The 230,686-nt window shown below is 36.7% G+C and carries 244 protein-coding genes, 6 tRNA genes, 3 pseudogenes, 2 riboswitches and 2 other annotated features (2 of these 257 only partly in view); of the genes and pseudogenes, 208 read left to right on the top strand and 45 right to left on the bottom strand.

Going from position 1 to position 230,686, the window contains the following annotated elements; translation table 11 throughout:
* From BV906_RS01850 to mtnN, 14 genes are all read left to right on the top strand, one after another.
* On the top strand, window positions 1-211 hold the 3' end of the coding sequence (locus BV906_RS01850) for a tetratricopeptide repeat protein (protein WP_087971766.1). Its footprint begins 449 nt before the window's first position; the window shows 211 of its 660 coding nt (coding positions 450-660); its start codon lies beyond the left edge, outside the window; it ends in the stop codon at window positions 209-211.
* Window positions 212-244: 33 nt separating this feature from the next.
* A complete protein-coding gene (recD2, locus tag BV906_RS01845; RefSeq protein WP_425435167.1) occupies window positions 245-2,569 on the top strand; it encodes an SF1B family DNA helicase RecD2 in 2,325 nt (774 codons plus the stop codon).
* A 306-nt stretch (window positions 2,570-2,875) separates the two neighbouring features.
* Entirely contained in the window at window positions 2,876-3,064 is a 189-nt protein-coding gene (locus BV906_RS01840; RefSeq protein WP_087971764.1) for a hypothetical protein, read from the top strand.
* 52 nt (window positions 3,065-3,116) lie between these two features.
* Entirely contained in the window at window positions 3,117-4,184 is a 1,068-nt protein-coding gene (locus BV906_RS01835; RefSeq protein ID WP_087971763.1) for an AI-2E family transporter, read from the top strand.
* A 41-nt stretch (window positions 4,185-4,225) separates the two neighbouring features.
* Window positions 4,226-4,434 (top strand) — a binding site (T-box leader).
* Window positions 4,435-4,493: 59 nt separating this feature from the next.
* On the top strand, window positions 4,494-7,133 hold the full coding sequence (gene alaS, locus BV906_RS01830; protein WP_087971762.1) for an alanine--tRNA ligase: 2,640 nt from the start codon (window positions 4,494-4,496) through the stop codon (window positions 7,131-7,133).
* Between the two features lie 96 nt (window positions 7,134-7,229).
* A complete protein-coding gene (locus tag BV906_RS01825) occupies window positions 7,230-7,499 on the top strand; it encodes an IreB family regulatory phosphoprotein (RefSeq protein WP_087971761.1) in 270 nt (89 codons plus the stop codon).
* Window positions 7,496-7,909 (top strand): Holliday junction resolvase RuvX, encoded by a 414-nt coding sequence (gene ruvX / locus BV906_RS01820; protein ID WP_087971760.1) that lies wholly within the window; start codon window positions 7,496-7,498, stop codon window positions 7,907-7,909. Before BV906_RS01825 ends, ruvX begins: the two co-directional genes overlap by 4 nt.
* 12 nt (window positions 7,910-7,921) lie before the next feature.
* Window positions 7,922-8,197 (top strand): DUF1292 domain-containing protein, encoded by a 276-nt coding sequence (locus BV906_RS01815; RefSeq protein ID WP_087971759.1) that lies wholly within the window; start codon window positions 7,922-7,924, stop codon window positions 8,195-8,197.
* 101 nt (window positions 8,198-8,298) lie between these two features.
* A complete protein-coding gene (gene mltG, locus BV906_RS01810) occupies window positions 8,299-9,417 on the top strand; it encodes an endolytic transglycosylase MltG (protein WP_087971758.1) in 1,119 nt (372 codons plus the stop codon).
* A 145-nt stretch (window positions 9,418-9,562) separates the two neighbouring features.
* Window positions 9,563-10,207 (top strand): O-methyltransferase, encoded by a 645-nt coding sequence (locus BV906_RS01805; RefSeq protein ID WP_087971757.1) that lies wholly within the window; start codon window positions 9,563-9,565, stop codon window positions 10,205-10,207.
* Window positions 10,208-10,225: 18 nt separating this feature from the next.
* On the top strand, window positions 10,226-10,858 hold the full coding sequence (gene udk / locus BV906_RS01800; protein WP_087971756.1) for a uridine kinase: 633 nt from the start codon (window positions 10,226-10,228) through the stop codon (window positions 10,856-10,858).
* A 125-nt stretch (window positions 10,859-10,983) separates the two neighbouring features.
* Entirely contained in the window at window positions 10,984-11,460 is a 477-nt protein-coding gene (greA, locus tag BV906_RS01795; RefSeq protein WP_087971755.1) for a transcription elongation factor GreA, read from the top strand.
* A 165-nt stretch (window positions 11,461-11,625) separates the two neighbouring features.
* Complete coding sequence (locus tag BV906_RS01790) at window positions 11,626-12,297, top strand: YrrS family protein (RefSeq protein ID WP_087971754.1); 672 nt, start codon at window positions 11,626-11,628, stop codon at window positions 12,295-12,297.
* A gap of 34 nt (window positions 12,298-12,331) precedes the next feature.
* Entirely contained in the window at window positions 12,332-13,018 is a 687-nt protein-coding gene (gene mtnN, locus BV906_RS01785) for a 5'-methylthioadenosine/S-adenosylhomocysteine nucleosidase (protein ID WP_087971753.1), read from the top strand.
* Between the two features lie 41 nt (window positions 13,019-13,059).
* Here the strand turns inward: mtnN and sigK are convergent, their stop codons facing one another.
* From sigK to BV906_RS01740, 9 genes are all read right to left on the bottom strand, one after another.
* Window positions 13,060-13,764 carry an RNA polymerase sporulation sigma factor SigK gene (sigK, locus tag BV906_RS01780; RefSeq protein WP_087971752.1) on the bottom strand — a complete coding sequence of 235 codons (705 nt, stop codon included), beginning with the start codon at window positions 13,762-13,764 and terminating at the stop codon, window positions 13,060-13,062.
* 127 nt (window positions 13,765-13,891) lie between these two features.
* Complete coding sequence (locus BV906_RS01775) at window positions 13,892-15,370, bottom strand: UDP-N-acetylmuramoyl-L-alanyl-D-glutamate--2,6-diaminopimelate ligase (protein WP_087971751.1); 1,479 nt, start codon at window positions 15,368-15,370, stop codon at window positions 13,892-13,894.
* Window positions 15,371-15,993: 623 nt separating this feature from the next.
* Window positions 15,994-16,386 (bottom strand): monovalent cation/H(+) antiporter subunit G, encoded by a 393-nt coding sequence (gene mnhG / locus BV906_RS01770; protein WP_087971750.1) that lies wholly within the window; start codon window positions 16,384-16,386, stop codon window positions 15,994-15,996.
* Window positions 16,373-16,678, bottom strand: coding sequence for a monovalent cation/H+ antiporter complex subunit F (locus BV906_RS01765; protein WP_087971749.1), 306 nt, complete (start codon window positions 16,676-16,678; stop codon window positions 16,373-16,375). The genes mnhG and BV906_RS01765 overlap by 14 nt, the downstream gene beginning before the upstream one ends.
* Entirely contained in the window at window positions 16,675-17,151 is a 477-nt protein-coding gene (locus BV906_RS01760; protein ID WP_087971748.1) for a Na+/H+ antiporter subunit E, read from the bottom strand. The genes BV906_RS01765 and BV906_RS01760 overlap by 4 nt, the downstream gene beginning before the upstream one ends.
* A 7-nt stretch (window positions 17,152-17,158) precedes the next feature.
* Window positions 17,159-18,640 carry a Na+/H+ antiporter subunit D gene (locus tag BV906_RS01755; protein WP_087971747.1) on the bottom strand — a complete coding sequence of 494 codons (1,482 nt, stop codon included), beginning with the start codon at window positions 18,638-18,640 and terminating at the stop codon, window positions 17,159-17,161.
* Window positions 18,633-18,971, bottom strand: a complete 339-nt coding sequence (locus tag BV906_RS01750; protein WP_087971746.1) for a Na(+)/H(+) antiporter subunit C — start codon at window positions 18,969-18,971, stop codon at window positions 18,633-18,635. Before BV906_RS01750 ends, BV906_RS01755 begins: the two co-directional genes overlap by 8 nt.
* Window positions 18,972-21,293 carry a Na+/H+ antiporter subunit A gene (locus tag BV906_RS01745; RefSeq protein ID WP_087971745.1) on the bottom strand — a complete coding sequence of 774 codons (2,322 nt, stop codon included), beginning with the start codon at window positions 21,291-21,293 and terminating at the stop codon, window positions 18,972-18,974. It lies immediately after the preceding gene.
* A 352-nt stretch (window positions 21,294-21,645) separates the two neighbouring features.
* Complete coding sequence (locus BV906_RS01740) at window positions 21,646-21,792, bottom strand: sporulation histidine kinase inhibitor Sda (protein WP_087971744.1); 147 nt, start codon at window positions 21,790-21,792, stop codon at window positions 21,646-21,648.
* Window positions 21,793-22,181: 389 nt separating this feature from the next.
* Here BV906_RS01740 and BV906_RS01735 point away from each other — a divergent pair, with 389 nt between their 5' ends.
* From BV906_RS01735 to BV906_RS01685, 11 genes are all read left to right on the top strand, one after another.
* Window positions 22,182-22,706: a YqeG family HAD IIIA-type phosphatase gene (locus BV906_RS01735; protein ID WP_281254101.1), complete on the top strand. Its 525-nt coding sequence runs from the start codon at window positions 22,182-22,184 to the stop codon at window positions 22,704-22,706.
* A 2-nt stretch (window positions 22,707-22,708) separates the two neighbouring features.
* A complete protein-coding gene (gene yqeH / locus BV906_RS01730) occupies window positions 22,709-23,809 on the top strand; it encodes a ribosome biogenesis GTPase YqeH (protein ID WP_087971742.1) in 1,101 nt (366 codons plus the stop codon).
* A gap of 12 nt (window positions 23,810-23,821) precedes the next feature.
* A complete protein-coding gene (gene aroE, locus BV906_RS01725; protein WP_087971741.1) occupies window positions 23,822-24,667 on the top strand; it encodes a shikimate dehydrogenase in 846 nt (281 codons plus the stop codon).
* A 1-nt stretch (window position 24,668) separates the two neighbouring features.
* Window positions 24,669-24,959: a ribosome assembly RNA-binding protein YhbY gene (gene yhbY, locus BV906_RS01720; protein WP_087971740.1), complete on the top strand. Its 291-nt coding sequence runs from the start codon at window positions 24,669-24,671 to the stop codon at window positions 24,957-24,959.
* 59 nt (window positions 24,960-25,018) lie between these two features.
* Complete coding sequence (locus BV906_RS01715) at window positions 25,019-25,585, top strand: nicotinate-nucleotide adenylyltransferase (protein WP_087971739.1); 567 nt, start codon at window positions 25,019-25,021, stop codon at window positions 25,583-25,585.
* Window positions 25,575-26,147, top strand: coding sequence for a bis(5'-nucleosyl)-tetraphosphatase (symmetrical) YqeK (yqeK, locus tag BV906_RS01710; RefSeq protein ID WP_087971738.1), 573 nt, complete (start codon window positions 25,575-25,577; stop codon window positions 26,145-26,147). Before BV906_RS01715 ends, yqeK begins: the two co-directional genes overlap by 11 nt.
* Before the next feature lie 4 nt (window positions 26,148-26,151).
* Window positions 26,152-26,508: a ribosome silencing factor gene (gene rsfS / locus BV906_RS01705; RefSeq protein WP_087971737.1), complete on the top strand. Its 357-nt coding sequence runs from the start codon at window positions 26,152-26,154 to the stop codon at window positions 26,506-26,508.
* Between the two features lie 3 nt (window positions 26,509-26,511).
* Window positions 26,512-27,264 (top strand): class I SAM-dependent DNA methyltransferase, encoded by a 753-nt coding sequence (locus BV906_RS01700; RefSeq protein ID WP_087971736.1) that lies wholly within the window; start codon window positions 26,512-26,514, stop codon window positions 27,262-27,264.
* 121 nt (window positions 27,265-27,385) lie between these two features.
* Complete coding sequence (locus tag BV906_RS01695) at window positions 27,386-27,976, top strand: helix-hairpin-helix domain-containing protein (protein WP_087971735.1); 591 nt, start codon at window positions 27,386-27,388, stop codon at window positions 27,974-27,976.
* Window positions 27,977-28,063: 87 nt separating this feature from the next.
* Window positions 28,064-28,627 carry a ComE operon protein 2 gene (locus tag BV906_RS01690; protein ID WP_087971734.1) on the top strand — a complete coding sequence of 188 codons (564 nt, stop codon included), beginning with the start codon at window positions 28,064-28,066 and terminating at the stop codon, window positions 28,625-28,627.
* Window positions 28,628-28,644: 17 nt separating this feature from the next.
* Window positions 28,645-30,942, top strand: coding sequence for a DNA internalization-related competence protein ComEC/Rec2 (locus BV906_RS01685; RefSeq protein WP_245843794.1), 2,298 nt, complete (start codon window positions 28,645-28,647; stop codon window positions 30,940-30,942).
* A 169-nt stretch (window positions 30,943-31,111) separates the two neighbouring features.
* Here the strand turns inward: BV906_RS01685 and BV906_RS01680 are convergent, their stop codons facing one another.
* Complete coding sequence (locus BV906_RS01680; protein WP_087971732.1) at window positions 31,112-31,246, bottom strand: YqzM family protein; 135 nt, start codon at window positions 31,244-31,246, stop codon at window positions 31,112-31,114.
* 383 nt (window positions 31,247-31,629) lie between these two features.
* Here BV906_RS01680 and holA point away from each other — a divergent pair, with 383 nt between their 5' ends.
* Window positions 31,630-32,649: a DNA polymerase III subunit delta gene (gene holA, locus BV906_RS01675; RefSeq protein ID WP_087971731.1), complete on the top strand. Its 1,020-nt coding sequence runs from the start codon at window positions 31,630-31,632 to the stop codon at window positions 32,647-32,649.
* A 37-nt stretch (window positions 32,650-32,686) separates the two neighbouring features.
* On the opposite strand, the gene rpsT is transcribed toward holA, so the two are convergent.
* Entirely contained in the window at window positions 32,687-32,947 is a 261-nt protein-coding gene (gene rpsT, locus BV906_RS01670) for a 30S ribosomal protein S20 (RefSeq protein ID WP_087971730.1), read from the bottom strand.
* A gap of 219 nt (window positions 32,948-33,166) precedes the next feature.
* Here rpsT and gpr point away from each other — a divergent pair, with 219 nt between their 5' ends.
* The 39 genes from gpr to BV906_RS01475 all read left to right on the top strand — a co-directional run bounded on the left by gpr (window position 33,167) and on the right by BV906_RS01475 (window position 74,173).
* The gene (gene gpr / locus BV906_RS01665; protein WP_087971729.1) at window positions 33,167-34,273 is read left to right on the top strand and encodes a GPR endopeptidase; all 1,107 of its coding nucleotides are present in this window, start codon (window positions 33,167-33,169) and stop codon (window positions 34,271-34,273) included.
* A 115-nt stretch (window positions 34,274-34,388) separates the two neighbouring features.
* Window positions 34,389-35,549 (top strand): stage II sporulation protein P, encoded by a 1,161-nt coding sequence (gene spoIIP / locus BV906_RS01660; protein WP_087971728.1) that lies wholly within the window; start codon window positions 34,389-34,391, stop codon window positions 35,547-35,549.
* 13 nt (window positions 35,550-35,562) lie between these two features.
* Entirely contained in the window at window positions 35,563-35,856 is a 294-nt protein-coding gene (locus tag BV906_RS01655; protein WP_087971727.1) for a hypothetical protein, read from the top strand.
* 167 nt (window positions 35,857-36,023) lie between these two features.
* A complete protein-coding gene (gene lepA / locus BV906_RS01650; RefSeq protein ID WP_087971726.1) occupies window positions 36,024-37,832 on the top strand; it encodes a translation elongation factor 4 in 1,809 nt (602 codons plus the stop codon).
* 117 nt (window positions 37,833-37,949) lie between these two features.
* Window positions 37,950-39,140, top strand: a complete 1,191-nt coding sequence (gene hemW / locus BV906_RS01645; protein WP_087971725.1) for a radical SAM family heme chaperone HemW — start codon at window positions 37,950-37,952, stop codon at window positions 39,138-39,140.
* Between the two features lie 76 nt (window positions 39,141-39,216).
* Window positions 39,217-40,248: a heat-inducible transcriptional repressor HrcA gene (gene hrcA / locus BV906_RS01640; RefSeq protein ID WP_087971724.1), complete on the top strand. Its 1,032-nt coding sequence runs from the start codon at window positions 39,217-39,219 to the stop codon at window positions 40,246-40,248.
* Between the two features lie 105 nt (window positions 40,249-40,353).
* A complete protein-coding gene (grpE, locus tag BV906_RS01635) occupies window positions 40,354-40,917 on the top strand; it encodes a nucleotide exchange factor GrpE (RefSeq protein WP_087971723.1) in 564 nt (187 codons plus the stop codon).
* 31 nt (window positions 40,918-40,948) lie between these two features.
* Window positions 40,949-42,778: a molecular chaperone DnaK gene (gene dnaK / locus BV906_RS01630; RefSeq protein WP_087971722.1), complete on the top strand. Its 1,830-nt coding sequence runs from the start codon at window positions 40,949-40,951 to the stop codon at window positions 42,776-42,778.
* 143 nt (window positions 42,779-42,921) lie between these two features.
* Entirely contained in the window at window positions 42,922-44,052 is a 1,131-nt protein-coding gene (gene dnaJ, locus BV906_RS01625) for a molecular chaperone DnaJ (protein WP_087971721.1), read from the top strand.
* A gap of 59 nt (window positions 44,053-44,111) precedes the next feature.
* Window positions 44,112-45,050 carry a 50S ribosomal protein L11 methyltransferase gene (gene prmA, locus BV906_RS01620; RefSeq protein ID WP_087971720.1) on the top strand — a complete coding sequence of 313 codons (939 nt, stop codon included), beginning with the start codon at window positions 44,112-44,114 and terminating at the stop codon, window positions 45,048-45,050.
* Between the two features lie 35 nt (window positions 45,051-45,085).
* Complete coding sequence (locus tag BV906_RS01615; RefSeq protein ID WP_087971719.1) at window positions 45,086-45,856, top strand: 16S rRNA (uracil(1498)-N(3))-methyltransferase; 771 nt, start codon at window positions 45,086-45,088, stop codon at window positions 45,854-45,856.
* Entirely contained in the window at window positions 45,844-47,193 is a 1,350-nt protein-coding gene (gene mtaB / locus BV906_RS01610; RefSeq protein ID WP_087971718.1) for a tRNA (N(6)-L-threonylcarbamoyladenosine(37)-C(2))-methylthiotransferase MtaB, read from the top strand. Before BV906_RS01615 ends, mtaB begins: the two co-directional genes overlap by 13 nt.
* A 32-nt stretch (window positions 47,194-47,225) precedes the next feature.
* Window positions 47,226-47,897, top strand: coding sequence for a deoxyribose-phosphate aldolase (gene deoC, locus BV906_RS01605; RefSeq protein WP_087971717.1), 672 nt, complete (start codon window positions 47,226-47,228; stop codon window positions 47,895-47,897).
* 146 nt (window positions 47,898-48,043) lie between these two features.
* The gene (rpsU, locus tag BV906_RS01600) at window positions 48,044-48,220 is read left to right on the top strand and encodes a 30S ribosomal protein S21 (RefSeq protein WP_010650937.1); all 177 of its coding nucleotides are present in this window, start codon (window positions 48,044-48,046) and stop codon (window positions 48,218-48,220) included.
* A 15-nt stretch (window positions 48,221-48,235) separates the two neighbouring features.
* Window positions 48,236-48,682, top strand: coding sequence for a GatB/YqeY domain-containing protein (locus BV906_RS01595; protein ID WP_087971716.1), 447 nt, complete (start codon window positions 48,236-48,238; stop codon window positions 48,680-48,682).
* A gap of 206 nt (window positions 48,683-48,888) precedes the next feature.
* Complete coding sequence (locus BV906_RS01590; protein WP_245843834.1) at window positions 48,889-50,235, top strand: NfeD family protein; 1,347 nt, start codon at window positions 48,889-48,891, stop codon at window positions 50,233-50,235.
* 25 nt (window positions 50,236-50,260) lie between these two features.
* The gene (gene floA, locus BV906_RS01585) at window positions 50,261-51,253 is read left to right on the top strand and encodes a flotillin-like protein FloA (RefSeq protein WP_087971715.1); all 993 of its coding nucleotides are present in this window, start codon (window positions 50,261-50,263) and stop codon (window positions 51,251-51,253) included.
* 30 nt (window positions 51,254-51,283) lie between these two features.
* Window positions 51,284-51,787, top strand: a complete 504-nt coding sequence (locus tag BV906_RS01580) for a hypothetical protein (RefSeq protein ID WP_087971714.1) — start codon at window positions 51,284-51,286, stop codon at window positions 51,785-51,787.
* A 143-nt stretch (window positions 51,788-51,930) separates the two neighbouring features.
* Entirely contained in the window at window positions 51,931-52,212 is a 282-nt protein-coding gene (yqfC, locus tag BV906_RS01575; protein ID WP_087971713.1) for a sporulation protein YqfC, read from the top strand.
* Window positions 52,213-52,242: 30 nt separating this feature from the next.
* Window positions 52,243-53,472, top strand: coding sequence for a sporulation protein YqfD (gene yqfD / locus BV906_RS01570; protein WP_087971712.1), 1,230 nt, complete (start codon window positions 52,243-52,245; stop codon window positions 53,470-53,472).
* A 2-nt stretch (window positions 53,473-53,474) separates the two neighbouring features.
* Window positions 53,475-54,434 (top strand): PhoH family protein, encoded by a 960-nt coding sequence (locus BV906_RS01565; protein WP_087971711.1) that lies wholly within the window; start codon window positions 53,475-53,477, stop codon window positions 54,432-54,434.
* A 217-nt stretch (window positions 54,435-54,651) separates the two neighbouring features.
* Window positions 54,652-56,787 (top strand): HD family phosphohydrolase, encoded by a 2,136-nt coding sequence (locus BV906_RS01560; protein WP_087971710.1) that lies wholly within the window; start codon window positions 54,652-54,654, stop codon window positions 56,785-56,787.
* Window positions 56,788-57,252 carry an rRNA maturation RNase YbeY gene (ybeY, locus tag BV906_RS01555; RefSeq protein ID WP_087971709.1) on the top strand — a complete coding sequence of 155 codons (465 nt, stop codon included), beginning with the start codon at window positions 56,788-56,790 and terminating at the stop codon, window positions 57,250-57,252.
* The gene (locus tag BV906_RS01550; RefSeq protein ID WP_245843792.1) at window positions 57,242-57,604 is read left to right on the top strand and encodes a diacylglycerol kinase family protein; all 363 of its coding nucleotides are present in this window, start codon (window positions 57,242-57,244) and stop codon (window positions 57,602-57,604) included. Before ybeY ends, BV906_RS01550 begins: the two co-directional genes overlap by 11 nt.
* Before the next feature lie 199 nt (window positions 57,605-57,803).
* A complete protein-coding gene (gene era / locus BV906_RS01545; RefSeq protein WP_087971707.1) occupies window positions 57,804-58,712 on the top strand; it encodes a GTPase Era in 909 nt (302 codons plus the stop codon).
* A gap of 95 nt (window positions 58,713-58,807) precedes the next feature.
* Window positions 58,808-58,954: a YqzL family protein gene (locus BV906_RS01540; protein WP_087971706.1), complete on the top strand. Its 147-nt coding sequence runs from the start codon at window positions 58,808-58,810 to the stop codon at window positions 58,952-58,954.
* 45 nt (window positions 58,955-58,999) lie between these two features.
* On the top strand, window positions 59,000-59,743 hold the full coding sequence (gene recO, locus BV906_RS01535; protein ID WP_087972151.1) for a DNA repair protein RecO: 744 nt from the start codon (window positions 59,000-59,002) through the stop codon (window positions 59,741-59,743).
* A 61-nt stretch (window positions 59,744-59,804) separates the two neighbouring features.
* Window positions 59,805-59,976, top strand: a binding site (T-box leader).
* Between the two features lie 643 nt (window positions 59,977-60,619).
* Window positions 60,620-61,507, top strand: coding sequence for a glycine--tRNA ligase subunit alpha (gene glyQ / locus BV906_RS01530; protein WP_087971705.1), 888 nt, complete (start codon window positions 60,620-60,622; stop codon window positions 61,505-61,507).
* Window positions 61,500-63,587, top strand: coding sequence for a glycine--tRNA ligase subunit beta (glyS, locus tag BV906_RS01525; RefSeq protein ID WP_087971704.1), 2,088 nt, complete (start codon window positions 61,500-61,502; stop codon window positions 63,585-63,587). Before glyQ ends, glyS begins: the two co-directional genes overlap by 8 nt.
* 89 nt (window positions 63,588-63,676) lie before the next feature.
* Window positions 63,677-64,303: a transcriptional regulator CcpN gene (gene ccpN, locus BV906_RS01520; RefSeq protein WP_087971703.1), complete on the top strand. Its 627-nt coding sequence runs from the start codon at window positions 63,677-63,679 to the stop codon at window positions 64,301-64,303.
* Between the two features lie 39 nt (window positions 64,304-64,342).
* Entirely contained in the window at window positions 64,343-65,155 is an 813-nt protein-coding gene (locus BV906_RS01515; RefSeq protein WP_087971702.1) for a pyruvate, water dikinase regulatory protein, read from the top strand.
* Between the two features lie 530 nt (window positions 65,156-65,685).
* Window positions 65,686-67,500 carry a DNA primase gene (dnaG, locus tag BV906_RS01510; RefSeq protein WP_087971701.1) on the top strand — a complete coding sequence of 605 codons (1,815 nt, stop codon included), beginning with the start codon at window positions 65,686-65,688 and terminating at the stop codon, window positions 67,498-67,500.
* Window positions 67,501-67,527: 27 nt separating this feature from the next.
* Window positions 67,528-68,643, top strand: coding sequence for an RNA polymerase sigma factor RpoD (gene rpoD / locus BV906_RS01505; RefSeq protein ID WP_087971700.1), 1,116 nt, complete (start codon window positions 67,528-67,530; stop codon window positions 68,641-68,643).
* Between the two features lie 98 nt (window positions 68,644-68,741).
* Window positions 68,742-69,296: a hypothetical protein gene (locus BV906_RS01500; RefSeq protein WP_087971699.1), complete on the top strand. Its 555-nt coding sequence runs from the start codon at window positions 68,742-68,744 to the stop codon at window positions 69,294-69,296.
* A gap of 83 nt (window positions 69,297-69,379) precedes the next feature.
* Window positions 69,380-69,763 carry a cytochrome c550 gene (gene cccA, locus BV906_RS01495; protein ID WP_087971698.1) on the top strand — a complete coding sequence of 128 codons (384 nt, stop codon included), beginning with the start codon at window positions 69,380-69,382 and terminating at the stop codon, window positions 69,761-69,763.
* A 311-nt stretch (window positions 69,764-70,074) separates the two neighbouring features.
* On the top strand, window positions 70,075-70,803 hold the full coding sequence (locus BV906_RS01490; RefSeq protein ID WP_087971697.1) for a tRNA (adenine(22)-N(1))-methyltransferase: 729 nt from the start codon (window positions 70,075-70,077) through the stop codon (window positions 70,801-70,803).
* On the top strand, window positions 70,781-71,905 hold the full coding sequence (locus tag BV906_RS01485) for a Nif3-like dinuclear metal center hexameric protein (RefSeq protein WP_087971696.1): 1,125 nt from the start codon (window positions 70,781-70,783) through the stop codon (window positions 71,903-71,905). Before BV906_RS01490 ends, BV906_RS01485 begins: the two co-directional genes overlap by 23 nt.
* Window positions 71,906-71,927: 22 nt before the next feature.
* Window positions 71,928-73,241 carry a DEAD/DEAH box helicase gene (locus BV906_RS01480; protein ID WP_087971695.1) on the top strand — a complete coding sequence of 438 codons (1,314 nt, stop codon included), beginning with the start codon at window positions 71,928-71,930 and terminating at the stop codon, window positions 73,239-73,241.
* Window positions 73,242-73,276: 35 nt separating this feature from the next.
* A complete protein-coding gene (locus BV906_RS01475; RefSeq protein ID WP_087971694.1) occupies window positions 73,277-74,173 on the top strand; it encodes a deoxyribonuclease IV in 897 nt (298 codons plus the stop codon).
* Between the two features lie 35 nt (window positions 74,174-74,208).
* On the opposite strand, the gene BV906_RS01470 is transcribed toward BV906_RS01475, so the two are convergent.
* Window positions 74,209-74,493 (bottom strand): DUF2624 domain-containing protein, encoded by a 285-nt coding sequence (locus tag BV906_RS01470; RefSeq protein WP_087971693.1) that lies wholly within the window; start codon window positions 74,491-74,493, stop codon window positions 74,209-74,211.
* A gap of 150 nt (window positions 74,494-74,643) precedes the next feature.
* Here BV906_RS01470 and BV906_RS01465 point away from each other — a divergent pair, with 150 nt between their 5' ends.
* The gene (locus tag BV906_RS01465) at window positions 74,644-75,015 is read left to right on the top strand and encodes a hypothetical protein (RefSeq protein ID WP_087971692.1); all 372 of its coding nucleotides are present in this window, start codon (window positions 74,644-74,646) and stop codon (window positions 75,013-75,015) included.
* A gap of 40 nt (window positions 75,016-75,055) precedes the next feature.
* Here BV906_RS01465 and BV906_RS01460 read toward each other — a convergent pair whose 3' ends face one another.
* Window positions 75,056-75,385: a hypothetical protein gene (locus BV906_RS01460; protein WP_087971691.1), complete on the bottom strand. Its 330-nt coding sequence runs from the start codon at window positions 75,383-75,385 to the stop codon at window positions 75,056-75,058.
* A 70-nt stretch (window positions 75,386-75,455) separates the two neighbouring features.
* Between BV906_RS01460 and BV906_RS01455 the strand changes: the two genes are divergently transcribed.
* The 12 genes from BV906_RS01455 to phoU all read left to right on the top strand — a co-directional run bounded on the left by BV906_RS01455 (window position 75,456) and on the right by phoU (window position 83,975).
* The gene (locus BV906_RS01455) at window positions 75,456-76,085 is read left to right on the top strand and encodes an NfeD family protein (protein ID WP_087971690.1); all 630 of its coding nucleotides are present in this window, start codon (window positions 75,456-75,458) and stop codon (window positions 76,083-76,085) included.
* A 237-nt stretch (window positions 76,086-76,322) separates the two neighbouring features.
* Entirely contained in the window at window positions 76,323-77,948 is a 1,626-nt protein-coding gene (locus BV906_RS01450) for a Na/Pi cotransporter family protein (protein ID WP_087971689.1), read from the top strand.
* Between the two features lie 231 nt (window positions 77,949-78,179).
* Window positions 78,180-78,254: transfer RNA gene (locus tag BV906_RS01445), tRNA-Asn, on the top strand.
* Window positions 78,255-78,257: 3 nt separating this feature from the next.
* A tRNA-Met gene (locus BV906_RS01440) sits at window positions 78,258-78,334 on the top strand.
* A 17-nt stretch (window positions 78,335-78,351) separates the two neighbouring features.
* A tRNA-His gene (locus BV906_RS01435) sits at window positions 78,352-78,427 on the top strand.
* A gap of 18 nt (window positions 78,428-78,445) precedes the next feature.
* Window positions 78,446-78,522, top strand: a tRNA-Ile gene (locus tag BV906_RS01430).
* Window positions 78,523-78,533: 11 nt separating this feature from the next.
* Window positions 78,534-78,626: transfer RNA gene (locus BV906_RS01425), tRNA-Ser, on the top strand.
* Window positions 78,627-78,732: 106 nt separating this feature from the next.
* Window positions 78,733-78,805: transfer RNA gene (locus tag BV906_RS01420), tRNA-Phe, on the top strand.
* A 194-nt stretch (window positions 78,806-78,999) separates the two neighbouring features.
* Entirely contained in the window at window positions 79,000-79,611 is a 612-nt protein-coding gene (locus BV906_RS01415; RefSeq protein WP_087971688.1) for a superoxide dismutase, read from the top strand.
* 99 nt (window positions 79,612-79,710) lie between these two features.
* On the top strand, window positions 79,711-80,982 hold the full coding sequence (locus BV906_RS01410; RefSeq protein WP_425435166.1) for an MFS transporter: 1,272 nt from the start codon (window positions 79,711-79,713) through the stop codon (window positions 80,980-80,982).
* A 66-nt stretch (window positions 80,983-81,048) separates the two neighbouring features.
* Window positions 81,049-83,169, top strand: a complete 2,121-nt coding sequence (locus tag BV906_RS01405; protein WP_087971686.1) for a peptidoglycan D,D-transpeptidase FtsI family protein — start codon at window positions 81,049-81,051, stop codon at window positions 83,167-83,169.
* 149 nt (window positions 83,170-83,318) lie between these two features.
* Window positions 83,319-83,975, top strand: coding sequence for a phosphate signaling complex protein PhoU (phoU, locus tag BV906_RS01400; protein ID WP_087971685.1), 657 nt, complete (start codon window positions 83,319-83,321; stop codon window positions 83,973-83,975).
* Window positions 83,976-84,011: 36 nt separating this feature from the next.
* On the opposite strand, the gene BV906_RS19300 is transcribed toward phoU, so the two are convergent.
* Together BV906_RS19300 and BV906_RS01390 are read right to left on the bottom strand one after the other, a co-directional pair.
* On the bottom strand, window positions 84,012-84,584 hold the full coding sequence (locus BV906_RS19300; RefSeq protein ID WP_087971684.1) for a hypothetical protein: 573 nt from the start codon (window positions 84,582-84,584) through the stop codon (window positions 84,012-84,014).
* A 35-nt stretch (window positions 84,585-84,619) separates the two neighbouring features.
* Window positions 84,620-84,841, bottom strand: a complete 222-nt coding sequence (locus BV906_RS01390; RefSeq protein WP_087971683.1) for a hypothetical protein — start codon at window positions 84,839-84,841, stop codon at window positions 84,620-84,622.
* Between the two features lie 179 nt (window positions 84,842-85,020).
* On the opposite strand from BV906_RS01390, the gene rpmG reads away from it, so the two are divergent.
* The 3 genes from rpmG to BV906_RS01370 all read left to right on the top strand — a co-directional run bounded on the left by rpmG (window position 85,021) and on the right by BV906_RS01370 (window position 87,783).
* On the top strand, window positions 85,021-85,170 hold the full coding sequence (gene rpmG, locus BV906_RS01385; RefSeq protein WP_067730425.1) for a 50S ribosomal protein L33: 150 nt from the start codon (window positions 85,021-85,023) through the stop codon (window positions 85,168-85,170).
* A gap of 88 nt (window positions 85,171-85,258) precedes the next feature.
* Complete coding sequence (locus tag BV906_RS01380) at window positions 85,259-85,822, top strand: 5-formyltetrahydrofolate cyclo-ligase (protein ID WP_087971682.1); 564 nt, start codon at window positions 85,259-85,261, stop codon at window positions 85,820-85,822.
* 413 nt (window positions 85,823-86,235) lie between these two features.
* The gene (locus BV906_RS01370) at window positions 86,236-87,783 is read left to right on the top strand and encodes a rhomboid family intramembrane serine protease (protein WP_087971680.1); all 1,548 of its coding nucleotides are present in this window, start codon (window positions 86,236-86,238) and stop codon (window positions 87,781-87,783) included.
* Between the two features lie 38 nt (window positions 87,784-87,821).
* On the opposite strand, the gene BV906_RS01365 is transcribed toward BV906_RS01370, so the two are convergent.
* Complete coding sequence (locus tag BV906_RS01365) at window positions 87,822-88,694, bottom strand: hypothetical protein (protein WP_087971679.1); 873 nt, start codon at window positions 88,692-88,694, stop codon at window positions 87,822-87,824.
* A 400-nt stretch (window positions 88,695-89,094) separates the two neighbouring features.
* Here BV906_RS01365 and BV906_RS01360 point away from each other — a divergent pair, with 400 nt between their 5' ends.
* From BV906_RS01360 to BV906_RS01345, 4 genes are all read left to right on the top strand, one after another.
* On the top strand, window positions 89,095-90,552 hold the full coding sequence (locus tag BV906_RS01360; protein ID WP_087971678.1) for a spore germination protein: 1,458 nt from the start codon (window positions 89,095-89,097) through the stop codon (window positions 90,550-90,552).
* A 67-nt stretch (window positions 90,553-90,619) separates the two neighbouring features.
* On the top strand, window positions 90,620-90,832 hold the full coding sequence (locus BV906_RS01355) for a YqgQ family protein (RefSeq protein ID WP_087971677.1): 213 nt from the start codon (window positions 90,620-90,622) through the stop codon (window positions 90,830-90,832).
* Window positions 90,832-91,797, top strand: a complete 966-nt coding sequence (locus tag BV906_RS01350) for an ROK family glucokinase (RefSeq protein ID WP_087971676.1) — start codon at window positions 90,832-90,834, stop codon at window positions 91,795-91,797. The genes BV906_RS01355 and BV906_RS01350 overlap by 1 nt, the downstream gene beginning before the upstream one ends.
* 206 nt (window positions 91,798-92,003) lie before the next feature.
* Window positions 92,004-93,941, top strand: coding sequence for an LTA synthase family protein (locus BV906_RS01345; RefSeq protein ID WP_087971675.1), 1,938 nt, complete (start codon window positions 92,004-92,006; stop codon window positions 93,939-93,941).
* 741 nt (window positions 93,942-94,682) lie between these two features.
* Here BV906_RS01345 and BV906_RS01340 read toward each other — a convergent pair.
* Entirely contained in the window at window positions 94,683-94,862 is a 180-nt protein-coding gene (locus BV906_RS01340) for a DUF2759 family protein (RefSeq protein WP_245843791.1), read from the bottom strand.
* A 184-nt stretch (window positions 94,863-95,046) separates the two neighbouring features.
* On the opposite strand from BV906_RS01340, the gene BV906_RS01335 reads away from it, so the two are divergent.
* A complete protein-coding gene (locus BV906_RS01335; protein WP_176330240.1) occupies window positions 95,047-95,670 on the top strand; it encodes an MBL fold metallo-hydrolase in 624 nt (207 codons plus the stop codon).
* 43 nt (window positions 95,671-95,713) lie between these two features.
* Here the strand turns inward: BV906_RS01335 and BV906_RS01330 are convergent, their stop codons facing one another.
* The 8 genes and pseudogenes from BV906_RS01330 to BV906_RS01295 all read right to left on the bottom strand — a co-directional run bounded on the left by BV906_RS01330 (window position 95,714) and on the right by BV906_RS01295 (window position 100,267).
* On the bottom strand, window positions 95,714-95,956 hold the full coding sequence (locus BV906_RS01330) for a DUF2626 domain-containing protein (protein ID WP_087971673.1): 243 nt from the start codon (window positions 95,954-95,956) through the stop codon (window positions 95,714-95,716).
* Between the two features lie 363 nt (window positions 95,957-96,319).
* A complete protein-coding gene (locus BV906_RS01325; protein WP_087971672.1) occupies window positions 96,320-96,703 on the bottom strand; it encodes a hypothetical protein in 384 nt (127 codons plus the stop codon).
* A complete protein-coding gene (locus BV906_RS01320; protein ID WP_176330239.1) occupies window positions 96,675-97,094 on the bottom strand; it encodes a competence type IV pilus minor pilin ComGF in 420 nt (139 codons plus the stop codon). Before BV906_RS01320 ends, BV906_RS01325 begins: the two co-directional genes overlap by 29 nt.
* Window positions 97,075-97,419 (bottom strand): type II secretion system protein, encoded by a 345-nt coding sequence (locus BV906_RS01315; protein ID WP_176330238.1) that lies wholly within the window; start codon window positions 97,417-97,419, stop codon window positions 97,075-97,077. Before BV906_RS01315 ends, BV906_RS01320 begins: the two co-directional genes overlap by 20 nt.
* Window positions 97,406-97,846 carry a competence type IV pilus minor pilin ComGD gene (gene comGD, locus BV906_RS01310; RefSeq protein ID WP_087971669.1) on the bottom strand — a complete coding sequence of 147 codons (441 nt, stop codon included), beginning with the start codon at window positions 97,844-97,846 and terminating at the stop codon, window positions 97,406-97,408. Before comGD ends, BV906_RS01315 begins: the two co-directional genes overlap by 14 nt.
* Window positions 97,821-98,144: a competence type IV pilus major pilin ComGC gene (gene comGC / locus BV906_RS01305; protein ID WP_087971668.1), complete on the bottom strand. Its 324-nt coding sequence runs from the start codon at window positions 98,142-98,144 to the stop codon at window positions 97,821-97,823. Before comGC ends, comGD begins: the two co-directional genes overlap by 26 nt.
* Before the next feature lie 198 nt (window positions 98,145-98,342).
* Complete coding sequence (comGB, locus tag BV906_RS01300) at window positions 98,343-99,392, bottom strand: competence type IV pilus assembly protein ComGB (protein ID WP_087971667.1); 1,050 nt, start codon at window positions 99,390-99,392, stop codon at window positions 98,343-98,345.
* A pseudogene (locus BV906_RS01295) lies at window positions 99,358-100,267 on the bottom strand (ATPase, T2SS/T4P/T4SS family). Before BV906_RS01295 ends, comGB begins: the two are co-directional and overlap by 35 nt.
* A gap of 163 nt (window positions 100,268-100,430) precedes the next feature.
* On the opposite strand from BV906_RS01295, the gene BV906_RS01290 reads away from it, so the two are divergent.
* On the top strand, window positions 100,431-100,613 hold the full coding sequence (locus BV906_RS01290; RefSeq protein WP_087971666.1) for a YqzE family protein: 183 nt from the start codon (window positions 100,431-100,433) through the stop codon (window positions 100,611-100,613).
* A gap of 235 nt (window positions 100,614-100,848) precedes the next feature.
* On the opposite strand, the gene BV906_RS01285 is transcribed toward BV906_RS01290, so the two are convergent.
* Both BV906_RS01285 and BV906_RS01280 read right to left on the bottom strand, forming a co-directional pair.
* Window positions 100,849-101,628: a YqhG family protein gene (locus BV906_RS01285; protein ID WP_087971665.1), complete on the bottom strand. Its 780-nt coding sequence runs from the start codon at window positions 101,626-101,628 to the stop codon at window positions 100,849-100,851.
* On the bottom strand, window positions 101,615-103,276 hold the full coding sequence (locus tag BV906_RS01280) for a DEAD/DEAH box helicase (protein WP_087971664.1): 1,662 nt from the start codon (window positions 103,274-103,276) through the stop codon (window positions 101,615-101,617). The genes BV906_RS01285 and BV906_RS01280 overlap by 14 nt, the downstream gene beginning before the upstream one ends.
* 136 nt (window positions 103,277-103,412) lie before the next feature.
* Window positions 103,413-103,500: riboswitch (glycine riboswitch) on the top strand.
* Between the two features lie 183 nt (window positions 103,501-103,683).
* Here BV906_RS01280 and gcvT point away from each other — a divergent pair.
* From gcvT to gcvPB, 3 genes are read left to right on the top strand one after another with little or no spacing between them, the layout of a single operon-like run.
* The gene (gene gcvT / locus BV906_RS01275; RefSeq protein ID WP_087971663.1) at window positions 103,684-104,799 is read left to right on the top strand and encodes a glycine cleavage system aminomethyltransferase GcvT; all 1,116 of its coding nucleotides are present in this window, start codon (window positions 103,684-103,686) and stop codon (window positions 104,797-104,799) included.
* Window positions 104,800-104,812: 13 nt separating this feature from the next.
* Window positions 104,813-106,162: an aminomethyl-transferring glycine dehydrogenase subunit GcvPA gene (gcvPA, locus tag BV906_RS01270; protein ID WP_087971662.1), complete on the top strand. Its 1,350-nt coding sequence runs from the start codon at window positions 104,813-104,815 to the stop codon at window positions 106,160-106,162.
* A complete protein-coding gene (gene gcvPB, locus BV906_RS01265) occupies window positions 106,155-107,612 on the top strand; it encodes an aminomethyl-transferring glycine dehydrogenase subunit GcvPB (protein ID WP_087971661.1) in 1,458 nt (485 codons plus the stop codon). The genes gcvPA and gcvPB overlap by 8 nt, the downstream gene beginning before the upstream one ends.
* An 80-nt stretch (window positions 107,613-107,692) precedes the next feature.
* Here the strand turns inward: gcvPB and BV906_RS19985 are convergent, their stop codons facing one another.
* Both BV906_RS19985 and BV906_RS01260 read right to left on the bottom strand, forming a co-directional pair.
* Window positions 107,693-107,824 (bottom strand): hypothetical protein, encoded by a 132-nt coding sequence (locus BV906_RS19985; RefSeq protein ID WP_281254100.1) that lies wholly within the window; start codon window positions 107,822-107,824, stop codon window positions 107,693-107,695.
* A 74-nt stretch (window positions 107,825-107,898) separates the two neighbouring features.
* Entirely contained in the window at window positions 107,899-108,273 is a 375-nt protein-coding gene (locus BV906_RS01260; protein ID WP_087971660.1) for a rhodanese-like domain-containing protein, read from the bottom strand.
* A gap of 385 nt (window positions 108,274-108,658) precedes the next feature.
* On the opposite strand from BV906_RS01260, the gene BV906_RS01255 reads away from it, so the two are divergent.
* The 3 genes from BV906_RS01255 to BV906_RS01245 all read left to right on the top strand — a co-directional run bounded on the left by BV906_RS01255 (window position 108,659) and on the right by BV906_RS01245 (window position 112,918).
* Window positions 108,659-111,220, top strand: coding sequence for a vitamin B12-dependent ribonucleotide reductase (locus BV906_RS01255; RefSeq protein WP_087971659.1), 2,562 nt, complete (start codon window positions 108,659-108,661; stop codon window positions 111,218-111,220).
* A 142-nt stretch (window positions 111,221-111,362) separates the two neighbouring features.
* Window positions 111,363-111,785, top strand: a complete 423-nt coding sequence (gene mntR, locus BV906_RS01250; RefSeq protein WP_087971658.1) for a transcriptional regulator MntR — start codon at window positions 111,363-111,365, stop codon at window positions 111,783-111,785.
* Window positions 111,786-112,018: 233 nt separating this feature from the next.
* Window positions 112,019-112,918, top strand: coding sequence for a patatin-like phospholipase family protein (locus tag BV906_RS01245; protein ID WP_087971657.1), 900 nt, complete (start codon window positions 112,019-112,021; stop codon window positions 112,916-112,918).
* A 52-nt stretch (window positions 112,919-112,970) separates the two neighbouring features.
* On the opposite strand, the gene BV906_RS01240 is transcribed toward BV906_RS01245, so the two are convergent.
* Window positions 112,971-113,342, bottom strand: coding sequence for an SA1362 family protein (locus BV906_RS01240; protein ID WP_087971656.1), 372 nt, complete (start codon window positions 113,340-113,342; stop codon window positions 112,971-112,973).
* Between the two features lie 310 nt (window positions 113,343-113,652).
* On the opposite strand from BV906_RS01240, the gene BV906_RS01235 reads away from it, so the two are divergent.
* The 24 genes from BV906_RS01235 to spo0A all read left to right on the top strand — a co-directional run bounded on the left by BV906_RS01235 (window position 113,653) and on the right by spo0A (window position 134,336).
* Window positions 113,653-114,168, top strand: a complete 516-nt coding sequence (locus BV906_RS01235) for a YqhR family membrane protein (protein WP_087971655.1) — start codon at window positions 113,653-113,655, stop codon at window positions 114,166-114,168.
* Between the two features lie 110 nt (window positions 114,169-114,278).
* Window positions 114,279-115,340: a M24 family metallopeptidase gene (locus BV906_RS01230; RefSeq protein WP_087971654.1), complete on the top strand. Its 1,062-nt coding sequence runs from the start codon at window positions 114,279-114,281 to the stop codon at window positions 115,338-115,340.
* Window positions 115,341-115,364: 24 nt separating this feature from the next.
* Entirely contained in the window at window positions 115,365-115,922 is a 558-nt protein-coding gene (gene efp, locus BV906_RS01225; RefSeq protein ID WP_087971653.1) for an elongation factor P, read from the top strand.
* A 725-nt stretch (window positions 115,923-116,647) separates the two neighbouring features.
* Window positions 116,648-117,625: a stage III sporulation protein AA gene (gene spoIIIAA / locus BV906_RS01220; RefSeq protein WP_087971652.1), complete on the top strand. Its 978-nt coding sequence runs from the start codon at window positions 116,648-116,650 to the stop codon at window positions 117,623-117,625.
* Complete coding sequence (gene spoIIIAB / locus BV906_RS01215; protein ID WP_087971651.1) at window positions 117,570-118,082, top strand: stage III sporulation protein SpoIIIAB; 513 nt, start codon at window positions 117,570-117,572, stop codon at window positions 118,080-118,082. The genes spoIIIAA and spoIIIAB overlap by 56 nt, the downstream gene beginning before the upstream one ends.
* 67 nt (window positions 118,083-118,149) lie before the next feature.
* Window positions 118,150-118,350 (top strand): stage III sporulation protein AC, encoded by a 201-nt coding sequence (spoIIIAC, locus tag BV906_RS01210; RefSeq protein ID WP_087971650.1) that lies wholly within the window; start codon window positions 118,150-118,152, stop codon window positions 118,348-118,350.
* Between the two features lie 12 nt (window positions 118,351-118,362).
* Window positions 118,363-118,755, top strand: coding sequence for a stage III sporulation protein AD (spoIIIAD, locus tag BV906_RS01205; RefSeq protein WP_087971649.1), 393 nt, complete (start codon window positions 118,363-118,365; stop codon window positions 118,753-118,755).
* Window positions 118,756-118,797: 42 nt separating this feature from the next.
* Window positions 118,798-119,979 (top strand): stage III sporulation protein AE, encoded by a 1,182-nt coding sequence (gene spoIIIAE, locus BV906_RS01200; protein WP_087971648.1) that lies wholly within the window; start codon window positions 118,798-118,800, stop codon window positions 119,977-119,979.
* A gap of 11 nt (window positions 119,980-119,990) precedes the next feature.
* Complete coding sequence (spoIIIAF, locus tag BV906_RS01195; protein WP_087971647.1) at window positions 119,991-120,608, top strand: stage III sporulation protein AF; 618 nt, start codon at window positions 119,991-119,993, stop codon at window positions 120,606-120,608.
* A complete protein-coding gene (gene spoIIIAG, locus BV906_RS01190) occupies window positions 120,605-121,234 on the top strand; it encodes a stage III sporulation protein AG (RefSeq protein WP_087971646.1) in 630 nt (209 codons plus the stop codon). The genes spoIIIAF and spoIIIAG overlap by 4 nt, the downstream gene beginning before the upstream one ends.
* Before the next feature lie 12 nt (window positions 121,235-121,246).
* Window positions 121,247-121,798, top strand: coding sequence for a SpoIIIAH-like family protein (locus BV906_RS01185; protein WP_087971645.1), 552 nt, complete (start codon window positions 121,247-121,249; stop codon window positions 121,796-121,798).
* Between the two features lie 281 nt (window positions 121,799-122,079).
* Window positions 122,080-122,580 carry an acetyl-CoA carboxylase biotin carboxyl carrier protein gene (gene accB / locus BV906_RS01180; protein ID WP_087971644.1) on the top strand — a complete coding sequence of 167 codons (501 nt, stop codon included), beginning with the start codon at window positions 122,080-122,082 and terminating at the stop codon, window positions 122,578-122,580.
* A 13-nt stretch (window positions 122,581-122,593) separates the two neighbouring features.
* The gene (gene accC / locus BV906_RS01175; protein WP_087971643.1) at window positions 122,594-123,952 is read left to right on the top strand and encodes an acetyl-CoA carboxylase biotin carboxylase subunit; all 1,359 of its coding nucleotides are present in this window, start codon (window positions 122,594-122,596) and stop codon (window positions 123,950-123,952) included.
* 24 nt (window positions 123,953-123,976) lie between these two features.
* Entirely contained in the window at window positions 123,977-124,372 is a 396-nt protein-coding gene (locus tag BV906_RS01170; protein WP_087971642.1) for an Asp23/Gls24 family envelope stress response protein, read from the top strand.
* 146 nt (window positions 124,373-124,518) lie between these two features.
* Entirely contained in the window at window positions 124,519-124,911 is a 393-nt protein-coding gene (nusB, locus tag BV906_RS01165; protein WP_087971641.1) for a transcription antitermination factor NusB, read from the top strand.
* Window positions 124,912-124,913: 2 nt separating this feature from the next.
* A complete protein-coding gene (folD, locus tag BV906_RS01160) occupies window positions 124,914-125,771 on the top strand; it encodes a bifunctional methylenetetrahydrofolate dehydrogenase/methenyltetrahydrofolate cyclohydrolase FolD (RefSeq protein ID WP_087971640.1) in 858 nt (285 codons plus the stop codon).
* Complete coding sequence (gene xseA / locus BV906_RS01155; RefSeq protein WP_087971639.1) at window positions 125,764-127,119, top strand: exodeoxyribonuclease VII large subunit; 1,356 nt, start codon at window positions 125,764-125,766, stop codon at window positions 127,117-127,119. The genes folD and xseA overlap by 8 nt, the downstream gene beginning before the upstream one ends.
* Entirely contained in the window at window positions 127,109-127,339 is a 231-nt protein-coding gene (locus BV906_RS01150; RefSeq protein ID WP_087971638.1) for an exodeoxyribonuclease VII small subunit, read from the top strand. The genes xseA and BV906_RS01150 overlap by 11 nt, the downstream gene beginning before the upstream one ends.
* Before the next feature lie 2 nt (window positions 127,340-127,341).
* On the top strand, window positions 127,342-128,226 hold the full coding sequence (locus tag BV906_RS01145) for a polyprenyl synthetase family protein (protein ID WP_087972149.1): 885 nt from the start codon (window positions 127,342-127,344) through the stop codon (window positions 128,224-128,226).
* Between the two features lie 97 nt (window positions 128,227-128,323).
* Window positions 128,324-129,139: a TlyA family RNA methyltransferase gene (locus BV906_RS01140; protein ID WP_087971637.1), complete on the top strand. Its 816-nt coding sequence runs from the start codon at window positions 128,324-128,326 to the stop codon at window positions 129,137-129,139.
* Window positions 129,140-129,615: 476 nt separating this feature from the next.
* The gene (gene ahrC / locus BV906_RS01135) at window positions 129,616-130,065 is read left to right on the top strand and encodes a transcriptional regulator AhrC/ArgR (protein WP_087971636.1); all 450 of its coding nucleotides are present in this window, start codon (window positions 129,616-129,618) and stop codon (window positions 130,063-130,065) included.
* A 65-nt stretch (window positions 130,066-130,130) separates the two neighbouring features.
* Window positions 130,131-131,834, top strand: a complete 1,704-nt coding sequence (gene recN, locus BV906_RS01130; protein ID WP_087971635.1) for a DNA repair protein RecN — start codon at window positions 130,131-130,133, stop codon at window positions 131,832-131,834.
* A 242-nt stretch (window positions 131,835-132,076) separates the two neighbouring features.
* Entirely contained in the window at window positions 132,077-133,300 is a 1,224-nt protein-coding gene (spoIVB, locus tag BV906_RS01125) for a SpoIVB peptidase (protein ID WP_245843787.1), read from the top strand.
* 253 nt (window positions 133,301-133,553) lie between these two features.
* Window positions 133,554-134,336: a sporulation transcription factor Spo0A gene (gene spo0A, locus BV906_RS01120; RefSeq protein ID WP_087971634.1), complete on the top strand. Its 783-nt coding sequence runs from the start codon at window positions 133,554-133,556 to the stop codon at window positions 134,334-134,336.
* Window positions 134,337-134,397: 61 nt separating this feature from the next.
* Here spo0A and BV906_RS01115 read toward each other — a convergent pair whose 3' ends face one another.
* On the bottom strand, window positions 134,398-135,744 hold the full coding sequence (locus tag BV906_RS01115) for an aspartate kinase (protein ID WP_087971633.1): 1,347 nt from the start codon (window positions 135,742-135,744) through the stop codon (window positions 134,398-134,400).
* Between the two features lie 92 nt (window positions 135,745-135,836).
* Window positions 135,837-136,079: a DUF2627 domain-containing protein gene (locus tag BV906_RS01110; RefSeq protein ID WP_087971632.1), complete on the bottom strand. Its 243-nt coding sequence runs from the start codon at window positions 136,077-136,079 to the stop codon at window positions 135,837-135,839.
* Between the two features lie 154 nt (window positions 136,080-136,233).
* Between BV906_RS01110 and BV906_RS01105 the strand changes: the two genes are divergently transcribed.
* From BV906_RS01105 to BV906_RS01065, 9 genes are all read left to right on the top strand, one after another.
* Entirely contained in the window at window positions 136,234-138,270 is a 2,037-nt protein-coding gene (locus BV906_RS01105; RefSeq protein WP_087971631.1) for a sigma 54-interacting transcriptional regulator, read from the top strand.
* A 155-nt stretch (window positions 138,271-138,425) separates the two neighbouring features.
* Window positions 138,426-139,520, top strand: a complete 1,095-nt coding sequence (locus BV906_RS01100) for a Glu/Leu/Phe/Val family dehydrogenase (RefSeq protein ID WP_087971630.1) — start codon at window positions 138,426-138,428, stop codon at window positions 139,518-139,520.
* A gap of 25 nt (window positions 139,521-139,545) precedes the next feature.
* The gene (buk, locus tag BV906_RS01095) at window positions 139,546-140,634 is read left to right on the top strand and encodes a butyrate kinase (RefSeq protein WP_087971629.1); all 1,089 of its coding nucleotides are present in this window, start codon (window positions 139,546-139,548) and stop codon (window positions 140,632-140,634) included.
* A 4-nt stretch (window positions 140,635-140,638) separates the two neighbouring features.
* Complete coding sequence (gene lpdA / locus BV906_RS01090; protein WP_087971628.1) at window positions 140,639-142,060, top strand: dihydrolipoyl dehydrogenase; 1,422 nt, start codon at window positions 140,639-140,641, stop codon at window positions 142,058-142,060.
* Window positions 142,061-142,125: 65 nt separating this feature from the next.
* On the top strand, window positions 142,126-143,118 hold the full coding sequence (locus BV906_RS01085; RefSeq protein ID WP_087971627.1) for a thiamine pyrophosphate-dependent dehydrogenase E1 component subunit alpha: 993 nt from the start codon (window positions 142,126-142,128) through the stop codon (window positions 143,116-143,118).
* Between the two features lie 17 nt (window positions 143,119-143,135).
* The gene (locus tag BV906_RS01080) at window positions 143,136-144,119 is read left to right on the top strand and encodes an alpha-ketoacid dehydrogenase subunit beta (protein WP_087971626.1); all 984 of its coding nucleotides are present in this window, start codon (window positions 143,136-143,138) and stop codon (window positions 144,117-144,119) included.
* A gap of 24 nt (window positions 144,120-144,143) precedes the next feature.
* A complete protein-coding gene (locus tag BV906_RS01075) occupies window positions 144,144-145,403 on the top strand; it encodes a dihydrolipoamide acetyltransferase family protein (RefSeq protein WP_087971625.1) in 1,260 nt (419 codons plus the stop codon).
* 119 nt (window positions 145,404-145,522) lie between these two features.
* Window positions 145,523-145,954, top strand: coding sequence for a BrxA/BrxB family bacilliredoxin (locus tag BV906_RS01070; protein WP_087971624.1), 432 nt, complete (start codon window positions 145,523-145,525; stop codon window positions 145,952-145,954).
* Between the two features lie 112 nt (window positions 145,955-146,066).
* On the top strand, window positions 146,067-147,044 hold the full coding sequence (locus BV906_RS01065; RefSeq protein ID WP_176330236.1) for an aromatic acid exporter family protein: 978 nt from the start codon (window positions 146,067-146,069) through the stop codon (window positions 147,042-147,044).
* Window positions 147,045-147,084: 40 nt separating this feature from the next.
* On the opposite strand, the gene prli42 is transcribed toward BV906_RS01065, so the two are convergent.
* A complete protein-coding gene (gene prli42, locus BV906_RS19065; RefSeq protein ID WP_140321941.1) occupies window positions 147,085-147,222 on the bottom strand; it encodes a stressosome-associated protein Prli42 in 138 nt (45 codons plus the stop codon).
* Window positions 147,223-147,352: 130 nt separating this feature from the next.
* On the opposite strand from prli42, the gene BV906_RS01060 reads away from it, so the two are divergent.
* The 3 genes from BV906_RS01060 to BV906_RS01050 are packed head-to-tail and all read left to right on the top strand — an operon-like array spanning window position 147,353 to window position 151,400.
* Window positions 147,353-148,999: an acyl-CoA mutase large subunit family protein gene (locus BV906_RS01060; RefSeq protein WP_087971622.1), complete on the top strand. Its 1,647-nt coding sequence runs from the start codon at window positions 147,353-147,355 to the stop codon at window positions 148,997-148,999.
* 35 nt (window positions 149,000-149,034) lie between these two features.
* Window positions 149,035-149,856 carry a methylmalonyl-CoA epimerase gene (mce, locus tag BV906_RS01055; protein ID WP_087971621.1) on the top strand — a complete coding sequence of 274 codons (822 nt, stop codon included), beginning with the start codon at window positions 149,035-149,037 and terminating at the stop codon, window positions 149,854-149,856.
* Window positions 149,856-151,400: an acyl-CoA carboxylase subunit beta gene (locus BV906_RS01050; protein ID WP_087971620.1), complete on the top strand. Its 1,545-nt coding sequence runs from the start codon at window positions 149,856-149,858 to the stop codon at window positions 151,398-151,400. The genes mce and BV906_RS01050 overlap by 1 nt, the downstream gene beginning before the upstream one ends.
* Before the next feature lie 514 nt (window positions 151,401-151,914).
* Here BV906_RS01050 and BV906_RS19980 read toward each other — a convergent pair.
* Window positions 151,915-152,037 (bottom strand): hypothetical protein, encoded by a 123-nt coding sequence (locus BV906_RS19980; RefSeq protein WP_281254099.1) that lies wholly within the window; start codon window positions 152,035-152,037, stop codon window positions 151,915-151,917.
* 119 nt (window positions 152,038-152,156) lie between these two features.
* Here BV906_RS19980 and BV906_RS01045 point away from each other — a divergent pair, with 119 nt between their 5' ends.
* Window positions 152,157-153,284, top strand: a complete 1,128-nt coding sequence (locus tag BV906_RS01045; protein WP_087971619.1) for a M20/M25/M40 family metallo-hydrolase — start codon at window positions 152,157-152,159, stop codon at window positions 153,282-153,284.
* An 89-nt stretch (window positions 153,285-153,373) separates the two neighbouring features.
* Window positions 153,374-154,627 (top strand): DNA polymerase IV, encoded by a 1,254-nt coding sequence (locus BV906_RS01040; RefSeq protein WP_087971618.1) that lies wholly within the window; start codon window positions 153,374-153,376, stop codon window positions 154,625-154,627.
* A gap of 37 nt (window positions 154,628-154,664) precedes the next feature.
* On the opposite strand, the gene BV906_RS01035 is transcribed toward BV906_RS01040, so the two are convergent.
* Genes BV906_RS01035 through BV906_RS01025 form a run of 3 tightly spaced genes read right to left on the bottom strand, consistent with a single transcriptional unit; the run spans window position 154,665 to window position 157,740 of the window.
* Window positions 154,665-156,035 carry an aldehyde dehydrogenase gene (locus tag BV906_RS01035; RefSeq protein WP_087971617.1) on the bottom strand — a complete coding sequence of 457 codons (1,371 nt, stop codon included), beginning with the start codon at window positions 156,033-156,035 and terminating at the stop codon, window positions 154,665-154,667.
* Between the two features lie 13 nt (window positions 156,036-156,048).
* Window positions 156,049-156,975, bottom strand: coding sequence for a ribonuclease Z (rnz, locus tag BV906_RS01030; RefSeq protein ID WP_087971616.1), 927 nt, complete (start codon window positions 156,973-156,975; stop codon window positions 156,049-156,051).
* Window positions 156,976-157,014: 39 nt separating this feature from the next.
* Window positions 157,015-157,740, bottom strand: a complete 726-nt coding sequence (locus BV906_RS01025; RefSeq protein ID WP_087971615.1) for a glycerophosphodiester phosphodiesterase — start codon at window positions 157,738-157,740, stop codon at window positions 157,015-157,017.
* 165 nt (window positions 157,741-157,905) lie between these two features.
* Here BV906_RS01025 and BV906_RS01020 point away from each other — a divergent pair, with 165 nt between their 5' ends.
* The 3 genes from BV906_RS01020 (at window position 157,906) to BV906_RS01010 (ending at window position 160,051) form a co-directional block, all read left to right on the top strand.
* On the top strand, window positions 157,906-158,859 hold the full coding sequence (locus tag BV906_RS01020) for an MBL fold metallo-hydrolase (RefSeq protein ID WP_087971614.1): 954 nt from the start codon (window positions 157,906-157,908) through the stop codon (window positions 158,857-158,859).
* Entirely contained in the window at window positions 158,849-159,643 is a 795-nt protein-coding gene (locus BV906_RS01015) for an SDR family NAD(P)-dependent oxidoreductase (RefSeq protein ID WP_087972148.1), read from the top strand. Before BV906_RS01020 ends, BV906_RS01015 begins: the two co-directional genes overlap by 11 nt.
* A gap of 75 nt (window positions 159,644-159,718) precedes the next feature.
* A complete protein-coding gene (locus BV906_RS01010) occupies window positions 159,719-160,051 on the top strand; it encodes an iron-sulfur cluster biosynthesis family protein (RefSeq protein ID WP_087971613.1) in 333 nt (110 codons plus the stop codon).
* 106 nt (window positions 160,052-160,157) lie between these two features.
* Here BV906_RS01010 and BV906_RS01005 read toward each other — a convergent pair whose 3' ends face one another.
* A complete protein-coding gene (locus BV906_RS01005; RefSeq protein ID WP_087971612.1) occupies window positions 160,158-161,084 on the bottom strand; it encodes an aldo/keto reductase in 927 nt (308 codons plus the stop codon).
* A gap of 624 nt (window positions 161,085-161,708) precedes the next feature.
* Between BV906_RS01005 and BV906_RS01000 the strand changes: the two genes are divergently transcribed.
* From BV906_RS01000 to BV906_RS19295, 11 genes and pseudogenes are all read left to right on the top strand, one after another.
* Entirely contained in the window at window positions 161,709-162,254 is a 546-nt protein-coding gene (locus BV906_RS01000) for an NUDIX hydrolase (RefSeq protein WP_087971611.1), read from the top strand.
* A gap of 760 nt (window positions 162,255-163,014) precedes the next feature.
* Window positions 163,015-163,188: an aspartyl-phosphate phosphatase Spo0E family protein gene (locus BV906_RS00995; protein ID WP_087971610.1), complete on the top strand. Its 174-nt coding sequence runs from the start codon at window positions 163,015-163,017 to the stop codon at window positions 163,186-163,188.
* Between the two features lie 225 nt (window positions 163,189-163,413).
* Entirely contained in the window at window positions 163,414-163,803 is a 390-nt protein-coding gene (locus tag BV906_RS00990; RefSeq protein ID WP_087971609.1) for a hypothetical protein, read from the top strand.
* A gap of 535 nt (window positions 163,804-164,338) precedes the next feature.
* Complete coding sequence (locus BV906_RS00980) at window positions 164,339-164,593, top strand: hypothetical protein (RefSeq protein ID WP_087971607.1); 255 nt, start codon at window positions 164,339-164,341, stop codon at window positions 164,591-164,593.
* Complete coding sequence (locus BV906_RS00975) at window positions 164,577-164,756, top strand: hypothetical protein (RefSeq protein WP_087971606.1); 180 nt, start codon at window positions 164,577-164,579, stop codon at window positions 164,754-164,756. Before BV906_RS00980 ends, BV906_RS00975 begins: the two co-directional genes overlap by 17 nt.
* 27 nt (window positions 164,757-164,783) lie before the next feature.
* Complete coding sequence (locus BV906_RS00970; protein WP_087971605.1) at window positions 164,784-164,993, top strand: hypothetical protein; 210 nt, start codon at window positions 164,784-164,786, stop codon at window positions 164,991-164,993.
* Window positions 164,994-165,021: 28 nt separating this feature from the next.
* Window positions 165,022-165,387 carry a hypothetical protein gene (locus BV906_RS00965; RefSeq protein ID WP_176330235.1) on the top strand — a complete coding sequence of 122 codons (366 nt, stop codon included), beginning with the start codon at window positions 165,022-165,024 and terminating at the stop codon, window positions 165,385-165,387.
* 56 nt (window positions 165,388-165,443) lie between these two features.
* Window positions 165,444-165,620 carry a sporulation histidine kinase inhibitor Sda gene (gene sda / locus BV906_RS20195; protein WP_087971603.1) on the top strand — a complete coding sequence of 59 codons (177 nt, stop codon included), beginning with the start codon at window positions 165,444-165,446 and terminating at the stop codon, window positions 165,618-165,620.
* 211 nt (window positions 165,621-165,831) lie between these two features.
* Window positions 165,832-166,122: pseudogene (locus BV906_RS00955) on the top strand (VOC family protein); the annotation flags it as partial.
* Window positions 166,074-166,253, top strand: a complete 180-nt coding sequence (locus BV906_RS19670; protein WP_087972147.1) for a cold-shock protein — start codon at window positions 166,074-166,076, stop codon at window positions 166,251-166,253. The pseudogene BV906_RS00955 and the gene BV906_RS19670, both read left to right, overlap by 49 nt.
* 50 nt (window positions 166,254-166,303) lie before the next feature.
* On the top strand, window positions 166,304-166,459 hold the full coding sequence (locus tag BV906_RS19295; protein WP_176330234.1) for a hypothetical protein: 156 nt from the start codon (window positions 166,304-166,306) through the stop codon (window positions 166,457-166,459).
* A gap of 255 nt (window positions 166,460-166,714) precedes the next feature.
* Here BV906_RS19295 and BV906_RS00945 read toward each other — a convergent pair whose 3' ends face one another.
* Window positions 166,715-167,176: a reverse transcriptase family protein gene (locus tag BV906_RS00945; protein ID WP_087971601.1), complete on the bottom strand. Its 462-nt coding sequence runs from the start codon at window positions 167,174-167,176 to the stop codon at window positions 166,715-166,717.
* Between BV906_RS00945 and BV906_RS19665 the strand changes: the two genes are divergently transcribed.
* Window positions 167,148-167,234: a group II intron maturase-specific domain-containing protein gene (locus BV906_RS19665; protein WP_245843832.1), complete on the top strand. Its 87-nt coding sequence runs from the start codon at window positions 167,148-167,150 to the stop codon at window positions 167,232-167,234. The two genes, BV906_RS00945 and BV906_RS19665, sit on opposite strands and share 29 nt — an antisense overlap.
* 748 nt (window positions 167,235-167,982) lie before the next feature.
* Window positions 167,983-168,651 (top strand): annotated as a pseudogene (locus tag BV906_RS00935) (DNA alkylation repair protein).
* A gap of 782 nt (window positions 168,652-169,433) precedes the next feature.
* On the opposite strand, the gene BV906_RS00930 reads toward BV906_RS00935, so the two are convergent.
* The gene (locus BV906_RS00930) at window positions 169,434-170,618 is read right to left on the bottom strand and encodes an NADH-dependent flavin oxidoreductase (RefSeq protein ID WP_087971600.1); all 1,185 of its coding nucleotides are present in this window, start codon (window positions 170,616-170,618) and stop codon (window positions 169,434-169,436) included.
* A gap of 241 nt (window positions 170,619-170,859) precedes the next feature.
* Here BV906_RS00930 and BV906_RS00925 point away from each other — a divergent pair, with 241 nt between their 5' ends.
* From BV906_RS00925 to BV906_RS00905, 5 genes are all read left to right on the top strand, one after another.
* Window positions 170,860-171,192, top strand: a complete 333-nt coding sequence (locus BV906_RS00925; RefSeq protein ID WP_087971599.1) for a glycine cleavage system H family protein — start codon at window positions 170,860-170,862, stop codon at window positions 171,190-171,192.
* Between the two features lie 102 nt (window positions 171,193-171,294).
* Complete coding sequence (locus BV906_RS00920) at window positions 171,295-172,077, top strand: protein-ADP-ribose hydrolase (RefSeq protein ID WP_087971598.1); 783 nt, start codon at window positions 171,295-171,297, stop codon at window positions 172,075-172,077.
* Window positions 172,078-172,086: 9 nt separating this feature from the next.
* Entirely contained in the window at window positions 172,087-172,965 is an 879-nt protein-coding gene (locus BV906_RS00915) for an SIR2 family NAD-dependent protein deacylase (RefSeq protein ID WP_087971597.1), read from the top strand.
* A gap of 17 nt (window positions 172,966-172,982) precedes the next feature.
* Window positions 172,983-174,014 (top strand): lipoate--protein ligase, encoded by a 1,032-nt coding sequence (lplA, locus tag BV906_RS00910; RefSeq protein WP_087971596.1) that lies wholly within the window; start codon window positions 172,983-172,985, stop codon window positions 174,012-174,014.
* A 30-nt stretch (window positions 174,015-174,044) separates the two neighbouring features.
* Window positions 174,045-175,052 carry an LLM class flavin-dependent oxidoreductase gene (locus BV906_RS00905; protein WP_087971595.1) on the top strand — a complete coding sequence of 336 codons (1,008 nt, stop codon included), beginning with the start codon at window positions 174,045-174,047 and terminating at the stop codon, window positions 175,050-175,052.
* A 608-nt stretch (window positions 175,053-175,660) separates the two neighbouring features.
* Here BV906_RS00905 and BV906_RS20190 read toward each other — a convergent pair.
* A complete protein-coding gene (locus BV906_RS20190) occupies window positions 175,661-175,939 on the bottom strand; it encodes a CBO0543 family protein (protein ID WP_425435159.1) in 279 nt (92 codons plus the stop codon).
* Window positions 175,940-175,962: 23 nt separating this feature from the next.
* Entirely contained in the window at window positions 175,963-176,085 is a 123-nt protein-coding gene (locus tag BV906_RS19970) for a hypothetical protein (protein ID WP_281254098.1), read from the bottom strand.
* A 702-nt stretch (window positions 176,086-176,787) separates the two neighbouring features.
* Between BV906_RS19970 and BV906_RS00900 the strand changes: the two genes are divergently transcribed.
* From BV906_RS00900 to BV906_RS00810, 19 genes are all read left to right on the top strand, one after another.
* Window positions 176,788-177,933: an endonuclease Q family protein gene (locus BV906_RS00900; RefSeq protein WP_087972146.1), complete on the top strand. Its 1,146-nt coding sequence runs from the start codon at window positions 176,788-176,790 to the stop codon at window positions 177,931-177,933.
* Between the two features lie 96 nt (window positions 177,934-178,029).
* Window positions 178,030-178,665: a stage II sporulation protein M gene (gene spoIIM / locus BV906_RS00895; RefSeq protein ID WP_087971594.1), complete on the top strand. Its 636-nt coding sequence runs from the start codon at window positions 178,030-178,032 to the stop codon at window positions 178,663-178,665.
* Between the two features lie 107 nt (window positions 178,666-178,772).
* The gene (gene fur, locus BV906_RS00890; RefSeq protein ID WP_087971593.1) at window positions 178,773-179,231 is read left to right on the top strand and encodes a ferric iron uptake transcriptional regulator; all 459 of its coding nucleotides are present in this window, start codon (window positions 178,773-178,775) and stop codon (window positions 179,229-179,231) included.
* Window positions 179,232-179,430: 199 nt separating this feature from the next.
* Window positions 179,431-179,586 (top strand): DUF4227 family protein, encoded by a 156-nt coding sequence (locus BV906_RS00885; protein WP_087971592.1) that lies wholly within the window; start codon window positions 179,431-179,433, stop codon window positions 179,584-179,586.
* A gap of 60 nt (window positions 179,587-179,646) precedes the next feature.
* Window positions 179,647-180,540 carry a site-specific tyrosine recombinase XerD gene (gene xerD, locus BV906_RS00880; RefSeq protein ID WP_087971591.1) on the top strand — a complete coding sequence of 298 codons (894 nt, stop codon included), beginning with the start codon at window positions 179,647-179,649 and terminating at the stop codon, window positions 180,538-180,540.
* Window positions 180,541-180,634: 94 nt separating this feature from the next.
* Complete coding sequence (gene deoB, locus BV906_RS00875) at window positions 180,635-181,813, top strand: phosphopentomutase (RefSeq protein WP_087971590.1); 1,179 nt, start codon at window positions 180,635-180,637, stop codon at window positions 181,811-181,813.
* A 16-nt stretch (window positions 181,814-181,829) separates the two neighbouring features.
* Window positions 181,830-182,648 carry a purine-nucleoside phosphorylase gene (locus BV906_RS00870; RefSeq protein ID WP_087972145.1) on the top strand — a complete coding sequence of 273 codons (819 nt, stop codon included), beginning with the start codon at window positions 181,830-181,832 and terminating at the stop codon, window positions 182,646-182,648.
* A gap of 21 nt (window positions 182,649-182,669) precedes the next feature.
* Complete coding sequence (locus BV906_RS00865) at window positions 182,670-183,974, top strand: pyrimidine-nucleoside phosphorylase (RefSeq protein ID WP_087971589.1); 1,305 nt, start codon at window positions 182,670-182,672, stop codon at window positions 183,972-183,974.
* 102 nt (window positions 183,975-184,076) lie between these two features.
* Complete coding sequence (locus BV906_RS00860) at window positions 184,077-185,258, top strand: D-alanyl-D-alanine carboxypeptidase family protein (RefSeq protein ID WP_087971588.1); 1,182 nt, start codon at window positions 184,077-184,079, stop codon at window positions 185,256-185,258.
* 193 nt (window positions 185,259-185,451) lie between these two features.
* On the top strand, window positions 185,452-185,805 hold the full coding sequence (gene spoIIAA, locus BV906_RS00855) for an anti-sigma F factor antagonist (protein WP_087971587.1): 354 nt from the start codon (window positions 185,452-185,454) through the stop codon (window positions 185,803-185,805).
* Window positions 185,802-186,242, top strand: coding sequence for an anti-sigma F factor (gene spoIIAB, locus BV906_RS00850; protein WP_087971586.1), 441 nt, complete (start codon window positions 185,802-185,804; stop codon window positions 186,240-186,242). The genes spoIIAA and spoIIAB overlap by 4 nt, the downstream gene beginning before the upstream one ends.
* A gap of 10 nt (window positions 186,243-186,252) precedes the next feature.
* Window positions 186,253-187,011: an RNA polymerase sporulation sigma factor SigF gene (sigF, locus tag BV906_RS00845; RefSeq protein ID WP_087971585.1), complete on the top strand. Its 759-nt coding sequence runs from the start codon at window positions 186,253-186,255 to the stop codon at window positions 187,009-187,011.
* Window positions 187,012-187,185: 174 nt separating this feature from the next.
* The gene (locus tag BV906_RS00840; RefSeq protein ID WP_087971584.1) at window positions 187,186-187,803 is read left to right on the top strand and encodes a stage V sporulation protein AA; all 618 of its coding nucleotides are present in this window, start codon (window positions 187,186-187,188) and stop codon (window positions 187,801-187,803) included.
* Window positions 187,781-188,209 (top strand): stage V sporulation protein AB, encoded by a 429-nt coding sequence (locus BV906_RS00835; protein WP_087971583.1) that lies wholly within the window; start codon window positions 187,781-187,783, stop codon window positions 188,207-188,209. Before BV906_RS00840 ends, BV906_RS00835 begins: the two co-directional genes overlap by 23 nt.
* A gap of 5 nt (window positions 188,210-188,214) precedes the next feature.
* Window positions 188,215-189,711 (top strand): spore germination protein, encoded by a 1,497-nt coding sequence (locus BV906_RS00830; protein ID WP_087971582.1) that lies wholly within the window; start codon window positions 188,215-188,217, stop codon window positions 189,709-189,711.
* Window positions 189,712-189,807: 96 nt separating this feature from the next.
* Window positions 189,808-191,115 carry a diaminopimelate decarboxylase gene (gene lysA / locus BV906_RS00825; protein ID WP_087971581.1) on the top strand — a complete coding sequence of 436 codons (1,308 nt, stop codon included), beginning with the start codon at window positions 189,808-189,810 and terminating at the stop codon, window positions 191,113-191,115.
* Between the two features lie 84 nt (window positions 191,116-191,199).
* Complete coding sequence (locus BV906_RS00820; RefSeq protein WP_087971580.1) at window positions 191,200-191,637, top strand: peptidylprolyl isomerase; 438 nt, start codon at window positions 191,200-191,202, stop codon at window positions 191,635-191,637.
* A 33-nt stretch (window positions 191,638-191,670) separates the two neighbouring features.
* The gene (locus tag BV906_RS00815; RefSeq protein WP_087971579.1) at window positions 191,671-192,135 is read left to right on the top strand and encodes a hypothetical protein; all 465 of its coding nucleotides are present in this window, start codon (window positions 191,671-191,673) and stop codon (window positions 192,133-192,135) included.
* Window positions 192,136-192,312: 177 nt separating this feature from the next.
* On the top strand, window positions 192,313-192,699 hold the full coding sequence (locus BV906_RS00810; protein ID WP_087971578.1) for a GNAT family N-acetyltransferase: 387 nt from the start codon (window positions 192,313-192,315) through the stop codon (window positions 192,697-192,699).
* Between the two features lie 82 nt (window positions 192,700-192,781).
* On the opposite strand, the gene BV906_RS00805 is transcribed toward BV906_RS00810, so the two are convergent.
* Complete coding sequence (locus BV906_RS00805) at window positions 192,782-192,865, bottom strand: YjcZ family sporulation protein (RefSeq protein ID WP_044476913.1); 84 nt, start codon at window positions 192,863-192,865, stop codon at window positions 192,782-192,784.
* 145 nt (window positions 192,866-193,010) lie between these two features.
* Between BV906_RS00805 and BV906_RS00800 the strand changes: the two genes are divergently transcribed.
* The 15 genes from BV906_RS00800 to BV906_RS00730 all read left to right on the top strand — a co-directional run bounded on the left by BV906_RS00800 (window position 193,011) and on the right by BV906_RS00730 (window position 207,421).
* On the top strand, window positions 193,011-193,751 hold the full coding sequence (locus BV906_RS00800) for a segregation/condensation protein A (RefSeq protein WP_087971577.1): 741 nt from the start codon (window positions 193,011-193,013) through the stop codon (window positions 193,749-193,751).
* Between the two features lie 2 nt (window positions 193,752-193,753).
* Window positions 193,754-194,350: an SMC-Scp complex subunit ScpB gene (gene scpB, locus BV906_RS00795; RefSeq protein WP_087971576.1), complete on the top strand. Its 597-nt coding sequence runs from the start codon at window positions 193,754-193,756 to the stop codon at window positions 194,348-194,350.
* A gap of 282 nt (window positions 194,351-194,632) precedes the next feature.
* Window positions 194,633-195,733 (top strand): D-alanyl-D-alanine carboxypeptidase family protein, encoded by a 1,101-nt coding sequence (locus BV906_RS00790; protein ID WP_087971575.1) that lies wholly within the window; start codon window positions 194,633-194,635, stop codon window positions 195,731-195,733.
* A complete protein-coding gene (locus BV906_RS00785; RefSeq protein WP_087971574.1) occupies window positions 195,734-196,318 on the top strand; it encodes a nucleoside recognition domain-containing protein in 585 nt (194 codons plus the stop codon). It begins immediately after the preceding gene.
* 2 nt (window positions 196,319-196,320) lie between these two features.
* The gene (locus tag BV906_RS00780; protein WP_087971573.1) at window positions 196,321-196,851 is read left to right on the top strand and encodes a spore maturation protein; all 531 of its coding nucleotides are present in this window, start codon (window positions 196,321-196,323) and stop codon (window positions 196,849-196,851) included.
* A gap of 74 nt (window positions 196,852-196,925) precedes the next feature.
* A complete protein-coding gene (locus tag BV906_RS00775; RefSeq protein ID WP_087971572.1) occupies window positions 196,926-197,660 on the top strand; it encodes a pseudouridine synthase in 735 nt (244 codons plus the stop codon).
* Between the two features lie 75 nt (window positions 197,661-197,735).
* On the top strand, window positions 197,736-198,299 hold the full coding sequence (resA, locus tag BV906_RS00770) for a thiol-disulfide oxidoreductase ResA (RefSeq protein ID WP_425435158.1): 564 nt from the start codon (window positions 197,736-197,738) through the stop codon (window positions 198,297-198,299).
* A 25-nt stretch (window positions 198,300-198,324) separates the two neighbouring features.
* A complete protein-coding gene (resB, locus tag BV906_RS00765) occupies window positions 198,325-199,962 on the top strand; it encodes a cytochrome c biogenesis protein ResB (protein ID WP_087971570.1) in 1,638 nt (545 codons plus the stop codon).
* A gap of 48 nt (window positions 199,963-200,010) precedes the next feature.
* Window positions 200,011-201,195, top strand: a complete 1,185-nt coding sequence (gene ccsB / locus BV906_RS00760) for a c-type cytochrome biogenesis protein CcsB (RefSeq protein WP_087971569.1) — start codon at window positions 200,011-200,013, stop codon at window positions 201,193-201,195.
* Between the two features lie 133 nt (window positions 201,196-201,328).
* The gene (locus BV906_RS00755) at window positions 201,329-202,045 is read left to right on the top strand and encodes a response regulator transcription factor (protein ID WP_087971568.1); all 717 of its coding nucleotides are present in this window, start codon (window positions 201,329-201,331) and stop codon (window positions 202,043-202,045) included.
* The gene (locus BV906_RS00750) at window positions 202,045-203,814 is read left to right on the top strand and encodes an ATP-binding protein (protein WP_087971567.1); all 1,770 of its coding nucleotides are present in this window, start codon (window positions 202,045-202,047) and stop codon (window positions 203,812-203,814) included. The genes BV906_RS00755 and BV906_RS00750 overlap by 1 nt, the downstream gene beginning before the upstream one ends.
* 79 nt (window positions 203,815-203,893) lie before the next feature.
* A riboswitch (cobalamin riboswitch) is annotated at window positions 203,894-204,070 on the top strand.
* Between the two features lie 543 nt (window positions 204,071-204,613).
* Window positions 204,614-205,045 (top strand): DUF4430 domain-containing protein, encoded by a 432-nt coding sequence (locus BV906_RS00745; protein WP_087971566.1) that lies wholly within the window; start codon window positions 204,614-204,616, stop codon window positions 205,043-205,045.
* A 3-nt stretch (window positions 205,046-205,048) separates the two neighbouring features.
* Entirely contained in the window at window positions 205,049-205,564 is a 516-nt protein-coding gene (locus tag BV906_RS00740; RefSeq protein WP_087971565.1) for an ECF transporter S component, read from the top strand.
* Between the two features lie 133 nt (window positions 205,565-205,697).
* Window positions 205,698-206,234: an RNA polymerase sigma factor SigX gene (locus BV906_RS00735; protein WP_087971564.1), complete on the top strand. Its 537-nt coding sequence runs from the start codon at window positions 205,698-205,700 to the stop codon at window positions 206,232-206,234.
* Window positions 206,231-207,421, top strand: a complete 1,191-nt coding sequence (locus BV906_RS00730; RefSeq protein WP_087971563.1) for a hypothetical protein — start codon at window positions 206,231-206,233, stop codon at window positions 207,419-207,421. Before BV906_RS00735 ends, BV906_RS00730 begins: the two co-directional genes overlap by 4 nt.
* A 163-nt stretch (window positions 207,422-207,584) precedes the next feature.
* Here the strand turns inward: BV906_RS00730 and BV906_RS00725 are convergent, their stop codons facing one another.
* Window positions 207,585-207,839: a ferredoxin gene (locus BV906_RS00725; protein WP_087971562.1), complete on the bottom strand. Its 255-nt coding sequence runs from the start codon at window positions 207,837-207,839 to the stop codon at window positions 207,585-207,587.
* Window positions 207,840-207,958: 119 nt separating this feature from the next.
* On the opposite strand from BV906_RS00725, the gene BV906_RS00720 reads away from it, so the two are divergent.
* The 7 genes from BV906_RS00720 (at window position 207,959) to BV906_RS00690 (ending at window position 215,513) form a co-directional block, all read left to right on the top strand.
* A complete protein-coding gene (locus BV906_RS00720) occupies window positions 207,959-209,014 on the top strand; it encodes a YpbB family protein (RefSeq protein WP_087971561.1) in 1,056 nt (351 codons plus the stop codon).
* A gap of 10 nt (window positions 209,015-209,024) precedes the next feature.
* Entirely contained in the window at window positions 209,025-210,575 is a 1,551-nt protein-coding gene (locus BV906_RS00715) for a RecQ family ATP-dependent DNA helicase (RefSeq protein WP_176330233.1), read from the top strand.
* A 392-nt stretch (window positions 210,576-210,967) separates the two neighbouring features.
* Window positions 210,968-211,255 carry a hypothetical protein gene (locus tag BV906_RS00710; RefSeq protein WP_087971559.1) on the top strand — a complete coding sequence of 96 codons (288 nt, stop codon included), beginning with the start codon at window positions 210,968-210,970 and terminating at the stop codon, window positions 211,253-211,255.
* 220 nt (window positions 211,256-211,475) lie between these two features.
* Window positions 211,476-212,054, top strand: a complete 579-nt coding sequence (locus tag BV906_RS00705) for a genetic competence negative regulator (protein WP_087971558.1) — start codon at window positions 211,476-211,478, stop codon at window positions 212,052-212,054.
* 41 nt (window positions 212,055-212,095) lie between these two features.
* Window positions 212,096-213,040 carry a D-alanine--D-alanine ligase family protein gene (locus BV906_RS00700; RefSeq protein ID WP_087971557.1) on the top strand — a complete coding sequence of 315 codons (945 nt, stop codon included), beginning with the start codon at window positions 212,096-212,098 and terminating at the stop codon, window positions 213,038-213,040.
* A gap of 104 nt (window positions 213,041-213,144) precedes the next feature.
* Entirely contained in the window at window positions 213,145-214,425 is a 1,281-nt protein-coding gene (locus BV906_RS00695) for a Glu/Leu/Phe/Val family dehydrogenase (RefSeq protein ID WP_087971556.1), read from the top strand.
* A 101-nt stretch (window positions 214,426-214,526) separates the two neighbouring features.
* Window positions 214,527-215,513, top strand: a complete 987-nt coding sequence (locus BV906_RS00690; protein ID WP_087971555.1) for a YpdA family putative bacillithiol disulfide reductase — start codon at window positions 214,527-214,529, stop codon at window positions 215,511-215,513.
* A gap of 328 nt (window positions 215,514-215,841) precedes the next feature.
* Here the strand turns inward: BV906_RS00690 and BV906_RS00685 are convergent, their stop codons facing one another.
* Window positions 215,842-216,816, bottom strand: coding sequence for an asparaginase (locus tag BV906_RS00685; protein WP_087971554.1), 975 nt, complete (start codon window positions 216,814-216,816; stop codon window positions 215,842-215,844).
* A gap of 88 nt (window positions 216,817-216,904) precedes the next feature.
* On the opposite strand from BV906_RS00685, the gene prsW reads away from it, so the two are divergent.
* The 15 genes from prsW to spoIVA all read left to right on the top strand — a co-directional run.
* Entirely contained in the window at window positions 216,905-217,585 is a 681-nt protein-coding gene (gene prsW / locus BV906_RS00680; RefSeq protein WP_087971553.1) for a glutamic-type intramembrane protease PrsW, read from the top strand.
* A gap of 141 nt (window positions 217,586-217,726) precedes the next feature.
* A complete protein-coding gene (sleB, locus tag BV906_RS00675) occupies window positions 217,727-218,521 on the top strand; it encodes a spore cortex-lytic enzyme (RefSeq protein ID WP_425435165.1) in 795 nt (264 codons plus the stop codon).
* Between the two features lie 17 nt (window positions 218,522-218,538).
* On the top strand, window positions 218,539-219,882 hold the full coding sequence (gene ypeB, locus BV906_RS00670) for a germination protein YpeB (protein WP_087971551.1): 1,344 nt from the start codon (window positions 218,539-218,541) through the stop codon (window positions 219,880-219,882).
* Between the two features lie 90 nt (window positions 219,883-219,972).
* Complete coding sequence (locus BV906_RS00665) at window positions 219,973-220,632, top strand: flagellar brake protein (protein ID WP_087971550.1); 660 nt, start codon at window positions 219,973-219,975, stop codon at window positions 220,630-220,632.
* A gap of 108 nt (window positions 220,633-220,740) precedes the next feature.
* Window positions 220,741-221,424, top strand: a complete 684-nt coding sequence (cmk, locus tag BV906_RS00660) for a (d)CMP kinase (RefSeq protein WP_087971549.1) — start codon at window positions 220,741-220,743, stop codon at window positions 221,422-221,424.
* 25 nt (window positions 221,425-221,449) lie between these two features.
* Window positions 221,450-222,034 (top strand): lysophospholipid acyltransferase family protein, encoded by a 585-nt coding sequence (locus BV906_RS00655; protein WP_087971548.1) that lies wholly within the window; start codon window positions 221,450-221,452, stop codon window positions 222,032-222,034.
* A 117-nt stretch (window positions 222,035-222,151) separates the two neighbouring features.
* A complete protein-coding gene (gene rpsA, locus BV906_RS00650; protein ID WP_087971547.1) occupies window positions 222,152-223,279 on the top strand; it encodes a 30S ribosomal protein S1 in 1,128 nt (375 codons plus the stop codon).
* A 413-nt stretch (window positions 223,280-223,692) separates the two neighbouring features.
* Complete coding sequence (locus BV906_RS00640) at window positions 223,693-224,595, top strand: YIEGIA family protein (protein ID WP_087971545.1); 903 nt, start codon at window positions 223,693-223,695, stop codon at window positions 224,593-224,595.
* Complete coding sequence (locus tag BV906_RS00635; protein ID WP_087971544.1) at window positions 224,595-224,780, top strand: capping complex subunit for YIEGIA; 186 nt, start codon at window positions 224,595-224,597, stop codon at window positions 224,778-224,780. The genes BV906_RS00640 and BV906_RS00635 overlap by 1 nt, the downstream gene beginning before the upstream one ends.
* Window positions 224,781-224,863: 83 nt before the next feature.
* Window positions 224,864-226,174, top strand: coding sequence for a ribosome biogenesis GTPase Der (gene der / locus BV906_RS00630; RefSeq protein ID WP_087971543.1), 1,311 nt, complete (start codon window positions 224,864-224,866; stop codon window positions 226,172-226,174).
* A gap of 21 nt (window positions 226,175-226,195) precedes the next feature.
* On the top strand, window positions 226,196-227,230 hold the full coding sequence (locus BV906_RS00625; protein WP_087971542.1) for an NAD(P)H-dependent glycerol-3-phosphate dehydrogenase: 1,035 nt from the start codon (window positions 226,196-226,198) through the stop codon (window positions 227,228-227,230).
* 304 nt (window positions 227,231-227,534) lie between these two features.
* A complete protein-coding gene (locus BV906_RS00620) occupies window positions 227,535-227,795 on the top strand; it encodes a stage VI sporulation protein F (protein ID WP_087971541.1) in 261 nt (86 codons plus the stop codon).
* Window positions 227,796-228,058: 263 nt separating this feature from the next.
* Complete coding sequence (locus tag BV906_RS00615; protein ID WP_087971540.1) at window positions 228,059-228,256, top strand: DUF2768 domain-containing protein; 198 nt, start codon at window positions 228,059-228,061, stop codon at window positions 228,254-228,256.
* Between the two features lie 19 nt (window positions 228,257-228,275).
* Window positions 228,276-229,001, top strand: coding sequence for a hypothetical protein (locus tag BV906_RS00610; RefSeq protein ID WP_087971539.1), 726 nt, complete (start codon window positions 228,276-228,278; stop codon window positions 228,999-229,001).
* 214 nt (window positions 229,002-229,215) lie between these two features.
* Window positions 229,216-230,686, top strand: the 5' portion of a protein-coding gene (spoIVA, locus tag BV906_RS00605) for a stage IV sporulation protein A (protein WP_087971538.1). It continues 8 nt past the right edge of the window; only the first 1,471 of its 1,479 coding nucleotides appear in the window; its start codon is at window positions 229,216-229,218; the stop codon falls past the right edge of the window.

The raw sequence follows: 230,686 nt of genomic DNA, 5'->3' as shown, positions 1-230,686 counted from the left end.
TAACTTAAAGGACGCAGAAAGTATTTTCCATCGGGTTCTCAAAATGAATCAGGAACATAGTGATGCCCATTATAATCTGGGTGTTTTGTCCTTATTCAATGAAAATGTGGAAGCTGCATTAAGCCATTTTAATGAGGCGCTTCGCATCCAGCCAGAACATTTACTTGCGGCAAATGGTAAGAAAAATATAGAACAATTATTAAACGAATAATAGTAATAGATAGTGAGGTTGTTTGGAATGGAAATGGATCAACAACAATCAAATGAAGAAAAGGGATATATCAAAGGTCAGCTAGTAAATACTATTTTTCATAATGAAGCAGAGCATTTCTCGATTGTGAAAATCAGTGTAGAGGAGACAAATGAGGACTTCAAAGAAAAAGAGATTGTTGCGAAAGGCTATTTTTCCAATCTCCAGAAACAGACAACCTACTATTTTTACGGAGAATTTGAGAGGCATGTACGATTTGGATTACAATATAAAGTTTCTTCCTATAAAACCCTCATCCCTGATACAAAAGATGGGCTGGTTTCCTATTTATCAAGTGATCTTTTTTATGGAATTGGTGAGAAGACTGCAGAACGTATTATAGGTCATCTTGGTGAAACAGCCATATCAAAGATTCTAAATGATGCAGGCGTATTAAATGATATTCCTGGATTAAAAAAGGAAACTGCCGAACGATTGACAACAAGTCTTAAAGAGAATCAGGGCTTCGAACATATCGCTGTCTACCTTTCTAACTATGGAATTGGACTTAAAATGGCCCAGAATATCTACCAAAAATACAAAGAGGATGCACTTGAACTTCTTGAAACAGATCCATACCAATATGTTTTTGATATCGAAGGCTTTGGATTCCAAACGGCCGATGAGATTGCAGGTAAAAATGGATTATCGTTGACACACCCGAATCGAATTGGTGCAGGGTGTATTTATACACTTCAGAAAAGTATCCAAGAAGGACATGTCTATTTACCATTGGACTTTTGTGTTGATCAGGTAATGGGACTGCTTTCTATTCATCCAGCTGAACTATCAATCATTACAGATAGGCTGGAGGAATTAAATACGGAGAAAAAATTGATTATTCATGAGGGAAATCTTTATCTTCCCAGCCTTTATTATGCAGAGGATGGTTTTGCATCCAATCTGAAACGAATCATCAACAACCAAATGGAAGAAGAAACATCGTTGGCGGAAATGTTGAAAATAACGGGAGAAATCGAAGAAGCAGAAATATTGAGCTATGGTAAGGAGCAATTTACTGCCATTAATCAATCCTTACATTCCAAAATTATGATCTTAACAGGCGGACCGGGTACAGGGAAGACCACGGTCATAAAAGGAATCCTCAAAGCCTTTGCAGCAATACATCAGATCTCGCTTGACCCTAAAGATTATGAAAGCAAATCGGATTATCCATTTATACTAACAGCACCGACTGGTCGTGCTGCAAAACGATTAAATGAATCTACTGGACTTCCAGCTGTAACGATACATAGACTACTTGGATGGAATGGCAGTAATGGTTTTGACAAAGACGAACAAGAGCAACTTTCTGGAAAGTTTCTAATTGTAGATGAATTTTCAATGGTTGATATCTGGTTGGCAAATAGTCTATTTAAAGCGATTCCTGATCATATGCAGGTTCTGCTTGTGGGAGATGAAGATCAATTACCATCTGTTGGCCCTGGTCAGGTATTATCAGATCTACTAAAAAGTAATTTCCTACCACTCGTAAGTTTGAGTGAAGTTTATCGGCAAAAAGAAGGGTCTAAGATTATCCAGCTTGCACATGAAATTAAGAACGATACATGTACAGATGAATCGTTAATAAATGATCAGGACTTCAGCTTTATTTCTTGTTTTGAACATCATATGATCCAAGTAATTACTTCTATCTATAAAAAGGCACTAGATAAAGGGTTAGATCCCAAAGATATCCAAGTGTTAGCCCCGATGTATAGAACACAGGCCGGGATAACTATGATTAATAAAGAATTGCAGCAGATTATTAATCCGAAGACGAAAAGAAAAAGAGAAATTCATTTTAATGATGTCGTCTATCGTGTCGGAGATAAAGTGATCCAGCTTGTCAATCAACCTGAAGAGGGAGTTTATAATGGAGATATTGGTGAAATCGCAGCAATTTTCAAAGAAGATGAAAATAAGGAAAATGTCGAGCAAATAGTAATTACATTTGAAGATAGAGAAGTTGTTTACATAAGAAAAGATTATGTCAATTTTATGCATGCCTATTGCATCTCCATTCATAAGTCGCAGGGCAGCGAATTTCCGATTGTTATTTTACCAGTTGTATCAGCTTATAATCGCATGCTGCGTAAAAACCTTTTGTATACAGCAATTACTAGAAGTAAAGAGTCATTAATTATTTGCGGGGAAAGAAAAGCATTTTTGCGGGGTATCCAGACAAAAGATACAAACAAAAGATACACGTCATTAAAAGAGCAGTTAACTGAAAGGATTCAGGACATACCGAAGACGGAAATGGAAAAAATAGAGGAAATAGAAGATCAAGAAATCTCTCCATATGATTTTATGTAAATTTTCATGTATATATTGATACAATTTGGGCAAGCATAGTAGCGTATTATACGAAAAAGGAATGTTCAAAAGGCCCGGCAAAAATGACACGGCGAATTTCGCACGAATGCTTGGTTTTCCGTTTCTCACGTATTAATTGCATACGTTGAATAGAATTCTGCACCTCCATCTACAAGCATATTCGGAGAAGCGGGTTCCTCGGTGCAAGAAAGCGTTGAAGCAAATTCGGTGCAGAAGGCTCGCTGCCTCGAACTTCTCGGTCCTTTTCACCCTCCTTTTTGAACAACTGCGAAAAGGGGTTTGACTATGCTACGTTGTCCGAATTGTAATGGAAAAGATATAGGTAAAATAGGTACACAGGATTATTTTTGTTGGACTTGCTGTATTGAAATGACAATATCCGGTAAGGAATTAATGGTACATCAAATTGAATCGGATGGAAGTCTGAGTTCATTGGATGATCTGTTTACAGAAGAAGAGAGGCAACTTCCATGAGTACTCCCAGCTAAGACATGTATTATACTAATTTGCTGAGGAGTGTCTCTTTATGTTTGATGATAAAAAGCGGTTTACAATATTATATTGGTTACTGATTGGCATCATCTTATTTATATTTTCCTATTTATTTGTGAAAACAATTCCGTATTATGGAGTTTTCTTTTCATTTATATGGAGATTATTGATTCCTTTCATTATTTCGGCTTTAATAGCTTATTTACTGTATCCCTTGGTAGAGAAGATTTATAGTATGAATATAAATAGAGGTTTAGCAATTCTTTTAATTTATCTTATTTTCTTTGGTGGAGCAGGCTATTTATTTTATCGTGGATACCCATTAATTATCCACCAGTTGGGCGATTTAAATGAAAATCTCCCACAATTTATTACGATGTATGAGAAATTAATTTTTCAGTTGTACGAATATACTTCCTTTTTACCAGAGACTGTCCACGATAAGATAGATGAGGTTATCCTATCACTTGAAACATCATTGGATCGACTGATTGCTAAACTTGTTGCAGGCTTTGCTAAAATTGTGGACATGATTTTCATCATTTCAGTAATACCAGTACTTGTATTTTATTTTATTAAGGACTATACGAAGATAAGGTCGTTTGGTATTAAATTTATCCCTTATAAATACAGGGGTAATGTGAGTAATTTGATGGTCGAAGTCGATAAAGGTCTAGGTGGATATATTCGAGGTCAATTGATTGTCAGCTTGTTTGTCAGCCTAACATCATTAATTATTTTTAAGCTACTAAACATTAAATACGCCTTATTACTTGCTATTGTTATGGGGATCACCAATATTATACCTTATTTTGGTCCGATTATAGGTGCGATACCAGCTGTGACGATTGCTTATACAACGGCAGGGAACAAGGTTTTTTTTGTCATTCTAGCTCTGTTTGTGATACAGATTATTGAAGGGAATCTATTATCGCCATATATTATGGGAAAGAGTATAAAAATACACCCTGTTGCCATCATCTTTGTATTATTGCTTGGTAGTCAGCTATTTGGAATCTGGGGAATGATTTTGGCAGTCCCTGTTCTTACTATCTCGAAAGTAATAATCGGTCAATTACTGGCATTACATACATATGATTGACAATGGTGAAAAAATTTCATATAATATCGCTAACATCATAATTAAACACATTGAAGGTTATAAGTACATGAAATACTGGTTCGAAGAGAGGGATTTCCTAGGCTGAGAGAAATTCCAACACAGATTCATGGAAAGCTAAACCGGAGTACGGTTAAATCCCGTCGGTCTCATACCGTTACGATGATAAAGTGATGAATGACTATTTTCATTCATAATTAGGGTGGTACCGCGAATATATCTCGTCCCTGCAATATTGCAGAGAGGGGATTTTTTTATTTTTTATAAGGACGTTTACTGGAGGAATATTAGATGAAACAATTAAGTTCAGCAGAAATCAGGCAAATGTTTATCGACTTCTATAAGGAAAAAGGGCATCGTTTGGAACCCAGCGCATCACTCGTACCGAAAGATGATCCAACATTGTTGTGGATTAACAGTGGTGTTGCCACATTGAAGAAATACTTTGATGGTCGGGTTATCCCTGATAACCCACGTATCGTCAATGCCCAAAAGGCAATTCGTACGAATGATATTGAAAATGTAGGTTTTACAGCACGTCACCATACTTTTTTTGAAATGCTTGGGAACTTTTCCATTGGGGATTATTTTAAAAAAGAGGCAATTGACTGGGCCTGGGAGTTCTTGACAAGTGAAAAGTGGGTTGGCTTCGATCAGGAAAAATTATCTGTCACTGTCCATCCCGAAGATGACGAAGCATATGATATTTGGCTGAATGATATTAAGTTACCTAAAGAGCGAATTATTCGATTGGAAGAAAATTTCTGGGATATTGGTGAGGGACCAAGTGGACCAAACACGGAAATATTTTATGACCGTGGTGAAGCATATGGGAATGATCCATTTGATCCGGAGCTTTACCCAGGAGGAGAAAACAGCCGCTATCTGGAAGTATGGAATCTCGTATTTTCCCAATTTAACCATAATCCAGATGATACATATACACCGCTTCCAAAGAAAAACATTGATACAGGTATGGGACTTGAACGCCTGACATCAATCATACAGGAAGTACCAACTAATTTTGAAACGGACTTGTTTATGCCAATCATCCGAAAAACGGAAGAAATTGCGAACACGACGTACGGGAAAACTACATCAGGTGATACAGCATTTAAAGTTATTGCAGATCATATTAGAACCGTCAGCTTTGCAATTGGGGATGGCGCTGTACCATCCAATGAAGGACGAGGTTATGTGTTACGCAGACTCGTAAGGAGAGCTGTCCGCTTCGCAAAAGAAATCGGTATTGAAAAGCCATTTATGTTTGAACTTGTAGATACCGTCGGAGAGATTATGAAAGAATTCTATCCGGAAGTTTTAAATCAACGTGAATTTATTATCAATATTATTAAGGTAGAAGAAGAACGTTTCCATGAAACATTGAATGACGGTCTAGATATATTAACCACAGTTATGGAGCAGGAAAAAGGAAATGGAAATACAGTTATACCTGGGGAAGAAGTGTTCCGTCTATATGATACGTATGGTTTTCCAAAAGAATTGACGGCAGAATATGTAGAAGAACAAGGTTTTACGATAGATAAAGAGGGTTACAACCGCGAAATGAATAAACAGCGTGAACGTGCTAGGAATGCAAGACAAAAAGTGGATTCCATGCAGGTTCAAGATACGATTTTAAGTGAAATAGATGTTAAAAGTGAATTTATTGGATATGACAAACTGGAAACAGATGCATTGGTTGAAACAATTATCGGTGGTAAAGAAGTCATTAATTCCGCAGTGAAAGATGATGAAGTATATCTATATCTGAATAGGACACCATTTTATGCTGAGAGTGGTGGGCAAGTAGCAGACCGTGGTTGGATCTATACGGAAAATGCTTCAGCGTATGTTTTGGATGTACAGAAATCGCCAAAAGGGCAAAATATCCATCGCGTCCAAATAAAAGATGGAGAAATTCGTCAAGGTGACAAAGTTAAAGCTGTTATAGATTCACATTTCCGGAATTTTGTTATTAAGAATCATACTGCAACACACTTACTTCACCAGGCATTGAAAGATGTATTGGGTAACCATGTCAATCAAGCAGGTTCCTTAGTGACGCCGGAGCGATTACGCTTTGACTTTTCTCATTTCAACAGTGTTTCCAGTGAGGAATTGAAAGAAATCGAACAAATTGTTAACGAAAAAGTTTGGGAGTCTATTTCCCTTATAATAAGCAATAAGAAACTAGACGCGGCAAAAGAAATGGGTGCAATGGCATTATTTGGGGAAAAATATGGTGACATTGTTCGTGTTGTTCAAATTGGTGACTATAGTCTGGAACTATGTGGCGGCTGTCATGTTACAACCACATCGGAAATAGGCTTATTTAAAATCGTATCAGAAAGCGGTATTGGTGCAGGTACGAGAAGAATAGAGGCTGTTACAAGTAAGCATGCCTATGAATTCCTAAATAACAAACTTTCCATTTTAAGTTCTTCTGCAGAACTAGTTAAATCCATGGATGAACAGCTTCCAGAGAAGATTGAAGGATTACAACAAGAGCTGAAGATTTCACAAAAGGAAAATGAATCACTGAGCGCAAAATTATCCAATTTGGAGGCAACATCTATTTTAGACCAAGTAGAAAATGTAAATGATGTCCCACTACTTGCACAAAAGGTCAATGTGAAAGATATGAATCAGCTCAGAAATATGGTTGATGGGCTGAAACAAAAGCTGGCGACAGGTGTGATACTGCTTGCTGCAGAAAATAACGGAAAAGTGCAACTTGCTGCAGGGATTTCAAAAGACCTAAATGGAAAAGGATTACATGCTGGGAACCTAATTAAGCGGGCTGCTACAATTTGTGGAGGCGGCGGTGGCGGTCGTCCAGATATGGCTCAAGCCGGTGGGAAAGATCCTTCCAAAATTGAAAATGCCCTGGAATCCGCAAAAAATTATATTACGGAGAATGTAAAATAACCACACTGTTTGTAACCAGTGCATATAAAAAGTATAATAAATGAAGTAAACATGTTAAAATGTCACTAGAACGCAAACTTGGAACGAGGTGCCACGATGAGTTCAATTGATAAAACAATGAAGTTTAATTTTTCAGAGGAACCATTTGATCGGGATATTAAAGAAATTCTTTTAACTGTCCATGAATCATTACAAGAAAAAGGGTATAATCCAATTAATCAGATTGTGGGTTATTTATTGTCAGGCGACCCTGCATATATTCCGAGATACAATGATGCTAGAAATTTGATTCGGAAAGTAGAAAGAGACGAAGTGATTGAAGAGTTGGTTAAATTTTATATTGAGCAGAACAAGGAGAATAAATGAAAATTGTAGGATTAGATGTTGGATCAAAAACCATCGGGGTTGCGGTCAGTGATGCGTTTGGCTGGACTGCTCAAGGACTGACTACTATCCATTGGAATGAAAGTGATATTCATTCTGCCGATGAAGAATTAAAAGAAATCATAAAAACGCATGAAATTGGAAAAGCTATTGTCGGCTTACCCAAAAATATGAATGGAACTATTGGAGAACGTGGAGAAGCCTCCGAAAGATATGCCAATCATATTGAAGAAGTACATGGTATTCCAACCGAGTTATGGGATGAACGACTAACTACCGTAGCAGCTGAACGCGTATTACTTGAAGCGGATATGAGTAGAAAGAAAAGAAAGAAAGTAATTGATAAAATGGCTGCGGTCATGATATTGCAAGGATACTTAAATCAGAAATAAAGGAGTGATCGAATGGCTTTGGAGGAAAAAGAAAGAATAATAATACCAGATGAAAATGGTGACGAGCATTTATTTGAAGTCTTGTTCACTTTTGATGTTGATGAAACGGAAAATTCTTACATCGCAGTCGTACCAGCTGAACAGGCGGAAGAAGAAGAAGTAGAAGTTTATGCATTTCGTTTCGAAGAGCAGGAAAATGAAGATTTCACACTTTTTCCAATAGAATCGGATGAAGAATGGGAACTAGTTGAAGAAATGTTAAATACATTAGCAGACGAAGAAGCATAAGGATCCATGATTGAAAGCAGCTGATGTCAGGAATGCGACATCAGCTTTTGCTTGTAATCCACTATTTTAGTATAATATAGCGGACGAAGGGGGGATTCTTGATGTCTAAAGAAAAAAATAATGGCAGTTTTAAAGATAATCTTATAGCGAGAAGTCAGGAAGCCAGTACTGTTAGAAAGATTGTATTTATCATCCTAATAGCTTTCCTATTAATACTTTTAATCGGAGGTATATCTGGTTATCTGTATGTTAAATCTGCACTACAACCTGTTGACCGAGAAAGCGATGAACAGATTACTGTCGATATACCGATTGGTTCTTCAACATCAACGATTGCTGCGATATTAGAAGAAAATGGTATAATAAAAGACCAGCGTATTTTCCGTATTTATACTAAAATTAATAATGAAACAGAGTTCCAAGCAGGAGAATATACATTCACAACTGCAGTTACATTTGATGAAATTATTGAGTCGCTAAAACATGGTAAAGTTATGATCGAACCAGTTCATAAGATTACAATACCCGAGGGCATGACTGTTAATCAAATTGCAGAGATTTACGATGATAAATTTGAATTCACAAAAGAGGATTTTCTTAATCAGGTTAATGATGAAGCCTATATTAAGGAATTAATTGGAAACTATCCGGATCTTTTATCCGAAACAATTCTTGAAGAAGAAATCAGGACACCACTTGAGGGCTATCTTTTTGCTTCTACATATAATTTTTATGAGGAAGAACCGAGCATTGAATCAATAGTTGATACGATGTTACAGCAAACGCAAGATGTATATTCTAAATATGCAGCGGATCTGGAACAAATGGACTTCACTGTTCATGAAGCACTTACATTTGCTTCTTTAGTTGAAAGAGAAACCGCAAGTGAGGATCAACGCAGGCAAATATCGCGTGTATTCTATAATCGACTGGAAGTAGGTATGCCATTACAAACAGATCCAACCGTCCTTTATGCACTTGGAGTACACAATGAAACGGTGACATACAAGGATCTAGAGATTGAGTCACCATATAATACGTATCACATTGATACTCTTCCAATTGGTCCCATCTCGAATTTTGCCGAAAATTCACTAAAGGCTGTACTTGAACCGGCTGAATCCGACTATATATACTTCCTTCATGATTCAGAAGGAAATATATACTATGCTGAAACGTATGATGAGCATTTACAAAATAAGGACGAGCATATAAATTAACTTGAATTGTGAAGTTGGTTTGCAGATAGAAAGTTTTAACACATACACCTATCTGCATAAATGAAAACTTGACATGCGTCCAGCGTATTGGCGAATGTCAAGTTTCCCATTTAAATAGAGAACTTTAAATAACGAGGTAGTTAAAATGAATGAAAAGCAGGAACATTATTTAGCGGAAATACTTCCCACACAACATGAATGGGTTCAGGAATTAGAAGAGCAAGCTAAATCTGGTCGTGTTCCTATCATGGATCGTGTTGGTATCCATTTTGTTATGCAACTGATTCGGATGAAAAAACCTGATAAAATATTAGAAGTAGGTACTGCGATAGGCTATTCAGCATTAAGGATGCTTGAGGCCAATCCAAATGCTTCTGTTATAACGATTGAAAAAGATTTACAGCGCTACGAGCAGGCAATCGAAAATATTAATCAACTACAAAAGCAAGATCAGATAGAGGTAATCCATGGGGATGCACTGGAGAAGCTTTTGGAACTATCCAATCATGATCACCAGTTCGATTTGATATTCATTGATGCTGCAAAGGGGCAATACAGTCGTTTTTTTGAACTTGCAGAACCCATGCTGAATAAAAATGGAATTATTCTCTCGGATAATGTATTGTTTAGGGGTTATGTTGCAGAGCCGGTGAATGTACCAAAAAGGTATACGAAAATGGTTGAAAAATTAAGGGATTACAATAAAATGCTGATGAATCATCGAAAGTTTACTACTTCCATTATTCCTATAGGTGATGGGGTAGCAGTAAGTTATAAAATAAGTGAGTAAAGGGGTTCCACGCAAGCTATGAGAGATAAGCCAGTAGTTATAGGTGTAGCAGGAGGAAGCGGCAGTGGGAAAACCTCTGTAACCCGCTCCATATGCCAACGTTTTACGGATAAAACAATACTTGTTATTGAACAAGATTACTATTACAAAGATCAAACACATCTTCCACTGGAAGAAAGATTGAATACAAACTATGATCACCCATTTGCATTTGATAATGATTTATTAATAAATCATCTACATCAACTTCTTGATCATAAACCAGTTGAAAAGCCTGTTTATGATTACAAAATTCATACTAGATCAGATGAAGTTATCCATGTTGAACCGAAAGAAGTTATCATTGTGGAAGGTATTTTAATTTTAGATGATCCCAGGCTGGTCGATTTAATGGATATTAAGGTATTTGTAGATACAGATGCAGATTTACGGATTATTCGCAGACTTTTAAGAGATATTAAAGAGCGGGGACGTAATCTTGATTCGGTAATCGATCAGTATATTAATAATGTAAGACCATCACATTTGCAATTTATTGAACCAACAAAACGATATGCAGATATTATCATTCCAGAAGGTGGAAAAAATCATGTTGCCATTGATATCATGGCAACGAAGATCGAGAATATTTTATCAAAAAATATAAAGTAATGTGGCCAAAAATATTGAAAATTTAAACCAAATCTGGCATAGTATTTAATAGTATATTTTTAATACTTATCACATAAGCTTTAAAGCTTATTTTGTTTGCATAGTGAAGAGAAGGAGTGTTTTTAATGGCTGTAGAGAAAAGTTATTATATGACTCAAGAGGGGAAAGAAAAATTAGAGAATGAATTACATGTTCTAAAAACAGATAGAAGACAGGAAGTTGTAGAACGTATAAAAGTTGCACGAGATTTTGGTGACTTATCCGAGAACTCCGAATATGATGCAGCAAAAGATGAGCAAGCTTTTGTTGAGCAACGTATTACACAAGTAGAAAAGATGATTCGTAATGCTGTCATTATTGAAAATGATAACGATAATCCAGATATTGTTTCCTTAGGGAAATCCGTAACATTTGTAGAATTACCTAATGGAGAAGAAGAAACTTACATGATTGTTGGTAGTGCCGAAGCAGATCCATTTGAAGGTAAGATTTCCAATGATTCTCCAATGGCAAAAAGTTTATTGGGACATGAAATTGGAACAGAAGTTGCTGTTGCAACTCCTGGTGGAGATATACAAGTAAGAATTGTAAAAGTCAATTAATGAATCAAGTAAAAGCGGGGGGACAGCCCCCGCTTTTTTTCATGTTCGAATTTAATTATTTTAGTTAACAGAAATGCGTTAGAAACTATTGTTTTATCGTTGGTTTTGAATCGGCATATATCCAAAAATATGATACTATAATATAGATGATAGGAGGGAATAGAAGTGAGCGAATCAGACAAACATTCACGCTTGAACAAATTTGAAAAACGTAGAAAAAATACAAAGACGATTTCTATTTTCCTTATAGTTGGAGCATTTCTGCTACTATTATTACTGGGTATATGGTTTTTCGGTGGCGGTGATAGCGAAACAGATTTAACAGCGAACGAGGAAGAAAAATCTTCAGATTTCCTGATTACAGAGGAAGATGATGAAGAATCTGGTTCAGAAACAGAAAATGACTCTTCTGAAAATAACTCGACTACAGATGAGGAATCAAAGAAAGAAAATGAATCTGAAGAAGACGAAAACAATAGTGAAGAAAATGAGGAAGAACAAACAGAACCAGCAGAACCATCTGATGATAATGTTGAAGAAGCATATACTGGTAACTGGGAACCGGTTGGAACAGAGCAGGAAGGTCCACATACCATGAATTTCAATGATGGTTCTCAGGATCGAATAGAAATAAAAAGCGCAGCATCCATGGTCACAGGTATTCCTGAGAGTGAAATGGTGGAATGGTGGGTTGGTAACAATGGCGATCAAAAAGCAATTGCAACAGTCTCCCATAAGGCAGAAACAGAAGTCTACCGTGTCTTTCTTTCTTGGATAGAAAACGAGGGATGGCAACCAACTAAAGTTGAAATTCTCATCGAAAATGATAAAAAGTAAGAACCTTGATAATTACTAAATGGGAGGATACATCATGAAAATTGGAATTATTGGTGCAATGGATGAAGAAATTGCGTTATTAATGGAAAATATGACAGATAGCCAAGAAAAAACAGTTGCTAATTGCCTGTTTATAGAAGGAAAGATACATCAAAAGGATGTCGTTCTCTTAAAATCAGGAATTGGAAAAGTGAATGCTGCAATGGCAACAACGATTATGCATGAGCGTTTTTCACCTGCATATGTTATTAATACTGGCTCAGCAGGGGGATTTGCAGAAAAACTGGAGGTAGGGGATGTGGTTATTTCTACCGAAGTCGTTCATCATGATGTAGATGTGACTGCTTTTGACTATGCATATGGACAAGTACCTGGTCACCCTGCAATGTATACGGCTGATAAAATGCTGATTGAAAAGGCAGTATCTGCCACGTACAACTTGGATATAAATTATGAAAAAGGAATTATTGCAACAGGTGACACTTTTATGGAAGATCCTGAAAGAGTGTTATTTGTCCGTGAAAAGTTTCCGACGATGCTTGCATCTGAAATGGAAGCCGCCGCTGTTGCTCAAGTATGCTATCAATATGAGAAGCCATTTGTTATTATTCGTGCATTATCTGATATTGCAGGGAAAAAGTCATCTATATCCTTTGATCAGTTTCTTGAGAAAGCTGCCAAAAATGCTGCAAAATTAATAATGAATATGATTAAAGACTAAAAAAGCAGAAGCGCTGAACATTACATTCAGACGCTTCTACTTTAATTTAGTCTTTCCTTTCGATAATACTCATGGAATACTTTCATTAAGGCTCTTTTTTCAATCCGTGATACATAGCTTCTCGAAATATTCAGCTTTTTTGCTATTTCTCTTTGTGTCATTTCATTATAATCGTTTAGACCGTAGCGGTATACAATAACCTCACGTTCTCGTTTATCAAGGATAGAGAAATACTTTTGCATTTTTGTTATTTCCATATTCAATTGGATGTATTCGATTACATTATCATTTTCTGCTTCTAAGATGTCAATTAGGCTTATCTCATTTCCTTCTTTGTCCTGACCAATTGGATCATGTAGAGATACGTCCTTCTTCACCTTTTTAAGAGCTCTTAAATGCATCAGTATTTCATTTTCAATACACCTGGCTGCATATGTTGCCAGTTTCGTACCTTTACCAGAAGAGTAACTCTCAACACCTTTTATTAATCCAATGGTACCGATGGAAATTAAATCTTCCATGTCTTCGCCTGTATTCTCGAATTTTTTAACAATATGTGCGACAAGTCTTAAATTATGTTCAATTAACTTATTCCTGGCTGTTTCACTACCATTTTGCATTTCTTGAATGTATTTCGCTTCTTCATCTGAGGGTAAGGGCTGTGGAAATGCATGATTTTTTACATAGGAAACGAAAAAGAGGGCTTCCTTAATTACAAGAGCAAGAACGGATAAAATTCCGGACAAACACAATCACCTCCCAGGTGTTTCGTCTGCGTTAAGATGTGTTTTGGGGCATTTACCTATATAACATCTTTATGACGCATGGGACTCAAATGTGTCTGTCCATGAAAAAAATCTTTACAAATCGTTGTCAGACTTTAAAATTGTATTTAAAACTGCATTTTTCCAACGCTATTTTCATATCACTATGTGGCTGCTTTTTGTTTCCAATAATTTGATAATCTTCTTGACCTTTACCTGCAATAATCACGATATCTCCTGGTTCACTTATATCAATTGCCTGGTGGATAGCTTCCTTCCGGTCCGGTATCATTGTATAGTTATGATGGCGCATTCCTTTTTCCATATCGTAAAGAATAGAGACGGGGTCTTCAAAACGTGGATCGTTAACAGTTAGAATAACAAAATCAGCTGCAGATGCTTTTTCACCCATCAGAGGTCTTTTTAATTCATCCCGGTCCCCACCAGTACCAGCAACAAAGATTAACTTATTCTTTTTAAAAGGCAATACCGTTTTAATGGCCTTTTCGATAGCATCAGGGGTATGTGCATAATCAAGGTAAATAGAAATAGGAGAATCTATCTTCACTTTCTCCATCCTACCACTTACAGGCTTTATCTCTTGAATATATTCTACAATGGATTCTAATGAAATTTCTCCTTTTGCATAAAGGGATGTGATTGCAGCAAGTGCATTGTAGACATTAAATTCACCCAATAAATGCATATTTAATTCAAAGGTTTTATGGGGAGTTAGCAGTGTGAAATTTGTTCCATGCTCATGGGTGGTAATATTTTCAGCTTTAAAATGCGCATCACTGTGAATTCCATAAGATATGACTTCTACAGGTGCCATCACGGCATATGTTTGAAACCATGCATCATCTTTGTTTAAAATAACGTATTTTTCTTTTGTCAGGTCAGTTCCTAAATGTGCAAATAATAGCCCCTTTATATATCCATAATCATGCATCGTATCATGATAGTCTAAATGGTCCTGGGTTAGGTTGGTGAAGGTGACAATATCAAATTCAACTCCCCATAGTCTTCCTTGGGCCAATCCATGTGAGGAAACTTCCATAACCATATTGCGAATACCAAGATCACATGCTTTCTTAATCATTTGTTGATTTGTTAGTGCGTCACAAGTTGTATTTGGGCTACTATTATATTCATCAACGAGCACTGATCCGTTTGTGCCAGCTAAAGCTGTTTCATATCCAGAACTTTTCAATACATGGTTGATTAAAGAAGCAACGGTTGTTTTTCCATTTGTCCCTGTTATACCATATATATTTAAGTTTCTGGAAGGGTAGTCATAGAATTTACAGGCAAGGAGTGATAATGCCTTTGATGTATCTTTTACAACAACTAATGCAACATGATTTAATCCAATATCTAATTTTTCTTCTGCAATAATAAGGGTTGCCCCGTTGTTTATCGCTTCTGAATAATAATCGTGTCCATCAACTGTGTAACCACGGATACAGATGAAAAGAGAGTTTTTATCAACTTTTCTAGAGTCGTCATAAAGGGCATCTATTTTATCTGGTAAATTACCATGTATTTCTTTCATTTTTAGACAGTCAAGTAATTCGTATGTGTTCATTGTTTTTAATAAACCTCACTTTAACCACTGTTTATATTTTAAAGGTACTATAAATTAGGCTCTTTGATTAATGTTGTTGCTTCTTAACCATGCAGAGTTGAGATAAACTCCGAAGTACATACACCTTGCCAAAGATGACTATTATCCGCCGTCTGGGATTACTGCGAGCGGATGCGCACCTTAAGGGCACGGCTTCAAACCACCGTCCGAGAAACCCACTCTGTGGGGTCTTCGGACACGTGCTTTTCCCGCAGAAGTAACCACCCACAGCGATGCTGGACTGGCGAAGCTAAATGATGAGATTTTTATAACAATCACTAATGCAGTTAATAATTTGTAAACTTCTAAACAGCTCTGGGATATATACGAAGACTCCAGCGGGAGGGGAGGAAAGGCTCACCAGGCGCCGCCTTAGGATGCGTGCAGTATATTTCCCAGTGTGATCTCAGAAGTTTCTGCATACTGATAATAATCAACCAGCAGTTACTTCGTAGAGATTTTGTAGCATAAACATTTTTGTGGGACAAGTAACGCAGCCTTAATTTATAAGTAACAGCCATTAATTATAATTCCCTATCGTTTATAATTTTAATCATAAACAAAAAAGGTGACTAAATAGATAGTCACCTTTTTGTTGATTCTTGTGCTTTTAGTTTTTCCATTGCTTCTGCATACTCATCTTTGCGATTATTTAATACAGGCCTTACACCTTTCAAATGTGCTGCTCTTGAAATCATATGTGCAGACACCGGATTCGTAAGAAGAATGAATACAATTGCAAGCAACAGTTTTCCACTTATAATGGAGTGCTGCAAATACAGGAACAAGAAAGCGCCGATTAGTATGCCGATAACTCCTAAAGTGGATGCCTTTGTGGCTGCGTGCAACTTTGTATAAACATCTGGAAAGCGAGTTACGCCAATCGCTGCCGATATAATAAAAAAGGTTCCTGTAAGGATCGATAGAATGATAAGGATGTTAACAATAATATGAAATAATGCTTCAATCTCTGTCAATGATAACACCCGCTTCCAGGTATTTTGCTATCGCTACAGTTCCAAGAAAAGCAAGAACACCAATTAATAATACAATATCATTCAATTTATCGGTTACAAGCAAGATAGAAAGAAGTGCTGCTACAGCCATTAGAATAATACCCATTGTATCTAAGGCTACTGCACGATCAACATTATACGGTCCTACAATAATTTGGTACATGAGGAGAAACAAGGAAATTGAAATGCCTGCAAAGCCAACATATACTGTAATTTCAAGTAGACTTTCTGTTGTTTGGAGTAGTTCCGTCATCTTGTCACCTCCATAATTCCTTTTTCAAATGTTTCTTTAATCGATTTAATTTCTTCATCTACACTTTCTATATTCATTGCATGTATATAGAGCTTCGTTTTATCATTAGAAATTGCTATCGATAATGTTCCAGGTGTGAGAGAAATAAGACTTGTTAGTAATGTGATCTCCCAATTAGTTTTTAATTCCAGTGGGTATTCAAATATCCCTGGCTCTCGTATCGGTCTTGGTGAATAGATATACTTAATCATATCAATATTGGACATCACCATCTCTTTAAAGAAAATTAAGATTAACTTTATCGCTTTAAATACTCGAGTAAGATAAAATCCACCTGGGAGAAACCGTCTCAATAATAATAAGAGAAGGACACCGAATAGAAAACCAGTTATTAAGCTTGGTACTGTATATGATTCACTTAAAAACATCCACATAACTGCAATGATTAAATTTATTACTATCTGAAATGCCATCGTTTATCTACTCCTTCATTACAGAATCAATATAGATTTCTGGATCTAATAGGTAAGCAGCAATTGAATCTGCAATTGGATAGAAAAATTCTGCTCCAACACCTAGTATAACGGTGAGTAATAATAGAAATATCACTGGTGCGACCATCCCTTTAATAGGCTTCTTTTCGATCCCTTCCATTGCTTCTTTATCACCCCAAAATCCTCTTACAAATATTTTGATGATCGAATAAAGAATCAGTAAACTTGTAAGCAATCCGATTATTGCAATGATAATATGACCATCCCTGAATGCACCTTCGAGCAGTAGCAGCTTTCCAATGAATCCACTAAATGGTGGTATTCCAGCAAGTACGAAAGCTGAAATAAATAGTAACCATCCAAGAAGAGGATAGTGATGGATAAGTCCATTCATTTTGCGGAGATCTGATGTGCCTGCAACATAAACGATGATTCCAATAAGCAGGAATAGCGCAGCCTTAACAATCATATCCTGAATTAAATAGTACACGGAGCCACTAAGCGCTTCTTGGTTAAAAATTCCTATCCCCATTAAAATATAACCAATCGCTGGAATGATGTTATAAGCAATAATTAATTTAACATTATTGGTTGATAGAGCACCAATCACTCCAAAAATCATCGATAGACCTGCTATCCAAATAAATAAATCATGTGTTAAATCTATTTGATGAATAAAAATCAATGTAAACACTCTTATTAATGAATAGATACCAACTTTGGTTAATAGAGCACCAAACAATGCAGAAACAAGAGGGTTTGGTACTATGTAAGAGTTTGGTAACCAATAATAAAGAGGGAAGACCGCAGCCTTTGTCGCAAAAACGAAAAAGAGCAATATTCCTATCGTTGTTAAGATTCCCTGCTGATCAACTTCCTGCACTCGTTGAGCGACCTGCGCTATATTAATCGTTCCAACTGTCCCATAAAGGAATGCAACGGCTGTAACAAACAGCATGGATGAAAATAGATTGACCAATAAATACTTGACGGACTCCCTTAGCTGAACTTTCTCGCCACCGAGTACAATTAACGCATAAGAAGCCATTAATAAAACTTCAAAGAATACAAAGAGGTTAAATAAATCACCAGTTATAAAGGCACCGGATACACCAGTAATTAGGAAAAAGTAAAAAGGATAAAAATAGTAATTTTCTTTTTCTCCCAACCCTGCATACGGGGCGTAAAAAGCACCAGCTACAGAAATAATATTTGTTGTCAGTACTAGTACTGCTGCCAACGTATCAACAACTAGAATGATACCATACGGTGCGATCCATTCTCCTGTCTCAAGCACAATGGTTCCATTTGCTACAACCTGCCAAACAACATATCCGGAAACTCCAAGGCCAATTAAAGAAAATAGCTGAGTTAAAATCCTCGAAGCTTTTACTTTTGAATTGAAAAATATAAGAATTATCGCGGATATTAAAGGTATAATTATTGGTAGAACTGCTAAATTACTCATTTGAATTACCCCTCAACTCTTCCATATTATCTGTTTTGTTTTCCTGTGTAGTTCGATATGCCAATACCAGTAAGAGGGCTGTAATACCGAAACTTATAACAATAGATGTGAGAATTAAAGCCTGTGGCAATGGATCACTATAATCTGTTACTCCATCGGTCAGCACTGGCGGCTGACCTCTTTTTAATTTCCCCATTGTTAAAATGAATAGATGTGCACCATGTGATAATAGAACCGTACCAATAATAATTCGAAACAATTGCTTTTGTAATAAATTATAGATTGCTGTTGCAAACAAGACACCAGCAAGTATCAAAATAATAATTTCCAATTATTTCGCCTCCTTGTTACTAGTTAGTTTAATGAGGCCAATAATAGCCAGGGCTGCAATCCCTAGCACGGTAATTTCAAACAATGTATCCAAACCACGCATATCTACAAGAATTACGTTAACTATATTATTCCCACCACCAAGTGTGTAAGAGGTTTCCACGAAATAATCAGATATGGGAGCAAACCAGTTTGTGCTATGGGCAGAAATACCAATCAAGGTCATCATTAAACCAAATCCGACTGAGATAATAATGTTTACTGTTTTGGACCCGACACTTTCTTCTCGTTTCTTTAATTTAGGCAAGTGATAGAAACAAAGAAGGAACAGTGCAATTGAAATTGTTTCTACAACAAGTTGTGTTAATGCAATATCTGGTGCACGATAGATAGCAAACAGCATGGAAACGCCGTAGCCAACAATACCTGTAACTAAAACTAATGCAAGATTACTCCTAGTAAATAGAGTTGCAATAGCACCAATAATAATGATGATTACTACGGATACTTCCAGTATTGTTATTTCAGCAATATCATCAAAACTAATGGTAAGTCCATCTGTAATCAGCATGAATGAGATGGTAACGATAAACATGGCACCTAGAATGAGTACCATATATGTTTTTAATGAGCCGGTCATATAAACGTTAGTTATACCCGCAGAGTACGTATCAACCTTTTTCAACAAACTATCATACACTTTATTGAAACTTAAATTTCCAGGTAATACACGATAAATTCCAGTCCATTTTTTTCGGGTTAGGAAGAGAATAATTCCTACACCAACAACAATTAGAGACATAATAAAGGCTGGGCTAGTCCATCCATGCCAAAAATAGATTTCTTGATATTCCACTCCACTATTTACAGCCTCTGCTGCATGTTGCAAGAATGGTGCATTTACCATATTTGGGAAGAGACCGATTAAGATTACTCCTAGGATCAGAATAATAGGGGCGATCAACATTCCAAATGGAGCTTCATGTGGCTTCTTAGGTAATTTCCCGACATGATTTGGTCCAGTAAATACTCCAAAGAAATAATACATGGAATAGACAAATGTAAAGATACTTGCAATCACTGCAATATAAGGAATTAGCTGACTAAGGAAATTGGCACCATCCAAACCAAGTGTAGATTCAAAGAACAATTCTTTACTATAGAATCCATTTAAGAATGGTAATGGGACACCGGCCATGGAGAAGGTTCCAAACAAGGCAAGCGTTGCTGTCATTGGCATAAATGTCATTAAACCACCGAGTTTACGAATATCTCTTGTCCCTGTTTCATGATCAATGATACCAGTAATCATAAAGAGACTTCCTTTAAATGTAGCATGGTTTAAAATATGGAACATTGCCGCAAATACAGCAGCCTCAGTTCCGAATCCAAGCATGGCCATAATCATACCAAGCTGACTGATTGTCGAAAAAGCTAAGATTGCTTTTAGATCGGTTTGCCTTACAGCCATATACGAACCCCATAACATAGTAAGGAGACCTACGAGACTTACGATGATAAAGAACCATTCATAGCCAGAGAATATCGGTGAAAATCTTGCTACAAGATAGATCCCTGCCTTGACCATTGTAGCAGAGTGCAAGTAAGCACTGACTGGTGTCGGAGCTTCCATTGCATCTGGTAGCCAAATGTGGAAAGGAAATTGAGCTGATTTTGTAAAAGCACCCAATAAAATTAATACAAGTATTAAAAGTAAATAATCACTGCTCAAAATGACATCCACTTGTCCAATCATCCCCTGAATACTTGTTGTTCCAGTAATGATTGTCAAAAGGATAAAACCACCAAGCATGCTTAATCCACCAAATACCGTTATAAGCATCGATTTTTGTGCACCATATCTTGAACGTTCTTTAAAATTCCAGTACCCAATAAGCAAGAAAGAAGATATAGATGTTAATTCCCAAAATGTATAAAGCACGAAAACATTATCGGAAAGTACAACACCTAACATTGCTGCCATAAACATTAGTAAGTAGACGTAGAAAGACCCCAGTTTCTCCGATTTACTCAAGTAAAATACAGAGTAAAGTACAACTAATGCACCAATACCACTAATAAGAAGCACGAATAGTAAACTTAAACCATCGAGATAGAAATCAAAATTTATTCCCATGGAAGGTATCCAATTTACCGTCTCCCTAATTGGTTGAAAATCATTACCAATAAATCTTACAAAGTACAGAAAAATGACAAACGGTATGAAAAACACGAAAACACCAGTATGTATTTTATCTTTTATCCTACTTAACAATGGAACAAATAGAGCCAAAAATAATGGGGCAAAAATTGCATAAATCATCAAATGGTATTCCTCCTTAGCTGAAAAACATAGATTGTTTTCTTCGATTTTGTAAAGTTATCGAGTGGCTTTAATTGATAGAGATCGGGGCAGATCTACAGGGTTTAGTGTAACTGCTATTGGTTGGAAGTATGAACTATGTTGATATAATACGGGTTTATAATACAATCAAATCAGTTCTCTACTATGTAAAAATAAAACTTACCATTAGTTTACCACAATTGATTTTGTCATTAAAAGAAAAGACCCCTATCAATTAGATAGGGGTCTTTGAACTTACAAAAATCTCATAATCATAGGTTAACGAACAAGTGATAGTAGGCAAAGAATAAAACATTGAAAACATATGATTTTAACCAAATTTTGATTGTTTAATTTTATGGGCTAAAGATCTTTTATGGATCTCTTCTTCAAAAAGTGAAATGAAATCAGGGCTTAATTTTAATTCACATGCTGTATAATAGGACTCCAGCAATAACTCATCTGATAAACTTTCCATAATACAGCCCTCCTAAAAAATTATTCTAGTTTGAAGTTATTAATAATTTACCATGTTTAACTGGAGAGGACAAGGCACAAGTTATCTACATCAGGTTGTAGATAACTTGTGTATAATGTTGTTAAATTAACAATTTAAGACCAAATTTAAACCGTTTCTAATGTTAGTAAAGTTATCCACAATGCGGAAAAGGATGTAATTTGTCGAACGATTTTTTCGTTTTTTACCGATTCTTCGGTGATTTCGATATGTTTTTACACATATAGATATAATTTATTGGTTCTTAATAGACAACAAACGGTTTTCACTGTAAAACTATAGTAAGTTATTATAGGATTAGGTTATAATGAGGTATTGTATTTTAATAATACTAATTAAAGGTACTCGAGGTGTTATGGATGTTAAGTTATTTTTTGCCAAGCGAACATGTGAAGAGTGTGTTCGATATACAACCACAGGCATTAAAAAAAAGAGGTATTAAGGGGATAATTACTGACCTGGACAACACACTAGTAGCCTGGGATGTAAAGGATGCTACACCAGAGGTTATCCAATGGTTTAAGCTAATGAAGGACCATGATATAAAAGTAACGATTATTTCAAACAATAACAAAGAACGCGTTGAAATTTTCTCTGAACCATTAAGCACTCCCTTTGTTTACAGTGCAAGAAAACCATTGAGTAATGCATTTAAGACAGTTGCTAGAGAAATGGAAGTAAAGAAGAAAGAAGTCGTTGTCATCGGTGATCAGTTATTGACCGATGTACTTGGTGGTAATCTGTCTGGTTTTTACACGATTTTAGTTGTACCAATTGTCCAGACCGATGGAAAAATAACAAGGTTTAATCGTAAAATTGAACGTAAAATACTGAACTATTTTAGACGTAAAGGTAAAATTAGCTGGGAGGAATAGATTTGGAAACAATATATTGCCAAGGGTGTGGAGTGAAAATCCAGACAGAATATCCGGAGGCTACAGGTTATACGCCTTCTTCATCATTGGAGAAGGAAAATATATTATGTAAGCGATGCTTCCGATTAAAACATTATAATGAAATACAAGAGGTTTCGATTACAGATGACGACTTCCTTCAGATGGTAAGCTCAATAAGGGAAGCAAATGGACTTGTTGTTCATGTAATTGATATTTTTGATGTAAATGGCAGTTTAATAAAAAGCCTTCCAAGAATAACAGGAAACAATCCTATTATACTAGTTGGCAATAAACTAGACCTTCTGCCAAAATCGACAAATCGTAATCGTTTGGAGCAATGGCTTCGGTCAGAAGCAAAAGAAGCTGGAATAAAAGTAAAGGATGTTTTCTTAATCTCTTCTGTGAAGGGGACAGGCATTGAGGAGCTTACCCATGAGATTGAAGAATATCGAAATAATAAAAATGTATATATTGTAGGGACAACAAATGTAGGGAAATCCACTTTTATTAACCGTTTGATTAAGCAATCAACAGGTATAGGGGAAGTGATAACGACATCCTACTTCCCTGGGACTACTTTAGGTTTTATTGAGATTCCATTGGATGAAACTTCAGCATTGATCGATACACCAGGAATTGTCAATAAGCAGCAGATGGCCCATTATATTTCTGAAGAAGATCTTAAGATTATTACACCAAAAAAGGAAATCAAAGCGAGAGTTTACCAGTTAAACAGCCAGCAAACCTTATTTTTCGGCGGCTTAGCCCGGATTGATTTTATAAAAGGAGACAGGCAATCATTTGTTTGTTATTTTTCAAATGATTTATCCATTCATCGCACGAAGCTGGAAAAAGCTGATGAACTATACGCTAATCATGTAGGAGAAATGCTTTCTCCACCAAATGAGAAAACACTCGAACAATTACCTAAGTTGGTTTCTAGTACGTTTAAGATAGACGGGAATAAAACAGATATTGTTTTCCCTGGTTTAGGTTGGGTAAGCATAACTGGCGCAAATACAACAGTTTCAGCACATAGTCCAAAAGGTGTCGCGGTTTCAATTCGCAACTCGCTTTTGTAAGGAGGGTTCCTATTGGTATATCATTTAAAACTAATCGGCTATCCGATTAAACATTCCCTTTCCCCTTGGATACATGAGCAATTTCTTGAGAAAGCTAATTTACAGGGGACGTATACAATTAATGAAATCAATCCGGAAGACTCTTTTGAAGAACAAATGAATCGGTTAAAAAAGGAACAGATAGATGGTTTTAATGTCACTGTTCCATATAAGCAGGCAATTATACCATTTCTGGATGTATTGGATGAAACAGCAAGGAAAATGGGTGCTGTCAATACAGTTGTAAATAAAAATGGCAGGTGGATTGGTTATAATACGGATGGAATTGGTTATTTGCGTTCTTTGGAAAGTATGTATCCCGAACTTTTCACGGATAAAAAGAAGCGGGTATTATTACTTGGAGCTGGGGGTGCCACAAGAGCGATTTATTACGCCTTGGATGCTTCCGGATTCACAACAATTGATATAGCGAATCGAACACGGGCCAGTGCCGAGGAGATTACTGAGGCAGCTAATTCTTCAGCACAAACGGAAATACTCTCATTGGAAGAGGCCGAGAAACATGCTGGAAACTATGATCTCATTATCCAAACAACCTCTGTTGGCATGAAACCAAAACAAAATGATACGATTATAAAATCAGACAATATTAAAACAAATGCAATTGTCAGTGATATTGTTTACCAGCCCATACAAACAAAATTCTTGAGATGTTCGGCTGAACGAGGTGCTATGACACATCAAGGTCATACAATGCTGTTATATCAAGCCCAATATGCATTTGAAATATGGACAGGTAAGAAAATAAAAATGGATGATATGGAAGTAAAATTAAAAGATATATTGGAAGGAAGATAATATGTTAACAGGAAAACAAAAAGGATTTTTAAGGTCTGAAGCACATCATTTAAAACCAATTTTTCAAGTAGGTAAAGTTGGCGTAAATGAAAATATGATCGAACAAATCTCAGAAGCCTTAGAGAAAAGAGAGCTTTTAAAAGTGAGTATTCTTCAAAACTGTTTGGAGGACAAAGATACAGTTGCAAAGCAGTTATCGGAAGGTACGCAATCAGATATTGTACAGATTATAGGGAAAAACATTGTATTATATAAGGAATCAAAAGAAAATAAAAATCTGCAACTACCTTAGGTAAAACTTAAGCAACCTAAAGTGTTCGTAAAGACAATAAATGTCAAAGGGGTTTGTAAATGGAGCGGATTGGAATATTGGGCGGTACATTTGACCCGCCACATTTAGGGCATCTTTTAGTTGCAGAAGAAGTCAGGCTTGCTATGGGATTGAAGGAAGTATGGTTCATTCCAACCTATACACCACCACATAAAAATGCTGCAAAGACAACGGCATCTGAACGGATTAAGATGCTGCAGTTGGCAACAAACAGCAATCCTTTCTTTAAAGTAAATACAATTGAAATAGAACGTACAGGTAAATCATATACATTAGATACAATGGAAATTCTAAAGGAGCAGTACCCAGATAAAGAGTTTTATTTTATCATTGGGGCAGATATGGTTGAGTATCTACCAAATTGGTACAAGGTGGATGAACTTTTTTCAATTATAAACTTTATTGGTGTTAAACGTTCCGGTTATGAACTAAATACGCGATATCCTATAACGGAAGTTGACATACCAATGATTGATATTTCATCTACTATGTTACGAAAATGGTTAAGGTCCAAAAGGTCTGTCAACTATATCATACCTGATCCTGTCGTTTCCTATATCAAGGAGAATCATTTATATGGAAATTGATTTGGCAATTGAAAAAGTCAAACCACATTTAACAGATGCAAGATTCAAGCACACGCTCCGTGTGGTAGATACAGCAGTAAAGCTTGCTCAAACATATCATGAGTCAGCAGTAAAGGCTGAACTTGCGGCAGTTTTTCATGATTACGCGAAATATCGTCCGCTAAGAGAAATGGAACATTGGATTAAGAAGTCAACATTACCGAAAGACCTTCTCAAGTACCATTCTGAATTATGGCATGGACCTGTTGGGGCATTACTAGTTGAAGCAGAACATGGAATAACGGATTGTGAAATACAAGATGCAATTCATTATCATACAACAGGAAGAGCTAATATGAGTAAGTTGGACAAAGTTATTTTTCTTGCTGATTATATTGAGCCTGGCAGGAATTTCCCTGGTGTTGAAGAAGTTAGAGAGATGGCGGAGCTGGATTTGACGAAAGCATGTTGGATGGCATCCAAAAATACAATTAGTCATTTAATGGGTAAGAATGCAGCCGTTTATCCGGACACTTTTTATGCATATAATGATTTAACACGACAATTAAATGGAGGGATTTAATTATATGGAACATAATGAATTAGTAGGAATTATCGCTGAAGCTTGTGACGATAAGCGAGCGGAAGACATTATTGCAATGGATATGAATCAAGTGTCACTTGTAGCAGATTACTTTCTGATTTGCCATGGCAACACAGAAAGACAAGTACAGGCTATTGCCAGAGGTATTCAGGATGCAATGAATGAAAAGGATATACCCGTTAAAAGAATGGAAGGATTTGAACAGGCACGCTGGGTTCTGGTAGATATAGGTGATATCGTATGTCATATATTCCATAAAGATGAACGTCACTACTATAATTTGGAAAGATTATGGGGAGATGCGGCTCTTGTACCATTGCAATTGGGGCAGGAAGGTTAAGTTATGGCCTATCAGCAAATGGCATACCTATATGATCAATTAATGTTGAATGCACCGTATGCCGAATGGGTAGACTTTACAGAAAAAATAATTAACAACTCCGATAAAAAGATTAACAAAATAGTTGATCTTGGTTGCGGTACCGGCGAAATCACGAGCCGATTAGCAGATATGGGCTACCAAATGACTGGAGTGGACTATTCTGCTGACATGTTGACATATGCAGAACATAAAGCAAGTAAAAATAATCATTCCATTCAATGGTTACACCAAGATTTAATTACGCTTGAAGGTCTAAGCGAATACGACGCTGCAATCAGTTATTGTGATGTAATCAATTATATTACAAGTCCAGATGATCTGAAGAAAACATTTGAAAATGTTGCTACCTCTTTAAAGGCTGGTGGACTTTTTATTTTTGATGTCCACTCCCTTTATCAAGTTGAAGAAAATTATCTGAATCAAACGTTTGCAGATGTAACAGATGATGCATCCTATATTTGGTTTTGTTCTGAAGGGGAGGAACGCGGTGAAATGTTTCATGATCTCACTTTTTTCTCGCGAGTTGGTGATGAGTATGTGAGATTTGATGAATTTCACCATCAGAGGACACACCCTGTTGAATTTTTTAAAAAACTTTTAATTGATACAGGTTTTGAAAACTTGGAATTGTATGCTGATTTTTCATTAAAAGAAAATAATATTAATACAAAGTCAGAGAGAATTTTCTTTTTGGCTGAAAAAAGATCGGGATAAGTAACATTTCCCGGTCTTTTCTGCATTGCAGGGATTTTATCATTAATGTCGAATAGATATACGAGAACCACGTCTTAAAAGAATCTTCAGAAACCATGATTGAAAGGAGGTATCCCTTTAGTTGCTTGAAATCCTCAAAAAGTCCTCATTTTTTATAGCTGCTGCGGTAGTCATTATAATATTCCTTGTATTTACGAAAGAAGAAGAAAGTGCGCAACTTACGAATGATATACATGAATTAAAAACATCAGAGAACCTATTAGAACAAGAGCCAGAAACAAGTCAGCAAGGCAGTACAGCGATAATTGATGTAAAAGGTGCAATTGTAAACCCCGGTGTTTATGAAATAGAGATAGATTTGAGAATAAATGATGTCATTAGTATGGCAGGAGGGTTTACATCAGATGCAGATCAATCACAAGTTAATCTTGCACAAAAGGTCCAAGATGAAATGATTATCGACGTACCTAAAATTGGAAATGTTAGTGAAGGAAGTACAGCTGATAATACTAGTAATGGAAAAGTTAAGATAAATTATGCAACGCAAACAGAAATAGAAACATTATCGGGTATCGGCCCATCAAAAGCACAGGCGATTATCCAATACAGAGAGGAAAATGGTTTCTTTAATACACTGGAAGATTTGCTTCAAGTATCTGGCATTGGACAGAAAACATTGGAGAATTTGCAAGAGGAAATACAGATTCCATAGTCAGTGAATTTCAATAAGTTAGATTGACGAAGTTTCAGCAAAGAATGTAAACTAGTAGAAACAATTGAAAAAAGGGGACTTAAACAGATGGAAAGAATATCCTGGGATCAATATTTCATGGCACAAAGCCATTTACTTGCACTCAGAAGCACATGTACAAGACTAATGGTAGGTGCCACCATTGTTCGTGACAAACGAATTATTGCCGGTGGGTACAATGGCAGTGTTTCGGGGAGTATGCATTGTACGGATGATGGGTGCTATGTCATTGATGGACATTGTGTAAGGACAGTACATGCAGAAGCGAATGCATTGTTACAATGTGCGAAATTTGGTGTCCCGACAGATAAGGCAGATATCTATGTCACACATTTTCCTTGCCTCCAATGTACAAAGCAGCTAATTCAAAGTGGTATAAGCACGGTTTATTTTGCGGAAGATTATCATAATCATGAATATGCCATCCAACTGTTAGAAGAGGCTGGCGTGGGAACTAAAAAAGTCAAACTGGATTATCTTGCTGTGGATACAAATTATCAGGAAAAAACAACGCTAATTAATAACCTGATAGGAAAGTTAGAATCTATAACAGAGAATGACCTGGAAGTACAAGCTTTAATAAAAGAAGCAGAGAAACTATCCCAGATTTAACTGGAATTTGGAAATAGGTGAATGAAAAATTGAAAGGCTATTGGCATTTTGTTGCTTTTGCAGCTGGAGCAGCCATTATTAATGTGTATGTTAATAATGGCTGGGTCATTCTTGCATTTTTATTATGGTTATTTTATTTATATTTTTATGAGCGGTTAAGAGTATGGCCAATCATCATTTCTTTAATTGTTTTTATTTTTTTCTTATCTTATATCCCACAAGTAGAGAGCCACGAAGTGAAGGAAACTATCCCAACTGAAGAAGCTAATTATAAAGGAAGTATCTCAGGGCCGGTAACAATTACTGAAGATAAATTGGAATTTGTGCTAAAAGAGAGCAATTCCGAACAACGATTACTTATCCTCCATTTCCCCAAAACGCATATCGAGCCCCATGTTATTAATAGTTTAAGTGCCGGAGCAGAGTGTACGGTACGAGGAACGGTTGAATTACCTACTGAAAGTAGGAATCCAGGTCAATTCGACTATCGTAATTATTTACTGACAAAAGGCATTACATATCAGCTTGTACTTGAATCTCCAAATCATGTTTCCTGTGATGGTTCGTCTTTTATTGACCGTTTTTATACATTACGAAATCATTTACTGACACATGTTGGAAACAGACTGGGTGAATTTACTGCACCCTGGTTAAGTGCAATTGTTTTTGGAGACGATTCCAATATAGATTCTGATACAGAAGAAATTTTCCAAAGATGGAGCTTAACACATATCATTGCTATATCTGGATCCAATATTGGTCTCATAATTGGATTATGCTACTTTTTTTTAATTAAGCTTAATATTATGACCAAGGAAAAGTCCCAATGGCTTATGGTTTTCTTAATGCCTGTTTATGCGATGCTTGCAGGAGGTGAGCCGTCCGTTTGGAGGGCAACTGTCATGGTTGTCATCTTTATTCTTCTAAATAAGTATAAATTTACATTCAGTTATACGGATGTGCTTAGCATCGTATTTTTACTTTTGATTTTATTTGATGCCTATATTGTATATCATGTTGGGTTTCAATTATCTTTTAGTGTTACTTTTGTAATTCTACTTTCGAAACAATGGATTAGTGAAACACAATCTCCGTTCTGGCAGGTTCTTCAAATTAGTTTCATATCCCAAATGGCTATCATTCCAATTCAGCTTGCCTATTTCTCCATTTTTCAACCACTGTCCATCATTATTAATTTAATTATCATTCCCTACTTTACCTTGTTTGTAATTCCCTTCATGTATATTTTACTACCATTAACTTTTTTACCGAAAAGTATCGTGTATTTATTTGATATGATATTTGTAAGTATTCATAAGTTGGTCCTATCATTTATTGAATTTATTGACGCTAACTTCTTTTTCCCCTTTCTAATGGACAGTTTTTCTACTATGGCAACTGCATTATATTTTATTTTGTTTTTCATATTTATGAATGACCTGCAGTGTAAAAGGTTAAAAAGATCTTTTTTATCCGGAATTCTTTTCTGTTGCTTAATTATGGGTGTTGCTGCAAAACCATATTTTTCACCGGTCGGTACGGTTACGATGCTTGATATCGGTCAGGGGGATGCGTTTTTAATTGAGCTGCCATATAGAAAAGGTGTTGTGATGATTGATGCTGGCGCAAAATTCTCATTCGAAGATATGGAGGCAACAGAAAGTGTTTACAAACAAATTCTAAAGCCCTACTTTTACTCAAGAGGCATACGCAAGCTGGATGCATTAATACTTACACATGAGGATTTAGATCATATGGGGAGTGCATCTTTTATCATAAAGGAGATGGAAGTGGAGAAATTAATAGTAAGTGAGTATTTTGATGAAGCGACGTTAAATGAAATCATTACTGGTAAGCAAACAAATGAAATCATGAAGGCTAAACGAAATGATTCAATAATGCTTGGCGGGCAGGAATTTTTAGTTGTTGGACCTTCTGGTGACCATTTATCAGCTAATGAAAATTCCTTGGTACTGTATACAGAAATAGGTGGTAAAAAGTGGCTGTTTACAGGAGATATTGGTAAAAGTGAAGAAAAAGAACTTATCGAAACATATCCGAATATAGCTGTTGATGTTTTAAAAGTTGCTCATCATGGAAGTAATACATCTACAGACCAATCATTCTTGAATGTAATTGATCCACAGTTTGCACTAATTTCCGTTGGGGAAAATAATACCTATGGCCATCCAGCATTGGAAGTTATTGAATCGTTAAACGATGAAGAGATAGTTATCTTGCGAACGGACACATATGGAGCGGTTCAATATATTTATAATCGGCAGGGAGGAACATTTTACACCCACAATCCATAAGATACAGATGTAGGGGGAAGTTTTAAAGTAGTTGATTTTTATAATTTGCTGTTACAACAAAAGCATAGCCCCAGATTTTATAGGGTTAAACTGGAACGAACTTTTGTGGCATAAAAAAAGAGACTGATTTGGCAGTCTCTTTTACAGAAGGTTTCAAAAATAGTTTTTGTTATTGACCAACAACGCTGATAACGGCACCGACAGCAAAAATTAACATGAAGAAAATTAATGAAAAAGCAAATCCTTTTATGGAATCGACTACATCATTACCTCTATACTGTACATCTTTTTCAAATTCATTCACAATATACCCCTCCTAATGTCTAATCATAGTATAAATTAATTTAGTTAAAAAATCTACTTTATAAATTATACGAACATCAATTTTTTATTCATCTCCATATTTAGTAAGACTTAACATCTATATTTCTGCTGTGTCGGCATAAGCTAAAGACAAGTAAAAATATCGTTTGATATACAGTTTCTAGGGCTGTCTGTCAGGCGTTTATATAGATGCTGGAGGGGAAGGAAATAACTCCCCTCCAAAATATCGCTTGCCATTCACGACATTCCCATTTACCATTATAATATGTTTTAAAAGAGGGTTAATGACGAAAAAGTGAAATTCTAAGACTGGGCACTTTGGAAGCGACCTCTTACTGTATACATAGTTGGAGTGAACAGTGAATGTCTTATATCGATGTACTCAAGAATATTAAAAAAAACCAAATTGATCCTGTATATCTTACATATGGTTCAGAATCGTTTTTGCTGCAAAACATAAGAAAAGAATTGATAGAACGGGTTATCTCTGGGGATGAGGATAACCTTTCTGTTTATGATCTGGAAGAAACACCAATTCAGGAAGTTGTAGCGGATGCAGAGACATACCCATTCTTTGGTGACAGAAAGTTGATTATCGCAAGTAATCCAAGCTTTTTAAAGGCGAAACCGGACAAGCTTCCATTTGAACATGATATAGCTTCCTTGGAAAGATATTTGGATGCACCTGCAGAATATTCCATATTATTATTGATTGCAGCATACGAAAAAATCGACGAACGGAAGAAAATCAGTAAACTTTTAAAGAAAAATGCAATCATTGCTGTATGTAATACTGTTAAAGAACAGGATTTGAAACGATGGATCGATACAATGGCGAGACAACTTCGAATATCAGTTGATCATGAGGTATATGAGATATTAGAGGTTGAGTTATCGTCGAATCTTCACTTGTTAGAGAATGAATTGACGAAGCTTGCATTATATGTTGGAGAAAATGGTGTGATAACGAAAGGGATAGCAGAATCCCTTATATCTCATACCTCTGATAGTTCGTCGCTAAAGCTTGTTGATGCAGTTATCGAACGTGACCTAAGAAAAGCTATTTCTATTTATAAAGATTTGGAGAAAATGAAAGAGGAGCCAATAGCAATGATCGGATTGCTCGCATTTCAGTTTCGCAATCTATTACGGGTGAAACTTTTGAAGGAAAAGGGTTATAGTCAGTTTCAAATGCAAAAGAGTATTGGCGGTCACCCATATGTAATTAAGATTGCTCTAAGTCGCGAAAAAAAGTTTACTGTTAGAAAACTCGAGGATATTATTAGCAGGCTAACAGACGCTGATAGTGTGATGAAGCAGGGAAGAATGGAAAAGGGACTTGCCTTTGAACTTTTACTTTATGATTTGATAGAAAAGACATAAAAAAGCGATCCTATAATTTTATAGGATCGCTTTTTTATTATAGAGAACTTACTTTTTTAGAAAGGCGAGACTTTTGACGGTCACCTGTATTTCTGTGGATTATACCTTTTTGTACTGCTTTGTCAATATGCTTTGTCGTTGTTTTTAATGCTGCTTTAGCATTTTCAACATCGTTAGCTTCAACTAGGCTTTCAACGCGTTTAATTTCTGAACGCATTGCAGATTTTTTGTTAGTATTGGCAGCATGTTTCTTTTCGTTTACACCAACACGTTTAATTGCTGATTTAATATTAGCCATGTATTTCACCTCCTAGTAATGAACGTTATATTAATAATGTTCAATTATCCTCTTAAAGTTATCAGTATATTTTAATTCAACTTTCAGGTGGGACAAGATGTATTTTACCAAATAAAACCGATATTTTCAATAGAATTGTTATTCATTTGGTTATTTCGTATGAATTTTAGTAAATAGTCAATTCTAATATTAATGACCAAATGAAGGGAAGATGCGCAAATGGAGGAATTAAATAAAGCATTTCAGGTTCGAACAGATCTAGCTGTAGAAGCACGTGATATGTATACAGAAACAGAAAAAGTGACTAAGAAACAGAAAAGCGAGATAAAAGGCGTTACTTTTAAAGAGCGGAATGAAGACAATATAAAAATATCATATGTAGATATTGATGAAGAAGGCGGTAAGTTAATTGGCAAGAAACCGGGAAATTATGTCACGATATATGCAGATGGAGTAAAGAGGCAGGATACTGCTAGACAGGAAGCTGCAGCGAAAATACTTGCCAAGGAACTGGAAGACCTGTTATCACGTAATAATATTCCGGTAGATGGATCTGGATTAATTGTTGGGCTTGGTAACTGGAATGTCACACCAGATGCACTTGGGCCGATGACAATTGAGAAAGTACTTGTTACAAGCCACTTATTTAAACTTCAGCAGGAGACCGTTGCAGACGGATATCGTCAGGTTGCTGCAGTAACACCTGGTGTAATGGGGGTTACGGGGATAGAAACAAGCGATATTATTTTCGGGATAGCAGAGAAATACAAGCCTGATTTTGTCATTGCAATCGATGCACTTGCATCCAGGTCTATCGAACGGATCAATGAGACGATACAACTATCTGATTCTGGCATCCATCCTGGCTCTGGTGTAGGCAATAAACGAAAAGAAATTAGTAAAGAAACACTTGGAGTACCGGTTGTTGCAATTGGTGTACCGACAGTAGTTGATGCAGTAACTATCGCTAGTGATTCGATTGATTATCTATTGAAGCATTTTGGTCGTGAATGGAATGAGAAAGACAAACCTTCCAAATCATTAACACCGGCCGGGATGTCATTTGGAGGTAAAAAGCTTACGGAATCAGATCTTCCAGATAAAGAGAAGAGAGAAACTTTTCTTGGTATTGTAGGTTCCTTATCCGAGGATGAAAAAAGGCAATTAATAACAGAAGTTCTGACACCTATTGGACATAATTTGATGGTTACACCAAAAGAAGTGGATGGGTTTATGATTGATATGGCAAACCTTCTTGCAAATGGTGTTAATGCTGCATTACACCAGAAGGTAGATGTTGATAACTTTGCTTCCTATTCCAGGTAGCTTTATTTAGCTCTATTAAAGGCTCTATTTTTTCAAATACATGGTTCTAGTTTCTCCCGTCAGCTCATAGATTTTAAAAAGAGTTGACCGTGGAAAGGTGGGATCATGTATTTTTATGAATAAAAAACACCTGAAAAGCAATGTTCAAGTTGTATCAAAAAGAAGTGGACTATATTTGTTCAGTATTGTTGTTCTATTTGTATTTATCGGTTTACTAACAACGATACAACCAGCATATCGTTTTTCATCCAATTTAATAACCGAATGGACAAGGGATATTGATGGTTTTGTGTTTTATAATATTTTGGGTATGGAGAATAGATCCTTCAATGGGGCTTTTCCAAAAGATTATCAATTACCGGGAGTCTCAGAAGTGCTATTTCAAATTGCGACTAATTTAAAACCGAATGATCCAAGAAGCTTATTGGGAAATGAACTACCAGGATTTTCAATTTATGACAGTCGTATCCTCATTGCCGGAGAAGGTACAGACTACACGAACCTTCCGATCGAATCATATCCACCTCTCGAGGAAGTGTTAAAAGATCGTAAAGCAATTATGGATGAAGAAGCGGAAAAGCCGATTAAAGATATAAAAGAAAAAGTTCAACAAACAACAGGTGAACGTGATGTCGTATTTATTTATAATACACATAATCGGGAATCGTTCTTACCCAATTTGCCTGATACAACAGATCCTAATTCAGCACTTCATTCCGAAATTAACATAACTAAAGTCAGTGATAGACTTGCAGAATCGTTAGAAGGAAAAGGTATAGGGACACAGGTCGACAATACGGATATAGGTAGTGTTCTAGATGAAAAAGGCTTGGAGTATCGGCAATCCTATGATGCATCGAGGGACGTTGTAGAAGAAGCGATTGCAACAAATGGTGAGATACAATACGTGTTTGACCTTCATCGAGACTCACAGAGAAAAGACGTGACAACGAAAGAAATTAACGGTGAATCCTACGCCAGAATTATGTTTGTAGTTGGAATGGATCATACAGGACATGAGAAAAACCTGGAAGTAGCTACAGAATTAAATAATCTAATTGAGGAAAAATATCCTGGTTTGAGTAGAGGGCTTCTACCTAAAGGTGGTTCAGGAACAAATGGCGTATTTAATCAAGACCTTTCAGAAAATTCTATCCTGATAGAATTCGGGGGTGTTGACAACACGATGGAAGAACTTTATCGGTCAGCAGATGCACTTGCGGAAGTTTTCAGTGATTATTATTGGGATGCAGAAGCAGTACAAGCAAACCCATAGGAGGTAGCGAACGATGCGATTATTTGTTGTTTTACTGCTAATGGCAGTGTTCTTTCTATCTGGTACCGTATTCGGAATGAACCAGGAATCTTCCCCAGTAGTTGAAGTTACCGAGGAAATTGCAGTGGAGGAGGAAACCGTACCTGTACCGGAAACTGAACACACCCCTGTGAGTCAGCCGGCTGTCGATGAAACCTCGTCAATTCATGGTGCACAAAAAACTGCTTCAGTATTGGAAGCCGGGGTCAAAGGTTTTTTTGAGCTTTTGATGCAAGTGATGTATCAGATTGCCCAACTTTTTTTCTGATTTATTATGTTTGAACTCCCATATGAATAGTAAACATAGAGGGAATAATATTTATTAATTGAATATAACCGCTGCTATTGCTATAATCAACCCTAGTATAGACGTCTTAAATTTTGAAAACTTTTATCTTTTAGATAGGTGAAAGACTGTGGGAGTGAACATCAGGAATGGTGAAAAAACAACGTAAAGTACGTAACTTTTCGATTATAGCGCATATTGATCACGGAAAATCAACATTAGCTGATCGTATTTTGGAAAATACACAAACAGTTACAAAACGAGAAATGAAAGAACAGCTTCTTGATGGAATGGATTTAGAACGTGAGCGAGGAATCACAATAAAACTCAATGCTGTTCAGCTTGCATATACAAGCAATAGTGGTGAAGAGTTTATCTTTCATTTAATAGATACACCAGGACACGTCGATTTTACATATGAGGTATCGAGAAGTCTTGCCGCATGTGAAGGAGCTATTCTAGTAGTCGACGCTGCACAGGGTATCGAGGCACAGACCTTGGCAAATGTATATTTAGCAATGGAAAACGAGTTGGAAATCATACCGGTTATTAATAAAATTGATTTACCGAGCGCAGACCCGGAGAAGGTAAAAAAAGAACTGGAAGATGTGCTTGGCATTGATGGTGAAGATGTCATTCTGGCATCAGCGAAAGCAAATATCGGTATCGAAGAAATCTTGGAAAGGATCACTGAAGTTGTGCCTGAACCACCCGGTGATCCAGAAGGCCCTTTAAAAGCACTTATATTTGATTCTTTATATGATTCCTATCGCGGCGTCATTGCCTATGTTTGTATTAAAGAAGGTTCTGTTAAAGTTGGTGACAAAATAAAGATGATGGCAAACGGAAAAGAGTTTGAAGTAAATGAAGTAGGGGTCTTTTCACCAAAACCTGTACCTAAAGGTGAGTTAGTTATTGGTGATGTAGGTTATATTACTGCTTCTATAAAAAATATTGGAGATACCAGCGTCGGGGATACGATTACACAAGCAAATAGACAGGCTAATGAGCCCCTTCCTGGGTACAGAAAGTTAAACCCTATGGTATTCTGTGGATTATATCCGGTTGAATCCAATGATTATAATGATTTACGTGATGCCTTAGAACGACTTGAATTAAACGATTCTTCGCTTCAATATGAGCCAGAAACATCCCAAGCACTCGGATTTGGATTTCGCTGTGGTTTTCTTGGATTACTTCATATGGAGATTATTCAAGAGAGAATCGAACGAGAATTTAGTATTGATCTGATTACCACTGCTCCAAGTGTAATATTTGAAGTGGAACAAACGAATGGAGAAGTAATTAGCATTGATAATCCATCCAAAATGCCAGATCCTCAAGTTGTTCAAGAAGTTCGTGAACCATATGTGGAAGCAACGATTATGGTACCAAATGATTATGTTGGTGCAGTAATGGAAATTTCTCAGAAAAAACGTGGAAACTTCGTTGATATGCAGTATCTTGATGATATACGTGTTAATGTAATTTATCATATCCCATTATCTGAAATTGTTTATGACTTTTTTGATCAATTAAAATCACAGACTAAGGGCTACGCTTCCTTTGATTATGAACTTATCGGTTACCAACCATCAAAACTTGTTAAAATGGATATTCTTCTTAATGCAGATTCGATTGACGCCTTATCCTTCATTGTTCATCGCGATTTTGCATACGATAGAGGAAAGCAAATTGTTGAAAAGCTGAAGAAACTAATTCCTAGACAACAATTTGAAGTGCCAATTCAAGCTGCAGTAGGTAATAAAATAGTTGCCAGGTCAACGATTAAAGCTGTTCGGAAAGATGTTACGGCGAAACTATATGGTGGTGACATTTCACGTAAACGTAAGTTGCTTGAGAAACAAAAAGAAGGTAAAAAACGGATGAAGATGGTTGGCTCTGTTGAAGTACCTCAAGAAGCATTTATGGCTGTTTTGGAAATGAATGACGATTAAGTTTTAGAAATTAAGGTTTATCGTCAAGCCTTAGTGTATGAAAGAAGGAAGAACTTGAATGCATTTATTTGCGGGATAGTTTTTCCTTTTTGTATTTATTAAAGGAGGGAAACATAGATGAACAAGGTCCAATCGGTGTATATTCACATCCCATTTTGCAGGCAAATTTGTCATTACTGTGACTTTGTTAAGTTTTTCTATAATGAGCAGTTAGCGACTGAATACATAGAGGCACTTATTAATGAAATGAATGTTTTATTACCTGGGGCAAATCATAAGATGTCTACAATATATATTGGAGGTGGTACGCCAACAGCTCTAAATCTCGTGCAATTAGAAACATTACTCAGCTTCCTAAATGAGAAGTTTGATATTGCGGGATGTGACGAATTTTCCATTGAAGTGAATCCTGGCGATATTGATGAACAGAAGACGCGTTTGTTGAAACATTATGGGATCAATCGAATTTCATTTGGTGTACAGGTTATGGATGATGAAATGCTTGAACAGCTTGGGAGAGTCCATCGTGTAAAAGATGTTTATGATACGGTCGATCTTTTGCAGAAACATCATTTTACAAATATTAGTCTTGATTTAATATATGCCTTACCACATCAAACGGTTGAACAGTTTAATAAATCACTACTGGAGGCATTGTCATTTGGACTTCCGCATTATTCCACTTATGCTTTGCAAATTGAACCGAAAACAATATTTTATCAGAAGCATAAAAAGGGTAAACTGCATAGACCTGCTGAAGATGATGAAGTGACCATGTACGAAATATTAAAAAGTACAATGAAATCACATGGAATCGAACAATATGAGATCAGTAACTTTTCTGTGCCGGGATTTGAAAGTAAACACAATCTTACTTATTGGAGCAACGGATATTATTATGGTTTTGGTGCAGGTGCCCATGGTTATTTACCGGGAAAACGAATAACGAATATTCGCCCATTGCCACTATATGTAAAAAAGGCAATGGAAACTGGCCGCCCGATTTTGGAGATTGATGAAATTTCCAAGAAAGAGCGAATAGAAGAAGAGATGTTTCTTGGACTACGAAAAATCAGAGGAATTGACAAAGCCCATTTTCACGAGAGGTTTGGATTTAGAGCAGAAGTGTTATATAAGAGAGAGATTGAGAAGCTAATTAAATCCGGTCTTCTTCATGAGAATGAGACAGCAATCCAGCTAACGGATAAAGGGTTACTTCTTGGAAATCGCGTATTTGAAAAGTTCCTATTGGATGAAGAATATGAAATATTGATAAAAAACAATAAAGCCTCGAGACATTCTGTTTGACAAAAAAATACGTATTTGATAATTTAATTATAGTATTAGCACTCACTTGGTTAGAGTGCTAACAGGAGTGATCATCATGTTAACAGAAAGACAACTTATTATTTTACAAGTCATAATTGATGATTTCGTTGATACTGCTCATCCAATTGGTTCAAGAGCGCTTTCCAAAAAGGATGATCTTCCTTACAGTGCTGCTACGATAAGAAATGAAATGGCAGACTTGGAAGATTTAGGTTTCCTGGAAAAAACTCATACTTCTTCTGGAAGAATCCCATCTGAAAAAGGATACCGTTATTATGTTGACCATCTGATTGGACCTAGCACTAAACAAAATGATGTAAGTATCATTAAGGATATTATTCAAGACGGATTTTTTGAATTCGAACAAATCGTTCAAATGTCTGCGGAAGTTTTGTCTAAACTTACAAATTATACGTCGATCATTTTGGGGCCTGAGATGTTTGAAACGACATTGAAACAGATACAGATTCTTCCACTTTCCAGTCGTACTGCTGTAGCTATTCTCGTAACAAACACGGGACATGTGGAGCATCGTTCTTTTACCATTCCGGAAAAGATAAATTCCTCTGATCTGGAAAAAATGGTCAATATAATGAACGATCGGTTAAAAGGGGTACCAATTATCAAACTTCAAGATGTACTGAGTACAGAGGTTTCCCAGTTGATGAAGCTGTACATCGATGACTTTGATAAATCTTTCGACTATCTAAAGGCATTTTTTGCAAATGACAACCCAGTCAAATTATATATTGGCGGGAAATCCAATATTTTATTGCAGCCTGAATTTAATGATGTTGAAAAAATCCGCTCTTTTTTTACAATGATGGAAAAAGAAGATGAAATAGCCAATATGCTGAAAAACAGCAAAAATGGAATTGAAGTCACAATTGGTAATGAGAATGAATCAGATGCCATCAAGGATTTAAGTTTGATCACTGCTTCCTATCATCTCGGTGGAGGGCATATGGGAACAATCGCATTGCTCGGTCCTACTAGAATGGAATACAAAAAAGTTATTTCTTTAATAAAAGGTTTATCTACGGAAATGACGGATGCATTGTATATGTGGTATAGAACGAACGATTAAAAAGTCCGGTAGTTCTCACAAACCGGTAATAGGCATGCATTGTAGTTTCTTTAATGACCTTTTCATGATATAGTCTTACATGGAATTTTTAAATGGAGGTGGCACATAGTGGAAAAACAAGAAAAAGATTTAAATGTTGAAGAAAACCTTCAAACAGAAGACGTAGAAGTTATTGATTCAACTAATAACGAAACAACAGAAGATGTCCAAAACGACACAATAGAAACTGAAATTAAAAAATTAACTGAAGAAAAAGATGAAGTTTATAACAGACTTCTTAGACTTCAGGCTGAATATGATAATTTCAAAAAACGGTCCCAGAAAGAAAAAGAGGCTGATCGTAAATATAAATCACAGGATTTAATCAATGAGCTTCTTCCTGCCTTGGATAATTTTGAAAGAGCATTGCAGGTTGAAGTAACTGAAACTAATTCCAGTCTAATTGATGGGATTACAATGGTATATCGCCAGTTGCAGGACGCGTTAAAATCTCAAGGTGTTGAAGTAATTGATTCCGAGGGTCAATCATTTGATCCGAATTTGCATCATGCTGTTATGCAAATGGAAGATGATGAAAAAGAACCCAACACAGTTGTAGAAGAACTGCAAAAAGGGTACATGCTTAAGGACCGAGTAGTTCGTCCGGCTATGGTAAAAGTAAATAAATAATTGGAAAAGAAGTTGAAGGAGGAAATGGTTTATGAGCAAAATTATTGGTATTGACTTAGGAACAACGAATTCATGTGTGGCAGTAATGGAAGGTGGGGAAGCGGTAGTTATCCCAAACCCGGAAGGTAATCGAACAACACCATCTGTTGTTGCATTTAAAAATGGGGAAAGACAAGTAGGAGAAGTTGCCAAACGTCAGGCTATCACAAACCCAAACACAATCCAATCTGTTAAACGTCATATGGGGACAGATTATAAAGTGAAAGTTGATGACAAGGAATATACACCGCAGGAAATTTCTGCAATCATTCTTCAATATATTAAATCATATGCAGAAGATTATATTGGTGAAAAAGTTGAAAAAGCTGTCATTACGGTACCTGCATATTTTAACGATGCAGAACGTCAGGCAACTAAAGATGCAGGTAAAATCGCTGGTCTAGAAGTAGAACGTATTATTAACGAGCCTACTGCAGCAGCGCTTTCATATGGTATTGATAAAGATGATCAGGATCAAACCATTCTTGTATACGACCTTGGTGGCGGTACATTTGATGTCTCCCTTCTTGATATCGGTGATGGTACATTTGAAGTAGTAGCTACTGCCGGTGATAACCGTCTTGGTGGGGACGACTTTGATGAAGTGATTATTGACCATATGGTTAAGGAATTCAAAAAAGAAAATGGAATTGATCTTTCTAAAGATAAAATGGCAATACAACGTTTAAAAGATGCTGCAGAGAAAGCGAAAAAAGATCTTTCAGGTGTTAGTCAAACACAAATTTCTTTACCATTTATCACTGCTGGTGAAGCAGGTCCATTGCACTTGGAGATGAATCTGACACGTGCAAAATTTGATGAATTATCTTCTGATTTAGTTGAACGTACAATGATTCCTACGCGTAAAGCATTATCAGATGCAGGATTGTCAAAAAGCGACATTCATAAAGTGATCCTTGTAGGTGGTTCAACACGTATTCCAGCGGTACAGGAAACAATCAAAAAAGAACTTGGCCAGGAACCTTCTAAAGGGGTTAACCCAGATGAAGTTGTTGCATTAGGTGCAGCAATCCAAGGTGGCGTATTGCAGGGAGATGTAAAAGACGTTGTATTGCTAGACGTTACACCACTTTCTCTAGGTATTGAAACAATGGGTTCGGTATCTACCAAATTAATCGAACGTAACACTACAATCCCAACTAGTCATTCACAAGTGTTCTCAACTGCAGCAGATAATCAAACGGCTGTTGATATCCATGTCCTGCAAGGTGAACGTGAAATGGCGGCAGATAATAAAACATTAGGACGTTTCCAATTGACAGATATTCCGCCAGCACCAAGAGGGGTGCCGCAAATTGAAGTATCCTTTGATATTGATGCTAACGGCATTGTAAATGTGCGCGCGAAAGATCTTGGCACAAACAAAGAGCACTCTATTACAATCAAATCTTCTTCAGGTCTATCTGACGAAGAAGTAGAAAAAATGGTTCAGGATGCAGAAGAAAATGCTGATGCTGATAAAAAACGCCGTGAAGAAGTGGAATTGCGTAATGAAGCAGACCAACTAATCTTTACGACAGATAAAACAATTAAAGATCTTGGTGAAAAAGTTACCGAAGACGATAAACAAAAGGCCGAAGCTGCTAAAGAAGAACTTAAAGCTGCAATAGAAGCCGATGATATCGATCAAATTAAGGAAAAGAAAGACGTATTGCAAGAGCAAGTACAACAACTTTCTGTCAAATTGTATGAGCAAATGCAACAAGATGCGCAAGCTGGAGAAGATCAAGAAGCAAACGGTGCCGATGATGTAGTTGATGCAGACTACTCTGAAGTAGATGACGACAAAGATAAGAAGTAACCTGAAATAAAAAATAAATGCTATACCCTAGAAGTCAAAGTCAGGATTCTCTTGACTTTGACTTTTTATCTTCATTTGCTATTAGTAAATAATTGATGATATGATAAAACCTATGCTATAGTGTGTCGGGAGAGTGATGGAAGTTGAGTAAACGAGATTATTATGATGTCCTCGGTGTTGATCAAGGTGCATCAAAAGAAGAAATTAAAAAGTCATATAGAAAACTGGCAAGACAATACCACCCAGACGTAAATAAAGAAGAGGGTGCAGCAGATAAATTTAAAGAAGCAAAAGAAGCATATGAAGTATTAAGTGATGAACAAAAACGTGCACAATATGATCAGTTTGGCCATGCAGGTGCTAGCGGTCAGGGATTTGGCGGCGGCTTCGGTGGTGGCGCCCAAGACTTCGGTGGCTTTGGTGACATATTTGATATGTTTTTCGGTGGTGGCGGACGTTCAAGAGATCCAAACGCCCCACAACAAGGTGCAGACCTTCAATATACCATGGTGCTTGATTTTGAGGAAGCAATCTTTGGAAAAGAGACAGATATTAATATTCCAAAAGAGGAAACATGTGATACATGTAGTGGATCTGGTGCAAAGCCTGGAACAAAAGTGGAAACATGTTCTCACTGTCAAGGCTCAGGTCAGCTAAACGAAGAACAAAACACCCCATTTGGCCGTGTTGTCAACCGCAGAGTTTGTCACCATTGTAGTGGATCTGGTAAAATGATTCCAGAAAAATGTAATACATGTGGTGGTTCAGGAAGTGTTAGAAAGAATAAGAAAATCCATATTAATATTCCTGCAGGTATTGACGAAGGCCAACAAATCAGAGTATCTGGAAAAGGGGAACCTGGTAAAAATGGTGGACCTGCGGGAGATTTGTTTGTTCTCATTCAGATAAGACCACATGATTTCTTCGAACGTGAAGGAGACCATATTTTCTGTGAGTTACCTTTAACAATTACACAGGCTGCACTTGGTGACGAAATTGAAGTTCCTACAGTTCACGGGAAAGTAAAACTCAAGATCCCAGCTGGAACACAAACAGGTAAAACTTTCCGATTAAGAGGAAAAGGAGCGCCAAATGTCCGTGGCCGTGGACAAGGTGATCAACATATTAAAGTGAAGATAATGACACCTACTCAATTAACAGATCGACAAAAAGAACTTTTACGCGAATTTAATGAAATTGGTGGAAATGATTCAACGGATGAGCAGGATGGGAATATATTCCAAAAATTTAAAAAAGCGTTCAAAGGTGAATAACGATGTTGTGTTTCAGCATCGTTTACATATTAAGTAATCAATAGAATGGGTGAATAACGATGAAGTGGTCGGAAATTTGTATTCATACAACAAATGAAGCAATAGAACCAATTTCCAATATCCTGCATGAAACTGGTGCAAGTGGGCTTGTCATCGAAGACCCACTTGATTTGGTGAAAGTACGAGAAAATGTTTATGGAGAAATTTATGATTTGGATCCAAATGAATATCCAGTGGAAGGTGTACGGATTAAAGCCTATCTTCCAATGAACAGTTTTTTATCTGAAACCGTTAATCAAATAAAGATTTCCATCAATAACTTAATGACATATGATATCGACCTTGGTACAAATCAGGTTTCATTAAGTGAAGTGAATGAAGAAGAATGGGCAACAGCATGGAAAAAGTATTACAAGCCTGTGAAAATTTCCAAGAAGATAACAATCACCCCAACATGGGAGGATTATACTCCTTTATCCAGTGATGAAATTATTATTGAGCTTGACCCTGGTATGGCTTTCGGAACAGGCACACACCCAACAACTGTCCTTAGTATTCAGGCTTTAGAAGAATATTTAACGGAAAATGACCATGTAATTGATGTGGGCTGTGGATCAGGAGTGCTTAGTATTGCTGCTGCTAAACTGGGTGCAAAGGAAATTTTCGCTTATGATCTTGATGAAGTAGCCGTAGAAAGTACGAAGTTTAATGCAGAAGTAAATAAGCTTGATCAGCAAATTGTCGTCGAACAGAACAATTTGCTTAACAATGTAAACAAGAAGGCAGATATTATCGTATCGAATATTTTAGCTGAAATAATCGTACAGTTTGTTGACGATGCTTGGGATAATTTAGTGGATGGTGGATTGTTTATTACTTCAGGGATTATCCAAACTAAAAAACAGCTTGTTAAAGATAAACTAATCCAGCAAGGCTTTGAGATAATTGCTGTAAATGAAATGGAAGACTGGATATCCTTTGTTGCTAAGAAAAATTAAACTAAATCTATTTTAAAATAAAGTGGGTGCTTTATTTGCAAAGATATTTTATTTCCTCTTCTGAATTTAATGGTAATGATGTACAAATCATTGGAGATGATGTACATCATATTACCCGTGTCATGAGGAACGTAATCGGTGACCAAATCATTTGCAATAATGACCAGGGACAAGCTGCACGATGCCGTATTACAGAAATTGCTGAAGATCGTGTACATGTGGTTGTGGAAGAATGGCTGAATGAAATAGTAGAACTTCCCATTAACGTTACAATCGCCCAAGGAATACCAAAGGGTGATAAGTTTGAATTGATTTTGCAAAAAGGGACTGAGCTCGGTGCAACATCTTTTATTCCGTTCCAAGCTGAAAGGTCTGTTGCAGTATGGGATAATAAGAAACTTATAAAAAAGATGACGCGTTTTCGAAAAATTGTTAAAGAGGCCAGTGAGCAAAGTCACCGTAACAAAGTGCCAATTATTGACAAATCGATGTCAATTAAGGAATTGATAGAAGAAGGTAAAAAATATGATGTTGCCATTTTTGCATATGAAGAAGAAGCAAAAGTTAAAAGTCAAAATTTTTTTGGCACGATTATAGATAAGCTTTTACCAAGTCAGAATCTTATGGTTTGTATAGGTCCTGAGGGTGGGTTTTCGAAAAAAGAATCCGAACAGCTTAAAGAAAATGGTTTTCAACCTGTTCGGCTTGGGCCAAGAATCTTAAGAACTGAAACTGCTGCATTATATGTCCTGGCAAGTATTTCTTATCATTTTGAAGAATTGAGGTGTAATGGATGCCAACAGTAGCATTTCATACATTGGGCTGTAAGGTTAATCATTACGAAACAGAAGGTATATGGCGTATGTTCATGGATAAAGGCTATGAACGTGTTGATTTCGATCATGATTCAGATGTGTATGTTATTAACACATGTACCGTCACGAATTCGGGAGATAAAAAGAGCAGACAGACAATCAGACGTGCAATCCGAAAAAACCCTAATGCCGTGATATGTGTTACGGGATGCTATGCACAAACATCTCCAGGAGAAATAATGGAGATTCCAGGTGTTGATGTCGTTGTAGGAACGCAGGATCGTAAAAATATATTTACCTATATCGATAAACATAAACAAACAAAAGAACCAGTTAACGGTGTTTCCAATATCATGAAAAATCGTGTGTTTGAAGAAATGGATGTTCCTGTATTTACAGACCGCACGCGTGCATCGTTGAAAATTCAAGAAGGCTGTAATAACTTTTGTACATTTTGTATCATTCCATGGTCCCGTGGATTACTAAGATCCCGAGCTCCCGAGAATGTTATTGAACAGGCGCAAAAGTTAGTGGAAGCAGGTTATAAAGAACTAGTATTGACAGGTATTCATACTGCTGGTTATGGAGAAGATTTAAAAGACTACAATTTTGCTAAACTTTTAAGAGAACTGGAAACAGTGGAAGGTTTGGAGCGCATTCGTATTTCCTCGATTGAGGCAAGTCAAATTACAGATGAAGTTATTGATGTATTGGACAATTCCAAGAAAATTGTTAGGCATTTGCATATACCACTACAAGCAGGTTCCGACACTGTACTTTCAAGAATGCGAAGAAAATATTCTACGTGTTTTTATAAAGAAAAAGTTAATAAGATCAGACAAGCATTGCCAGGCTTAGCAATCACTTCCGATGTAATTGTAGGATTTCCTGGTGAAACAGAAGAAGAATTTATGGAAACATACGAATTCATTAAAGAAATTGGTTACTCTGAATTACATGTATTCCCTTTTTCGCGAAGAACTGGAACACCTGCAGCCAGAATGGATAATCAAGTGGAGGATCATGTTAAGGAAGATCGTGTACACCGTTTAATCACATTATCAGATCAACTTGCAAAGGTTTATGCTTCCCAATATGAAAACGACGTACTTGAAGTTATTCCTGAAGAACGGATTGTTGATAAGAATCACCCTGAGTTACTTGTTGGCTATACAGATAATTATATGAAAGTTCAATTTGAAGGAACAGCGGACATGATTGGAAAAATTGTACGTGTGAAAATTTCAGAATCCGGTTATCCATTTAACAAAGGGACATTTGTTAGAGTTATGGATAATGCAACACATTCAGGAGAAAAAGTTCATTAAATAAATTGCTCTACACAGGAAGGGAGATTCTCATGAGTAAGGAATTGGCTAAGTATATCGATCACACACAATTAAAACCTGATACAACGAAGGAAAAAATTAAACAGATTGTAGATGAAGCAAGGGAATATGAATTCGCTTCTGTCTGTGTAAATCCGCATTGGGTGGCATATTGCTTCGATCAGTTGAAAGATACGTCGGTAAAAGTTTGTACAGTCATTGGTTTTCCATTAGGTGCCACAAGTACTGCATCTAAAGTTTTTGAAACAAAACAGGCTATCCAGGATGGTGCAACGGAAGTGGATATGGTTATCAATGTTGGAGAACTGAAATCTGGCAATGATCAATTTGTTAAAGAAGATATTCAAGCAGTGGTAAATGCAGCAAAGGATAGCGCTTTGACCAAGGTAATTATTGAAACATCTTTACTTACGAATGATGAGAAGGTTCGTGCATGTCAACTGGCAAAAGAAGCAGATGCAGATTTTGTGAAAACATCCACTGGTTTTTCTGGTGGCGGTGCAACGCTTAGTGATGTGAAATTAATGCGCGAAACAGTTGGCCCTGCTATGGGTGTAAAAGCTTCTGGTGGAGTAAGAGACCTGGAAGCAACAAATGCTATGATTGAAGCTGGTGCAACTCGTATCGGTGCAAGTGCCGGGATCGATATTCTAAATGGAAATAAAGGTAGTGGCGAGTATTAAGAAAATCACCATATCAAAATAGATTCGATTATGTGCGAAATAATCGTTGACCTAAATGAAGGAATATATTATAATTTAGTAAGGCATGAAAAGGTAATATATGCCTGTATAAATTTGTTTTGTGCTTCGGAGGGAGGGAAATTAGCATGTCAAATACAACTCGCGTTCGTAAAAACGAGTCTCTTGAGGATGCTCTTCGTCGCTTTAAACGCAGTGTGTCAAAAAGTGGTACACTACAGGAATATCGCAAGCGTGAACACTATGAAAAACCTAGTGTTAAACGTAAGAAGAAATCTGAGGCTGCTAGAAAGCGTAAATTCTAAAGAGGGTGCAAGCGTATGACGTTACTTGATCGTCTGAATCAAGATATGAAGCAAGCGATGAAGAACAAAGATAAAGAAACCCTAAGTGTTATTCGCATGGTGAAAGCTTCCATACAGAATGAATTGATTAAGCTTGGTAATGATACTCTATCTGAGGACGAAGAATTAACCATTCTATCGAGAGAAGTTAAACAAAGAAAAGATTCCCTCCAGGAATTTAAAGCTGCTGGACGTGAAGACTTAGTTGATAAACTTGACAATGAATTGGTCATTTTACAAAAGTACTTACCGGAGCAGTTATCTGAAGACGAACTATCAGCAATCATTCAATCAACGATTCAGGAAGTTAATGCTACATCAATGAAAGATATGGGGAAAGTGATGGGTGCTGTAATGCCTAAAGTAAAAGGCAAAGCAGAAGGCTCTCAAATAAAAAATGTAGTGCAAAAGAAATTACAATAAGTTAAATGAAGGACTCCAGTCAATGTTGGCAGGAGTCCTTTATCTTTACCACTGGTCTAAGTTTATTTCAAAACGTGTACTACATGGTTTCTCTACCTTCGTGTTTTATGATACTATCTAATTATAACAACCACTTTTTCTAAAAATATGAAACCATTTACATGTCTCTTTCGTATAAGTATGTAACGGGCAGAGGGAGGTGAAACATTTTGTCGGGTAAACGGTTTACAACATACATAGTAATGATTACAGCCATCCTTCTGACATTATTTAATTTCTCTGATGATATAAGTGCACGTACCGCCACTACAGAGGAAGGAAGAGGGAATACCGTTTATGTTATACCGATAGAAAGAGAAGTTGAGCGAGGATTAGAAGCATTTTTAACTCGAACAACTACTGAAGCAATTGAAGATGGTGCAGATCATATCGTTTTTGAAATTGACACACCTGGTGGGAGAGTTGACTCTGCTGGTCAGATAGGGAGTCTGATACAAAGTTTAGAAATACCGACAACAGCTTATATTGTAAATGAAGCACTATCTGCAGGGTCATATATTGCACTATTTTCCGATAATATCTTTTTTAACCCGCATGCGAGAATGGGAGCAAGTGGCATCATTAATTCTGATGGAACTGCTGCAGATAAAAAGGCTCAATCAGCGTGGTTAGAACAGATGCGAAGTGCCGCAGAATCAACTGGAAGGGATCCGTTGTATGCGGCAGCGATGGCAGACAGCAGCATTAATCTTCCTGAATATGATGCACCCGAGGGAGAATTTTTAACATTAGGCCCATCTGATGCACTGGATGTCGGATATGCAGATGGAATTGTTAATGATCGGGTTGAGCTCTTATCCGAACTTGGCTTGTCAGAAGCTACTTTAGTTGAAACAGAACCAACAATTGCCGAGGAGGTTGCCCGGTTTCTAACCAATCCGGTTGTCATTCCTATTCTCCTATCGGTTGCAAGTCTTGGACTTATCGTTGAATTATACTCACCAGGATTTGGTATACCAGGTATAATGGGTCTTGTATCTTTACTATTATTCTTCTATGGTCATATTGTGGCAGGTCTTGCCGGTATGGAAGCTATTGTATTACTCTTACTGGGTATTATCTTGATTGTCGCAGAGTTGTTTGTTCCAGGAGGTATACTCGGTTTTCTTGGGATTGGGGCAATCGTTGTTTCATTGTTTCTGTCAGGATATGATATCGGCCATATGTCTATGAGTATTGGTATCGCATTTCTTGTGACATTGATTGCTGCCATCATTCTATTTAGAAGGATTGGACTGGATAAGGGTATTTTTCGCCACATTATTCTAAAGGATCGCACAACAACAGAGCAGGGGTATGTGTCTTCTGTGAATCGATTGGAACTTCTTGGCCTGGAGGGTAAAACAGTAACCCCACTTCGACCATCGGGTATTGGATTATTCGATAGCGAGCGAATTGATGTTGTGTCTGAAGGCGGTTTTATTGAAAAGAGTCAACTGATTAAAGTGGTCAAAGTAGAAGGTGTGCGTGTGATTGTAAGAGAAATACAATAATAAATGAAAAATTGGAGGAATTTGAATGTCGATAACAGATCTTATGCCGCTTATCATTATTGCGGTCATCTTAATTGCATTAGCAATTTTATTCACCTTTGTGCCTGTAGCACTATGGATTAGTGCTTTAGCAGCTGGGGTAAAAGTTAGTATCTTTACATTAATTGGTATGCGACTGCGTCGGGTTGTACCAAATAGAGTAATTAACCCGCTTATTAAAGCACATAAAGCAGGTTTGAATGTAAAAACAAATCAATTAGAGAGCCATTACTTAGCAGGTGGTAATGTTGATAGAGTAGTAAATGCATTAATTGCCGCTCATCGTGCTAATATTGAACTTCCATTTGAACGTGGTGCAGCGATCGATTTAGCTGGTCGTGATGTATTGGAAGCAGTTCAAATGAGTGTTAACCCTAAAGTCATAGAAACACCGTTTATCGCTGGTATTGCCATGGATGGTATTGAGGTAAAAGCATTGGCCAGGATTACTGTACGTGCTAATATTGACCGTCTTGTCGGTGGTGCGGGTGAAGAAACAATTATCGCTCGTGTTGGTGAAGGTGTTGTAAGTACCATTGGTAGTTCAGAATCTCATTCGAAAGTTTTAGAAAACCCGGATTCTATTTCCCAAAATGTTTTAAGTAAAGGTCTTGATGCTGGTACTGCTTTTGAAATCTTATCGATTGATATTGCAGATGTAGACATTGGTAAAAATATTGGTGCAATCCTGCAGACTGACCAAGCGGAAGCAGATAAAAATATTGCTCAAGCAAAAGCGGAAGAACGTCGTGCAATGGCTGTTGCACAAGAGCAAGAAATGCTTGCGCGTGTTCAGGAAATGCGTGCTAAAGTTGTGGAAGCAGAGGCAGATGTACCGCTCGCCCTTGCAGAAGCGTTACGTACCGGTAAAATGGGTGTAATGGATTATATGAATTACCAAAATATTGATGCAGATACAGATATGCGTGATACAATTGGTAAATTATCTAAAGACAACAAGGAAGATGATCAAAATTAATCATAATCATCTTGATAAAGGAGGATTCTGATGGATTGGATTTTTGATAACCTATTTATCATCATTATTATTGTTTCAGGGCTTATAGGCTTTTTTAGAAATAATGACAGTGAGGAAAAGAAAAAGGAAACGACCAAACCAGTTCCTCCTAAGTCTGTTAGAATTCCGAATACACCGCCTATAAGAAGGGAACAACCAAGAGCTGAACGTAAAGTTTATAAAGAGCGTCCGACGAAGCCTACTGTCTCAACTGCATCGATTGAAGAACAGCAGAAGGTCCAAATGGAAAGATTGGCGGGTAAAAACGGTGCCATCACTGATTCTCTAGAAAATCTGACAGGTCAGAATTCTTTAGGAAACAGTCTCAATGAACAAACAGAGAATTCAGCAATGAAGAAAGAAAGTTTGAGAAAGCAAGTAACTAGTAATTTGGGAGCACAAGGGCTTGTTAACGGCATTATTATGTCTGAGGTCCTTGGAGCGCCAAGAGCAAAGAAACCGTTCAAAACGGTATTGCAAGGTCGAATAAGATAATGGAAAATTGCCATTCAGGTAAAAGTTAATTCTTTTACTTGGATGGCTTTTTTATTTTAGGAGTGCTTCATAAAGGAAAATACCAAATTATGTTCTTATATTTCCATCCCTTTCATAAATATATATGTGAGGGGGGATCATCATTGGCTAATTGGCAACAACGTTTTCGTTCCTTATTAATTGAACAATTCTCTCTTCCTTCTGATGTTATTCTCGAGATGCCCAGAATAACCATTATTGGGCATATTCACTTTTATATAGAGAATCATCAAGGGTTGGTAACCTATTCTGATAATGAATTGAAATTGAAAATAAATAAAGGTTATGTCCAGATAAAAGGTTCTTCTTTTGTATTAAAAATGATGTTACCAAAGGAAATCATGCTTGAGGGAACTATTTCAGAAGTAAAATTATTAATCGATTGAATCGAATTATAAGGGGGATGCTATAATGCTATGAAGTATAGTCAAGGATCTAAAGTGACAGGATATGTAACTATTTTAGTTAAAGGTACTTCTCCAGAATTGTTTTTCCAAAAATGTGCGAGTGAAGGTATAACTGTCTGGAATGTAAAAAAGAAGAGTGCGGAATTATGCGTAGGAGATATAAGCTTATCTGACATTAAGCAAATGAAAAAAGTGAGAAGAAGAACGATATATAAGGTCAGTTTTACTGATAGAAATGGTTATCCCTTTTTATTAAACCGTTTTTTGAAAAAGAGACCATTACTTCTGGGTTTATTTATTAGTATTCTTTTTTTTCTACTATTATCGAATATTATTTGGGAAGTCCGCATTACAGGTGTTCCGAAAGATATTGAAGAAAAGATAGATAACCAGTTGTCAGCTTATGGCGTGCATCCTGGAGCATGGCTATTTTCTCTGGATACTCCAACTGAGATCCAACAAAAATTAATCCAAGATATTCCCGAACTTTTATGGGCAGGTGTAGATCAAAAAGGGACAACCTTCTATCTGGAAGGTGTTGAAAAAGTTATTGTACAGGAAGCAGACCCCGCACAGCCGAGAAATCTGGTTGCATCGAAAAAAGGCGTTATTACGAAAATATATGTTTCAAAAGGGACTCCAATGGTAGCGATAAATGATTATGTAGAACCTGGCGATATCCTTGTTTCAGGTGATCTGAATAATACAACTGAAACAGATTCAGAGGAAAATGAAGATGAAGAAGAAGAAGTGAAGATTGCACCAATCGCAGCAGAAGCAGAAATTAATGCAAATACATGGTATGAGGTTTCGTTGACTATTCCACTTGCGTATAATTATGAGCAGCTTACAGGAAATAAAGAACGAAAATTGTATTTGAAAACTGGGGATTTCCAGTTGCCGATTTGGGGATTTGGAGATCCAGAATATGATGAAATTCACAGAGAAATGACTGAAAATAAAATTAATTTTTTGAAATGGGAACTGCCACTAACAATAGTAAAAACCGTGTTAAGTGAGAAGGAGTATCTGGAAGAAAAAAGGACCAAAGAGGAGGCAATAGAAGTGGGAATTGAACAAGCAGTCCTGGAACTTAAGCAGAAACTAGGCCCAGATGCCAAAATATTGTCTGAAAAAGTTTTGCATGAATCTGTTGACCATGGTAAAGTAAAATTAAATCTATATCTTTCGGTAGAAGAAAATATAGTAAAGCAAGAACCTATAGATCAAGGAGATTGATTATGTCAGGTAGCCTAACGGAAATTGACTTGCATTTAACAAGTACGAATGAAGCGCTTTCTCTATTTGGAACAAATGATAAGCATATTAAACAATTGGAATCACAATTGGATGTTTCTATTATATCCAGAGGTGAAGCAGTAAGCGTTTCTGGTTCTGAGGAAGCTATTTCTTTGGTGCAGGAAATCCTGCTTACATTATTAACCGTGATACGAAAAGGACAAACCATTTCCGAAAGAGACATTGTTTATGCCGTAGACTTAGCGAAAAAGGGCAAAATTAAACAATTGGAAACTCTTTTTGAAGATGAAATTACGAAAACAGCAAAAGGAAAATCAATTCGCGTCAAAACGCTTGGACAAAAGGACTATATTAATGCTATTAAATCCAATGACCTTGTCTTTGGAATTGGACCGGCGGGTACTGGTAAAACCTATTTGGCAGTTGTCATGGCGGTTCATGCATTGAAAAATGGGTTGGTTAAGCGCATTATACTTACTCGTCCTGCTGTAGAAGCAGGAGAAAGTCTTGGCTTTTTACCAGGTGATCTAAAAGAGAAGGTAGATCCATATTTGCGCCCACTGTACGATGCATTACATGATGTTCTCGGTGTGGAACATACATTACGTCTACTTGAACGCGAAACGATTGAAATCGCACCACTTGCATATATGCGTGGAAGAACATTGGACGATGCATTTGTCATTTTGGATGAAGCCCAAAATACAACACCAGCACAAATGAAGATGTTTCTTACACGACTCGGTTTTGGTTCAAAAATGGTAATTACCGGAGATATTACACAAATTGACCTTCCAAGAGGAGTGAAATCCGGATTACATGTTGCAAAGCAGCTACTAGATACTGTTGATGGCATAGCTTTTATTCATCTAAGCCAAACAGATGTTGTAAGACATCCGTTGGTCCAGCGTATTATAGCAGCATATGAATTGGAAAATTAAAAAGCTTTATTCACAATGGTTCTTTCTTTATAAACCTCGGGGTGTGAAGCAAACTGCGAAGTAACTATTGATCTGAATCGCTAATATTGGAAACAAGTTAATTCGGACAGCCGCAACCCGCAGTCACATTCTTTTCAAAATAGCCAATAAAAAAGAAGTAAGACCCTGTAAGTAGGGTCTTATTTCTGTATAACTGTTTAACAGTGGGGTGATGCGAATGATTGACATAATAAGAAGCAGCATGAAATCTCTAAAGAAAAAACATGGTTGGATTTTTATATTGCTGCCTGTTATTTTGCTAGGCATTTTTTTCTTTTTAATAACGCTAAACAATGTACATACGGAGACATATGATATTGAACGATTTAGTAATGCCAATGCAATAATACGCTCACCAATTACGATAGAAAATGAAAAGGAAACAAAACGGAAAACTCGGGAAACCGTTCAATCTGTCCAGGATCGATATGATATTTCGAATGAAGTAACCAATGAACAAATTAGTTATATAAAAGAATTGTTTGCTGCTGTTACCAAACTGAAAGAAGAACAGGTGGTCACAGATAGAACGGAAGATACGGCACAGGGCCCATTAACAGATCAAGAGAAAGTAACAAATTTAAAACAGATATTATCAGAAGAAATTAGTAATTCTGTAGACGATAGTACGCTAATTAAATTTTTTAATTTTTCTCAAGACGATTTAGAAAAAGCGAAAAATAATTACATAACAGCTTTAGAAGAAACACTGAATCATGGTGTAAGAACAGAGAATCTGCAAACGGCAAAAACAAATATGAGACAGCTAATCCAATTTTCTAATCTTGGAGAATCATTGAAAGAACCATTGAATGAACTTACAGACTTTGCTATTACGGAAAATTCCTTCTTTGATTATGAAAAGACATCTGAAGCAAGAAAGGAAGCTGCGACGATCGTCGATCCGGCAATGATTCGAGCTGGTGAAGTTATTGTAAGAGAGGGGCAGCCAATCACAAATGAAATCTATGAACAGCTGGAACTTGTTGGACTGCTGGACGAAGAGAGAAACATCTTTCCCTTAATTGGGCTTGCACTTCTTATCATTTTAATTTGTAGTTTGATAGGTTTGGAAATGTATCGGACAGCAAAAGAAAACGACTGGAATTCCGGCAAAATTATAGCTGTTTTCTTAACTTGTCTTATCGTCGTTTCACTAATGAAAATTATCAGCTTATTTAGTACACAAGCAAATCAGCTTTTCTTTGCAACACCGATTGCTACTGGTGTTTTGCTAATTAAAATATTAGTAAATGAGAGGACTGCCATCATACTCGCAGCACTTTACTCTATATTAGGAAGCGTTATCTTTAATAATCAGATTGCTGATGCATTGAATGTGGAGGTAGGGATTTATTTTCTATTGTCACAGCTGGCTGGAATTATTTTCTTAATGAATACAAAAGACAGACTGGCAATTTTAAAAGGTGGTACTGGAATAGCTATCGTAAATATATTAACTGTATTACTATTTCTATTTCTTTCGTTTGAAAAATATTCCTGGAGTGACCTTATTACACATGCAAGTTACGGTATTGTTTCAGCATTCCTTGCTACCGTACTAACCATTGGCTTACTTCCTGTTTTTGAAACAGTACTTGGCATTCTTACCGATATTAAGTTACTGCAACTCTCAAACCCAAATCAGCCGTTAATGAAAAAACTCCTAACAGAAGCACCTGGAACCTATCACCATTCTGTTATGGTTGCAAATATAAGTGAAACAGCGTGTGAAGCAGTTGGTGCAAATGGTTTGTTGGCTAGAGTGGGTGCTTACTATCATGATATTGGTAAAACCATTCAACCACATTATTTTATTGAAAACCAAGTTTCTATGAGAAACCCGCATGATTTTCTAGAACCAAAAGAAAGTGCAGAAATTATCATCAGCCATGCAAATAATGGTGCAGAAATGCTGAAGGAGCATAAATTACCGGAAGAAATAATTGATATTGCTAAGCAGCATCATGCTACCTCGTTAGTTAAATTCTTTTACTTTAAGGAGAAAGAAAATAATGAAGATGTGAGAGAAGCTGATTACAGGTATCCAGGCCCGAATCCACAGACGAAGGAAGCGGCCATTATTTGTATTTGTGATTCTGTGGAAGCTGCCGTCCGTTCTTTAAAGGAACCAACGAAGGAAAAAATTGAAGAGATCGTGGCTTCAATTGTAAAAGATAAAGTCTCTGATGGACAATTGGATGAAAGTCCTTTAACATTAAAGGAACTGAAGATAATTCAGGGTGCCATATGTAAATCTCTCAAAGGGATTTTCCATTCAAGAATACAATATCCAATGAAGGAGGCAAATTGAATGCATATTGACTTTCATGATAAGACAAATTCTGTACAGACCGACTATGTCGATCTCATACAGAGGCTATTGATTTTTGCTGCTCAAAAAGAGGGAATCGTTCGTGAGGCAGAAATGTCTGTAAATTTCGTGGACAATAAAGAAATCCAGGAGCTTAATCGGAATTACAGGCAAAAAGATTCCCCAACAGATGTTATCTCCTTTGCCATGCAGGAATCCGTGGAGGGGGAAATGGACATTGTCGGCGATGATATTCCAATGATACTCGGAGATATTGTCATTTCTGTCGATAAGGCAAAAGAACAGGCCATTGAATACGATCATACGTATGAAAGGGAACTTGCATTCCTAACGGTTCACGGCTTTCTTCATTTGTTAGGGTATGACCATATGAATAAGACAGATGAGAAAAAAATGTTTAAGAGACAGGAAGAAATTCTAGGTGAGTTTGGACTTGAAAGATAAACGAAGAAGAATTGGGTTTTCCTATGCCTGGAATGGTATAAAAGAAATTTACAAAACTGAATATAATTTTCGAATCCATCTCATTGCAGCTGTTTTGGCAATAGTAGCTGGGTTTACTTTTCATCTATCCAATATGGAATGGGCGATAATTGTTCTAGTTATTGGTCTTGTGCTCATGGCCGAACTAATAAATAGTGTGATTGAAAAAATGATCGATTATTTAAAACCTGAAATACATCCATCTGCTAAAATAATAAAAGATGTCGCTGCAGGTGTTGTGTTGATTACAGCGATTATTGCACTAATAGTTGGTCTCCTCATCTTCCTTCCAAAATTGGATAGTATACTCTAAGCCCTTTGATTTAGGGCTTTTTTTAATTTTATATATAAATTTGTTTAGTCTTAATAGACTTCTTTTTTTGTTTTCATTTATATATGTGGTACTTTAGGAGAAAAGATAATCTTTTTAAAGGTTTTGTCGATTTAGTGAAAGCACGCATTATTTGTAGTATTATATAAAATATAAAAGAAAACGTCTCGGAGGACACAACATGAATACAAATACGAATTTTAAATCAGGATTTATTACAATTGTCGGAAGACCAAATGTTGGGAAGTCAACATTTATGAATCGTGTTATTGGACAAAAGATCGCGATTATGAGTGATAAGGCTCAAACAACTCGAAATAAAATACAAGGCGTTCTTACAACAGATGATGCACAAATGGTGTTTATTGATACACCAGGAATCCATAAGCCAAAACACCGCCTTGGTGATTTTATGGTTAATGTTGCTGAGAACACACTAAACGAAGTGGATGCAGTGATATTTATGATTAATGCAAAGGAAGGATACGGAAGAGGAGATCAATATATCATTGATTTATTGCAAAAGGTGAAAAGCCCTGTCTTCCTTATCATTAATAAAATTGACCTTATCAAACCGGAAGAAGTATTCCAGTTAATTGAACAATACAATGAAAAATATGATTTTGAAGAGATTATCCCGATTTCAGCACTGGAAGGAAATAATGTGGATCATTTACTAGATGTATTAAAAGGGCATTTAGAGGAAGGTCCTCAGTATTACCCAGCTGACCAGGTCACAGATCACCCGGAACGATTTGTTATCTCAGAACTAATAAGGGAAAAAGTATTACATTTGACGAAGGAAGAGATTCCACATTCCATTGCGGTAGTTATCGAAAACATTGAAGAAAGAGAACAAGAAAAGATCTTAATCCAAGCAATAATTGTTACGGAAAGAAGCACACAAAAGGGAATTTTAATCGGAAAACAGGGCAGTATGCTGAAAAGAATCGGCAGATATGCCCGGAAGGATATTGAAGCATTACTTGGATCCAAAGTATATCTGGAACTGTGGATAAAGGTAAAAAAAGATTGGCGTAATAAAGAAAATCAGCTGCGTGAATATGGCTTCCGTAAAGATGAATATTAGTTGGTAATTTTTTATACTAATGAAATTGAAGCTTTGAGCCACTCTAAATAGTGAGTTACATTTTCAAACAAAATGAAAGAAAGGTGGGGTTTCTTGTGGTCGATCTAACATGGAAAGTCTTTAGTCAGACAGGAAACATTGAAACCTATTTGTTAATGAAAGAGTTGGAAAATGCAACATCTGTACAAGAGAATGGACAAGCTGAATCTGAAAATATAGCTTCACTGGATGCGAAATTATAATAGTTGATCTGTATCATCTCCTATTGGGGAAGAGAGGTGAACGGTGTGCTTGAAAAAATAAACGGAATTGTTATCAAAACACTGGATTATGGAGAAACACATAAGATTATAACAATTTTCAGTAAAAACATCGGTAAATTTACAGCAATAGCGAGAGGTGCGAAAAAGACAAAAAGCAGAATGGCTGCTGTAACGCAGCCATTTATCTACGCACAATTTTTTGTATATATGAACACTGGTCTCAGTACGATACAACAGGGTGAAATCATTGATTCCTTCCGAGCGATAAGAGAAGATATTATTAAAACCTCTTATGCTGCCTATATTACGGAACTGACAGATAAATTGCTTGATTCCAAAATTCCGGATCCCTATCTTTTTGATCAATTCCATCAAACAATGACATGGATTTCTGAAAATGAAGAGGCAGATATCCCGGTTATCATGTATGAATTGAAGCTATTTGAAAAAGGTGGTTTTGCGCCGACCGTAAATCGCTGTACCAATTGTGGTAATCTAAACCTACCATTTACATTTTCTATAACTGAAGGTGGCATGCTTTGTACGAAATGCAAGCATCTGGATGAGAGGGCGATTACACTATCTGATTCACTCGCTAAATTACTCCATATTTTCTCATCGGTTGGATTGGAGCGCATTGGAACAATTTCAATGAAGCCTGAAAACCAAAACTTGCTGAGACAAATATTGAATAACTATTATGATCAATATGGTGGTTTTTATTTGAAGTCAAGGAAGTTTTTAGATCAATTGGATAAATTAAAATAGGTAGAGATTGACATATTCAAGGAGATACAGTATCATTTTTTACATATTTAAAATTATATAATCAACTGTGATGATAGAGAAGAGTACCAATATATTTCTATTTATAGCGAGTCCAGGGAGGTGTGAGCTGGATAATAGGAGTTCTGGGAAAGGAGCTCTGGAGCAGTCGTCATAAAGCGGCTCTGTTAAACAGAGCAAGTAGGGTGGAACCGCGGTAGAAAACCGTCCCTATGTCTATCTACTCGTAGACATAGGGACGGTTTTTATTTTGTAGATAGATTGTATTAAACTTCCCTGTATACATAAATACAAATGCAACTAGGCTTTTTGATTGCTATTTGGGGACTGCGGTTACACATCCAACCGAAAAGAATTGTTGCTTTTAAAGTATTGCAGAGTTGAGATAAACTGTGACATAACTTCTGATTGATTCCTATAATAATGCGTTTGATCCCGCCGTCCGGCATCGTTTTGGGCGGATGCTTTTCCCGGGCACGGCCTCAAGCCACGTCCGAGAAGACCACTCTGCTGGGTCTTCGGACACGTGCGTTCCCGCAAGAGTCACCACCCAAACGATGCCGGACTGGTGGAGCTGTGTGCTGCTATTTCAGCTATTGCAAGTGTTGTAATTTTAGCAACCTTCTAACTAGCTCTGGAAAATTACGCAGACTCCTACGGGAAAACAGGCATAGGGAGACCCTGAAATGCGCCAGCATGAAGGAGCTCACCAGCCGCCTTAGGATGCGCGCAGTGTATTTCCCAGAGCAGTCGCATGAGATACTTATCTTACGTCGCAGTTTATAGGTTTTGTAGCAATAACAATAAACCTTTTAGAAAAAACTTTATTAATGATAATGAAAAGAAGGAGAGTTTGATATGAATATCCAGGAAATGATTTTAACATTACAAAAACACTGGTCAGATCAAAATTGTATGCTGATGCAAGCCTATGATACGGAAAAGGGAGCGGGTACGATGTCACCAATGACATTACTGCGGAGTCTTGGACCGGAACCGTGGAATGTAGCATATGTAGAACCTTCCAGAAGGCCAGCAGACGGGCGCTATGGTGAAAATCCAAACCGTCTATACCAACATCACCAATTCCAAGTAATTATGAAACCATCCCCTGATAATATCCAGGAACTATACCTAGAATCTCTAATAAAATTAGGAATTGACCCACTTGCACATGATATCCGTTTTGTGGAAGACAACTGGGAAAATCCGACATTGGGGGCGGCTGGACTCGGTTGGGAAGTTTGGCTGGATGGGATGGAGATAACACAATTTACCTATTTCCAGCAAATTGGTGGGCTTGAGGCAAATCCGGTTACTGCGGAGATAACTTACGGGATTGAACGACTTGCTTCTTACATTCAAGATAAGGAAAATGTTTTTGAGTTGGAATGGAATAATGGTGTTACGGTTAGAGACATATTTTATCAACCAGAGTTTGAGCATTCGAAATATACTTTTGAAGAGTCCAATACAGAAATGCTTTTCCAATTATTTTCGATGTATGAACAGGAAGCTAGATCCACGATGGAGAAAGGTCTTGTTTTTCCTGCCTATGATTATGTCTTGAAATGTTCACATACATTTAATCTACTGGATGCAAAAGGCGTTATTTCAGTAACAGAACGAACAGGATATATTTCACGTATTCGTAACTTGGCAAGGAGTATTGCCAAAGCATATGTTGCTGAAAGAGAGAAACTAGGATTTCCAATGCTCCAAGAAGGAGGAGAATTAAATGGCTAAAGATGCTTTATTTGAAATTGGACTTGAGGAACTGCCTGCAAGGTTTATTGATGATGCAGAGAAGCAACTACTGAATAAAACGACTAGTTGGCTGAAGGAACTTAGGATATCCTATGATTCCATCACAACATTTTCAACACCAAGACGCTTGGCAGTTTTGATTAATAATATGGCTGAATTCCAAACGACAATCGAGGAAGAAGCAAAAGGGCCAGCAGTGAAGATTGCTAAAGATGAAAACGGTGAATGGTCGAAAGCAGCTATTGGTTTTACTAGAGGTCACGGCCAGACTACGGAAGATATATATACAAAGGAAGTAAAAGGAACAACATATATATTTGTGAAAAAGCATATTGAGGGGAAACCTGTACAGGATCTGCTGCCGGAATTCAAAAATATTATAGAATCCATTCAATTTGGTAAAAACATGAGATGGGCATCGGAAACACTTCGCTATGCAAGACCAATTCGTTGGTTGGTAGCATTGTATGGCAATGAAATCATTCCATTTGAAATTACCAATGTCCATACAGGAAATAAGACATATGGTCATCGTTTTCTAGGAAGCGAAATTACCTTAGAATTACCTTCTGAATACGAATCTTCATTGGCTGCAAATTTTGTAATTGTTAATTCCAAAGAACGGGAGGAATTAATTTTAAAAGGTATAAATGAGCTGGAGGAAGTGAATAACTTCCAAATTCCTGTAGATTTAGAATTACTGGCAGAAGTTAAAAATCTCGTTGAATATCCTACTGTCTTTATGGGTTCCTTTGAAGAAAGGTTTCTCAAATTACCTTCCGAAGTCCTAATAACCTCTATGAAGGAGCATCAACGCTATTTTCCTGTTGTCTCCAAAGAGGATCAATTACTACCACACTTCATTGGTGTCAGAAATGGGAATAAACATGAACTTTCAAATGTGGCAAGAGGAAATGAAAAAGTGCTGCATGCGAGGTTATCTGATGGGGAGTTTTTCTTTGAAGAAGATAAAAAGCAATCGATTGCTTTTTATCAAGAAAAATTGGATCGGGTTATATTCCAAGAGAAATTAGGAACAATCAATGAGAAAGTAAAACGAATCACAGCAATTACTGAAAACATTGCTCGTTTGTTAGAATTAAATGAAAGTGAAACGAAGAAGGCATTACGAGCTGCGGAAATCAGCAAGTTCGATTTAATGACAAATATGGTAAATGAATTTACGGAACTACAAGGTATAATTGGAGAAAAATATGCTGTGAATTTTGGTGAAGATCGAAGCGTTGCACAAGCGATTAGAGAACATTACTTACCAAAACAAGCGAACGGAGATCTTCCAAAGACACTGATAGGAGCAATTATAAGCATTGCAGATAAGATGGACACGATTGTCGGTTGTATTGCTGTTGGGCTAACACCAACGGGTTCCCAGGATCCCTATGGTCTGCGCAGACAGGCTACTGGTATCTTACGAATTATGAAAAACAGAAAATGGGATATCTCCTTGGAAGACATTCTTTCAATCGTAATTTCAGTGTATCAGAAAACAGATATAGAACAGCAAAACGAGAATAAAGTAGATGAAGAACTTAATGAATTCTTCCAGCATCGCGCTTCTTACCTGCTTAAAGAGTTAAATGTAGAGCAAGATGTTATTCATGCGGTACTTCACCAGGAGATTGGAAGATTTGACTATACCGTTTCGAAAGCAAAACTTCTATCAGAGAAACGAAACGACGAATCATATAAGTCCGTACAGGAGGCTTTGGTCCGTGTTCTTAATCTATCGGATAAAGCAGAAGATCATCATTCAATCAGCCCTAAGAACCTTGTCACGGAGTCGGAGAAGGAAGTGTTCAATCAATACAACCAAATTAAAGATGATTTCCATGCTAATAGCCATAATAAGAATGCAACTGGTGCTTTGGCTACTTTAGATACATTAGCAGAACCGATTCACAGCTTTTTTGATAACAATATGGTCATGGCAGATGATGAACAAATACGCAGTAATCGCCTCGCGTTAATAAAGGCCATATCTACTTTAATCAAGGAGTTTGCAGACTTAAGGTTAATTGAATGGAAACAACATTTGTAAGAAAACGAAAAGTATAACATATTCACCCTTTTTACTATATAATTAACATTATTAAACATTTAGTATGACATATTTTAGGTGGTGAAAAGGTGGAATTATCAAAAAGGCAACAACAAATTATAGAAATAGTTAAAGGAAATGGCCCAATTACGGGTGAAAATATAGCAAATCGATTAAATTTAACACGGGCAACACTCAGGCCTGATTTAGCAATCCTAACAATGTCTGGCTTTCTGGATGCAAGACCGCGAGTTGGTTATTTTTTCACAGGTAAGACTGGTTCTGAATTGCTTGCGGAAAAAATCAGAAAGTATAAAGTACATGAATTTCAGCAAGTACCAATTGCGATAAAAGAAAGTGTATCCGTCTATGATGCCATATCAACAATGTTTTTGGAGGATGTTGGGACATTATTTGTAGTAGATGATAAATCCTGTTTGACTGGAGTTCTATCTCGTAAAGATTTATTGCGTGCAAGTATTGGTCAACCGGATTTAAATTTGGTTCCTGTTCATATTATTATGACTCGAATGCCTAATATAGCGGTATGCCGTAGAGATGATTTATTGGTAGATGCGGCCCATATGTTAATTACTAAAGAAATCGACGGTATGCCGGTTGTAAAAGATACCGATGCAGGACTTGAAATAATAGGCAGAATTACTAAAACGACAATGACAAAAGTTCTGGTAGAGTTAACGAAAGATCGGGTTTAAATTTAAATTTAAATTTAGGGGATGGAAGGGGTTTTATAAATGAGTAATCAACCAATAGTATATGTCTTATCTGATTCAGTCGGTGAAACTGCCGAGCTCGTAGTGAAAGCTGGATTAAGCCAATTCACAAATGGAGATTATAAAATTCAGCGTGTACCATATGTTGAAGATAAAGAAACAATAGACGACTTTCTTCAAGTCGCGAAGGAAAGAAACGGCATGATTGGTTTTACATTAGTAGAACCTGAGTTAAGAAACTACTTAAACAAGAGATCAAAAGAAATGAATGTAGAAGCAGTAGATATCTTGGGACCTACATTAGACACGATGGAACACGTATTCAAGCGTTCACCACGTCTTGAAGCAGGTCTGATTCATAAATTAGATGAGGACTACTTCAAAAAAATCGAGGCGATTGAATTTGCTGTAAAATATGATGATGGGAGAGATTCCCGTGGAATTGCAAGGGCCGATATTGTTTTAATTGGCGTCTCCAGAACTTCAAAAACACCATTATCACAATACTTAGCACATAAGAGAATAAAAGTAGCCAATGTACCGATTGTACCGGAAGTAGATCCACCGGAGGAACTGATGCTTGTTGATCCATCCAAATGTATTGGGCTAAAGATTACAGCAGATAAATTAAATGGTATCCGTAAAGAAAGACTCAAAGCGCTCGGGCTTGGAGACCAGGCAACATATGCAAATATCGAAAGAATTGAACAAGAACTGGAGTATTTTAACGGAGTTGTTGACAAAATTGGATGCCATGTAATTGATGTTTCCAATAAGGCAGTAGAAGAAACAGCTAACCTAATTATGCGTATGAAACAAAAAAGGAAAATGTAAGCTAGAAAAATAACCTACAAAAATAAACGTTCTGCTCTAGCCTTGGCAGAATGTTTTCTTTTTCAAGAGTATCCAATCATTTAGATAGATATTTTAAAAGAAATATACTATAATAGATTTTTGCGTTAACAAATAAGTATAAAAATGCAATGTGTGGCTATTCTGAAAAGTAAAACATTCATTATTAAGAAGGATTCTTGTATGTTTATGTAGAAGTAAGCAATATGGAGATTTAAATAACTGCCTTTTTTCTATTTATACTGTTCAGTAAGTTAACTTTTATAGAAAAATGAGTATATGTACAACGATGACTTACAACTAGAGGTTGGCGGTAAGTTAAGATTACTAAAAGTTGGTTTATAATTCGTTATCTAGAGGTACAATGGTAACTAAATATGCAGTATTCATAGCCTTCTTAGAATGACATAACATATAGAGGGTGATTTTTTTGGGCATTTGAGAAAAAAATGTCGAAACCTGAAGGATTTTTTCAATTAGTCACGAATATTAAGTATAGTATGGTGGTTACTATGTCCAATCAAATACCTGAAGAGGTTATTGAAGAAATAAGAAAGACCAATGATATAGTAGACATTATTGGTGAGTACGTTCATTTAAAAAAGCAGGGAAGGAACTATTTTGGTTTATGTCCATTTCATGGGGAAAAAACACCTTCCTTTTCAGTTACACAGGAAAAGCAAATATTTCATTGCTTTGGTTGTGGCAAGGGCGGAAACGTATTGACCTTTATGATGGAAATAGAAAGCTTTTCTTTTTATGAGGCTATAAAGTTTCTGGCAGACAAAAGTGGCATAACACTACCTGACTCAGGTATCAAACAAGAATCGTCCATTACCCAGGAAAGTCAAAGCATTCTTTCTGCCCATGGTTGGTTAACCAAACTTTATCACCATCTACTTCGGTATACGAAAGATGGAAAGGAAGGTTACAAATATCTGAAAGAAAGAGGTATTGGCGATGATGCGATTGAAACGTTTCAATTAGGTTTTGCACCAAATGTAAAGGATTTTGTTGCAGAATTCCTGATTAAAAAGGGATTTCAAAAACAGCTTCTTGTTAAGGCCGGAATCTTATCTCAACTAAACGATACGGAGGTAACAGATCGATTTAGGGGTAGAGTAATGTTCCCAATTAGAAATCATATTGGGAAAACAGTTGCATTTGGTGGCCGGTCTATTAAGGAACAAGAACCAAAATACTTAAATAGCCCAGAAAGTGAATTATTTCAAAAGGGGAAGCTGCTGTATAACTTTGACCTAGCAAAAAAACATATACGTAAAGTGAATGAAGTCGTATTGTTTGAAGGATATATGGATGTCATATCCGCATACCAGGCAGGCGTTAAAAATGTAGTGGCAACACTTGGTACTTCTCTGACAGAGCCACAGGCGAAGCTTTTGAATCGTTATGTAGAAACTGTAATTATATGTTATGACGGGGATCGTGCGGGTCTCGAGGCCACATATAAAGCGGCAGAGTTGCTACGTAAAAATGGCTGTTCGATAAAAGTGGCGAGACTTGATAGTGATATGGACCCGGATAGTTTTATTCAGAAATATGGATCAGAGGCATTTGAAGACAAAGTGATCAAAGCAAGTGAAACATATATGAGTTTTTATATGCGATACCTTAAAAAAGATTTTAATCTGAAAAATGAAGGAGATCGCATCAACTATATAGAAAATATATTGAAAGAACTTGCAATGATTGAGAGTTCCATTGAAAGGGAATATTATTTAAGGGAACTCAGCAATGAGTACAATATTTCTATTGAAGCTTTATCTTCCGAAATGTATGAATACAGGCAAAAACAGGGCATACCTAGGGATAATCAACAAAAGAACAGATATACTAATAAGAACACAATCGCAAAGCGTAATAAAAAGTTGTTTCCAGCTTTTTATAATGCAGAGAGAAAACTTATCTCCTATATGCTTCAGGATTCGTATATTACAGATAAGGTTCAGAACGAAATGGGTGCCGGATTTAATGTGGATGATCATAAAATTATTGCGACACACTTGTATGCATTTTATGAGGAAGGTCATTCGCCAGATATAAGTTTATTTATTGACAGGCTGAATGATGACCGATTAAAGCAGCAAGTTATAGAAGTGGCAATGATGCCGGTGCTGAATGAAATTAGTGATAGGGAAATTAATGATTATATCCGAATTATCCTAAATAAAGCAAATGATTCAGTAAATATAAAATCATTAAAAGAACAACAGAAACTTGCTGAACAGCAGAACGATCCATTGAAAGCAGCACAAATAGCAATGCAGATTATTGAGATTCAAAAGCATTTAAAAAATCCGAATTAATAATTTTGACTGGAAGGAGGGGGACTCATGGCCAAAAATAAGCCTTCACAAACAAAGGAAACGGAACTATCACTTGAGCAGGCAAAAGAAAAATTGGTTGAAATGGGTAAGAAGCGTGGTACATTAGCCTATGAAGAGGTGGCAGACCGTTTATCCAACTTTGAAATTGAATCCGACCAAATGGATGAATTTTATGAGCACCTGGAAGAGCAAGGTGTGGAAGTGATAGGTGAGTCAGAAGATGACCCCAATATGCAAAAGATTGCTAAAGAAGAAGAAGTCAACCTAAATGATTTAAGTGTTCCTCTAGGGATTAAAATAAATGATCCTGTCCGCATGTATTTAAAAGAAATTGGGCGAGTAAATTTATTATCTGCTGCTGAAGAAATCGAACTAGCTTCCCGTATTGAAGATGGCGATGAGGAAGCTAAACGCCGTTTGGCTGAAGCTAATTTACGCCTTGTTGTAAGTATTGCAAAACGCTATGTTGGCCGTGGTATGCTTTTCCTCGATTTGATTCAGGAAGGAAATATGGGTCTCATTAAAGCAGTAGAAAAATTTGATTACCGAAAAGGTTTTAAATTTAGTACGTATGCAACGTGGTGGATTAGACAGGCAATTACACGAGCAATTGCTGACCAGGCTAGAACAATCCGGATACCTGTGCACATGGTGGAAACGATAAATAAACTCATTCGAGTCCAACGATCCTTATTACAGGATCTCGGTCGCGAGCCTACACCAGAGGAAATCGGTGAGGAGATGGAACTCACACCTGAGAAAGTGCGGGATATTTTAAAAATTGCTCAGGAACCTGTATCCCTAGAAACTCCAATCGGGGAAGAAGATGATTCCCATCTAGGAGATTTTATCGAGGACCAGGAAGCTGTTTCACCATCTGACCATGCAGCATATGAATTGCTTAAAGAACAGTTAGAAGATGTATTAGATACTCTCACAGATCGTGAAGAAAATGTTTTGCGTCTTCGTTTCGGATTAGATGACGGACGAACAAGAACACTCGAAGAAGTTGGTAAAGTATTCGGTGTTACAAGAGAACGTATCCGCCAAATTGAAGCAAAAGCACTTCGCAAACTTAGACATCCGAGCAGGAGCAAACGACTTAAAGACTTTTTAGACTGATTGGTGGTCATTGTTCACATACGATGTGGATAATGACTTTCCTATTCCATTTATGTTACAACAAAATACTGCATCCTGTATAGGGGTGAATAACCATAGTGGATGATCGGACTGCTGTTATTGTTAAAGAAATTAAATACTGGAAAGAGCATCGATTACTTCCTGAAAAATATTGTGATTATCTTTTGGCACTCTATACGAATGGTCAGGAATTATATGACGAAGCAGAAGTTTCTAATGCTCGGAATGGCCTGACACCAGTTATCATTATCCATTTTATTTTATTGCTTGCTATGATACCGTTTTCATTGCTTGTAGTTTATTTTACTGAATTTCACTTACTTTTGCAACTCAGTATTTTAATTGTTTTTTTATTCTACTCCATTTGGATCTATCTATATTTTCGCAAGTATAGTTATGAATTTGTTCTCGTAGCCTTGATTGTGTCATTACTGCTATTACTTTTAGTATCAATAATACTCAGCAGTCTTTTAACTACAAGTATTATAATTCATACAATTGTCATCTTGATGAACCTTTTATTATGGCTGTTAATAAGCTACGCGGAAAAAAATAAACTTTTGCAGATTGTAAGTATTTTATCTTTGATTTTTGCTATAGGATATATAATTTTTAATAAATTTATAGCTTAATCCTTTAAAAATCATCAAAGTTCGAGTAAACTATATATAGTCTTTTATTATTAATTAAAGGGAATACATAAGGAGGAACTATAATGAGAAAAAACCCAGTTGTACCATACGCAATTATTGCAATTCTAGGAGTACTGGCAGTAGTGATTATTTCTGTTGTTGGTTTAGGTCAACGTACGGATATACAGCAGGCTGCTGAAGGCGGCGGTGAACAAACCGAAGAGACACAAGAGGGCGAAACAGCTGGTGGAGATGCTGATGCTGTTTATCAGTCTAACTGTGCTGCATGTCATGGTGCAGATCTGTCTGGTGGTGCTGGTCCTGATTTAACTCAAGTTGGATCCAAATTATCTGCTGATGAAATTGCAGATATTATTACAAACGGTGTTGGTGCAATGCCTGCACAGTCACAAGTTGCTGGAGAAGAACTAACAGCTCTTTCCGAGTGGCTTAGCGAAAAACAATAAGAATAAAAGCGGAAACGCGTATGGATATTCTTTTAACTTAGCCAGCGGAGATAAAGAAAACATGCCAATTAATCGATGTTGACTTATCGCGCTATAGTGAGGGAAGTCCAGTAGTCGCTTAACGTAGCAGTTTAGTCTGTGAATTCTTGAATTTTCTTAAATCATTAATAAAGTATAATAAAGACTAAGCTTTCTGCTAAAACAGAAAGCTTTTCTAATTTAGCGCTAAAAAAGGATAACATATCCCAAAAAGTTTGGTCTTGTATTTGTCTTAATGTTTTTTATGAGAAGTATTCTAAAAGGAGAACATAATGATTAATAAATTAAAACTCTCAAACCGATTATTAAAAGTATCCTCCTATATCCCGAATAGCGCATATTTTGCTGATATTGGTTCTGACCATGCCTATTTGCCTTGCCATGTATGCCTCTCTGATCCAACTGCAAAGGCAATTGCTGGAGAAGTTAACAAAGGTCCATTTGAAAGTGCAAAATCTACAATTGATAACTATCATCTAAAGGAACGAGTTGAAGTAAGACTTGGTAACGGTCTTGAAATATTAAAGGAAAATGAGGTCAATCATATTGTTATAGCTGGTATGGGTGGTTCTTTAATTAAGGCGATTTTAGAGGAAGGTAAATCAAAATTATTAAACGTCGAACGAATTATTGCACAACCAAATGTAGATGCTAGAAATATTAGACGATGGTTTTTAGAAAATGGTTATGTATTGACGAATGAAGCGATAGTGGAAGAAAATGAACATATATATGAAATACTTGTTGCTGACAAGGACAGTTCCAAACAACCATATTCCGATGAATATATGGAGAAGGAATTATTATTTGGCCCACTATTAATGAAAAGTAAGTCAGCAGCATTTCACAAAAAATGGACACTTGAACATAAGAAGTTGGCGAGCGTTATTCGGCAAATGAAAAGTGCGAGTGTACCAGATTCAACGAAAATAACCCTTTATGAAAATGAATTAGCTTGGATGGAGGAGGTTTTGCATAATGAAAAACAAGACCTTGAATAATTATGATATTTTTCGTATGATCGAGAAATTGGCTCCAAAAAGTTTGGCATATGAGTGGGATAATGTAGGATTACAAGTTGGTTCCTACAATAATCCGGTAAAAAAGATAATGATTACGCTTGATGTCATGGAATCTGTTGTTGACGAGGCAATCGACAATGGTGTGAATCTGATTATCGCACATCATCCTCTATTGTTTAAACCGATGAAACAGGTTAATATAGAGACTGCCCAGGGAAAGATTATCCGTAAATTGCTTAATAATGAAATTACGGTTTATGCCGCACACACCAATCTGGATATAGCAGATGGTGGCGTAAACGATATGCTTTGTGAGCTAATTGGTATAGAATCAAGCGAGATTCTTTTAGAGAGCACGAAGGAAAAATTATATAAGATTGCAGTTTATGTCCCCGAGTCACATGTAAATGAAATGAGGGAGTCCTTAAGTATGAGTGGTGCTGGACATATCGGAAATTACAGCCACTGTACATTTCAGGCAAAAGGTCAGGGTACATTCAAACCACTTCCAGGAACGAATCCATATATTGGATCGGAGAATGAACTCGAATTTGTAAATGAAGTTAAAATGGAAACAATTGTGCAACAGTCAAATCTTCAGAACGTTATCAAACATATGATTGAAGCCCATCCTTATGAGGAAGTAGCCTACGATATCTATCCACTTGAAAATGAAGGAAAACAATATGGAATCGGTCGCATCGGTACATTAGAAAAACCGGTGGATCTCAAATCATTATGTGAACATGTTAAAAATGTTCTGGATGTACCAGCTCTCCGTGTGACAGGTAATCTAAATAAAAAAATAAAGAAAATCGCTGTACTCGGTGGTAGTGGAGAAAAATATATCCGAACAGCTAAACAAAATGGAGCTGATGCTTTCATTACAGGAGATATGACATTCCATATTGCGCAGGAAGCCGAACAAATCGGACTTTCTGTTATCGATCCTGGTCATTACATTGAAAAAGTGATGAAAAAAGGAACAAAAGAATATCTAGAACAACAGCTTAAGATCGAACAAAAAGAAGTTGAAATACTAATCTCCACTTCGAATACCGAACCATTTAAATTCATGTAACTGAAAAAGGAGTATTGCTTCTATGAAAAATAATAATTTTGACCATTTTGCATTCCATCCGATACTAAAAGATATCGTTGGAAGTTTAAATTTTAAACAACCTACAGAAATACAGGAAAAGGTTATTCCAGCAATATTAAAAGGCCAAAGTGTGATTGGTCAATCACGTACAGGTTCAGGCAAGACACATGCTTATCTACTTCCACTGTTTAATCAATTAGATACAAATAAGCAGGAAGTGCAATTTGTAATTACTGCTCCGACAAGGGAATTAGCAACACAGATACATGATGAAGTTAGAAAAATGATTCACTATGCAGAACGAGATGGCAAATGGATTGCCAAACTATTGGTTGGTGGTACAGATAAACAAAAGATGGTGGACAAGTTAAAAACGCCTCCACATATTATTGTTGGAACACCAGGACGAATTCTTGATTTAGTTAATGATAATGTCCTATCTATATATTCTGCAACTTCATTTGTCATTGATGAAGCAGATCTTATGCTGGATCTTGGTTTTATTAATGATGTAGATCAATTGCTTGTAAAGTCTAAAAAAGATATTCAATTAATGGTGTTTTCCGCAACAATTCCGCAAAGACTCGAGCATTTTTTCAAAAAGTATTTGGAGAATCCTTTATATGTCAAAATTGATGAGCATTTTTCACCGGAAACAATGGAACACAGACTAGTTGCACGGAAACATCGTAATGATGCAGATATTATTATGGATATATCCAAAGTCATCAGGCCCTACCTCGCCATTATCTTTACAAATGGAAAAAAGCAGGCAAATGAACTTGTTGAGTCCCTACAGAAACGTGGATTGGATGTAGGGCTAATTCATGGTGGCCTGGCACCAAGAGAGCGTAAACGCGCCCTTAAGGAGATCCAAAACCTCCGATATCAATATGTCGTGGCAACTGATTTGGCCTCTAGAGGGATAGATATAAAGGGTGTCAGCCATGTAATCAATGCACAGATACCAAAAGAAGAAGAATTCTATATACATCGTGTAGGTAGAACAGCAAGAGCCGGAATGGAAGGGACAGCCATCAGCATCTATGATGAACCCGATTTGAAGTTAATTGATAAACTCGAACAAAAAGGATTAACATTCTCCTATGTGGAAGTAAAAGATGGAGAATGGAAAGAAGCTAAATCGTGGAATACAAGAAAATTACGTACAAAAACAACGACGAATGTTGAAAAAGAAGCATGGAAACAAGTTCAAAAAACAAATAAAGTTAAGCCAGGCTATAAAAAGAAAATGAAAAGACAGCAAGAATCCATCAAAAGACAGATGAATAAGAATCTAAAACACAAAAAATAGAGATAAGGAATGTACAACAGGGAGAGGTGTAGTAATTGTTAAAATTAGGTTCTCATGTATCCATGAACGGAAAGAAAATGTTACTTGGCTCCAGTGAGGAGGCTGTATCTTACGGCGCCAATACATTTATGATCTATACTGGTGCACCACAAAATACGAGAAGAAAACCGATTGAAGAATTGAATATCATGTCAGGCCAGGAACATATGAGTTTAAATGGTATATCGGATATTGTAGTTCATGCACCATATATAATTAACCTTGGTAATACGGTCAAGCCGGAAACATTTGAATTAGGTGTGAATTTTCTTAGGAATGAAATTGATCGCACCGAAGCCCTCGGTGCAAAACAGATTGTTCTTCACCCAGGAGCACATGTCGGAGAGGGTGCAGATGCCGGAATTAAAAAGATTGTCGAAGGATTAAATGAAGTACTTGAAAAAGATAGTGAAGTACAAATCGCGCTTGAAACGATGGCAGGAAAAGGCACGGAAATAGGCCGCACATTTGAAGAATTGGCAAGAATCTTTGATGGTGTAACACATAATGATAATTTATCTGTTTGTATGGATACATGCCATATCCATGATGCTGGATATGATATTGTCAATGACTTTGACGGTGTCTTAAATGAATTTGATAAAATTATTGGTGTTAATCGCATTCAAGTAGTCCATGTGAATGATAGTAAAAATGAACGTTCAGCACATAAAGACCGTCATGAGAACATCGGCTTTGGTCATATTGGTTTTAAAGCACTTCATTATGTTGTCCATCATCCTCAACTTCAGAGTTTACCGAAAATACTGGAGACGCCATTTGTAGGAACTGATAAAAAGAACAAAAAAGCACCATATAAATTTGAATTAGAGATGCTCAAGGACGGAAGCTTTATAGAGAACCTAAAAGAAAAAATTATAGAGCATAATTGAAAAAAAAAGGAATAACAAATTATTGTTATTCCTTTTTAATCAAATAAATATTCTAACCCATAGGAACGAATGATTTCATCAAATAATTTTTGTGCTTTCTTTGCCGTTTCTTTATCCGTTATTATTGTCAATTGTAGGAACATTTTATCGCGAGAAGCTTTATTGAAAGGGTCTGGAGAGTTATTTCGTAAGTATCCGGTAATTTCTCGTGCCTGTTTCTCGGATATTTGAAACCCATATTGCTTACTGTGATGCAATAATTCATCAACACTAAGATTTCTTAACTTATTTTTGACCATTTCTTTAATAAATATAGACATATTAGATCCTCCTTTATACTACGTATTATCTTATGCCGAGATATAAAAATTAGGAACTCCATATGCACATTCCAAAATATAACATCAGTAAGAGACGAATCTTTCCATAAACTATAGATGCACCTCATCAATTACTAAGGAGGTAAAAATATGGATGAATTTAAAAATGGTCGGGACAAAGATATGCAGTCTCCTCCAAATCACGGAGAACGAGTGAAAAATCAAGACTTCGTTGGTATCGAACCAGACAGTTCAAGAAATGAGGAATATGCAGCAGAGATAACTGCAGATGATTATGAACAAAAGAATAAAGAAGGTGATGGTGCGATATCGATGTACGGATGGATTGCCATCGCCCTGTCAGCTATATCTTTCTTTATGTGGCCGTTTGTGCTTGGTGCTGCCGGGATTATTCTTGGCTTTGTTTCCAGAAGTAAGGGTGCTGATACGTTAGGAAATATTGCGATTGCAGCTGGTGCAATTTCAATATTAATTTCACTATTTATTGTACCGTTTGTATAAATATTCATTAGAGGCTGAGTTTTCTCAGCCTCTTTTTTTATTACTGCTCACGATACACAGGGAAATAGTAGATCTTATATGGCTCTATTTTATGTGGATCTGTTGTCGGGTTCAGTTGTTCAAAATGGTTCAGCAAGCTTTGTAAATCCATCCTTCCTAAGTAATCTTGATTTAATGTTTCTATAACGGATAGAACGGTATCACCAGGCAGAACTTTAACATGAGCAATGGAATAGGATTCATTAATCATCAACTTCTCTATGTCGTTTTTAACTGGGGTAGAATTGGGTTTCATAAATATATCTTGATATATACTGATGAACAACAATATAATGAATATATATAATAAAAATCTTTTTAACGTATTCATATGTTTTCTCCTTTTTGGATGAAACCATTTGCATGTTAAAACGTATTACTGGTAGGGAGGAGGAGAATGAATGGAAATTTTTGAATTACAATGGATTGGTTTCGTCATAACTTTTCTTGGTACACTATTTTTAATCGGTGAGGTTCTCGTAAATATACGAGGTTTCTTTGCATTGTTAGGTATCGGATTTATAACAGTATATTTTGCAGCCTATGTTCCAAGTGGCTCTGTCATTCTTATGCTTATTATATATTTTGTGGGATTATTACTAATTATCATCGATGGCAAGATAGTTAATGATGGTACACTTGCAACGTTGGGTCTGGCGAGTATGTTGACTGCAGTTGCACTAGCGGCTCCTGACTTCACTTCTGGTCTTTATGCAGTATTGGGTGTTCTTCTCGGTAGCGGTGCATCTTTCCTGTTTCTTAAAGTATTTAAGAAACGCGAAATGTGGACGAAACTTGCACTCAAAGATCAGTTGACGAAGGAAGCAGGATATAATTCCATGAATATGGATTATGAATTATTAGTGGGTCAGGAAGGTATTACTTTAAATGATCTTCGGCCTGTAGGGACAATAAAAATTAAAAATAAAGATTATAGTGCTGTATCGGATGGTCAGTGGTTAGAAAAAGGGAGTAAAGTAAAGGTAGTTCAAGTCGATGGGACGAAGATACTGGTCGAAAAAGTTTCATAAAAAAGTCATAAAAGGACAATTTACTTTAGAGAGTAGATTGTCCTTTTTTCCTTGTTTATCGGGGATAAGCGGAATGAAATATTAGCTATATGGATAGTTAATAAATAGATAAGAAAAAACTATTGTAAATTTAATGTAAATTTTAGTGTAAAACCTTTACAAATGATTAATAAATCATTAATAATGGATGAGGTATAAAACGACAAGATTCAACATTATTGAAGGGATGTAATTTCATTGGATATTGATTTACAAGCACTGATATTTGAATTCGTGGGTGGACTTGGTATCTTTCTTTTAGGTATTAAGTTCATGGGAGATGGTCTGCAAAAGTCTGCTGGTGATCGTCTTCGTGATATATTAGATAAATTTACGAGTAATCCTTTCTTAGGAGTTCTTGCTGGGATTATCGTAACGATTTTAATCCAAAGCAGTTCAGGTACAACAGTTCTGACTGTTGGATTAGTCAGTGCAGGTTTTATGACACTCAGACAAGCCATCGGTGTCATTATGGGCGCGAATATTGGAACAACGGTTACAGCATTCATTATTGGTATTGATATTGGCGAATATGCATTACCAATTCTTGCAATTGGTGCATTAATCATTTTCTTCTTTAAAAATCAAAGAATAGTAGCCGTAGGACAAACTATTTTTGGATTTGGTGCCTTGTTTTTCGGTCTTGAATTGATGAGTAGTGGAATGTCTCCATTAAGATCATTAGATGCTTTCCATGAGCTAACAGTATCGATGAGTAATACACCAATACTTGGCGTAGTTATAGGGACAGTATTTACGTTAATCGTCCAAAGTTCTAGTGCAACCATTGGGATTTTACAGGGGTTGTTCTCAGAAGGGGCAATTAGCCTTAAAGCAGCGTTACCCGTATTATTTGGTGACAATATTGGTACAACGATAACTGCCATACTTGCTTCCATCGGTGCTTCTGTTGCTGCAAGAAGAGCTGCTTTGACTCATATTATTTTTAACTTAGTAGGTGCTACTGTATTTTTAATATTTCTCGGTTTTTTCACACAATTTGTTGCCTTCCTGCAAGGACAGTTTGATTTGAATCCTGAGATGACAATTGCATTTGCACACGGTAGTTTTAATATTGCCAATACGGTTATCCAGTTCCCGTTTATTGGAGCATTAGCATGGTTAGTAACTAAAATTATTCCAGGAGAAGATGCAATAATTGAATATAAACCGAAGCATTTAGATCCTATTTTTATACAACAATCGTCAACTCTGGCGCTGGACCAGGCAAAATCAGAGATTATTCGCATGGGTGAATATGCTTCGAAAGGATTGGAAGAAACGAATCTCTATGTTACAACACAAAACAAGAAGCATTCAGAAATGGCGACGCAAATCGAAGGTGCATTGAATAATTTAGACCGTAATATTACCGAATATCTCATCAGCATTTCTGCAGGTTCTCTATCTGAAACTGAGAGTGCTAAACATACAGCATTATTGGATACGGTACGTGATATAGAACGTGTTGGTGATCATTTTGAAAATATTATTGAACTAATTGATTATAAAATATCCAATAAAGTCCATTTAACTGAGCAAGCATTGGAAGACTTAAATAATATGTTTGAGTTAACAATCCTAACAATGAAACAAGCTGTCGAAGCTTTAGATAAGATGGATCGCGAGGCAGCATTGGAAGTTGTTCAAAAAGAGGACCAAATTGATAAAATGGAACGTAAATTCCGCAAAAAACATATTATTCGTATGAATGAAGGTCTATGCAGTGGGTCAGCTGGGATTGTCTTTGTAGATATTATTAGTAATCTGGAAAGAATTGGCGACCATGCAGTTAATATTGCTGAAGAAGTATTGGGTGAATAATCATCTCCTGAAAGGGAAGGAGAGTCTCCTTCCCTTTGTTAATAAAATTCAACATATTCATACATTTTTCTTCATTTATTTCTTGAAATTAGAGACGGAACATGCTAATATAAATATCGCAGTCTAAAAAAGTATTAACGTAAAAAGTTTTGCAGAAGTGCAAAAATAATGGTTGACAGAATTACTGAAACATGATAAATTAAATATCGTTGTTAAAAACTTATCTTTTATTCCACAGTAGCTCAGTGGTAGAGCAATCGGCTGTTAACCGATCGGTCGTAGGTTCGAATCCTACCTGTGGAGCCAAGTGGCGGCGTAGCTCAGCTGGCGAGAGCGTACGGTTCATACCCGTGAGGTCGTGGGTTCGATCCCCTCCGCCGCTACCAATTTAAATAATAATATGGCGATCGTGGTGAAGTGGTTAACACACCGGATTGTGGTTCCGGCATGCGTGGGTTCGATCCCCATCGGTCGCCCCATTTATTTAAAATTAAAAAGGACCCTTAGCTCAGTTGGTTAGAGCTATCGGCTCATAACCGATCGGTCGTAGGTTCGAGTCCTACAGGGTCCACCATAAAACTCATCGGAGGTATACCCAAGTCCGGCTGAAGGGATTGGTCTTGAAAACCAACAGGCGGGTCAAACCGCGCGGGGGTTCGAATCCCTCTACCTCCTCCATCTTTATTATTACTTATAACAAGCATCATAGTGAACAAAGTACTTCCTAAATTACCCTTGAACCTTTAAGGAATGCAAGTGTTAATTTCAGATTATAACTTTATATGGCTTGGTAGCTCAGTCGGTAGAGCAGAGGACTGAAAATCCTTGTGTCGGCGGTTCGATTCCGTCCCGAGCCACTTTTAAAAACAAGCTTCCAGCTTGTTTTTTTTATTGTTCATAGAAAATTTCTATTTCTATATACTAAATATCTTTCTGAAACTTTAAAAAATATAAAGCATAAGATTTGCAAGTATTTCAAAGCTTTGATAACCTTCTATATAAGGGTTTAATAATCCTTTATATCATTTTTATTTGAGGAGGAACTTTAATTATGGCAAAATTTGAATTACCTGAATTACCTTATGCATATGATGCATTAGAACCAACAATCGATAAAGAAACGATGAACATCCACCATACGAAGCACCACAACACGTATGTTACCAAATTAAATGCTGCATTGGAAGGTCAGTCAGATCTTCAAGGAAAATCAGTAGAAGAGTTAATCAGTAACTTGGATGCTGTACCAGAAAGTGCACGTACTGCAGTGCGAAACAATGGTGGTGGACATGCTAACCATAGTCTTTTCTGGAAATTATTATCACCTAATGGTGGTGGGGAACCATCTGGAGAATTAGCTGATAAAATCAATCAAAAATTCGGTAGCTTTGATAAATTCAAAGAGGAATTTGGAACTGCTGCAACTGGACGTTTTGGTTCTGGATGGGCATGGCTCGTTGTTAATAACGGGGAACTTGAAGTAACAAGTACAGCAAACCAAGATTCTCCATTAATGGAAGGTAAAACGCCATTATTAGGTCTTGATGTTTGGGAGCATGCATATTATCTTAAATATCAAAACAAACGTCCTGAATATATCTCATCATTCTGGAATGTAGTAAATTGGGATGAAGTTACAAAAAATTATACTGAAGCAAAATAATAGCACTATGTAAACACGCGGATAAATTTCCGCGTGTTTTTCTGTATATATGTTACTCCTTCGCTCAAACTATTAGAGATGCAAAGGAGTATTTTTATGATAAATAAAGTAAGGAAAGTTTTTCGAGAAAAAATGGATAGTAATCGTGATTTATTCATCTTGCTGCTAATAGGTGGCCTTTATTCTGCAGGCATCTTCTTGTCAAATACATTTGTGAATATTTATCTTTGGAAACAGTCAGGAGATTATAATACGATTGCAGTTTATAATTTGGCTATCGCTTTATTTCAGACTGTTACTTTTGTTTTAGCAGGAAGGTTGGCAAAAAAATGGGATAGAATTATTGTTTTGCGCTTAGGAGTCTTTTTCCTATCTCTATTCTTTCTAAGTGTTCTGATTATAGGAGATAATGCAGCCACCTATAATTTTATGCTTGGCAGCCTGCTTGGAATTGGTTATGGATTTTATTGGCTAGCATTTAATGTATTAACGTTTGAAATTACAGAACCGGATACAAGGGACTTTTTCAATGGGTTTCTTGGTATTTTACAATCCTTAGGAGGCATGATAGGTCCTTTATTTGCAGGGTTAATTATTGCAAGAATGACAGCTAATGTCGGTTATACGGTAATATTCGGGATATCATTCTTTTTATTTGCATGTGCCGTTGCTACCAGTTTTTTATTAAAACGTCGCGGTGCAGAGGGAATATTTCATTTTAAACGAATTTTAGAGGAGCGAAACCATAATAAAAATTGGAAGCGAATCCTTCATGCTCATTTCTTTCAGGGGCTACGAGAAGGGATATTTGCTTTTGTAATAACTATATGGGTTTTCTTGGTGACGAGAAGTGAGTTGGCTCTTGGTACGTTTAATATGTTTCTTTCGGGATTATCAGTTATATTCTATCTTGTTGCCACTAAGTTCATCAAACCTGCAATGCGGAAGAAGGCAATTCTTTTCGGGGCGTTGTTACTATACTTTTCCATTTTTGTTATAATATTTGAGATAAATTATACATTGTTGATGGTTTATGCTGTAATTATTGGGATTGCATATCCTGTCATTAATGTTCCATATGTTTCCCTAACCTTTGATGTCATTGGCAAGGCATGGAAAGCAGGGGAGATGCGAGTGGAATATATCGTTGTTAGGGAATTATTTGTAAACTGTGGTAGAATTCTTTCCATCCTGATATTTCTTGTGGGGGTATTCTTTTTTCAAGCGGAAGATGTTATTCCAATATTACTAGCTGTTTTAGGTGCTGGCCATATTGTGATTTACTATTTTGTGCGAAATATTTACCTGGGCAGTACAAAAAAGAAAGAAGTTATGCTAAAGGACCAAATTTCTGACGAAAAAAACCGATGAGTATGGTAAAATCAATATTGTGGTTTATAAAAATAGAAAATTACCTTTCGCATTGGGGGAGAATAAATGAATACGAAGAAAAGGAAGAAGGGACAGCTTCCCTTTCGCATTAATATATTGTTTTTTGTTGTATTTTTACTGTTTTCGGTACTCATTCTTCAACTTGGTGTCGTACAAATTCTTAACGGAGAAGATTTCCAGGATGAGATTGAACGAACAAACCTTGATACAACCAAAATCCCTGTCCCAAGGGGTAAAATATATGATCGAAATGGAAATGTCATTGTAGATAATGAAGCAGTATACTCCATTACTTACACACCACCTAAAGGAGTTCAGGCAGAGGATAGACTGCGTGTTGCTGAAAAGCTTGCAGAATATATTGCCATGGATGATGAAGATACCCTTGAAGGAATCACGGAAAGAAATAAAAAAGAGTACTGGTATCTGCTGAATAAGGATAAGGCTGATAGCAGGCTTTCCGAGAAAGAAACGGAAGAGATGAGCAATGCCGAAATTTACAAAGAAACACTCAATCGAATTACGGAAGAAGAGATCAGCAGTTTTAGTAAACAGGAACTGGAAGTCATTGCCATTAAAAAAGAACTTGATAAAGCATACTCCTTAACACCTCAAATAGTAAAGAATGAAAATGTGACTGCCAAAGAGTATGCAGTTGTTGCCGAACACTTGGATGAGCTTCCAGGGATAAATGCAACAACAGATTGGAATAGGGAGTATCCTTATGAAAATTCACTGAGAAGCTTACTTGGTAATATTACCTCAGCGGAACAGGGTATTCCTGCTGAAGAAGAAGCCTCTTACTTAAGCAAAGGTTATAGCAGAAACGATCGTGTCGGAATAAGTGGCCTGGAATTGCAATATGAAGATTTGCTGCGTGGAAGGAAAGAACAAATCCAATATACCACAACGAAAAACGGTACACTAATCGGTTCCGAAACAATTGTTGAAGGTGAACGCGGAAAAGATCTTGTTCTGTCCATTGATATGGAGTTTCAACAAGAAGTTGATAAGATTGTTGAGGAAGAACTGCGAGCTGCCAAGGCTCAGCACCCATATGAAAATCGGTATTTGACTGATGCCCTTGCAGTAGCCATGAACCCGAATACTGGGGAGCTTCTAGCGGTTTCTGGTAGTCATTATAATAAAAATACCAATGAATATGAGGATGGAGGTTTTCGAGCACTTTCCGATGCTCATACTCCTGGATCTGTCGTAAAGGGGGCAACCGTTCTTGCTGGGCTGGATTCTGGTGTTGTTTCACCTGGGGAAGTGATCTACGACAGACCAATTCGAATAGGCCAAGACACAATGCGATCCTATTCCAATAGTATTGGAACAGTAAACGATATTACGGCACTGCAAAAATCATCCAATGTTTACATGTACTATATTTCATTACGTATGATGGGTGAGAACCGTTATCCATTTCCCGATGGAAAAAGTGTTAATATAACAAATCCTAATGCTTTCCAAACGTTAAGAAACTATTTCAATCAATTTGGATTAGGAGTTTCTACTGGAATTGACTATCCGAGTGAATCAACTGGATATCAAGGAAATGCTACTAAACCAGGGGACATGATGAACCATGGTATTGGCCAGTATGATCAATATACAGTGATGCAAGTGGCACAGTACGTTTCAACTATTGCTAATGATGGTTACCGAGTAAGACCTCATTTTCTAAAAGAAGTGCGAGAACCACTTGCATCACAGGATGAATTAGGACCATTATACAAATCAGTAAATACGGATGTCATGAATAAAGTAACGATGGATGATAGCTATATTGATCGCGTACAGGAAGGCTTCCGACAAGTATTCCAACCGGGTGGTACGGCTTACAGGCATTATAGCGATGCGGATTATAATGTTGCAGGAAAAACAGGAACAGCTGAATTAGATATATTTGTGGATGGGGAAAAGCAAGCAGAGACCGAAAGCCATAATTTAGTCGGTTATGCCCCGTATGATGATCCAGAAATCGCATTTGCAATTATTGTGCCGTCTACAGGAGAAAATACGGGTAATATATCAAATCACAAGATAGGAAGAAAAATTCTGGATACGTACTTTAATATGAAAGAAGAAAGAGCTTCAGCAAATGCTGATCAAGAAGATGAAGGTAGTGAACAAGAAGATACTGAAGATGAAGACGAATAATCTTTAACTAGAAAACTACCATTCCAGCAAGCGGAATGGTAGTTTTTTCTAATTGATAAGAAATAATTACATAAAATTTACGATTACTTAATATATATTAGTTATAATGGTAAAATAACATAAAATTATAGTTTGTTGGGGGTATATACATGGTAACTCGTAATCAATTTCAAAATGAACTTGATGTATTAAATGAAGACATTATTGAATTGGCCAATGCTGCTGGTCAGGCGTTAGATGTGGCAATGGATGCCTTATTCAATCAAGATGTTGAACTAGCTAAGCAGGTAATAGAGAATGATCAAAAAATAGACCGCAAAGAATTGGAAATCAATGACAAAACAATTTTGCTGATTGCTAAACAGCAGCCGGTCGCAACCGATCTGAGAAGAGTTATTACTGCATTGAAGGTACTTACTGATATTGAACGTATGGGTGATAATGCCAAAAATATAGCTAATGCAACCATTCATTTAGGAAAGAATGCATCTATTATCCCATCCGATTTAAAACAGATGCACCAAATGACAAAGGATATGCTTGATTCTGCAATAAATTCTTTTAAATATGAAGATATTACGATTGCTAGAAATTTAGCAGTGATGGATGATAATGTAGATAAATTATATAAAACGATTGTTAGTGAACTGCTTGGAGAAACAGCTACAAATCCAGAAAAAATTCAATATGTGATGCAAATTGCATTTTGCGCAAGATATCTGGAGCGATTTGCCGACCATATTACAAATGTGGGTGAAAGTATCCTTTACTTGGTGAAGGGTGAGAATTTTAACTTAAATAAATAAAGAAAGCAGCAAGGATATTTCCTTGCTGCTTTCTCTCTAATTAGCGATTCTTTCCGCGATTTGATAGAAGCTCATGTCACTGGATAGTTCGAACGATCCAATTTGTATATATGGACTATATTCGTGTTCATTCAAATAACTATTAAATTCAGCAGCATTTTCGATAATATTATGTTCAGCAAGTAGAGAGCTTATATCTGAGGATGCCATACCCTCATCTATAGTTAGTGTATAGCTGTCAGAACTTTCTTCCGTTTCTTGTTCATTTGCTGCGGAAGCGGACTTCTCCGTTTTTTCTTGCTCTGCTGCTTCCTCATCTGTATTTTCTTCTTCCTCTGAATCTGCCCGGGTCTGTTTTTCCGATTCATCTTCAGCTGCTGCTTTATCCTCTATCTCATCGGTTGCATCTTCATCATTTTGGATGGTAAGTGATATGTATTTTTCTTTCGTAAGGACTGTATAACCACTATCTTCTAATACTGGAATCATTTCTTCCGGATTCAAATCTTCAAGTGTCTGAGCGGAATCTTCAAGTACATAAAATGCAATCAAAAGGATTATTCCACTAGTCAGTAATCCGACTGAAAAGGAACGTACCGTATGTTTCATAACTATCTCCTTCAATGTTTTAATTGGATGCATGATTATTTTCTTTTTCCCGAAAGGATATCCTCTGTAATATCTTCAGGCATAAGTTCCTCTTCCAATATTTTTATTTTTTTCTTCAGCTGATATGTATCTTGCATCGTTGTAATGGAAAATTGCTCAAGTTGATTTTCCAATTGTTCAAATTTGTCATTCATAAAATATGATAGGACAAAAAGTACAACTGCAACAATAATGATGGAAACTATTACGTATAACATTTATATTCCCTCCCTTAACGTCATTATTAGTTATAACATAGAATAGCTTTTGAGAAAACATTAAACTTTTGTCAGGTAAATCTTGAAATGTTACCTGAACTCTGATATTATAATTAAAGTCTGTACGATTTAAGTAAGTTGATGAAAATGCTAGCTGTTAAAAGTTTGGAGGGAAGAACATGCGCGTAAACGTTACTTTAGCTTGTACTGAAACAGGTGATCGTAATTATATTACTACTAAAAATAAACGTACGAATCCTGAACGTATCGAGCTTAAAAAATATTCACCACGTCTAAAAAAACACACTTTACACCGTGAAACGAAATAAATGAATTTTCAATAAAAAACTCTTATCATCATGATAAGAGTTTTTTATTTGGAATATAAAAGTATATCTTTCTAAAGGGGCTGATTAAATGATTGAAAAAGCTAAATTACGAAAATCCGCTATTGAAAATTTAAAGAATCTACCAGAAGTTGATAGGAAACGGATAGAAGAGAAGCTCAGAGCACAACTTTTATCATCCTCACTCTGGAGTGGAGCTGAAACGATTGGCATAACAATGGCACAAGAATTTGAATGGTCGACAAAACCGATAATTCAAGCCGCTTGGGAACAGAATAAAAAGATTTGTGTTCCAAAGTGTTATCCAAAAGAAAAGAAACTTACCTTCTTTGAATTAAAATCCTTTGATCAACTCGAAGTCGTATACTATAACCTACTTGAACCAAAGCCTGAAATGGATAAGGAGATTAATAAGAACTCAATGGATCTCCTAATTGTTCCAGGTGTTGTATTTGACCGAAATGGTTACAGGATTGGATTTGGTGGTGGTTACTATGATCGGTTTTTGAAAGGTTATCCAAATATCAGTATTTCTTTATGCAGCAAATTGCAACTGGAGAATCATGTTCCAGCTGAAGATTTTGATATTGCGGTAAACTACCTTATAACCGAAGATGAAATGATTACGATTTAGTATGTTGCATAATATTGCATATATAGAAAATAACTAATAACACCATATCAGTGAAAAGGGTGTTTAAAATGAGAATCGTTTTGGCGATAGTTTTAATGGTCTCTGGGGTCTCTTTGCTATATAAGTGGCGCTATAAAGTAATGAATACATTATTGGCAGTTGGCATTATCAGAAAGCTAACGGTGTCAGCAACCATGAAATTACCTTCGATACGTAAAAATATATTACCGGAGTTATTTAATACAAGATCACATACTTATTAACAATAGAACGACAATTGGAGCTGCTTTGGTGGCTTCTTTTTTATTTGATAAAAATCTGGTTTATCAGTTAAATTCACCAATTGTACTGTTATGCTTTTGTTCTATCCAATTGAAATTAGTTCTGCTATGATAAATGGGGGAGGTGAATTTATGTATTTGGATGAACAATATAAGCTGTATCATATTGCCTATCATCTGGTGACAGAGAATAATTTTGATATTCTTCATATCAATGAGAAGGTCAATGAAATATGGCTGGAAAAGTATGAAAATAAAATATCAACAGTTGTACGATTTGTTCACAAGGGATTTGACTGGAAGAACCATTTAAAGAGAGATATCGCTCAAGTATTTCAAAAGTCACAGCCAATAAAGAAATTAACTAGAAGTAAGCGTATTGAGCTATATAATATTTATGTATCTTTCCATGCACCTGTGGACGACTGGGAAGTATTGAAAAAACCAATGCAGTTGAAAGAAAAGAACCCATTGAAGATGAAAGTATTTTATTTGGATGACGAGGATTCACATAATGAATTACAGAGATTACAAAAAGATTTAGGCCTTTCACTTGCAACAGGTACTGAGGATTTCACTGAAGAGGTCAAAGAAAAGAGAGTAATAAAATATAAATGCTATCTCTCTGATTCCCTGCAAAACAAACGAAAAGAAATTCAAAATGTATTCTCGTTTGGCAAACCCTATTTTACATACATATTAATTGCAGTTAATGTTCTGATGTTTATCCTACTTGAAATGAATGGTGGAAGTTCTCAGGTTGATGTATTGATTGAGTTGGGTGCTAAATATAACCCTGACATAATCAATGGGGAATGGTGGCGGATTATTAGTTCGATGTTCCTTCATATCGGTTTCCTGCATCTATTCATGAATATGCTAGCAATCTTTTATTTAGGTACTGCAGTGGAAAGAATCTATGGAAGATTCCGATTCCTAATCATTTACTTTTTGGCAGGTATTGGTGGTGGACTGACAAGCTTTGCATTTACTACGAGTGTCTCTGCAGGTGCATCTGGAGCTATCTTTGGTTTATTTGGGGCTTTACTCTTCTTTGGACTAATCTATAAACGTATTTTTCTTCAAACAATGGGAAAAGGTATTTTAATCATTATTTTAATTAATATAATGTTAGGATTTCTAGTACCTCAGATTGATATGGGTGCACATCTTGGTGGTCTATTAGCCGGATTTATCGCCTCTGCTTTCGTCCACCTTCCGAAAAAGGGAAATAGGAAGGTACAGCTATCTGCCTTCATTATCTATATGTTACTCGTTGTTGGAATAACGGTTTTTGGGGTTTCTAATAATTTACAGAGTCAAACATATCGGCTCATGCAAATTGAGGAATTATTAATGGAGGACGAATTTGAAGAAGTGGTTACTACAGCTACCGAAGCTTTAAAATTAGATGGAAAAATGGAAGGTGCAATTTTATTTCAGCGTTCCTATGCCTATATTGAATTAAATGAAATAACCCTTGCTGTTGCTGACCTAGAACAAAGTATAACTTACGAATCGACAATACCTGAAGCCTATTATAATCTGGCTCTTTTATATCATGATAACGGACAATTGGAAGAAGCGACTGAAATGGTAATAAAAGCATATGAATTAAAACCGGAAAACAAAGATTTCATAAGTTTATATGAAGAGATTACAGGTGAGAACCCCGAATAAAAGAACGCAATTCGAAAGCGTTTTTTATTCGGGAATTTTTAATCTATTCCATTTACAGTCTGGGGCAGTCTTTGTATTAATTTCTCTTTCTTTCCATTTAGTTCAAATAATACGAGTAAATGTGTATTTTTTTTATCAATAAGAACTAAAGGCATAAAACTATCTAATTTGTCATTAGGTGGATCTAAAGCAGGGATAATGTAATTTTTATATAAACCTTCCCATAACCTACCTATGGCATTTTTTGTTTCGATCTGTGTCATATTTGGAAGAACCATGTCGTTATATTGATACAGTTCAACCAAAGGAAAAGTTGAATAGTTTTCTGCATTCAGGTCAAAGTGATGAAATAATTCATGCCAATGAAAGAGTAATTGTTGTTTAGAAGATCTGTCAAGTAATTCTTTCCAATCCGTTTCATATCGATTTTTAGGTATCTTAAAGGATGCTATGGGGGTAGTTGGAGAGTCAATGACATATAACTCATTATATGACATCAGTTGAACACTCCGGATATCATCCTCGGAATAATGATTTTCTCCATGATGAAAGGAAATGCTTTGAAAATGTCTGGAATCTTCACTTTTAACTTTTTCGGTCATTTTAATCCGATTTGTATTTTGTACCCATTTACTTTGGACTCCACGAAGTCTGCCATTATCAAACAATAAGGATACATCTTGTCTGAGGTACATTGCTTTATCGCTTAAGGATGCTATTTTCCAGTCCATTTGATAGGTGTTGGTGTCGTCCTCGGATAGTAATTGTAAAGTTGTTTCAGCATGCTCCATCATACTATCTGTATCTAATGGAAAGAAACTGATTGTTTGTTGAGAACGTCCACTGAGTATAATGGTAATTACAAATACAAGGCTTAAAATGATTAGTAACGGTAACGTCCATCTTCTCATACTTATCATCCTTTTTGTTTAATAGGTAAGCTCTTTTCATATTTATATCTTACTTCGTAGTTGAGATAAATTACGAAATAAATAGCAGCGATCCCGGACGGTGGCAAAAGAACATACTTACAGAAAATCAGCAGTTACTTCGCAGTTAATAGATTTTGTAGCGAAAACTACACTTTTTCGGTCGGACGAGTAATCGCAGTCGCAATCTTCCACAAAAAAACCATTAGGTAAGAGTTTATATAAAAATGATTGTTTAAGACTATTAACAGCATAAGACACGTCCTGATAGCTTGTCTTTAAATATATGTGTTTGTTATCGTAATTATGTTTACGTACTTAGGTATAGAAAATGACCCCGGTAACAAACTATGTACATCATGAAAATGTCAGGTGAGATTAGATGAAGGAAAACGAGCAAAAATTATTTGATAGCTATCAGGAAAATGTGGATTATATTACGGATCGCTTAGCTGTTGATAAAAGTTTTGATATTATTAAACTGGATCTGGAATATGCTGAAACAAAAATGGCGATGTTTATGATTGATGGGTTTGCAAAAGATGATATTATGCATCTCTTGATGAAGTTTCTTGCTAAACTTGAACCGGAACAATTGGAACCTGACCCATTAACAAAATTATTAAAGACGAATATCCCCTATATTGAAATTGATACACAGGATGATTTGAATCAAGCGAGCGATGCAGTGCTTGCAGGTACAACTGCATTGGTAGTAGATGGTGTAGACAAAATTATCATGATTGATGCACGTACATATCCGGTAAGGTCATCGGAAGAACCGGATCTGGAACGAGTTGTCAGAGGATCTAGGGATGGATATGTTGAAACAATTGTTTTTAATACTGCATTAACACGGCGTAGGGTTCGTGACCGTTCCTTAAGAATGGAGTATTTGCAAATTGGAAGAAGATCAAAAACGGATATCTGTGTTTGTTATCTTGAGGATATTGCTGATGTGGATCGGGTAGATGTGCTTAAAAAAGATTTACAAGAAATTGATACGGACGGACTGCCAATGGCTGAGAAAACCATTGAGGAATATATGAGCAGTAGATTCTGGAATCCATTCCCAGCAATCCGATATACAGAAAGACCGGATACTGCCGCTGCACATTTATATGAAGGACATATTCTGATTATTATTGATGGGTCGCCAAGTGTTATGATTACTCCTGCAACCTATTGGCATCATATGCAGCACGCTGAAGAATATAGGCAAAAACCGATGGTCGGTGCATACCTAAGAATGGTGCGTTTTATTGCTGTTCTACTTTCAATCATAATCCTGCCGTTGTATTATCTTTTTGCTTCCACACCGGATTTACTTCCCGGGGGACTTGAATATATAGGCCCAACAGATGTAGGAAATGTTCCGTTAATAGTCCAGTTCCTGATTGCTGAACTAGGTTTGGATATGCTCAGGATGGCAGCCATTCATACACCAACATCATTAGCCACAGCCTTAGGGCTTGTAGCCGCTATTATGATTGGTCAAGTATCTGTTGAAGTAGGCTGGTTTACGAATGAAGTTATCCTATATATCGCCGTTGCGGCCATTGGTTCCTATGCAACACCAAGTTATGAAATGAGTATGGCAAACAGACTGACCCGTATTTTCCTACTATTAACTACAGCCGCATTTGGGGTTATTGGCTATATGTTAGGGATAACCATTTGGATTTTGTACGTTACAAAAATGAGAACATTTCACATTCCATATTTTTGGCCGTTCATTCCATTTTCATATAAAGCTTTCCGTGATATCCTAGTACGGATTCCAATTCCGCTGAAAAACCGAAGACCTACATTTCTGAACCCACAAGACCCGGACCGTTAATTAAGTCCGGGTTTTTTATAATACCTTAAAGTATCTATTTTTGATACAATAGAGAGTGGTGAATATAATGAAAACAATTTATGATATACAGCAGTTATTGAAAAGATATGGTACCTTTATTTACACTGGTGACAGAATTGGCGATTTTAATCTGATGGAAATAGAAATCGATGAACTTTATCAAATGAGATTTATAGAAGTAAAAGAATATCAAATGGCTAAACTTTTATTAAAAAGAGAGATAAATAGACTAGACGGCCAAAAAGGAGCGACTGATTAATGAATGAATTACTAATCGGAATCGATATTGGTGGTACAACCGTAAAGATCGGTATCATCGATAATAATGGGGCAATCGTTGAAAAATGGAAAATTCCAACAAACATTTCTAATGGTGGTAAAACTATTGTTGATGATGTATGGAATTCCATAGTTAAGAAAATTGAATCACTGGCCCTGAATAATACTTTGATTAGCGGCATAGGAGTAGGAGCACCGGGTTTTATTAATGCAGATACCGGATTTGTATACGAAGCAGTAAATATTGGGTGGAAAAATGTTGATCTGGCAAACCAGTTGAAATTAAAATCTGGTATACCGGTATTCATTGAAAACGATGCGAATATCGCTGTACTTGGAGAAAATTGGACTGGGGCAGGAAACCAATCTAAAAATCTTATAGCAATTACGCTAGGTACTGGTGTTGGTGGTGGTATTATTGCGAATGGTACTATCCTCAATGGAGAGAGTGGTATGGCCGGAGAACTTGGTCATATAAAAGTAGAAGATAATGGTTATTCATGTAATTGCGGAAACTACGGCTGTTTGGAGACAGTTGCATCTGCAACTGGTATTGTCAGACAAGCAATGGAAAAGATCTCGGATTTTCCTGATAGTGTGCTTGGAGAAACATACAGAAAAAATCAGCGGATTACAGCTAGAGATATCTTTGAAATAGCGAGTGATGGAGATTCCATGTCGAATCATATAATTAAAAGAACGGCAGATTTACTCGGTCAGGTGATTGCAAATATGGGTGTCATTATTAATCCATCCAAGGTTCTGATTGGGGGAGGAGTATCAACAGCTGGTGATCAACTAATTGATGAAATCAAATTAGCATTTGAAAAACATGCATTACCACGAGTTAAAGATGCCTGTGAAATAAAGGCAGCACAGCTTGGGAATGACGCTGGTATAATTGGGGGAGCGTTTTTAGTACTAGATAAGCTGCACAAATTCTAATTTCACACTTGATTTTTCTCCGAATACTATTAAAATGGTAAACCAAATAATGATGCTTATTAATTTTATGTAAATATAGTGAAACCTTTTGAATGGCTATTACGTCATATATATAGTTGTCCACGTTAACTTTTATTTACAATTAAACCATAGAAAAAGAAAAAAATTATTATGTAAATGGAGAGAGTTTTATAGGAGGAAAAATCATGAAGCTTAAACTGCCTTCAATACCTTTATATATGATCGCAGCATTATTGTTTGGATTAAAAACATATATTGTTTATCGATTTATGTTTAATATTGAATTAGAAAACCCGATGCAGGAGTTTATTTTACTTGTTAATCCTTTCGTATCAGCATTTTTAATTTTTGCAATCAGTGTATGGTTTAATAAAACATCACGGCAAATGAAATTCATCAGATATGTAACACTGTTTTTAACATTGATAGTGTTTGCCAACCTGGTGTTTTATCGTCAGTTTACAGACTTTATAACCATTCCACAATTATTTATGGGAAGTAATATGTCAGACCTTGGATCAAGTATTTTAACTTTAATTAAACCCTATGATATTTTGTTATTTATAGATGCAGCCATTATATGGTATTTAAGTAAGAAGCAAGAAAGTATGTTGGCTGTTGACTATCCAAAAAGTGGGAAAGTATTTGCACTTGCAATGTCACTTGTACTGCTATCTGGTAATTTCTTCCTTGCTGAAATGGAAAGGCCACAGTTATTCACACGTGCTTTTGATCGTGAATATCTTGTCAAAAACATTGGATTGTTCAACTACCATGTTTATGACCTAGTTGTTCATTCAAAAACGGAATCCCAACGTGTATTTGCAGATGGTAACGAATTGCCTGAAATTCAGGAGTTTGTTGATGAGAATGTAAGAGTAGATGAGCATTCAAATATGTTTGGTGCAGCTGAAGGTAAGAATGTTATCTTCATTAACGCAGAGTCACTTCAGCAATTCGTAATTAATAATCAAGTTAATGGTGAAGAAGTGACGCCATTCCTTAATCGTCTTATCGATAATGAAGACACATATTATTTTGATAACTTTTACGAGCAGACCGGTCAGGGGAATACCTCTGACTCCGAATTCCTTGTAGAAAATTCACTCTATCCTTTATCACGCGGTGCTGTATTCTTTACACATGGAAGTAATGAATATAATGGCCTACCTGAAATCCTAAACGAAGAGGGATATACGTCAGCCGTACTTCATTCCAATAACAAAAGTTTTTGGAACCGGGATGGTATGTACGAAAGTCTGGGAATTGATCAATTCTATGGCGAGGAATCCTATGAATTAACAGAGGAAAATACAATTGGTTGGGGACTAAAGGATAAACCATTCTTTGAGCAATCGATTAAGTATTTGCGGTCGATGGAACAACCTTTTTATTCAAAGTTTATTACGTTAACCAACCATTTTCCATTTGAAATGAGTGAAGAAGATACATCGATTGATGCATATGATTCCAATTCAGCTACACTTAATAATTACTTTCCAGCTGTAAGATATATGGATGAAGCAATTGAAGAATTCTTTACACAGTTGAAAGAATCTGGTTTGTATGAGGACTCTATAATCGTTATCATGGGAGATCATATTGGTATTAGTGCCAATCATAATAAGGCAATGAGCATGTATTTGGATAAAGACCAAATCACTCCTTATGATCAAGTACAATTACAACGGGTACCATTATTTATTCATATTCCCGGTAATGGTAATGGAGAAGTTATATCTGAGGTAACCGGTCAAATTGATATGAAACCGACGTTATTAAGTTTGTTGGGTATCGAAGTAGAAAATGATATCTATTTCGGTAATGATGTATTTTCCAAAGATAGAAAAGGCTATATTGCCTTAAGAAATGGTGATTTTGTAAGTGATGAGTATATTTCTACAGTAGGTATCTGTTATGATCGCCAAACAGGTGAGCCAGTACAGAGTAAAATAGAATCGGAAGAAGAAAATCAAAAAAAAACCAAAGTGGCTAATGCCTGTTTACCAATTCAAGAAAAAGTTGAAGCAGAATTAGCTTACTCCGATAATTTGATTTATGGGGACTTATTCCGATTTGTTGATGTCGGTGCAGAAGATGAAGAACTATTTGAAAATGACTAGCCAAAAAAACTGTTTTCAGCAAAGACTGAAGACAGTTTTTTTATATCATATGTAAGCATGAATTTCTGACAGCAATTTACTGACAGACATAAAACAGCTCCGTCAATGGGTGCAATTCATAATCGGTACCTAGATTTTTAACTTTTGTTCAATAAAAGCTCCGCGTAAATTTTGTTGCTTTTCAACCTTTGAAGTTTCTATAAACATCGAACTAACTGCTAGATGATTACTATAAGTATGTGCTTTTATCGCCGTCTGGGATCGCTCTGGGCTGATGCGCACCTTAGGGCACGGCCTCAAGCTACGTCCGAGAAAACCACTCTGCGGGGTCTTCGGACACGTGCTTTTCCCACAGGACAAGGAAGACTTCGGCAGCTTTTGCATCTTCGTAAGAAAATTGGTTTGTATTTTCGAGGAGTCACAGCCCTCACCCGGACTGGTGAAGCTATACGATGTTATTTTAGCTATTGCAGATATATTAATTGCAAGCATTTCTAACTAGCTCTGGGAAATACACGGAGACTACGGGAAGAGAAGTATAGATGAGACACTGAAATGCGTCAGCATGAAAGGGCTCACTAGCCACCTTAGGCGCGGTAGTATATTTTCCAGAGCGGTCCCCGAAGTTGCTTATCTTAGTTTGCAATTTATCTCGACTGCGGAGCTAATAATAACAATCTATACGAAAACAGCCATAAAAAAAGTTAACTCTTTAAAGTTAACTTTTTTTGAAACCAATGTTTAATTAATAATGCCTATCTCTGATAAAATAGTTGCAATTGAGAAGAAGCCAAATGCTAACGCTGCAAGTCCTGAAAAAGCCAAAGCAAAAAGGTTTTTGTATTTCAATTGACGAATAACGGATACAATTGAGAGTAATGCTACAAATAAAAATACAATTGCGAGTACAATATGCTGCATAGATTTCATCCTCCTTCTGAAGCTGTTTTCCTAAAGCATGAAATTTTGTTAGGAAGTACTTTTATATTATTATGTAACTAAGACATTCTATCTTTTATTTTAAAGCATTAGTTTGTTTTTGTCGAGTTATAATAAAATCGTTTTCTTTTGATCATCAAAATGATAATAAATGGAGGTTTTTGTATTGAAGATTGAAGGTATGTCTCTAGGACCTATCGGTACAAATTGTTATATTGTTTATGAGGGACAGGAAGCATTAATTATTGATCCTGGTGCTGAAGCAGAAAACATTACTCATTTTCTGCAGCAGAATAATCTCCAAGTCAAAGCAATTTTGTTAACACATGCACATTTTGATCATATTGGCGCATTGGAAGAAATTAGAGTGCAGACTGGTGCCAAAGTCTATATCCATGAGAATGAAGCATCATGGTTATCTGACCCAGAGAAGAATGGTTCCCGAAAGCTACGTGGGAATGAAATTACTGCGAGTGCAGCGGATTTCACACTTGCTCCAGGTAACATTCAACTCGGAACGTTTAACTTTAGGATCTTACATACTCCAGGACATTCACCAGGCAGTGTAAGTTTTGTCTTTGAAGAAGATCAGATTATAGTAAGTGGTGATGTTTTATTTTACCAGGGAATAGGAAGGACAGATTTGTATGGAGGTAGTATGGAAGAGCTAGAAAGGAGTATTCGAAACGAGCTCTATACCTTGGATGATACTTATACCGTCTATCCAGGACACGGTCCAGAAACAACGATTGGTATGGAAAAACAAAGAAATCCATTTGTTAGAGAATAAAATAAAAAACCCTGCATATTATTAATGCAGGGTTTTTCAGATTTTAATGTCCGAAACCAGGTACAAGTATAAATTCAGAATACCATGTAAAACCAATCATGAATACGGTACAATACGCTCCGAATAAATACATATACATACGTTCAGATAATTTCAAATAACTTACTGTAAGGAAAAACGCCGTTTGAGCCAGGAATAATAGTGCAGTATTCGTCATGTCACCGACATAAAACATTACTGTAAAAATACCCGTCCAAAAGGCAAGAACACGAAACATACGATCCATGTGTATTCCCCCTCCTTTTAGGTAGCCTTTTCATTGTTATTATATACGACGATTAACAGAATGTAAACGAATGTCCTAAACAATTACTATAAGAGGATGTTCAATAAGTCACCAAATGATCAGCATCGAATCTAGTCGCCCGCTTGCTTTTCCGCTACTCACGTATTAATTGCATAATTTTAATGGAAATCTGCCCCTCCGTCTAAAAGCATATTCGGAGAAGGGGTTCCACGGTGCAAGCCAGTTAAGAAGCAAATTCGCTTATGTAGGCTCGCCGTCTCAATCTTCTCGCTTATAATTTGGCTCCTTTTTAAAAACACACTATGATAGTTAATATTTACAGCTTTGCAATACCCGATAAGCCTATTCCGTCACGTTTTCTTCAACTTGTAATATATTTGTTATTTCGTAGCGGTGTTCGTTTGAATCCGAAGTAATATTGAAAAGTAATTCATAATTACTAGCTTTTAATGCTTTAACTTCAATTCGCACTTCGCCATTTGGAAAATCATATGTTAAAGTATCATTTAATTGTATGTGTTCGATTTCTGATTTGACCTTTTCACGCCCCATTTGAAAAAGAGTCTCTATTCTCACTTGCTGAATATGCCTATCAGTTATTTCTATTTCACGTTGATAATGATTGATGTTAGCTGTTATTAACAGAAAGAGCAACGAGATGATGAATAATACATATGGTAGAATAAAACCATCTTCATTAGTAGTACTGTACAATTGATTTTTCATATTTATCTCCTGATAGCATGGTTACAGAAATACGTACCCCAAAAGGGAGGGAAGTAAAGGAAATATCTTTTACTTCCCTTAAATATATTTCATGACCTTGCCCATTTATCTGTCGTCTAACCAAGCTTCCATATAATTCAAGTTTTGCAGATACATGCTCGTATTTTTGATTTAGATATAATTTTTTACCTTTGACTTGAAGGGATGTAGATTTTATTACCTCATCCCGAACAAACTGAAAGAATTGTTGTACGGAAACTTCTTCATAGTTTGATTCATAGTCAGCAGCTTGAATTATATAGCTTAGAAACGGCAATGTAATGGATAGTATTGTAATCGTGAGTAATACGGTTATAAATGTAAAGCCTTGCTCACGATGTCTGTATTCCATACAAACATATTTCTTCCTTTCTATTCTTTGCATTATTCCATTCGACACATCCTTTAATTAATTGCTTTTCAATACTGAATTCAAATTTTGCAGGAATTGTATGAACAGTTTCAGTGAATTGTGATGGAAGTTTTTCCGTTGAAGGATTCCATATAAAATACTGTAATTCATCATGGAGCATATGCGTTAAATGACGGCGATCACTTAAAACTTTTTGTTCAGCGTCCAGAATCAAAATAATCGGCAGGAATGTAGAAACTGTCATGAATAGGATGCTTGCTGCTACCAATACTTCAATTAAGGTGAAGCCGTTATCTTTCCGCAATATAAAACCTTCCTTTCCCAAGCTGGAAAACTGCATTATAATCGTTATTTTTTGTCGTGATTCGTATCGTGCGAGGGTAGATAAATGTACCACTAGTATTAAAACTAATATCGGCATTTCCTCTTGGATCAATTACCAATCCAGGTGGATACGTTCGTTCCGCAATGGTTTCGGATGAGCCTCGTAATATCTTATAATTATCTTTATATAATCTGATAAATACTTCTTCATTTGTAATTAAGTTACTCATATTCTGCACATACAACACATCAAATTGAAAGGTCTCAATAAATTGCTTTTCTTGCTGCTTTGCTATCACATCTACGTTGATGGGAGGGAGGAGTACTAAAACAACAGATAATAATGTTAGTACAAAGAGAACTTCCAGCAACGTAAAACCATTAGGAATCCTTTGGTATGGAGACAACTCCCTTGCCGTCCTCTTCTATAATATAATTTAAATCTTCATTATTTTGACATGATTTCTGTTCATCATTAATATAGTCTGGTACCAATTCATCTAAAGTAGCAGGATACTTATTCTTGTCGATATAATATGTCTCCACTTGCGACTGAACGGTACTCGCTAGTGCTTCACAACCTTTGCTGTGTACTTCGCTACTTTTATCGCCTAAATTAGGGACGATAAGGATAATTAAAACCGAGATGACCATCAAAACAATTAACATTTCGATTAAAGTAAAACCACGATTGTTCTTAAACATTGTATGAACTCCTTTATAGTATATGTTCAAAGAGTAGGATAAAAATGACCGAGGTCTGCTAAGTTCGCAACGTCCTTTTGCAACACCGACACTAGCACGCCTGTGCGTCAAAGTTTGAGTAAGCGTAGTCCTTGTAGGACGAAGTTGCTAACAAAGAAATTCGATATGTCATTTTTACCGGACTTTTTGAACAACCTTTTATATTGTTTTGATTAATTGAAACATTGGCCACATCAATGTTAGATATATAAAAACAATGAAACCGGCCAGGATTAGAAAGAACACTGGTTGGATGAATGTAATACTTTTGATAATTTTCCGTCTGATTTCCTCCATTAGTAGCTCGGAATAAATGTTCAGATCCTTTTCTAGGGAATGTGCATCAACATTTTTACGGAAAATAGAAGTTAACTGGTTTTCCATAAAAGTAAATACGGTTAGTAAACTGGAAATATGAAGTCCCTTTGATAATTCGGTTGTCATTTGACTTGCATAGTAGGCGATTATAGGAAGTTTTTGTTGGTTGGACATATGATGTAGAATTTCCCGAAATGACATGCCGGTTTTAAGGAGGGAACTAAAATGAGCGGCGAATAAATAGGATGTTTGCAGCTTCAAAAATTTCCTGTATACAGGGGTTGCGCTATATACTTTTATCTGGTTTTCAATTGGCAATTTATGCTTTGTTAGGGTCCATACAACAACCAAACTGAAAAATGCAATCATTAAGAATAGCAGAACGTTACTAAGAATATCAATAACGACAATGGAAATTGAAACCGTCAAGGATGCTTCTGTACTTGTTTGGAAAATATCTTGGAAGGAGGGGAGTACACTTGTCTTAATGAAGTAGAGAAGCAATCCAAAGACAAAAAATAAAATTAATGGGTATCTAGCAACCTGTTGAAATTTCTTAATATATTTCATTCGATGATCATACATAGCGGCACATTTTTCAATGCTTCCTTCTAAATCACCATTTCCACGTACGAAATATAAATAAGAAGTGATGATAGGGTGGAATGCAGCCTGTTCAAATGCCCCATCAATTGATAGGCCATCCTTCAATGATGTCGTAATCAAATCCGCAGTTTGGTTCATTTCCTTATCCCACTTGATTGTTTCCAGAGCTTCTAGTAATGGGTAACCACTTGACAATAGACGATGCAATAACTGGAGAAAGCGAAGTTGCAAATTACTGTTTAACTTTTTCTCACGAGTAGTAAATCTCTTCAGAAATGAATCCATATGCAAAAGCCTTCTTTCTTAAATACTCAAATGAATGGAACGTTTCTGGTTTCATATATTCCTTTCCTTCAATAACATGCTCAAGCGTCTCACCATCCAGTAATTCAAGTATCGCTGCTCTTCGTGTTGCTTGGTTAGTTTGCAAAGGAACTAACTCCAATGCTGCTACTGCTATCAGCGATTGTTCCAGGTCACTTCTTTCAATGCCCATATCAATTAATCGATGAATGGTACCTATAGCATTTTTTGCATGTAATGTACTTAAAACAAGATGTCCTGTCAATGAAGCCTCAAATGCGAATTGTGCTGTATATTTATCACGGATTTCTCCCACCATAATAATATCGGGATCATGACGTAAGGCAGCTTTGAGGCCCGTTTGATAGGTAATCCCAGCTTTTTCATTTACCTGTACTTGTAGAATATGTTCCATATCTTTTTCAATTGGATCCTCCAATGTAATTGTCTGGTAGGATTTTTCCTGCACGATTTGTAATCCATTTCTTAATTCTGTTTAATTGGTTTGGAAAAAGAAATAGTTGTTCCAATGTGAGTGTGGTATCCTGCGGAAGGATTCTGATAGCCAAGCTTTCTGTTTGATGAAGTGGGAGTGTTGATATACGTAATGAATATAATTTGGCATCTGCATCATGCTGAATGGTGCCGTTCTGCGGTTTCCTGGATTCACCAATGTCCATACCGGAAATAAATTTATAGTAGGTTAGGAGTAACTGGTATTGCTCTATCCGAATTTTTTCATACAATATCCGTTTACCTTGAACACGGAAATAGATGTCGGTATGATTCTGAAATGGGTAGAAGTGAATATCGGAAGCATTTACTTTAAGCGAAGCATTCAGAAGATTGTCAGACAATTGGGCTGCAGGGTTCAATAAAATTTCACCTCCTTTTTTATCCAACAAATACTATATTCGACATGCTTTGATAAATTCCTTCTTTATAAATAAAGATTTTTGAATATATTTTTTTGTAATGCAAATGATAGGAATATTAGCTTAAACGTGGGGTGGGATTCATGTGTCTGGGAATGATTATATAAAATTTATGACCGAGCAATTTATCACCTATATGGACTTGTCAACAGAGGAAAAAAAGAAACGTAAAAACAAAAGGATAGATTATCCATTTTACACAAGCAAATGGCTTGGCATACTTCCGTTTACAATAAAAATGATGTTTCAAAAGGAGAATAGCAGGTAGGGCTTCTGCTATTCTCCTTTTTGTTTACTTATAGTGTGTATAAAAAGACCGAGGAATTCCCTTCTCCGAATACGTTTGTAGACGGAGGTGCAGAATTCTATTAAACGTATACTATTAATACGTGAGCAAACGATCTTGCTCGCAGGAAAAACGTTTTTCTTTTCCAAGGAACGGAAAAGCAAGCATTCGTGAGAAATTCGATGTGTGATTTTTACCGGACTTTTTGAACATCCTCTTATAAAGCATCCTCTCTTAAATAAAATATTCCACCATTGATAACCGTTATTGTAATTTTGGGTGTATAACGTTTTGTTAAGTCGTCGATTTCTTTTTTCATTTGTTCTGTATCTGTTTCCCCTTCATAAAAATGTTTTAATGTTTGAATTTCCTCATCAAGTATTTTGAGTGATTTCTTAGCCCAGTCATCTTCCTGGTTATGAACGTAATTCGTAATAACATCCTCTATTCGCAAATAACCGCTTTTAAGCTTTATCATAGGAGAAATGGTAAAACAGAAGTCGGAAATTTTTGTCTGTAAATCGAGTTTGTCTAATTCTTGCATCATATCGAGTTTCATTCTTCCATTTACCAGATGCAGTCCAATAGAAAATATTTCATCTTTTTTATGTTGCCCTTGATAACTAATTTTAATGTTTGTGACAAGCCATGGATATAATGGAATATTTGTTGTTGTAACAACCTTTTGAAACAGCTTCGTATAACGCTCGTTGCTTTTCAGATGATTCATAATCTGTTGTAATCTTGGACTGCCGAAATGGATCCATTCACCAGGAACCTCACGCTTTTCGGGATTGGTAATCAAACTTAGCTGCATGGGATCGCCATCCCGTCCGATTTTCTTGATGTAATGCCAATAAAATGGTCTGTTCATTAGTTCCCGGTCCATTTGTTCATTGAGTTGTATTTTTAAAACGCCATCACTATTTTGAATGACTTTGCAATTCTTTGCTGTGAAATAGCTGCTTAAAAATAAATTCAAATTAGTTATTGCCATATAGCTTCTCCTCAGTTGTATGATATGTTGGTGTGCTTTGAATGATTGATGATAGGTTATTTAATTTAATTTTCACTTCTCCCGCTGATGTGGATTCGTTGTAAATGGATTCCATTTCCGACTCAATACTTTGTATATTTAATTCGGCAAGGATATCATCCAAATTTCCGACTACTTTTTCAAACAGATCAATCTTTTTATACAATAGGTTCAGAATATGTTCTTCAATCGTATTCCGGATGACAATATTATAAATATGCACATCCTTTTTCTGACCGAATCGGTGAATCCGACCAATCCTTTGTTCCAAACGCATTGGATTCCATGGAAGATCATAATTAATCAAGTGACTACAGAACTGAAGATTAATACCTTCACCACCAGCTTCGGTTGCAATAAGTACTTGTGCATGATTCTCGAAAAGTTGTTTCATCCAATCTTTCTTTCCACGTTTAAATCCACCTCGGAAAGGTACAGACGAGATACCATGCTGTTTTAGATACCATTGCAGATAGAACTGTGTTGCCCTATATTCGGTAAATACGATGACCTTCTCACACCCGAGCGATTGGATCAGCTCGACAATTTTTTCTGCTTTTATATGATGTGGAAGCTGTTCGATTTTGGCAAGTATAGGTTTTACTTCGCTGTCATTATTTTGCTGCTCCGTTAGTTTACTTAATGACATATAGCATGCTTCACGTGAAGAACAGATTTCTCTTAAGTATGTTATTTTCGAAAAAGTAGTGAACCCTGAAGAAATATTAACCAAATGATCATAAACATCACGACTTTCTTTCGGAAAATCAAGCCATAATGTTTCTATTTTTCGTTTGGAATCATTAAGGTTGGTTGCTTTTCTTGTATTTCGAATCATTACCTTTTGGATCAACTGTTTTAAATATGGATCTTGTTCTAATTTACTACGGTCTTTTCCAAATTTTTTAATAAATGAATCATAGCTTCCTAAATGTCCAGGTTTGAGAATCGTAATCAAATTAAATATTTCAATCAGTCGATTTTGCACCGGTGTTGCAGTTAACAGCAAACAATACTTCTTCTTTAAAGCCCGGGCAAATTGATAGTTTTTCGTTTTATGGTTTTTCAGTTTATGTGCCTCATCAATCAGGATAAAATCATATTCCAATCCCAATATTTCATCCATGTTAGGCGGGCGTTTTGCAGTATCGATTGAAGAAACGATAACTGAATTACCCTTCCAACTATAGTTCTTTCGGTAAGCAACTGCCGGTATATAAAATTTTTCATTCAATTCATTGACCCACTGATTAACGAGTGAAGCCGGAACGAGAATAAGCGCATTTTTAACCAATCCGCGAATCATATATTCTTTTAAAATAAGGCCAGCTTCAATGGTTTTACCCAATCCTACCTCGTCAGCCAATATTGCTTTACCATTCATGGTTTCGATAGCCTGTTCGGCTACTTCAACCTGGTGATCCATAAACTCCATATGTGGAAGGTATTCCAGTGAACGCAACCCATTAAATGAAGGTGCAATGGTAGTAAGCTCTGCCTGATAAGCCATTGAAAAAAGATCCCAGTTTGAAATTTGCTCATCTTTTTCAAGAACTGACTCTAATTCATTTATGAAGGTTGGTTCTTTTTGTATATGAATAGAATCCATATGATAAGACCACTTTCCATTATTAAAATTTGGAAATTACTATAACTTTCATTCTAATTATGCTATAATTCGAAAAGAAATAGATTTCCTTGATAATGGTATATAGTATAACCAAATATGGATTTTTCATTAGCGAATGATTACAAGGGGAGAGCTTACGAATAGTAACGCCGAAGGAGCAAGTGAAGAGCGAATCTCTCAGGCAAAAAGACTCTTGTATGACGCAACTCTGGAGAGTGTTTACGATTTGTAAACCACCCACGAAGCAAGTATCTAAACTGATCACTATCTATTTTTCAGTTAAGATATGCAACTTTCTGGTTTAAGGACAGAGATTTCTTCAGCATTTGAAGGGGTCTCTATTTTTATGCGTTTTTTTAATAAAAGAAGAACAGGAGAGTGTTAGGATGAGTGATTTGAGACGTACACCTTTATTTCCTGAATATGAAAAACATGGAGCAAAAACGATTGACTTTGGTGGATGGGATTTACCAGTACAATTTTCTGGTATTAAAACAGAACATGAAGTTACTCGAACGAAAGCAGGACTTTTTGATGTGTCCCATATGGGGGAAATTTCTGTTAAAGGGCCAAAAAGCCTGGATTTCCTGCAATATTTAGTAACTAACGATGTTTCCAAATTAGTTCCCTCACGTGCACAGTACACAATCATGTGTTACGAAAATGGAGGAACGGTTGATGATTTAATTATTTATATGCTTGCAGAGGACGATTATTTGCTTGTTGTAAATGCTGCAAACACAGACAAGGATTATGAGTGGCTTGTTAGAAACAATCAGTACAATAGTGATGAGGTCTCCATTACAAACATATCAGATGAATATGTTCAATTGGCACTGCAAGGACCCAAATCAGAAGAAATACTGCAAAAAATTACGGAAACAGATTTAAGTGAAATTAAATTTTTTAGATTTATGGACAATGTTTTATTTAACGGCCTAAAACAGCCTGCAATTGTTTCTCGCACAGGATACACAGGGGAGGATGGATTCGAAATTTATATTGAGAAATCCGAAGGCCCTGAGTTGTGGAATTTAATTTTAGATGCTGGTAAAGATAATGGTCTTGAACCAATTGGTCTTGGTGCCAGGGACACACTTCGTTTTGAAGTCAATCTTGCATTATACGGTCAAGAGTTATCAAAAGATATTACGCCAGTTGAAGCTGGGTTGACATTTGCAGTAAAAGTGAATAAGGAATCAGATTTTATTGGCAAAGAAGCATTAAAGAATCAAGTTGAAAATGGCTCAGTAAGAAAGCTAGTAGGAATCGAGATGGTTGATAAAGGTATTCCACGTCATGGTTATTCCGTATGGAAAGATGCTACAGAAATTGGATTTGTCACTTCGGGCACCCAATCACCGACATTGAATAAAAACCTTGGACTTGTTCTAATAGATTCACAATTTGCAACGGAAGGTACTGAATTGGAAGTACAGGTAAGAAAACGCACCCTTAAAGCAAAAGTCGTCAAGACACCATTCTACAAACGTGATAAATAGAGGAGGAACCATAATGGAATTTCGTTATTTACCAATGACTGAAAATGATAAACAGGAAATGCTTCAGACAATTGGTATTAAGTCTACAGATGAGCTTTTCGCTGATATTCCAAACAGTGTACGTTTTCAGGGGGAACTACACCTGAAAAAGCCTGTGAGCGAATATGAATTAAAAAAGGAACTTACACAAATGGCAAATAAAAATGCAAACTTGAGTGAGTACAGCTCTTTCCTTGGAGCGGGAGTATATGATCATTTTATTCCTTCCGTTGTGGACCATGTCATATCGAGGTCTGAATTCTATACTGCTTATACGCCATACCAACCGGAAATATCTCAAGGGGAGCTTCAGGCTATTTTTGAGTTTCAAACGATGATATCGGAATTAACGGGTATGCCTGTAGCGAATTCTTCCATGTATGATGGGGGTACATCACTTGCAGAAGCGGTTAATTTAAGTGCTGCTCAAACAAAACGAAAGAAAGTACTGGTTTCCCAGGCTGTGCATCCTGAATCACGTGCAGTAATCGAAACATACGCAAGAGGTCAAAATGTGGAGATCGTGGAAATTGGATTAAAAGACGGGTTAACTGATCTTAATCAGCTGGAACAGGAGTTGGATGAAACAATTGCCGGTGTTGTCATACAATACCCTAACTTTTTCGGCCAGATTGAGCCACTACAAAAAGTGGAAGAACTAATCAAACAGCAGAAGAAAACGATGTTTATTGTTTCAAGCAATCCATTGGCACTTGGATATCTCACTCCTCCAGGTGAATTTGGAGCAGATATTGTGGTCGGGGATACACAAGTATTCGGAATTCCAGCACAATTTGGCGGACCGCACTGCGGATATTTTGCTACAACAGAAAAACTCATGCGTAAAGTTCCTGGACGTCTTGTTGGTCAAACGAAAGATGAAGAGGGCGTCAGAGGATTTGTTCTAACACTGCAAGCAAGGGAACAGCATATTCGTCGTGATAAAGCAACTTCAAATATTTGTTCCAATCAGGCATTAAATGCACTCGCAAGTTCTGTAGCAATGAGCTCTATCGGGAAACATGGCTTGAAAAAAATGGCAACGGTAAATATGCATAAGGCAAGATATACGAAAGCGAGTCTTAAAGAAGCCAATGTGGAGGTAATTTTCGAAAGCCCATTTTTCAATGAATTTGTTGTAAAACTTTCTGACTCAGTCACGAAAGTTAATGAGAAATTATTTGAAAAAGGTATTATTGGCGGGTATGACTTGGGACGAGATTATCCGGAGTTTGAAGGTCATATGTTAATTGCGGTAACAGAAATTCGTACAAAAGAGGAAATTGATTCTTTTGTAAAGGAATTGGGGGATATCAATGGCTAATCAAGATTTTCCATTAATTTTCGAACGTAGTAAAGAAGGAAGAACAAGCTACAGTCTACCAGATTTGGATGTTACTGAATTCAATTTGGAATCCGAATTGGAGGAAGTATATATTCGTAAGGCACCACCTGAACTACCGGAAGTCAGTGAACTGGATATCATGCGTCATTATACAGGTCTATCCAATAGAAACTATGGTGTGGATACCGGATTTTATCCACTCGGATCTTGTACGATGAAGTATAATCCGAAAATAAACGAAGATGTAGCACGATTGGAAGGCTTTAGCAACATCCACCCTCTCCAGGATCCTAAAACCGTTCAGGGTGCAATGGAAATGCTTTATGATCTGCAAACTTCTTTAAAGGAGATTACAGGGATGTATGAAGTTTCCTTGCAATCAGCTGCAGGAGCACAGGGTGAATGGACTGCATTGATGATGATACGTGCTTTTCATGAAGCAAATGGCGACTACCATAGAACGAAGGTAATTGTTCCTGACTCGGCACACGGTACAAATCCTGCATCAGCTGCAGTTGCAGGATTTGACGCAGTAACGGTTAAAACAAATGAAAAAGGATTAGTTGATATAGATGATCTCAAAAGCGTTGTTGGAAATGATACGGCAGCACTAATGCTTACCAATCCAAATACGCTTGGATTGTTTGAAACAGAGATCCTTGAAATGGCTGAAATTGTCCATGGAGTAGGGGGTAAACTCTATTATGATGGAGCAAACCTGAACGCAATCATGGGTTATACACGACCTGGGGATATGGGATTTGACGCAGTCCATCTGAATCTCCATAAAACTTTTACCGGACCACATGGTGGTGGTGGACCTGGATCAGGACCTGTTGGAGTATCCAAGGAACTTGAACCATTCCTGCCAAAACCGGTAATTACAAAAATAGACAATGAGTTTATTTTTGAATATGATAGACCACAATCTATTGGAAGAATTAAACCATACTACGGGAATTTTGGAATCAACTTGCGTGCCTATACGTATATTCGCACAATGGGTGCAGAAGGACTGAAGAAAGTAAGTGAATATGCGGTACTAAATGCTAATTACATGATGCGTAAATTGGAAAAAGAATATGAACTACCGTATACGCAGCATTGTAAACATGAATTTGTATTATCTGGAAGCAGACAGAAGAAATTAGGTGTACGAACACTTGATATCGCTAAAAGGCTTTTGGATTTTGAATACCATCCACCAACCATTTATTTCCCACTAAATGTTGAGGAAGGATTAATGGTAGAACCGACCGAAACAGAATCAAAGGAAACATTGGATGGTTTTATTGATGCTATGCTTACAATAGCTGAAGAGGTTAAAGAAAATCCTGAAATTGTTCAGGAAGCACCACATAACACAATTGTTAAACGAATGGATGAGACTACGGCAGCTCGTAAGCCGATTCTTAGATATAATAAATAATTGAAGAGGTTATTCAAAAAGTCCGGTAAAAATGACGCTTCGAATTTCGCACGAATGCTTGCTTTTCCGCTACTCACGTATTAATTAAATACGCTCGAATAGAATTCTGCACCTCCGTCTACAAGCATATTCGGTAAGGGAATTCCTCGGTGCAAGCCAGCTAAGAAGCAAAATTCACGAAGTAGGCTCGCCGCCTCGAACTTCTCGGTCATTTTTATACTCCTTTTTGAACACGCAATAGAAGTAAGAATAAAAAACCCAGGAATATTTTCCTGGGTTTTTACGATTAGTTTTTTTTCTTTATTTTACCAGTCCACTTTTTGAAACCGCCTTTTAGCTGGTATAGGTCTCTGTAACCTTTTTTATGCAGTAACTGTGCTGCACGAGCAGACCTGGAACCACCTTGGCAATATAAATATACAGGTTTATCCTTACGCATTTCAACTAATCGCTGTTTCATTTGGCTAACAGGAATGTTTCTCGCTCCGAGGATATGTCCCTTGTCAAATTCCTGGGGTTCTCTAACATCGATAAGTTGTGCTTTACGGTAACCTTCTCGGAATTGATCTTCGGTTAGCACCTTCGTGTAATTTCGTTGTCTATAATAGCGAAAAATCCCTATTGCAAGTAGCACAACTAAAGCTATAAATAAAAACTCCATTTTACTTCCCCCGTCTGTCCAAAAATGTACATTATCTATTATATGGCTAGTATGGTTATATTTCAAAGTATTTCTCTTTATTTTAGCCTATTTGACATTTATTATTAGTATTAGGGAGATTTTGATAACTTTTTAGGGGCTTTCTTATAATGCAAACGATAAAATTGTTTGATACTGTAAAAAAATAAGCAATTCACTTTGAATATCTCTATTATTCTTCCAAAATCATAGTATATTAGTTGTTGACAAAACAGAATATATGCGATTCATATACAATATATAGTGTTCTTTTGAAAATCAAGTACTATATATTGTTTTATTTTCGCTAGTTGTGGTATTCTACTATTAGATAAAAAGCTAGTTATATACAAAAGGAGAGACCTGAATGTCGATTGTTGTAAAATCTCAAAATAAGCTCAATGTAAAGTCACTGAATGAGGATATAAAATTCTTTTCGCCGGTACATCCAATATCAGAGGAAATGAATCTAACGCATAAGGGGGTATCACGTCTTGTAATGCTTGATCGCTATGCATTTAAGGATACGGAAAAGAAGACATTAAAAGTTGGCGACTTTGTTGTCTTGACGGTAAAAGCAGATCCGAAGTTTCCGGCAAGAGGACTTGGCTTCATAAAGTCTATTGACTGGAACGAAAATAAGGCAGATGTACAAGTTGATCCTGAATTCATCTCCGTGCTTGATGATAAAAAAGAAGCAGAATCCGGTATTATAAAACGTTCACTTGATGTGATTGAAAAACCATTGGAAGTTTTTTATGAACAAATTGCGAAACGAAATGCAACAGGACTTTCCAGTGTGGAAAACACAGTAGAAAAGCGGAATGAGTGGTTCGAAGTATTCAATAAAGAACTTGCAGACTTGAATTTCATACCAGCAGGAAGAGTTCTATATGGTGCAGGAGCAGATACCGATGTAACCTATTTCAACTGCTATGTTATGCCGTATATCAAAGACTCGCGTGAAGGAATTTCCGATCACCGGAAACAGGTAATGGAAATTATGTCCCGTGGAGGCGGTGTTGGAACAAACGGATCAACCTTACGACCAAGAAACACATTGGCAAGAGGCGTTAATGGAAAATCCTCCGGTTCCGTCTCATGGTTGGATGATATTGCAAAGCTTACACATCTAGTAGAACAAGGTGGCTCAAGACGTGGAGCACAAATGATTATGTTAGTAGATTCTCATCCTGATATTATCGAATTTATTATTTCCAAGATGCAGAATTCCAGGATACTTCGATATTTAATCGAAAATACCGATGATGAACAAATCAAAAGGCTTGCAGAAGAGAAATTGAAATTTACACCTTTAACAGAAACAGAATTTGATCTTTATCAGAGTGTCGTAAATTATAAGGCAATTCCTGGTCTTGGTGGTTTTACTGAAGCTGCAATGCGTGAAGCAGAAGACAAGCTACGTATAGGTGGAACATACACCGTTCATAACTCTGAATTTTTGACAGGTGCAAACATATCTGTTTGTATTACAAAAGAATTTATGGAAGCAGTCGAAAATGATGAATTGTATGAACTACGCTTTCCTGATGTAGAGAATTATACAAAAGAAGAAATGAAAGCTTACAACGAACAATGGCATGATGTAGGTGATGTTCGTAAATGGGAAGAAATGGGTTATGGTGTTCGAGTATATCGTCGTATTAAAGCTAAAGAATTATGGAATTTGATTAATGTATGTGCGACATATTCAGCAGAACCTGGCATTTTCTACATCGATAATGCGAACGATATGACAAATGCTAAGGCATATGGTGATCAAGTAGTAGCAACAAATCCGTGTGGGGAACAACCACTCGCACCTTATTCAGTCTGTAATTTAGCTGCTGTAAACCTAGCTGAAATGGCTGATAAGGATACGAAGAAAGTAAACTTTGAAAAGTTAAAACAAACGGTTCAAACAGGTGTAAGGATGCAGGATAATGTTATTGATGCAACACCATACTTCCTGGAAGAAAATAAAAAGCAAGCTCTCGGCGAACGTCGGGTTGGCTTAGGTGTTATGGGTATGCATGATTTATTAATTTATTGTGAGACACCTTATGGATCGGATGCAGGAGATGATCTAGTAGATAAAGTGTTCGAAACAATTGCAACGACTGCATATCGTACTTCCATTGAAATTGCCAAAGAAAAAGGAAGTTTCCCATTCCTTGTTGGTAAAAATGATGATGAAACAAAAGCTTTAAGAAAAGCGTTTATCAACACTGGCTATATGAAAGGAATGCCAGAAGATATTAGGCAAGATGTCTTGAAATATGGCATTCGCAACTCGCATTTATTGACGGTGGCACCTACAGGAAGCACTGGAACAATGGTTGGTGTAAGTACTGGTCTGGAACCGTATTTCTCTTTCTCTTATTTCAGAAGTGGGCGACTTGGTAAGTTTATCGAAGTGAAAGCAGATATCGTTCAGGAATATTTGGATAGAAACCCGGATGCAGATCCAGAAAATTTACCAGATTGGTTCGTAACTGCAATGGAATTGGCGCCGGAAGCACATGCAGATACACAATGTGTTATCCAGCGTTGGGTAGACAGTTCCATCTCCAAAACGGTGAATGCACCAAAAGGATATACAGTTGATCAGGTGGAGAGTGTTTACCAAAGACTATATAATGGCGGTGCAAAAGGTGGAACGGTCTATGTTGATGGCAGTCGTGACACACAGGTATTGACACTGAAAGCTGAGGAAAATAAAGTTGGTGAGCAAACAGAGTTGTTTGCAGATACAGAGAAGCCTAAAATTGTCCTAATGGATACGATTCAGGAACTCGGTAAAACAAAAGTAACAATTGGCTCTGAAATCGGCGATACTTGTCCTGTCTGCCGCGAGGGAAGTGTAGAAGATATTGGTGGTTGTAATACATGTACAAGTTGTGGCGCACAGCTGAAATGCGGTTTATAAGATAGAAGGAAAAAGGACCAGGTTTGGTCCTTTTTCTTCGTATTCTGTTAAATAATTTGAGTTGAAGTTGACTTTCATGTATTCTCAAAGTAGAGAAACAGTTTTGCATTAGATAAAAAATATTCTTGAATGGAGATATCTTATGCCTACACCAAGCATGGAAGATTATATAGAACAAATCTACAACCTCATGGAATCTAAAGGGTATGCCCGTGTATCCTCAATTGCTGAAGCTTTAGAGGTACATCCATCTTCGGTAACAAAAATGGTCCAAAAGCTGGATAAAGATAACTATTTAGATTATGAAAAATACAGAGGTTTCGTCCTTACTGCTAAGGGTAAGAAAATTGGGGAACGTTTAGTTTTCAGACATGAATTACTTGAAGAATTTCTTGGTATCATTGGCGTGGAAGAAGAAAATATTTATGAGGATGTAGAAGGCATCGAGCATCATCTGAGCTGGAATTCAATAGACCGAATTGGAGATCTAGTGAACTATTTTAAAACAGATAATAGTAGAGTTGAAGAATTAAAAAAAATAGCTGAAGACAATAAAAAAGAGTGATATGATACCATACAACGATAATTGTATGGTTTTTCAATTATTAGTTCTAATCGAGCAACAATCAGCCTACATATATAGTAGATTAATTTTTTTGTGTTCATATAAAAGCATAATTTTTTTAAAGGAAACCGGCTAAGTGCATCGAATACTTTCGCCGTGAGAGCTTGTCGAAGGACTTAGTTTTCTAACATTTCTTTACGTTGAAAGACAAAAACTGCATTGGGAGCGAACCTATGAAAATTGACGCTGTGTTTTCGGGTGGGGGAGTTAAAGCATTTGCTTATGTTGGTGTGCTTGCAAGCTTAAAAGAACAAAATCTGAAATTGGAACGTGTAGCCGGAACATCTGCAGGAGCAATTGTAGCGTCTTTTATTGCTGCTGGGTTTGAGGTGGAAGAAATTGAGGGATTAATCAGCCAGCTTGATTTGGAGCAACTAGTTGATCCCCCCGTTCTAACGAAATTACTCCCATTCACCAAGTGGTTATTCCTCTATCACATGCTCGGCATAAATAAAGGGGATAAACTGGAACGATGGCTTGAAACTGCCCTGGCAAGTAAAAACATCCATACCTTTCATGATATTAAATCTGGGTATCTGAAAGTAGTTGTCAGTGATCTTTCTTTAGGTAAGCTGATTATCATACCAGATGATCTTGAAAGAGTTTATGGTATCCAACCAGATCTTTTTCCGGTTGCCAAAGCAGTTAGGATGAGTGCTGGATTTCCTTTCTTTTTCATGCCTAAACAGATGCCCGGCAAGTATAAAAAAAAGAGTATCATGGTTGATGGGGGATTATTAAGTAATTTTCCGTTGTGGATTTTTGATAATAATAGAAGTGGAAAAACAAAACAAAGACCGCTACTTGGAATAAAATTAACCGATGTGGCCAAAGAAGGAATCGGGCCAAGAGATATTAAAAATGCATTAGACATGTTTCAGGCGCTGTTTTCTACTATGAAACAGGCACATGACTCCAGATATATATCCAAAAACGAGAAACAAAATATACTATTTGTCCCAGTCCAAAACACTGGTGCTGTTAATTTCCATATATCAGAAAAAACAAGAGAAAATCTAATTCAGGAAGGAAAAGAATCTGCATCTGATTTCTTAAAAAAATGGAGTAGATAGAAAAAGGACTATATTGATATTGTTATAAATAAAAAGGAAAAGACCCTACTTCTTAAAAAGAAGCCCGGTCTTTTCCTTTTTGTTTATTACCTTCAATGACTCTTAAATGGGATGCACGTTTACTTCGCTTTTTCTTTTCTGGAATTACTGTCTTCGTGGAGGTTGCTGATTGTTTTGGTTGCTTATATTTTGTCTTTGATTGTTTAACTGCCTGTTTGTATTTTTTCATTTCGTTCATATTTGAAGGACCTCTTTTTCGCAGAACAAAAAAGTGAATTAAACCAAATATTCCTGCACCGACGGCCACCATTAGAAGAATACTGATCAAGAAGTTTACTGTATTGCCAAAAAGCTGCGAAATCAAGCCGATACCTGCGAAACCAATTATTAAATAAATAATAATGGAAAATTTACCGCGTCCCATAAGATTCCTCCTTTTCAAATTCTCTAATCGTTTTTATGCCTATACTTATGGTATACCACTAAACAGGACTTTTATATCTGAATTCCACAATAAAACCTATCTATCTAAAATTGTTTCCAGTGATTACATATATTATTCAATGCAAATGAATATTTTCTCATTTTCGAAGAGCAATTATCAATCTTAGGGATATTATATTTCTATTCTACTAAATTATTCAATCGTGAACTACTATTTTCACTTGATTGAACAGATAGTTGTAATTTGTTTTTAAGTGTTTGGTCATAATATGGAATGGAGGTGCATTTAGATGAAGACAGAAAAGAAAAAATCTAATCAAGGTAAGACTGAAGAACAGTTATCTATTTTTTCACGGGCATTAGTGACTGGTTTTATTGGAGGGATTTTATGGAGTAGCATCGGTAGCTTAATGTATTATTTTAACTTCAGTGAAGTGGCTCCAAAGTCGTTCCTCTTAAAATCATGGCTGGATGCATCATGGACTGACAGATGGCTTGGTGTTATTATAGCAATCCTATTGGCTGGTGTTATATCCATGGTCGCAGCTTTGATCTATTATAGCTTATTCAGGAAAATTAACTCCATGTGGATGGGTTTATTGTATGGTGTGATTTTATGGGTAATTATTTTTTATCTTACGCAACCCATTTTCACTAATATACCACAACTTATTGATTTAACATACAACACAATCATATCTACCCTATGTTTATTTATACTTTATGGTACGTTTATTGGCTATTCCATATCTTATGATTATCATGATATGAAAATGAGGGATTTGAAAAAGGCAAAAGAAGCCTAATTGATTGCTATTAAATGAATAAAATATTCAAGCTTGTTCATTTATGATACACTTAAACACAGAAAATAACAGAAGTAGCAACTATTGGTAAGGAGAGGACAAGTGGGGATATGGATAAACTTAAAAAGTTAAGAAACACGTTAGAATTAAATCAAATGGATGCAATTCTGATTACTAGTCCAATTAACAGAAGATATGTTACTGGCTTTACAGGGTCAGCTGGAGTAGCTTTAATTTCCGATAAAGATGCTACATTCATTACCGATTTTAGGTATACTGAACAAGCTGCCGAGCAAGCAAAGAATTTTTCTGTTATCGAGCATAAACAATCGATTGAAGCAGAGATAGCTCATCAACTTAAAGAATTGGGTATTAAACGCCTCGGATTTGAAAAAGATTATGTGACCTATTCCCAGTATGAAAATTACAAGATAAGTTTCGATGTTGAATTGGTGCCTGTTAGTGGAATCGTAGAAGAAATTCGATTAATTAAAACAAATGACGAACTAGGCATTATGAAGAAGGCAGCAAAAATAGCTGATGATGCGTTTGTTCATATCCAGTCGTTCATTAAGCCAGGTGTAAAAGAAATTGAAGTTTCCAATGAACTGGAATTTTTCATGCGCAGGCAGGGAGCAACATCTTCCAGTTTTGATACGATTGTTGCTTCAGGAATCCGCTCCGCATTTCCACATGGTGTGGCATCCGAAAAGGAAATTCAACGTGGTGAACTGGTAACATTGGATTTCGGTGCACTTTATCAGGGATACTGTTCGGATATTACAAGAACAGTCGCTGTTGGAGAAATTCCGCATGAATTGAGAGAAATTTATGATATAGTATTAGAGGCAAATCTTCTTGGAGTGAACGGAATAAAGCCTGGGTTAACAGGTAAAGAAGCAGATGCACTGACAAGAGACTATATTAAGGCAAAAGGTTTCGGGGAAAATTTCGGGCATTCCACAGGACATGGATTAGGTCTGGAAGTACATGAAGGACCGGGATTATCCTATCGTTCAGATAAGATTCTTGAAAAAGGAATGGTCGTTACAGTTGAACCTGGCATCTATGTTAATGGTCTGGGTGGTTGCAGAATTGAAGATGATATTGTCATTACAGATAACGGTAATGAACGATTAACCTTTGCTCCAAAAGAATTGATACAACTTTAATTTTCAGATAAGGGAGGAATTAACATGATCTCAGTTAACGATTTTAAAACGGGATTGACCATTGAAGTGGATAACGATATTTGGCAAGTACTGGAATTCCAACATGTAAAACCTGGGAAAGGTGCGGCTTTTGTTCGTTCGAAACTTCGTAATTTGCGTAATGGTAACATTCAGGAAAAAACTTTCCGTGGTGGCGAAAAAGTAGGCAAAGCACATATCGAAAATAATAAAATGCAATATTTGTATGCTTCAGGTGATGCACATGCATTTATGGATACAAACACATACGAACAAATCGAACTTCAAACAAGCCAGATTGAAGAGCAATTGAAATTTATGAAAGAAAACATGGAAGTCCATGTGATCAGCTATGGTGGTGAGATTCTTGGTGTTGATCTTCCAACTAACGTTGAATTAGAAGTAGTGGAAACGGAACCTGGTATTAAAGGGGATACTGCTAGTGGTGGATCAAAACCGGCAACCCTCGTAACAGGCCATACAGTACAAGTACCATTCTTTATTAATCAGGGTGATGTACTAGTTATCAATACATCTGATGGAAAATATGTATCCAGAGCCTAATCGAATACTTCTCTAGAAGCAGTCCTAATCGTAGGGCTGCTCTTTTTGATTAAAAACATTTTTGCTGACTTTGAGACTACAGTTACTCGCCCCGCCGATAAGATTTGGGACTCCGCACTACTCGACAATCGAAAAGATTTGTTGCGCTCTTCCCTTCGCAATTTCTATAAAGTGCGAACTAAGATAAGCAACTTCGGCGACCGCTCTGGAAAATATACTTCGCGCATCCTAAGGCGGCTGGTGAGCCCCTTCATGCTGTCACATTTCAGGGTCTCACCTATGCCTCTCTTCCCGTAGGAGTCTCCGTATATTTCCCAGAGCTGGTAAGAAGATTGCTGACAATTACCTGCACTAGCTAAATAGCTAAAATAGTATCCTATAGCCTCACCAGTCCGGGTGAGCGGAGGGCGGTGACTCCTGCGGGAACAGCACGTGTCCTCAGCCCCGAAGAGTGGTTTTCTCTTCGGGGCTGAGGCCGTGCCCTAAGGTCCGCATCCGCCCGGAGCGATCCCGGATAAAAGAACAATTCTTTGGAAAACAGCCAACGGTTAGTTCGCACTTTGTCTCAACTTCGAAACAGATAACAACTATCGAGAACAGCCTTTAAAGATAAATACCCCATATCCACTCATATAAGTGAAAGAACTTCATTTCAATGAGTCATAAATTACCTCTTCCAACATACATTTACTATAAAGCTGGACTAAAAAAGTGAGGGTATCCAAATGAACGAGATTATGCGTTTGTTTCCGAGCGAAATGAGACAGGCCATACGATTAAAAATCGGTGACAGATGGCAATTTTTACAAGAGATTCGTATTCGGTTATACCACCCAGTGGAATTAATATTTGATGATAAGGTGGAATGGCTGCAAACGATTATACCAAAGAATGATGAAGGAATGTATTTAATCAACCAACTTAGTGAGTTTTCTTTATATCGAATGCAAGACGAACTAAGAGAGGGTTATATAACGGTTGAAGGTGGACATAGAGTTGGTATTGCGGGAAAAGTGATTACTTCCGATAGTAAAGTTAAAGCAATCCAAAATATCACATTCTTTAATATCCGGATAGCAAAAGAAAAAATTGGCTCTGCATCATTGATTCTCCCACATGTGTTCCATCAAAAATACTTGAATACACTGATTATAGGCCCTCCGCAAACAGGGAAAACGACTCTGATAAGGGATTTAACCCGACTGATTGCTAGTGGAACAAGAAATATAGCCGCAAAAAAAGTTGGTGTAGTTGATGAACGGTCAGAGATTGGAGCATCATTAAAAGGCGTTCCCCAACATAATCTAGGAATACGCACTGACGTATTAGATGCTTGTCCAAAAGCAGAAGGTATGATGATGCTAATTAGGTCTATGTCACCAGAAGTTATGGTGGTGGATGAGATTGGTAGTCGGGAAGACATTAGTGCATTGATGGAAGCTGTTAATACAGGTGTCACGGTGATATGTACCATTCACGGTCGGGATATGATGGAGTTGAAAAAACGTCCATCACTAAAACCAGTCTTTGAACAACAAATATTCGATCGTTTTATCGTCCTTGACAAACAAGGAAAGCCTGGTCAAGTTGGGAAGATTTTTGATCAAAATGAAAATCAACTGTTACAGAAAATGGGGTGTGTGACAGATGAAGTGGATTGGAGCACTACTTTTAATAAGCACAGCCACCATGATCGGCTTTGACTGGAGTAATCGTCTGACAAAACGTCCTAAACAAATTCGGCAATTGAAAAGTGCACTCCTCATCTTGGAAGCTGAAATTGTTTACAGTCAAGCACCCCTATCAGATGCATTTGTTTCCGTGTCCAAAAAAATACCGAATCCAATCAAGTCCTTTTTTTCCGCATTAGGCATGGAGATGCAAGAAGAGCAATTTGATTTTTTCAGCCTTTGGGAACGGAAGGTGGATGAATTGGTGAAGGATTCCAACATGAACGATAGTGAAAAGGAAATTTTGATGCAATTTGGCAGAACATTGGGACAACATGATATTTATCAACAGCAAAAGCATATCCAACTGACGAACGTACACTTGGACAGAGAGCTGGAAGAGGCGTTGGATAATTATCAAAAATATGGAAAAGTGGCAAAAAGCCTAGGTGTATTAAGTGGGATATTTATTGTATTGCTTCTTATCTAAGTTTTTTAAAACAAGTTAAATTATTAGAGTATAGCAATGGAAATGGGCAAGTGAAAGGAGCATATTCATGTTTACCGATGCATCCGTTCTTTTCCAGATTGCTGGAATAGGAATAATAGTAGCATTGATTCATACGATCCTGAAGCAAATGGGAAAGGAGGAAATTGCTCAATTTGCTACATTAATTGGTTTTGTTATTGTGCTTGTCATCGTAGTAAATGGACTTTCAGATCTTTTTCAGCAGATTAAATCAGTATTTCTGTTCTAGGAGCTAACGTATATGGATATCCTGCAGATTGCTATATTAGGTGTACTAGCAAGTATTTTATATATTATTTTAAAAGAAATTAACAAGTCATTTGCCTTTACCCTGATTCTAGTTACTGGGATTATTATATTTCTTGCCATCATCAATCAAATAAGTATTATTTTTGAAATGATACAGACACTGGGTCAAAAGGCGAATATTAAAGGACTCTATATGGAAACAATTCTTAAAATCATTGGAATTTCATATATTGCGGAATTAGGTGCAAACCTAACAAAGGATGCTGGACTTAGTTCTGTTGCCAAGTATATTGAGCTTGCGGGGAAAATTTTTATACTCTTGTTGGCCGTTCCAATCATTACTTCTGTGATAGAAGCTATCATAAGTTTCTTACCATCTGTATAGAGAGTCAGAAGCAATCAAGTCTGAAGGGAGTAAGCGGGGTGAATGAGATCAACTAAGCATGCTATCATATTTTTTCTTACGATTATATTTATTATAAGTGGACAACCTATCATCTTTGCCTCTACTGCCAACGATGAACAAGATATTGAAGATGCCATCCTCCAGGAAATATCACTTGATGGTGTACAAGCATATTGGGATCAGCTTGTCACAGATTACGGAGGATTTCTACCTGATTTAGAAAAATCAAGTATATATGAATATGTAAAAAACCAAGAGTCTTTTTCTATAAAAAATACAGCGATTGCATTTTTGGAATATTTGTTTCATGAACTTATCTTAAATGGCAAGCTTCTTGGTTCACTATTGATGCTGACTTTATTTTCAGTTGTTCTTCAAACGATGCACACTGCATTTGAACATAATGCAGTGAGTAAAATTGCCTATTTTGTTATCTATCTTGTACTAATATTTCTCGCACTTAATAGCTTTTATTTGGCGGTTTCTTATACACAGGATGCGATAAATGCAATGAAAGGATTTATGATTGCACTGCTTCCGCTTGTTCTCGGTATGATGGCGACTTTTGGTAATGTGGTTTCTGTTTCATTTTTTCACCCAATTATTATCTTTCTGATCAATTTCAGTGGGATTCTTGTCTCGTCTTTTATTTTACCTTTATTATTTTTATCTGCCTTACTTCTGATTGTCAGCAGTATCAATGATAATTATAAAGTTACCCATCTGGCAAATATGTTTAAGTCGATAGGATTAGGAACGCTTGGCATTTTTTTGACTATTTTTCTCGGTGTAATTTCCGTCCAGGGTGCGGCAGCAGCTGTTCAAGATGGTATTGCAATGAAAACAGCAAAATTTATTACGGGTAACTTTATACCTGTAGTTGGGAGGACGTTCACAGATGCTGCAGATACAATTCTAAGTGCTTCCTTGATTCTTAAAAATGCTGTTGGTATGGCAGGATTATTTATTATTTTGTTAATCGTTATTTTTCCAGCCATAAAAATTGCTGCAATTGCCTTCATTTATAAGCTGGCTGCTGCTATTCTGCAGCCAATCGGTGGCGGACCTGTTATTTCAACATTGAACACAATAAGTACTTACATTTTGTATGTACTTGCTTGTCTGCTCGTTGTTTCATTAATGTTCTTATTGGCCATTGTCATTATTATTGCCGCCAGTAATATAACAATCCTGCTGAAATAGGGTGAGTTCGAGTGGAAATCATTATCCAATGGGTAACACAAATTATATTATTTATTATTATTGCTTCCATCGTTGACTTGCTAGTACCTGCAGACACCATGAAGAAATATGTCAAATTAGTTGTAGGGCTGATTTTGATTTTAATTCTTTTAGAACCCATTTTCCATGTATTTAATACAGATATTGAAAAGTCAATTGAAACGTCGATTAACGAGTTGCAACAGGAATTAAAATCGGATGAAGAATTAGAAAATCAGATTGAATTTCAAAAAAAAGAAATACAGAGCGGTCAACATGCATATATTTTAGAACAAATGGCTGTCCAACTGAAAGCTCTAGCAGGGGATCCCTTGAAGGAAGAATATCAGGTCGAGATAACAACGATGGATTTTATCTTTAATGATACTGAGAATATTTCATTCGAGGAGCTAACAGAAGTCATTGTTTATATAGATGAAGCACAAAACGGGGAAGGAGCGGTGAATAAGGTTGAAGATGTAGTCATTAACTCAAAGCGTCATCAAGAGAATCCAGTGGAGGATGTCTCAGAAATTGAAACTTTATTAATGGAAGTATGGGAGCTGACAGATAAGAAAGTATCTATTTATTGGGAGGGAGGGGCGTCTTGAAGAAAAAATTAGATTATTTCTTTCGACCAAAAAAAGAGGATGGTGAAAAGCCACCATCAAAAAAGTTTGGATATCTACTTATACTGGGACTGACTGGAGTTTTTCTCATCATTATCAGCAATATCTTTTCATCAGAAGAGGAACCAGACAAAATCATGCAGTCTCAAAATGAAGTTCAACAGTCATTACCGGCTGACAACAATTCAGCAGAACCATCTGCTTCTGATATAAATGAGCTGGAAAACAGCTTGGGGCAAGAACTTTCACAGATGCTTAATAAAATACAAGGGGTATCCGAAACGGAGGTAATGGTAAATCTTGATGCAACAAGTGCAAAAGTTTATGAAAAAAACCTAATCAAGGGCAAGCAAACTACAGACGAAAATGATACAAATGGGGGAACAAGGAAAATTGAAGATCATACCGAAGAAAATCAAGTAGTCCTTGTCCGAAAAGGAGACCAGGAAGTTCCGCTATTGGTTCAAACCAAACAACCAGAAATTAGAGGAGTATTTGTCGTTGCAAATGGGGTGGATCATCCCGCACTTAAAAATCAGGTAATTGAAGCTGTTTCACGAGTTCTTGATGCTCCAACACATAAAATTTCTGTAATGCCAAAAAATTAAGGAGGAATAAAAATGTTAAAAAAACAAACCGTGTGGCTATTGACAATGTTGAGTCTGATGATAGTTCTAAGTGTTTATTATATCATTTCGCCAAACAGTGAAGATCTGGCGTTCATTGACGATGGACAAGTAGATACAGAAGAAACTACTACTACAGGTGAACAGGAATCAACTGATGCCGAAGTAAATGATATTTCAAACCTGGGAAAGGATGAATTATTTACAACGATAAGAATGGAGATACAAGATGATAGAAGCATGAAAAAAGATCGGTTAACAGATATTGTAGCTTCAGCCTCCACAGACACAGGGGAAAAGGAACAAGCTATAGAAGATATTGATTTATTGGATGAACTATCAACAAAAGAATCTATTCTTGAAGAACAGATCATTGGGGCAACAGAATACCAAGATGTGCTGGTCAGATCGGATGGCGAAAAAGTTCATGTCCATGTAAAAGCAGATCAACTTTCCAATACAGAAGTAGCGAATATTATGCAAATGGTTCGAGATGAATTTGGAGAAATTACCGCGGAAGTAAACTATCAGCCAACTGGTAAGTGACAGTAGCAGTTTAATATAAAAAGGTCTCTATAATATACGAATAAACCCAGACGTAGCTACGTCTGGGTTTATTCGTCCCTTCGTTACTATTCGCAATCCTGCAGTAATACTGATATAATTGACTTGAAATTAATACTTAGAAGACAAATATGAATAAGCAGACTTGAAGTGCTATATTGTTTTATCGTAATATATTAAGAGGAGTTATTAGTACCTAATAATAATTTCAATAAGAAAGTTATATTCATATAAAATTTTTAAATTCAAGAGGGGTGCCGGAAATGTTAAAAGTTCAGGAAATTAGAGAAATCATTAAACTTATTGATCAATCAAGTATATCTGAGTTTACGTACGAAACAAATGGTACAAGTGTTTCACTGAAAAAGGGCGGCAATCAGGGAAAGTTCCAAAAAGCAACTACAGAAATAGAGGTTGAACAACTGGTTAAACAAGAAGAAAAAAAACCAGTACAAACACACCCTGAAAAGACTCAATCAGATGCAAAATTAAATAATGAAGAGAAAACCAGCAGTGTTAACTATGATTTTGAAATAGTTTCCCCGATGGTAGGTACATTCTATACTGCATCCTCCCCTGAAAAAGGTCCATTTGTTTTTGTAGGGAGTTCTGTTGAAGCAGATACGGTAGTATGTATTGTAGAAGCAATGAAGTTATTTAATGAAATAGAAGCAGAAACATCTGGTGAAATCGTAGAAATCATGGTAGAAAATGGTGAGCTTGTAGAATATGGCCAACCATTATTCCGAGTAAAGAAAAAGTAAGGGGATGGAGCAAGTGATTAAAAAGCTTTTAATAGCTAACAGGGGTGAGATTGCAGTTCGTATTATACGAGCTTGCAAGGAGATGGATATTGAAACTGTAGCTGTTTATTCAGAAGCAGATAGAGAATCCTTACATGTTAAGTTGGCGGATGAAGCATATTGTATTGGGCCAAAACTAAGTAAAGACAGCTATTTGAACTTCACAAATATAATTAGTGTTGCTACTTTGACAGGAGTCAATGCCATCCATCCAGGTTATGGGTTTTTGGCTGAAAATGCCGACTTTGCGGAAATATGCAAAGCATGTAATATTACTTTTGTTGGTCCAACCCCTGAAGCAATACAAAAAATGGGAATAAAAGATGTCGCTAGAGAAACTATGAAGAAAGCAAACGTACCAATTGTTCCTGGATCTGACGGAATTATAGAAAATGAAGATCAGGCGATTGAAGTTGCGCGAGTGATAGGATACCCGGTTATTATAAAAGCTACTGCAGGCGGTGGAGGAAAAGGGATTCGTGTTGCAAGGTCTGAAGAGGAGCTAATTAAAGGGATCCAAGTAACACAAAAAGAAGCAGAGACAGCGTTTGGCAATCCTGGAGTTTATATTGAAAAATTCATTGAAGACTTCAGACATGTGGAAATTCAAGTTCTAGCTGACCAATTTGGTAATACAATCCATCTTGGTGAGAGAGATTGTACAATACAAAGAAGGTTACAGAAACTTATCGAAGAAACCCCATCACCAGCCCTAACACCTGATATACGCGAAAAAATGGGTGTGGCATCGGTTAACGCGGCCAAGGCTGTGAATTATGTAGGTGCAGGCACAATCGAGTACATCTTTGACAGAAATAGCAAGGAATTTTATTTCATGGAAATGAATACTCGTATCCAAGTGGAACATCCAGTAACTGAGATGGTTACTGGCGTTGATTTAATCAAAGAACAAATCCGAATTGCAAATGGTGAGCAACTATCTTTTGAACAGAAAGATATAGAATTTAATGGATGGGCAATTGAATGTAGAATTAATGCAGAAAATCCATTTAAGAACTTTATGCCCTCTGCTGGAGAGGTTACTATGTACTTGCCACCTGGTGGTCTTGGTGTCAGGGTTGATTCTGCAGCATATTCAGGCTATAAAATACCTCCCTATTACGATTCGATGATTGCTAAATTGATTACGTATGCTCCGACAAGGGAAGAAGCAATAAAGAGAATGAAACGTGCACTTGGTGAGTTTGTTGTTGAAGGCGTCCATACGACCATACCGTTCCATCATTTAATTATGGAACACGAAGTATTTTTAGATGGTGACTTTAATACAAATTTCTTAGAAGAAAATCCAATTCTCGAAAAAGAAATGTAAACCAACGTTAAAAGGAGTGATATCATGAGTGAACAACCTTTATTAGAAGTAAGTGATAACACTGCTTTAGGAAAAGTGGAAATTGCTCCTGAAGTTATCGAAGTTATTGCTGGGATTTCCGCTACAGAAGTAGATGGCCTTTATGCAATGCGGGGTAACTTTGCTTCCGATGTAGCAGAGCGTTTTGGTAAAAAGGCACATAGTAAAGGTGTAAAAGTTGAACTTACGGATGAAGGGGTTACTATTGATATATACGTCATTCTAAAGTTTGGTGTATCCATTCCACAGATTGCCCAGGAGCTCCAAACCAATATTAGACAGACATTGGAAACGATGACAGCTATTAAATTGCTAGAAATAAATGTCCATGTAGTCGGAATACACTTGGAGGGTAAAGACTACGCTGAGGCAGAAGAGTAAAAACAATGATGTTGCACAGACCGGATTTCCCCATGGTCTGTGCTTTATTCTTTTCATTCTCCAGGTGGATAGTTTCTAGCAATGCCATGTCAATCATGTTATTATTTGTAAGAGCAAACTATGGTTATTAAAGGAGTTTAAAAATAATGAACCGACATACAGCAAGAGAAAAGGCATTTCAAATACTTTTTCAACTGGACATAAATGACAATGAACCACAGCAGGCAATCGAAGCATTTCTGGAATCGGAGGAAAACGATGATTTTTTAAAGATGCTGGTAGAGGGTGTTACTGAGCATAAAGAAAAGATTGATTCAGTTATATCGGATAATCTTAAAAACTGGACAATAAATCGCATTGCTTCTGTTGAGAAAACAATTTTAAGAATTGCTACATTTGAACTTTATTATGTCGAAGAAATACCTAAAAATGTATCCATCAATGAAGCAGTGGAACTAGGTAATACATATGGCGATGACAAGTCTGGGAAATTTATCAACGGGGTATTATCAAACATATTACATAAAGGGGATGCTTAATTATGACAGCACAACTAATCAACGGAAAAGAATTATCTGCGGAGCTAAAACAGGAAATGAAAGTAGAAGTAGAGGAATTAAAGAAAAAAGGCTTGACACCACACTTAACAGTCGTATTGGTTGGTGATAATCCTGCATCGAAATCTTATGTTAAAGGAAAAGAAAAAGCAGCTGAGATAACGGGTATCTCTTCCTCGCTAATTGAATTACCATCGGCAACAAGTGAAGCTGAATTGCTTCAACTTATTAACGAATTAAATGAAGACAATTCTGTTCATGGTATATTGGTTCAACTTCCACTACCCGACCAAATCAGGGAACAACAGGTTATTGAAGCAATTCATCCGGATAAAGATGTCGATGGTTTTCATCCAAGCAATATCGGGAAAATGATGACTGGAGAAGATACTTTTTTACCATGCACGCCTTATGGAATCATAACGATGCTGAAATCAAAAAATATTGACATAGAAGGTAAGCACGCAGTTGTAATTGGTCGAAGTAATATTGTCGGAAAACCTGTAGGACAACTTCTCCTGAACGAAAATGCGACTGTAACGTATTGTCATTCAAAAACAAAAAACATGAAAGAAATAGCTGCAAATGCGGACATTTTAATAGCAGCAATCGGAAAAGAAAATGCGATTACTGCTGATTATGTGAAAAATGGTGCCGTTGTTATTGATGTAGGAATTAACAGGAAAGCCGATGGTAAACTTACTGGGGATGTCGATTTTGAAAATGTTAAAGAAAAAGCATCCTATATTACACCAGTTCCAAGAGGTGTCGGACCGATGACAATAACGATGCTTCTAAAAAATACGATTAAAGCTGCCAAAGGACTGTCAGGAATTGAATGAAAAGTACTTAACGGTTACAGCACTGACAAGGTATATAAAACGGAAGCTGGATACCGATCCACATCTTAGAACGATATGGCTGCGAGGCGAGATTTCTAATTTCAAGCATCATAGCCGTGGACACATGTACATGACAATTAAAGATGATCAGGCAAAAATTCAAGCTGTAATGTTTGCAGGGAATAATCGATCCATGAAATTCAGGCCTGAGAATGGCATGAATGTGCTAATTAAGGGTGAAATTAGTGTATATGAAGCATATGGACAATATCAGCTTTATATTCAACAAATGGAGCCCGATGGTATTGGTGCACTTTATTTGGCCTTCGAACAGTTAAAAGAAAAATTACATAAAGAAGGCATATTTGACGATATTCATAAAAAACAAATACCAGTATTTCCGGAACATATCGGGGTAATCACTTCTCCTACTGGTGCTGCAGTAAGAGATATCATTACAACGATTAAACGAAGATATCCCATCGTCTCCATAACTGTTATTCCCGTACTTGTCCAAGGTCCACAAGCCACTACGTCCATTCAAGAAGCAATTGAGATGGCAAACCATAAAGGGGATTTTGATACACTTATTGTCGGTCGTGGTGGGGGATCCATTGAGGAGTTATGGAGTTTTAACGAGGAAATAGTAGCAAGAGCCATTTTTAATTCAAAAATACCGATAATTTCTGCCGTGGGACATGAAACAGACATTACAATCAGTGACTTTGCTGCAGATTTGCGTGCACCCACTCCAACAGGGGCTGCAGAGCTTGCGGTACCATCTCGAATGGAATTGTTGGACGGAATTACCGTCCTTAGAAAAACACTTACGAGGGATATCAATCGTGAAATCAACAATCACCAACAATATTTTGCACGTTTATTGCAATCTTATGCATTCCGATATCCTGAACAATTACTTAAACAAAAAGAGCAAGAATTGGACAACTATCTGGAACAGCTGCATCGTAGCTTTTCACAAAACTATAAAGAAACTGAAACAGCTTTTACACACTTATTCAAAAGGCTTGCTTCACAGCACCCTGCCAAGCAGCTAGAACAGGCAAATATAAATTTAAACAAGATGATGAAACAACAGAATCATTCCATGGCACAAATAATAGAGAAAAAATCCGTCAAATTAGCGAACAACATCGATAAATTAACATTAGTAAATCCGCTGGAAATCATGAAACGCGGTTTTGCTCTACCTTTTACGTCTGAAGGAAAAATTATAAAATCCGTCAAAAAGGTAAAACAAAAAGAAATGATAACCGTTAATTTGAGTGATGGAAATCTAAATTGTGAGGTCTTATCGATTGAGGAGGAGCAACCAAATGAAAAATGAAGACATATCCTTTGAGGAAGCAATGGAAAAATTGGAAACCATCGTATCCAAGCTTGAAGAGGGTGATGTGCCTTTGGAAAAAGCGATCAACTATTACCAGGATGGTATGGAACTTTCAAAAATCTGTGGGGATAAGCTAAAAAATGTCCAAGAAAAAATGACAAAAATTATGAATGAGCAAGGTGAATTAGAAGCCTTTGATGTACAGGGGGAAGAATGAACGTGAAAGCAAATCTTTTGGACTATATTGATAACTATAAAAAAAAGATTGAAAAAGAGTATCAGCGCTATCTGCAAAACTTGGATATTCCAGTTCAATTAAAGGAGTCCATGCTTTATTCATTGGAAGCAGGGGGCAAAAGGCTTCGTCCGGTCCTATTGCTTGCAAGCTATGAAGTATATGATCATGACATTCAAAAAGTACTTTCATCGGCGATCGCACTGGAAATGATTCATACATATTCACTCATACATGATGATTTACCTGCAATGGATGATGACGATTATCGCCGAGGTAAATTAACGAATCATAAAGTATATAATGAAGCTACAGCAATACTTGCAGGTGATGCTTTATTGACATACAGCTTTGAGATAATTGCTAACGATCCATTACTGAACGACAAGGAGAAAGTAACTATTATAAACAGGCTTTCCACTTGTAGTGGACCAAAAGGAATGGTTGGTGGACAGATTCTTGATATGGAAGCAGAAGATAAACCTGTTTCATTGGAAGCAATGGAACAAATCCATACATTAAAAACGGGTGAGCTTTTGAAATTTGCTATCTATACTGGGGCATATTTGGGTAAAGCAACAGATATGCAGTTAAAACATCTAACGGAGTTTGCATACTATCTAGGTCTCATATTTCAAGTGCAAGACGACATTTTAGATGTAACTGGTGAACAGGAAAAGATAGGTAAACCGGTTGGCAGCGATGAGCTGAATAGAAAGAGCACCTATCCGAAACTATTAGGTTTAGAGGGAGCTATCAATCGAAAAGAATTATATGTAGAGAAAGCAAAACTTGCGTTGTTACATGCGGATGCACAAGCATCAAATTTAATGGGTTTAACGGATTATTTCAGTAATAGGGATCACTAAAATTCAGGAAAATAAAGCTACCACTAAGTTTTATTGGCAAAAGCCTTCCTTGTCTTTCCCGTCAATGTAAAAAAGTTCTTAGAAAAGGATACTTCAGATGAGTAAAAAAAGACTTGATGAACTATTAGTCGAAAAGGACCTAGTCGAAAATGTGGATAAAGCAAAGCGTGTCATTATGGCAGGCTTAGTTTTTTCTGAACAAATGAGACTTGATAAACCGGGCATGAAAATAGATGAAGACACTCTATTATCTGTCAAAACAAAAGAAATTCCCTATGTTGGGCGTGGGGGATTAAAGCTTGAAAAAGCATTAACATACTTTGCTATTCCTACAATCAATCGAACCTTTATCGATGTAGGTTCTTCAACAGGTGGTTTTACCGATTGTGCCCTTCAAAATGGAGTCCGTTTAAGCTATGCAATCGATGTTGGTTATAATCAACTGGATTGGAAATTGAGAAACGATGACAGGGTAATCGTTATGGAACGAACGAATTTCCGTCATGTTACACCAGATATGTTAAAAATGGGTGTTCCCGATCTAGCATCAATTGACGTTTCCTTTATTTCATTAAAACTAATTTTACCGGTACTAAAAGAACTTTTATCACAGGACAGTGATATCATTGCTTTAATTAAGCCACAATTTGAGGCCAAGAAAGAACAGGTAGGTAATAAGGGTATTGTCAGGGACAAAAAGGTCCATATAGACGTTTTAAAACGAGTTGTTATGCTTGCCGAGAAGGAAGGGTATTCTTTAATGAATCTCACGTATTCCCCAATAACAGGAGGAGAAGGGAATATTGAATTCCTCGCACATTTCGGATGGATGAAAGAAGATGTATCTAATGAATCAATACAAATAGACATTGAGGAAACCGTGGAAGAGGCCCACCGATTATTGAATAAGTAATTAGCAAAGGCGCTTAGATATTTTTTATTTTTTTGTATTGTTATCCACAAAGTTGAGATAGAGTGCGAACTAAATAAGAAACTTCGGCGACGCTCACGGAAATATACTTCGCTTTCCGCGGGCGGCTTGAGCCCCTTCATGCTGACGCATTTCAGGGTCTCACCTATGCCTCTCTTCCCGCAGGAGTCTTCTTATATTTCCCTGAGCTGGTTTGATGGTTACTGACAATTACTTGTACTACTTGCTAATAAATGAAATAGCATGCGTACACTTCACCAGTCCGGCATCGCTGTGGGCGGTGACTCCTGCGGGAAAAGCACTTACTTATAGCAGTAGTTACTTCCCCGTTTTATAGATTTTGTGCATAAACAACAATTATTCGGTGGGACGAGACCACAGTCCCACTTTCTAAAAAATAGCCTAAGCGAGATAAAAGATGGTTGCAAAGGGCTTAATGAACATAAGGAGGTGCCGTGTTGAGTAAAATTCAGCGCCATATTAAAATTCGCGAACTAATAACTGAAAATATTATTGAAACACAGGATGAGCTTGTCTATCATTTAAAATCGCTTGGATACAATGTAACACAGGCAACAGTTTCTAGAGACATCAAAGAGCTTCAGCTTGTTAAAGTTCCTACAGTAGCAGGACAGTATAAATATAGCCTGCCTGCAGATCAACGTTTCAATCCTCTTGAAAAACTAAAACGTTTAATTGTCGATGCCTTTGTGAAAATTGAACATGCAAGTCATTTTATTATATTAAAAACGCTCCCCGGAAATGCTCAAGCACTCGGAGCTCTCATTGATAATCTTGATTGGACGGAAATTATGGGAACCATTTGTGGCGATGATACTTGCTTAATTATTTGCCGAACACCGGAACATGCTGAAGAAATCCAAAATCGATTTATCGGCATGCTATAAAAGAAGCTTAAAAAGCTCGGTAAAAAGACATATCGAATTTTAAAAGTTTGGGGTGATAAATAACTGTGCTTACAGAATTATCTATTCGTGATTTTGCTATTATTGATGAGACAGCGATTACATTTAATGAAGGACTGACGGTTTTAACAGGAGAAACCGGTGCAGGAAAATCAATTATCATCGACGCCATTCAATTATTGGCAGGCGGCAGGGGATCTGCGGAATACGTCAGACATAAAGCTAAAAAGGCTGAGATTGAGGGCTTGTTTAGTATTGATTATAAAAACCATCCAATCTATACAACAGGGAAACAATATGGAATAGAAATACAGGATGAACAAGTTGTACTCGAGCGGACCATTACTGCTTCAGGCAAAAGCATATGCAGAGTTAACAGTAAGCTCGTGACGCTTGCAATCTTGAGGGAGTTTGGAAAAACATTAATTGATATCCACAGTCAGCATGAGACACAATCATTAATGAATAGTGATAACCATTTAGACTTTCTGGATATGTATGAACCGAAAAAAATCTCCAAGGCAAAAGAGGAATATACAAAGCTGTATAGTAAGTTGGAAAGTTTAAGAAAACGGTATCAGAAATTAAATGATAATGAGCAAGAAATGGCTCATCGTATTGATTTACTCGAATTCCAAATGAATGAACTTATCCAGGCAAATTTATCTCCAAATGAAGATGAGTTACTTGAGGATGAAAGAAAATCACTTGCAAATTTCGAGCGTATTCATACAGCTCTACATGATGCTTATAATGCGTTATACGGTGAACAAAAAGGGCTCGAATGGCTAAACCAAGCTCAACTCGCGTTACAGAATAATAGTAATTATGATCCATTTATAGCCGAAAAGGCAGAAAATATGTCCAATCACTATTTTATTCTTGAAGAATTAACATATGATTTAAGAAATCAGATGGACAATCTGCAGTTTAATCCAGAACGTTTAAATGAAATTGAATCCAGACTAAATGAAATAAATCGGTTAAAGAAGAAATATGGAAGTACAGTTAATGAAATTTTGGAGTACATGGCAAGAATAGAGGAAGAAATGGAACAAATTACAAATAAGGACTCCCATTTGTCACTATTACAAGAGCAAATGGAAGAAATTGAAAAAGACGCATTATTGGAAGCGGCACATCTACATGATATTAGAAAAAAAGCAGCCGATTCATTAACGAAGGAAATATATAAAGAATTAAAAGGACTTTATTTAGAGAAAGCTGCATTTTCAATTGCATTTGATGAGGATAAATCAGAAGCAATCCCAAAACTTCATAAAAATGGCTTTGATCATATTCGATTTTTAATCTCTACGAATACTGGTGAGCCATTGAAAGAACTAACAAAGGTTGCATCTGGTGGGGAACTATCAAGAATTATGCTCGCCTTGAAAAAAATATTTTCAAAACATCAAGGCGTGACGAGTGTTATATTTGATGAAGTCGATACAGGGGTGAGTGGAAGGGTTGCGCAGTCGATAGCCGAAAAGATTTATCAAATTTCAAAGGATTCTCAAGTATTATGTATTACACATCTTCCTCAAGTCGCCGCAATGGCAGATACACATAAATTCATTGAAAAAAACGAAAAAAATAAGCGAACTTCTACAAATGTAAAAGAACTGACAGAAAACGAACAAGTTGATGAATTGAGCAGAATGATTACAGGAACGAAGCTGACAGAAACGGCGAAAATACATGCAAAAGAAATGCTCGAACTTGCATCCGCATTTAAATCAAATAAATAAGGATAAAATTCTCAAAAAACCGGAAAATATAGTAACCGGTTTTTTTGTTTTCCTTTTTTAACATTATTAGTAAGTCCTTTTTTAGGGAACTAAAGTTAGAAATATGTTTATACATGATCTTCTTTAAATATAAAAGGAAATGATACACATATATCATAGGTTTCTCCAGTTTAATTTATGCCTATCTAGGTCAAATTAAGTGTACAGAAATTGAGATATGTGGTGGGGTTGGGAGGAGGAGAGTGATTCGATTGAAAAAGAAAAGAAAGAGAAATGTTAACTTCTCGCGATTACATGTATTTTTTGTCATTTTGACTGTGTTTTCCATTTTTCACTTTGGAACAGGACAGATAAGCGCTGTACAAGGCGAGAAGGCAATTCATAATCAATCCGGACTTCCAATCAACATGCTAAATAAAGAAAATGTAATAATGAATAAAACGGTTGAAACAGCTGCGGTGAAAAAGGGAAGTAGCACCGATTTAAGTAATATTCGTGTTATTCCAGGAGGACAATCTATCGGTGTTAAATTAAGTACCCTCGGAGTCCTCGTAGTTGGCCATCATTTAGTGAATGGAAATGAAGGAACTGCCTCACCTGGAGAGGAAGCAAAAATAAATGTTGGAGACGTCATTTTAAAAATCAATGGCGATCCTGTAAAAGGTATGGACGAGATTAAATCCTATGTAGAAAAAGCAGGACAAGATCATCATAAAATTGATTTAACGATAAAGCGGGGAGACGAAACACTAAAAACGTCCCTTCAGCCAGTACTTGATGAAAAAGCAAATGAATATAAGATTGGATTGTATATTCGTGATTCTGCTGCCGGTATAGGTACGATGACATTTTATGATCCTGAATCTAAAAAGTATGGTGCCTTAGGCCATATTATTTCTGATATGGACACGAAAAAACCTATAGAGATAAATAATGGTACAATTGTCAATTCCTCGGTAACATCGATTGAAAAAGGAAATAATGGCGTACCAGGTGAAAAACAGGCAAAGTTTTCAATTGAAGAAGATAAAATTGGTACCATCATTAAAAATACACCCTATGGGATATTCGGAACACTCAAAGAAAAAATGAAAAAGGAAAAATTAGATAAGCCTCTACCAGTGGCACTTTCCCATGAAGTACAAGAAGGACCGGCAAAAATCCTCACTGTTGTTGAAGATGAAAAGATTGAAGAATTTGATGTAGAAATAGTAAGTAGTGTTCCACAAAAATACCCAGCCACCAAAGGGATGGTTATTCAAATAACAGATGAAGAATTACTGGAACGTACTGGTGGAATCGTTCAAGGAATGAGCGGAAGTCCAATAATACAAAATGGCAAGGTGATTGGCGCTGTAACACATGTTTTTGTAAATGATCCAACTTCAGGTTATGGAGTCCATATAGAATGGATGTTACAGGATGCAGGTATTGTAGCCACAAAAGAAAATGAAAGAGCAGCATGATAATTGCTTGTGATGGAAAATATATCCATTACAAGCATTTTTCTATTGGTAATTTTTGAACTATTTGGTATAATGAACTTGTGAATATTTTTCGACATTTTAAATTAAGGATATCGAATATTATCGAAAACAGTAGAAAAATAAAGATAATTAAAGGAATATAAAAAAAACCTAATGTTTTTCAATAAAAAAGAGGATATTTACAGTTTTTGTAGAATAGGTAAAGAGGATAGCAGCAAAAGGAGGAGCAATATTGGATAAAATCTCAGTATGTTTAGTTGATGATAACCGTGAATTGATACAGTTAATGGAGGATTATTTTGAAGAACAGGCTGATATAGAAGTCATTGGTACAGCTTATAATGGTAGGGATTGTATCACTATGTTAGAACAGAAAGAGCCGGACGTCTTAATTTTAGATATCATTATGCCGCATATAGATGGGTTGGCGGTTTTAAATACATTGCGAACAATGGATAAAATAAATAAACCAAACGTGATTATGCTAACTGCCTTTGGTCAGGAAGAGGTAATGAAAAAAGCAGTGGATCTCGGAGCTTCTTATTTTATTTTAAAGCCATTTGATATGGATAATCTGGCAGATCAGGTAAGACAGGTGCGAGGAGGTAATACGATAACAAGCCCTAACGCCAATAAAACAACTCAGGTTGCAAGAAAGAAACACGATTTGGAAGCAAATATCACCAATATCATTCATGAGATCGGTGTACCAGCACATATAAAAGGGTATATGTACTTGAGGGAAGCCATCACAATGGTTTATAACGATATTGAACTGCTTGGCTCCATAACAAAGGTACTTTATCCAGATATAGCCAAAAAGTTCAACACGACAGCCTCTCGTGTGGAAAGAGCTATTCGTCATGCAATTGAAGTTGCATGGAGCAGGGGAAACATCGATTCTATTTCAGCCTTATTCGGTTACACAATTAATATTTCAAAAGCAAAACCAACAAACAGTGAATTTATTGCGATGGTTGCAGATCGATTGCGACTGGAACACCGAGTAAGCTGATTAAAAAGAAAAAATATTACTGAAAGTGTACACAGTAATATTTTTTCTTTTTAAAAATACCTTATTCAAAAAATGATGTATAAAGCGATCTAATTGCTTTGTCCATGTCAGAGGCATTAACACCAAACATCATGGATACTTCAGATGAACCTTGATTTATCATTTCAATATTTACATTTGCTTTTGCAAATGCTGAAGTTGCCTTTTCCGCTACACCAATTGTATTTACAAGACCTTCACCAACAACCATGATAACAGCCAGGTCCCTATGAATACTTACTGTGTCAACATGTAATTCCTCTTTAATGCGATTTACTACAATATTCTCCTTTTCTGCAGTAAATTTATTATCTCTGAAAATCACGGACATGTCATCGATACCGGATGGGGCATGTTCAAACGAAATCCCTTCATCCTCAAAGATATTCAGTAGTTTACGACCGAATCCAATTTCTCGGTTCATTAAAAACTTACTTACATATAAACTGCAAAAACCTGTGTCACTAGCAATTCCAACAACACATTTTTCACTCGCCTCTTTTTCAGCAACAACTAAAGTGCCTGGTGCCTTCGGATTATTTGTATTTTTTATGCAAACAGGTATCTTTTCTCTAAATGCAGGAATTAATGCTTCGTCATGAAAAACTGAAAATCCAGCATAAGATAGTTCGCGCATCTCTTTATAGCTTAAGGTAGTAATTGCCTTAGGATTTGCTACAATATTTGGATTAACAGTATATACGGAATCAACATCAGTAAAGTTCTCATACATTTCTGCTTTTACTCCAGCAGCTATAATGGAACCAGTAATATCTGATCCACCCCTTGAGAATGTTACTAACTTACCTTCTGTTGAATAGCCGAAAAATCCTGGAATAATAAATACCCCTTCTTTTTCACGGAGTGTATAGATTTTGTCAAAACTATCGGGTAGAATTTGAGCATTTCCAGGTTCGTCACTGACGATAATCCCGGCCTCCTGAGGATTTGTGTAGAATGCAGGTATTCCTTGATTGGTGAGATAAGCACTTAATATCTTGGCTGAACTATCTTCACCGATTGCTTTAATGGCATCCATTTTACTTTCTAATGAACCTTCAACACTTAAAGCTGATTTTATATTTCGTTCGATGTCTGCCAATACAGACTGATTTAATTTCAATTCTTCAATAATTTCACTAAACCGATTCTTTACAGCTGTTAGTTGTTCTTCATAGGCTACACCACTATGATAGGCATTTCCTAAACCAATCAGCATATCCGTCACTTTTGTATCACCACTGAATCTTTTTCCTGGAGCAGATACGACGATGAACTTTCGGTTGGGGTCGTTTTTAATAATATTACCTACTTTGACTAACTGTTCTGCATTTGCTACGGAGCTTCCCCCAAATTTTGCAACCTTCATTACTGAATCCCCCTGAACGCTTTTTTTTACTAATATATCATAACAAGAAAAATAATCAAAATATAACAAAAAGAGACAGTTACCTATCCTCTTTATTCAACTTTTTGTTGTTTATCTTTTGATTCCTTATGTTTTTTCCTATCTCGGTAAACAATAAATCCGCCAAGAAAGAGGATGCCCCCAATAAAAAGAAGAAGGCCAACAATAAATTGAATGCTGGCATAAAAGAAGATTGAATAAAAATCGTCAAAAACTGTATCACGCATTAATTTAATTCCAAAGGCTGCAACGACCCCAGGTATACATAAAAGAATAAATGCAATAAATCTCACCATTTCATTCAAGTTCCTCTCTGATGATTTTCATTTTATTGTAAAACGTTCATTAAGTATAACAAAAATTAAATAAAATAGTAATGTTAGACTATTTGCTAAATCATGCATACTAACGTATGATAAAAACATGCAAGATACTGCAAGGTGGGATGAGATGAAGCGGGTACTTATTGTTGGAGCAGGCAAGGGGGGTAGCGCCTTATTAAACCTATTGTCGGATACGGAAAGCATGAAGATTGCTGCGGTCATTGATCATAATAAACATGCGAGTGGACGAAAGCTCGCAGCCAAGTTGGGTATCCCAGTTGGAACGGAATGGGAAGCCTGGCTGGAAAAGGATATTGATATTATTATTGAAGCAACTGGAAATGAACAAATACTAGAAGAAATTGTTGAGAGAAAACCTCGAAAATCGGTTGTAATCCCTGGTTCCGTAGCTTATATCATTTCTGAATTACTTGATGAAAAGGAAGCTCTTGTTAACGAATTAAAAGATCAAACAAATCGGCAAGAGTTGCTATTAAATCATATACACGATGGTATGATTGTGATCAATAAAAATGGGCTTGTTTTATTTATAAATAAAAGTGCTGAAAGAATACTAGGTAAAACAAGGAATAAATTTCAAGGTAGAAAAATAACAGAACTAATCGAGACCTCAAGACTTCCACATGTGTTACAGACTCAGAGGAAGGAGGTGAATCAAAGACTCGAACTTGGGAACCGAAAAAAAGTAATCTCTACCAGAATTCCTATTATAAATGATATGGGAAAGTTGGTCGGTGCTTTTGCTGTATTCAAGGATATTACAGAAGTTATGCAACTTGCAGAGGAAAACACAGATTTAAATGAAATAAAAACATTGTTGGAAGCAATTATTAAATCTTCTGATGAAGCGATTAGTGTTGTAGATGAGAATGGAAATGGCCTAATGATCAATCCAGCATATACCCGCATCACTGGGTTAAGGGAGGAAGATGTAATTGGCTTTCCTGCAACCGTCGATATCTCTGAGGGAGAAAGCATGCATCTGAAAGTTCTTCATACTAGAAGAGCTGTTCGGGGTGTACGCATGAAAGTCGGTCCAACTAAAAAAGAAGTAATCGTTAACGTTGCCCCGGTTATCGTTAATGGCGTAATAAAAGGCAGTGTAGGTGTCCTGCATGATGTCACAGAAATCCAATCACTGACAAAAGAGTTAAAAAAAGCTCGCCAAATTATCCGTGATTTGGAAGCCAGGTATACATTTGATGATATTATTGGTAGTTCTCCGGAAATGAAACTGGCACTTGAACAAGCAAAAGTAGGAGCGAAAACGCCCGCAACCGTGCTTTTAAGAGGTGAATCAGGGACTGGCAAAGAGCTTTTTGCTCATGCCATCCATAATGAAAGTGAGCGGAAACATAATAAGTTTATCCGGGTCAATTGTGCTGCAATCACGGAGTCTTTATTGGAAAGTGAATTATTTGGTTATGAAGATGGCGCTTTTACTGGTGCGAAACAGGGACTATTTGAAGAAGCGAATCATGGAAGTATTTTTCTTGATGAAGTTAGCGAGTTATCCATGAATATGCAAGCTAAACTACTTCGGGTATTACAGGAACACGAAATTACCAGAGTTGGGGGTACAAAACCGATTAACATTGATGTACGCATTATTACTGCCACTAATATAAATCTGGAAAAGGCAATCATGAACAATACATTCAGGGAAGACTTATACTATCGCCTTAATAAATTACCGATTACCATTCCTTCCGTTAAAGAAAGACTAAGTGACTTACCAGAGTTGATTCAATATGCCATCCAGAAAATAAATCAAGATTACGGTAGAAGTGTACGAGCAATTTCAAAGGAAGCAATTAATGATTTAAAACAGTATAGCTGGCCAGGAAATGTCCGTGAATTGGAGAATGTGATTGGACGGGCAATGATTTTTATGGATATGAATGAGGAAACAATAAAAAAAGAATATCTTCCACGGTTAAGCAGTAATTCAATAAATACAAGATATTCACCGCCAAACTTGACGGAAAGAAGCAGCTTACAAGTTGCAATGGAGGAATTTGAAAAAGAATATATTTATAAAATTTACAAACAAAACGATTTTAATAAAACAAAGACCGCTAAGGCATTAGCTGTTTCTATCCGGAATTTATATTATAAAATGGATAAATACAATTTAGATTAATTTTGCATGCAAGATATTGCACGAATGAATAAAGTTGCACATCAGCATAGCTATGTTAAGCCTTTTACTTAAATGAAGCGTTTGGCATGCTTTTTGCATTATAAATTTAGTAAAGTGTTTTATAATACATAGTATTTAAATTAGGAGGTATTTTAATGGGGATTTTTACTCATCTTGAAAAATATGATTACGAACAATTAGTTTTTTGCCAGGACAAGAATTCAGGATTAAAAGCTATTATCGCGATACATGATACAACACTTGGTCCTGCATTAGGTGGTACAAGAATGTGGACATATGATTCGGAGGAAGAAGCTATTGTTGACGCACTTCGATTAGCAAAGGGCATGACATATAAAAATGCTGCAGCAGGATTGAATTTAGGTGGTGGGAAGACTGTAATTATTGGTAATCCAAAAACAGACAAAAATCCGGAAATGTTTCGTGCATTCGGAAGATATATCCAAGGATTAAGTGGTCGTTATATTACGGCTGAAGATGTTGGTACAACAGAGCAGGATATGGATTTAATTCATTTGGAGACAGAATACGTTACAGGTACTACTTCATATGTTGGTGCATCTGGTAACCCATCTCCGGTTACAGCTTATGGTGTATATAAAGGTATAAAAGCTTCAGCGAAAGAAGCATATGGAGATGAATCCCTTGCTGGTAAAAAAGTTGCGTTACAAGGTGTTGGAAATGTTGCCTATGCGCTTTGCGAATATCTCCACCAAGAGGGTGCAGAATTAATCGTAACAGATATCAATAAAAATGCGGTGAAGCGGGCTGTAGACACATTTGGTGCGAAAGCAGTCGATCCAGATGATATATATGATGTTGACTGTGATATTTATGCGCCATGTGCATTAGGTGCTACGATAAATGATCGAACCATTCCAAAACTTAAAGCAAAAGTAATCGCTGGGTCTGCTAATAATCAGCTTCAAACAACGAAGCATGGGGACATTATTCATGAAAAGGGAATCGTGTATGCACCGGATTATGTTATTAATGCAGGTGGAGTCATTAATGTAGCCGATGAATTGGTTGGGTATAATTCAGAACGTGCAATGAAGAAAGTGGAAACAATTTACGATAATTTGAATCGTGTGTTTGAAATCTCCAGACGTGATAATATACCAACATATGTTGCAGCAGATCGTATGGCAGAGGAAAGGATTCAATCGGTAAGGAATTCCAGAAGCCAATTTTTACTGAATGAACATCATATTTTGAGCAGAAGATAATCCTGCTAAACGGAGGTTTTAGACGTTGCAAGCAGTCTATCGAACGTTGATCATCAACCCTGGGTCCGATTCTACTCAAATTGGCGTTTTTGATGATGAAAGATGTATTTTTGAAAATATACTCCATTATCAACTGGAACAAACAGAGCATGATAGTCGTGTAATTGATCAATCTGAATACCGAAAAAAACAAATCCTTGAACGATTGGATTATGAAGGAATCAACCTTTCGAAATTAACTGCAGTTTGCGGGAAAGGGGGATTGCTTCGACCAATAAAGGGTGGTACATATAAAGTTAATCGGACCATGTTATATGACCTTCGTACAGCAATGTATGGGAAACATGTCTCTAATCTCGGTGCAATCATTGCATATGACATTGCCGAAGGACTTAATATTGATGCATATATCGTTGATCCGGTAGTAGTTGATGAACTTGAAGATATTGCTAGATACTCTGGAATCCCAGAAATATCAAGACGAAGCATTTTTCATGCATTGAACCATAAAGCGGCAGCAAGAAAAGCAGCAACTACTCTCCAGGCAACCTATGAAAAACTTAATCTTATCATCATCCATATGGGCAGGGGGATTACAATCGGTGCCCACCATTTGGGAAGGGTAATTGATGTCAACAATGGTCTGGATGGAGATGGTCCTTTTACAACAGAACGCTCCGGCGGCCTTCCGATTGGAGATGTTGTACGTCTTTGTTTCTCTGGACAGTACTCTGAAGAAGAGCTACTTAAAAAGGTGATTGGTAATGGAGGGTTAATGGCTTACCTAAATCAAACTGATGTCAATGAAGTTGAAAGCCAAATGAAATTAGATGATATTACGAAGAGAAAAGTTTATGATGCGATGGCATATCAAATTTCTAAAGAAATCGGTTCAATGGGTGCTGTACTTTCGGGAGACGTTGATGCTATTGTATTCACTGGATTCTTAGCTTATGAAACTGAATTGGTTGAAATGGTTTCTAAACGAGTGGACTGGATTGCAGATATCATGCTATTCCCAGGTGAGAACGAATTAATCGCTTTGAATGAAGGTGTTCTAAGGGTACTTAGAAATGAAGAGGAAGTCCTGTACTATCCTGCTGATGAGGAGTGAAATGATGACAAAAGAGTATGATTTAGTAATTCTGGGTGGAGGAACTGGTGGATATGTAGCAGCAATTAGAGCTTCACAGCTCGGAATGCAAGTAGCAATCGTCGAAAAGGGGCGACTGGGTGGAACTTGCCTTCACAGGGGATGTATCCCTTCTAAAACATTACTCCGCAGTGCTGAAGTATTCAGACAAACATTAAAAGCAGCTGAGTTTGGCGTAGAAACTGATAATGTCTCACTGAATTTCACAAAAGTTCAGGAAAGAAAAGCAGCTATTGTTGAAACATTGTATAAAGGTGTAAAGGGGTTAATGAAAAAAGGCAAAATCGATGTTTATGAAGGTTTTGGTCGGATATTAGGTCCGAGTATTTTTTCACCGATGCCTGGAACCATATCCATTGAATATGAAAATGGGGAAGAAAATACAATGATCGTACCTAAGAATGTCTTAATTGCAACAGGTTCCAGACCAAAGTCATTGCCTGGACTTGAAATAGATGGTCAGTTTGTGATGAGTTCAGATGATGCACTCCAGATGGATGAATTGCCTGGATCGATGCTTATTGTTGGTGGAGGTGTTATTGGAATTGAATGGGCCTCCATGCTTTCTGACTTTGGGGTGAAAGTAACGATTCTTGAATACCTTGATCAGATTTTACCGACAGAAGATGCAGAAATAGCAAAAGAGATGGAAAAACAGTTGAAGAAAAAAGATATTACAATCGTAAAAAATGCTAAAGTGTTGCCCGAAACGCTTACAACAGATACTGGTATTTCCATTCGTGCGGAAATAAACGAAGAAACTAAAGACTTTAATGCTGAAAGAATGCTTGTATCAGTAGGCAGAGAAGCAAATACAGCAAATACCGGCATTGAGAATACTGAAATTACCTTGAACAATGGATATATTAAAACCAATGATTATTTTCAAACAAAAGAATCTCATATATATGCAATTGGTGATGTAATTGGTGGTATGCAACTCGCCCATGTTGCTTCGCATGAAGGGATCATAGCCGTTGAGCATATGGCTAACCAGAATCCACAAATACTCAACTATGAAAATGTTCCGTCTTGCATCTATGCAAGTCCCGAAGCAGCAAGTGTGGGACTGAATGAGAAAACTGCTAAAGAAAAAGGATACACTATTAAAATCGGGAAATTCAGCTTTAAAGCAATTGGTAAAGCACTTGTATTTGGAGAATCTGATGGATTTGTGAAAATTATAGCCGACAAAGATTCAAATGATATTTTAGGAGTGCATATGATTGGTCCCCATGTTACCGATATGATTTCAGAAGCAGGACTAGCTAAAGTGCTTGATGCAACACCATGGGAAATTACACAATCCATTCACCCCCATCCTACATTATCTGAGGTTATTGGTGAAGCTGCACTTGCTGTTGAAGGCATCCAAATTCATGGGTAAAGTAAAACTTCGATTATGTGGATTTCGTTGCCCGTTACATATGACATAATTAGGAGGTACATTTTATGTTGGAAAATAGACATAGAGAGTTGGGCTTATCGGACGAGGAAGTTATGGAAATGTTTAAAACTATGCTTCTGGCCAGAAAACTCGATGAGAGAATGTGGCTGTTAAATCGGTCAGGGAAAATTCCCTTCGCCATTTCCTGCCAAGGACAAGAAGCAGCTCAAGTTGGTGCTTCATTTGCCTTAAATAGAGAAAAAGATTATGTGGCACCATACTATAGAGATATGGGGGTTGTTCTTGCTTTTGGGATGACAGCAAAGGAATTGATGTTATCATCATTCGCTAAAGCAGATGATCCTAATTCTGGGGGAAGACAGATGCCCGGTCATTTTGGACAAAAGAAGAATCGAATTTTAAGTGGTTCTTCACCGGTTACAACACAATTACCACACGCAGTGGGTGTTGCACTTGCTGGTAAAATGGAGAAAAAAGATTTTGTTTCTTTCGTTACTCTAGGTGAAGGTTCATCCAACCAGGGGGATTTTCATGAGGGATTGAATTTTGCTGGTGTTTATAAACTGCCAGTTATTACGATGGTTGAAAATAATAAATATGCAATCTCTATTCCATATGAAAGGCAAGTCGCCAGTAAAAATGTAGCGGATAGAGCAGAAAGCTATGGTATGCCAGGTGTTACTGTGGATGGAAATGATCCTTTAGCAGTATACCAAGCGGTAAAGGAAGCAAGAGCCCGTGCGGCAGCAGGAGATGGACCATCATTAATTGAGGCTGTATCATATCGGCTTACACCACATTCAAGTGATGACGATGATAGTACCTATCGTGGGAAAAGCGAAGTGGAAGAAGCCCGTAAAAAAGACTCCATCATTACTTTTGCCAATTACATGAGAGAAACGAACATATTAACAGATGATAAAGAAAAACTACTTGTCGATGAAATAATGGGTATTATTAACGAAGCAACTGATTTTGCAGAGAATGCTCCCTATGCAGAAGCAGAACATGCACTTAAATATGTTTACGAAGAATAATAGAGAGGGGGAAAAACATGCCAGTTATGACTTATATACAAGCAATTACAACAGCTCTAAGAGAAGAAATGCAACGCGATAAAAAGGTATTTATATTAGGTGAAGACGTTGGGAAAAAGGGCGGTGTATTCCGGGCTACTGACGGATTATACGAAGAATTTGGAGAGGATCGCGTATTGGATACGCCGCTTGCTGAATCTGCAATAGCAGGAGTCGGCATCGGTGCAGCTATGTACGGCTTGCGACCAGTCGCAGAAATGCAGTTTGCTGACTTTATCATGCCGGCAATTAATCAAATTATCTCTGAAGCTGCAAAGATGCGTTATCGTTCCAATAATGACTGGAGTGCCCCAATCACAATACGTGCTCCGTATGGCGGTGGGGTTCATGGTGCGCTGTATCATTCACAATCAGTGGAGGCAATATTTGCAAATCAGCCCGGTTTGAAAATTGTAATGCCATCCACACCGTATGATGTGAAAGGGCTACTTAAAGCGGCCATACGTGATAATGACCCCGTCCTTTTCTTTGAACATAAACGCGCATACCGCTTACTTAAAGGTGAAGTTCCAGCAGATGACTATGTTTTACCGATTGGCAAAGCAGATGTAAAACGAGAGGGAGAAGACATCACTGTCATTACGTATGGATTATGTGTACATTTTGCATTGCAAGCAGCAGAAAAACTGGCAGAAGACGGGATCGATGCCCATATTCTTGATTTACGTACAGTTTACCCGCTTGATCAGGAAGCAATTATTGAAGCTGCAAAGAAAACAGGGAAAGTTTTACTAATTACAGAAGATAATAAAGAAGGAAGTATAATCGGTGAGGTAGCAGCAATTATAGCGGAACATTGCCTGTTTGATTTGGATTCTCCAATCCAGAGACTCGCAGGACCAGATATTCCATCCATGCCATACGCACCGACAATGGAAAAGTTTTTCATGATGAATCCAGACAAAGTAGAAAAAGCAATGCGTGATTTAGCTGAATATTAATAAGAGGATATGGAGGGTTTTCCTATGCCTACCGAAAAAATTACCATGCCACAGTTAGGGGAAAGCGTAACAGAAGGGACGATAAGTTCCTGGCTCGTTAATGTCGGTGATCATGTCAATAAGTATGACCCAATCACCGAAGTAATGACGGATAAAGTGAATGCAGAAGTACCGTCCTCCTTTACTGGTGTCATCAAGGAGCTTTCCGCTGCTGAAGGAGATACAATCGCTGTTGGTGACTTAATATGTTATATCGAGACGGAAGGGGCACAAGAGAGTGACTCTTTAGACGAGGAAAAAGAAGAAATTGCAATTGAAAGTGAAGACGCAACATCTAATGGAGAATCGATGAAAAAGCGATATTCGCCTGCTGTATTGCGTATAGCACAGGAAAATGCGATTGATCTAAATGACGTAAGAGGATCAGGTCGAGGTGGAAGAATTACTAGGAAGGACCTTGAAAAAATTATTTCTACTGGTGAAGTTCCAATAGCTTCTCAGGCTCAAGCAATAACAACAGCTACTGATAACAATATTCCTATTTCCAATAAGTCAGACACGACATCTGAAAAGGAATCACAACGAGGTGACAAAGAGATTCCGGTTAAAGGTATCAGAAAAGTGATTGCACAAAATATGGTCAAGTCAAAGCAGGAGATCCCACATGCATGGATGACAGTGGAAGTTGATGTTACAGACCTTGTGAAATATCGCAATAATGTTAAAGATAGCTTTAAAATAAATGAAGGCTTCGGTTTAACTTTTTTTGCCTTTTTTGTCAAAGCAGTTGCCCAAGCACTAAAAGAGTATCCCCAGTTAAACAGTATGTGGGCAGGAGACAAAATTATTCAGAAAAAAGCAATCAATCTCTCCATTGCAGTGGCTAAGGAAAATGAACTATTCGTCCCGGTTATAAAGAATGCGGATGATAAAACAATTAAAGCAATTGCGCGAGATATTCATGATCTTGCAAGGAAAGCGAGAAACGGAAAGTTAACTTCCGATGATATGCAGGGAGGAACTTTCACCGTTAATAATACTGGAACATTTGGTTCCATATCCTCCATGGGGGTAATCAACCATCCGCAAGCAGCAATATTGCAAGTAGAGTCCATTGTAAAGCGTCCAGTTATTATCGATGATATGTTTGCTGCACGTGATATGGTTAATTTATCATTGTCATTGGATCATCGCATTCTCGATGGGCTTGTTTGTGGAAGATTTCTCGCTCGTGTAAAGGAGATTCTTGAGAATATGAGTGATAAAACGATGAATTTGTATTGACTTTATAATAGCAAGCAATTCAGACGGAATATATCCGGACATTTTAAATTGAAAATTATCTCTAGTCTTGGTAAGCTTATGATAGAAATATAATACAATACGTAAAGGATGGGTGTACGATGGATTTCAATTTGTTTATGCAAGATGTCGTAGAAGCTGCACGAAAAGATATAAAAGAAGCAGGATACGAGGAGCTTAGAAGTCCTGAGGATGTGGATACTGCACTAAATCGTGAAGGTACTACACTCGTTATGATAAATTCAACATGTGGTTGTGCAGGTGGAGTAGCACGTCCAGCTGCATTAAATTCCATTCATTATGATAAACGACCAGATCATCTGGTAACTGTTTTTGCTGGTCAGGACCGTGAAGCAACAGAAAAGGCTCGTGAGTATTTTGAAGGATTTCCACCTTCTTCTCCATCGTTTGCTCTTATGAAAGATGGTAAAATAGTTACCATGTTGGAAAGACATGATATTGAAGGGCATAGCGCAATGGATGTGTCAAGCAAATTACAAGGATTATTCGAGGAAAACTGTAAAGAAGTGTAAGACTGTTGTGTTTTAGTATTTTCATATTACCAATAAATGAGGCTGCCATTGTACAATTGACAGCCTTATTTTATACCCTTTCATACATATGTTTTTACAAGGAGACATAAACGTGAAGATTGGCTACCGTACAATAAAAACAGCAATTGGCACACCTGTCTCTATTTCGATTGCACAATTACTTGGATTGTCAAATTTTGTTTCGGCAGGTATATTAACTATGCTATGTATCCAGCCTTCCAGAAAACGATCTTTTTATAGTGCCTGGCACCGATTCTTTGCCTGTATCATCGCAAGTTTATTCGCATTCTCATTTTTTGAATTACTTGGCTATAATCCTTTGGTTCTTGGCCTCATGCTGATATTATTTATTCCGACAATTGTTTTATTTAAAATTACTCCCGGTATATCAACTAGCTTGGTTGTAACCTTAAATCTATATAGTTCAGCAAATATTACTTTGTCAACGTTAATTGATCAATATTTATTGATCATAGTAGGTATTGGTACAGGTTTATTACTGAATTTGTACATGCCTAGCTTGGATAAGACCTTAAAAGAAAATCAGGAAAAACTGGAAGGAAATTTTAAAGTCATTTTATATGAATACTCACGTTACTTACGTTATAAGGATATCAGCTGGAAGGGAAAAGAAATTGCTGAGAGTGAGGAAATGCTATATAAGGCAATTAACCTAGTGGAAAGAGATAGGGAAAACCATCTTTTAAGGAATAAACATCCCTATCTTGATTATTTTAAAATGCGCGTTAAGCAATTTGAATTGCTTAAGAATATGCTGCCACTTGTGACGAATCTACCAAATACAAATTTCATTTCTGAGAAAATAGCTGACTTCTTTGAGAGATTATCAGATTCTGTTCATCCAGGAAATACGGCAGTTATCTTTCTTGATGAATTAAGGGAACTTCGCTATGAATTCAATAAAGTGGATTTGCCCTCTACAAGAGAGGAATTTGAAACAAGGGCAAATTTATTTCAGTTGCTGCACGAAATAGAAAATTATTTAGTTATAAAACATAAGTTTAAGAAAAGTGATGTTAAACAACATAAGAAGGATAGAAATAAGTAAAGACTGGTACTTGGATAGACCATATCTTTACTTCACTTATTTAAATAAACATAGCTAGGCCATATGTGAATGTCGATAATAGCATCAAGATAATCATAATATATACAATAATTTTATTTCTCCGTTCGCGTTTCGAACGTTTCTTCGGAGCGGATTTGTGATTTACATTTGCAGCCAAAATGGTTCCTCCTTTATAACATTACTTATCATACATTCTATCGCGAAAATTAACTCTGGACAAGTGTTAAAAAATAACTGAAAATAGAATTAATAATAAAAATTCAAATTAAAAAATGGAGGTATTATGAATGCCAGAGAAAAAGAATGACTTATCTCAAAAAAATCAATGGGAGCATTCCGTTGCGGAAACATTAAAGCGCTTTCCTGAAAGAGAAGAAACATTTACGACTTCTTCAGATATCGAAGTTAAGCGATTATATGAATCAGAAAATTATCCAGATGATGTTAGCTACCCGGGGCAGTATCCATATACTCGCGGTATACAACCAACCATGTATCGAAGTCGTTTCTGGACAATGCGACAGTATGCAGGCTTCGGATCTGCTAAAGAGACGAATAAACGTTTCCGCTATCTACTAAATCAAGGCCAGACTGGACTTTCTGTAGCTTTTGATTTACCAACACAAATTGGTTATGATTCCGATGATTCTATGTCAGAAGGGGAAGTCGGAAAAGTAGGAGTAGCAATCGACACGTTAACAGATATGGAGACACTCCTTGACCAAATACCACTTGATAAAGTTAGTACTTCCATGACGATTAATGCACCTGCATCTGTTTTACTATGTATGTATATTGCTGTTGGTGAAAAACAGGGTGTTCCGTTAGAAGAGTTAACCGGAACCATTCAAAATGATATTTTAAAAGAATACATCGCAAGAGGAACATACATATTCCCTCCAAAGCCATCCATGAGATTGATCACTAACATTTTTGAATTCTGTCAAGAAAATGTACCAAAGTTCAATACGATAAGTATTTCCGGTTACCATATTCGGGAAGCAGGAGCAAATGCTGTTCAGGAAGCTGCCTTTACGATTGCTAATGGTATGGCATATGTCGATGCAGCAATTGAAGCCGGTCTAAAAGTTGATTCTTTTGCACCAAGACTTGCCTTTTTCTTTAACGCACATAATAATTTCTTTGAGGAAATAGCTAAATTCCGAGCGGCGAGAAGAATTTGGGCGAAAATTATGAAGGAACATTATCATGCAACAGATCCCAAAAGCTGGAAATTACGATTCCATACCCAGACAGGTGGCTCTACTTTAACCGCGCAACAACCAGATAATAACATTGTTCGCGTCACATTACAGGCATTGGCAGCTGTAATGGGCGGGACGCAAAGCCTTCATACCAACTCACGTGATGAAGCTTTATCTTTACCGACTGAAGACTCGGCACGAATTGCACTTAGAACCCAACAAATCATTGCACATGAAAGTGGTGTTGCCGATACAATTGATCCATTAGGCGGCTCATATTATGTAGAAGCACTAACAGATGAAATGGAACAGAAAATAAAGGAATATCTTGATCACATTAAAGACATAGGAGGTGCTGTTCAAGCAGTAGAAGAGGGCTATATGCAACGGGAAATCCATCAAAATGCATATGAAATACAGAAACGAATAGAAAAAGAGGAAGAGATTATTGTTGGTTTAAACAAATTCCAATTGAATGAAGAAGTTAATCCAGATCTATTAAAGGTAGATGAGAAATTAGAAAAATCTCAAGTAGAATGTTTACAAGACATTCGCGATTTTCGTGATCAAGATGTTGTTGATAAAATCTTGGCAGAATTAAAGGAAAATGCAAAAGACTCGGAAATAAATTTAATACCTACAATTTTGAATGCGGTAAAAGCCTATGCATCTGTCGGTGAAATTTGTAATGTATTACGTGAGGAGTTTGGAGAATATACAGGTATATAAGGGGAACCGCACTATTTATACGAGGGGGAAAGAAAATGAAAAAAATACGTGTACTAGTAGCAAAACCGGGTTTGGATGGACATGATCGGGGAGCATTAGTAATTGCGCAGGCACTGCGAGACCATGGGATGGAAGTAATTTATACTGGATTACGTCAGTCACCGGCGCAAATTGCGCAGGCGGCAGTCCAGGAGGATGTGGATGTAATCGGGCTTTCTTCATTGTCTGGTGCTCACCGGACATTGTTTCCAAAGGTGCTTCAGGAGCTCGACGACCGAAATGCAAGTGATATCCCTGTTATTGGTGGTGGAGTTATACCAAGTGAAGACATTCCATATCTTCTGGACAAAGGAATTAAGAAAATTTTTACAAGTGGGTCATCGACCGAATTATTGGCAACATATATCATGGAAATGATTGATCCTAAGACAAGTTCGAAAAAACCGCCAAAACAAATTTCTCATATTGGGATTGCAGTGGAAAATATTGATGCAGCACTTTCATTCTATACGGATTCCTTGGGACTTGAACTTGAGGCAGTCGAAAAAATAGAATCGGAGGGAGTAAAAGTTGCTTTTATTAAAATTGGCGAATCCCGTTTGGAGTTGTTGGAACCCCTAAATGAAAAGTCTGCAATAAGGAAATTTCTTGATAAAAAAGGAGAAGGAATCCATCATATTGCACTGGAAGTCGGAGACATTCGTACAAGACTACAGCAATTGAAACAGCAGGGAATTCCATTGATTAACGAAGAAGCAAAAACTGGTGCCAGAAATAGTCAAATAGCTTTTATCCACCCTAAAACTGCAAATGGGGTCCTATACGAGTTGTGCCAACATGAAGGAAGTGATGATTGATGGACATGTTCGATAAGATCAATGAGTTATATGATAAACGAAGACAGGTTCAGCTTGGCGGTGGGGATGGGCGTATCGAAAAACAACATGATAAAGGGAAAATGACCGCAAGAGAAAGGATAGACTATTTACTGGATGATGGAACATTTGTTGAACTTAATCCATTTATCGAAACAAGGTCATCTGATTTCGGCATTAATAATGATGCTAAAGGTGAAGGCGTTGTGACCGGCTACGGTAAAATCAATGGTCAATCCATCTATTTATTTGCCCAGGATTTCACCGTTTATGGTGGTGCTCTTGGTGAAATGCACGGTAAAAAAATTGCTTCCGTGATGGATTTGGCAGCAAAAAATGGTTTTCCTTTTGTCGGCTTAAATGATTCGGGTGGAGCAAGGATTCAGGAAGGTGTATCATCCTTGGATGGATATGGCCATGTCTTCTATCGGAATTCCATCTATTCTGGTGTCATACCTCAAATCTCTGTCATTATGGGGCCGAGTGCTGGGGGTGCTGTCTACTCTCCTGCACTAACTGATTTCGTTATTATGGTTGAAAAAAAGTCGCAAATGTTTATCACCGGACCTAAGGTAATTGAAACAGTGACAGGGGAGCAAATCTCAGCAGAAGATCTTGGTGGCGCATATATACATAATTCCAAAAGTGGAAATGCTCATTTTCAGACTAGTTCTGAAGAAGAAGCATTGAATACTGTTCGTCAGTTGATTGATTATTTTCCAGCAAACTATAAGGAAAAGTCCAAAAATATATCCATTGTATCGGATGATGAATTACGTCCCGAATTAACGGATCTGGTACCATTTAACGCACTAAGACCATATGACGTAAAAAAAGTAATTGAACAGGTAGTTGACGAGAGCAGTTTTCTCGAAATCCATCGTAATTTCGCCAAAAATATTGTTGTTGGCTTTGCTAGAATAAAAGGAGAAACAATCGGCTTAGTTTGTAATCAACCAAAGTTTTTAGCAGGTAGTCTGGATATTGATTCCAGTGATAAAGCAGCACGTTTTATTCGTTTCTGTGACTCCTTTAATGTCCCGATCATCACATTTGAAGATGTAACTGGCTTCTTCCCGGGCGTGAAGCAAGAACATGCTGGTATCATTCGCCACGGTGCTAAAATCCTTTATGCCTATTCGGAAGCGACAGTACCGAAAATCACTGTTATTACGAGAAAGGCTTATGGAGGTGCATATGTTGCCCTTAATAGTAAATCCATTGGAGCGGATCTAGTATATGCATGGCCAAATGCTGAAATTGCTGTAATGGGACCTGAGGGTGCAGCAACTATTATTCATGCAAAGGAAATTGCTGAAAGTAAAAATCCGGAACTACTTCGGCAGGAAAAAATTGATTCATACCGGGAAAGGTTCGCAAATCCTTATGTTGCTGCAGGACTTGGAATGGTGGATGATGTCATCGACCCAAGGGAAACAAGACTTAAGTTAATCCAGTCATTAGAAATGTTGCGCAATAAACAAGAAGAACGCCCAGCGAAGAAGCATGGAAACATCCCACTCTGACACTCCCACATCTAAATAAGTGGGGTTCTAACAAACGCTTGCTTCTCTTAATTCGTACGCTTGCAGTTTTGGCAGACTCACACACTCTACACTTAAAAAGTGGACGGCTTCGGAATTAAGTGCTGACATGAATAAACATAAGGTTTAAAGGTCTCATTAGAACTTTCACAGTCAAAGTAACAGATGTTTCTTTGACTGTTTCTTTTGTCCTTACAGACTCCCGGTGGTATCACACCGCTAATAAAGCTTATTTATAAAGCAACCTTTGTGTTTTTTAGTTGGATTCCGGAATTTAATACGATGGTAGCTTTTCTTTCAATTCTTTTGATTTCTTTGTGATTGAATGTGCACATCGCAAAATGGCTACTAAGATTTTGTATTTTTCATTCCGTAAAAGCTTGATTTTTTCTTCTTTCTTTTGGTTTTCATAATAGGAAAGATTTTTTGAAACAGCACGAAGGTTTCTACGCTTTTTTCTATATAATTTCGTACGCTTAAATTTGTTTCTCTCGTTTCAGAAATCCCCATTATAAATCACTCTACTGATTTCTAAATCGCGTTTAATAGCGCGTACATAAGCAGGATTTGTCTCCATTTCAATCGTTAAAACAAAGGATCGCGTCGTTGCTTTTGCCATTTCTAAAGCCTCCTTCACGAACTGATATTTGTACCAGACCTAAAGGAAATGGTTTTTTTTGCTTAAAATCTGTAAAAAATATACAACTTATAGTAGCCTATATATTGGGAGGTTTTAAAATGATAAATGTAAATCAAGAAAGATTAGTGGAAGAATTTATTGAACTCGTCCAAATCGACTCGGAGACTCGGTTTGAAAGTGAAATTGCTGGCGTACTTAAGAAGAAATTTTCGGGGCTAGGTCTCGACGTATATGAAGATGATAGTAAAGAAGAAACGGGACATGGCGCAGGTAACTTAATATGTACCCTCCCAGGTAATCTAGAAGGAGCAGATTCAATTTATTTCACATCCCATATGGATACAGTGGTACCAGGTAAAGGTATCAAACCTATCGTTAAAGATGGCGTTATTACTTCAGATGGAACGACCATACTCGGCGCGGATGATAAAGCTGGGTTAGCTGCAATGCTTGAAGCTATCCGCCTAGTAAAAGAGAATAAGATAGAACATGGTGATATCCAGTTCATTATCACTGCTGGTGAAGAATCTGGATTGGTCGGCGCAAAAGCTCTTGATCACTCCTTGATACATGCAAAATATGGCTATGCACTCGACAGTAATGGAGATGTCGGTGATATCATCGTTGCAGCACCGACACAAGCGAAAGTATATGCCATAATTAAAGGAAAAACAGCACATGCAGGTGTAGAGCCAGAAAAGGGTGTATCGGCAATTACACTTGCAGCGAAGGCAATATCCATTATGCCTCTTGGGAGAATTGACGAGGATACCACAGCAAACATCGGCCGTTTTGAAGGTGGTAAGCAAACAAATATTGTTGCTGATCATGTAGAAATTTTGGCGGAAGCTAGATCTCTAGTACCTTCAAAAATGGAAGAACAGGTAGCTAAGATGAAAGAGGCATACGAAAAAACTGCAGAAAAGTATGGTGGATCAGCAGAAGTAACAGTTACAGTAATGTATCCTGGTTACAATCAGAAAGAAGGAGACCAGGTAGTGGAAGTTGCAAGACTTGCAGCAAAATCCATTGGAAGAGATAGCAAACTTCTGAAAAGTGGTGGTGGTAGTGATGCAAATGTAATTGCTGGTTTAGGAATTCCAACAGTAAACCTTGCTGTTGGCTATGAAGGCATTCACACGACAGATGAGAAAATTGCTATCAATGATCTAGTTAAAGTTACCGAGTTAGTTACCGCTATCATTAAAGAAGCATCGACAAAATAATCCAGGTCCCCCTTAAGTTTTTTATGCTTAAGGGGGTTTGTGTTTATGTTATAATTTAGCTAATAATATTATAAAAGGATGTAATTTTAATGGATGTCTCAGCGAGGAAGAAAGGCCGGATAATTTTTCATATCGATATGAATTGTTTTTATGCCTCTGTAGAAACGGCCTATAATCCGAAACTGAAGGGTAAGCCATTAGCAATTGCAGGAAACCCTGAGGAGCGTAAGGGAATTATTGTAACAAGCAGTTATGAGGCAAGGGCTAAAGGTGTGAAGACCACAATGACAATTTGGCAGGCAAGAAAACTCTGCCCTGAATTGATTGTGATGAAGCCAAACTTTGATCGTTATCGTCATGCATCTAAAGCGATTTTCAAGATGCTTTCTGAAATCACCCCATGTGTCCAGCCCGTTTCAATTGATGAAGGTTATCTGGATGTTACAGAAACAGAAAATCTTGGTAATCCATTGTACATCGCTCAAAACCTTCAGCAAAGAATCTTGAATGAGTTAGATATTCCTTGCAGTATAGGCATTGCACCAAATAAATTTCTTGCTAAAATGGCTTCAGATATGAAAAAGCCACTAGGTATAACTATATTGAGAAAAAGAGAGATATCACAAATACTTTGGCCATTATCGGTAAGTGAAATGTACGGAGTAGGGGAGAAGACTGCAAAGAAATTAAATTCCATTCATATCGAAACAATTGGAGATCTGGCAAGTAAAGATGTTTATGAACTGAAACAATTACTTGGTATTAATGGCGAAAGACTTAAAGACAGGGCAAATGGAATTGATACGAGACCAGTAGACCCTGATGCGATTTATGATTTTAAAAGCATTGGCAGCTCACAAACTCTTCCAGAAGATACTACCGACTGGGATATAATTACTAAATTAATGAATCTGTTGGCAGATAATGTTGAAAGAAGAATGAAACGCAAAGAGGCTGCAGGTAAAAGTGTACAAATTATGATTCGCTATCACGACCGCAAAACGATAACAAGAAGTAAAAAATTACAAAACTATATTGATAGTAAGTCAGACATTCTTCTGATAGCAATGGAATTATTTAAAAAACATTGGAATAATGATCCAGTCCGTCTACTAGGAATTACCGTTCAGGACGTGGAAGAGAAACGAAATCTTGGCCAGCAGCTTGATATTTTCACTTATGAAGAAGCAGTCAAAAAGGAAAAACTCGACTCAACCATTCATTTACTTTCAGAAAAATACGGGAAAAATACCTTTAAACAGCTTAAGGAAACAGAAAATAACGATTCCGAGCAACCAAGGACAAGCTTCCAAAAGGATTTCCTGGATGATTATAAACACTAAAAACCCCTCACAGTATACAGGAGCGGGTTTTTAGTGTTTATTTCATGAAATTTTTAATAACCTTAGATGCCAACTTACTGCCTGGATAGCGAAAAGGTATATCAAATTTTGTTGTTTGTTTTAGAATGCTTTTCTTATGGGAAAATGTATCAAAACTGTACTTACCATGATAGGATCCCATACCACTATTTCCTACTCCTCCAAACGGAAGATGTGGATTTGCGAGATGATATAAAGTATCATTGATGGAACCTCCACCAAATGATACATATTCCATCACCTGCTGCTGCATTTTTTCACTCTCACCAAAATAGTACAGGGCGAGAGGCTTTTCCATACTTTTAATATTGTACAGGGCATCTTCAATATTCGTAAACGTAAGCACTGGTAGAATCGGGCCAAAGATTTCCTCTTTCATCATGGAATCTTCCCAAGTTACTTTATCTAAAATGGTTGGTTCGATCATCAATGATTCCCGATTCGTATTACCACCATGTAACACATTACCTTCTAAAAGAAACTTCTCAAGTCTATCAAAATGCTTTTCGTTGATAATTCTTGTGAAATTTTCATTTTTCAATGGTTCTTTTCCATATAATACTTTCACATATTTTTTCATAGTTTTTAAGAGTTTAAACTTAACTCTTTCATGCACATATACATAGTCTGGAGCGACACAGGTTTGTCCAGCGTTTGTAAACTTACCCCAAACAATTCGCTTGGCAGCTAAGTTAATATTTGCATCTTCATCTACTATTGCTGGGCTTTTCCCACCTAATTCGAGTGTAACAGGTGTCAAAAATTCACTTGCAGCCCTCATAACAATTTTACCTATTCGAGAACTTCCAGTAAAAAAAATATAGTCAAATCGCTGTTTCAGCAATTGCTCACTGGTCTCCTGCGCTCCTTCAATCACCGTAATATAGGAGCTATCAAACGTCTGATTCATCATATCTGCAAGAATTGCTGAAGTTGCTCGGGCATGTTCTGATGGTTTAATGATGACACAGTTGCCTGCAGCCATAGCACCAATGACAGGGGCAAGAGCAAGTTGTAATGGATAATTCCATGGGGAAATCACCAGTACAACACCAAGTGGTTCTTTCATAATATAGCTTTTTGATCCTTTATGGGTAAGGGGGGATAGTACTTTATCCGGTTCCATCCACATCCTTAAATTCTTTATCGTAAGGTCAATTTCTGAATAGAGCATCCCAAGTTCGGTTGTGAGCGTTTCGTGGCTTGATTTATTTAAATCTCTTTTTAATGCTCGGTAAATTCTATTTTCATTATTTTTAAGCATATCTTTAAGTTTGTGTAACTGATTTTTGCGAAACTCATAATCCACCGTATTACCATTCAAAAAGAATGAACGCTGATCAGTTACAATTGTTTCAGTGTAATCCATAGAAACGACTCCTCTAGTTATGGTTATCTATTTCAAATTCAAAGAAATCTTTTGCAAGGTATGTAGTAGGGAATATATTACGAGCTTCTAACAATATGTTTTCTTCATCTTCCTGTTGGTAACGGGATGATATATGAGACAAAATTAACTGTTTCACATCACTCTTTACAGCAAGTTCTGCTGCCTGTGTATTGGTTGAATGAAAATAGTCACTTGCAAGATCTGATCTACCATGCATGAATGTAGCTTCGTGAACGAGAACATCTGAATCCTTCACAAATGAAACATGTGCATCCTTTGTCCTTGTATCACCCATTATCGTAATCACTCTGCCTTTTTTACTCGGACCAATAAAATCTTTTTGGTGGAGAGAGGTACCGTTTTCTGTAATGACTACTTCGTTTTCTTTAATTTCTCGGTAGATTGGCCCAGGCTGAATCCCAATTTCCTTTAATTTAGCTACTAGAAGTTCACCTGGCTTATCTTTTTCTACCACTCGGTATCCATAGCTTTCTACCCCGTGGTCAAGTTGTTTCGCATATACAGTAAATTTGTCCTCGTCAAGAATCATTCCCTCCTTTAACTCTACAATACTTAAAGGATAAGTAAGATGAGTTCCACTTATACGAAGACTTGTTTCAATAAATTCCTTGATTCCACAAGGACCATATACAGTTAGCAATTCATCTCCAGCCTGGAAGGAACGACTACTTAATAAACCTGGCAGCCCATAAATATGATCACCATGTAAATGGGTTATGAAAATCTTATTTATTTTTCGTGGTTTTATTGAGGTTCTCAGTATTTGATGTTGTGTTGCTTCACCACAATCAAATAGCCAGATGCTATTTACTTCCTGTAATACGGATAATGCAACAGAAGTTACATTGCGTTCTTTGGATGGTACACCTGCACCTGTACCAAGAAATGTTAATTGCATATTCATCCTCCATTTGTAACCCCATTCCAGCTATTACAATTATAATATACTTCTATACATGAGAGCTGTATTAGGCACATCTGTAAAAATACCGTCACACCCCAACAAAAAACAATTCATCATATGGGAGGGTTTATTAACGGTATATACACGCAGTGCCAAGTCTCCCTGTTTACATTGCTGAACAAGAGCTTTATTGATTAAACGATATTTGACATGAAGCGCATTAGCACCAAGAATTTTTGCATAGTCGGCAAGATCCTTTCGTTTCCTTGAAGTTAATAATGCGACACCAATCGTTTCATTTATAGGTTTTAAACGTTTCACGCTTTCATGGTTAAATGTTGATAGTGTAGTTCGTTCCAATAATTTATAGTGTTCTACCATTTCATAAACGATCTTTTCAATATTACTATAATCTATTTTACTGTTTTTCAGTTCAATATTTAACTCTAAAGGCTTATCAATGATCCATTTTAAAAATTCTTCGAGTGATGGGATGGACGTACCAGCAAACTCATCTGAAAACCATGACCCAGCATCAAGCTGGCTTAATTCATCAAAAGTATAGTCTTTAACATAGCCACTATGACCTGTCGTTCGTTTAACATGTTCATCATGAATCAGCACAGGAATATTGTCTTTGGTCAATTGTACATCTGTTTCAATTCCCTCAGCTTTCATTCTATATGCCAGTTCAAAAGCAGGCATTGTATTTTCAGGAGCATACTTACTGGCACCCCGATGAGCTATAATTTGAGTCATCCATAATCACCTCTACATGTAATTGTGTTTTATTTTATGAAATAAGTCAATTTCCACTAGCAGAAAATTGGGTACTATTCATTAATAATGTAATTTTATGTACAATTCTCAAAAACAAAGGTAAAATAATGACTACTCATTGAAGATAGGGGAAGGCTTGAATTTATGAATAATTTTATTACCCAATTGACCGTACCAACTCCATTTGAAGTCGGGGATGTCCATGTGTACCTACTCAAAGGTGACATGCTGACACTTGTCGATGCTGGTGTTAAAACCGATGAAGCAAGAGAAAGCGTAATTGCCCAACTGAGCGAACTGGGTTATAAACCTATAGATATAGAGCAGATTATTTTAACACATCACCACCCAGATCATACTGGACTGATTGAAGAGTTTCCAAGAATGCAACACCTTACAGCACATGAAAATGTTGCATCATGGTTAACAAGAAACAAATCTTTCAAAAATGAAAACGAACAGTTTTTTGATGCATTTTATTATCAAACTGGTATTCCAGAAAATTCACATTATGCATTTTCCAAACTAATGGATACATTTCAGTTTGCTGGAAGTGGTTCATTAACAGCAAAGATTCAGGAAGGTGACATGTTACCAGGTCATCCAGAATTTAAAGTAATTGAAACGAAAGGTCATGCCCAGACACATCTTTCTTTTTTCAGAGAAAAGGATGGCCTGTTCATTGGTGGCGACCATTTAATTAAACATATCTCACCAAATCCGATGATAGAGGCTCCAATGAACGAAGCTGAAGATAGACCTAAGCCAATGCTTGACTACCGAAACAGTTTAAAAAAATGCCTGGGTCTCGGAATAACCAACGTATTTCCAGGACATGGTGAAATATTTTCTGATGCCGCTGACCTCATAAACAAACGGTTGATCAGCCAAGAAAAGCGAGCCAATAAAGTATATCATTTACTGCGGGAGAAAGCATCGACTCCATTCGAACTCTGCATGAAACTCTTCCCAAAACATTATGAGAAGCAACTTAATCTGACCATATCTGAAACAGTCGGCCAACTCGATTATCTATTTGATATGGGGATGGTTGATTATTCGATGGAGAATGGGATCATGGTCTATGATGCAAAATAAACTCAAACATAAAAAAGTAATTGTTACTGGTGCATCAAGTGGAATTGGTGAAAGACTTTGCATGTCTATTGCAATGAATGGTGGGATACCGATTATGCTTGCACGGTCCATTGATACGTTGGCAGACATACAGCTTCGGATTGAAAACAAATTGGGGGCAGAGAGCTTTATATATAAAATCGACCTCCAAAATCAAGCTGACATTGAACCAATTATAAATCAAATATTGATAGAGCATGACCACATACATGGTTTAATTAACAATGCTGGGATTGGGATTTTTGACAGTGTAATTGACATGAGGTTGACAGATGTTTCTCAAATGTTTCAGCTCAATGTATATGCACCTATGAAAATATCCCAGCTGCTTATTCCGCATTTCATCGAAAATAATAATGGTCATATGATCAATATTGTTTCTCAGGCAGCCAAGATTTCAACACCAAAATCAGCTGCATATGGTGCTTCTAAGCATGCGCTCCTTGGTTTTACGAACACATTGCGACAAGAAGTCAGGCAACATAATATATTTGTCACAGCAGTTAACCTCGGACCAGTTCATACCAATTTTTTCTCTATTGCCGACCCTTCAGGTACATATCAAAAAAACGTTGAACGTTATATGCTTGATCCTGATCGGGTAGCTAAAAAGGTGGTCCACCATCTATTCTCCAAAAAGCGGGAATTAAACATGCCCTTTTGGATGGAGATAGGAAGTGTGCTGTACCGGTTATTTCCGCAATTGATGGAAACATTACTTAAAAGACAATTCAGCAAAAAGTAAAATGCAGATGTTTAGACAACCAATTTATTTGAGTCTATAGTTAAACTAGGACTAAATAATGGAGGGGATTCTCTAATGAAATTAATGATTACTCCTGAAGCTAAACAACAACTGAAACAATTAAATAAAGATAAAGATAGTCAGTTACTATTATGGTATGATGTTGAGGATTGTGGTTGTGGTGTAAATGGATTGCCTACCATCCGGTTTATAAAAGAGAAAAAATCGTATTACGCACCTATAGATAATGATAGTGTAACGACGTATATTGATGCAGATCAAGCTGTATTCTTCGCTGAGGAAATGAAACTGGATATTCATAAAGGGACTTTTCGACTCTCCAGCAAAGAGGGTATACTAAATCCATTTATTCCTACTCAAAATCTTTTGCAAAACGATGAAGTTTAACTTACTCATCAATACAATCGAAATGAAATATAGAAAAGGGGGTATGAATTTAGAAAACATTCGATTCATACCCCTTTTTTTATTTACTTTAATTCGATTAAAAAGCTTATAGTATCCTGTGTTTATCATAGCGTATAGCATTTGTAATTTGCTGTAATTCTTCATATGTCTCATCGGTTAGTGATTTTGTGAAGTCAAAATTAACATTTTCTTGGATCTGTTCCACAGAGCTTGCGCCAAATACTGCAGAAGCGACAGTTGGATGTTTTTGAACATATTTCAATGCAATTTCATTCATGTACTGATTATCTTGCAATAATGCGGATAACTTTTGGTTGATGGATTTCAGTTCTTCATATGAATAATCCAGATAACCTTCTTTTCCTTTCACGTCTATCAGCTTTTCAGCTTGGTTGCTCAGCATACCCTTGGCAAGTGGCCCCCGGCTTAGAACGCTGATATCATTTTTCTGCAATAATCCGAGGACTTCTTCTTCCGGTCTGCGGTCTAAAAGGCTATATTGCGTCATCACACCATCAATCGAGGAATGCTTAACGAATTCCTGAATGACATTTGGCCTGATGGAGGAAATACCATATGCACGGATAAGACCCCCCTTTTTCAGCTCCTCAAATGCCTCGATTGTTTCACTAATCGGGTCTTCCAATGTTCCACCATGAAGCATACAGAAATCAATATAATCCGTATTTAGTCGCTGTAAACTGTGCTTTACTGCCTGAAGAATATATTCCTTTGATGGATCCCAAAACCAGTCTTTTGTTTCTTTATTAAAGTGATTTCCAACCTTTGTCGTTAATATAATCTGATTCCTTTTTTCTTTAATCGCTTTTCCGATGATCTCCTCGTTTAATCCAAAGTCATATAAATCTGCTGTGTCTAGATGATTGATCCCGGAATCAATTGCATAGTCTATCATTCTTGCAGCTTCTTTTTGTTCCGTACCAAGAGACATACAGCCCAATGTCAGTTCGGAAATCATAATATCAGATTTGCCAAGCTTGTTTTTCCTCATTATACACACTCCGTTTCTTAATCCTTGTCTTTTATTGTAAGGACAGCTAGTATGAATTACAACTTTTTCATCCAGAAAGGCTAATTGATTAACCTTTCTAACTGTGATTATTCACCCACCAAAAATCGAGAAAACTGCAACTAGGATAAGGTAACTTCGGCCACCGCTCTGGGAAGTACACTGCGCGCATCCTAAGGACGGCTAGTGAGCCTCTCTTCCCGTTGGAGTCTACGTGTATTTCCCAGAGCTAGAATTGACTTGCAATTATTACACTTGCGATAGCTAAAAAAGCAGCATACAACTTCACCAGTCCGGGTGAGCGGAGGGCGGTGACTCCTGCGGGAAAAGCACGTGTCCGAAATCCCCGCAGAGTGGTTTTCTCGAGGAGGGCTGAGGCCGACCTCGCGGAAAGCATTCGCCCAGAGCGATTCCGGACGGCGATAAAAGCACATACTTATAGTAATCATCTAGCAGTTAGTTCGCAGTTTATTGTTTATATGAAAAAACGACACTTATGGTAGAGAAATAACTTCAGTTCAAATTTTATGGAAAACAGACTTCGGAATGAAATAACCGCAATATATGCTAAAATAGAAAATAAAACTTAACTAAGGGTGTGTTAATATGAAGAAATTTGAAGAAAAAACTATAAAAAGTGAAAAGATATATACTGGGAAAGTAATTAACCTACAGGTTGATGATGTGACATTACCTGATGGGAAAGCGTCAAAAAGAGAGCTGATTAAACATCCTGGTGCAGTAGCAGTAATTCCAATAACAAAAGATAACAAGATTATTTTTGTGGAACAGTATCGGAAACCATTGGAAAAGTCACTTGTTGAGATTCCTGCCGGCAAATTAGATAACAATGAAAATCCACTTTCCGCTGCTGTACGAGAATTGGAAGAAGAGACAGGTTATACAACAAATGATCTATCTTTTGTCACATCATTCTACACGTCTCCAGGATTTGCTGATGAACTTATATATATCTATATTACGGATCAGCTGGTGAAAATGGAGAACCCCCCAATGGGAGATGAAGATGAATTTGTCGAAGTTCTTGAATTAACATTAGAAGAGGCAAAGCAATATGTTGTCGATGAACGTATTCATGATGCAAAAACAAATTATGCAATCCTATACCTTCATGCGCTGGGGAGGCTATAAAAATTGAATTAACATTTTGTTGATATCCCACATTAACGATTTTATAAAGTAATTGCTTAATTGGAAACATTGTTAAACCAACAATTGTAGCGCTTTTAGAATAGGCTGTAATTGTTGGTATTTTTTTCATCTGACCTTTAGTTGTATGCGCATAAATTTTCATCAGCATATTTATGTCTTCATGACCTAGACGTTCGGTAATATCTCTTAATAATACCTCCCTCTATACATAATGAGGAGTGAGTATGTTTTAATGAATGAGGCGACAATATAATAAGATAATTCATTTTTTTTAATATCTTTTTCATGTGTAAATAAATGCTCTGTGGCGGAACTGCGTAGCCAATATATCTATTTATATTAATAAACACAAAATCAGAATCATTATAGCTATTCCGATTTTGTGTTTTAAATGTATTTTGCCATTTTTGGTTTTTTTCAATTCTGTTACCACCAATTCATCTACATCTATTTCTCGATTTGATTTCTCTGCCTTCGGTGGGGTAATCGTAACATCATTAACTTGTCTTGTTTTACTGCAATATGTTTTTATTGTTCAGTAAATTCTAGACCAACTTAAAAAGAGATAATTCGAGTATAATCTATAAATGTTACAAAATTGTGAATTATGATTCTGGCAAATTATGATATGTTTTGTCGAGTATATTGTAATCTTTTTAATAGGTTGTAATAATAGTTTGTATGATGATAAAACTAATGACTAAAAGAACAGACTAAATTCAAGAGGGGAAGAAAATTAATGATACAAGTATTAGAACCGGTTCATTCCGATTTACTAAAAGCAATTTTAATAAAGAAGGAAGAAATGATACAACTTGGAATGAGGTACGGATTGGTAAACCACAGAACAATAGAATGCAGTCAGCAACTAGATAGTCTTCTTAACCAATATAAAAATGGTGAGCTTCATTAAAATATCTAAAAAATCTTAGACAGATAAGGAGATATTTCACATTCAATTAACATGCTAACAGTAAATAATATTGCATCAGTGCCGTTCATTAAATGGTGCTATTTTATGCGCAATAATAACCCATATGAATAGTTTACGATTGATAAATAGAAAATACTAAATCAACATAAGTAACATCATTCTCCTAGGTGAATACCATGTATTTAAAAAGGAGTGAGGAAAACAATGAGCATAGAAAATAACTATGAATATAGTAACGATTCAAGGTATCTATATGATGAGTGTAAAAGACTCATGAATTATCATGTGACTTTATCGATGGCAGATGGAACTACGATGGAGGGTATTATTCAGAATGTAGATAGGGATAATATCGATGTTTTAGTTGGTGAAGAGGTAATGGAGCGAGGTAGTGAGGATGAGAATGAGAACGATACTCGACAGTTTTATGCTGGTGGGTATGGACGTCCAAGAAGAGGTTTTCGGCGTTTTAGACGTCGACGTTTTCCACTAGCGTCCCTAGCTGCTTTAGCTCTTTTACCTTATATTGCTCCAACTCCCTATCCTTATTATCCTTACCCGTATCCATATGCATATCCTTATCCGTACTATTAGAGAATATAAATTCTTTTTAAAGGGTGCGTAAGTTATATAGGAATGATTCCAAACGAAGATGCTTAACAAATAGTACCGTTGCTTAAAACGGTACTATTTTTATACCCATTTTTAAAAAGAGGTGATCAAACATGCTTATAACAATATCCTTGCTTGCATCTATACTAGCCATTACCGGATACTGTCTTATGTTCCAAGAGATAGTCATCCCAGCCCCAATGTTTCCATTGATTTCGGCAAGCTCTCTTTTTTTGCTTTACGCTGTCAGTAAATGGGCGAGAAAGAAGGATTCAACGAACGTAAATCGCCTCGTTGTTCTTACAATCGCGCTGTTCATTGTCATGTTCATCGGGAGCCTAGCCTTTAAGTTTTGGCAATGGGAACAGATGGTGACTAGGGAGTTCATAATGAAATTAACGATAGTTCTGCTTGGATTACTGGGGGTTTACCTGAATATCATGTACATGCGCGCGGAATCGTCCTACCGCAAAAAAAGAGACATCAACGGATCACCGAACAGCCGGAAGAAGGATATATGGAATATAAGAAAGACTTAAAGCAATCAAAAAGCAAAAAGAGTGAAGAAATTGTAACTGTGTTGGGAAATTCCTTAGAACATAACGATGTACCAATCGTTTGGAAAGGCAAGGACATGTTTACCCACATGCTGGTGGTCGGAGTCACACGTTCCGAAAACCGCATCTGTCTTGGAACCAATGATCTATCAACTCTTAATGCAAAAGAAACAGGGCAAGAAACTGGGTTTACCGGTCGTGGAACCCAAGGGTGAATTTGCTGAAAAGGTAAAAGAATTTTGCGATGAAATGGAAATCCCCTATATCTATATTGACCCAACTAGCCCGGATACAGATAAATTTAATCCGATGGAAGGTACTGCGGAAGATGTAGTGGAAGGAACGGTCACCGTACTACGTGGTTTATTCGGGAAATAGGATGCCTTTTTTGCTAATGTACAAGAATTGGCAGCACGTAACGTGACACGCCTACTAAAAGAATTAAAGGGCGATGAAGTGGACCTGATGGAAGTGTTGGAAACGTTAAGGGATTTAAACCTGTTACAGCAACGAACCAGTGAATTGAGACAGCGCGACGGGGAGAACGATCTCGTTCACACAAAGGGAAACAAATCATTCCCATTTATACGCTTGGACAAGCCGGGGCAGACATAGCGAATGCCCCGGCCTATCAAACGAACTATTGGTGAAGTTCCAAATAAAAGATGTATTAAAACGTGTTTTGTTTTATGAGCTATATTTTTACTTTCCGAAATCCGAAATCATTCCAACACCAGAACCTTTTGTTGGAGCAATCAATTATAATGGGAAGATTTTTTATGTTTACGTTTCCCGTGAAGATAATAGAGATTTAATCATGTATTTAAAATGGAAAGAAAACCGATTCTCGGAGCGAATAATTGTTATAACTGAATCTACAGAACATGTAAACCCGTTAATGATTCATGCACAAGACATGAAATTACGTACAAAGACAGATCAAGAATTAATGGCAAGAGATGGTGGTATTTACTTTCATGAGGAAGGGAAATTTGTCAAAGAAGGATAATTAGCCCTAAAGTTGGCTTGAAAGCTAGGCATGCCTTCTAAAAAAGGAGATGTGATATGGGAAATTTATCAGATAAGCTTTTAATTCAATCATATAAAGAGGCATTAGGTATGAATTTAAACAAAGATTTTCTTAGTCTTTTAGAAACAGAATTGGCAAATAGAAACTTGCTTTCCAATGTTAAAGTACAGATAAATTTGGCTGATAAATTAGGGGAAGGAGAAGAGAAATAAAAGAAATAGTTAAAAATAGTTGATTCTTGTTACAATTAGACTTGTACAATAAGTTAAACTAAACTAGCTAATAGAAGCACCTCTCTTATTGTGCTATAGGGTGCTTTAACAGAACAATGAGATCGTCTTATGGCGGTCTTTTTTACTAAAGGGCAGGAATTTATATTAAATATGTGGAATATTTAATAAGCTCATTTAAAGGGGTCTTTTTATGGAAAATCCTATTTTAAAACAAATCGGAACAGTGTTTATCCCAGTAAGCAACATAGAAAAAGCGAGAGATTGGTACTGCGATATTTTAGGGCTAAAAACGGATGGAGAAATTCAGTTTGGTCATCTTTACGTTATACCTATGGAAGGTACAGGGATTGTGTTAGATAGCAAGATTTATTCAGAGGATAGAGTATTTAAAACCCAAGCATTCCACTTCAATACAAAAAACATTGAAGAAGCATTTCATTTTATGATAAGGGTTTCGGTTTCATCGAAGTTGAAGGTGGAGACGATGTATTCGTACACTTCTCAGCAATTCAAGGCGAAGGTTTCAAAAGCTTAGATGAAGGTCAACAAGTTTCTTTCGATATCGAAGAAGGTAACCGTGGACCACAAGCAATTAACGTTGTTAAATTATAACAAAATATAGAAAAAAGCTCTTCTGTCATAGAAGAGCTTTTTATTTGTGCATGGCGACTATCTGGGTGGTGAAAGTCCATTGTGGGGGTACACATCAACCAACCACTAGAGAAGCGCAAGGCTCTTGTCGTGAGATAGGTGCTGAAGGAAGCGTGGAACAAAATCTTGGGCTCGACGAACAGAAATCTGATACCAAGGCTCTATAGGTGGATAAGGCTCCAAATCAAGTCAAAGTCTAAAAGATGTGCGTAATCCTATAGAGTAAATCAGGCGAGTAAAAGAGGAAAGATAGTTGTCTTACCCTGGGAGGTCTCACGGACAGTTCAGGAGTCCCCTATAAAGAAAGCTGGTCGAAAAAGGTTTATCGTGAGAAGTCAGCCGAAGCCATAGTAGTGATGAACATCATGAAGGGCTGAACAATTTATAATGCATCTACACCATGAATGCACGGAAGATATACTTCAGAATGTGTTAATGAGGAAAGTATGAGCGTATCTCAGAGGATACCCAAAAGCGAGGTGTCTTACCGTCACGTGAAAGGAAAGGAAGAAACGAGTGTGGTAGAGAGCTTGAATAATTGCCATTTCACAGCTTCTTTCTGGTCGGAAACCGTAGCTGTATTCGCTGAATTGTTTCTCGAATATAGGACTGAGTTTTTGACTGATTGCTTGTTGTACCAATCTGTCGACAACTGTTAGAATACCTAATTTACGCATTTTCCCATTTTGGATTTCTACTCGCAGTGCCGGCGCTGGTTGGTATTTTCTTTTCCGGATTTGAGCACGGAGTTCATCCTTATGTTCCTTAAGATGTTCCTTCAATTCTTCCACAGTCACTCCGTCTACTCCACTTGCACCTTTATTGACAAAACGGAATTGGAGTATTTCTCTAGATGTGAGAATCGTCAAACTTAAACAGGTCATTTTTGGATGGATCAATTACTTTAAGATAGCCAACATGAAGAAAGCGCTTGGAGAATAGACGCAAAACTTCGCTCTAGGTTGCGAGTAATAATTTGGAAGCAATGGAAAAACAGCAAGAAGAGAATAAAATCACTTGTCAAGCTTGGCATACCCAAAGTGGAAGCGAAAGGTTTAACGTTCTGTCGAAAAGGTTATCGCTTCATTGGACTATCGAAGGTGGTCCAAAGAGCATTATCTAACAAACGCTTAAGGCAAAGGGGTATCCCCTTTGCCCAAGATTACTATTTAAGAGTACACACTGCGATATAAATTGAACCGCCGTATACGGAACCGTACGTACGGTGGTGTGAGAGGAGAGGAAAGTTATTTAACTTACCCTCCTACTCGATTTTAAAAGAATAATGGAGATCATGTTCTATTATTGGTTCGATCTCGTTTATAAAAAATCAATTAAACTTGTTGCATCCCGCTGGTAAGTCCGTTGAAATGCTTCTCGAATAGATCTTTGGGATAACGTTCATCCAGACTTCTAGTGAAATCCAATCTACTTAAACACACTGGAGCGTTTCTTTAAAAAGGAATGCTCTTTTCGTATCCAATTAAAAGTAAATGTTACTATTATATTAAAGATGGTTGCTCTTCTATTATAGGTGGAGAAGGCTTTAATACGATATATGCTACAATATTAAAAAAGGTAAACTTTGGAGGCACACCACTGCAATGAGACTTATAACGAAATTAAGTTCTTGATAAATCCTGTCAAGGACATATTATGAAACAGTGCTTTAATAAAGGAGTTGTATAAAATGAATGAAAATAAAGGTACAGAAATAAAACGCTCTGCAAAAGCAGAAAACATTCTCCCTCAGATCAATAGTAAAACTAAGCTAGGCGACTTACGAAAAATCGCGAAGGACATTAAAAAAGATCACGAACTAGCTATGGAACTTTGGTCAACCGAAGAGTTTTTGCCCAGACTATTAGCAATCTTAATTATGGACAAAAAACTTCTTTCACAAGATGTGCTAAATAAGCTTGATAAGGATATGCAGACTCACACTTTTGATGAGCGAAATAACTTAATGGATTGGTTAATGGCTAATCAGCTCACCTAAGACAAGAAGAAAATTGCATTGATGGAGTCATGGGAAAATAGTCCTTCTGCTCTTCAAAGGCGAGCTTTCTGGTATTATCAAGGGCGATTGAGATGGACTGGTCAAACACCGCCTGATAACACCGCAGACTTGCTATCTGCATTAGAAGCTAATATTACGCAGGAAAAACCGGAAGTTCAATGGGCTATGAATTTCACCGCAGGCTGGATAGGCGTTTATGATGAAAAGAATCGCGCACGTTGTATTAAACTTGGTGAGAAAACGGGTCTTTACAAAGATGAAATAGTAGCAAAAGGATGTACTCCCAGCTATTTGCCGGAGTTCATTACGATTGAAGTTAACAAACGAGATAATAATTAGTTACCTCTGAAAATTTTATTAGGGTTTAATGCAAAAAATAAAGGAATTCAAAGCCTCAATATGAAAATTGTAATAGGCTTGGACCGAAAAATAAAGAAAACAACGCGTTTTGGCAGCTAGTTAGTGAAATATACAAGGAAGATGTAAAGGATTAACCCACTATCTCTTTTTGATCTGTAGGGCGCTTAATCTTAAGAAGAACAACTTTCCAGCTGCGCAGTACACCGATACTATTCAATAGAAAAAGATTTTCCACAATCTGGTGCTTTAACACAACAAGGAAATCGTCAATACAATGGTCTTTTTTAACTAAGGGAGCAGGATTTGTTGAACAAGATAAGTAAACGTATGTTTCAAGACGGGAGAACATAATTGCTTTAATGGGGGGGTTTTTATGGGATGGATTATTGACATATTGCTTGGTGTTGGTATTGTTTTCTTTATATTATTTTCATTTTTAGTTTTTGTTAACCTTCGAAATAAGAAATAAATTTAATAGCTAATTGGTGCAAGAATTCAACAAGGCGGTCATCAAAATGATCATCTTTCTTTTGAAAATAAAAAAGGACATCCAATGCTTCTGAAGGATTTCCTTTGCTAAACATTTATCAACTTGATTCAGAAACACGTATCTGTTGGCAGATTCTTTTTGGCCGTGCAAGCAGTAGTGAAGGACAGACGTTGCAAAGACGATGCCATATTAATATATAAATTTAAACACCAAGCCTTACCACTAAACGAGTTTAATAAGGATTGGTGTTTTTTTGTGTGATTGTCTAGTATTATTTATACAATTTGCGTAATTCATAACGTGTTACCTCTGAAAGCGATCCGCCGATATCCATTAATTCAACAATGTCTTTAAAGGCTCTTTCAGGAATCGCTAAATCGGCAAGCTCTTCTGGAGAAAGCCCTAAATTAATCTCATCTTCCCGGCCTTCTTTTAATTTGATAACAAAGTCAGGTTCAGTAACAAAAGGTGTAGACATACCAACCATATCAGAAAATTGGAGGGCTTCTAGTGCCTTTTCCGGTGAGTTGATGCCACCAGTGGCCATAACCGGAATACGACCAGCGATATGTTCATATACAACTTGATTCATAAATTTATGTTTAAATTTACCCTGGCGAATCGTTTGTTTATAAATGTTCCTTCCCCAACTTGCAGTGGCCAAGTATTGGATATTTGCTACTTCCATGATTCGATTCATGAAATAAAGGAAGTCTTCTACACTGTAGCCAATTTCATTTCCGCGCGTTTCTTCTGGAGTGCCTCTAAACCCGAAAATAAAGCCATCTGGTGCTTCTTCATCAATAACTTTTTGGACAGCCTCCATCACTTCGATACCAAAACGTGAACGATTTTCAATGTTTTGGGCACCGTATTCATCATCACGCTGGTTTGAATAAGTGGATAAGAATGTTTGAATTAACAAACGCTGAGCACTTGAAATTTCAACTCCATCAAAACCGGCCTTAATCGCACGACGGGTTGCGTCAGCATATTGGATAATGACATGCCTGATTTTGCGTTTGGACATTGATAAGACGGTATGTTCAACGGGACTCTTCAAGTTCATTTTACTTGGACCATAAACGACACCGAAATCCTTAAGCGATATTTTGGAGAAACGACCGGCGTGGGTTAATTGAATAATTGCCTTAGAGCCATCTTTTTTCATCGCTTGAGCAAGTTGTTTGAGTCCTTCGATACTACGATCATCATCGATACTAAAACCATATTCAAACAGTTGCCCGTATTCTTCGATATACGCAGCGCCTGTAATTTGGAGAGGTGATGAACGAGCTCGTCTTTCCGCATAAGCCAAATCTTCCCCAGTTACATAACCTTCAATAGTTGAAGAATTCGTAATCATCGGGGATAGGACAAAGCGATTATTTAATTCAATACCATTGGGTAGAACGATTGTCTTAAACAAAGGGCTGTATTGTTTTGTTGTCTTCATTTGTATATCTTCCAATTCCCTTCATCGCACTATATTTACTAATAAATTAAAGCTATCACCTATGCCAGGTAGTGTCAAATTAATACAGTTTTTCTCTCTGTACCAATAGATTTGTTCATTATAATAACTTTTCCATCCAATCATTTTTCAAAAGAGTATGACACTCTGTTTCACGTCTTGCTAATACATGATATACTTAGATATATCATGGTGAAATTTATATAAGAAAGAAGGAATAGAAATGAAAAAGCGAGGGAATTTCTTATTTATAGAAAAAAATGATGACGTTTATACGTTAAGTATGACACCAGAATTGCAAGATGATATTGGTACAGTTGGATTTGTAGAATACATGAATGAGGATACACTTAACGTGGATGATACAATTGCAAACATAGAAGCTTCAAAGACTGTTATTGATCTGGCTTCTCCATTGGCTGGAAAAATTGTTGGGCGCAATGAAGTCGCAATAAGTGAACCAACCCTACTAAACTCAGCCAAAACGGAAGAAAACTGGGTAGTAAAATTAACAAACGTGGATGAAGAAGCATTTAACCTATTAGAAGAAGCTTAATTAATAAATGCTTGGTAGAGCCTATTCATTTATCTTAAGTCAGAGTGCTGATCAGTCGTAATAGTTTTATTTTTTTTTAGTATATTTCGCAAGGAGTACGTTATGGATCAAGATGCTAGATTGGATTATCTAATTGATTATTTATTGAAAGATAATGAAAAAATGAAGCAGTATAAAACGGATACAGTAGATGAAAAAATAGCGTTGTTTCGAGCTCTGTGTAATATCCGACAGCCTGAACCAATCTCAGAGCAATTTGTTAAGGTTCAAGATGCTTTCTTAACACAGTGGAATAACGAACGACACGTAACCTCCCTGCATGATTTAGAAGCTATTCAGCCGCAACTTTATTTATGGCAAGGTGATATTACGTGTCTGGCAATTGATGCAATTGTTAATGCAGCTAATAGTGAGTTTCTAGGTTGCATGCAAGCAAATCATCAATGTATCGACAATATTATTCATACCCGTGCAGGCGTACAATTGCGATTAGAATGTGATGAGCTAATAAAAGCACAAGGTCGCAAAGAGCCAATTGGGAAAGCGAAAATTACAAAGGCTTATAATTTACCGTCAAATTTTTGTATTCATACAGTTGGGCCATTTATCGACCAACGTGGTGTCTCACCTTTAAGAGAACAATTACTGGCCTCTTCTTATTATTCTTGTTTAGCATTAGCCGATGAATATCAATTAGGCAACATTGCCTTTTGCTGCATTTCGACAGGTGAATTTAATTTCCCTAATCAACGCGCTGCTGAAATTGCGATTCAAACGGTGACAGAATACATAAGAGATACTAGGTCAAAGCTTCATGTTATTTTTAATGTGTTTAAAGATGAGGATTTACAAATTTATCAGACATTATTAGCGAGGAAAGAATAGGGGATTGTTATGCCACAACTTAAACATTGGCAGACATTAATGATGGAATCATCATTGACACAAGCCGAGTTATTAAACCAATTAATTGATGAAGCTGAGGCAGTTGTCATTGGGATTGGTGCAGGAATGTCTGCAGCGACTGGTTTTACTTATGTAGGGAAACGATTTACGGACGCTTTTCCTGACTTTATTACAAAGTATCGCCTCTTTGACATGTTACAAGCAAGTCTATTTGATTTTGAAGATGAACAAGAATATTGGGCTTTTCAAAGTCGCTTCAGTCTGTTAAATTTCTTTGATCAACCAGCGGGACAAGCATATATCGATTTGCGATTTAAGATGACGGATAAGAATTATCATGTTATTACGACGAATGCCGATAATGCGTTTTATGCATCGGAGTTTGATATGGATAAAGTGTTTCGTATTCAAGGGGAATACGGGTTGTGGCAATGTTCTGACCACTGTCATCAACAGACGTATCAAGATGAGGCCTTAATTCGCCAAATGGCCCGAGAACAGTCGGATATGAAGATACCTGCCAATTTAGTTCCTCATTGTCCGAAATGTGGAGTCGTTTTGGAAGTTAATAAACGTAATGAAGAAAAGGGAATGGTCGAAGATGGTCATTTTCATGAACAGAAAGAACGTTATGAACAATTCTTAAAAGAAAATAAAGATAAGAAAGTGTTATTTTTGGAAATTGGCGTGGGACATACTACCCCACAATTTATTAAACATCCTTTCCAACAAATGACGGAAGAAAATGAGAAAGCGTTGTATGTGACAATGAATCAAAAAGATTACTTCATTCCACATGCAATTCGTCCGCAAACAATAAGAATTGATGAAGATATTGCTGAAGTGATACATACGATTAGCAAGTGAATAATGGAGGCAAGCAAATGTATTTAATTGAATCGAAGCGTAATGGAGAATGGATTTATGATCCAGGAATGGCAATGGCTTTACAAGAATATGTGAAAGACCATATTTTCTTAGATGATGATGTTTTGTTTCCATACATGATGCAACCAGCTGTTCAAATTGGCAAATTCCAAAATGCATACGAGGAAGTGAATCAGCCTTATATGGATGCACATGATATTAAAATCATTCGCCGGGAAACAGGTGGCGGTGCGATTTACCTCGATGATCGCAATATGAGTTTTTGTTTCTTATTCGATGGCAGTACTGACATTCATGGAAACTATGCACGTTTGTATGAACCGGTCGTCAAAGCACTTGAGAATTTAGGTGTAGAACATTTAGAACAAAAAGGTCGTAATGATTTAGTTTTAGATGGCAAGAAAATTTCTGGTGCAGCGATGACCTTACAGAATGGTCGCGTATATGCTGGGTATTCGTTACTGTTAGATCCTAATTATGAAGCAATGGTGTCCGTATTGAATCCAAACCAAAAGAAAATTAAATCACATGGGATTCAATCTGTACGTAGTCGAGTAGGATCAATCCGTCCACATTTAGCACCAGAATACCAGGAAATGACGGTCTGGGACTTTACTGATTATATGATTTGCCAACTACTTGAAATTACTAACGTTAGTGAAGCGAAGCGTTATGAACTAACACCAGAAGATTGGGCGGGTGTGGATAAAATTGCCGCTGAGAAATACAACAATTGGGACTGGAACTATGGTCGCTTTAATGAGTTTGAATATCGTTTGACAGAACGTTTTTCAATTGGAACGATTAGTGTCGGCTTAACGATTGAGCACGCTAAAATTGCTGCGCTCCAGATTACAGGTGACTTCTTCGGAACAAAAGATATAAAAGATGTGGAAGAAGCATTAGTCGGTGTACGGTTAAGAAAAGAGGACTTATTAAAAGCGTTAAGGCCGTTGAATTTGAATAATTATTTCGGGAAACTAACGAATGAAGAATTAGTTAGCTTTATCTTAAGTGAAAAAGTATAAGTGCCATGAGATTTAGAAAGAAGGGTAAAATTGGTTGAATTAGGGATTTTAGATTACGCTCAAATTGATGAAGGTAGCAATGCCCAAGAAGCTTTACAGAATGCAATTAAGCTAGCTCAATTAGCTGAGGTCTTAGGTTACGAACGGTTTTGGATGGCAGAACATCATAATGTTCCTGCGTTTGCCAGTAGTTCACCGGAACTGATCATGATGCGTTTAGCAGATGCGACAGAGCGGATCCGAATCGGTTCGGGCGGTGTAATGATTCCGCATTATAGTCCTTATAAAGTAGCTGAAAATTTTCGGATTCTCGAAGCTTTTCATCCTGGTCGAATTGATTTGGGAATAGGCAATACGGTAGGAACGCCCATTGTGAATCGTTCATTGAATGAGAATAAAAAGAGTAAACTCAGTTACGAGCAGAGTATTGTTGATTTGACCAAGTATTTGAGCGACCAAGTGGATGGAAACCATCGTTTCTCTGGGATTACCGCTAACCCTGTTATTTCAACCCTTCCTCAGATGTGGTTGTTATCAACAAGTGTCAGAAATGCCAAATTGGCTGCAAAATTAGGAATTGGCTATACGTTTGGATTGTTCCCACTTGCAGGCATTAATAAATTGAATATTGGTATCCAGGCAGCGGAGACATATCGTAATGAATTTCAACCTTCATCCTTCATGCCAGAACCAAAAGTGTCCATTGCCCCGTTTGTTGTCGTTGCTGAAACGAATAAACAAGCGGAAGAATACGCAGAAGCCTTAGATTTCTGGTTACTCGGCACGGATGATTTTGGCCATTTGACAGAATTTCCATCAGTTGAAACAGCTCGAAATTATTCATATACGGAAGAGGAAAAGGCAATCATTCAAGCGAATCGAATCCAGATGGTGGTGGGCGATATTGAAAGTGTCACAGAACAATTAAATGAGATGATTACCCAATTTAAGGCTCATGAAGTCCTGTTAGTACCGCTTATGCCAGGATTGGAAGCCCGGAAAAAAGCAATTGAATTATTGGCTAGAGCATTCAATTAGGATTTCAGAGAGATCGGTATGCTTAGGCAACTACCTCTTGTAGCTAATGAGTGATATAAGTAATGTCTATTCTAGAGAACTATATATCTTAGATTCTACTGAGAAACTCAGTATTTTTCTTCTTAATGCATATTAAATGCAATTACTGTATCGGAATAGAGCAGCATAGTAAGATGTTTAGTTTTTTGTTTGTAAGGAAGATTGTAAAATGGTGTACTTAAAGTAAATGGTGCTTCTAAAAAAGTTGAATCCTTATATACGGGATTTCGACTTTTTTAGGTTGAAATTCACTTAGTGTATAAAATTTCAGGAAATGTCGTTAGCGATATCCACATTCAAACAAAATATCGATAAAAACAGATGCAAGATAGTCTAAAATGACAAGGTATTAAGTAGCAGCTAAAATTGAAAAAAGGACGGCAAGGGACTTAACAATCAGTTATGTTTTCTGTTTGAATAATCCTATAAAAGCATGTATCGAAGTAAGAAATAAAAACACGCTTATAAGTGTGTGTACCCATGTCCATGTATGGTATTCGATTAAGTCAGTATGGCGTTCAGTAGATACTCGATGATGGTCAATGCAGCGCTATAAATGACAGACTGAATTATAACTTAAAAGTCCTTGAATAAAGTGTTGTGCGGTAAAAATAAAGATAGAACACGGGTAGGTAAAGCATTTCAAATAACAGACTAGAATCAAAATGATCCCTGAGGTGTCTAACAGGATAATCAAGCATACCTTCTTCTACTGCAATAGTTCCGAGTATGACGGCGATATAACTGGCAGATAGAAAAATAATAAGCCCATCTTTAATCGGCAATTTTCTTAAATTCAGGAATAATAAAAGGAATCCTATAGAAAGATACTTAGGATTAAAAACCACTCAATAAATGAAGTGGCATATTTTTATATACGATCTCCAATAAATTCATCTGCAATCTTCACTAAATTCTCCGCCTGCTCCCTGGAATAATTGTGATCACTATCCAAGTGTGCAGCACAAGGGGTAGCAAGGGTTAAAGAAATCACCCCCAACCACCCCGAAAATTTTGTAAAAATATAAAATATCCTGAAATAGTTTTTGTTAAAACACTTTCATATCAACGTTTCTGAAGTAATTTAAAAATGATTAGAAGTATGGTACGGAATTAGAACATCTGTACATCCTCGGGAAGGATATCATTATTTGAATGCCCAGATCACTTGGCAAATCGAAATGATATTTTGATATTTCTAATACTTTTCTAGGATAACGAAACAAGTGCTTTCCTTTTTGTTGTTTTCTTATTTATTTGCTATGATAAAAGAAAATATTGTTACTTATTAATTTTAGCTGAAAGCTTTTCAAAATTAGATTGAAAAATTTAAAGTAAATATGAAGGTTAACTCTTTAAATTATATGACAAATAGAAAATGAAAAAGGAAGAAATACCTTTTGTTATTAGTAAAGAAGTATTCGGTCCGGATTTTGGCAAAGATAGAGATATAAAAGGTATTGATGTTTTCAACTTAAAAACAATATAAAATAAATACATTGTCACAACGATAATATTGTGGCATTTTTTATTATAATTTGTGATGACATTATAATGACATTTTGATGACTAAAAATATAAATGAACATATAAATTGAGGTGATCGATATTGAATAAGAAAGCGATAAACCTTGAAAAGACAGGATTTATAGAAAATAATATAAGTTTATCAAATTGTAAAACCTATTTTGCTGATATGCACATCCATGTTGGCAGGGATGTTTATGGTAAACCTGTTAAAATTACAGGATCAAATAAACTTACATTAACGAATATACTGATCGAATCCAGTCGAAATAAAGGGATTGATTTAATTGGCGTCATTGACTGTCATGCCCCCGCAGTACAGCAGGAAATAAAACAATTAATCGAACAGGGTTCTGCATCTGAATTAGATGATGGTGGCATCCGTTTTGAAAAAGTTACCTTGCTATTGGGATCAGAAATAGAAATTTATGATGAAAACTGTAAAGGTCCTATACATGTGCTTTGTTACTTCCCGAAACTCTCACAAATTGAGCTGTTTTCCGAATGGTTAGTAAACAGGATGAAAAACATCACCTTAAGCTCCCAACGGTACTATGGAACAGCTAGAGAGCTTCAGTATAAAGTAAAAGAGCTGAGTGGGATATTTATTCCCGCCCATGTATTCACACCTTTTAAAAGTCTATATGGCAAAGGTGTCATACGATCCTTAAATGAGGTTTTTGATCGGGACTTGATAGATGGCGTCGAACTTGGATTAAGCTCTGATACAGCAATGGCAGATCAAATTAGGGAATTACATGACTTTACATTTGTAACGAATTCTGATGCACATTCCCTGGCCAAAATAGGAAGAGAATATCAGGAGATTGCCATGGAAGAACCATCATTCAAGGAGTTTAACTTAGCTTTACATCAAGTGGATAATAGAAGGATATTGCGTAATTTTGGTATGAATCCACTACTGGGGAAATATCACAATACCGTTTGCAATAAATGTCTGACATCTGTTTCTGTGGAAATGAACGAATGTCCGAATTGCGGTTCCCATAAAATTATTAAAGGTGTTTTCGATCGTATAGGGGAGTTAAAAAGTTCGGAGAAGAATGAATTAAATCGACCACCATATCTGTATCAAGTTCCATTGGAGTATCTTCCAAGCCTCGGGCCAAAAACATTTGAGAAGCTATTGCAACGGTTTGGAACAGAGATGAATGTCATTCATAAGGCACCAATAGAAGAATTAATAGAAGTGGTCCCCGAAAAACTAGCACACTCTATTATCCAAATGCGTCAAGGTAAACTAAAGATAAAAGCTGGTGGTGGAGGCAAGTACGGGAGTGTAGAGTCTCCCTGATTTACCCGATTGTCTATTAAATTATATTCATAGGTATTTTTGATAAGGAATCCTCATAGTTTTAATTATAGACTAATGTTTGTAGGGAGGATTCCTATGTATAAAAACAGTTTTCTGGTGTGGGAACATATTAAAAATCATTCAACGATTTATCTATTCATGATTATTTTATTTTTAACCGGGATAATTTTTGGTGCAGTGATAGTTAATAGTATGGATTTCATCCAGAAACAGGACTTGTTTTTTTATCTGGAACGTTTTTTTGTTCAAATTACTGAAGGAGTAACCATAGAAAAAAAGGATATCTTTTGGCAAAGCTTTGTATATCATGCTAAGTACTTAATTTTAATATTCGTATTGGGATTATCTGTGATTGGACTTCCATTGGTTTGGGTACTTTTATTTGTAAAGGGAATGGTTGTTGGCTTTTCAGTTGGTTTTATTGTGAATCAACTTGGACTAAAAGGTCTTTTGCTATCATCCTTATCCATAGCGCCACAAAATATAATTATTATTCCTGTTTATATTGCCGCAGGTACATTGTCAATGATTTTTTCACTAGGCTTGCTTAATAAACTTTTTTCCCGTCGAAATAATCAACAAATACTTCAGCCGTTTTTACGATATTGTATTATTTTTATCTTACTATTGGTATTCTCATTAATTGCTGCCTTTATGGAAGCATATATTGCCAACAAAGCTATGGAGCAACTCATTAAATCATTTTATTAAAATAATTACATGTTAATAATTATTATAATTTAAAGGTGATAATATATTTTGACATGAAGGTAAATGATGCCTATAATAAAGATGGGATATGAGGGAGGCGACCTGCGATGGAACACCGAATAGAACAAATAAAAAAGCAGTTACGTGCACAAAGCTATAAGCTTACTCCTCAGAGAGAGGCGACAGTTCGTGTCTTATTGGAAAGAGAAGAAGACCATCTAAGTGCAGAAGATGTTTACCTGCTTGTAAAAGAAAAATCTCCTGAAATTGGTTTGGCAACCGTTTATCGGACATTGGAGTTGCTTTCCGAATTAAAAATAGTTGATAAAATTAATTTTGGTGACGGTGTCTCTCGCTATGATCTGCGCAAGGAAGGTGCCAAACATTTTCATCACCATCTTGTATGTATTGAATGTGGCTCCGTTGAAGAGATTGTTAATGATTTATTGGAAGATGTAGAAAAAATTGTGCAAAATGACTGGGGTTTCGAAGTGAAAGACCATCGATTAACCTTTCATGGAATCTGTAAACAGTGCCAGGAAGCAACCGTTAAAGCTACTCAGTAAAATAGCAAAAGGCCTTTTTCCAAACGGAGAAAGGCTTTTATACGTTTAGGAGAAGCTTTATAGAATACCCATTGCCCATCGAATATACTTTAGATACTAATTTACAAAAAACGTGAAAAAGGTTACATTTGAATAGTATAATGTGATTCTACTGAAGCATACCTTAAAATTAGAATACTAATTTTAAGGAGATTAGCTGATGAGAAAATTAATTTGGGATACAATAAAGGTTTTTATATTATTTACTCTATGCACTTTCTTATTTTATTATGGATTACAACTATTGCACAATGAGTATGAACAAATCCATCGTTTCGATCCTCCAGAAGGACCCGCGATAAAGGTTTTTCAATAACAAAAGGGAATATTGAGGTTAGAACAGGTACTATATTTTTCAGCTGGGAGAGTAGATGCTATGCTTAAAAATCAGGTTGAGGATTTCTTTCACTTTCTACAAATCGAGCGGGGATTATCGGACAATACATTGAAATCATATGGTCGTGACTTAAAGCATTATCTGGAGTATCTGGAGAAGAGGGCCCAGAAAGAAACTTGGGAAACAGTTACACGGAATAACATCATGGGCTTTCTTTTTATATTAAAAGATGAAGGTAAATCCACAGCTACCCTATCAAGACATATTTCAGCGATTCGAACTTTTCATCAATTCTTGATTCGTGAACAAATCGTAACTCACGATGCAAGCTTACATATTGAAAAACCTAAAAAGGAAAGAAAGCTTCCTGATATATTATCGCAAGAGGAAGTAGAAAAGTTACTTGATATACGAGGGAATACAACACTTTCCATCCGTAATAAAGCGATGCTGGAACTATTATACGCTACGGGTCTGCGTGTCACAGAGTTGATCACACTGAAGGTCAGTGACCTCCATCTGACAATGGGTTTTGTCCAATGCTTTGGAAAGGGATCAAAGGAAAGAATTGTTCCGTTAGGTGATGTAGCCAAAAGTGCAATGGAAATTTATTTGGATACTTCCAGACAGCTGTTAATTAAAAAAAATAAACAAGAAACAGCTTTATTTGTCAATCAGCACGGAAGACCATTAACAAGACAAGGTTTTTGGAAGATACTTAAAACACTTGTAAGGGATGCGGGAATAAATAAAACAATCAGTCCACATACACTCAGACACTCATTTGCAACACATTTACTTGAGAATGGGGCAGATCTTAGAGTTGTTCAAGAAATGCTTGGACATGCAGATATCTCAACAACACAAATATACTTACATGTTACCAAGTCGAGACTGAAAGATATGTACAAAGCCTATCATCCGAGAGCTTAATATTTTACGTTTGGTTGTCTGACATCCTACATCATAAATTAAAGACATATATATGATGGGATGCGGGAATATACATACAGGAGGTCTGATAGAAATGGGAAATTTTAAACGCGTATTCTTAATTGTAATGGATTCAGTTGGAATTGGTGAAGCACCTGATGCTGCTAAATTTAATGATCTTGGTTCAGATACACTTGGACATATTGCTGAACATATGAATGGTCTGAAAATGCCGAACATGGCAGAACTTGGTTTAAGTAATATTAGAGAAATTAAAGGCATCGATAAAGTGGAAAATCCGAAATCTTATTATACAAAAATGCAAGAAGCATCAAATGGAAAGGATACGATGACAGGCCACTGGGAAATTATGGGACTTCATATTAGCCAACCATTCCGTACATTTCCAGATGGATTTCCAGCTGAATTATTGAAGGAACTGGAAGACAGAACAGGAAGAAAAATTATTGGAAATAAACCAGCATCTGGAACTGAAATATTGGTTGAACTTGGGGAAGAGCATATGAAAACTGGTGCATTAATTGTGTACACATCTGCAGACTCCGTTCTGCAAATTGCTGCACATGAAGAAATTGTGCCCATAGAAGAACAATATAAAATATGTGAAATTGCGAGAGAACTGACATTGGACGAGAAATATATGGTTGGTCGTGTAATTGCACGTCCATTCATTGGCAAACCGGGTGCGTTCGAGCGTACCTCAAATCGTCATGACTATGCATTAAAGCCATTCGGTAAAACAGTTATGAATGGGCTAGAGGATAATAATTATGATGTAATTGCTATCGGTAAAATTTCTGACATTTATGATGGTGAAGGAGTTACAGAAGCAATGCGCACAACTGATAACGAGGATGGCATGACGAAACTGGTAGAGTCAATGGATCAGGATTTTACTGGAATCAGTTTTCTTAACCTCGTTGATTTTGATGCGAAGTTCGGCCATCGCAGAGACCCGGAAGGATATGGCAAAGCATTACAGGAGTTCGACGCTAGACTTCCTGAAGTATTACAGAAACTGCGAGAAGACGATCTGTTGATGATTACTGCTGATCATGGAAATGATCCTGTACACCACGGTACCGACCATACCAGAGAATATGTACCATTGATCATCCATCATAGCAATATAACAGAAGGTGGAGATATTCCTATTAGAGAGACATTTGCCGATATTGGGGCAACAATTGCTGAAAATTTCAATATTTCATTACCGGACTACGGTAATAGTTTTTTTAAAGATATTAAATAAAGGGGACTATGTAATGATGAATCAAAAAAAAATTTCTGATGCAAGTGGCTATATAAAGGAGCAATTAAAAGAAACACCATTAATTGGGCTAATCCTCGGCTCCGGATTAGGTGTTCTAGGGGAGGAAATTGAGAATCCAGTTATTATTCCATATACAGACATCCCGCATTTCCCCGAATCAACAGTATCTGGTCATAAAGGTCAGCTTGTAGTTGGAATACTGGAAGGAAAACAAGTTATTGCGATGCAGGGTCGCTTTCATTATTATGAAGGGTATTCAATGGAGCAGGTTACTTTTCCAATCCGCGTCATGAAAGATCTTGGCATCAAATCCATTATTGTTACAAATGCAGCGGGTGGCATTAATGAAAGTTTCCAACCTGGAGATCTTATGTTGATAACCGACCATATTAATAATATGGGAAACAACCCGTTGATTGGTAAGAATGACGATGAATTGGGAGCGCGCTTTCCAGACATGTCCCAGGGCTATGACAGGGAATATATCAAACATGCAGAGACATGTGCAAATGAAATTGGCATTTCAGTCCAAAAAGGCGTGTATGTAGGGAATACAGGTCCTGCCTACGAAACCCCTGCAGAGGTAAGAATGCTAAAGATTATTGGTGGTGATGCTGTGGGTATGTCAACTGTTCCAGAAGTGATTGTAAGTAGACATGCAGGGATCCGTGTTTTAGGAATATCCTGTATTTCAAATATGGCTGCTGGGATATTAGATCAGCCCCTTACACATCACGAAGTAATCGAAACAACGGAAAAAGTAAGGGAAAACTTCCTAAAGTTTGTTAAAAAGATAATTAGTACGCTACCATAATAATTAAAAAAGGTGATCTAAATGAGAATGTATGACATTATCGAAAAAAAAAGAAATGGTAAAGAATTAACAAAGGAAGAAATTAACTTCTTTATTGATGGTTATACGAACAATAATATACCTGATTATCAAATCAGCGCACTACTTATGGCAATATACTTCCAAGATATGACAGCAGCAGAACGTGCCAATTTGACGATGGCAATGGTTGAATCTGGAGATCAAATTGACTTGTCAGCGATCGAAGGGATTAAAGTGGACAAGCATTCGACAGGTGGTGTTGGTGATACAACTACATTAATTCTGGCACCACTTGTTGCATCCGCTGATGTACCATTAGCGAAAATGAGTGGCAGAGGACTTGGCCATACAGGTGGTACGATTGATAAATTGGAATCTGTTCCAGGGTTTCATGTAGAAATATCGAATGATGAATTTATCAATCTTGTAAACAAAAACAAGGTTGCGGTCATTGGACAATCAGGTAATTTAACTCCAGCTGACAAAAAATTGTACAGTTTAAGAGATGTAACAGCTACAGTTAACTCTATTCCACTTATTGCCAGCTCTATTATGAGTAAAAAAATCGCTTCTGGTGCAGATGGGATTGTGCTTGATGTTAAAACCGGAACTGGTGCATTTATGAAAAATCTTGAGGATGCAAAATCGCTTGCCCATGCAATGGTTTCAATTGGAAATCAGGTAGGAAGGAATACAATGGCAGTTATCTCAGATATGAGCCAACCATTAGGTTTTGCAATCGGTAATGCACTTGAGGTTAAAGAAGCAATTGACACATTAAAAGGTAATGGTCCAGAAGACTTGACAGAACTTTGCCTTACCTTGGGGAGCCAAATGGTTGTCGTCGCAGGAAAAGCTGAAAATATTAAGGATGCAAGAGAAATACTACAGAAAAATTTAAAAAATGGGAAGGCCTTTGATAAATTTAAAGAATTTCTAATCTCCCAGGGAGGAGATGCCAGTGTTGCAGACAACCCGGAACTACTGCCACAAGCTTCCTACAAAATTGAATTACCAGCAAAAACTTCCGGAACTGTTGCCGAGTTAGTGGCCAACGAAATTGGTACTGCAGCAATGATGCTTGGTGCAGGGAGAGCTACTAAAGAATCTAAAATAGATTTAAGTGTAGGAATTGTCCTCCATAAAAAGGTTGGTGATTCTGTAACAGAAGGTGAATCCTTACTAACCATATATTCCAACCGGGAGTCGGTGGAAGATGTTATCAAAAAATTACACCAAAGTATTACTATTAAAAATGCTGATGTGAAAGAACCATCTCTGATATACGATACAATAACAGAATAATCATATCTTAAGCACACATACGTGTGCTTTTTTCTCTATTAGTGTATTAAAATGGCAATATCCGGCAATCCTTAAACTATATTGATTGCTGGAGGTAAAACGATGAAAAAGTTTATAACAATCCTTACATTAATGGTTCTAATTACTACTACTGCGCCATTTTCCGTGTTTGCAGAAGAAAAAAGCGATGCTGAAAATAATCCATTAAATCTAGCCGAAAATGCGAAATCTGCTATTTTACTTGAACAAGATACCGGTGAAATCCTTTTTAACAAAAATGAGCAGGAGAAGCTTCCACCAGCTAGTATGACGAAGATTATGACCTTACTTCTGATCATGGAAGCACTGGAGGAAGGTAAATTAAGCAAGGATGAGATGGTAGTAGTAAGTGAGCGCGCTGCTTCTATGGGTGGATCGCAAATATTTCTCGAGGCCGGGGAGGAAATGTCAGTAAATGATCTCCTCAAAGGTATTGCAATTGCTTCTGGCAATGACGCAAGTGTTGTCCTTGCAGAAAAAATTTCCGGCAGTGAAGAGTCCTTTGTCGATGAAATGAATAAAAAAGTTAAGGAATTAAACCTGGAAAATACTAAGTTTCAAAATACAACGGGCCTACCCGCTGAAGATCATTATAGTACAGCCTATGATATGGCTATTATTGCAAATGAATTACTAAAGTATGAAACAATAACGGAATATACTTCTGTTTATGAAGATTATTTAAGAAAAGGGCAAGATAATGAATTTTGGCTAGTGAACACGAATAAACTTGTCCGTTTTTATCCAGATGTTGATGGCTTAAAAACAGGTTATACCAATGAAGCAAAATATTGTCTAACCGCAACGGCTGAAAGAAATGATATGCGTGTTATCGCAGTGGTTATGGGAGCAGAATCCCCGAAGGAAAGAAATTCAATGGTATCCGGTTTACTTGACTATGCATTTAATAACTTTGCAACCGATAAGTTATTCGATAAACATGAAAAGATTACCGAGGTAAAACTTTTAAAATCTAAGAATCGGAGCATTGACATTGTATCTGACCATTCTGTAAGTACACTCCATAAAAAAGGCGAAAACGAAAAGGATATCCGTACCGAGATTGTTCTAGATGAGACTTGGGATCTTCCAGTTCAAAAAGGCGAACAAGTCGGAATACTTTATGTGAGAGATGGAGAGAACATACTGTCTGAAGTGCCACTTACTGTTGAAGAAGATGTTGAAAAAGCATCCTATTTTACTTTATTAAAAAGAACGTTGCAAGAAATGGCGAAAACACGATAAATGCTTCTATTTTACACGAATGGCCACTTCTTTTGTCAGGTAGCAGGATTTTGACCTCCAGATGAAGAAATAGAATTATTAAGAAGTTGTTCAAGAAGGCACCAAAGATTTGGGTCCGGGATATAACTATAACTCAGTTTGGCTGCTTCCTGAACATGTACTTAAAGACAGTTCTTATAGGGGAGGAAAAAACATGGGACTACATGCAATGTTTGATGTAAAAGGGGATGTCTTAATCGTAAGACTTTCCGGTGAGTTAGACCACCATGAAGCAGAGGTACTACGGGATAAGTGGAAAGATATGCTTTATTCCAATCCCGTAAAACATATTATTTTAAATTTAGAAGATGTATCATTTATGGACAGTTCGGGTCTTGGTGTCGTACTGGGAAGGTATAAAGAAGTCATTCAATTAGGTGGGGAGATGGTTGTTTGTTCTATCTCCCCACCAGTTAAACGATTATTTGAAATGTCTGGTCTATTTAAAATAGTAAGACTAGAAGAAAATGAGGAATATGCCTTAGCGACATTGGGGGTGGCTTCATGAAGAATGAAATGTCTCTGGAATTTTCCAGTGTTAGTGAAAATGAAGCTTTTGCCAGGGTTACAGTAGCAGCTTTTATCACCCAGCTAGACCCGACGATGGATGAACTAACGGAAATAAAAACCGTAGTATCAGAAGCAGTTACGAATGCTATTATACATGGCTACAACAATGAATCTAATCATAAAATTTTCATAACCTGCATCCTGCAAGATGATGAAATTGAATTAACCATCAAAGATAATGGTATTGGAATAAGCGATATCTCTGAAGCTAGGGAACCTTTATACACATCCAAACCTGAAATGGAAAGATCAGGAATGGGATTTACCATTATTGAAAATTTCATGGATTCTGTTGAAGTCATTTCATCCCTCGATCAAGGGACAACTGTTTATATGACAAAACAGCTTTCAAAAACGAAAACAGTTTACAACTGAGGATGCGGCCATGAAAGTAAACGTTAAAAAAACTCGTCAGAAGGAACAGTTGTCGGATGAACAAGTAAAGGATTATATATATAAAAGTCAGCATGGTGATAAAGAAGCAAGAGATATTTTAGTTGAAAAGAATATTCGACTTGTTTGGTCTGTTGTCCAGCGATTTATAAACCGTGGATATGACCCGGATGACTTATTTCAGATTGGAAGTATTGGTTTAATTAAATCCATTGATAAATTTGACCTGTCCTACGATGTGCGTTTCTCCACCTATGCTGTACCAATGATTATCGGGGAGATCCAGCGTTTTATCAGGGATGATGGAAGTGTGAAAGTTAGTCGATCGTTGAAAGAAACAGGTAATAAAGTGCGAAGAAAAAGGGATGAACTCACAAAAGAATACGGGAGGTCACCGACAGTTACAGAATTAGCTGATGCACTGGAAATATCGCCTGAAGATGTCGTCCATGCTCAAGAGGCTGCAAAGTCTCCGCAATCCATACATGAGACGGTTTTTGAAAACGATGGAGACCCAATAACATTGCTGGATCAGATCGCTGATCAGGATTCAAAATGGTTTGATAAGTTGACGTTACAAGATGCAATTAGAAGTTTGAGCGAAAGAGAGAGACTGATTGTTTACTTACGGTATTATAAAGACCAAACACAGACAGAGGTAGCAGAAAGACTTGGAATATCACAAGTACAAGTTTCCCGTCTCGAAAAGAAAATATTGGAAGATATGAAGAAAAATATGGATTCAAGTTAGTTTCTGCAACTAAATTTATCTTTATGCTACGCAGGTAAGGAAAATCTTATATTTACCTATCTGCCATTAAAAACGAACCATCACAATTGTGGTGGTTTTTTTGCTTTTATTGATAAATTTCCGCATTCTGACAAATACTAACTTTACATTATGATTATAAAGGAAGTTTTTCCATTGGCAGAGATTATTTATCTTCGCATGAAAAAAAGGATTGAACTCCATACACGAAGAACCGTATACCTTAAAGATATTGCTTATCTTTCTGCTGCATCAAAGTATAAAAAGCAATTTATGGATATGGCCCTTTATCGGATTACAAAAAAGGATAAAAATATTGTAATCATTGACAGTTTCTTGATTATTGATCATTTAACTGCATTAAACCCCAATGTCGAGATTCAACTATTGGGTGCAGAACAAACCATCATCCAGATTATAGAGAAAAAAAAGGCTGGTAACATATGGTTCGCAGCTTTTATATGGATGTTACTGTTCATTGGAACGGGTATGACCATTATGAACTTTCATTATGATGTCAGCATGCAGGAAGTACAACAAAAACTTCATTTTATACTAACCGGTCAGGAAAATGAATTCCCACTATGGATCCAAATACCATACTCCTTTGGTTTAGGAATCGGAACATTGCTGTTTTTTAACCATTGGTTCAATAAAAGATTCAATGAAGAACCCAGCCCTTTAGAAGTCGAAATATATAACTACCAGCAGGATCTAAATCATTACTTGAATCACCACGAAAACAAGCTAAATGATCCAAACTCTTCTGATTAATCTTCTTCAAATTTTTATCGGGTTTAGTGGAGGTCTTGCTGTTGGTGCTGGGTTTGTTGCATTTATTACGGTGTTGGGAATTATTCCAAGACTGATTCAATTAAGTAAGATGGAATCACTTATAAAAGTATACAGTGCGAGTGTCATTCTAGGGCTTATAATGGGAACTTACTTTTCTTTTGCCGATGTCACATTACAGCAGCCTGTTTTCGCATTAGCGATTTGGGGGATATTTCATGGAATATTCAATGGGATGCTGGCAGCTGCCTTAACTGAAGTACTGCATGTATTTCCAATTTTATCTAGAAGAATTCGCGTCGAAAATTATTTATTATTTTTATTAATGGCGATTGTATTCGGTAAAATCTTCGGATCATTGTTCCAGTGGACTTACTTTGTAAGGTAAGAACAATGACAGAAAGGAGTTTGAATTTGACAAACACAAAAGATAAGCACATCATTTCTGCTAATATTCAGGATAATCAAGCATATATGGAAGAAAGACTTGGCATGGGAAGTTCATTTGATGTAGGCTTCCGTGAGTTAATTATTCTAAAGCAAAAGGTACAGGTTTATTATGTTACTGGACTTTGTGACTCTTTAATCATTCAAGAATTGCTGAAAAAACTTGTTGAAATAAATGATGTAGAGACAAATAAACGAAAACTTCCCGAAATAATCGAAAATCGATTAGTCCATCAGCAGGTCAAATCGGTAAAGACAATGGATGAAGCAGCAGATGAGATACTTTCCGGTTTAATTGGAGTTTTTATAAATGGAGAGAAATATGCACAAATAATTGATGTAAGAAGTTATCCTGGGAGAAGTCCAGAGGAACCGGATACAGAAAAAGTCATTCGAGGGTCAAGGGACGGATTCACTGAGAATATTATTGAAAATACTGCACTCACACGTAGAAGATTACGGGATGAAAGATTACGTAATGAAATGTTGAAAGTAGGAGAACGTTCTAAGACGGACGTTTGTGTTAGTTATTTACAGGATATAGCTGATGATGACCTCGTTGATTTGATTAAGAATCATATAGAATCGATTGAAATAGATGGAATTACAATGGCAGAAAAAACAATCGAGGAATTCTTAATCAAACGAAAGTGGAATATTTATCCAAAGGTGCGTTATACGGAGAGACCTGATGTTGCGGCAAGTCATTTACTGGAAGGGCATGTGTTAATTTTCGTAGATACATCTCCGAGTGCCATTATTCTTCCAACTACTTTTTTCCATCATCTTCAGCATGCTGAAGAATATAGGCAGGCACCATCCATTGGGACATTTATTCGCTTTATTCGATATATGGCTGTATTTGCATCTATGTTCTTATTGCCACTTTGGCTTTTATTTACAATGGATCCAACGTTACTTCCGAAAGAGCTAAGTTTTATCGGACCCAATGAAGAAGGGAATGTACCAATAGCATTGCAAATAATTCTCGCGATATTCGGGGTGGAATTTTTAAGAATGGCCGCAATCCATACACCAACTCCACTATCCACCGCTATGGGATTAATTGCAGCAGTATTGATCGGACAAATAGCAATTGATGTTGGCTTATTCTCACCTGAGGTTATTCTCTATGTATCAGTAAGTGCAATAGGTTCATATGTAACCCCAAGCTATGAACTGAGTGTGGCCAATAAATTAATGAATATCCTTTTTGTCCTTTTTGTCGGTCTATTTGGGTTTACTGGTTTCGTCATCGGAATCGTCGTAACCATTTTATTTCTAGTTCAACTTAAATCACTGAAAACACCGTATCTATGGCCGTTTTTACCTTTTAATGCGAAAGCAATGCTTCATATTATCTTTAGAATTCCTGTTCCTTACACAAACACCAGACCAAGCATTGTTCACCCTCGAAACAATTATAGACAACCAACAAAATGAGCTGACGGTGGTTAGCTCTTTTGTTTTTAACTTTATTATGGTAAAGTGTTTTTATTATTTCAAACTATTTCAAACAACATTGTGGAGGAACAGAATATGATAATAGACAATCACCCATTTCAAATCAATAGGAACGGCCATCTTGAAATAGGTGGATTGGACACGGTAGAACTTGCTGAGAAATATGGTACACCATTGTATGTCTATGACGTTTCCATTATCCGCCAAAATGCAAGGGCTTTTGTAGATACCTTTAAAGAATTGAATGTTAATGCAAAGGTGGCATATGCAAGTAAAGCATTTTCCTCTATTGCAATGCTTCAAGTAGCAAAACAGGAAAGTCTCTGTCTGGATGTCGTCTCAGAGGGGGAATTATATACTGCATTACAAGCAAACTTTCCAACGGAGCGAATTCACATGCATGGAAATAACAAAAGTCCGAGTGAAATTGCGATGGCAATTGAGAACGATATTGGATGTATTGTTATTGACAATCTTCTCGATATTACATTAATTGAAAAAGAGTTAGATAGACAAAATAAAAAAATCGATGTTCTGTTACGGGTAACACCAGGAATTGAACTGAAAACACATCAATATATTATGACTGGAAATGAAGATTCTAAATTTGGCTTCAATCTGCAAAATGGGCAAGCTAAAGAAGCATTTAAACTGCTTAATCAACATCCTTCCATCAATCTTAAAGGGCTCCATTGCCATATCGGATCGCAAATTTTCGAAACAGAGGGCTTCCGCGTAGCAGTTGATATTTTATTTAATGAACTTGCCAGCTGGTATTCTGAATATAATTTCGCCCCAGAAGTACTTAATTTAGGTGGAGGTTTTGGAATTCGCTACACGAAAGATGATGAACCCTTGCCACATAGTGAATATGTAAAGGTAAGTGTCGAAGCAGTAAAAAAACATGCAGAAGAATTACAAATTCCAATGCCGGAAATTTGGATAGAGCCAGGAAGATCGATCGTTGGAAATGCTGGAATTACTCTCTATACGATAGGTGCCATTAAAAAAATTCCGGGAGTAAGAGATTATGTATCTGTTGACGGGGGAATGACAGATAATATAAGACCTGCGTTATACCAGGCGAAGTACGAAGCTGTCATTGCGAATCAACCAGAAGCAGAAGTGACGAGTGAAGTGTCAATAGCTGGTAAAGCCTGTGAATCAGGTGACATGCTTATATGGAATTTACCAGTTCCAGAAATTAATCATGGTGATGTCCTTGCGGTGTTTTCTACCGGCGCATATAGTTATTCGATGGCGAGCCATTATAATCGTTTACCAAATGCCGCAGTTGTTTTTGTGGAAAATGGGGTTGATAAGTTAGTGGTTGAAAGGGAAACTTTCGAGGATGTTGTAAAAAATGACTTGTCCTATGAATAGAATGACACCTACATTCTTTCAAATACGAATAATTAATGTTAAAATAATGATGCCTTAAATAAATAAACAAGGGGATGTACATATATGTCTAAAAAAGGATATATCTTGATGGAAAACGGTAATAAGATTGAATTTGAACTTTATCCAAACGAAGCTCCAAATACTGTTGCTAACTTTGAAAAACTTGCAAATGAAAATTTCTATGATGGTTTAACGTTTCACCGGGTGATTCCTGGGTTTGTCAGCCAAGGTGGATGCCCTGTAGGAAATGGAACAGGTAATGCTGGATATACGATTAAATGTGAAACAGAAGGAAACCCACATAAACATGCTGAAGGATCATTATCAATGGCACATGCAGGAAAGGACACAGGCAGCAGTCAATTTTTTGTTGTCCATGAGCCTCAGCCACATCTTGATGGTGTGCACACCGTTTTCGGACAAGTTACTTCAGGAATTGAGCATGCCAAATCCATGAGTAATGGCGATGTAATGAAAGAAATTAAAGTAGTATCCGAATAATCATCTATCATGACTGATTCAGAAGGTAGCTAAATGGATATTTACTTGATTGCCTACCTACTATTTATCATTGCGCCATTAACTACCCTGATACATGAACTTGGACATGTATCAGGGTCATTCATTGTAAAGGCAGATTCTATCCAACTGTCCATGGGTTATGGAAAGAGACAACTCATTCTAAATTTTAAACAGATTAAATTTACCTTTTATGCATTTTACTTTTTAGGTGGTAATACATGGAGTAATCGGGCTAAACCATACAAAAATTCTGAAATGGTTTGGATTACGATACTTGGTCCAATTTTTAATGCAGTAAGTGCTTGGGTTAGTTATTGTTTAAATGAATTATACCCAAGCACTTTTCTGCATTTATTATATTGGTTTAACATTTGGATGGCTGTTGTGAATATTATTCCTTTTAAAATTAACGGAAAGCAAACAGACGGACTTACGATCCTCCACTTGATCAAAAATAATCGATATGATAGTGAGTAGTATAATTGTTTTTTGAAATTGCCAGGTTACCTTATAATATAATATAACGAATGGTGTATATTTGACAAAAGACTTTAATAGTGCAATAAATAGATATATACTTCTTACAGACTCATGACAGTTTTTACGTAAATAGATTATTTGACCAATCAAATGTTTAAGTAATGAGGGGTAATTATGTTAATTCGCTATAAAAAAAACTTGGAAAAGATTGCAATGGGTTTACTGTCTTTTATGCCAGATGAAAAAAAGGACGTAAAAAAATTGCAGCAAACCATTAAAGAGTACGAAACTAACGATAACTGGCATCTTCACTTATGGAAAGAAGATGATGATGTACGTGGAGCTATTGGCTTAAGGATAGAAGATGATCTACATGTTATTATCCAACATGTGTCAGTGAATCCTTCACACAGGAATACAGGGATTGGCAGAACAATGGTTAATGAGGTTAAACGTCTTTATCAGAATAAATATGCAGTTAGTACAACAGATGAAATCGAGGATTTTTATAATAAGTGCACAGAAGTAGAAGATACAACCACTGATGCTGATAATAAATAAAAAACCAGCCCTTATCTTGTAAGGGCTGGTTTTCCTGTTCGATGATGCTCAGGTCGCGCTATATAATTTTTTGGGTTTGATTTTAGAACCAAGCAGCACCAACGATGATTAAAAGAATGAACAATACTACAATTAACGCAAAGCCTCCACCATAACTATTACTCATAATAAACTTCCTCCTTTTTCTTCATTCCATAAATGTTTTATGGTAACATTTATCTTACGTTATAGCTTATGTGAGGATGTATTCATTTGTATGGGCGTTTATGCGAAACTTTATTTACTTGCAATTATAGAAAGGATGAACATCAATGAATCAAGCATATCAAGTTAAAATAGATGCATTTGAAGGTCCGCTTGATTTATTGCTCCATTTGATCAATCAATATGAAATTGATATATACGACATACCAGTAGCTCAAATAACCAAACAATATATGGATTACATACATACAATGCAATATTTAGAGCTGAATATTGCGAGTGAATACCTCGTCATGGCATCCACACTGGTTGCTATCAAGAGTCAGATGCTTCTTCCAAAACAGGAAATGGAGGTAGAGGATGACGAGGAATATATAGATGATCCAAGGGAAGAGCTTATGCAACGCCTCATTGAATATCGAAAATTTAAAGAAGCAGCAGAGTCATTTAAAGATAAGGAAATGGAAGCAAATCAACTATTTACAAGACCACCGGTTATCTTTAAGGAGTTAATCCTTGAGAAAGCCCCCATAACCAAAGGGGATATATCCATTTATGATATGCTCGGGGCTCTTGGAAAAATGTTTGAACGAAAAAAATGGAATAAGCCACATGATACGACAGTACAGAGAGAGGATATTCCTATCGAAAAAAGAATGCAGAACATATTACATAAGGTAAGAAAATCAAAAAATGGAATAGCGTTTGATCAGTTATTTCCTTATCCTACGCGAACACATATTGTAGTGACTTTCATTGCAATTTTAGAGCTAATGAAATCCAAAGAAATATACTGTAAACAAGTGAAGCATTTCGATGCATTGTATATATACTGTATGGAGGAATAGATGTGGAAAACGATGAATTAAAAGCCATTGCTGAGGGTTTGCTTTTCGCCAGCGGTGATGAAGGGATTTCAATGAAACAATTATGCAGAATTCTGGATGTCCCAGATTCTATCATACAATATATTCTCAAAGAGCTTGAGCATGATTATGGTCGTAAAGATCGTGGACTGATGATTATGAAGTCACGAGGTATTCTCCATTTAACTACCAAGCCGGAACATAGTAATTATTTTAAAAAACTGCTTGAACTGCCACATGCACATAAAATGTCTCAGGCAGCATTGGAAACTTTAGCAATTATTGCATATCAGCAGCCAATCACAAGAACGGAGATAGAAGAAATCAGAGGAGTAAAGAGTGATCGACCTGTTCAAACTCTTCTTTCCAGATCATTAATAGAAGAAACTGGTCGGAAAGATAGCGTTGGAAGACCGATTCTTTTTGGAACAAGTAAAGATTTCCTGACCTATTTTGGGTTGACATCACTCGAAGAATTACCACCATTACCAGCATCAACTGAAATAGATGAGAACACAAATGAAGCTGATTTATTTTTTGAAAAATTCAATGACGAAATGAATAGTAACCCGAATGAATAAAAGATCCTTACATTAGTTGTAAGGATCTTTTTTTACATTTATGCTTCTTCAACCTTCGCATTTTTTCCGGAGCGGTCGCCGAAGTTTATTTTAGATCGCATTTTAATCTTAACTACGGATAACAACGATCTATGCAAAAGCAGCCCAACTTTTTACTAGGATAAGTGAAACTAAGACGTTCTCCTAAAGGTTTGGGCGAACGTCTTAGTTTTTGAAAAATACTCATATCAGCAAGTCCCACGCATAAGATATAGAGACATCTTTTCCAGGAGGCTTTCATACATGCGCTTTTTAATTTTGTTTCTAATACTATTGATTATCAATCTCGGTTTTCCTCTGATTGGACAAGCATCACCAGGAGTCTCAGCGAGCAATGCCATCTTAATCGAACAATCTACAGGAAGGGTATTATTCGAAAAAAACTCCCATGAACAGGCAAATATAGCAAGTATTACGAAAATCATGACCGCAATCATTGCGATTGAATCGGGAAAAATGGATGAGATGGCAAAGGCTTCCAGAAAGTCCATTTATACGGAAGGATCATCCATTTATTTGGAACAAGGAGAAAAGATGAAATTGGAGGATCTCGTATATGGGCTAATGCTTCGATCGGGAAATGATGCAGCTGTTGCGATTGCTGAGCATGTTGGGGGGAGTGAAGAAGGCTTTGTATTTTTGATGAATGAGAAGGCAAGTTGGCTAGGTATGACGAATACTCATTTTGATAATCCGCATGGTCTGGACTCTGAGACGCATTATTCCAGTGCGTATGACATGGCACGCTTAATGCAATATGCAATGAAAAATGAAGCTTTTCAAGAAATAACGGCAACAGAAACTTTTAAATCTGATAGCAGATCATACAGCTGGCAAAATAAAAATAAATTACTCACTCAATTTTACGAGTATTGTACAGGTGGCAAGACTGGTTATACAAAGCAAACTGGACGAACATTGGTAAGTTCAGCAGAAAAGGATGGTATGGCACTAATTGCAGTAACATTGAATGCTCCTGATGACTGGAGGGATCATATTTCTATGTTTGAATGGGGTTTTGATAATTTTAATATGGAATCAATTTCTGAAGAGGGATCGGTTAAATACAGATTAAACGATAGTAATGAAACGGTTAATGGATATTTATCCGACCATATTTGGTACCCTTTAACAGTGGAAGAACATAAATTACTTTCTATTAAAAATTATCTTTTAAAAGACAAAGATCTGGAAATTAATGAGAAAATTGGTACAAGCGCTGTATTTTTAGATAATGAACAAATTTTCGAAACGGCAATTTTTAAGGAGCAATCAATAGAAGATGAGGTTACATTGGTAAAACAAATAGAATCCATATTTCTAAAGACGTTGGGATTGAAATAAATGATCAATCTTATCTGGGCCTGTATGGCAATTATAGGAATTGTATTCGCTATGTTTAATGGGAAGATGGAAGAAGTAAACAAGGCAATATTCGAAAGTGCAGGGGAAGCTGTTACACTTTCCATTGGGTTAATCAGTATATTGGTATTCTGGTTAGGAATCATGAAAATTGCAGAGAATGCAGGATTATTATTAGTTCTTACAAAATTATTTCGACCTATTGTCGTTAGGCTCTTCCCAGAGATTCCAAAAGATCATCCTGCTATTGGTTATATATTATCTAATATTACTGCTAATTTGTTTGGGTTAGGTAATGCAGCTACACCAATCGGTATTAAAGCAATGGAGCAAATGAAGCAATTAAGTGGGACAGATACTGCCTCCCGCTCGATGATCACGTTTCTTGCTTTGAATACATCTGGTCTTACTATTGTGCCAACAACCGTGATAGCCATTCGGATGCAATATCATTCAGTATCACCAACGGAGATTGTTGGCACTACGATAATGACAACTTGTATTTCTACGTTAAGTGCTATTTTTATTGATCGTTTTTACTATTATAAAAGTACGTGGAGGAAATAGCTATGGGTATGATTACAACTATAAGTACGTGGATTATCCCTTGTTTTATATTAATCGTTTTATCGCTTGCTCTTGTAAAAAAAGTTCCTGCATATGAATTATTTGTAGAGGGAGGAAAGGAAGGTGTCAAAATGGCATTTTCTTTACTTCCCTTTTTAGTTGGCATGATTGTAGCTATAAACATCCTACGAAGCTCAGGGGCGATGGAAGCTTTCATACAATTCATTTCACCTGCCCTTCATTTAATTGGGATTCCACCTGATATTATCCCACTTGCGTTAATAAGACCCATTTCTGGTACGGCAGCATTAGGAATGACAACTGAATTAATTGCGACCTTTGGGCCAGACTCCTTTATTGGAAGGTTGGCATCGACAATGCAAGGGAGCACGGATACAACATTATATGTCTTAACCGTGTATTTCGGAGCGGTTGGGATTAAAAAAATGAGATATGCACTAAAGGTTGGGCTTTTGGCAGACCTAATTGCTATACTTTCGTCTATTATTATTGTTAAAATGGTATTCGGATAAGCAATAAAATTAGCGTTTATTCTACATAAACGCTATTATTATGTAGTAAATAATATGTAAAGTATGGTGATACAATGACAACTAGTGGAGAAAGACTTCAAAAAGTGATTGCTCAAAGTGGAGTAACGTCAAGAAGAAAAGCGGAACAGCTGATTATAGATGGAAATGTGAAGGTGAATGGTCAAGTTGTAACGGAGCTCGGAACAAAGGTCACAGATGATGACAATGTAGTAGTTAATGGCATTCCATTGGAAAAAGAAGCGTTTGTATATTATATGCTGTACAAGCCAAGAGGAGTCATTTCCAGCCTAAAGGATGATAAAGGCCGAAAAGTTGTTATTGATTTAATGGAAGGGGTTAGCGAAAGAGTGTTTCCTATCGGAAGACTGGATTATGATACTTCCGGGATAATTCTTCTAACAAATGACGGTGATTTCGCTAACTTATTAATGCATCCGAAACACGGGATAGAAAAAATATACGTTGCTAAAATTAAAGGAATACCGGATAACAGAGAACTTGCTCGGCTTAAAAAAGGCGTGAAATCCGAAAAAGACTTGCTTAAGGTGACGAATTATAACATTCTTTCAACCGATAAAAGTAAAAATACGATGATTATTGAATTGACTTTACAGGAAGGCAAAAATAGACATGTCCGAAGAATGATGGAACAATTAGGCTATCCTGTTATGAAATTAAAGAGAGAAAGATATAGTACCCTCACATTAGATGGGCTTAAACCTGGTGAATATCGTGCATTGACACCAAAAGAAATAAAGCAAATTAGAAACGCCGCAGTGAAAATGTAAAACAATAGACAAATTTAATTCTTTGCACAGATGTTATAATGGCGTGGGGAGTGATTGATTTTGAGTTTGGAAGAAATGAAAAAGAGCAAGCAAAAGAAAAAAAGAAATCGTTTAATATTCAGAACCACTATTCTTGCAGTCCTGGTGGCTGCTGTTGTTTTTGCACTTGTCTCCAATTTGACAAGTGATAATACGATATATAAAGCGGGCGACGCGGCTCCAGACTTTCAGCTTAAACAAATCAGTAATAATTATGATGCAGAGACCATTCAGCTAAGTGATTACGAAGGTAAGGGTGTAATGTTGAATTTCTGGGCAACTTGGTGTAAACCTTGTGAAGCGGAGATGCCTTACATGCAGGAATTGTATCCGAAGTATAAAGACAAAGGTGTTGAAATTCTTGCTGTCAGCCTTGACGGTACAGAGCTTGTCGTTGACCGTTTTATTGATAAATATGACTTAACTTTTGCAATTCCACATGATAAAACTGAAGAGATCAGAGATTTGTATAAAGTTGGTCCAATACCAAGCACCTTCTTTATTAATCCAGATGGAGAAATAGAAGAAGTGGTAAATGGTGCACTAACATTAGAACGACTTGACGGATACTTACAAGCCATACAGCCGAATATGGATTAATCATCAGACAACATGGGGGATCTAAATGAACAAAATAAAATGTGAATGTGGTCATATTAATCCCGAAGGCACAGTTTTATGTGAAGCATGCGGGAAGCCGATTGAAGGAAACCAGCATATTGATGGAAATGAAAAACATAAACTACTCAACATGCGTTATGATGGAACTGCACGACGTTCACAAACGTACAATAAATCTATCATTGACAGAATATGGAGTTTCTTTTCCTCAGTTAAGGTCGGCGTCTGGTTAATCGTTCTAGCGTTAGTCGCGTCAATGATCGGAACCATTTTGCCGCAACAAATATACATACCTGAAGATGCAGTATCACGTGATCCTGCGATTTTTTATGAAGACCGCTATGGGATTTTCGGTCTTATCTATTATCAATTAGGTTTTCATAACTTATACAGTTCTTGGTGGTATATGATCTTAATTGCATTAATAGGTATTTCACTTGTTATCTGTAGTCTTGATCGATTTGTTCCATTATACAAAGCATTAAAAAGACAGAATGCTAAACGCCATGAAACATTTTTGAACAGACAACGTCTATACAGTGAAACGGAGGAAGTATCTGCACAAGATATAGAAACCGTTCAAAAAAATCTAAAAAAAGCACGATATAATGTTAGAAATGATAATGGCCATATCCTCGCTGAAAAGGGACGTTTTTCAAGATGGGGGCCATATGTCAACCATATTGGCTTAATTATTATCCTGCTCGCGGCCATTTTACGTCTCACACCAATCATGTATACAGATGAATATATCTGGGTACGGGAAGGGGAACGAACCGTTATCCCTGGAACAGAGGGCGATTACTATATTGAAAATAAAGATTTCATTATGGAGACACATAACGAAAATGATGAACGTTTTCAACAGGCAATTCAGGAGGAAGGTGTCGTGCCAAGTAACTTTCAGACAGACATTGTAATTTACAAAGCAAAAGATGCGGAAGTTCCTGGCGCTGCCCCCGAGCTCCAACCAATACTGGAAGATTCTATTCAGATGAATAAACCAGCAAAGTTTGATAAATACACCCTTTACCAATCGGGATATCAAGTGAATGAATTTCACAATATGAGCTTTTATATTCACGAGACAGATGATGAGGATGAAACCGCTTTGGGTTCGTTTACTATCGATTTGACTGATCCGGAATCTGAATATGAACTTGATAATGGATTTCGTATTGTAATCGATCAATATTATCCGGATTACTATTTGGATGATAATGGAACACCAGCATCAGAGACAGATTATCCAAGGAATCCGGCATTCGTAATGATGGTTTACCCTCCGGATAGTGATAGTGCCGAAATAAGCTTTCTCGGTATTGGAAGAAACATAGATGCCACTGGTGAAAATCAATATAAGCTCGGAATTGAAGATTTTGAAATGCGTGATGTCAGTGGTCTTACGCTAAGAGTGGATTATACATTGACTTACTTCGTTATTGGTGCAGCAATATTTATGATAGGTGTCATCCAGGGAATGTATTGGCAGCATCGCAGAATTTGGATACATCCTAAGGGGAATGGGCTTCTACTTGCAGCCCACACAAATAAAAACTGGTTTGGGATTAGTAAAGATATTGAAAAATCAATAGAAAATACATCAATTAAAATGGTAGAAGACCAGCAGGAACTGGATTAAAACTGCGGGAATAGTACGCAGTTTTATCCGGGTAAGGAGGAAATATTTATGGATTTGCTAAATATAAGCAGTACAATGCTATATTCAGCGTTTATTCTTTATCTGATTGCAACATTATTCTTTGGGGCAACAATCAGACAGGAAAAATCTGAAAGAAGAAAGAAAACCAAAGCAGGAACAATTGGAATAACATTAACAATCATCGGTTTTATTGCACAACTTGTATATTTAATTACAAGATGGATTGCAAGTGGACATGCACCGGTAAGTAATATGTTTGAATTCATGACATTTCTCGGAATGTGTATGGTCTTGGGATTCATTATTCTTTATTTCTATTACAAATTAACTTTTCTTGGGTTGTTTGCACTTCCTATTTCAATGATTGTTATTGCTTACGCAAGTATGTTTCCAACCGAAATTTCTCCATTGGTACCTTCATTACAGAGTCATTGGTTGTACATACATGTAACAACTGTTGCATTAGGACAGGGTATTCTGTTTGTAAGTTTTGCGGCAGGAATTATGTATTTAATCAGGCAAATTGACCAAACAGTAAGAAATAAAAGGAATATTTGGCTTGAAGCTATTATCTATACGATGTTTTTATTCGTTGGCTTTATCGTCATAACTTCAGTATTTAATCTGATGGATTACAATGCAACATTTGAAGGTCAGCAAGGTAATGAAATCGCTGAGTATCATTTACCAGCAATTGCCGGACCGATGGGTGGAACTCTTGTAACAGAAGATGTTATGGAACCTTGGTTTGAAACCCCATCATGGATGCAGGGAGTAGATGCCGGAAGAAAGTTTAATAGCGTTATCTGGTCATTCTTTGCTGGGTCTATCCTATATGGTATTGTTCGATTAGTTACACGTAAACGGATTGGTGCTAAATTGCAACCATTGCTCAAAAGTGTTAAGCCTGATCTGCTGGATGAAATCATGTATCGATCCGTAACAATAGGTTTCCCGATATTTACACTAGGTGGATTAATTTTTGCTTCCATCTGGGCTCAAATTGCTTGGGGTCGTTTCTGGGGTTGGGATCCAAAAGAGGTTTGGGCATTGGTAACATGGTTATTTTATGCTGCCTTCCTTCACTTGCGGTTGTCAAGAGGATGGCATGGTGAAAAGTCAGCTTGGCTTGCAGTAGCAGGGTTTGGTATTATTATGTTTAACCTAATTGTTGTAAACCTCGTGCTTGCGGGTCTTCATTCATATGCTTAAACTATCTATCTAAATATAAGGCGGGGTGTCATCATGATACCTCGTTTTTCATACATTTTTTCAGAATATGGTTTATAATTTACTATTAGTGGATTTTTAAATACATTAGTGATTAATACAGGAGGATACGCTTATGGATTCGAAAGCAAAAATTTTAGTTGTAGATGATGAAGAAAGAATTCGCAGACTTATTCGGATGTATCTTGAACGTGAAGACTATATGGTTGATGAAGCGTCCAATGGAAAAGACGCCTTGGAAAAGGCTTTAGATACAGATTACAGCATAATTATACTAGATATTATGATGCCCGAAATGGATGGGATTGAAACCTGTCAGGAGCTTCGAAAGGAAAAAGATACTCCTGTAATTATGTTGACTGCAAAAGGTGAGGAAGCTAATCGTGTGCAAGGATTTGAAGTTGGAGCAGATGACTATATTGTTAAACCTTTCAGTCCAAGAGAAGCAGTATTACGTGTAAAGGCATTACTCAGGAGAGTATCAGCTTCAACATTTAATGAGAAAGATATTTCGACTAAAAATATTTTGGTGTTTCCACATATTACAATTGACCATGATGCACATCGAGTCACTGCTGATGGAGAAGAAGTCAGTTTAACACCTAAAGAATATGAACTGCTATGCTTCCTTGCGAAATCACCTGATAAGGTATTCAATAGGGAGAATTTATTAAAAGAAGTTTGGCAGTATGAATTTTTTGGTGATCTTCGTACTGTAGATACACATGTTAAACGACTCCGCGAAAAATTGAGTTCTGTATCTAAACCTGCAGCTAAAATGATTGTTACGGTTTGGGGTGTTGGCTATAAATTTGAAGTTGATGATGTCTAATGTTTTGGAAGAGTGTAGTTGGTAAACTTTCTTTAACAATTCTATTGCTTGTAGCCTTTGTCCTTTCTATTTTGACTTTTTTTCTCATGGAATTCTTTGAAACCTTCCACATACAGGAAGCTGAAAATGACATGATGCAAATGGCAACAAAGATCTCTTCCCTGGTGGAAGGGGGACAGGACAGATTATTTATAGAAGAAATGACAGAGATGCTAAAAGACCCTTCCAGTCGGATTGCCATTTTTTACAATGAAGAAGATCTTTGGATGTCTACGAGTAGTGATGAGGACTTGGTACCAAAGGATTATGATGAATGGCTTCAATCCAGGGATGAAATTAATGAAGTAATCTACAACAAACAAAAAGTAAAGAAACAAATTAACATTCCAAATACAGATAATGATATGATCATTGTCGGATCGCCTATTGAAAATGGTGGTGCAATTTTTGTATTTCAACCACTCGACATAATTAATCAAACGAAGGCACAAACAACCAAGTTAATCCTGCTTAGTGCGGGAATTGCTATCCTGTTAACGACCTTTTTCGCTGTTTTTCTATCGACAAGAATTAGTTCTCCATTAATTAAGATGCGTGAAGCAGCCTACAATCTTACTAGAGGTGAGTTTAACACAAAAGTCCCTGTACTGACACATGATGAAATCGGTGATCTTGCCATCGAATTTAATCGAATGGGTAGACAGCTGAAATTTCATATTAATGCATTGCGCCAGGAGAAGGAACAATTATCCAGTATTGTAAGTTCAATGGCTGATGGAGTTGTTACGTTAAATCGGAATGGTGACATTCTAGTTATAAATCCACCTGCTAAAAAGTATATTGAAGGCTGGTATTTTGAGAATGATATAACGATGGATCAAAACCGTACCCTTCCAAAAGAACTACAAGAAGCTCTTAAAGAAGTAATTGATGGCGAGCAAGCAGTTCTACGTGAGATCGGTCTGCAAGGTAGAATCTATGTTATGCTGATGACACCTTTATACGACCAAACCTATGTAAGGGGAGCGGTCGCTGTAATTAGAGATATGACAGAAGAAAGACGTCTGGATAAATTACGTAAAGATTTCATCGCAAATGTCTCACATGAATTACGTACCCCCATTTCCATGCTTCAAGGGTATAGTGAAGCAATTGTGGATGATATTGCAGACACGAAAGAGGCAAAAAATGAACTAGCACAAATTATTCAGGAAGAATCATTACGTATGGGTCGTCTTGTAAATGAGCTGCTTGACCTTGCACGAATGGAATCGGGTCAAATAAATTTAAATTTCGAATTGGTGGATATTGAAACCTATGTGGAGCGGATTGTTAATAAATTTAGAGGTCTTGCTTCAGATAATAAAATTGAACTTGCATTATCATTACATACGGATTACCCAAAGGCGTACTTTGATCCGGACAGTATTGAACAAGTATTCACAAATCTAATCGACAATGCAATCAGGCATACATTAGAAGGTGGACTAGTCCGGGTTTCCGTCACAAATATATCCGATGAATTTTATGTGGAAGTGAACGATAGTGGGAGTGGAATTCCTGAGGAAGATTTACCATTTATTTTTGAGCGATTCTATAAAGCCGACAAATCCAGAGTGCGAAGCAGAGATAAAAAGGGTACAGGACTTGGGCTTGCCATTGCTAAAAATATTGTTGATTCTCATCAGGGGACCATTCAAGTGAAAAGTAAACTAAATCAAGGAACAACCTTTAGTTTCAAATTGCCACAGGGTTCTAATAGTTTTTGATTACCTAAACTTCTTCTTAATATCTTTTCTATTTAATTTTATTATGCTATGATAACCGTGTATTGGGATTGAATCGTATATATTTAATATTGTAATTGGTGTTTAATTATTAGGGAATCCAGTGAAAATCTGGGACTGTCCTCGCAACTGTAAATGGTGACGAAATAAGCAATCCACTGTATGGGAACCATATGGGAAGGGCTTAGAGTAGGTTTGAATCATAAGTCAGTAGACCTGCCAATTCAAGTTGTTTCAATGCTTCGGGGGTATAAGCAATTGAGACTTACGAATACATATAGCATTTTTTGCTTATTATTATTTGTTTGTCTTTCATCTGCCTTTGATGCTTCAAGGGCGGATTTTTTATTTTTTGGCTGCTTTCGTATATATTGTTGTTATCTGCCTCGTAGTCGAGATAAACTGCGAAGCACTTACACCTTACGCATAGGTGACTGTTATAACCGCCGCCCGGAGCAATCCCGAACTGGTGAAGTTATTTACTATTTTAGTTAATGCAAGTGTAGTAATTGCATGCCACTTCTAACTAGCTTTGGGAAATACACGGAGACTCCTACGGGAAGAGAGGCATAGGTGAGATACTGAAATGCGTTAGCATGAAGGTGCTCACTAGCCGCCCTAGGGATGCGCGCAGTGTATTTCCCAAAGCGGTCGCCGAAGTTTATTTACGTCGTAGTTTATAAAAACAGTGACGGTTAAAAACAACAAAATTTACGAAAAGAGTCTATTTTTATAAATGCAGATCAATCCCAATAACATTATGCAAAAGGATGAGAAATCAATGAAAAAATGGATTTTGCAATTAGTTGTAATCATGGCAGTAGGATTATTGTTTGGGTGCTCATCTGATGGTGACACCGAACAAAATACGAATACTAGAGTGAGTACAAACGATACTTCTGATACCGGAGAAGTATCGGAAGAATCTGTTCGAATCACCATTTCTATTAATGAAGGGGTAGAATCCGTAAACGAGCAGGAGATCCCGATTGAAGAAGGCGATATACTGATGGATGTTATGGAAGAAAACTTCTACATCGAAACAGAGTTTGATGGTACATTTATTACTTCAATTGAAAGAGTTGAAGCAAGTGAAGAGGATCAAACCGCCTGGATGTTTTTTGTTAATGATGAAATGCCAACTGTTGGAGCAAACGAATATGAACTTTCTCCTGGTGATGTAGTTGTTTTTGATTTACAGTCCTGGGAATAGAATATGAACACATATAAGATTACAATTATAGCTTTACTAGCTGCTTTGGCAATTGCAGGAAGATATGTGTTCCAGTTCATTCCAAATGTACAACCAGTAACGGCACTTATTATTATCTGTGGTATGATTCTTGGCCCATTATCAGCAATACTCTTAGCTGTTGTAACAACATTCCTTTCAAACATGTTGATGGGAATGGGAATATGGACTATATGGCAGATTGTTTCTTGGTGCATAATTGGTGTTTTGAGTGGTTTATTAAGTAAAACACTTAAACGTGTTCCACTGTTTGTAATTGTACTTTTCGCCGTATTCAGTGGATATTTGTATGGTTTCGTCATATCTTTGACGAACTATCAAATAGTAGGTAAGTTTTGGCCCTATTATATTGCTGGTCTTCCATTTGATACGAGCCACGCGATTGGGAATGCAGTTTTCATTATTCTCTTATACCCGATCATGTCTCATTTATTTCGTAAATATGCTGTTAAAAGATTTACAATCAAAAACACCAACTGAATACAGTTGGTGTTTTTTTCGTTATTCATTTGCTGATATACTTAAAGTAGCTTGCGCTTTCAATTTATACCATATACTATAATTGTAACCTTTTTGTATGAATAACGACTATACAGTTGAACGGAGGGTCTCCATGAAGGCCATTTTCGATAAGTTATATGATAACTATCATCAGGATCTGTTCCAGTACATTTTTTACATGGTAAAGGATAGAGAAACAACGGAAGATCTTATTCAGGAAGTATATATTAAAGTCTTGAAATCCTATCAAAACTTCAAAGGGGAGAGTAGTGAGAAAACGTGGCTTTTTTCGATTGCAAGACATGTTACATACGATTTTTTTCGTTCATTGAAAAGAAAAAGAAATAGAATAAGCGACTTCTTTGATTGGACTGAAAAAGGTGAATTGATTCCTGATGAAAAAGATTTACCTGAGGAAATAACAATTAAAAATGAACAGATGAAACAAATATATAACTATCTCGATAAATGCACAATCGATCAAAAAAATGTATTAATCCTGAGATATTTGCATTCCTTTTCCATTCAGGAAACAGCAGAAATACTGAATTTCAGTATAAGTAAAGTCAAAACGACACAGCATAGAGGACTAAAAGCAATAAAAAAGCTATTAAAGGAACATGGCGAGAAAGGGGGAGACATTCTATGAGACGAAATGAAGAACACCAAGAAATCATAGACGGGTTACAGAATATGCCGAAGATAAAGGACAATACAGATAAAAATATGCTATATAACCGCATCTCACTCGAAATGTCAAACACTCGCGTAATCGAAAATAGATTTAGAAAGAAAAAGTTGGTTCCTATTTTAGTAACAATATTAACTGCTCTCATCATTGTTCTCGTTCCATTTATGCTAAAGACTGAAGATCAAGTAAAACAAAATGACAAGCAATTTTCTGAAATTGAAATGGAAACTAACTTTGATAGAAATGAGGAATCAATCGTCATGGAAAACTCTGATCGAGACCAAGAAAGCGGGGAAGCTGCAACTAACTATTCAGAAGAAGTAAATGAAATTAAAATAAACATGGAAGATTCATTAAACAGCTTCATTATTCAGGGTTCCAGTACGTCTAAAATTGTATATGGCGCAATACCGGATCTCGGGAAGCAGTATATTATTCCTGTTTCATTTATTGTTGATCAAGATGCTTCCGTAGAAGAATATTATAATGAATTAGAAAACTATATTAAAAATGTAGATGTAGAATGGGCAACAAATGATTATATGTTGGCAAATGCCTCGTTTCAGCTTAAGGAATCAGATGTGATTATCGATCTTGGTGATAACTTTTCCATTGGAGCAGGTTCAACGAACGCCTACATTTTCGAACAAATGCTTGCCACCATGTTTACACCATATGGTATTAATAAAGCTGTTTTCGAATCCAAGCACCATGGTGTTGAACTTGGACCATTTGGAGTTATTGAAGAACTTTCATTAAGTAAAGAAGATGATTCCATCTACAAGTTATATAATAATCAATTCTTGATCCCCATCCCAAACTCCAATCTTTCCATCCATGACGCGATGTCAGAGATGAAAATGGAACAGGAAGGATTTAATATCAGCCAAACGGTACCAGATGAAGTTCAGCTTTCTGTTGAATCATCAGATGAACTGCTTTTATTAACACTTGAAGAAGAATCAACTATTGGTCATGACCAGGAAGTAATGACCATGATAGAAGCAATACTAATGACAGCCAAAAGTTATGGATATCAATCCGTCCAATTTAGGAACTTTCCAGTAAATCAAATTGGTCCATATGATATTACCAAACCAATACCGGTTCCGAAAGCAGTAAATCCTGTCGACATCAGGAATTAATAATAATGTCCATTCTAAAAGTGTTCTTGGCAGTTAAGAAAGTATAACTACTTTCTTACTGCATAAATGCAAGGCATATGCCTAAGGGTTTGGCATATGCCAAGTTTTCTAAAAAATATTTTTCAAAAACACTTTTAAAATGTATACTTATATTAAGATTATTCTATTCATCACTAAATTTTAATGGATCTCCATTAAAAGCAATTTCAGAGATCTTTATGGATTCTGTTGGACAACCTTCATACGCATCGAGTAAGTCATCTGTCAAACTATCCGGGATAACCGATGTTCCAGCATTGTCATCGATGGAAACGTAAGAAAGCCCTTCATCATCATAAGTAAAAATTTTCGGTGCACTAGCACCGCAAGCACCACAAGCAATACAAGTTTCTTTATCAACGATTGTGTATTTCGCCATACAATTTCCCCCTATTACATAAACCCCGCTACACTACCTATTCTAAATCTGTTCAACAATCATTACAATAACATCTTCTGTTTTCTAATAATCAATTTTTCAGGAAGGGGGTTCATTTGATGTTCGATGGTATCATCCTGACATGTATAGACAAATTACAGGGAGAACGCACAGCTTCGAGTATTTATCATTTATTAAAAGGCAAGAAATCAATTCAGACGGTACAGGATGCACATATCTATCATTTGGAGAAGTACTATGGTATCTATAATGTTCTAACCAAAGAAAGATTCAACAATAACTTATCCAGGTTAGTTGCGGAGGGCTTATTGAATACAATTGAAAATGAATATAGTAAATTCCAATTATCTACTATTGGAGTCGAATGGCTTGAAGAACATAAAGAACATTTAAAGGTCGAATATTTTAATGGCTTAACGTACAATAAAATAACAGACGTTTTTTATTTAAGACTTTTATTACTCATACAGACACTAACAAATGCAAAGATGAATTACTTCCGTTTCATTCCGGTTACAGATAACCATTCTGCCGAGAGGTGGGTTAAACAGCATTATCAAACAATGAAGACAAAGAAAAAAGAAGTTATACAATCGCTTTATGATGAGCTATACAATCTCTTAGATATGTTTCCAGAACAGGATGCATCCTTATTTGTGGACCGTCTGACAGGTTATCAAACAATTGGTCTGAGTACAAATCAACTTTCTGAAAAATATATGCTGACGGACGAGGATGTTCACCTGTTACTTACAGGTATGGTTCATCGAATAATAACGACCGTACACAAAGACAAAGAAAAATTCTCAATACATGCAAAGATATTGAATGATTTATCGGAAACAAACCTAATTACCCATTCAGCAAATAAGACGAATCAACTATTAAAGAAAAGTTATACGATTAATCAAATTGCAGCAATGAGAAATCTGAAAACAAACACAATCCATGATCATATTGTAGAAATTGCTTTATATGACTCAGACTTCCCTTTAGATAATTACATATCTGCGGAAGACCAAAAGGAAGTAATAACCGTGCTTAACAACGAAAATTCATTTAAATTAAAGGATATCAAAGAATCCCTAAATGAAAATATCAGTTATTTTCAAATCCGGCTTGTTCTGGCTGTGAATAAGAAAGTACTAAAATAAGGTGATCAGCATGCAGGATACAAATTTATTAGAAGATACATTAAAAAAGCAGTTTGGTTATACATCATTTCGAACAGGTCAAAAAGAGATCATACAGGACGCGCTTGGCGGAGAGGATGTGCTTGGCATTCTTCCAACTGGATCCGGTAAGTCAATTTGTTATCAGCTTCCTGCAAGAATTCAGGAAGGACTAACTATCGTTGTTTCTCCACTAATATCTTTAATGATCGATCAAGTCAAAGAATTAAAAGCAAATAATTTCAAGGAAGTTATTGCCATTAACAGTTTCATGAACCCACCTGAGAGAAAATCTGTTTATAATAGTCTGTATAACTATAAATTAATCTATGTATCTCCAGAGTTGTTGCAGCAACAAGAATTAATAGGCCGTTTAAAGCGGTTGGATGTACGATTATTTGTTATCGATGAAGCACATTGTATTTCACAATGGGGACATGAATTCAGACCAGATTATCTGAAACTCAGTGAAGCCATTGAGGCTTTAAACCACCCAACAGTCATGGCCTTAAGCGCGACTGCAACTCCCCAAGTTCAAGAAGACATTATTAAGGCATTAAATAGACCAAATATGAACAAACGTATTTATCCAATGGATCGGGAGAATATAACATTTTGTATGGAAGAAGTCGCTGATGATGTTGAAAAGATAGAACGGATGACTAGAATTCTCGGAAAGTATCGTATTCCAGCATTAATTTATTTCACAAGCAGGGTAGCTGCAGAAAATACGGCAAGAATTCTTTCCAATCGACTGGAGGATAGGAATATAGCTTTCTATCACGGCGGGATGGAACAAATCGATCGAATAAGTATACAGCAACAATTTATGAATGGCCAACTTGACATTGTCTGTTGTACAAGTGCATTTGGAATGGGCATCAATAAAAGCAATATCAGATTGATTATTCATTTCCACCTTCCATTACAATTGGAATCCTACATTCAGGAGGTTGGCAGAGCGGGAAGGGATGGCAAATCAAGTATCGGTCTATTGCTGTATTCCCCAAAGGATGCTTTCATACCGAAAAACATGATTAAAAACGAACTTCCTGATAAAACAGATATAACTAACTTGTTCCGTCATTTATATACAATGGTCCAGCAGGGAATGGAAGTAGCAACATCAAATGAACAGATGGAAAACCAATTACAAATAAATGAAACACAATGGAAGTTTTTTCGCTTTCAATTAGAAAAACATGGTATTATTAAAAATAATCGGATTCAATTTCAGGAAGAAAATTGGCGTCATGCTTTACTGTCGATTGAAACTTTAATTAAAGAGAGAATCCAATATAAACAAGAGAAACTGAACGATGTTTTAAGATGGATTAATGAAAAAGAATGCTTACGTAGAAACTTGTACAAGTTCTTCCAAGAAACATATAAAAATCCTAAGTATCATTGTTGCAGTAATTGTGGGTTTACTTGGGACAAGTGGAAACCGGATGAGACTCCACTTGAAAAGTCGCATTCGGAAAGTTGGCAAGCTAAACTAAAGAAGGTATTATTGGTCGGTAATGTAAATGAAGCAGAGTAAACTGATTTATTCCTGGGCTGATGTTCCACTGACTTGATTAATTTGCTTCAATCCTAAAATATTACGATGGTGGAACAAATGAAAGGATCTTTTTGATAAGCAAACTTTAACCTATATATTTATGCTTTCATTATTCGCTGTTGTTTCTGGAAATTATTATTCATAGGAGTCATCTAGAAATGTGTTCGGGTACAGTGTTACCAGTTTACTATTTTTTGTACATATTCGGTATTTAACCAAACCTATTTTACTTATTTCGATTGTCTCAGCAAGTTTTTTTATCGTTTATTTGTGTAATTAAACGATTATCTTACTCGTAACCATAACAACCATGAATGGGCAGACTTCCTGTATAAGTTTATGATTCGTTTTAAGAAGTGAGGGGCTTTACAATGAATATGAAATCCAGGGACACAGATAAACAGGCGGACGAATTACAATTGCTGGTGGAACAAGTAGAAAAGGGACATGAAGAAAAGCAAGCTGTTCCTATAGATAGTATCGATAACACCGACATGCAACGTGAAGTGGATATTTTAAACCTTCCGTCCAGAAAAGAAAAACATTTTATAAACCGTCGAAGCCATTTTAAAATCAGTAAAGCATTATTCAGGTTCCTGTTTATTGTCATTTTACTCATTGTTATATTGATTGGAGCATATTTTTTGGAAATGAGCTAATATCTTTATTCGAAGTGAAGTGATACGAACAATTGAAAGCCTTAATTGGATTCCTTATGATTTGGATTAATTTTAGCAACTCTTTTTAATTTAGCTTGGTACTGTTCAACATATTGATGATATGCATATAGTGTATAAAGTGCTTACTAAAATCATAAATTTGGTATAATGCGATTAGAAAGGCATTACCAATATGGCACCAATATAAGGGGGATGCAGTATGCGTATTGAACGTTTGTCTAATGACCAATTTACTATATTTTTAACGTTTGATGACTTAGTTGAACGTGGGTTTACGAAAGACGATTTATGGCATGATGCATCAAATGTCCGTAGTCTTTTCAGTGATATGATGTATGAAGCCAGCAGCGAACTAGGTATGGAACTTGATGGAATGCTCCTTGTCCAAGTACATCTCATGCAGGCGCAAGGTATGCACATATTTGTCACACAACAGGATGAAGAAATTAATTGGGATGATGATTTTATTGAAATGAAAGTTACTCTAGACGAAAGCAATGAGCTAATTTTTTCATTTGATGAATTTGAGGACATTATTCAAGTATCGTCCTACTTATCTCCGTTAACTGTTACCGGAGGCAAGGTTTATTATATGCATGATCGCTATTATATGATACTTGATGAAATTGATTTTTCGAATATAAATAAAGAGGATGTTATCGGAATTATGTCCGAGTATTCCAACCCGAGTATTATAACCTCACATCGATTGCAGGAGTATGGAAAGGTAATTTTTCACACAGATGCAATCCAAAAAATTATAGAAATATTTTATTAATACGGTTTATTGTATTTAAGTTTTCAAAAGGAGTGCAAGGTATGAAAATTGCGGTATTATATGGAGGAATTTCTGGTGAACGAGAGGTTTCTCTTTCATCTGGTAAGGGAATAATGAATGCGTTAAGAGATAAGGGCCATGAAGTTATCGGGGTTGATTTTAATCCGAATAACCTTGAAGACATCATTAAGTTAAATGTTGATCTAGTTTTTATTGGACTTCATGGAAAATATGGAGAAGATGGCAGAATTCAAGGTTTATTGGATATGATGGGTATACCATATGTAGGATCTGGAGTTCTATCTTCTGCCTTAGCAATGGATAAAGCAAAAGCCAAGCAGGTATTTATGATGAATAAGATTCCACTAGCAAAAAGTGAAGTATATGCAATCTCTAAAGCGACTAAGAAAGAATTTATAGTAAATAAAATAAATAATGCATTTACCCCGCCATTTGTTATTAAACCGAATAAAGAGGGTTCTACATTGGGATTGACCATCGTTACAGATTCCAATCAAGTTATGGAAGCTGTCAATCGTGCAGCTGAAAGCGATGATATGATTCTGGTAGAGGACTTTATTAAAGGAAGAGAATTAACTGTTGCGATAATCGGAGAAAAAGGGAATGAAGAAGCATTACCAATCATTGAAATTATACCTAAAAATGGTTTTTATGATTATGAAGCGAAATATGCCCCAGGTGGCAGTCAGCATATTGTGCCAGCAGTCATTGATGAGGAAACAACAGGACTTATACAATCCTATGCAATCCTTGCCCATCAGTCACTTGGCTGTGAAACATACTCAAGAGTTGACTTTATTCTGAACGAAGACGGCCTTCCGATGATACTTGAAGTGAACACTTTGCCTGGAATGACACCGACAAGTCTATTTCCAGATGCTGCAAATGCTGTGGGGATTAAATATGAGGATATGATTGAGAAATTTGTTACACTATCAATGGGTAAAATAGAAACAAATTCTTAGAACTATGAAAACAGTCTGTTTTTATTGCATATTTATCATGAGAGTGTATACTAATCTCTGAGTGGGCTATACAAACTTTTATGTATATTGTAGGAGGTAAATAAATGGTAGCCGAAAAAGCAGCAGATTCTACCAAAGAAAACCAAGAAAATATGGATGTACTTAGTTCAACACGAACTGTTGTAAAAACCGCATTGGAAAAGCTTGGTTACCCTAATGAGGTATACGAATTATTGAAAGACCCATTACGAATGATGACTGTTCGTATTCCCGTACGAATGGATGATGGTGTTGTAAAAGTGTTTACCGGATATCGTGCACAACATAATGATGCTGTAGGACCAACAAAGGGTGGAATTCGTTTCCATCCAGATGTAACAGAAACAGAAGTAAAGGCACTATCTATTTGGATGAGCTTAAAAGCAGGAATTGTTGACCTCCCATATGGAGGAGCAAAAGGCGGAATTATTTGTGACCCGCGTGAAATGTCTTTCCGTGAATTGGAAGCATTAAGCCGTGGTTACGTCCGATCTGTAAGTCAAATAGTTGGTCCTACCAAGGATATCCCAGCACCGGATGTCTTTACGAATTCGCAAATAATGGCTTGGATGATGGATGAATATAGTAAAATAGATGAATTCAACAGTCCCGGTTTTATTACAGGTAAACCAATCGTTCTCGGTGGATCTCATGGTAGGGAATCTGCGACAGCAAAAGGAGTTACGATTGTTTTAAATGAAGCTGCTAAAAAGAAAGGCATTGAATTAAGAGGTGCACGCGTAGTTGTACAAGGTTTTGGAAATGCTGGTAGTTTCCTATCTAAATTCCTTCATGATGCAGGAGCAAAGGTTGTAGCCATTTCAGATGCTTACGGGGCATTGCATGACCCTAATGGTTTGGACATTGATTATCTTCTTGATCGAAGGGATAGTTTTGGAACCGTAACCAAACTTTTCAATAATACCATATCAAATAAAGAGTTATTTGAATTAGATTGTGACATAATTGTTCCGGCTGCTGTAGAAAATCAGATAACCAGGCAAAATGCAAACGATATTAAGGCAAGCATTGTAGTTGAAGCTGCAAATGGACCAACTACAATGGAAGCAACTAAAATTCTTACCGATCGTGATGTGCTGCTTGTTCCAGATGTCTTAGCATCTGCCGGTGGTGTTACGGTATCCTATTTCGAATGGGTACAAAACAACCAAGGTTTTTATTGGTCTGAAGAAGAGATTGATAAGAAATTACATGAAATTATGATTAAATCATTTGAAAATATATATAATACCGCAAAAACAAGACGTGTTGATATGCGACTGGCTGCATATATGGTCGGTGTCAGAAAAATGGCCGAAGCTTCCAGATTCCGTGGTTGGGTTTAACTTTTTAACAAACATGACTTATAATAATTTCAAAAAACTCTTATTCGATAAGAGTTTTTTGATTTGCTATAAATTTTATGAAACAAAGGAAGTGTATGGTTATGCAGTATGAAAAAGTTATCATCATTGGCGGGGGACCTTGTGGAATGTCCGCCGCGCTTGAACTGAAGAAACAAAGAATTGACCCTTTAATCATTGAGAAAGGAAATGTAGTGAATACCATTTATAATTACCCCACACACCAGACCTTTTTCAGTTCCAGCGATAAACTTGAAATAGGTGACATAGCTTTTATCACTGAAAAACAGAAACCTGTTAGGAACCAGGCGCTCGCATATTACCGTGAAGTAGCTGTAAGGAACAGGCTTCGTATGAATACATATGAAAGAGTGATAGAGGTAAAGAGAACAACTGAACAACTGTTAGTCTTCACTAAATTATTTAATGGTGACACAAGAACATATACTGCAGATCAATTGGTTATCGCAACTGGTTATTATGATCAGCCAAATTACCTTGAAATACCTGGGGAGAACAAAAGAAAAGTAACGCATTACTTCAAGGAAGCTCATCCTTATTTTGATATGGATGTGGCAGTAATTGGCGGTAAAAACTCTGCCGTAGATGCCGCACTTGAATTACATAAAGCGGGTGCTCGTGTCACGGTGCTTTATCGAGGAAGCGAATACTCTAAAAGCATAAAACCATGGGTTCTGCCCGAATTTGATTCTTTGGTTAAAAAAGACCTGGTTAAAATGGTTTATAATTCCCATGTTACAGAGATAACAGATGAACATATCGTTTATACGGTTAATGGTAAAAAAGGTAGTTCAAAGAATGATTTCGTATTCGCCATGACCGGATACAAACCAGATTATTCCCTTTTGGAAATGATTGGAATTAAAATCGATCAGGAAAACGGTAAACCATATTTTAGCCCTGAGACCTATGAAACGAATGTGAATGGAGTATATATTGCTGGTGTAGTTGCTGCTGGGTATAATAATAATGAAATTTTTATCGAGAACGGGCGATTTCATGGTGAGGCAATTGCTAGATCTATAGCAAAATCTAGAGAAGTCCGGTAAAGAGGAAGGGAATAAAGAGATTTTTATAATGGATAGCAGAATTTACCTGCTATCCAATTTATTAATAGTGCGTGTTCAAAAAGGAGGGTAGGATAAAAAGGACCGAGAAGTTCGAGGCGGCGAAGCTTTGAGTAACCGGCTTGCGTGTGTTGTGCTGACTTCTACGTTGCCCACAAATGTATTCTGTGGGACGAGTACCCGCAGCCCCAAATGTCTTCGGTGGGGCGAGTAACCGCAGCCCCAGGACGTAGGCGGTATTAGTAGAATTTCCCCCTATCGCCAACGAAATAATTCTTGTGTCGTTTTTACCGGACTTTTTGAACATCCTTTAATAATCAAGTTTCTCAAATATATTTCTTAATATGTTAATGTTTCCGGTCTTTTCAAGGGCGATTAATAACCTTATTCTTGCTTTTGGACCGGATAAACCCTTAGCAAATATTACTCCCATCTCTTTTAACCTTTTCCCCCCACCCTCGTAGCCATAGGTGGGTTGAACGACCCCTTGATAGCATCTTGAAACGAGGACAATGGGTATATTTTTATCAATTAATTTCTTGATTGGTTCAACAGTGTTTTTCGGTAAATTTCCCTGACCTAAACCTTCGATAACGATTCCGTCCGGACTTGCAGGATATAGTGCTTGGAAAAGTTGCCCATCCATTCCAGCGTATGCCTTTAGTAGGATGACATTTTTAGATACTTTATTAATCGGGTGGGAATGTATCAATTGGGGCGCTCGATGAAAGATAATGGAATCCTTCGTGATCAACCCGATTGGACCGAATTGTGGACTCTGAAAAGTTGCTACATTGCTTGTCGAGGTTTTTGTTACATTTTCAGCTGTATGAATTTCATCATTCATCACTACAAGAACCCCTTTATTTTTGGCTTTGTCTTCTATAGCAACTCGCAGGGAACTAATCAGATTATACAGCGCATCTGATCCGACCTCATTGCTTGATCTCATCGCTCCCGTTAAGATAACTGGCTTTTCAGTTTCCAATACTAAATCAAGAAAGTATGCTGTTTCCTCCAAAGTATCAGTTCCGTGCGTTACGATTACAGCCTCATAATCACTAATCATTTCTGTTATCTTTTGTGCAAGCTCAAGCATGTGATTTGGTGTAATTTGTGGTGATGGAAGGTCAAATATGATTTGCTCATTAATATTAGCAAAGGTTTTAAGCTGGTCAGATACCACTGTCAATGGATGTGTTTCGGCTGAATTAACTTCGCCTGTTTCCTTATTTTCAAGCATTGATATGGTTCCTCCAGTATGTAGAATTAAAATATTTTTCATACTTGTCACCTGCTTTCTTTTTTCTATTTCCAATATCTATACTTAATGATACGATAAAAGTAATGGAATTGGAAAGAGGTTTGGAATCATGTTTGCTATTCTATCTGCTAGTATCGCTCCTATCGTTGCTTTAATGTCTTTCATCTATCTGAAAGACCGGATTACAGAACCGATTCTTTTAATTGTTCGGACATTTATTGTTGGGGCTTTATTGGTCTTTCCAATTATGTTTATCCAATATGCTTTAACAACGGAGAATTTAATAAATAACAGTTTTATTGAATCCTTTTTTTTTAGCGCATTTATTGAAGAGTTTTTTAAATGGTTTATTTTTATGTTTTTAATCTATCAGCATTCTGAATTTGATCATCATTACGATGGAATCGTGTATGCGGTTTCCATTAGTTTAGGTTTTGCATCAGTTGAAAATATCTTTTATTTATTAATCAATGGAATTGAATATGCTTTTTGGAGAGCATTTTTCCCGGTATCTTCCCACGCATTATTCGGTATTATGATGGGTTACTATTTCGGTAAAGCAAAGATGAATAAAAAAATGCAAAAGATAAATATTTTACTTGCGCTACTCCTTCCATTCATATTGCACGGTACGTATAATTATATTCTGAAGAGCTTTACTAATAATTGGCTATATATTCTTATTCCGTTTATGATCCTGCTTTGGATCAGAGCTTTGCGTCGTATGAAAATCGCAAACGAAGCTGATTTTATTTCCTATGAAAATAATAATAATAATAAGCTCCTGTAATGATAAATATTACAGGAGTTTTTTATTTAATCTTGCAAACATGAATAAAAAGGGGAATTACTCAAAAAATAGAACTGCGCTCCATTAATAATGAACGGGAGGAAATAATGTATGGCCTATCGGAGAATCACCTTTTTACTCATGATTGTTAGTTTATCATTTTTTGGGCTGCAGGGAGAGTCATCAACAAAAACTGTGAATGCATTCAGTTCTCAGGTAATCCAACAGGGAGCAGTAGGTGATGATGTAATTGAGCTGCAGTCACGATTACAATATTTAGGGTTTTATAATGGGAAAATTGATGGAGTATTTGGCTGGGGGACTTATTGGGCATTACGTAACTTCCAATATGAATTTGGCATGGAGATTGACGGCCTGGCCGGACAAACTACCAAAGATAAACTCGTAAGTGCAAGTAATTACGATGAAGGTTATGTTAAGGAAAATATTAACCAAGGAACAGATTTTACACATTATGGTGGTGGCGAGCAGAAAGGAACGCCATCTGGAGAAAATACCACGAATACGGATACAGAATCTACCGGAGGAAACGCAACTGCGGTCAATGTTCCACAAGGGTACTCCCAAAATGATATTCAATTGATGGCAAATGCAGTATATGGTGAAGCACGAGGAGAGCCATATGAAGGTCAAGTAGCTGTTGCTGCCGTTATACTAAATAGAATTGAGAGTCCTACATTCCCAAACAATGCCTCAGGGGTTATCTTTGAACCAAGAGCCTTTACAGCTGTCGCAGATGGACAAATTTGGCTGGAACCAAACGATAAAGCAAGGGAAGCAGTAATTGATGCAATAAACGGGTGGGATCCAACAGGAAATGCGACTTATTATTTTAACCCCGATACTGCAACTTCTGATTGGATATGGACCAGACCACAAATTAAAAAAATTGGAAAGCATATATTCTGTAAATAGAAAGGTGTGCAATATTCATGATTCGGTGGATTTTAATTGGTGTCCTGTCACTGGGATTAGTTGGTACCGGTGTATGGGGCTATATGGAACATCAAGAAAAAAATGCAATATTAATCCAAGCAGAAAATACGTACCAACGTTCATTCCATGAACTTACCTATCATATGGACCTTTTAAATGATCAAATTGGAACTGCACTGGCAATGAATTCAACGGAAAGACTATCTCCACAGTTCGTTGAGATATGGAGATTGACATCGGAAGCGTTATCAAATGTCGGACAGCTCCCTTTAGGACTTTTGCCGTTCAACAAAACCGAGGAATTTCTCTCTGATATTGGTGATTTTACGTATCGAACAGCTGTAAGAAATCTTGAAAATTCACCTCTTACAGAAGAAGAAACGGAAACATTACAAGAATTATATATCCAATCAGGTGATATAAAAAATGAATTAAGAGAAGTACAACATATTGCCCTTGAAAACAATCTTAGATGGATGGATGTACAGGTAGCACTTGCTAATCAAGATGAACAAATGGATAACACGATCATAGATGGTTTAAAAACGGTTGAGAAATCTGTTGAAGAGTATACCGAGGGAAATACACAGTCCTCCATCATTGGAACATCATCAAAAGATCATTCCTATAAATACCTTACCGGAAAAGAGATTAGTGAACAGGAAGCCATCGATAAAAGTAAAAAAATATTTAATGTCGAAAATGATGAAAATATAACTATTGCCGAGAGTGGTGACGGGTCAGATATCCCTTTATACAGTATCTCTTACAATAATGATGAAAAAAGAGGATATATGGATATGTCAAAGCAAGGTGGATACCCACTATCACTTCTTGTAACAAGAGATATTGGTGAAAATAAAATTAGTTTAAATGAAGGTGCAGAGAATGCCTTGGATTATCTGGAATCTTTTGACCTGGATAACATGTCACTTATAGGGAGCAGTGAATATAATCGTGTAGGTGTATATTCTTTCCTGTACACGGAGAATGATGTTCGGGTCTACTCTGATGCTGTAGAAGTAAAAGTTGCCCTCGATAACGGGGAGATTCTTGGATTAGCCGCAAATAATTATTATATGAATCACACGGATCGAGATATACCAAGCCCTGAAATTTCTGAAGAAGAAGCAAAGAAAGTGGTAAATCCCAATGTAGAAATACAGGAAGAATTTCTCGCTATCATCGACAATGATCTCGGTGAAGAAGTATTGACATATGAATTTCTTGGAACATTAGACAATGATACGTACAGAATTTTTATTAATGCGATGAATGGAATGGAAGAAAAAGTGGAAAAGCTAGATGGTACAGAAATTAATTATGCATCGAATTTTTAGGGAAGGGAGAACAATCCTTTCCCTTTTTTATATTTTTTTGCAATAATAGGCATAAAGAATCACAAAGGGAACATGAAAGAGGGATTTTAATTGGAAGTAGGAAAAGTACTTAATCTAGAAATAAAGGATTCACGTAATGGTAATTTACAACAATACTATTGTAAATTAATCGAGAAAAATAATGACTACTTGGTGATTGATTATCCTATACATACGAAAACAAAAAGGACTTCTTTTTTTCCAATTGGAACAAAGATTTCCGTCTCTTTTATTGGTGATGATCAAGCCGTTTATCAATTCCAATCTAAAATTGCAACAAGAATAAAATTGAATATCCCAGCATTGGCCATCAATATACCGGAACAGGAAGATATAAAGCGAATTCAAAGACGAGAATATGTAAGAATTGAATCCGCAATTGATGTTGCTATTCATAGTACAGATGACCTTTTTCCTCCTTTTGTTACATTAACATCCGATATCAGTGGTGGTGGGTTAGCAATTATATCTGAGAAAGGGATACAGATGAAAATCGAATCGAAAGTGGATTTATGGTTACCATTGCAAATGCAAAATAGTGAGTTTCATTATATATACAGTCAGGCTGAAGTTGTATATATTAAAAATCTGAACAGCCGAGTAGATCTTGTATCTCTAAAGTTTATATCTATCAGTAAACAGGACAGACAAAATATAATAAAATTCTGTTTTGAAAAACAACGTGAATCACGACAAAAAGAGCTATTATAAATAGACTAATAATTTTACTATATGTTACTATTAAGCATAAGTTAGTAAGTAAAAAACTTGGCCAGCTGCCAAGTTTTTTACTGGTTAAGGGAAGGATGACATTTGATTATGGAAGGAAAAAACATTGCAATCGCAATCGATGGACCGGCAGCTGCTGGCAAAAGTACAGTGGCAAAGCTAATTGCCGAAAAATTGTCATATATTTATATAGACACTGGTGCAATGTATCGTGCTTTAACATTAAAAGCATTACATGAAAAGATGAACTTGGAAGACGAAAAATCGATGGTGAACCTGCTCATGAATTCAGAAATTAAATTAAAACAATCTTCTATTGGACAAATTGTTTTACTGGATGATTTGGACGTAACGAAAGAAATACGATTCCAAGATGTGACAACAAAGGTCTCCTATGTTGCGAAACATGCAGCCGTTAGAGCTGAAATGGTTAGGCGTCAACAAGAGTTGGCAAAGAACCGAGGTGTCGTCATGGATGGAAGAGATATCGGTACCCATGTTCTTCCAGATGCAGAAGTAAAAATATTCCTCATTGCTTCTGTTGAAGAAAGAGCCAAACGTAGATTTGAAGAAAATGTGAAAAAGGGAATTGCATCAAATATGGAAGTTCTAAAAAAGGAAATTGAGGAAAGAGACAGAATTGATTCTAGTCGTGAAGCATCACCTTTAATCAAAGCAAATGACGCAATTGAAGTTGATACAACGTCACTAAACATCATCCAGGTTGCAGAACGTATTCTTACTGAAGTCGAGAAACAAAAAAAGCTACAATAAATTAACTTATAATGGGGGATGAAAAATGAGTTTATATCGATTTGCAAGGTTTATTGTTGCCTTAATTCTTTTTCCACTATATCGAATTACGATCATTGGAAAGGAAAATATCCCTATAAAGGGACCTGTCATAATTTGTTCCAATCATATCTCCAACCTCGATCCACCGGTTGTTGGAATTACATCTCCCCGGGATATTTATTTTATGGCTAAAGGAGAATTGTTTGAAAAACCATTTTTAGGGAAACTATTAATAGGAATTCGAGCATTTCCAGTGAAAAGGGGATTAGCAGACAGAAACGCTTTAAGAAAAGGACTTGGCATTCTGAAAAAGGGTGATGCATTAGGTCTTTTTCCGGAAGGCACTAGGAGTAAAACTGGTAAACTTGGGAAACCTTTGGCAGGAGTTGGCTTTTTTGCTTTACGTTCTGAGGCAGCGATCATTCCATGTGCTATTATTGGGCCCTATAAAGTATTCAAAAAGACAAAAGTAATATACGGTAAGCCTATGGATATGGAACAATATCGAGCAACCAAACCTTCTCCACAGGAAATGGCCGACGCAATTATGCAAGAAATTAAATTATTACAGGAAATACATCAAAAGTAATTGACTTTACTTGACAAATAATTGTAATTATTAGAAGTTATAGAAAGAATAAGTTTTAATCATTCTTACTATTACCATTTAATTTGGATGTTGGAGTGTACTTAGGAGGCTATGGATATGAGTGAAGAAAACAAAGATTTACAATTGAACGTAGGCGATACCGTAACTGGAACCATTATTAAATTAGAGGAGAAGCAGGTTCTTGTTGATATCGGTTATAAAACAGAAGGAATTCTTCCTATCGGGGAACTGTCTAGTATGCATGTGGAAACAACAGGGGATGCAGTGGCAGAAGGAGACACCGTAACACTTAAAGTTAAAAAAGTAGAAGACAATGAAATTATTCTATCCAAAAAAGCAGTAGACGCTGAATCTGCATGGGAAGACCTAGAAAAGAAATATAATAATGAAGAGGTTTTCGAAACTTTGGTCAAGGAAGTTGTCAAAGGCGGCCTTGTTGTTGATGTAGGTCTTCGTGGATTTATTCCCGCATCTTTGGTAGAAACATACTTTGTTGAAGATTTTTCGGAATACATGGATAAACCATTGACAGTGAAAATTGCTGATCTTGATAAAGAGCAAAATCGCATCATTCTTTCCCATCGCGCTGTAGTGGAAGAGGAGTTAAATGCAAAGAAAAGTGATATCCTGCAATCCCTTGAAGCAGGTCAAGTAGTGGAAGGTACTGTTCAGCGAATTACGAGCTTTGGAGCATTTGTTGATCTTGGTGGTGTTGATGGATTGGTTCATATCTCACAGTTAGCACATGAGCATGTTGCAAAAGCTTCAGATGTAGTTTCAGAAGGTGATAAAATTAAAGTCGAAGTCCTATCTGTTGACAGAGACAATGAACGCATCTCCCTATCACATAAAAACACGCTTCCTGGACCTTGGACAGATATTCAGAGCCGTGTTTCTACTGGTTCTACGGTAGAGGGAATTGTAAAACGTCTCGTGAATTTCGGTGCATTTGTAGAAATATCACCGGGAGTTGAAGGTTTGGTTCATATTTCGCAAATTGCGAATCGACATATCGGTACACCAGATGAAGTTCTTGAAGTCGGACAAAAAGTAAATGTAAAAGTTCTTGATGTTAACGAAGCAGATGAACGAATATCATTAAGTATTAAGGAATTGGAACAGGAACAGGAAGAAAAAGAATATAAACAATATGAAAAAGATGATGAACACTCTGGCTTCCAGCTTGGCGATGTCATTGGCAATAAACTGGACAAATATAAATAATCTCATAAAAAAGATCCCACTTGGGGTCTTTTTTTATATGAGGCTAATTTCGCATAGTTATTGCTAAAGTTACTTCGCAATTTCTATACTGCGAAGTAACTTTTATTCACTGTTGTGTTCTGGAGTACTGCAAATGAAAATAAGATCTTCTGGCAACCACAGCCCGTATACACTCCGCTTTCCGTCGGCGGCTAGTGAGCCTCCTCGTGCTTTCAACGTGGATTTTCTGTTAAAGCAACAATTCTTTTTGATTGACGAGCAGTGCGGATTCCTAAATATTTTCGGTGGAATGAGTATCCGGAGTTTCAATCATTTAGAAAAAAGCTTAGTTTAAACATAGTATTATTAATATTTTAAGCCATACTAAAAACAGGAAACATATCATTTTAAAATGTAAATTAGAGGTGGCTTAAATGAATGAATACACCGATGCGATTATCTTTGGTGTTGTGGTTGGAACAATAGCAAGAACACTTATGTTGAAAACAGACTATAGGCAATATCCCACATATTTACATGGAAAAACAATTCATCTTTCATTAGGATTTATTGCAGCATCATTAGGTGCTCTAGCAATACCAGCTATTATGGAGAAAGAATATACTGCCGTCACACTCTTAACGGTAGCAGCCACTCAATTCAGGGACGTACGCAATATGGAAAGAAATACATTAACTGAAGTGGACAGTTATGAATTGGTTTCCAGAGGGAAAACATATATAGAGGGGATCGCTATTTCCTTTGAGAGCAGAAATTACTTGGTAATGTTTACTGCTTTCTTAAGCACACTTTCTTTTATTTTATGGAATATATATGTTGCGATCATTGTTGCGGGAATTTGCTTGATTCTTGGAAAAAAGCTAATGAGTGGGTCAAAAATTGGAGAATTAGTTGATATAGAGCATGCTAAAATTAGTTTTGATGGAGCAGGACTTTATGTAGATAATATTTATATCATGAATATTGGGATCGCAGAACGACAGGAAGAAATATTAAAATATGGAATGGGGTTTATATTGACACCCAATAATATAAATATTGTTACAACTATTGGTAATCTAGGACAGCGACAAGCAATTCTTCATGATGTCTCGGTATCGTTGGGAGTATTCAGGGATTCAGGAACTCCTGCACTGACTCCGTTGATTAAACGTGATCTTGATGATGGGCGATTGGGTATTTTTATCCTCCCACAAATTCGGGATATTAGTAAAGCTAAAGCAGTAATCGGGTCTGTTCCCGTCCTGGAAAGTGCGGTCAGAATGCCTTCCGAGTCCAAATCGTTTAAAAAAGGGCATAAAGGAGATAAGATATAATGATGATTGAAAAAGCTATATTAGCCGTTATTACAACAAATAATCAGAAAGTCTCTGGGGGAGCACCTATATTTATTTGTGACAGTAAAAAGGAATTGGAATATATTGCTGCAAACCTCGAAGCAATCACGGACGGCATCTCCCATGCATTAAGTGAAGAATTATTTATTATTGTGAAACACTAATATACATTGTTAATATTACCTTATTTTGCTAGAATATATTAAAGTTAAGGCAAATAGACATAAAGAGAGAGGATGTCCTTACTATGAGGAAATCTGTAGTTGCAATTGTAGGAAGACCTAATGTTGGTAAATCTACCATATTCAATAGATTAGTTGGAGAAAGAATTTCGATTGTTGAAGATATACCAGGTGTTACACGTGATCGTATATACGCCTCAGCTGAATGGCTTAATCAGGAATTTAACCTGATTGATACGGGTGGTATCGAAATTGGTGATGAACCATTACTTGTTCAAATGCGTCAACAGGCTGAGGTTGCGATAGATGAAGCTGATGTCATCATCTTTCTTTTAAATGGAAAAGAAGGAATTACCGGTGCAGATGAAGAAGTAGCCAAATTATTGTTTAAATCAAATAAGCCAGTCGTACTTGCAATCAATAAAATGGATAACCCAGAAATGCGTGAAACAATTTACGAATACTATTCCCTGGGCTTTGGCGAACCGTTTCCTATTTCAGGTTCCCATGGATTGGGGCTCGGAGATCTCTTAGATGAAGTCGTCAATCATTTTCCTGAACTATCTGAGGAAGAGGTTAATGAAGATACAATCTATTTCAGTCTTATTGGCAGACCTAATGTTGGAAAATCATCCCTCGTTAATGCTTTACTGAATGAGGAAAGGGTTATCGTAAGTGAGATAGAGGGTACGACAAGAGACGCTATTGATACACATCTTCACAAGGATGATCAAGACTTTATCATTATTGATACTGCTGGTATGCGTAAAAGAGGAAAAGTATATGAAACAACGGAAAAATATAGTGTCTTAAGAGCTCTCAAAGCTATAGAGCGTTCCGATGTTGTTCTTGTATTAATCGATGCTGAAACAGGTATCAGGGAACAGGATAAGAAGGTTGCAGGCTATGCACATGAAGCTGGCAGGGCCATCGTAATCGTTGTTAATAAATGGGATACAATAGTATCGGACGAAAAGGCAATGAAAGATTTCGAGACTAAAATTCGTGCACATTTCCTATATCTGGATTATGCACCAATCGTGTTTCTATCAGCAAAAACGAAAAAAAGGCTACATACATTAATTCCAGCAATTAAACTGGTGAGTGATAGTCATGCTAAACGAGTTTCTACTAATGTGTTGAATGATGTGATTATGGATGCACTTGCAATGAATCCTACCCCAACAATTAAAGGCAAGCGTCTTAAAATATTGTATGCTACACAAGTTGCTATTAAGCCACCAAGTTTTGTTATCTTTGTCAATGATCCAGAATTGATGCATTTTTCCTATGAACGGTTTTTAGAAAATAAAATCAGAGATGCATTTGGATTTGTTGGTACGCCAATTAGATTATTTACAAGAAGAAGACAGTAGGTGAACCAGGAGGTGAATAGAGTGAGTGAAATAGCTGTTTTGGGTGCTGGTAGTTGGGGAACTGCATTAAGTATCGTTTTAGCTGATAACGGATATGATGTTCGCTTATGGACGCATCGACAAGAGCAGGCTGAAATAATTAACCGTACACATAAAAATGAAAAATATCTGAATGTAACAATTCCCGAACAAATAACTGCATATTACGAGCTCGACAAAGCAGTAAAGGATGTAAATGCAATTATTATAGTTGTTCCTACAAAGGCTATTCGTGAAGTATGTCAGCAGTTAAATAATAAATTAACCAACAAGATGATTATCATTCATGCAACAAAAGGGATTGAACCTGTTTCACTGAAAAGGGTTTCTGAAATGATTAGTGAAGAAATGACCGATTATGCGTATGAAGACATTGTCGTACTATCAGGACCAAGCCATGCGGAGGAAGTTGCTTTAAGACATCCTACTACCGTGACTGTTTCTTCCATCAATTTGGATAATGCAAAAATTGCTCAGGATTTGTTTAGTAGTGATACATTTCGAGTGTATACTAGTCCAGATATACTCGGTATTGAATTAGGTGGTGCACTTAAAAATATTATTGCCTTAGGTGCCGGTATCTCTGATGGGCTCGGCTATGGAGATAATGCCAAAGCCGCCTTAATTACAAGGGGCCTTGCTGAAATAGCTAGACTTGGCACATCACTCGGAGCAAATCCGCTTAGCTTTTTGGGTTTATCCGGAGTAGGGGATTTGATTGTAACCTGTACAAGTGTTCACAGCCGAAATTGGAGAGCAGGAAATTTACTTGGCAAAGGGAAAAAATTAGATGATGTACTGGAAGAGATGGGAATGGTTGTAGAAGGGGTGAGAACTGTTCAAGCTGCATACCAATTTGCCATTGAACAAGATGTAGAAATGCCAATCACTACTGGTATCCATCAAATCTTATTTGAAGGTAAAAATCCTAGAGAAGTTGTTGACCAGCTCATGAACCGCGATAAACGAGAAGAAATGGACGATATTGCAAGCTTGCTGAACGAAAGACATTCTTAAAGTGCGTGTTCAAAAGGGACGATTAAAGGACTGAGGAGTTCGAGGTAGCATAGCCCTGGCGCCTGGCTTCCAACCGATGTGGTGACTTCTAGGTTGTCTACAAATCTTTTCGGTAGGACGAGTAACCGCAGTCCCTGGGCATGGACGGTGTTAGGAGAGGTTCCGTCATTGTTAACTGTAAAGATTGGTATTTTTATACCGGAAACCTTAATATTCTTCTAATTATTTTTAAAAATCTCTAATAACACGGAATTATTCTCCTTGCATATACTATGTTGAATGAACCTAGCAAGGAGGAGAACGAGTGAATAATTTCCAAAAAGGAATGTTTGACAAAATACAGAGTAACTCAAATATCAACCCTGACGAGATAATGAAAGTTGCGGATTCCCTTAAAAGTGCAAATTTTTCGGATGAAAAGACAGTCAGGAATTTAGTCCGTCATTTGTCAAGAATGGCAGATAAACCACTATCAAAAGAAAAAGAAGACAAGATCGTTCAGTCCATTGTTAATAATAAAATGCCTGGAGACTTGCAATCTTTGAATCAATTATTTAAAAAATAGTCATTTATAGGGAACATGCGGATACGTAAACGTAAATCCCTGCATAAGATAAATCGCACAAGCATTCATGGATAGAGTTGCAAAGGAACTTATTTAGTCAACCTGGAATGGAGAAGCCCCCTTCATTTCGGGTTTTTATTTTGCATTGTTTTCGTCTGATCATTACGCAATATTTTGATAACTTCATTTTAATACTTGCAAATTTCACCATATGTTATAATACGTTGTGCAATGAAAAACTGTCTTTATCAGGGGTGAAAATGTTGTCTGTATCAATGCTAATGATGTATATTTCTTTTCTTGGGATGTTCTTATTAATTCTGGCAATCGGTTTAATCGTGTTAAGCAGAACAAAATTAAAAGGTTGGCTTGCTCGGATTGTTACATTTCTGGCATACATATGCTTAATAGCTGGTGGATTAATTATTCTTTATGTTGTATTAAGTGGACCAACACGGTAGCTGATAAGGAGGCTATTACATGAAACATACATATTTGCTTATATTTGGGGCGTTACTAGTTTCTTTACTATTAAGTGGATGTTTATACCCACAAAACGAAATGGAACAAAATCAAATACCAAATGAAGAGCAATTGCAAACGGTTCAGCAAGCGGTTGATAATTACAAAGAAGAACAACAAGGCTTGGTACCGATTAAAACGAAACCAAATGAAACACCAATTTTCCAAAAGTACTTAATCGATTTTAGTATGTTAAAAGAACAGGGATACATATCAGAAATCCCGGGAAACGCCTATGAAAATGGCGGGGTATATCAATATACATTACTAACACCGGACGAAGACCCAAAAGTTAAATTAATTGATTTACGTATTACAGAAGCTATCAGAAGTGTCAATGTACAATTGGATTTTTATCGTAGCGAAAATATCTATCCAGCATACGGGGAAAAAATTGCAGAAGGAATCTATACCGTAGATTATAAAAAATTAGGTTTGGAAAACCCTCCAACCGTAATAAGTCCATACTCCCAACAAAATTTACCGATCATTATGGATGTGGATGGTAACCTGTTTGTTGATTATAGAATCGACTTAAACAATGCTTTAAATGAATTTGATCATGAATATATGGAGGGAGAGGATATTCGTTATTTGCTTGCTGACAATACCCCATTTATGCCAGCATATTCCCTGCCGTATACAATAGAGAAAGGTGAACCTGTTTTTTTGATTGAAAACTAATAAATATATCATATTCGTTCCTTTGTAACATATATTGTTGCAAGGGATTTTTTTATTTCCAGCAATTATTACATGTTGAAGGGACGTATGGTTTATTAATTTTATTAAAAAGACTTAGAACAAGTCATATTTTAATAGGACAACATCATAGACTCATAATGTCAATAAATTGCGGGTGGTCCATATTAAAGTACGGAGATCGGGAGGGGATCTTTTGGAAAAAATTGATATCTTTAAAGATATTTCGAAACGAACGAATGGAGATATTTATCTAGGAATAGTTGGTGCAGTCCGTACAGGTAAATCGACATTTATTAAAAAGTTTATGGAGCTCGTTGTATTGCCAAACATTGAAGATGAAAGTGAAAGATCAAGAGCACATGATGAGTTGCCTCAAAGTGCAGCAGGAAGAACGATTATGACAACAGAGCCAAAGTTCATCCCCAATCAAGCTGTCAAACTTACAGTGGATGAAGGGTTAGATGTTAATGTAAGACTTGTTGACTGTGTGGGATATGCTGTAGAAGGGGCTAAAGGGTTCGAGGACGAGAATGGACCACGGATGATAAATACGCCGTGGTATGAAGATCCTATTCCATTTCATGATGCCGCAGAGATCGGTACTAGAAAGGTAATTCAAGAGCATTCCACGATTGGTGTCGTTGTTACAACAGACGGAAGTATCGGAGAAATACCAAGGAATGATTATGAAGATGCTGAAATGAGAGTCGTTGAAGAATTAAAAGAAGTTGGTAAACCATTTATTATGGTTGTAAACTCAACCAAGCCAATGAGTCAGGAGGTAGAATTATTACGCCACGATTTATCTGATAAATATGATATACCAGTTCTTGCCATGAGCATTGAGTCAATGACAGAACATGATGTATATAATGTTCTTAGAGAAGCTCTATATGAATTCCCTGTTCTTGAAGTTAATGTGAATCTTCCAAGCTGGGTAATGGTGTTAAAAGAAAACCATTGGCTGAGAGAAAATTACCAAGAAGCAATCCAAACAACTGTCAAGGATATCAAAAGACTCAGAGATGTTGACCATATAGTTGGTAACTTTAGTGAATATGAATATATCGATAAAGCTAACCTTGCTGGTATGGAAATGGGTGATGGTGTAGCGGAAATTGATTTACATGCACCTGATTATTTATATGATCAAATACTCAAAGAAATTGTTGGTGAAGAAATTCGCGGCAAGGACCACTTATTGGCATTAATGCAGGATTTTGCTTTTGCTAAAAGGGAATATGACCAGGTTTCCGGTGCCTTGCAAATGGTGAAGCAAACCGGATATGGTATCGCTGCTCCTACATTGGAAGATATGCAACTCGATGAACCAGAAATCATTCGCCAAGGCTCTAGGTTCGGTGTTCGTTTAAAGGCAGTCGCACCATCTATTCATATGGTCCGGGTTGAGGTAGAATCGGAATTTGCTCCCATTATAGGTACGGAAAAACAGAGCGAGGAACTTGTACGATATTTAATGCAGGATTTTGAAGAAGATCCATTATCAATCTGGGAATCTGATATATTCGGTAGATCTTTAAGCTCTATCGTAAGAGAAGGGATTCAAGGGAAAATATCCTTGATGCCTGAAAACGCAAGATACAAACTTAGAGATACTCTCGAAAGAATTATAAATGAGGGTTCTGGAGGACTTATAGCAATCA

The organism is Oceanobacillus rekensis (assembly GCF_002153375.1).
GTDB classification, from domain to species: Bacteria; Bacillota; Bacilli; order Bacillales; family Amphibacillaceae; genus Oceanobacillus; species Oceanobacillus rekensis.
Note: the sequence above shows the minus strand (reverse complement) of the source record. Positions and strands in the feature narration are given on the sequence as shown.

What these genes read in the sequence shown, in the direction of transcription:
- recD2 (WP_425435167.1), top strand. Translation starts at nt 245, where the DNA reads ATGGATCAACAACAATCAAATGAAGAAAAGGGATATATCAAAGGTCAG.
- BV906_RS01840 (WP_087971764.1), top strand. Translation starts at nt 2,876, where the DNA reads ATGCTACGTTGTCCGAATTGTAATGGAAAAGATATAGGTAAAATAGGT.
- BV906_RS01835 (WP_087971763.1), top strand. Translation starts at nt 3,117, where the DNA reads ATGTTTGATGATAAAAAGCGGTTTACAATATTATATTGGTTACTGATT.
- alaS (WP_087971762.1), top strand. Translation starts at nt 4,494, where the DNA reads ATGAAACAATTAAGTTCAGCAGAAATCAGGCAAATGTTTATCGACTTC.
- BV906_RS01825 (WP_087971761.1), top strand. Translation starts at nt 7,230, where the DNA reads ATGAGTTCAATTGATAAAACAATGAAGTTTAATTTTTCAGAGGAACCA.
- ruvX (WP_087971760.1), top strand. Translation starts at nt 7,496, where the DNA reads ATGAAAATTGTAGGATTAGATGTTGGATCAAAAACCATCGGGGTTGCG.
- BV906_RS01815 (WP_087971759.1), top strand. Translation starts at nt 7,922, where the DNA reads ATGGCTTTGGAGGAAAAAGAAAGAATAATAATACCAGATGAAAATGGT.
- mltG (WP_087971758.1), top strand. Translation starts at nt 8,299, where the DNA reads ATGTCTAAAGAAAAAAATAATGGCAGTTTTAAAGATAATCTTATAGCG.
- BV906_RS01805 (WP_087971757.1), top strand. Translation starts at nt 9,563, where the DNA reads ATGAATGAAAAGCAGGAACATTATTTAGCGGAAATACTTCCCACACAA.
- udk (WP_087971756.1), top strand. Translation starts at nt 10,226, where the DNA reads ATGAGAGATAAGCCAGTAGTTATAGGTGTAGCAGGAGGAAGCGGCAGT.
- greA (WP_087971755.1), top strand. Translation starts at nt 10,984, where the DNA reads ATGGCTGTAGAGAAAAGTTATTATATGACTCAAGAGGGGAAAGAAAAA.
- mtnN (WP_087971753.1), top strand. Translation starts at nt 12,332, where the DNA reads ATGAAAATTGGAATTATTGGTGCAATGGATGAAGAAATTGCGTTATTA.
- BV906_RS01775 (WP_087971751.1), bottom strand. Translation starts at nt 15,370, where the DNA reads ATGAACACATACGAATTACTTGACTGTCTAAAAATGAAAGAAATACAT.
- BV906_RS01765 (WP_087971749.1), bottom strand. Translation starts at nt 16,678, where the DNA reads ATGACGGAACTACTCCAAACAACAGAAAGTCTACTTGAAATTACAGTA.
- BV906_RS01760 (WP_087971748.1), bottom strand. Translation starts at nt 17,151, where the DNA reads ATGGCATTTCAGATAGTAATAAATTTAATCATTGCAGTTATGTGGATG.
- BV906_RS01755 (WP_087971747.1), bottom strand. Translation starts at nt 18,640, where the DNA reads ATGAGTAATTTAGCAGTTCTACCAATAATTATACCTTTAATATCCGCG.
- BV906_RS01745 (WP_087971745.1), bottom strand. Translation starts at nt 21,293, where the DNA reads ATGATTTATGCAATTTTTGCCCCATTATTTTTGGCTCTATTTGTTCCA.
- BV906_RS01740 (WP_087971744.1), bottom strand. Translation starts at nt 21,792, where the DNA reads ATGGAAAGTTTATCAGATGAGTTATTGCTGGAGTCCTATTATACAGCA.
- yhbY (WP_087971740.1), top strand. Translation starts at nt 24,669, where the DNA reads ATGTTAACAGGAAAACAAAAAGGATTTTTAAGGTCTGAAGCACATCAT.
- BV906_RS01715 (WP_087971739.1), top strand. Translation starts at nt 25,019, where the DNA reads ATGGAGCGGATTGGAATATTGGGCGGTACATTTGACCCGCCACATTTA.
- yqeK (WP_087971738.1), top strand. Translation starts at nt 25,575, where the DNA reads ATGGAAATTGATTTGGCAATTGAAAAAGTCAAACCACATTTAACAGAT.
- rsfS (WP_087971737.1), top strand. Translation starts at nt 26,152, where the DNA reads ATGGAACATAATGAATTAGTAGGAATTATCGCTGAAGCTTGTGACGAT.
- BV906_RS01700 (WP_087971736.1), top strand. Translation starts at nt 26,512, where the DNA reads ATGGCCTATCAGCAAATGGCATACCTATATGATCAATTAATGTTGAAT.
- BV906_RS01690 (WP_087971734.1), top strand. Translation starts at nt 28,064, where the DNA reads ATGGAAAGAATATCCTGGGATCAATATTTCATGGCACAAAGCCATTTA.
- holA (WP_087971731.1), top strand. Translation starts at nt 31,630, where the DNA reads ATGTCTTATATCGATGTACTCAAGAATATTAAAAAAAACCAAATTGAT.
- rpsT (WP_087971730.1), bottom strand. Translation starts at nt 32,947, where the DNA reads ATGGCTAATATTAAATCAGCAATTAAACGTGTTGGTGTAAACGAAAAG.
- gpr (WP_087971729.1), top strand. Translation starts at nt 33,167, where the DNA reads ATGGAGGAATTAAATAAAGCATTTCAGGTTCGAACAGATCTAGCTGTA.
- spoIIP (WP_087971728.1), top strand. Translation starts at nt 34,389, where the DNA reads ATGAATAAAAAACACCTGAAAAGCAATGTTCAAGTTGTATCAAAAAGA.
- BV906_RS01655 (WP_087971727.1), top strand. Translation starts at nt 35,563, where the DNA reads ATGCGATTATTTGTTGTTTTACTGCTAATGGCAGTGTTCTTTCTATCT.
- lepA (WP_087971726.1), top strand. Translation starts at nt 36,024, where the DNA reads ATGGTGAAAAAACAACGTAAAGTACGTAACTTTTCGATTATAGCGCAT.
- hemW (WP_087971725.1), top strand. Translation starts at nt 37,950, where the DNA reads ATGAACAAGGTCCAATCGGTGTATATTCACATCCCATTTTGCAGGCAA.
- hrcA (WP_087971724.1), top strand. Translation starts at nt 39,217, where the DNA reads ATGTTAACAGAAAGACAACTTATTATTTTACAAGTCATAATTGATGAT.
- dnaK (WP_087971722.1), top strand. Translation starts at nt 40,949, where the DNA reads ATGAGCAAAATTATTGGTATTGACTTAGGAACAACGAATTCATGTGTG.
- prmA (WP_087971720.1), top strand. Translation starts at nt 44,112, where the DNA reads ATGAAGTGGTCGGAAATTTGTATTCATACAACAAATGAAGCAATAGAA.
- mtaB (WP_087971718.1), top strand. Translation starts at nt 45,844, where the DNA reads ATGCCAACAGTAGCATTTCATACATTGGGCTGTAAGGTTAATCATTAC.
- deoC (WP_087971717.1), top strand. Translation starts at nt 47,226, where the DNA reads ATGAGTAAGGAATTGGCTAAGTATATCGATCACACACAATTAAAACCT.
- rpsU (WP_010650937.1), top strand. Translation starts at nt 48,044, where the DNA reads ATGTCAAATACAACTCGCGTTCGTAAAAACGAGTCTCTTGAGGATGCT.
- BV906_RS01595 (WP_087971716.1), top strand. Translation starts at nt 48,236, where the DNA reads ATGACGTTACTTGATCGTCTGAATCAAGATATGAAGCAAGCGATGAAG.
- floA (WP_087971715.1), top strand. Translation starts at nt 50,261, where the DNA reads ATGTCGATAACAGATCTTATGCCGCTTATCATTATTGCGGTCATCTTA.
- BV906_RS01580 (WP_087971714.1), top strand. Translation starts at nt 51,284, where the DNA reads ATGGATTGGATTTTTGATAACCTATTTATCATCATTATTATTGTTTCA.
- yqfD (WP_087971712.1), top strand. Translation starts at nt 52,243, where the DNA reads ATGAAGTATAGTCAAGGATCTAAAGTGACAGGATATGTAACTATTTTA.
- BV906_RS01565 (WP_087971711.1), top strand. Translation starts at nt 53,475, where the DNA reads ATGTCAGGTAGCCTAACGGAAATTGACTTGCATTTAACAAGTACGAAT.
- BV906_RS01560 (WP_087971710.1), top strand. Translation starts at nt 54,652, where the DNA reads ATGATTGACATAATAAGAAGCAGCATGAAATCTCTAAAGAAAAAACAT.
- ybeY (WP_087971709.1), top strand. Translation starts at nt 56,788, where the DNA reads ATGCATATTGACTTTCATGATAAGACAAATTCTGTACAGACCGACTAT.
- era (WP_087971707.1), top strand. Translation starts at nt 57,804, where the DNA reads ATGAATACAAATACGAATTTTAAATCAGGATTTATTACAATTGTCGGA.
- glyQ (WP_087971705.1), top strand. Translation starts at nt 60,620, where the DNA reads ATGAATATCCAGGAAATGATTTTAACATTACAAAAACACTGGTCAGAT.
- glyS (WP_087971704.1), top strand. Translation starts at nt 61,500, where the DNA reads ATGGCTAAAGATGCTTTATTTGAAATTGGACTTGAGGAACTGCCTGCA.
- BV906_RS01515 (WP_087971702.1), top strand. Translation starts at nt 64,343, where the DNA reads ATGAGTAATCAACCAATAGTATATGTCTTATCTGATTCAGTCGGTGAA.
- dnaG (WP_087971701.1), top strand. Translation starts at nt 65,686, where the DNA reads ATGTCCAATCAAATACCTGAAGAGGTTATTGAAGAAATAAGAAAGACC.
- rpoD (WP_087971700.1), top strand. Translation starts at nt 67,528, where the DNA reads ATGGCCAAAAATAAGCCTTCACAAACAAAGGAAACGGAACTATCACTT.
- cccA (WP_087971698.1), top strand. Translation starts at nt 69,380, where the DNA reads ATGAGAAAAAACCCAGTTGTACCATACGCAATTATTGCAATTCTAGGA.
- BV906_RS01490 (WP_087971697.1), top strand. Translation starts at nt 70,075, where the DNA reads ATGATTAATAAATTAAAACTCTCAAACCGATTATTAAAAGTATCCTCC.
- BV906_RS01485 (WP_087971696.1), top strand. Translation starts at nt 70,781, where the DNA reads ATGAAAAACAAGACCTTGAATAATTATGATATTTTTCGTATGATCGAG.
- BV906_RS01480 (WP_087971695.1), top strand. Translation starts at nt 71,928, where the DNA reads ATGAAAAATAATAATTTTGACCATTTTGCATTCCATCCGATACTAAAA.
- BV906_RS01470 (WP_087971693.1), bottom strand. Translation starts at nt 74,493, where the DNA reads ATGTCTATATTTATTAAAGAAATGGTCAAAAATAAGTTAAGAAATCTT.
- BV906_RS01465 (WP_087971692.1), top strand. Translation starts at nt 74,644, where the DNA reads ATGGATGAATTTAAAAATGGTCGGGACAAAGATATGCAGTCTCCTCCA.
- BV906_RS01460 (WP_087971691.1), bottom strand. Translation starts at nt 75,385, where the DNA reads ATGAATACGTTAAAAAGATTTTTATTATATATATTCATTATATTGTTG.
- BV906_RS01455 (WP_087971690.1), top strand. Translation starts at nt 75,456, where the DNA reads ATGGAAATTTTTGAATTACAATGGATTGGTTTCGTCATAACTTTTCTT.
- BV906_RS01415 (WP_087971688.1), top strand. Translation starts at nt 79,000, where the DNA reads ATGGCAAAATTTGAATTACCTGAATTACCTTATGCATATGATGCATTA.
- BV906_RS01405 (WP_087971686.1), top strand. Translation starts at nt 81,049, where the DNA reads ATGAATACGAAGAAAAGGAAGAAGGGACAGCTTCCCTTTCGCATTAAT.
- phoU (WP_087971685.1), top strand. Translation starts at nt 83,319, where the DNA reads ATGGTAACTCGTAATCAATTTCAAAATGAACTTGATGTATTAAATGAA.
- BV906_RS19300 (WP_087971684.1), bottom strand. Translation starts at nt 84,584, where the DNA reads ATGAAACATACGGTACGTTCCTTTTCAGTCGGATTACTGACTAGTGGA.
- BV906_RS01390 (WP_087971683.1), bottom strand. Translation starts at nt 84,841, where the DNA reads ATGTTATACGTAATAGTTTCCATCATTATTGTTGCAGTTGTACTTTTT.
- rpmG (WP_067730425.1), top strand. Translation starts at nt 85,021, where the DNA reads ATGCGCGTAAACGTTACTTTAGCTTGTACTGAAACAGGTGATCGTAAT.
- BV906_RS01380 (WP_087971682.1), top strand. Translation starts at nt 85,259, where the DNA reads ATGATTGAAAAAGCTAAATTACGAAAATCCGCTATTGAAAATTTAAAG.
- BV906_RS01370 (WP_087971680.1), top strand. Translation starts at nt 86,236, where the DNA reads ATGTATTTGGATGAACAATATAAGCTGTATCATATTGCCTATCATCTG.
- BV906_RS01365 (WP_087971679.1), bottom strand. Translation starts at nt 88,694, where the DNA reads ATGAGAAGATGGACGTTACCGTTACTAATCATTTTAAGCCTTGTATTT.
- BV906_RS01360 (WP_087971678.1), top strand. Translation starts at nt 89,095, where the DNA reads ATGAAGGAAAACGAGCAAAAATTATTTGATAGCTATCAGGAAAATGTG.
- BV906_RS01355 (WP_087971677.1), top strand. Translation starts at nt 90,620, where the DNA reads ATGAAAACAATTTATGATATACAGCAGTTATTGAAAAGATATGGTACC.
- BV906_RS01350 (WP_087971676.1), top strand. Translation starts at nt 90,832, where the DNA reads ATGAATGAATTACTAATCGGAATCGATATTGGTGGTACAACCGTAAAG.
- BV906_RS01345 (WP_087971675.1), top strand. Translation starts at nt 92,004, where the DNA reads ATGAAGCTTAAACTGCCTTCAATACCTTTATATATGATCGCAGCATTA.
- BV906_RS01340 (WP_245843791.1), bottom strand. Translation starts at nt 94,862, where the DNA reads ATGCAGCATATTGTACTCGCAATTGTATTTTTATTTGTAGCATTACTC.
- BV906_RS01330 (WP_087971673.1), bottom strand. Translation starts at nt 95,956, where the DNA reads ATGGATCGTATGTTTCGTGTTCTTGCCTTTTGGACGGGTATTTTTACA.
- BV906_RS01325 (WP_087971672.1), bottom strand. Translation starts at nt 96,703, where the DNA reads ATGAAAAATCAATTGTACAGTACTACTAATGAAGATGGTTTTATTCTA.
- BV906_RS01320 (WP_176330239.1), bottom strand. Translation starts at nt 97,094, where the DNA reads ATGGAATACAGACATCGTGAGCAAGGCTTTACATTTATAACCGTATTA.
- comGC (WP_087971668.1), bottom strand. Translation starts at nt 98,144, where the DNA reads ATGTTTAAGAACAATCGTGGTTTTACTTTAATCGAAATGTTAATTGTT.
- comGB (WP_087971667.1), bottom strand. Translation starts at nt 99,392, where the DNA reads ATGGATTCATTTCTGAAGAGATTTACTACTCGTGAGAAAAAGTTAAAC.
- BV906_RS01285 (WP_087971665.1), bottom strand. Translation starts at nt 101,628, where the DNA reads ATGGCAATAACTAATTTGAATTTATTTTTAAGCAGCTATTTCACAGCA.
- BV906_RS01280 (WP_087971664.1), bottom strand. Translation starts at nt 103,276, where the DNA reads ATGGATTCTATTCATATACAAAAAGAACCAACCTTCATAAATGAATTA.
- gcvT (WP_087971663.1), top strand. Translation starts at nt 103,684, where the DNA reads ATGAGTGATTTGAGACGTACACCTTTATTTCCTGAATATGAAAAACAT.
- gcvPA (WP_087971662.1), top strand. Translation starts at nt 104,813, where the DNA reads ATGGAATTTCGTTATTTACCAATGACTGAAAATGATAAACAGGAAATG.
- gcvPB (WP_087971661.1), top strand. Translation starts at nt 106,155, where the DNA reads ATGGCTAATCAAGATTTTCCATTAATTTTCGAACGTAGTAAAGAAGGA.
- BV906_RS19985 (WP_281254100.1), bottom strand. Translation starts at nt 107,824, where the DNA reads ATGACCGAGAAGTTCGAGGCGGCGAGCCTACTTCGTGAATTTTGCTTC.
- BV906_RS01260 (WP_087971660.1), bottom strand. Translation starts at nt 108,273, where the DNA reads ATGGAGTTTTTATTTATAGCTTTAGTTGTGCTACTTGCAATAGGGATT.
- BV906_RS01255 (WP_087971659.1), top strand. Translation starts at nt 108,659, where the DNA reads ATGTCGATTGTTGTAAAATCTCAAAATAAGCTCAATGTAAAGTCACTG.
- mntR (WP_087971658.1), top strand. Translation starts at nt 111,363, where the DNA reads ATGCCTACACCAAGCATGGAAGATTATATAGAACAAATCTACAACCTC.
- BV906_RS01245 (WP_087971657.1), top strand. Translation starts at nt 112,019, where the DNA reads ATGAAAATTGACGCTGTGTTTTCGGGTGGGGGAGTTAAAGCATTTGCT.
- BV906_RS01240 (WP_087971656.1), bottom strand. Translation starts at nt 113,342, where the DNA reads ATGGGACGCGGTAAATTTTCCATTATTATTTATTTAATAATTGGTTTC.
- BV906_RS01235 (WP_087971655.1), top strand. Translation starts at nt 113,653, where the DNA reads ATGAAGACAGAAAAGAAAAAATCTAATCAAGGTAAGACTGAAGAACAG.
- BV906_RS01230 (WP_087971654.1), top strand. Translation starts at nt 114,279, where the DNA reads ATGGATAAACTTAAAAAGTTAAGAAACACGTTAGAATTAAATCAAATG.
- efp (WP_087971653.1), top strand. Translation starts at nt 115,365, where the DNA reads ATGATCTCAGTTAACGATTTTAAAACGGGATTGACCATTGAAGTGGAT.
- spoIIIAA (WP_087971652.1), top strand. Translation starts at nt 116,648, where the DNA reads ATGAACGAGATTATGCGTTTGTTTCCGAGCGAAATGAGACAGGCCATA.
- spoIIIAB (WP_087971651.1), top strand. Translation starts at nt 117,570, where the DNA reads ATGAAGTGGATTGGAGCACTACTTTTAATAAGCACAGCCACCATGATC.
- spoIIIAC (WP_087971650.1), top strand. Translation starts at nt 118,150, where the DNA reads ATGTTTACCGATGCATCCGTTCTTTTCCAGATTGCTGGAATAGGAATA.
- spoIIIAD (WP_087971649.1), top strand. Translation starts at nt 118,363, where the DNA reads ATGGATATCCTGCAGATTGCTATATTAGGTGTACTAGCAAGTATTTTA.
- spoIIIAE (WP_087971648.1), top strand. Translation starts at nt 118,798, where the DNA reads ATGAGATCAACTAAGCATGCTATCATATTTTTTCTTACGATTATATTT.
- BV906_RS01185 (WP_087971645.1), top strand. Translation starts at nt 121,247, where the DNA reads ATGTTAAAAAAACAAACCGTGTGGCTATTGACAATGTTGAGTCTGATG.
- accB (WP_087971644.1), top strand. Translation starts at nt 122,080, where the DNA reads ATGTTAAAAGTTCAGGAAATTAGAGAAATCATTAAACTTATTGATCAA.
- BV906_RS01170 (WP_087971642.1), top strand. Translation starts at nt 123,977, where the DNA reads ATGAGTGAACAACCTTTATTAGAAGTAAGTGATAACACTGCTTTAGGA.
- nusB (WP_087971641.1), top strand. Translation starts at nt 124,519, where the DNA reads ATGAACCGACATACAGCAAGAGAAAAGGCATTTCAAATACTTTTTCAA.
- folD (WP_087971640.1), top strand. Translation starts at nt 124,914, where the DNA reads ATGACAGCACAACTAATCAACGGAAAAGAATTATCTGCGGAGCTAAAA.
- BV906_RS01150 (WP_087971638.1), top strand. Translation starts at nt 127,109, where the DNA reads ATGAAAAATGAAGACATATCCTTTGAGGAAGCAATGGAAAAATTGGAA.
- BV906_RS01140 (WP_087971637.1), top strand. Translation starts at nt 128,324, where the DNA reads ATGAGTAAAAAAAGACTTGATGAACTATTAGTCGAAAAGGACCTAGTC.
- BV906_RS01115 (WP_087971633.1), bottom strand. Translation starts at nt 135,744, where the DNA reads ATGAAGGTTGCAAAATTTGGGGGAAGCTCCGTAGCAAATGCAGAACAG.
- BV906_RS01110 (WP_087971632.1), bottom strand. Translation starts at nt 136,079, where the DNA reads ATGGTGAGATTTATTGCATTTATTCTTTTATGTATACCTGGGGTCGTT.
- BV906_RS01105 (WP_087971631.1), top strand. Translation starts at nt 136,234, where the DNA reads ATGAAGCGGGTACTTATTGTTGGAGCAGGCAAGGGGGGTAGCGCCTTA.
- BV906_RS01100 (WP_087971630.1), top strand. Translation starts at nt 138,426, where the DNA reads ATGGGGATTTTTACTCATCTTGAAAAATATGATTACGAACAATTAGTT.
- lpdA (WP_087971628.1), top strand. Translation starts at nt 140,639, where the DNA reads ATGACAAAAGAGTATGATTTAGTAATTCTGGGTGGAGGAACTGGTGGA.
- BV906_RS01085 (WP_087971627.1), top strand. Translation starts at nt 142,126, where the DNA reads ATGTTGGAAAATAGACATAGAGAGTTGGGCTTATCGGACGAGGAAGTT.
- BV906_RS01080 (WP_087971626.1), top strand. Translation starts at nt 143,136, where the DNA reads ATGCCAGTTATGACTTATATACAAGCAATTACAACAGCTCTAAGAGAA.
- BV906_RS01075 (WP_087971625.1), top strand. Translation starts at nt 144,144, where the DNA reads ATGCCTACCGAAAAAATTACCATGCCACAGTTAGGGGAAAGCGTAACA.
- BV906_RS01070 (WP_087971624.1), top strand. Translation starts at nt 145,523, where the DNA reads ATGGATTTCAATTTGTTTATGCAAGATGTCGTAGAAGCTGCACGAAAA.
- BV906_RS01060 (WP_087971622.1), top strand. Translation starts at nt 147,353, where the DNA reads ATGCCAGAGAAAAAGAATGACTTATCTCAAAAAAATCAATGGGAGCAT.
- mce (WP_087971621.1), top strand. Translation starts at nt 149,035, where the DNA reads ATGAAAAAAATACGTGTACTAGTAGCAAAACCGGGTTTGGATGGACAT.
- BV906_RS01050 (WP_087971620.1), top strand. Translation starts at nt 149,856, where the DNA reads ATGGACATGTTCGATAAGATCAATGAGTTATATGATAAACGAAGACAG.
- BV906_RS19980 (WP_281254099.1), bottom strand. Translation starts at nt 152,037, where the DNA reads ATGGCAAAAGCAACGACGCGATCCTTTGTTTTAACGATTGAAATGGAG.
- BV906_RS01045 (WP_087971619.1), top strand. Translation starts at nt 152,157, where the DNA reads ATGATAAATGTAAATCAAGAAAGATTAGTGGAAGAATTTATTGAACTC.
- BV906_RS01040 (WP_087971618.1), top strand. Translation starts at nt 153,374, where the DNA reads ATGGATGTCTCAGCGAGGAAGAAAGGCCGGATAATTTTTCATATCGAT.
- BV906_RS01035 (WP_087971617.1), bottom strand. Translation starts at nt 156,035, where the DNA reads ATGGATTACACTGAAACAATTGTAACTGATCAGCGTTCATTCTTTTTG.
- rnz (WP_087971616.1), bottom strand. Translation starts at nt 156,975, where the DNA reads ATGCAATTAACATTTCTTGGTACAGGTGCAGGTGTACCATCCAAAGAA.
- BV906_RS01025 (WP_087971615.1), bottom strand. Translation starts at nt 157,740, where the DNA reads ATGACTCAAATTATAGCTCATCGGGGTGCCAGTAAGTATGCTCCTGAA.
- BV906_RS01020 (WP_087971614.1), top strand. Translation starts at nt 157,906, where the DNA reads ATGAATAATTTTATTACCCAATTGACCGTACCAACTCCATTTGAAGTC.
- BV906_RS01015 (WP_087972148.1), top strand. Translation starts at nt 158,849, where the DNA reads ATGCAAAATAAACTCAAACATAAAAAAGTAATTGTTACTGGTGCATCA.
- BV906_RS01010 (WP_087971613.1), top strand. Translation starts at nt 159,719, where the DNA reads ATGAAATTAATGATTACTCCTGAAGCTAAACAACAACTGAAACAATTA.
- BV906_RS01005 (WP_087971612.1), bottom strand. Translation starts at nt 161,084, where the DNA reads ATGAGGAAAAACAAGCTTGGCAAATCTGATATTATGATTTCCGAACTG.
- BV906_RS01000 (WP_087971611.1), top strand. Translation starts at nt 161,709, where the DNA reads ATGAAGAAATTTGAAGAAAAAACTATAAAAAGTGAAAAGATATATACT.
- BV906_RS00995 (WP_087971610.1), top strand. Translation starts at nt 163,015, where the DNA reads ATGATACAAGTATTAGAACCGGTTCATTCCGATTTACTAAAAGCAATT.
- BV906_RS00990 (WP_087971609.1), top strand. Translation starts at nt 163,414, where the DNA reads ATGAGCATAGAAAATAACTATGAATATAGTAACGATTCAAGGTATCTA.
- BV906_RS00980 (WP_087971607.1), top strand. Translation starts at nt 164,339, where the DNA reads ATGGAATATAAGAAAGACTTAAAGCAATCAAAAAGCAAAAAGAGTGAA.
- sda (WP_087971603.1), top strand. Translation starts at nt 165,444, where the DNA reads ATGGGAAATTTATCAGATAAGCTTTTAATTCAATCATATAAAGAGGCA.
- BV906_RS19295 (WP_176330234.1), top strand. Translation starts at nt 166,304, where the DNA reads ATGGCGACTATCTGGGTGGTGAAAGTCCATTGTGGGGGTACACATCAA.
- BV906_RS00945 (WP_087971601.1), bottom strand. Translation starts at nt 167,176, where the DNA reads ATGACCTGTTTAAGTTTGACGATTCTCACATCTAGAGAAATACTCCAA.
- BV906_RS00930 (WP_087971600.1), bottom strand. Translation starts at nt 170,618, where the DNA reads ATGAAGACAACAAAACAATACAGCCCTTTGTTTAAGACAATCGTTCTA.
- BV906_RS00925 (WP_087971599.1), top strand. Translation starts at nt 170,860, where the DNA reads ATGAAAAAGCGAGGGAATTTCTTATTTATAGAAAAAAATGATGACGTT.
- BV906_RS00920 (WP_087971598.1), top strand. Translation starts at nt 171,295, where the DNA reads ATGGATCAAGATGCTAGATTGGATTATCTAATTGATTATTTATTGAAA.
- BV906_RS00915 (WP_087971597.1), top strand. Translation starts at nt 172,087, where the DNA reads ATGCCACAACTTAAACATTGGCAGACATTAATGATGGAATCATCATTG.
- lplA (WP_087971596.1), top strand. Translation starts at nt 172,983, where the DNA reads ATGTATTTAATTGAATCGAAGCGTAATGGAGAATGGATTTATGATCCA.
- BV906_RS00900 (WP_087972146.1), top strand. Translation starts at nt 176,788, where the DNA reads ATGCACATCCATGTTGGCAGGGATGTTTATGGTAAACCTGTTAAAATT.
- spoIIM (WP_087971594.1), top strand. Translation starts at nt 178,030, where the DNA reads ATGTATAAAAACAGTTTTCTGGTGTGGGAACATATTAAAAATCATTCA.
- fur (WP_087971593.1), top strand. Translation starts at nt 178,773, where the DNA reads ATGGAACACCGAATAGAACAAATAAAAAAGCAGTTACGTGCACAAAGC.
- BV906_RS00885 (WP_087971592.1), top strand. Translation starts at nt 179,431, where the DNA reads ATGAGAAAATTAATTTGGGATACAATAAAGGTTTTTATATTATTTACT.
- xerD (WP_087971591.1), top strand. Translation starts at nt 179,647, where the DNA reads ATGCTTAAAAATCAGGTTGAGGATTTCTTTCACTTTCTACAAATCGAG.
- deoB (WP_087971590.1), top strand. Translation starts at nt 180,635, where the DNA reads ATGGGAAATTTTAAACGCGTATTCTTAATTGTAATGGATTCAGTTGGA.
- BV906_RS00870 (WP_087972145.1), top strand. Translation starts at nt 181,830, where the DNA reads ATGAATCAAAAAAAAATTTCTGATGCAAGTGGCTATATAAAGGAGCAA.
- BV906_RS00865 (WP_087971589.1), top strand. Translation starts at nt 182,670, where the DNA reads ATGAGAATGTATGACATTATCGAAAAAAAAAGAAATGGTAAAGAATTA.
- BV906_RS00860 (WP_087971588.1), top strand. Translation starts at nt 184,077, where the DNA reads ATGAAAAAGTTTATAACAATCCTTACATTAATGGTTCTAATTACTACT.
- spoIIAA (WP_087971587.1), top strand. Translation starts at nt 185,452, where the DNA reads ATGGGACTACATGCAATGTTTGATGTAAAAGGGGATGTCTTAATCGTA.
- spoIIAB (WP_087971586.1), top strand. Translation starts at nt 185,802, where the DNA reads ATGAAGAATGAAATGTCTCTGGAATTTTCCAGTGTTAGTGAAAATGAA.
- sigF (WP_087971585.1), top strand. Translation starts at nt 186,253, where the DNA reads ATGAAAGTAAACGTTAAAAAAACTCGTCAGAAGGAACAGTTGTCGGAT.
- BV906_RS00835 (WP_087971583.1), top strand. Translation starts at nt 187,781, where the DNA reads ATGATCCAAACTCTTCTGATTAATCTTCTTCAAATTTTTATCGGGTTT.
- BV906_RS00830 (WP_087971582.1), top strand. Translation starts at nt 188,215, where the DNA reads ATGACAGAAAGGAGTTTGAATTTGACAAACACAAAAGATAAGCACATC.
- lysA (WP_087971581.1), top strand. Translation starts at nt 189,808, where the DNA reads ATGATAATAGACAATCACCCATTTCAAATCAATAGGAACGGCCATCTT.
- BV906_RS00820 (WP_087971580.1), top strand. Translation starts at nt 191,200, where the DNA reads ATGTCTAAAAAAGGATATATCTTGATGGAAAACGGTAATAAGATTGAA.
- BV906_RS00815 (WP_087971579.1), top strand. Translation starts at nt 191,671, where the DNA reads ATGGATATTTACTTGATTGCCTACCTACTATTTATCATTGCGCCATTA.
- BV906_RS00810 (WP_087971578.1), top strand. Translation starts at nt 192,313, where the DNA reads ATGTTAATTCGCTATAAAAAAAACTTGGAAAAGATTGCAATGGGTTTA.
- BV906_RS00805 (WP_044476913.1), bottom strand. Translation starts at nt 192,865, where the DNA reads ATGAGTAATAGTTATGGTGGAGGCTTTGCGTTAATTGTAGTATTGTTC.
- BV906_RS00800 (WP_087971577.1), top strand. Translation starts at nt 193,011, where the DNA reads ATGAATCAAGCATATCAAGTTAAAATAGATGCATTTGAAGGTCCGCTT.
- BV906_RS00790 (WP_087971575.1), top strand. Translation starts at nt 194,633, where the DNA reads ATGCGCTTTTTAATTTTGTTTCTAATACTATTGATTATCAATCTCGGT.
- BV906_RS00785 (WP_087971574.1), top strand. Translation starts at nt 195,734, where the DNA reads ATGATCAATCTTATCTGGGCCTGTATGGCAATTATAGGAATTGTATTC.
- BV906_RS00780 (WP_087971573.1), top strand. Translation starts at nt 196,321, where the DNA reads ATGGGTATGATTACAACTATAAGTACGTGGATTATCCCTTGTTTTATA.
- BV906_RS00775 (WP_087971572.1), top strand. Translation starts at nt 196,926, where the DNA reads ATGACAACTAGTGGAGAAAGACTTCAAAAAGTGATTGCTCAAAGTGGA.
- resA (WP_425435158.1), top strand. Translation starts at nt 197,736, where the DNA reads ATGAAAAAGAGCAAGCAAAAGAAAAAAAGAAATCGTTTAATATTCAGA.
- resB (WP_087971570.1), top strand. Translation starts at nt 198,325, where the DNA reads ATGAACAAAATAAAATGTGAATGTGGTCATATTAATCCCGAAGGCACA.
- ccsB (WP_087971569.1), top strand. Translation starts at nt 200,011, where the DNA reads ATGGATTTGCTAAATATAAGCAGTACAATGCTATATTCAGCGTTTATT.
- BV906_RS00755 (WP_087971568.1), top strand. Translation starts at nt 201,329, where the DNA reads ATGGATTCGAAAGCAAAAATTTTAGTTGTAGATGATGAAGAAAGAATT.
- BV906_RS00750 (WP_087971567.1), top strand. Translation starts at nt 202,045, where the DNA reads ATGTTTTGGAAGAGTGTAGTTGGTAAACTTTCTTTAACAATTCTATTG.
- BV906_RS00745 (WP_087971566.1), top strand. Translation starts at nt 204,614, where the DNA reads ATGAAAAAATGGATTTTGCAATTAGTTGTAATCATGGCAGTAGGATTA.
- BV906_RS00740 (WP_087971565.1), top strand. Translation starts at nt 205,049, where the DNA reads ATGAACACATATAAGATTACAATTATAGCTTTACTAGCTGCTTTGGCA.
- BV906_RS00735 (WP_087971564.1), top strand. Translation starts at nt 205,698, where the DNA reads ATGAAGGCCATTTTCGATAAGTTATATGATAACTATCATCAGGATCTG.
- BV906_RS00730 (WP_087971563.1), top strand. Translation starts at nt 206,231, where the DNA reads ATGAGACGAAATGAAGAACACCAAGAAATCATAGACGGGTTACAGAAT.
- BV906_RS00725 (WP_087971562.1), bottom strand. Translation starts at nt 207,839, where the DNA reads ATGGCGAAATACACAATCGTTGATAAAGAAACTTGTATTGCTTGTGGT.
- BV906_RS00720 (WP_087971561.1), top strand. Translation starts at nt 207,959, where the DNA reads ATGTTCGATGGTATCATCCTGACATGTATAGACAAATTACAGGGAGAA.
- BV906_RS00715 (WP_176330233.1), top strand. Translation starts at nt 209,025, where the DNA reads ATGCAGGATACAAATTTATTAGAAGATACATTAAAAAAGCAGTTTGGT.
- BV906_RS00710 (WP_087971559.1), top strand. Translation starts at nt 210,968, where the DNA reads ATGAATATGAAATCCAGGGACACAGATAAACAGGCGGACGAATTACAA.
- BV906_RS00705 (WP_087971558.1), top strand. Translation starts at nt 211,476, where the DNA reads ATGCGTATTGAACGTTTGTCTAATGACCAATTTACTATATTTTTAACG.
- BV906_RS00700 (WP_087971557.1), top strand. Translation starts at nt 212,096, where the DNA reads ATGAAAATTGCGGTATTATATGGAGGAATTTCTGGTGAACGAGAGGTT.
- BV906_RS00695 (WP_087971556.1), top strand. Translation starts at nt 213,145, where the DNA reads ATGGTAGCCGAAAAAGCAGCAGATTCTACCAAAGAAAACCAAGAAAAT.
- BV906_RS00690 (WP_087971555.1), top strand. Translation starts at nt 214,527, where the DNA reads ATGCAGTATGAAAAAGTTATCATCATTGGCGGGGGACCTTGTGGAATG.
- BV906_RS00685 (WP_087971554.1), bottom strand. Translation starts at nt 216,816, where the DNA reads ATGAAAAATATTTTAATTCTACATACTGGAGGAACCATATCAATGCTT.
- prsW (WP_087971553.1), top strand. Translation starts at nt 216,905, where the DNA reads ATGTTTGCTATTCTATCTGCTAGTATCGCTCCTATCGTTGCTTTAATG.
- sleB (WP_425435165.1), top strand. Translation starts at nt 217,727, where the DNA reads ATGATTGTTAGTTTATCATTTTTTGGGCTGCAGGGAGAGTCATCAACA.
- ypeB (WP_087971551.1), top strand. Translation starts at nt 218,539, where the DNA reads ATGATTCGGTGGATTTTAATTGGTGTCCTGTCACTGGGATTAGTTGGT.
- cmk (WP_087971549.1), top strand. Translation starts at nt 220,741, where the DNA reads ATGGAAGGAAAAAACATTGCAATCGCAATCGATGGACCGGCAGCTGCT.
- BV906_RS00655 (WP_087971548.1), top strand. Translation starts at nt 221,450, where the DNA reads ATGAGTTTATATCGATTTGCAAGGTTTATTGTTGCCTTAATTCTTTTT.
- rpsA (WP_087971547.1), top strand. Translation starts at nt 222,152, where the DNA reads ATGAGTGAAGAAAACAAAGATTTACAATTGAACGTAGGCGATACCGTA.
- BV906_RS00640 (WP_087971545.1), top strand. Translation starts at nt 223,693, where the DNA reads ATGAATGAATACACCGATGCGATTATCTTTGGTGTTGTGGTTGGAACA.
- BV906_RS00635 (WP_087971544.1), top strand. Translation starts at nt 224,595, where the DNA reads ATGATGATTGAAAAAGCTATATTAGCCGTTATTACAACAAATAATCAG.
- der (WP_087971543.1), top strand. Translation starts at nt 224,864, where the DNA reads ATGAGGAAATCTGTAGTTGCAATTGTAGGAAGACCTAATGTTGGTAAA.
- BV906_RS00610 (WP_087971539.1), top strand. Translation starts at nt 228,276, where the DNA reads ATGAAACATACATATTTGCTTATATTTGGGGCGTTACTAGTTTCTTTA.